This window comes from Sphingobacterium sp. UBA2610, assembly GCF_002339225.1.
GTDB lineage: Bacteria > Bacteroidota > Bacteroidia > Sphingobacteriales > Sphingobacteriaceae > Sphingobacterium > Sphingobacterium multivorum.
Map to the genome: position 1 here is coordinate 1 of NZ_DDKA01000023.1, position 230686 is coordinate 230686.

Below are 230686 nucleotides of genomic sequence, written 5' to 3' on the forward strand. Positions count from 1 at the left end.
TTGAGAGCGTAGCAAGATCCATCGCGGCACATCATCAATATATCCTACACTACTTCGACAACAGAAGCACCAATGCTTCAGCAGAATCTTTCAATGCAAAGCTCAAAGCTTTCAGGAGTGTCTTTCGTGGCGTAAGAGACACCACATTCTTCTTATATAGAGTAATGAAACTGTATGCTTAAAAACTTTACCCCCCAAACTTTCGGTATGATCCCCTATTATTTCCTCACAAACTCTCCTACGCGTTTATCTTTAATGACTCCCGACCAGTTTAAACCATAACCAAAATCGTAGGCGTGTCCTGCTTGATCAACATAGACTTCCATGTCAAAAGGCACGTCCTCAGCTTGTTTCTCAACTGTAGCCATGTTTGCCGGCATTTGAACAGGCAATAGACCGGAAGGTTCGTACTTTCCAAACATAACATCCAATACAGCCTGTGTTGATACACCAAAATTTAGGATAATACCTGATACCTCCTTTTCAAACTCGGCAAATACCATGGGCTTGTTTGCTGTCACAGACACCAAAATAGGTTTCCCCTTCATCATATCCTTCGTATCCAATATCGTTTGAAGATCCATCACATTCGCAGCAGTCACCATTTTATTCTTATAAGACCTATTCTTAATCGATGGATCGATTATAGGATCACCTGCGGCAATACTCTCCGCTCGTGCATCTGAGGCTGTATAAGTGCCATACTGCAAGGAAATCGGAACATAGCCATTTCCACCATTCCTGCGATCCCTTGCGCTATACCCACCTTCTGCACTGATCGGGCTCTGTACAAACACGATTGCAAGGTCAGCTTCATTGGGGTTATCGGTTACATCGGAATATTTTCGCAAGAGATCAATGTTGAGGGGGTATTCCAATCGTGCCTGTGCATAGTTTCCCCACCAATCTTTCATTGCTGCACTATACATCTTCGGAACATAAACTTTCTTCCGTCCAAGAATAGGCAATTGCTGATCACTATTCTTTAGTAAAATAATGGACTTTACCTGTGCGTCGTAGCCCTCCTTCATATGGAGCGGATTACCGACAGTGGCGCGACTTTCCTCGACATCCAAATATGGATTTTCAAAGAGTCCTACCCGGAAAATATTTAACAGAAGCCTTCTGGCAGAAGCTTCAAATCGTTGCCGCATAAATTTCTGTCCGTGCTCTTTCACGCCCAGTTCATAGGCTATCAAAACAGGAGCCTTATCGTTATTGCCACCAAATTGATCTATGCCTGCCATCAATGCTTTATAATGACGCTCTGCCACCGACAGCTGTTCTACCCCCCAGGGTTTACCTGCAAATCCATCTGGTTTAGGCGCTTCATCTCCCGTAATCAACCAGTCCGAACAGATCACACCATCATAACCGTAGGTGCCGCGCAACAAGTCGGTAAGCAAATATTTGCTATAACCATTTCCCACATTTTCACCATTCTTCTCGTCTTGACCAAAAGAAATCGTATAATAGGGCATAACTGCGGCAGCTTTGCTCGTCTTTCCTGTCAACTGAAAAGCTCCATTGACAAATGGAATAATATGTTGCTTCAGATTATCACCTGGATATACCGCAAACTTTCCAATAGCCCAATGGCCATCCCGACCACCTTCCTCAGGCCCTCCACTGGGCCAATGTTTCACCATAGCATTAACACTCTTATACCCCCAGCCTAAGGCAATTTCGTCTTTTCCACTCGATGTCTGAAAACCATCGATATAAGCTCTAGCCATCGCTGTTGTCAACTCGGGACTCTCTCCAAAAGTCATACCGATACGATACCAACGCGGTTCGGTACCCAAATCTATCTGTGGTGATAATGCCGTCGTGATGCCCAAGGATCGATATTCCGAAGCCGCTACTTGCCCAAAACGTTTGACGATAGCTGGATCGAATGTCGCCGCCATCGCAAGCCCATCCGGCCACATTGAAATTTGCCCCCCTGCCCCAGCGTTGAACTCTGCACTGACAACAGCATTATGACGTGGGTCGGAACTATTATTCGCCGGAATCCCCCATCCCAAGCCTTCCACAAAACCTTGCAACTCATTATTCCAACGGGCAGCGGTCTCCGGATCTTTCACTGCTGTCAACAGGACATGCCTCAGCCCATCTTTCTCCAGAAACTCACGCTGCTGATCGGTCAGAGCCCAAGGTGAAACTAGACCTTCCTGATAGTTTTTTCCTTGATAAGTGCCTCCCATAAATCCAAAGGCCGGTGCCGGTAAAGCTTGATGCCTGCTATACAACATAAGCCCAGCAATCTGATCAACAGACAATTTTGAGGCGAGATCTTTAGCTCGCTCCTCTGCTGTCAAACGCCAATCTTCATAACGGTCTAATTTTCCATTTCGATTGAGATCCTTAAATTTATTTCCAGCAATACTTAGGATCTTCACGCCCGAAGCTGTTGAATACCCCAAAACAGGGCCATACTGATTCTCAATCTTTTGATAAACCTGGCCTTGTGCTGAAAAAGTTAAAAATAGACTGAAAGATGAAGCGAATATTAGGTTTCTTACATTCATAAAATCTGTTCGTTTAATACATGAGTTCGTAGTCAAACATTCGCCTCACGGCTAAAAAAACATTTGGCTTAACACGTTATAATCAGTTATTTACATTGCTTCATAATGAAGCAATACAAGTGTACAATCTTTTTGTTCAATTACAAAATAAAATCAACAAAATAACACAAACAACTAATTACCAGTAAATTGATTTATCAAAAAAGCACCTTATGTAATTTTTGCATAAGGAATTGTTCGAGTTTTATCCGGCAACTTACCTCCCATTGCGATATTTTTTTGTAATATTAACCCAAAAACAGCAGTTATATGGATTTCAGAACACAGCTAATTAACGCATCAGCAGAGAGCTATGAAAAATTTCTACCTCACATTTCTGTGGATACCGTCGTCTTTGGCTTCGACCAAGGTTCTTTGAGAATCCTTTTGCTAAAAATGAATTATAATAAAGAATGGTTTCTGCCAGGTGGCTATGTAGGGAAAGAGGAAGATACGGACGAGGCGGTCAAACGCGTACTTTATGAACGCTCAGGTGTGAAGGATATATTCTTGGAAGAATTTGCGGTATTTGGATGCCCACAGCGCAGCCAGCAATCCTTTGCAGATTACCCAGACACATTGTGGAACAAACAGCGATTTATTTCAATTGGTTATTACGCGCTGGTAAACTACAAACACGTAATTCCTCAACCTGATTCCTTAAGTGAGACTTGTCAGTGGATCGACTTTAGGGACATCACTGAGCTCAATATCACCATGGATCATCGCAAAATCATCAACAAGGCTCTCCGGACTCTTCGCGAGCGGCTTTCTTATAAACCAATAGGATACAATTTGCTACAAGACAAGTTTACGCTGACGGACCTGCAAGGACTCTATGAAACAGTGCTTGGTAAGAAACTTAATCGTGGCAATTTTTATCGTAAAATGAAAAATATGGGTATCCTCCAAAAACTTGACGAACAGCGGAAAGGCGGAGCCCATAAAGCTCCTGATCTCTATAAATTCAACGTGGAGACCTATAACACTATTTTACAGGAAGGTCTAAATACCTGGTAGTCAGATCACCGATACATTTTTACCAAATACATAATAGATCAAAAGCTAATTGATGCTGGCATAGACCAGCATACTTCCATCGACTAAACTAACCTGCGAGAATCTGAGATTTGCAGCCTTTAAGTCTAACCTTAAATTGATCTATACAATATATTTATTGACAATATTTTCCAAATCTTCCAAATCAAAAGGTTTAGATAGAAAATCATCCGCTCCGGCACGATCTGCCAGGGATTGAATATCGTTATTTGCCGACACGTAAATTACGGGAATATGGCTAAAACGCTGATCTGATTTAAGCAATCTGGTTGCTTCAACCCCACCGATGTTTGGAATCCAGTTATCCATTAAAACAAGATCGGGCTCTGCAGATTCCACCTTTTGGATAATATCATGTGAAGTTTCGGAAACTTCAACGTGAAACCCCAAATCTGTCAAAACAACCGTTATAACCTCCAAAATAATGGTATCGTCCTCAAATATCAACACCGTTTTTGTTTTACTCATATAAAATAGTTTATATATACCGTCATTTTTTACATCAGGCACAAAACTTTCATGCCTTCCTGCAATCCCCTATAAGGTAAAAAGTTTTTTCCAAATCTTTTGATCCCCTACAGCTGTAAAGTTATGCTGAATCCCTGAAAATCGTATGGTTTCTTTACTACCTAATGCCAAATATCCTAAATTTTCTAGACTCGCGTCAAATAATTTAAAAACACGCTCCTGCAAATCTTTATTAAAATAGATCAAAACATTCCGACAAAGGATTAATTGAAAGCTATTAAATGATGTGTCTGACACCAGATTATGGGTAGATAAAATCATTTTTTGCTTAAGATCGGCATCGAATTTTGCCCATTCATAATTTGCTGTGTAATATTTCGAAAAGTCCTGTTTTCCACCAGATTCTATATAATTTTCGGAAAAAGATTTTATCTGGCTCAATGGATATACACCATTTCGGGCAATATCGAGTACCCGAGGATTAATATCCGTTGCATAGATCAATGACTTGTGATACAGATTAGCCTCTTTTAGCAAAATGGACATCGAATAAGCTTCCTCTCCTGTGGAGCATCCTGCAATCCATACACGGATCAATGGATATGTCCCCAATTGAGGGAGAATTTCCTCCCGCAGTTGACGAAAGAATAAGGGATCTCGAAACATCTCGGTCAAGTTAACAGTAATCTCTTCAACAAAATGCTGCAAAAATGCCGGGTTGTCTTTTAATACAAAACGAAGTTCAGCAAAACTTGCCAAACGGTCATTCGTCATAAGCCGATTAATCCTCCGCTTCATCGATGCACGGCTATACTGCAAAAAATCATACCCGTAGTCGCGATAGATATCTTCAAGCAAAATATCTATTTCATGGTCTTTTATGATACTATAGCCCAACATTTAGATTAACCGTTCAATTTCACCTATCAATTTATCGACATCAATCGGCTTCGAGACATACGACTGGGCTCCAGCTTCCAAGCATTTCTCCCGGTCTCCACTCATCGCTTGCGCTGTCACGGCAATAACTGGAATTTTGCCCAGCGAACTCGAATTGCGGATCAGCTGAATCGCCTCATAGCCATCGATTTCAGGCATCATCATATCCATCAATATCAGCGCTACACCTTTATTCGTCTCCAAGATCTCGATAGCCTCGCTCGCACTCGTGCTGCTCAATACTTGATATCCCTTCGCTTTCAACGTCAAACGCAATGCAAAAATATTGCGTTGATCGTCGTCCACAATTAATATTACCTTATTCTGATCCATATATCAGTTGTCCTCAATTTTCATATAACCACACACGCAATAAAGACAAGAGCTGATCGATATCTACCGGCTTCGAGATATAATCCGAAGCTCCTGCCTGAATACATTTTTCTCGGTCGCCGATCATCGACTTCGCCGTAACAGCGATGATTGGTAATCTTGCATAATCAACATGTTGCCTGATATTCCTAATAGTCTCATAGCCATCCATCTCTGGCATCATCATATCCATCAATACAATATCAATAGGTTCTCCTGATGTCAATACTTCCAACGCTTCTTTACCGTCCATTGCAGGAATTACTTTTACTTGAAATTTCTCCAATGCTTTGGTTATTGAAAAGATGTTCCTGACGTCATCGTCAGCAACAAGGACCTTCTTGCCCTTCAATACATCGGTCAAAGCTCCAAGCCCATTGTTCTTCCTTCTGGCGTCGTCTGAATTATTAACCTCAATCAAATGAAGAAACAATCCGACCTCATCTAGAATCCGTTGATAAGAATGGGCCGTCTTTACAACAACGGAGTCTGCGTATTTCTTAATTTTCAACTCTTCAGCCTTAGACAGGTTCTTGCCTGTAAAGATAATGATCGGCAGGTTCTCTAATCCCTCATGTTGTTTGATTGCTTCTAACGTATGGTAGCCCATTTCATCAGGAACCCCCATGTCCAGAATCACACAGTCCACATCTGCCGTGCGTAAAGCAGTAATACTTTCCTCTACATTATCTTTTACTTCAAGTGATATATTAAAACTACTTAAGAAATAAGACAGTGCACTGGCATGCTTTGGATTTTCTTCAACAATAAGTACCTTCTTCGGTGAACGGCTTAAGGCCGATTCAATTTTTTGGAATACCGAAGTCATTTGCTCCAACGCAACAGGCTTATTAATAAAGTCGATTGCTCCTTTTAATAAACTTTCTTTCTTCACCTCAAGCGAAGACATGATATGAACCGGAATGTGCCGCGTAGCCTTATTGCCCTTCAATTGATCCATGACAGCCCATCCGTCCATGATTGGCAATTGAATATCGAGCAGAATAGCAGCTGGATGATACTTCTGTGCTGCAGGGAGTGCATGATCACCACGAACAACAACTACACCTTTATAGTTTTGTGTATGTGTATATTTCAAGAGTGCCTTGGCAAAATTAACATCATCCTCCACAATCAAAATCACCTTGTCTCCCTCTGAAACCGTATCTCGATCATCTGGAATCTCCTCGGGGATCCTAATTGTGACCGGATTATAGGTATCTTCTTTAACAATCTCAATCACCTCTTCTACTTCCGAAGATATCTCCTCAACCAATTGCTGCTCCTTCGTCAATATCTCTTTGACTTCAACTTTGGACTTCGGAATAATGAACAAAAAGGTACTACCTTTACCCACTTCGCTTTCCAACCTGATCTCTCCACCAAGCAAACGTGCAATCTCCCGGCTAATAGAAAGTCCTAGGCCAGTACCGCCAAACTTCCGCCTCGTTGAGCCATCAGCTTGCTGAAAGGCTTCAAAAATAATTTTCTGCTTTTCAAGTGGTATACCAATACCCGAATCGACTACAGCGAATACCAATCGATCGCGATCACTTGGATCTTCATAGATTTCCAGACGTACTTCGCCTTCTTTGGTAAATTTAATCGCATTTGAAATCAAATTACGGAGTACCTGATCGATGCGAAGCCGATCTCCCTCAAAGCGAGGTGCGATCTTAGCACTGACAGTCGTCTTAAAAGCCAACCCCTTCTCCTTTACAATGGGTAAAAACAGGCTATTCAAATCGGACAAAATATCATGCAGATCCAACGAGGCATAATCCAAGGTCATCTTACCCGATTCAATTTTGGAAAGATCCAAAATCTCATCGATCAAGGTTAACAAACTCGTCCCTGAACTTTGAATGACTTTAGCTGATTCAATCTGATCTGAATTTAAGTTTTTCTCTACATTCTCCGATAGCAAACGAGATAGCAGCAATATCGAATTGAGTGGTGTACGGAGTTCATGGGACATATTAGCCAAAAACTCAGATTTATATTTAGTACTCAGCGCCAACTCTTCGGCTTTGTGCTGAATTTCCTGATTTCGTTCGGCAATCATCAAATTCTTATCTTCAAGCAATCGCGAGCGTTCCTCTAATTCTTGATTGGATTGCATCAGTTCCTCATGTTGTACTTTAAGCTCTTCCTCTGAAGACTGCAAACGCAATGTTTGCGCCTCCAATTCAGTATTTAAACTTTCAAGCTCGGCATGTTGTGTTAATAGCTCTTCAGACTGTACCTGTGTTTCCTCCAGCAATGTCTGGATTTTTGCCCTTCCTTTTGCTGAAACTAGTGCAATCCCAATCTGTCGGGCACATTCAGTCAAAAATGTTTGTTCTACCGCAGTGAAACTATCCATCTGACCAACTTCCAATACGCCCAGGACTTGATCATCAACCAGCATCGGTAAGAAAATAATATGCTGCATATGGATCTTTCCATTGGCAAAACTAACCACGTAATCCGTTGCATTCAGATTATGAAGTGTCTTAGATTCCCGGTCAACAAATACCTGCCCAATATAGCCTTCGCCCGGCAAAAAATATCGCTGTGTCTGCATATCCAAACCATATGCTCCTGAAAGTTCCAACTTGTCATCGTTAAAAATATAGATCGCGCCACTGATAGCACCGGTATAATCCACAAGACTTTTGATGGAATCTGCAGCAATTGTTTGCTCACTCTTATTTCCCATCAATCCAGTGTAAAGTTTAGCATATCCAGCATGAAGCCAATCATTATCTGTTAGCTGTTCAAATGATTTTTTCAACGCCTTCGACATCCTATTGACGGCTTTCGCAATTTCACCGAGATCATCGTCTCCGACCTCCTCTGCCTTGACATCATAATCCCCCAATGCGATTCGATTGGTAATCTTCTGAACCAAATTTAAGCGCCTAGAAATACCTTCATCCTTCTCACGTAATGATTTCTCGAGTGCTGCACGCTTCAAGAAGTCGGCACGTAACCTAAAATAAAAATAGCTGGTAATAATAAGAGAAAGTAAGGCACTGATAACAATAAACAAGGTTGTGATAAACGAAGAATTATCCAAATTAGCCGATTTCCTATCGATATTATCGTCCTCATACTGATTAATATCCTTGATAATTGCACGGCACTTATCCATAGCCATTTTACTCTCATCCAATTGTGCTAAGCCGAAAACGCCGCCCCTTCTCTTCGTTGCAACTGATTCCTTTAAAATGTCGAGCCGCCATTTTGCTGCAATTACAAGACTGTCTAATCGAACCTTCTGCACCGGATCCTGCTTGGTGAGGGCTTCTATCTCCTGCAATTCTTTGGGCAAACTTTCCAAGGCATTATTAAAAGGCTCTAAATAGCTTTCTTTACCAGTCAGAAGAAAGCCCCGGTTTCCAGTTTCAGCACCTTGTAACGAAGCTAGTAAACTAGTTGAAGTGCTGATTATTTTTCTTGTTACCGCAAGCTCCTGGCGATGCCTATTTTGCTCCTGTATACCAATGTATGATGCAGTAGAACTAATAAGCAACACGACCAATGAGAAGCCGATCCCCCACGTTAGATTATTGAGTGTCTTACTATTTGGCATTCTTAAATTAATTTAAGGGTAAGGTAAAATAGAAGGTTGCACCACGCTCGCCCGAACTCTCTACACCAATCGTTCCCTGATGGCTTCGTATAATTTCGGCGCAGATGTAAAGGCCTATCCCGAGCCCTTGAAAGTCAAATGATGTTTCTTCCACACGATAAAATTTCTCAAAAACATCGGCTTGCTTTTCCACGGGTATCCCGATGCCGAAGTCGATTACACTGATCTTCACAGCATCGTCGACAACCGTACAATCTACAATGACTTTTTCCGTGCCCGCCGCATATTTGTATGCATTCGTCAAGAAATTAACCAATACCTGCTCCAGACGGATCTCATCACCGTATATTTGTACCGCTGTGATATCACCGGTTCGAATAAGCTTCATGCTGCTTTGGTCATGCGTCTGAACAATGGAATCAACCGCACTTTTTACCATATGCTCAAGTGAGAATACTTTTTTATTGATAAGCAACTTCCCATTGTCAATTTTTGATAGATCCAAAAGATCCGATATAAGGCTGTTGAGTTTATCTATTTGTCCTTGCACCCGATGAACATACCTTGCTTCAGCACTTTCCTCTTCCAGTTTCAACTTGCGGTCAAGCAATTGCATATAGGCCTTTATACTTGTCAACGGTGTTTTCAACTCATGACTGGCAATACTCAGAAACTCATCTTTCTCTTTTTCCGCCCGCTTTTGTGCGTCAATATCGGTGAAAGTTCCTATCCAGTTGCTTTCACTATTTTGCAAGATTGGCCACACCCGCAACAATTGGTATGAATACTCTCCACAATGGGTCTTTTTCAAACGGACTTCCATCTCCAAAGGTTCACCTGACTGAAGGCTACCGTGAAGCGCTGCAGCGATAGGCCGGTCACCAGGGTAAGTCTGCGGAAAAATAGTGGCATCATCAGAAAATTCAAACCAACGGCCATTGACAAAATCAATATTACCGCTCTTGTCACAAGTAAATGCAATTTGAGGAAGCGACTCCAAAAGCGTATGTAAATAGTCCAATTTAGACCGAAGCTCCTGCTGCGCCTGCTTTCGTCGTTCCACTTCAAGCTCCAAGGTCTGCTGAACATCTTTCAATGCCTGCGTCTGCTCATAAAGGCGATAAAACGTCTTGACTTTCAGCATTAGAATATCCGGATCAACAGGTTTGGTGACATAATCCAAACCACCGGAATCATAGCCTTTCGTAATAAATTTTTTATCTGTATTGACCGCAGACAAAAATATGATCGGTGTTTCCTTTGTCTTACTAAAACCGGCGATATTCTCGGCGACTTCAAAGCCGTCCATATCCGGCATTTGAACATCCAATATGATTAATGCATAATTATTTTTTAGGATCTTTTTTAAAGCTTCTTCCCCAGAATGAGCGGTATCAACTTTAAAATTCTTGGATTCCAGCAATTTTTGTAAAGAGTAAATATTATCCGGATTATCATCGACAATTAATATCATAGTGTATTAAAACTTAGCATCAAGGTTAACAAATCTAAAAAAATTAACTGAATACCCCCAACATTAATACGCAAAGACAACAGTAAATTGAAAAGACAGCAAATAAGTAAAACTTTAGCCCACGAAACCCTGTTTTAATGAATAATGATAAGTTTTACATCAAAAGGTATTTACTGTGTTCCGGGCAAGTTTTATCTTGATCCATGGCAACCAGTTGATTTGGCAGTCATCTCCCATGGTCACGCAGATCATGCCCATTGGGGAATGAAGAAATACTTATGCCACCATTTTACGGTCAATATCCTACGAAGTCGCATAGGTCCAGACATTCAGGTTCAAGGTCTTAGCTACAACGAAGCGGTGTACATCAATGGAGTCAGGGTCTCCTTACATCCAGCTGGCCATATCATTGGCTCTGCACAGATACGCCTGGAACATAAAGGTAAAGTTGTCGTCTTTACGGGCGATTACAAGATTCAGGACGATGGTTTATCTACGCCGTTCGAACCCATAAAGTGCCATCAACTTATTACAGAAAGTACATTCGGCCTCCCTATTTACCGTTGGGATTCCGTAGAAGCGCAAAATGAAAGCCTACAGACATGGATTAAAACCAATCAGAGCAACAACAAAACCTCTGTGTTTATCGGTTATTCCCTTGGAAAATCGCAGCGCATTCTCAACGCTGTTCATGAGATGGGTCCCGTGTACGTTCATTACAGCATTGCCAAGCTGAACGAAGCCTATAGTCAGGCAGGTATAAAATTGCCAAATTACCGCATCGCCGATTTAAAATCGGAGCTCAAACAGCTTGACAATCAAATTGTGCTGCTACCGCCTGCTCTGCTGGACAGCCAGCTTCTACAGAAAATACCGCATGTTGCCCATGCGATCTGCTCCGGATGGATGCAAATCCGTGGGGCACGGCGATGGCGCAGCGCTGATGCCGGCTTTGCGATCAGCGATCATGCCGACTGGCAGGGCTTATTGCAGGCGGTACGTGGTAGCGCTGCCGAAAAAGTATATGTCACACACGGACAGACAGCAACATTTGCCAAATATCTGAATGAAATCGGTATTGAGGCCGAAGAAGTTAAAACGCAATACGGAGATGAAGAGGACCCTCAAAGCCAAACTACAGAATAGCCTATGAAAGAATTTGCTACATTGATCCATGCGCTTGACAGCAGCAATAAGACCAATTCGAAAAAAGAAGCTATTTTAACTTTTTTCAACCAGGCTCCCGAAAAAGACAAACTTTGGTTTCTTGCCCTGATGACCGGCAAAAGACCAAAACGCAGCATCGCGATCAAGAATCTCAAAACATGGGCCTTAGAAATCACCGGAGTCCCCGAATGGTTATTTATAGAATCGTATGCTGCCGTAGGTGATCTGGCCGAGACCTTATCGTTGCTGCTCCCACCACCATCACAGCAGATCGAAAAAAGCCTGAGTGAATGGATGGACGAGATCATTGCCATCCGGGATGACAGTATAGCCCAAAAAAAGGCTTTTGTTCTCCGTTCCTGGAATGCACTAAATACCGTAGAGCGTTTCATTTTCAATAAACTGCTCGGCGGCAGCTTCAGGTTAGGTGTTTCCGATAAGGGATTAATCAATACAATCGCGCAGTATACCAACAGTGAAGCAAGCGCTGTAGCGCATAGTATCATGGGCGAATGGAATCCGCATGCGGTAGAATTCGACAAACTCGTCAATGGCGCTTACAGCGATACCAACCGCTCCAAACCTTATCCATTCTGCCTTGCTTATCCTTTAGAAAAGGCCCCCGAAGACCTAGGCTCTCTCAACGAATGGCAGGCAGAATACAAATGGGACGGTATACGTGGCCAGCTCATCAAGCGCGAAGATGAAATACATATCTGGTCTCGCGGAGAGGAACTCGTGACAGCGCAGTTCCCTGAAATTACCGAGGCCCTCCATCAGTGGAAAGGAAATTTTGTGCTTGATGGCGAAATCCTAGCTGTCAGAGACGGCGGTGTCCTCAACTTTTCCGAACTGCAAAAACGAATCAACCGAAAGACCATTCCAAAGTCACTGCGTGAAGAAGTACCTATTTCAGTCTACCTTTATGATATTGTCGAACTGGATGGCATCGATCTGCGCGATAAGCCTCTTAATTACAGACGTACACTGCTAGAACAGTGTTATGCTGCAAATCCTCCAGGTGCTTTAGAGCTGTCACCTTTGATACATGCAGCAGATTGGTCCGCGCTACAAGACATTCAGGCAAACTCGCGCGAGGTCAACAGCGAAGGACTTATGCTCAAGAAAAAGGACTCCGCTTATCATGCCGGCCGCAAAAAAGGCGACTGGTGGAAATGGAAGGTAAACCCCATGAGTATAGACGCTGTCCTCATTTATGCACAGAAAGGAAGTGGCCGCCGAAGTGCCCATTATACCGATTATACTTTTGCCGTAAAGGATGACGATCAGCTTGTAACGATCGCAAAAGCCTATTCAGGTCTTACAGACAAGGAAATTCTAGAAGTTAGCCGCTTTGTAAAACAAAATTCTTTAGAGAAATTCGGCCCCGTAAGAACCGTTAAACCTGAACTAGTTTTTGAAATTGCCTTTGAAGGCATTGGATACAGCAAACGTCATAAATCGGGTGTCGCGCTACGTTTTCCGAGGATATTACGCTGGCGAAAAGACAAGACCGCCGCAGAGATCGATAGTCTTGAAGATATTAAAAAGTTGATACAATAAGGCATAGCTTCATACACATTGAACGAAAAAATAGCATATAGTGACGGTTTTCGAATAATCAGTGATTATTTTAAATCGCAGGGAAACGCCCCTTTTAGCTTCCAGACCAAGGCCTGGGAAAAATATGCGCAAGGATATAGCGGGCTGGTCATCGCGCCTACAGGGTTTGGGAAGACTTTCTCCCTTTTTATGGCCGTACTGATGGACTTCCTCAATCATCCGGAACACTATCAAAAGGGGCTAAAGCTCCTTTGGATTACACCCCTACGCTCTTTGGCCAAAGATCTGGCGCGGGCCATGCAAACAGCAATAGACGAAATTGGACTCGACTGGATCGTACAGGTGCGTAATGGTGACACCGATCCCAAGATCAAAGCGCAGCAAACCCGCTCCATGCCTGACGTTTTACTCGTTACTCCAGAAAGCCTGCACTTACTGCTTGCTCAAAAACAACGCGATAAATATTTTAAAAATCTCCGATGTGTGACGGTTGACGAGTGGCACGAGCTCATGGGCAACAAACGCGGCGTAATGGTCGAACTGGCACTTTCCTTTCTGAAAGCATATATAAAAAACCTACGCGTTTGGGGTATCACAGCCACCATCGGAAACCTTGAAGAAGCGATGGAAGTTTTGCTTCCACAAGCTGCAAAACGTATCCAGATTGTTGCCAAGGAGAAAAAGAAAATTGCCATCAAACCGATATTCCCCAGCACAGTGGAACTGCTTCCCTGGGCAGGGCATCTCGGCGGCAACCTCGTAGATCAGGTCGTCCCGATTATACTTGCCAGTAAAAGTACGATCCTCTTTACCAACACACGGAGCCAAAGTGAGATGTGGTACCAATTGCTGCTGCAGGCTCACCCCGATTTTGCTGGACAAATCGCCTTGCATCACAGCTCCATTGACGCCCATATCCGCGAATGGATCGAAGACAATCTCAGCAGCGGCAAACTTAAAGCGGTCGTGTCAACCTCCTCCTTGGACTTAGGGGTAGATTTCAAACCTGTAGATACAGTCATACAGGTTGGCTCCAGTAAAGGTGTAGCTCGATTTATGCAACGCGCTGGAAGAAGTGGACATAGTCCATTTGAAACGTCCACGATCTATTTCGTCCCCACACATTCCCTGGAGCTCATCGAGGTCGCCGCCTTGAAGGAGGCCGTAAAAACGCAGACGATCGAAAACCGGGATCCCATGGTTCAGACCTTCGATGTGCTTGTTCAATTCATGGTAACCATCGCCTTGGGCGGTGGATTTCGTTCGGAAGAACTGCATGCAATCGTCGCCAATACCCATGCCTTTCACTACATGGAAACGGAAGAATGGCAATGGTGTATGTATTTTATTACCGCGGGTGGAAAAATTGGAAAACGCTACGAAGAATTTCACAAGGTTATCCAAGATGAAGATGGCAAATGGATCATCAAAAACCGTCGTCTTGCACTACTTCACAGACTCAATATAGGTGCCATTGTCGGTGATGCCATGATGCGCGTGAAGTTTCTCTCCGGTGGTTACATCGGCATGATCGAAGAATATTTTATTAGCAAACTAAAAAAAGGTGAACGCTTTATCCTTGCGGGGCGGATACTCGAAGTAGCGATGGTCAAGGAAATGACCGTATTCGTAAGAAATTCGTCGGGTAAAGCCATTACTCCAAGCTGGCTCGGTGGAAGACTTCCCTTATCGTCCAACTTGAGTCATTTCCTGAGAAAAAAATTGGCTGCAGCAGCCAGCGCTCCTTCCAGTGAAAAAGAGCTTCATTTCCTGGCGCCACTGATCAAAAAACAGGCTGAACTTTCAGCCGTGCCAAGTGAAGCGGAATTCCTCGTCGAACATATCAAAACCAGAGAAGGTCATCATCTATTTTTCTACCCCTTGGAAGGCCGATTGATCCATGAAGTCATGGCAGCGCTTGTCGCCTACCGCATTAGCAAGTTGTACCCCATCAGCTTTTCCATGGCCATGAACGACTATGGCTTCGAACTCTATTCCGATAAGCAAATTCAGCTCAGTCAAATGCAGCTCGAACAGGTATTGAGCCGCAGCAATTTGATGGAAGATGTGATCAGTAGTATTAACTCGGCAGAAATGGCCAGCCGCAAATTTAGGGATATCGCTGTCATCTCGGGACTGGTTGTGCAGAACTATCCGGGCACCCAGCAAAACAACAAATCATTACAGGCCTCATCAGGGATTATTTTCCGCGTACTGATGGAACACGATCCCACTAACCTTTTGCTCAAACAGGCTTTTACCGAAGTGTTCAACCAGCAACTGGAAGAACATCGGTTAATAAACGCATTCGAAAGGATCAATCAGAGCAAAATACGTTATACCTTTGTCGAAGAGTATACGCCATTGAGCTTTCCGATAAAAGTGGATAGCCTCCGGCAATCCCTGTCGAGCGAAGCCTTGATTGAACGGATTCAACGCATGGAAAAGACCAATGCTCAAAAAAAGAAGCGCAGAAAATGAAAATCGGAGAACAAACAATTACCTTCAATAAACAGGAATTAGCCCTTAACACACAACGCTCTATATACTGGAAAGACCAAAAAACGTTAATCTTATCTGACCTACATCTGGGCAAAGCGGCACATTTCAGGAAGCATGGCATTGCTATCCCGATGGATACTGCCATAACGGACCTTACTCGATTAGAATCCCTAATAGCGTACTATCAAGCTAAGCAAGTCATCGTTGTCGGCGATCTCATTCATGCCGGCATCAATCAGGAAGTACTTTTACTGGAATCATTCAGACAACGCCACCCTGAGCTCCACCTTCATCTTGTCAAAGGCAATCACGACCGCCTATCGCAACAAATGGGCATTCGCTTCGGTATAGTGCATCACAAAGAAGCTTTCGAAATGCAACAGATCCAATTTAAACATCACCCCGCTGATGCAGCAGATTCCTCTTCATTTCGGATTAGTGGACATATCCATCCGGGTATCAGCCTGGTTATTCCACCGAAACGGAAGGTTCGCTTACCCTGTTTTCTGGTATCTACTCATCAGATTATCCTTCCCGCTTTTAGTACTTTTACGGGATTGGACAGCAAAGACCTGTCTTCCCAATATCAAAGTTATGCTATTTCGGACGATCATATCTTCCCGATCAGAAGAAACTAATCCAAGCAGCAGTTTATATTACATCTTGAGCTCCCCGGGAGAGATTCCGTAATATTTTTTAAAAGCACTGCTAAAATTATTCTGGTGACCATAGCCCGTCAACAAGGCCACCTCATAGACAGTCATTTTATCTTCGAGCAGATAACTTTTGGCTTTTTCCATCCGCACTCGTGTAAGGTAGTCGTGAATGGTCACTGAAAAATATTCCTTAAAGTCCTTACGCAATTTGCTTTCACTGGTCAACACCTCCGCGGCCAGTTCTTTTTGCGTCGGCGGATTGGCAATACGCTGTTCAAGAATCTGGCGTGCCATCTCCAACCTTTGCACATCCTCCTCATGAAAGAGCGAATCATTGCTTTCCGTTTTCTCATTGTATTGCTCAAACTGATACATCAGCAGCTCAACAACACGCGACTCGGTATGTAGTCGACGGATCTCCCCTTTCTTTTTAGATTCAATCAGCTCGGTTATGGTATGCTGCATCTCATAGGTCGCCATCAGATCTTCTTCGGAGAAGGAAACGTATTCGCCTTTTTCGATCTCATGCACAAATTGCTGATGCAATAACGAATCGCGTTTGATCAGATTGAGATAATACTCTTTGGAAATAACGGCTATAAAATAAGTATACTCAATACCGGGTTCCACTTCATGGATGGATTTGACCGAGGGAATGTAGCGTATATTATGCCGGCTCATGCCGTAAGGCAATTTGCTATCCGTCGGCTTAAAGAAAATAAACTGGCTGGTTATGGTCTCGCCCTCGATCTCCGTAAGAACCTGCACTGGCCGATCAAACTGCATTTTCGAATGCAAGATAAACAATCCTGAAGTCGATAGCTGGAAATTCTCCATATGGACCGGATCTTTGGATATGGATATCCTATTTCCGACCAAAGGTTTGTCGGGAACATAGCCATCCGGAATTTCTTCTTCAAAAAGCCAATCTGCCAACTCTACTATTTTACTTTTCACCAACATGATTACAAATCCTAAATAAGCCTGAAGCAGTTAAAATTAACGAAATAAGATGGTATTCTAAAATTATTTATAATCTTTCTAAATAACAGGATTAATCCAAGTCAATATCCATTTCCTCCAACTGAACATAAGGTTTCAATGTTCTTGGATTCATAATGACACTGGACTCGACCGAAAAGATCGTATAGATCTCCTTTTGGGCCAACACTTCCACTGGGGTACCATGAAAGAGCTTGCGGCCATTTTTGAGCATCAGAATTCGATCGGCATACATGGCAGCAAAATTGACGTCATGCACAATCAGCACCACCATAAATCCTTTTCGGGCAAGTGCCCGTGCAATGGCCAGTACTTTCTGCTGATAATGCAGATCCAATGCAGAAATAGGTTCGTCCAATAACAACAGTGCATCTGGGTTATCCCATATCTGCGCCAGGATACGTGCAAGATGAACTCGCTGCTGCTCACCGCCGGAAAGGCTCAAAAAATCCCGTTCAGCAAAGGCAGATACTCCACAAAGTTCCATGGTTTCGGCCACGATTTTATAGTCCTGTTGTTTGGGCGTATTCCTATAATGCGGATACCGACCCATCAGCACGATCTCTTCTACCTTAAAGCTCAATGTCATCTGCTGCTGTTGACTCAGTAAAGCCCTACATTTCGCCAAAGCCGCAGGTTCGTATGTCGATAGCGCCTTGCCATTGAGATGAACAGCACCCGAATCCGGCTTCTTTTCACCACAAAGCACCCCCATCAGCGTCGATTTACCAGCGCCATTGGCTCCGAGGATTGCCAGAATTTCACCTTTACGTACCTGAAAGGTGATATCCTTCAGGAGCTTTCGTCCGTTTACTTCGTAGTTGATCTTCTCTACACGTAGCATAATGCAATTATTTTTAAAGCCTCTGCCAAAAGGCTATTTATCTTTGATTAAAATATACAAAAATACCGGTGTACCCAGTAAAGCTGTAATGACGCCGATCGGCAATTCAATGGGTGCAACAGCAACCCGGGCAATCACGTCTGCCAACGTCAGCACCAACGCCCCCAATAACAATGAACCAGGAAGTACAAATCGGTGATCCGCCCCGCCCATCAGACGAACGGTATGCGGAACAATCAATCCCACAAAACCAATGATCCCCGATACCGCAACGGATGCTCCCACAGCAAGTGTGGATAAAACAACCACCCAGCGTTTGACGCGATCGGTACGCATACCCAAAAGATCCGCCTGCAACTCCCCGAGGGAAAAGGCATTCAGCGACTTTCCAAAAAAGGGTAAGATCAGCACCGGGATCAAAATAAATGGCGCCAAAGCCCTTAAGTTATCCCAAGTAGCCCCACCAAGACTACCCAGCATCCAAAAAGTAATGGTACGTAACTGTTGCTCTGTAGACATATAGGTCATCAAACCTGTCAGCGCACCCGCAAAGGCATTGATGGCAATACCTGCCAACAACATCGTCGTCACATTGGGGCGGCCATTTTTACTGGCAATACGGTAAACCAAAAAAGCGGTCAAACCAGCGCCCACAAAAGCGCCAAAAGCCAATATATAATACCCAATCCAAGCAGCCAAAGAGGTAAAGAGAAAAGTCTCAAAGGCAATGATCAGTACCGCAAAAAGAGAAGCTCCAGATGAAATGCCAATTAATCCGGGCTCCGCTAAGGGGTTGCGGAATATACCCTGAATCGCAGCACCCGATATACCCAATGCTGCACCCACCAAAAGTCCGAGCAAAAGACGCGGCATACGAATCTCAAAAAGAACATCTTCGTGCATATTATGCACACCTCCCACACTTCCGAAGTGCAATTTTTGCGTCAACATCGTTAAGATATCAGCGGGCGGAATATGATAGGCCCCCATCCCCAAGGCAACAATACTGACAACAACCAATACCAGGCCCAAAGTCAATAGGATAAATTTCTGTTTCTTTTGCACCGGCTTTATTTTGAATCCATCATTTCTCCAAATCCACGGTGCAATGCTAAGATTGCGTCTGGCAGCCGATTACTGAAATTGACCAGCAGCGAGGCATTCATCACCAAGATACGTTCGTTTTTACCCGCATTCGTAATACGCATCCCCGGCAATTTAAGGATAGCATCCTGCCCCCCAAGACTACTTGCGCCAAAATCAAATAGCAACACAATATCTGGATTGGCCTGCACCAGCGCTTCCGTTGTATAGGGTTTGAAATCCGAAAATTCCTGAACCGCGTTTTTACCACCAGCCAGATTAATCATCGCATCCAGACTACTGCCTTTACCCGCTACACTCATGGTACCCGTACCACGGGCATATAAAAACAATACTTTGGGTGCCGCTTTACCCTGATTTTCCTTTTTCACCAATTCCATGGTATGATCCAGGTTTAATTTTGTTCGCGAAACCAGATTTTTACCGGCAGCAGATTCACCGACGGCGTCTGCGACCTCCTGAATGTAACGAAGTGCACCCGGAACAGAATAGTTTGGTTTAATGGAGACAAATTTCACACCAGCCGCACGAATCTGCTGAATGACCGATTTGGATACATCGCCTTCATTCGCAATAACGATGCTTGGCTTAAAAGATAATAAACCTTCGGCCGATACCGAACGGTTCTTGCTTACCCTCGGCAAGGCCGCCGCTGCTTTGGGCGATATACTTGTCACATCGGTAGCGACCATGTGCTCACCTATTCCCAGTCCATAGATCGTTTCGGTCAACGAACTGTTTAACGTAATGATTCTCTGCTGTGCTCTTGCCCATCCACCGATTTGCATCAAAAAACACAGTATAATAACATAAAATCTACTCATTGTAATTCTTTATCTCCACTGTGGCGATAGCGGATCACCAGGAATGGTTTTACCTCTCGCCGTTCAACTTGAGTACAAAACAAATCAATAATCAGTCTAAATACAAATTATATTATTTCTTTTAGAACAGCATACCTCAACATAAAAAGCCTGACAAACCTTTAATAAACAGCAACATATAGCTAAATCCAAACTACTTTTCAGTCCATAAAAAACGGATTAAATAGAATTTATGACATTTTGCATAGAGAAAAATCCAATAGGATTACCTTTTTTTGTAACATTATTTAGAATTATTAAAAATAAAAATAGTGTTTAAAAGCAGCTCACCTATTCGAACAAGCACCCTGATCGCCCTTTGCGCCTGCCAGATCTACACTGTGCAAGCACAGGAAAAATGGAAAATCTCCGGTGTATTGAAAAACGAATCCAATAAAGGCGTCGCCAATGCGACTATCTATCTTTATCCAGATAAATATGCTTTTAAAACAGATACTGCAGGGAGATTTCAATTCACCCAGCTCTATGCGGGGCGCTACGAATTAAAGGTACAGGCCATGGGTTATCAACAGTACCGTCAAGTTATCGATTTGGAAGACAAAAATCAGCAATTGACCATTGTGTTAAAAGCTGAAGAACGGCAGATGGATGTAGTTGATGTGCAGGGTAAAGTGCAGGCTGTAGACAATCTCGTTAAGGCCGAAAATGCAGCCATGCCCGTTAAAGTAATCACCAAGCGCGAGATCGAGCTTATGGGCAGCCGTCGGCTAGATGAGGTTTTAAAAGAACAGACGGGTATCGCCATTGTGAACGATATCGCCGGAGGCTCCAGAGCTGTCGGTGTGCAGATCCAGGGATTCAGCAGCAACTACGTGATGGTCCTGGTCGATGGGCAACCTATGCTGGGGCGCAACAGTGGCAACTTTGACCTGTCCCGTATTTCGGTGACCAATATTGAGCGTATCGAGATCATCAAGGGAGCTTCCTCCTGCTTATACGGCAGTGACGCATTAGGTGGTGCAATCAATATCATTACACGCCATGGTGCTATCACACCACAGGCACAGGCTTCCCTCCTCTATGGCAGTCTCAATACCGTCGATGCCACTTTGGAAGCTGAGACACCTTTTGCTAATCAGCGCGGCAGCGCAGTATTTTCGGGCAATTACTACCGCACGGATGGTTTTAATACCGACAAGCAATACCTAGATTCCAAGAGCACCACTTTTCCGCCCTATACCAACTATAGTTTCCAGGGGCGAGTACGTTATCGTACAAGCAAAAATGGCACTTTGGGCGTGACAGGGCGTTATGCAGCCCGGGAATCTGAAATGATCAATGCCTGGTCTGAATCGGCCACACTGCAGGATAAACAAAAAGATCAGGACATCAATCTCTCGGCAAGTTACGACCATAATTTTGCGTCTGGACTGCGTAGTATGACGCGTTACTACTTCTCGCGTTTCCACTCCCAGATTGCCGCACAATGGTTGCAACAAGGTATTGTTGCCAGCGCCGAGCAATTTGGTCAGAATGTACACCGCATTGAACAGCAGTTTGCGTATAGCCCTGCACAACAGGTTAAACTTACTGGCGGTATAGGTGGTAGCCTTGAACGGATGGACAACCAAGATCTGGATGCCAAACGCTCTTTGAACAGCGCATTCGCCTATTTACAGACCGAATGGAAACCTGTAGACCGCTTATTGACGACGCTGGGCTTACGCTACGATCAGACCAACGTCTACAATGGCCACTTGAGTCCAAGTCTGGGTCTACAATACCACGTCAGCGCCACACTACTTATCAAAGGCGGTGTTGGTGCAGGATTCAAAGCCCCCGACTATAAAATGCGCTATCAGGTCTTCTTCAATCCAGCAGCCAATTATCTTGTGGTCGGTTCGGAACGCGTAGCCGATGTAATTGCAGCCATGGATCAAGCCGGAGAACTCAGTTATAAAAACAGCTATATGCTCAATTTGGTGGCGGGCAACCTTAAAGCCGAAACCAGCATTTCAAATAATCTTGGACTGACCTGGAACCCGTCCAACAGATTACAGGCCGATTTCTCTGTCTTCTACCATCGGATCAACAATCAGATCAACACAGTTAGTGTAGGTAACGGAACCAAAGTCGCACAGATCTATAGCTACCGCAACCTGCCCAAAGCCATGAATAAAGGTTTTGAAGTTTCATTGACCTATCAGGCAACCAAAGATCTGCAATTGTCGATGGGCTATCAATACCTGATTGCCAAAGACCTGAGTGTATTGGATAGTATTGCCAAGGGCAGTTATCCCTATAACCAGATCAACGATCCCGCTACAGGCGAATATCGCCAGAGTAAAAAATCGGATTATTGGGGTATTGAAGACCGTTCGAGACACATGTTCAATGCAAAAGCCCAATATGAATATAAACCCTGGGGCGTTAATGTCAATGCGCGGGTCAATTTCAGAAGTGCAACACCTTTTCAGGAATACAATGGCAACCAGTTTATTGACAAATACGACATTTTTATTCCCTATCACACACTCGTGAATATGACTGTGGAAAAGAGTCTGATGAACAGGAGATTGACCCTCCGCATGATCGGTGACAACTTATTCAATTTTACAAGCCGTTATCTACTCGGGCAGCCTGGACGGGTTATTATGGGTGGTGTCAGCTACCGTTGGATAAAAGAATAATAAGCACTAATGAACACGAATTTAGCATACCAAGTACAAGATAAAAGATGAGAACGATTCGCATGATTATAGGAGAATGTAGCATCTGGCTTTCCTTTCACAAGATTGGCCGTTGTATTTTTTCAGCACTATTGCTATTGACACTCGTATCCTGCGGGAAAGACAAAGATTATACTATCGGATTGGAAGATGGCAAAAGTACTCTGATCAAAGATCTTGCTGGCGATACCGATGCAGCCATGGGTGAAGGTACTGAAGGAAAAGAGCAAAGACCATTTTTTATATTTCTTTTTCGTTTTAAAGACCAAAAGCAAATATGGGTTAAAACCAAAGCCGATTCTGCGCAGTGGCTTAAAACAAAAGATTGGGATATTGCCTTTACAGGTCCTTACAATTCGGAGATCTATCTGAACAATGCCCAGCATGAATACAATCCGGGTTATGGCGGCCAGGCAAATAATACCGCTGTGGTTTTACTGCGACAAGCCTATCAGAGTGTCACTGTAGCCCCTTCGGATGAAGAGTTTAATAAAAGTGAAGTAAACAAAATTGGCTGGGCAGCAACCGATGGTTCTGATGGATGGTTTCGCTATAGTTTGAGCACCCATATTATGCAGGCGCTTCCCAATCGTACCTATGCGATTCGCTTACCCGATGGCAAATATGCCAAATTACAGCTGATCAACGCCTATAAGGGAAATCCAGCGGCGGTAACCAACCTCAATTGGCCTGCCCCGTACTATACATTTAAATATTATGTACAGCAGGATGGCAGCAAAGATTTAAATACAAACACATTATAATACGAAAAATTACACAATTAAATTAAAGATGAATAGATTATTTACAACAGCAGCACTACTATGTGCATTGAGTTTAGGTTTTACTTCTTGTAGCAAGGATGATGATAAGGTGGAGCAAGTTGAGCCGGAATACCAAGCTAAGGTTATGGTCAAAGACGGTGAAACTGTTGATTTAACAAAGGTTTCCAAAACGATCAATACACAAGGAACAATCAAGCGTACAGGCAATACCTATTCACTTCGTAACTTTAAACAATTTACAATCGGTGAAGATGGAAAAGCAACAACAACTGCAGCGCAAACCTATTATTTTGATTTTAAAGAGAATGATGGCTTAAATGCGAGTGATTTTATTGTTTCAATTAATGCGCAACCTACAAATGTTGATTTTATCACAAACGCTATTAAAGGATATACATTATCATACATTGAAAAACCATTTGACGAAGTAAAATCTACAGATCAATTTCTGGTTGCTAAAGATAACTTATTGGGCCTTCAAACCAGTTTCGCTCCCAATGTAATAGGTTGGGCTGATTATACGGGAAAACCTAACCACCAAATTGTGGCTGTTGCAAATCGAACAATCATCATTTCAAAGGAAGGTAAACCCTTTTTTAAAATTAGGATGAATAATGTTTATGAGAATGAAACGATGAATCGTGAAATCGCACCAAACAATTATTTTTTCTACTCCATCGATTACCAAGAATTTAAATAATACCTACATGGCAGCTGGTTAAAATTCCAGCTGCCTTTGTTAAGCAAAAATCAAAAACCGAAAAAAATATATTAAATACCAATTTTCATACACACTTTATCAGCAAAAGATTTTATCTTTACTATTATTTAGAATCAATTTAAATAAAAATAACGTACTAATACCCCTACTGCATGTATAGAAAAGGGACAAGTTATCAACTAACAAAAAAAACGAGTAACAATGACAATAAAGAAACGCAGTAAACTATTAAAATTCATACCGGTATTGGCATTTTTAATTGTGTTGGGGTCTTGCAGCAAAAGCGAGCCCACAGCAGTAGAGCCTGAACCAGATCCTGTTGCACCAGAAGCTATGTTCAACCGCTTGATTACGGTTAAGAATTTTGGCGAAGATTTACCCGCGGGTAGTGCACCAAACACAGCGCAATCACCAATATATTATAGTTTGGAACAGAACAAAGCTGTGACACCGGATTATAAACTAACCGCACGATGGGACATCTCTTGCTCAGAAATATACCGCAGTTTTATCAATTGCAACAACACAGCAAACGGATTTGGTAAAGGAGGCCCAGGCAAAGGCGGTATCTTAATTGTCAAGAAAAAATTTGAAGATGTAATCGATATCCCCTCAGATGCCGAATTCCGAAAAGGTGAAAAAGCCTATGGTACAGATGACTCAGGAGCGTTTGGTGAAGGCCTAGGTTGGTATTTATATGATTTTGACGGCGTAATCAAAGGTGGTGGAGCGGAAAACAAAAAACACGTTTGCTATCCCATCGAAAGTAATACATTGATCGTCCGTACAGCCCAGGGGAACTACGCCAAGATCAAGATACAAAGTATCTACAAAGACCTTTTGGATCCAAAAGATTGGTTTAAAGATTCACCAACACCATTCTTTACATTCCAATATGTAATTGCCAAAGCTGGTAGTAGCAAATTTGTGATTGCTAACTAAATACGATAAGCTACGCATTCTGATTTAGACACTAAACTAACATGAAAAGATTATACAGCATTTTAAGCTTCCTTTTTTTAGGATTGCTGCTAACCCGCTGCACCAAAACGGAAGAATTAGCCTTACTTCCTGCAGATAAAATACTCGAATACAAGGTCACCAACCTCCCCAATGATGATGTCATTTACGGTGCCATTGACAATGAGGCCAATACCATTACGGTATATCTCCCTTATTATTATGGCTTGCTCGTCATCGATCCGACTATTAAAGTTGCTAACGGAGCCAGTTTAACAGAAGAAATTTTGCCCGTTAAAACAGATGAAAAAAAACAGACGTATACCGTAAAGTCCGCTACAGGCACCACAAGAACCTATAGCTTAAAGATTGAGCTACAAAGTACGCCATCTTTTGAAGCGACTTTTGCATCGACATCTTCCATTTCACTTACAAAAGGGCCTGGAGGTGCATTTCCAGCGATAAATGGGACTTTCATGCATACCAATCCCGCATTGGTCAGTATCGCATTGATTAATCAAGAGACCAAAGAACGCTATAAGATGGCTACGCCAAATAGCTTGAAAGTATCAGGAAATGTTGGTTATCAATTAAGTTATACGGGAACTGAACGAGAAAACCGTATTCCGTCCGATATTAAAGCAGGCACCTATGATGTGGAGGTGACCAACATCAACCACACCATTACACTAGCCAATCCGCTCAAAATTACGTATCGTCAACCTGATGTAATTGTTAGCTTATTGGGTCTAAATCTCGCAAAAAATAAAGATTGGACCATAAAAGCTGGCCTAGATAAGGTTATTCTAGATCCTACGGCCGTTATCATGACATTTAATGGAAAAGATTATCCATTGACAATCAAATCTTATAACCGTACCGAAATGACAGTTTCATTACCAGCGACTCTGCCAATCGGAACCTTTGATAATTTGCAGATCAAATTCCAATTTAAAGACTGGGCCGATGTTGTAAAGACACAGCTGTCTCCAAGTACAATAACGGAATCCTAAACAAGCATCCACAGTATGCCATGGTGGCATCAAAATTAAATAAATTAAAACAAGAGGAGATCTCAACATGAACTCAAACATCAAAACTATCTTAAAATCAGCGATGGCCGTGACTGTGCTATCGGCAGCAGTATGGGCAGCAGCCCCAACAACAGAATCAGCAACAGCTCCTTTGGCGCTGAACCAAGCTAAGGCAAATAGTAACTACTCTGTTGTAGGTCAATGGTGGAGCCCAGCCGCTGCAGCAACTTGGCCTGCGGTATATGTAGACCTTGCTACAGGTGCACAAAGCTTGAGTAGCTCTGGTCAGGTTGCATTCTTTAGCCATGTAAATGGTTCGATCAAGGCTAATGGATCTTATTCGATCAGAACGGTAGCAAAAGACATCTCTTCCGTTACAGCATCAGATTGGGCAACAGCGACTCCAGTATCATCACAGGGCAGTGGCGAATGGTATGAATATGATTTAGATAGCCATGCAAACCAAGCAATCCAACCTTTGACCGTATTGGTCGGAAATTCTTCCGGAGCTTCGTATGCTGTTAAGTTAATTAACTTTACAAATGTTGGCCAACAAGTAGTGGCAGGTCAATTACAAGTAAAAGCAGATACCAATATCGAAGTTAAGGCATTATAGTCTTTCCTATTTAATGAATGAAAGATTCCGCAACCTGGTGGATGGGTTGCGGATCTTTTTAGCCTAATCAACATCCGCATAACGATTTTTTTAACCAAAAAAATTATGCAACACTCATTTTTGAAAAAACAAACACATATCCTTCAATTTCTAGCTATTTTTATGCTAGCACTAACATGCTGGTCCTGTAAAACGGAATACCCAAGCCTGCCCTACAATGACATCGAATCTTTTAGCATTCAGGATGCAAATGGTAAAATACTGTCAGCCAGCATTGTGAATGACAAGATTATCTTATATTGGCCTCCCTTAGTGGCGCAGCCCGAAAGCATTACACCTACGATTAAAGTTTCAGAATTAGCGACTATTACCCCGGCATCAGGTACACCGATAAAACTCCAATCCGAAAAACCCATCACCTATACTGTTCGCGCACAGGACGGATCCAGCAAAAATTATACATTGACCTTCCAATACAATCAGCCCCTCGTGCAAGCTACATTTAATAGTTTATCGTCTGGTCAATACTACATCACTGATCCGAATACGTTTACTTTTATCGGAGAAAACATTATCCCTAGCGAGACACAAACTAAAGGCTATTTAATAGATAAAGATGGAAAAGAAACATTACTTTCGATTAGCAAAAATATAGTACCCACTAATTTTGCTGTTACTTTTGCTGCTCCAGATGACTTCAAAGCAGGTACTGGCTATAAGGTCAAATTGGTCTCAGGCCGTTATTCCATCGTAAGCGATCCATTTGAGGCTGTCTTACCTAGCGTCCTCAATGTATTAATAAAGAGTAATCTGTTATATAGCGTTAAAAAAGGAGAGAACTTTGTGGCTCCTTTGCAGAGTAAAGTCCTTTATGAGCGTTATTTTAAAACCGATTTTGACCATTTCATCGCAGTGGACAATCTGAATAAAGAATATAGTATAAACAATGCGGTATTTGATGTGAACGCAATGACGGTCACCATCCCTATGCCGTCCAACGTAGCGGGTATTGGAATCAACAAGCTAAAAATGGTAGACAAATCAGGAAAAGTATTATTGGAGGACACGTATTATATCACACTAAATTAGTACGTTTTACCAACTCATTTTAATCGTGTTTGTCCCTAATCAAACAAAACAGTTTATTGTGATCGCATTAGCAGCTATCATTGTATACAGCTGCCGCAAAGGTAAGTCTACACCAGAAGAGCCAATGATTGTCCCTCAACCTGAAGAAACCTTACGCCAACAATATAGTAAATCGGTAACGCAATGGCCGGCTGCCACTTGGTACAACAATATCAAGGTACGTGAACTGGCCGCTTTACCTGAAAACCCATCGAAAGATAAGGCCGAGCTTGTAGCACTTGGAAAAGCCTTATTTTTCGACCCCCGCACCGGTAATGGCATGAAGACTTGCGCTTCATGTCATAATCCGGACACCTACTGGATCGACCAAAAAACAACGGCAGATGGTATCGCACTGCATCACCGCAATACACCTTCCATGGAAAATGTCTGGTACCTGGAAGGCAAACTCTTCCACGACGGCCGCGCAATGACTTATCGAGAGCAGATTGCCGAAGCCATCAACTCCCCCATCGAAATGGGCGGAAATACGACTGCTTTACCCGCTAAGCTGCAAACTATACCAGGCTATCTTCGTTTATATGAGGCGGCTTACTCGAGCCAGACGATGAGCGTCGAAGGATTGCTGGATGCCATAGCAGCGTATTCAAGATCAATTAGCAGTGGTGAAACCACCTTTGACCGTTTTATCAAAGGAGATTACCAGGCATTAAACGATGCACAGCTCGAAGGCCTCCATCTGTTTCGGACCAAAGGAAAATGCATCAACTGCCATAATGGTGCCTTCTTTACTGATCTCGATTTTCATAATCTGGGTTATGCTGTTACCAGCAAAGGTGCCTTGGACAATGGTCGCTTTGAGGCGACAGGACTGGAAACAGACAAAGGTAAATTTCGCACGCCAGGTCTGCGCAATGTGGTCCATACTGCCCCTTACCTACACAATGGTAGTATTGCAAGCTTAAGTGAACTGATCAACCTACTGAGTCAAGGGATGCCCCAAAAGACAGGACAACAGGTCAATGGCACCTTATCGCCACATATCCAAAATGTCCGATTAAGTAGTAAAGAACAGGAAAATATCTTGGCTTTTTTGGAGAGTTTATCCAATGTGCCAAGCAAAACAGAGCGACCTGTATTGCCCTAAAATAAAAAATCCCAAAGGGGATACCTTTGGGACATTTTGAGTACTCCACAGTAGCGGAGGCATCAAAAATTAAATAAATTGGCACAAAATTAGGCTTTTATATGAAATAAAAAAGTAAAAAAGTATTAAATTTCAGATAATTACCCATTTTGTAGCGAAGCTACTACAGACATAAGGAACACAATGCGCATCAAATCATGAGTCGAATCCGCCCAATAGTTGGTCTATTAGTTACAATAACTGCTATAACAGCTTGTCAGAACGGCAGTAAGACAACAACGCTGCCCGATGAATTTATTAGTCCAAAAACAGGAACAAAAAAAGAATTGACGCTCGACTCAATCTACCTATACGCCAAACAGCTATACCGCTGGCAGGAAGCTCTCCCTTCATATACTACTTTTGATCCGCGGACGAAATATGCACAGATAGACCCCGAACAAACGGCTTATGAGCGGGCACTTTTTGCCCTCAGCCAATACGCTTTGCACAAGAAAGATAGACCTTACGAATTGTCGACCATCCCCAATAAACCCAAATATTCATATCTGGAGCGTCGTCGTAACGACAAGAAAAGTAGCGGTCACATGGCCAGCATAGAAACACCCTACAGGTATGCTACACACCTGTCCTACTGGTCTGCGGGAAACAAACGGATTGCTTATGTTTACATTCCCTCTTTTCCTCAGCTCCAGACAGTGAAGGCCGAACTGGATCAGCTTGCAGCCCAACTGGCTCAAAAGCAAGTTACTCATTTAATCCTCGATCTACGACATAACGGTGGCGGTTATGTGGAAACGGCAGAATATTTAGCCAACCTCATTAGCCCAGCCAAACTGGATAAAAAAGTTATGTTCAGCGAACAATTTCATCCGAATGTACAGCAAGGCAAAGCAAAACTACTCCTCAACCAACCCTATCTGGATGCAAATGGCAACGTGGTCCAATACAAAGGACGGCCTGCTACCCTTGCCGATGTGGACTATAGTGAAAAGGCCAATACGCATTACTTTGTCAAAAAGGGCAATTTCAATTCTTTACAGCAGCTGTCATGCATTGTATCAGAACGCACGGCTTCGGCAAGTGAATTACTGATCAGCAGCTTCAAACCTTATATTCCGATCCGCCTTATTGGTCAGCAGACGTTTGGTAAACCCGTCGGCTTTTTTTCCATACGCGTAGGAGCTTTCGATATTTACCTAGCCTCATTTCTCATCCGGAATGCTGATGGATGGTCGGATTATTTTGATGGCATACCTGTAGACCTGCCTTTAGCTCCGGTCGAAAGCTCCCGCCATCCCGGAGATCCAAAGGAAGCCTGGCTTGCAGCAGCATTAAAAGATATTGTAGGAAACCTACGGATCAAAGCAATTTCATCCGCGTCTTATTTCCAGACGCCAGTAGACGAAAATTTGCTACTGAAAACAAACTTTAGGTTAAAGTGAGTAACTTATTGAAGCTGGATTTTGTTATACTCCTATTTAAATTTAAACCACTTTTCATAGATGATAAAGCAGAAAACAGCATAAATTTGTGGAAATAAATACGAATCTTTGTATAGAATCGTTATAAATAAAAATAAGAACATGTTAAGTCAACATATCAAAGAGCAAACGCACGCAGCTCACCAAAACGTAGAAGGAACGATCGTGCGCCAATTGAAAAATATTCGTTCAGAAGCAGATTACGCCGAAGTATTGAAAGGCTTTTATGCTTATTTCCGTGCCGTAGAAGATAGTATCGCTCCTTTTGTAACCGAAGAAGTATTGCCAGATTTGGCCGAACGCCGCAACTCATCTTACATCAAAAGCGACATCGAAGCTCTGGGTGGCAACGTAGATAGCCTGCCGGAAGCAAATGCTCCAGCTGTAGCAAATGTACAGGAAGCACTTGCATCATTATATGTTTTGGAAGGTTCAATCATGGGTGGTCCGTATATCGTGCAGATGCTCAACAAATATGGTGTTACCAAAGGAACTTCTTTCTTCGAAGGTTATGGCGAAAATAGCCGTGAGATGTGGGCTGGTTTTACAGCCGTATTAAACAAATATTCAGAAGATCCGGCGACTTACGATCGCGCAGTAGAGATTGCAAACCAAACTTTTTATAACTTTGGCGAAGTATTCACTCCTATTGCCAGTGCGAACTAAAATTGGAGTGTTCGTGTTTAATCCCATAAATGGAGCAAAAAGATAACAAATCTAAATGGCTTAAGCGTGCCGGAATTGGAGCATTTCTCTTCTTTCTGGCCAAAGGACTCATATGGCTCGCTGTATTCTTTTTCGCAGCGAAGTCCTGCAGCATATCTATTTAACTAAAACATAAAGCCTTCATCTAACGCTCAAAAAGGGCGCCAGATGAAGGCTTCAATTCCATTGGAGCTTTTCCAATCCAATCCACTTTTTGCTGCAGGCTAACCCGTTGTTTTTTTGTGTCGTGGGCTAATGTCTTCGGCTTGCGTTCGTATTGTGTTCGTACCACCTTCGGAGATGAACAGACTTGCAACAATTATTGACCAGCTTTTCACCAGAAAATTCCTGTTTAGGGTCTGGACAATATCTGTTCAGCACCTGTACAATATCTGTATCGCATCCGAATAAGGTACGAAGCAGGTACGAATCTGCCCCCATACCGGCTTGCCCATCACCTTGTACTTTTGTAACCACTGTGTGATACAGCTCCAACCCCTTATGGCTGATAACCTGGCAAGTTATTTATTTGCTATTGATGATATAGAGCCTCTTCAATTACCCGAATTCATTCCTTATTGTACAAATTTTATTATAAAACAAGCAGAAATCTTCCTATAATTGCAGTCGGGAATATTTCATTTCATAGTGAAATCCCCATTCAGACATGACAATTAACAGTAAAAACGTTACGTTATCACCAACATGTCCTATCAATAATTATATGAACTAACGATACGATGAAAAGAAAACTCCTTTTTATTCTAATATGCTTTGGCTTAATGGCCAGCCGAGCCATGTGTCAGGAAAAAGACGTCGATTTTAGCAAAGCCTATATTGCCCAGAACGACGGCAAGACAACTGTTGAAATCAATGAGGCGCAGGAACTCATCTATATTATCTTTGCGATAACTGACTTTGGTAAGGAAAATCCAAACATGACCAAGCAGAATACGGCGTATTTTGAAGAGGTCAAAGCGCATTTTACCCCATTTTCCAATCTGCCTATCGTAAAGAAATTTGACCAGCAACTGCGAGCGAATCTAACCAACTATTTCCTCTTAGCAGCCAATGTATATGGCTTTAAGTTCAAAAACGACCAATTAGTACCTACAAACATCTATATTTTTCCAGCGAGAGGAGTTGGAAATTATCAAGTGAAATCAAATCCTATCCCTGCTTATAAAAACGACCTGGAAGAATTCGCCAGAAAGAGCGGATACCGGGCATTCTACAAAGATCATCAAGGCTATTACGACAGCCTTCGTACAGCATATCAGGAGTATGCTTCCATTGCCGAGCAAAAAGAATGGTTAGAAAAGAAGTTCGATTATACAATCAATAGCTATCGTGTATTGACTTCCCCCCTGATTGCCGGAATGAATGCTACTCACACCTTCAAGTACAAAGGTTTCAAAGAAATTTTGCTTTTTTTACCCACCCTCCGCGAAGACGAATCCTGGAGCCCCAAATTCAAAAAAGCATTCAATACACGCATTATTTTTACGGAGATAGACCACAACTACGTAGGTACATTGAGCGAAAAAAACAAAAAACAGATTGATACCATATTCAATAATAGGAACTTATGGGTCGATATAGAAAACAAAAGTACAGTTCATTATCCAAGTCCGGTAAAAGTATTTGATGAGTATTTAACTTGGGGGCTTTTCATCTTATATTGTTACGATAAATTTGGAAATGATCATGATCTTTTTGGCCAGATTGTTGAAAACGTCAACGATATGATGGTCAATAAAAAAGGATTTCCCAAAGCAGATGAATTTAACGCCGAATTGTTCCGCCTGTATAAAGACAATAACCCGAAAGATATTCAGAGCTTATACAAGCCACTGCTGGACTGGTGTGAGAAAGAAAATTAGCGCCATCCCGATAATATTTAGTAAATTAAGGCTGAGAAGGAAATAAGCCGCCAGAAATGTGAATGTATACGACCATAAGGAATCAGCATAGCATAAGGGGATGATCGTCGAAATATATTTAAACACAATACGTACGGAGAAACAATTATGAACATTAGATTTATCGGTTCTGGCAGTTATATTCCATCAAAAAAAATAACCAATGCAGACTTCGCCGACCATCTTTTTTTGGATGAAAATGGGTTGCCGTTCAAGGAGCCGGCTTCTGTCATTGAAAAATTTAAGGCAATCACCGGCATTGAGGAACGCCGCTACGCCGATCCTGACCAAGTGGCTTCAGACCTTGCTTTCCTAGCTGGTCAACGTGCCATTGAAGACGCCGGTATAGCTGCTGAAACATTGCACATAATTATGGCGATGTGCAATCTGGCAAAATCCAATCGGATACTGTACCCAGTTTAGCAAGCAGGGTGAAGAAAAAGCTCGGTATCAGCAATCCAAAATGTGTGGCTTATGATCTACTATTTGGCTGTCCGGGTTGGAACGAAGGCGTATTGCATGCCAACGCTTTCATAAAATCAGGTATGGCAAAGCGCTGTATGGTCATTGGCGCAGAGACGCTTTCCCGTGTTATAGATCCTTTTGACAGAGATTCGATGATCTATGCGGATGGCGCTGGCGCCGTAATCATCGAAGCCACTACGACAGAGCAAGGGCTCCTATCACATGAAAGTGCAACTTATGCGCTTGAGGAAGCGAACTATCTCAATTTTGGGAGCTCTTATCAACAAGAGCAGAACCCCGATATACGGTATATTAAAATGAAAGGACGTAAAATCTATGAGTTTGCACTCAGCAAAGTTCCTTTAGCCATGCAGGATTGCCTTCAAAAAGCGGATATCGATATCACGGCAATCAAAAAAATACTGATCCACCAGGCCAACGAGAAGATGGACGAAGCCATTCTGATGAGATTCTATGCACTATACAGTACAGTACCCCCGCCCGATATTATGCCAATGACCATCCATACATTTGGAAATAGCAGCGTAGCAACCATTCCTACGCTCTATGATCTCATTGCCCGTGGTCAGTTAGACAATCAATCCCTTCAAGAAGGCGATATCATCCTATTTGCGTCTGTTGGCGCCGGTATGAATATCAATGCTTTTACTTATCGGGTTTAATGTAATTTTGCCACTACATCGTGTAGCTATTATGCTAACACAGAGCCTGCATAGGATTTATTTCATAAAAAATAACAAAACACTGTATATATCAATATTTTATACTTAAATTTGTATTATAATCGGCTCCGCCTTTGCTTATCTGAAATCGTCAAGTTATACTTAACACTCAGTTTTCGCATTTTCAGAAGCTTTTTTGTTAGCAAAACGGAGGTAAAGACCTTTTTGGACTTGAGTCAATCCAAGATCATTAAAATCAGATCCTATTTCTTGCAAAAAATCGATTAACTATTGTTCATATTCATTTATCACAATAGTGCAGTACAGATTACTTTAATATAATTTATAAAACAATGCAAGAAGGAACTATTAAATTCTTCAACCAAACAAAAGGTTTTGGTTTTATTACGCCTGCTGGTGGTGGAGACGACATTTTCGTACACGTATCTGGTTTAATCAACGAAGTACGCGAAAATGACAGTGTAACATTTGATGTAGAAAACGGTAAAAAAGGCGTTAATGCTGTTAACGTACGTATCGCATAATTAAGTAAACACACAAGAAGATAATTTATTTATCTTCTTGCGAAGTGTAACGGGCAACCGTTACACTTTTTTTTTATCTATTCCATACCCAAGTACGGCAAAAAATCGGACGATTGATCGGTCTGGCATATGGAGGACTTTTTACAATCCAGCCAACATCACTTCTTCCTGTCGCAGAAAGTATGGACTGCTATCCTTGAATCTCCCGCGCTTTCTGGAATACTTTCTGATGATATGAGCAACAACATCATCGGTGAGCTCATGCCCCTCTAACGTCGGAAAACCCTCCCAACGCACAATGCCCTCAGGATCCACTAGAATGCAATGTGGTATTCCCTGAACTTCGAGCTGTTTCTTCAACTTCGCTTTCGTATCAATCGCTGAGAAATAATCTATTTTAATCTCCTTCGCCTTTTTAATGACCTCTGCTTTTTCATCCGAAAGGCCAATGATCACGAGTTTATCACCATACTTCTTTTGCCATTCATTGAGTTCGGGAATTACTTTCCGGCAGGGTCCACACCAAGTAGCCCAAAAATCAATAAGGATAAACTTACCCTTTGTATCAGGCACATCTGTGAGCCACTGCTCCACCTCAAGTTTTGGCGCCTTTTGATTCAAAATTGATTTTGCCCACAATTTCTTATTGTTGTTGCTTTCCTGCGTATGACCGATTACATGGATCAGGCAAAGCGCAAATAATAAGAAAGCTTTTAGGATAAATTTTCCATTCATAAAACAGCTTGTTTAGTTCCCCTAATTTATGGATTTTTTTCCACAATCATTTCATCCTTTCATCCCACACATCGTCTTTTCAAAGACACCTTAGCGGCCTTTAAGAGGTAAAACAAAACCTGCACTTTTAATTGATATAAAACACACAATACACTGTATATAAATAATTAGCATATTTGTTAAAAACACAACAACTCTAATTTATTTGCTCTACGGCTCATGATTTTCCGAATGGAGCCAGTCCGACATCCCTATAAAATAACAGCGCACCATCGACATTTCCATGGCAAAAACCAGAGTCTAATCCATCCCCACAAAAGCTAAATTGAGGCGTTCAGCACACAAAAACAACGAAGTGAGCCGGCCCTTGACCCCATTCGTCAAGATAATGCACAAGTTGACCGCATTCTCCTGTAGCAAAGTCTAGGATAGCCCTATTTACAAACACTGCTTTCGGAAATCAAGACACTTCATTAAAGCCTATTGAGTACCTATGTATAGGGCTGACAAACTGGCACAATATCAAAAATAAAAAATAATAAATCTATATTAATAAGACATTTGACCTAGTTAATATAAATAGATAGTTACACATTGTTCTCTTTATAACACATCAACTTTACCCATCGGATACCATCCATCTGTAGTACGCCCTGCGATGGCAAGATGAACTTTTGCCTGACCTGTGTTAAAGTTTCCTTTTTCGGCATCATAGTTTGGTAGGCATTTTATTGCGTCAGGAGCCCAGCTTACCCCGGCCAAAGTGTCTTTCCTAAGTTTATACTTGCCGTACGCACCGATTTATTTCTTCTTATCGATTTATTTCTTTTTATTTAGTATTTAGCGATAGAAAAAGCAACATCGAAACCGATATTGCCATCATAAGTATCAACCTGGGATATTGTCTACATACGAAAGGGGGAATTACATACAAAAGGCCAAGAAATTATCTTGGCCTAATGCAACATATTATTTGGGGTGTTTTCGTAGCCCTATATTGCAAAAATACTGCCGAAATTAGAAACTCACAGCCATTAGCTTATTTTTTCTAAAGACTTTATGCTGCAGAAAAATAAAAAAACGGCTAAAATCACTTATTCCGTGGCAACCGGGTAAGTACAGCTTGCAATTCAGCAGAATTTGTAGCGCCCTGGAATAACAGACTGTCCTTTGTCCTAAAATCCAAGTAGGTATTCTCTTCCAACCTGTAGCCACAAGGACCACAAACAGAGGCAGATAAGGAAATGCTTATTCGGCGTGGTTTACAACAGCAAACCGAAATGTTCCTTGAGCGCTGTCCGTGCAGCATGATAACCACACATGCCATGCACCCCACCACCCGGAGGTGTCGATGATGAACAGAGATAAATCGTGTCGACCGAGGTTCGGTACGGATTTAGAGCCAAAATGGGCCTGCTGTACAGCTGCGAAATATCCATAATACCGCCATTGATATCACCACCGATGTAATTTGGGTTATACTTTTCGAGCTCCATAGGAGAAAAGGTATGCTTGGCCAGAATGGTTTCTTTAAAACCCGGTGCAAAGCGCTCAATCTGATTTTCGATCGCTTCGGTATAATCTACCTTACTACCATTAGGAACATGGCAGTACGCCCATCCTGTATGCTTGCCTTCGGGAGCACGACTGGAATCAAACGCACTCTGTTGCGCAAACAGCACAAAAGGCTTATCCACTTGCTTCCCAAGATGGCTCCGCTGCTCGCTTTCGGCAATTTCGGCGTAGGTATTTCCCAAATGTACTGTAGCGGCCTGCTGACAACGCAGATCTTTAAAAGGCGTCTTTTCTGATAATGCCCAATCGACTTTAAATACCCCCATTCCCTGCCTAAAGCCTTCGAGGCGTCTGCGGTAGCCGCTAGCAAGACCTATCCCTTTGAGCTGCAACAACTGCTTGGGCGTGATATCACAGAGTAGGACTTTATGGGATGGTAGATCGCGAACATCCTCTACCCAAAAGCCCGTTTGGATCTCCCCACCCAACGATTGATAATAGCCTAACAGCGCATTGGCAATGGATTGCGAGCCGCCAATCGGTATCTGCCAGCCATATTTGTTGCCTACCGCCGCAAGCACAATGGCAATTGCAGAAGTTGTCCAGTTGTCTAGGGGCTGAATTCCATGAGCCGCCATCCCTGCCCATAAAGCCTGTGCCTGCACGGAAGTAAAGCGCTTTGCTGTCCAGCTTGCCGGCTGAAGCGCAACCAGCCCAAATGAGGCTAAAGACAAAAGATGCTTCGGAAAGGATAATGGTCCCATAATATCGGTCGCAAGGCCCTCCCAATCTGTCACGACCTTTTCCACCAGCTTACGATACCTTTCACCATCCGTCCCCAAACCCTTTACCGTTTCGGCAAGACTATGGTAAAGAATCCCCGTTTCCTCTTCGTCCAATGGGTGTGCTGCCGCATACTCAGGCTTAACAAAAGATATCCCAAATGCTTCCAAAGGTAAACTCCTGAAAAATGGCGATGCCATAGCCATGGGATGAATTGCCGAACAGACATCATGTTTGAAACCCGGAATTGTAAGTTCCTTGGTTCGCATTCCCCCACCGATTGTATCGGCACCCTCAATCAGCAACGTGCTCAGCCCCTGCTGCTGAAAGGTAATCGCTGCAGCAAGTCCATTTGGTCCCGAACCAATAATGATTGCATCAAATTTTCGCATAAACTAGTTTTTAATCACTCCTAGTCGCAGCCTGTATTGGGTTGTTCCTTTTTTGAGCGCTTTGACGAAGTAGAATCGGACAACGATTTGCTATTATCCTTTTTTTTACCTGCAGATCCGCAGGAGACTGTAAATGTCGTTAAAACAAACGCTAAAAGTCCAAGATTGATTATTTTTTTCATATGTTATCCATTTAATTTACGATAATGTTTACACCATGTATCCTTATGGCGTTTTCAGCTACTGATTCCCTTACTACAACTTATGCCCTTGGATACAAACTTTTACCTGCATTGAAAGGATTTATTTTCCGGGCCGCACCCATCTTTAGAACTCATATACAATCCTATCAAACAACTTTATAAGAAATATCATTTATATAATATGTTCATCCAAAAAATAGGCGCGATACCGTTGTTTTAGCTCCTGTCGCTGTGTACTATCGAGCTTGATTTTCGGATCGGTCTGCGACACGACCGTAGAAACAACCTTATGTACGCCTTTACCTTTTTCAATAAATAATACCGTCGGCGAAGAAATCCGTTTAATGGAATCAATCCCCACAGCTGTATAAGGATTTAGGACATCGTGAAATTTTGCCAAAATAGCTTCATAACCCGGGCTCCCGGCCTTGGTCGTGATCACTTTACCGTCCTTATCTTTCTCCTTAAGATCCCGGATATCGTGAATATTGAGGTAATAAATAGCCGCCTTTTCCTCCTGGGCAAATTCCAGCAGCGGCGTTATGGCATTCCGAAACCAGGGACAGCTGGGCCATCCAAAAAGGACAATACCGTTTTCAAGCTCCAGCACATCCTGTTCGGTCGCATAGACGATCCGCGGATTGTCGGGAATTTGTACCGGCACTTTGTTCGTTTTATTCAGGCTTTCAAGTTCCTGCTTAAAGCGAACTCCTTCTTGCTTTTTCAACGAAACCTGACTATTTTTTACGGCTTCCTTCGTATCCTGCCTGGATTGGCAGTTAGTCACATTGAGCAACACCGCCACTGCTAATAACATGCTAGCCAATAATTTTAAATCTTTCATATCATGTATGCATTTAAGTGTAATCCTCTTGTTAATTCACCGATTGCTTGTAGCTTTTAATATGTTCACCGATATCCCAGACCTGCGCTTTTGGCGCCCATTCACTGATGAGGCTGCTTGCAATGGCCGAGCGATAGCCCGAAGCGCAGTGCACAACGATAGGTTTATCCACTGGTAGCTCGGCAATATGCGCCTTCAATTCGGCTAGCGGAATGTTATGTGCCCCTTTGAAAACAGGCCCAGTCTTAACTTCCTCGGCCGTGCGTACATCCACTATAAAATATTGCTCTTGCGCCCTGTCAAATGCAGCCTGATCAAAAGCTGTCGAAGGCTGTCCCGCGAAATCCCCATACAACACGATACCTTTAACAAACTGTTCATAGCCAATTTTAGCCAGCTTTTCGAGCTGTACCTGCCCCTGTTCTTTGGTATCGACAACAAGATAAAAGCCGTCTTTCGGTTCAATAAAAGTTCCTACCCAAGATTCTGACTTACTACGTTCGGGAATATTAATGGCCTCCGGAAAATGTGACGCCCTAAATTCTGAAGCGGAGCGGGTATCGAGGACAGCGCTCGGTGCTTGGGGCACCGCAGCTGCTGAAACCACTGAAATACCCGATAACGAAGCCAATAATGGCTTTGCTCCCAGACGATTCAATGCTACATTATAGGGGAAGTAGATCGGTACAGGCGGACGGTCTGCCAGAATCTGCTGGACAAACGCTTCTTCCGATTTTTGCTGAAAGGCCAAATTTTGGGTTCTTTCAGTGCCAATGGTGCTTTGCTTAGCACCCTTTATTGCATTTCCGCACAGTGATCCAGCGCCATGAGCTGGATACAAAAGCACCTGATCGCCTAACTTTGCATAGATATCATGGACGGTGTGGTAGAGCTGCCGCGCCAGTTTTTCGCGCTGCGTAGCCTGTTCTCCCGAATACTCGCGCAGATCGGGCCTTCCAACTCCACCAATCAATACCGCATCCCCCGAAAAGATCGCCACATCGCGACCATTTTCTTTTAGCAAAACAGATATGCTATCTGGTGAATGTCCGGCTGTATTGATGGCATGCAACACAATTCGGTCCGAAATCTTTAAGGTATCGCCATCGTCAAAAGTATGGTGGGGATAGGTCGCACGGACAAGCTTGCTGACATAAACCGGAACTTTCAGATCCTGATGAATCTCCAGATGGGAACTCACAAAATCAGCATGCGGATGTGTTTCCACAACCGCGATAATTTTCGCTCCCTGCTCCTTTGCATAAGCGTAATAGGGCCTTGGATCACGGGCCGGGTCCACAAGCACAATTTTCTTGTCGGCCAAGATCGCATAGGAAAACTGTACCAGGCCTTCATCTTCAAACTGCCTGATGCTATAGCCATTCGCTAAATTATTGGTATTTCCAAAACAGAATACCCCCTGACCTGCCGAAGCAAGGGTAAAAAGGACAGCTGAACGATGGATAAATGATCTTCTATTCATAACATTCTTTTTTTTAGACAATTAGTAGGTAAATAGTGTATTTTTCATATACCATTCTTTACCGGTGAGATAGGATTCTTTGACGCGATTGAGGGTAATTTCGAGGTTATTACCACTAGCATCCAGCCCTTTGAGTTTGATCTGTTCTGCTGTTGGTCGTTCGTACACCCATTTCAGCACATGCAGACTATCGCCCTGCGCTTTTCCATACAGCGCTTTCAGTCCCACATCTAGTTTTTCATCTAGTTTTTTACGTTGTTCCTTACTAAATTTCTGATTTTTATCGATCAGATACAGTGCATGTTCTGTCGAGTCTATTTCATAGTAGAGGTAGTTCTTTCCTCCGGCCCGGCCTGTAAACTCGTAAGTTTTGAGCACATCATTTAAAGCTGGGGTACCATTGCCAAGATCGATCGAATTGGCTTTATTGACCTTGTAGACCATTGATAATGGCTCCTATTACGACCGTGGGCCGAAAGAAGAGCAGGCTTCCCGCCGCTATCTCCAAAAAGCCTAAAAAGATCTCATATTTATAGGATACACCGACGATTTGCCAATACAACTTAAAGGGGGCATATTCACCGATATCGGTATTCAGATTGGCAAGTGATGGAAATGGCATCTGCATGGGAAAGAACTTGATAAATCCGAAGGCGATCAGCCCCAAGCTTATCTCCTAGGTTGATAAAACAAATATAGTAAACATAAAATAAAATCTACAACATTAGTAGACTTTATTTTCAACTATCTTTTCTTCCACTAAAAATTGAGTAAATTGGTAAAGAAAAGCTGGCGGAAATATGTACATTGAATACCTACTTTTGGTTAGTAAAAGTATCAGCCCTATAGCGCCCTCCATAAACGGATAATAAACCGATAAAAAAGGACATAGGGGACAATCACCAATCTTCTACCGGGTAACATTCATTTACGTTTCAATAAACAAAGCCGTCTGAGTTCGCTCAAACGGCTTTGTGCTGCACTATATTCAGCATGGAGAAAAAAGTTAACATAGCGCGGATTTCTTCTACCAGTCGATAGCCTCTCTCCTCAATTAGGAATTATTTCGGATATGTACATCGCGCTGCGGAAATGGAATTTCAATCCCGGCCTTATCCAAAGCTTCCTTACAGTCAATGATCAGCTGTTCCTGCATGGTCCAAAAGTTTTCGTTGGAAGTCGTGACGCGCACAGAAAGATTGATTGCACTGTCGTCAAGTTCTGTCACCACCACCTGCGGCGCCGGCTCTTTAAAGGCAAATTCATTGCTTCTAACGATATTGAGGAGTATTTCTTTTGCCTGTTTCAGATCAGCATCGTAGGCAACGCCAATGTCAAACCATGTGCGACGTGTTCCAAGTTTGTATAATTGGTGATGCTACTATTTGACAACACCCCATTTGGAACAACCACCTGTCGATTTTGTGGTGTATTTAACTTGGTATTGAAGAAATCAATTTCTGTCACCGTACCCGCGATATTTGTAGTGGAAGTTATGTAATCGCACACGCGGAAAGGCTTGAGGAGTAAAATCAGTATACCGCCGGCAAAATTGGACAAGGATCCCTGCAGGGCCAGACCTATGGCCAGACCTGCTGCACCGATAATGGCCACAAATGCCGAGGTTTGCACCCCCAATTGTGTAACGACAACGATAAATAATAAGATATTTAAAATCCAACTGATGAGATTGCTTAAAAATCGCTGCAAGGAGACATCCATTTGTCGCCGCTCAAATGCCTTGTCTATCATCCGTTTGATTAGGCGGATGATCCAGGATCCGATCAGATAAATAAGTAAAGCAGAAATTACGGCAGTAATAATACGGGGCGCCCAGGCAATGGCAGAGGAAATAAAATTATTCCAATGTTGCTGGACATCGTTCACTTCTAAATTGTTCATATCAGTATTTATTTTATTAAAAATGTAAGGTTTAGAAACAAAAAGAGTGTTATGTTGCTTTTATTCTAATATAAAGCACATTAAATTACATTTTCTCTAATTTAAACAACCAAACAGTAGAATTGTTCGTATGAAAATGAAACAATATGGTTTTGTATCATTCCTTATATGGAATCTGTGACAAGAAAAATAAACAAGAAAGACGTCGCAGTTGGCTAGATAAAATCATAAATCCCATTTTTCCAGCCCAATATTTTGGTGGAATCCGCATCAAGCCAGTTTTTCAGCAGTGTTGCGTATACTTTTCGAAAATCTTCCGTATACTGGAGATCCCCTTCATTGAGCTGGGTTAGGTCAGGCAAAGCATTGAGCAGGCCTTGTTTTTTTAGGCCTCCGGATAGAAAGAAAAGCTGGTTGGCCGTACCATGATCAGTGCCATTGCTGGCATTCTGGGCCACCCTACGACCAAACTCCGAAAAGGTCATCAGCATGACATGCTGAAAAAGACCATTTTTCTTGAGGTCGTCCACAAACGCCTCCACGGCATCGTTGATGGTGTGGAATAGACTCTCCTGCCGCTGCTGCTGATTGATATGCGTATCAAAACTACCGATCTGCAGATAGTATACCTGTGTATTGATATCCGATTTAATCAACGACGATACCGTCTTCAGATCCTTTCCAAGCACCGAATCGGGGTACGCTGCTGCGGTCTTCCTGGCTTTACTCTGTTCAAAAATATAGTCGGCATTGTTGATCGTATCACCCAGGGTCTGATACAGATAGGCTACTGTCTCCTCTTCATGCTGATGTTTATGTTCCTGATAGAGTGTATTAAAGTACTCTTCACGGCTGGTCTGATAAAGCTTCTTGGGGTCTTTAAACGCGAACGCTTTTTTCTGTTTTCCTTTGAGGGCAAGGCTCAGCATATCATTCACTTCCAGAGCTTGCGTTGGATGACCGCAGTCGTAACAGGCCTGATCGAGGTAGCGGCCTATCCAGCCGCTCTCCAGGTATTCGTCGCTTCGGCTCGCACTATGCCATATATCCATGCTGCGGAAATGCGATTTGTTGGGCTCGGGATAACCGACATTGTTGAGTACAGCCAGTTCGCCACGATCATAAAGTGTCTTGAAAAAAGGTAAAGCCGGATGAATACCTGCTTCTTCTGTGAGCGTTAGTGCATTATCGACCGCAATCGTCTGCCTTTCCCGAAAATAGATATCATTGCGCATCGGAACAATAGTATTCAGCCCATCATTGCCGCCACTAAGCTGCAAGATGACCAACACCTTATGTCCCCTTTCCAGCGCTTCAGGCAAAGACATGGCTTTTAAGAAATTGGGCAGCAGTAGAGATGCTGTTGCGAGCGAACCTGCTTTGAGAAATTGGCGTCTTTTGATGATCATGGCTTCCTATTTACGATTAACAGAGTTGATATTCGGGGATACTCATTACTTCAATAATAGTCCTACGGCGGCTTCCCCCAGCGTAGCTATCGCGCAGTGTTTTACCAAAGGAAGGTTGCTGCTGCAGCAAGAGCTCAAAGGGATCCCGATCTGCAAATGCAGCCTCTACCCCATCCCAGTCAACGGATATTTTGGGATTTTTGTAGGCATTAGCCAGCGCCCGCGACTGCTTCAGCCCCATATCGAGGTCGTCGTCATTCTGTGCATCAAGGTCCAGCGGCCGTAAGCCTGTCCATATCTGTGGTATCTGCATCCGAAGCAACAAGGTAGAGCTGTCGATCCAGGCTTTTCCAGATGGCCATCCCGCCACATTCGGCGGATACAGGAGCATCTGCCCCAGCAACTTTTGATAAACAATCAGGTTTTCGGGATTCGCTATCTCCATGGGCAGCATGCGTATGATACCGGCCATGAGTTCCACCGGTGACTTTATTTTGTTACCTACATTTTTAGAGTCGTAAAACCAGGCTGCCGTAAATACTCGGTCTAGCAACCGCCTGATATCATATCCTGAATCGAAGAAATCCTTACTCAGCGTGTCGACGATTTTCTGATCCACTTGTTCGTTGACCAGAAAACGGTAGAGTTTATCGGTGATAAATCGGGCCGTAGCGGGTTGTTCCAAGATAATTTCCAGGATAGCATTGCCGTCGAAATTTCCGGTTCTTCCTAAAAATGTTTTGCTGCCCGAGTCATGAAACTTTTTACGTTCCAGGAACTGGGCATCCTTGTCATACGACCAGCCCGTAAATGCGCGCGCAGCTTCCCTGACATCCGATTCAGTATAGTTGCCACGTCCCATCGTGAAGAGCTCCATTACTTCCCGGGCAAAGTTTTCATTGGGGTGGCCTTTCTTATTCTGTTGATTGTTGAGGAAATTAAGCATAGCCGGAGCTTTGGAAACGGCGAACAGCAGATCCCGGAAATTTCCGAGTGCATTTTTCCTGATTTCGTTGAGGATATGAGCGCTAAAATTGGAATTGATAACCCGGCTTGCAAAATGGCCATGCCAAAAAAAAGCCATCTTCTCCCGGAGCTGATCTTCGCTATGCACCATTTCATTCAGGAAATTAAGGTTGATTTCAATATTACGCTTTCGATTAAGCTGCTGCACCTGCTTTTTGTCTGCAGCATTCAACTTGGAAAGCGCATTATAATTGACGTCAGTCTGGTCCGTATTGAAACTGATGGGATGAAATTCATGTTCCTGAGCATATTGCTTCCAGAGTACTGCGGTAGACTGCTGTTCAAAAGTCGTAATCTGCTTTAGGCTCATCCCAAATCCGGCGCGATTTGCCAGGTGCATATTTTTTTTAAAATCGGACATCATCCTGTTTCATTTTATACCTAAATAACGAATTATTTATAAATGTTTGCTTAGGGTAGATCCGATTTAACAAACATTAAGCTAAATTAACAAAGTGACTACCAAGATAATACTTTTCAAACTCCGATTTTTTTTCATTAAATTTATTCACATAGGGACAACAAAACCCCTTGTTTATGTTGCATACCTGTTTCACAAGTTACAATCATCAGTTGATAAAACTTTAAAACGAAATATAAGATGGCAAAATTAATCAACGTTTGGATTTCAGTATTCATGCTGCTCGTTTTTGTCCAATGCCTAGGAATTCAAAATGAGCCATCCGAAAACTTCGACTGGTTATTGGGAAAATGGCAGCGTACCAACGAAGCCAAAGATAAACGGACTTTTGAATATTGGCAGAAAATCAAAGACACTGAATATGCAGGTTTTGCTTTTACCCTGCAAAACCTGGATACCATCCATCAGGAAAAAATGCAATTATTAAAATACGATGGCGACTGGAATTTATTGGTTAAAACGCCCGATGAGAAAGATTTTATCGCATTTGAGATAACCATGCTAAAAGACGGCCTGTTCGAGTGTAATAATGATTCGCTGCCCTTTCCTAAAAAAATCACCTACTGGCGTGAAGGTGAAAAGTTGAAGGCCAATGTTGCTGGCGACAGTCTCCAGATTCCCTTCGAATTTAGTAGGATTTCAAAATAAACAGACCTCATTTTTCCCGGTCAATCACAACAAAAGATGCCTGCGCCAGCGTAAAGTCAAAATTCGGCAGCATAAAGTCAAAATATAATTAATCATCGGTCGAGCCATTTCTTAAATTCCGCCACTTTGTTTTTGCTGATCAGGATAGGCGTTGTACTTTGCGGTTTTGTTTGAATACGAAGCTGATTGCGACCGTATATCCATATACTTTCAATGGCATTGACATTGATAACATACTGCCGGTTGGCCCTGTAAAAGATCCGGTTGTCCAGCTCTTTTATCAAGTCGTCCAGTGGAGTTGCTACATTTGACCGGAGACTTTTTTAAAGGAAAAATTTACAACTAAAAGAGTTAACAATTAAATTTGAGGCATGGGTAAGCGACCACGTTTTTTTGATTCAGAATTTAAAATCATGGCAGTAGAACTGTCGTACGCAAAAGGGACAGCAGCATCAGCAGCGAAAGAACTGGGTATAAATGAGTCTATGCTGGGTAAGTGGCGAAGGGATTCCAGGTTCAATTCACGTATTGATGAGTTGAATCTGAGAATTGATCTCAATTCCAGTGACACTAGCAGGAATCTAGAACAGGAAACAAGTTGTTGAGAAAGGCATTAAAAGATGCCACAATTGAAAGAGATATTTTAAAAAAGGCCATCAGCATCTTCTCCAAGGGAGACCGGAACGATATAGATTTATAGCAGATCATAAGGATAATTTTTCGGTTGGGAAGATGTGCAAAGTAATGCAAGTGAGCAGTAGCGGTTATTATGATTGGCAGAATAGAGATCAGGATATCTCCAAAATCAAAGCAAGGAAAGACCTTCAAAAAAAATAAAGGCCAGCTATGACTCCAGTGACAGTACATATGGCAGTCCAAGGATTACCAAGGATCTACAACGACAGGGTATACAGATTTCACGCCCATGTGTAGCGCGGATAATGAGAAAGGAAGGTATCCAGAGTATCATCCGCAAGAAATGGAAGATATCAACAACAGATTCGAAACATAAATTCCCGGTATGTGATAATATTCTGAACAGGGACTTTCATGCCGATCAGATAGGCACTAAATGGGTAAGCGATATTACTTATCTGAAAACAGGTGAGGGTTGGTTATATCTCACAGCTGTAATGGATCTCGCTGATAGAAAAATTATTGGATGGACACTTAGTGAAGGAATGTCAGCAGAGCAAACCTCTCTTGCGGCATTAGAGGGCTCCAAAAGCCAGAAAAGTAGAAAATGGTTTAATATTTCATTCAGATAGAGGTGTTCAGTATGCGTGCAATGACTTTAAAGACAAGTTAAAAGCATTAAAGATCGATGTTGTTCAAAGTATGAGCAGAAAGGGTAACTGTTGGGACAATAGTGCAATGGAAAGCTTTTTCAAAACGGCTAAAAGTGAAAAATTCAACCGTTACAACTTTAAAACCAGGCAAGAGGCTAAGTTATGTGTGTTTAGGTATATTGAGGATTGGTATAATAAAGGCAGATTACATTCAGCAATTGGATATAAGACACCTGGTGAGCTAGAATTGGAAATGGAAAAAGCTGCTTAAAAAGTCTCCGATTTACTATTGCAATTCCAATCTGTCTTTGCATCCTGATTCGCTGAAGATCGTATTACCAAATTGGAAAACAGGTGAGAAAGTACTTTTGAAGTCTTCATTTATACCTGTCAAGAATGCAATTGATGTATTTACAGCGTCTTATACAGACACACTTCTTATCAACTAAGTTCTCTTTTTTAACTTAAAAATCCGCTTGGTAAGTCCAGGCGGATTTTTAAAACCGATCGCCATGCGATTAATTTAACAGATGAAGCACATATTAGGCTCAGATAAAAGGAAGCATCTATTAAGCTTAAATATTTTTATTATCTTTACACGAAAATTACCTTATTAAATTAGTTAAGGTGGTTTTATTCATATTAACCGTTAAATTCACGCTATTGAGGATGAAAGTCTATTGGTATTACATTTCACTTATACTCATTTTATTTTTTAAAAGCACTGACTTACTAAATGCACAGTCTATCACCCAAATACAAGCCATAAAAAATCCATTGCAGCAGATAGAAGCCGTGTTAAACCTTCCAAGCCACTTTAATCGCGACACCACTTTATTGAAAAAGGAATTAGAGCCCATAAAAACATTAGCCAAACAGCACAACAGTATTCCCCTAGAATGGGCCTATTATATGCTCATGGCAGATGGTTATTCCGTTGCTTTCGACCATACAAATGCTCGTTCTGACCAATATTACAAATACGCCAGAAACTTAATCGAAGCGCATCCAAACCCAGAACTGGAGATGATCGGGAATATACGACAGGGCTATTATAATTTCGTATACCGCAAGGTCATCGATGCTTTCCCTTATTTCTTACGAGCCAATGATCTAAATGCCAGAATAGACAGAAAAAAAATACCATTGCCCGTAAAACATTATCAATTTATGGCGAGCTTTTTTAATCATATCGGCGACCAAAAAAAAGCTGTAAACTATCTTCATGAAGCTTTGCCTTTTGCAAGACCTGCTTCAAGAGCACGGATTGATCTACTCAATTCAATAGCTGTCTACCTATCGGTAGACAATCCTGTTCCTGAAGCGCTTAAATACCTAAAACAGGCCATGGCCGAAGCTCAACAAGCAAAAGATTCTGTGTGGATCGGAATTATATCCGGCAACATGGCGGATTATAGTTGGGAAGCAGGAGATAAAAAAAAAGCAATCGAACTGGTCAAACAAAATATTGACCTCTCATTACGGTATCACGAGCCCAATGATGCCATGCGGGCAAATCTAATTTTAGCAAGCTGGTATATTGACCAGCAGGAATGGCAACTTGCAAAAAAACATATAGAGGCGAGTGAACATCTTATGGAAGACAAACCCTACTTTCTGAAATATAAGATGGATGCAGCCAAATCATTAGCTGCGATTTCGCATGGATTAGGACAGCAGAGCAAACAACTTCACTATTTAAACCGCTATATATTGTTGAGAGATTCATTGGAGAAAAGAACAAATATCAAAGAGTTGCAGAAAATCATCTGGGAGAGTGAGCAGGAAAAATATAACCGCGCCTTACTGTCCGAAGCAGAGAAAAGACAGAAAGTAAAAAGTACTTATCAATTTATGAGTCTTCTACTTGTCTTAATTTTTGCTATCGTTATTCTATTAATCAATAGGTCGAGGGCAAACATCAAAATACGTAACGCAAATCTTGAAAGGGAACAACTCCAACTTAACCACAAGAAGCAGCTTGTCGATCAAGAACTCCTCATATTAAAAAACTCGCTCAGCGAATTTACGGATACTGTCAGGCAAAATGACATCACGATTCAACAGCTGCGTGAGGAACTAAAAAAGGAAGAGAATCAAAATCCAACCTTTATTGCCGAAGTAAAAGCGAACCTCAATGCCTTAATGGAAACACATATTATGACAGACGACCGATGGGCAAGGTTTAGGCATACGTTTGACCAGGTATACCCTGACTATTTACAACAGATGAAAGATGAACATACAAAAATTACCGAAAACGATCTCCGTATATTAGCCTTACAGAAGCTGGAGCTGAGTAATGCGAGTATGAGTGAGCTTCTTTGCATCTCTATAGAGGGTATAAAAAAAGCGAAACAGCGCCTTAAAAAAAAATTGGGGGCCACTTATTCTTCCTGATAAAAAAGAAAATGGGCCGATTATCCTATTAATCGGCCCAAATGGAAAAATACAATTTAAAGAGTAGGTCCAAGTTTAATCTGCCGTACCTGTACGGCTAACGGTATCCCAATCTTTAATAGTTACATTGCCCAATACGACGCCTGTTTTATGCACTGTAATCGTATAAGTATATTCTTTGCCAGGCTCGAATTGTTCGTTCGCCTGACTTGCCCAAGCATAGGTATCGTTACCTATCTCAAAGGTGAAGCGCACAGCTCCGGCCGTTGCGTAGGTAGCCGGAAGCACAATAGCTTCATAGGTTGATCCACTAGCTTTTACAAAGGGGCTTATATCCGCAGGGCCACTAGCTGCTCCCAGTGTCCCTGTGCTCAGGTCAATGCTCGACATGGTTTGCATACCCTTTATCTTAACTCCCATCGCGGACCAATCAGCGTTGGAAGCATCCAGACCAGTTCCTGCAGTAGGTTTGATAACCACTTTACTGAGCTTATGGTCAAAAACGAGTGGAACCTGAGTTCCGGAGCTTTTATTGAATCCATTCACGCCATTTGTTGCTTTGCTCCAAAGAAAATCAATTTTGCTCAGGTCATTTTGCGAGGAAACATCGATAGGCTGCACTGTCGACAAAGAAGCTGTGGGTACAAAAGGATAATACGCTACAAAATCCACTTTGCTGTCCGAAACAGGGTAATAAATCCCCTGTCCCGTTGCTGGAGCAAATACAGTCCCATTAAAGTTGTACTGGCGATTGCTGCTATTTTCGCTTATGGTCGTGGTCCCATGATTAACCATAAAAATACCGATCTGATCGCCCGAAGCCCATACTGTGCTCGCCCCCGAAGGGTTACTTGTTGCTTTAAGCTGACTAATTTGTCCACTGAAATTGATCACCTCATGTTCCACATCAGGTGTATCATTTTTGGCGCAGGCCCCGAGTAACAGGACTGCTGCCGAAAAGGCTGTTAACAATTGTGTTTTCATATTTAATTTTCACTTTTTAATTTATTAGTTATGACAATGTGATTTACGGCAATACGCTATGGTATTAAGACAAGCTTATTTTATCGATACTTTATTATACGAAATCCGATAAGGTAGGTCGAAGAAGAAACCAACGATTGTATTTTAGCCGCTGAGCGCGCATAAATCAAACCATTATTAAAGTTCCCCCCGCGCGCAAAGCGGTTAGTTGATGTAGCATCCGGAATGGATGGATCTACAACAGCTGTTTCCATTGTCGTTGCAGTAGACGGATAGGGACCATTGCTGAGACACCATTCTGCTACATTGCCATAGGTATCATACAATCCCCATCTATTGGGTTTCAAGGTACCAACAGCGGCACTTTTAAGCCCCGTCCCTTGCAGGTTAGTCCAAGCATAACTGTTGATTTGGGCAGGGTCATCGCCAAAAAACCAGCGATCTTCCGTACCTGCACGGCAGGCGTACTCCCATTGCGCTTCCGTCGGCAACGCCCCTCCTGCCCAGGCTGCATAAGCTTTGGCTCCCTCAAAAAATACAACCGCCATAGGCACATTTTCACTACCTGGTAATGCTTTCCATTTTCCATCTATGTAATGAGGCTGACTTACTAGATTTTGAAATACGGAAAAAGCGAGTACCATATTTCCATCGAGCGGGACATGTACAGAAAGTCCCCCTCCAACGATATTCATCGCATTTAGAAAATCAGCATACTCGGCAACGGTAACCTCATACCTGCTCATATAGAAACCTTTGGTCAATTTTACCCAATGCCGTGGCTTTTCATTCGCATCTGCATAGGGGTCAGTAGCTGGGCTACCCATTTGAAAAGTACCTGCAGGAATCCATACCGCTCGCCAGAGATTTTTGAGTTGAGGCACGTCTATCCGATGTGAGGTGCCCCCCAAAAGCTGTAAAGAGCTCTTCTGCTGCTGGATATAGGATTGACCCGATTGACTCAGAAATAAGCTCCGCTTCCCACCCTCAAGCATCTGAGCTGGCAAAAGTGCACGATAGGTAAACTTCGTTTCATAATCGGTATCATCGGGCTGCTCCACGCGATACATACGTACACTACTCTGCTGCCCGGATAGCGGGGTGAAAGTGCCGCTCGCTAGCGCCAAATGCCCATCACAAATAATATTCGTCAGGTTAACGACCATATCAACATCCGGACTAGAGGCTTTCGACGTTCCTGCTTCAAGCTCTACCTGTACCAAACTCAACAGATGTTTAAAATCAAGCTGCACCGTAGCGCCCAAGTTGATGGCTTCGGCTTTTGCAAACATCAGGTCACTCTGTTGAAAATCCGACCATATAGTTTGATCTTTCTTGACCGAGAAACTGATTGAAGCAGGATTTGTCAGCCCCGCACGATAAGGGTAATAAGCGTAAAAATCAAAACTGGTACCTGCCGGCCAATTGACGGCACCCGTCCATTTAGTACCGTTAAAAGACAATTTGGCATTAGCGATCAGGCTATTTCCAGCAGTTAATGGTTGACCCGCTGGCACAACAAAGATGCCTATCGTATCGCCAGCGCTAAAACTTGCGGTAAAATCGCTCGCAGACACTGGGGGAGTTAATGCCATATTACCGTTCGATTTACTGGACTGCAAAGTGGCTTTTGTCACATTTTTTTGATTATCATCAACTTTCGTGTTATTGATGATTCCAATCTGAAACGCCATATTCCCACGCCCCGAATTAGGATCAATGACAGCTAAATCTAATTTCTCCTGACAGGACATCAGCATAAAACAACACAGAAAAAATTGAAACAAATATTTTCTACTTAAAACTGTTATGAGGTTACTATACATAATTCGGTGCTATGTTGTATAAATTAAGGGTTAATAACAATGCGAAAACCTAGCATGTTACTGAAATAAGAAGCTTCTCTCAATGAACGGTAGGCAGCTCTCGTCTGAGTTGCTGTAAAACTCGCCATGTCATAACTTCCTCCTCGAAACGCATGATTCGCTTCTGCCTCGTTGGCCGGTCCCGGTCCAAGCAGTGCATCCGTTTGATTTTGTGCGCCAGGCGGGTAATCACCCGCAGAAAAACAATATTCTGCCACCAAACCATGCATATCATATAGCCCCCAAGGATTAGGCAACTTACTTCCAACGTCAAACTGTGAACTACCTTGATTATACCAAGCATAATTGGCCAACTGATTCTCATCATCACCAAAAGACCATCGCGTTGCTGTCCCCGAACGACAGGCATACTCCCATTGTGCCTCAGTAGGCAAGGTACCTCCAGCCCATTTCGCATAAGCCAAAGCCCCGTCAAACGTAAGTAACATCATAGGATAATGTTCAAAACCAGTCGGGGGAACCCATTTCGTCCCATTGTAGCGAGGTACATTATACTGATTATTAGCGACAAATCCCCTGACCCAATTCCCATTGAGCGGCACATTAGCGATATACCCGATGGAAGGTATGGTTACATTGCTCGCATTAATAAAATCACAGTAATCTTGAATTGTAACCAGATATTTGCTCATGTAAAATCCTTTTTCAAAACGCACCCAGTGTTGTGGCTTTTCATTGGCACTGGTATCTGTATCGGTATTGGGGCTTCCCATCAGAAAACTACCTTCGGGTATCCACACCAGGTCAGCAGCAACCGGCTCGGTCTCCGTAACCTGACCTATTGTTTGCCAATCGGTAATAGCTGCACGTTGCACTTCTATCTCTTTATTCTTAACGGTAATGGTATAATTATATTCCTTTCCTTGCTCAAATGCATCAGTTACCGGAAAAGTATAATGCATCTGTTGCGTTCCAAGTTGAATGGTTAACACCCGACCACCCGTTCCGGTATGAGGTAGCAGGATAGCCGAACGATTAGTTCCCACATGAATTGTGCCCGAGGCATTCGCATTGTGCAGGACTGCAGTCGCCAAATTGAAGGTAGCGTCGGAAGAAAAGCCTGCGAGAGAAATCTGCGCTGATGAGAGTACGACAGGAGAAACCCCCAAACCAGCAGTCAAGTTAAAGTTGATCTTGGAAAGCATATGCTTAAAATTGAGATCCACCTCCTCCTTGCTCTTCACAATTCCAATACTACTATTGCTATAAAGTAGATCTAAGCTCCTTAAATCATGTTGATCCAAAAGATCGATGGACAGTGTATTACCAGTTACTTGGCGATAGGGCGCATAAGCCACAATATCAACCTGCCCTGTAGTTGGATAATAAATCGGTTGGCCCGATAAAAAGAAAGCGGCTCCACCAGCACTATAGGTATATTTACGATTGTATTCCATGCCCAAGGACAGATTGCTTTGTCCACTCGCCATCATAAATAATCCCATCTCGTCACCATCGGCCCATACACTTGAATTACTCAGACCAGCATGGGCAGCTCGAACCCCTATTTTAAGTGAAATATCACTCATCTCCAGCGGTAAATTATCCGACTGCTTACAACTTAATAAGCTAAATACAGCAAGCAAAAAATATACTATTTTATACATCCTTTTCATATTTCAACATCATTTTCCAGCAAGGTACCCCCTAATTTCCATCGCCCTGACATGCAGCACACATCGCATTCCCCAAGTGTTGCGAACAATTTAATCTTAAGGCATAAGATCCAAAATGGCATTTAACTACAAGTCCAAAATTAGCTTAAAACCATCCTAACATCACAATTATAGGGGTGGACAGAAGGTGGACAATCCCTATACAGTGTCAATACAGTCTATCTCAGATAGTGAAAACCAAGTACATTATAATTTATTCACAACCTTTTCAAACAGACAAGGTCTTCCTGCTTAGGAAGACCTTGTTTGTTTGAAAAAAATGTGAGTCCGCTAATTATTTACAGGGATTCTGTAAACACCCCTTATCGCCGCCTTACCATCGGTGGTTAAGCCAGCCGAGGCCACAGCCGTTGCGCCATCAATTTTATAAACGGTAGACTTACCAGCACTACCCTCGGTATAATATACTTAACATAGTGCTCATTTGGTACAGATTAGCGATCCGGATTTAGTTGTTTTAGCTATAAAAGAATTACTTCCAGCAACAATTAAGTAAATTTCTTAATCAATATGTACCTGTTACTATTTACCAACTCGCAACCTGTTGCATAAACACAAAATATCTCCCCCCAAACCTTATCGCGAGATAAAAAATACAGGTATAAGAAAACAGGAAGAGCATCATGCTAAAGATCCGATTTTTTTTTATCTTTAATTAAATAACCTAAGCATGCTTACCACAATCCCAAAACCTAAAAAACCTTTAAAAGAGCAAAAAATACATCTTTTTTCCAGATTTCTACTCATCCTATTATGTATAGTCTGTTCGATCAGTAGTGCACAAGAAAGGGCCGTAAAAGCAATTGTACAAGGAAAGATTATACATTATGATCCTTTGATCCCCTTGAATATAACCCTGAATCGGCTGGGACTTTCTGCGATCACCATTTACCCCAAGGTCAACGATAAAGGTGATTTTTACGCGGAGGTGGATTTATATATACCTACGCAGGTTTGGTTAGGCTATCGGACGAATTTTAGCATTGTACTTCATCCCCAAGACAGTCTTTGGGTCTCTTTTGATGGTAATTCTGACCAAAGAAGTTCCCTTTTGCGCACAGTCAAATTTGCCGGAACTTCCGCCGTCACCAATACCCAGATCGCACAATTCCAAAATCTTTATTTTGCTAGTGAACTCTACGACCAAAATAAGAATTTTTATGCCGTAAAAAATTACGATCCCGTACAGTATATGCGATTCAACGATACCGTACGCCAAAAAGGCAAAGCGTTGTATGACGAGTTTGTCCATACCTATAGCCCAAATGCTGAAAGTAAAAATTGGGCTCTTTTTGAGACAGAAACTCCTTATTACGATAACATCCAGTTTTATTCCATAGATCACAAAAGAGCCAATAATCTAGGCCCCATGGATACCACCTTTGTTATCCCCATAGGATTTTACGACAAGTTGGCAAAGCGTCTTCCACTCGAAAAAAGCCATTTAATGAACACAAATGCGGTATCTACATTTTCCTCATTTTATGATTATTATATTAACGAAAGACGGAGATTTGAGGAAACAAGCGACGCAAATTGGGGAATTACACCAACTGGGGAACGGTTTGCGTCCACTACTATTGCTGACTCACTACAATTGCACGGGATAGTTAATTATGTGAGCGATCCGCTCTTACGCGAAATCATGCTGAGCCATCACTTTTCAAAAAGTTTTCGAAAACAGGATTTCAAAACCTACGAAAAATTTATTACAATTGTCACCCGACATATTACTTCCCCCTTTCTGCGGGATCCACTGCAGCAGGAATACCTTGCTACAAAAGCCCGAGTCGAGCATCCTGAACTCAATAGCCGTGCTATTCTAAAGGATATGCAATCCTCTCCGATCCAAGAGATCATGGAAGATATCTTACGAAGCAACAAGGGTAAAGTAATCTACGTCGATTTTTGGGCGACCTGGTGCGCCCCCTGCTTGAGTGAATTTCCCAACTCCAAACGAATAGAAGCCGATTTTCAGAACAAAAACGTTTCATTTGTATACCTCTGTCTTGATTCAGATCAGGACAAGTACAAGGCAACGGTTAGTAGCTATGATCTGGGCGGACAGCATTATTTCCTATCAGCCAAACAGAGCGGCTCCATTCGAGACCTATTCAAGGTCAGCGGCATACCATTTTACCTTTTGATAGACCGAGACGGCACAATTCTAGAAACAGGAAACCACCTGCGACCACTAACCGCAAAAGATAAAATCAATACGTTGCTCCAATAGCGGCAGATTTCGAGAACAGCTCATACGCCTGCTATTGGCCCAAAAGTTCCAGGGCCTTGATTATTTTACGATCCTTTTCCAGCACTGTGAGGTTGTCGTCTCCCACGACTTCAAAATCAGGCGAAATATAGGATTTATAAACTTTTAAATTCCTGTCCACCACATAATCTGTTGACAAGTTAATGCCCGCATGATCATTTATTTTAAACCCCTGCACCGCGGTTGTATAATTTGCGGTCTTTTCCCCTACAATAAACGTATTTTTTCGTCCAATAAAGGATATGGCAGTCATTTCACCCGCGCTTGCCGTATAGCAGCTGGTCAAAATAACCAATGGAACATCATTTGCAATCGGATAGATCAACGCTGATTTTCTGTCCAGCATATTTCCATCTATCAGCAACTTTCCCGCCTTAATTTCCCAGTCGCCTGTAGAATGATTACCAGCGTCCCTAAAACCTCCAAAGTGTACATTGTATCCGATAAACTCTTTCAGTCCGAGTAATATCGGATACATATTTCCTCCGGTATTTAATCTCAGGTCTATAATCCAGCCTTTAATTTCTGCTGAATTGATCCCATTGATATGGGTCACAATATCATCAGCGATACTATCAACTTTTTTAAACGCAAAATCACTGTTTCCAACTATTCGGAGATATTCTATTTTATGATCAATCACCTCACTAAACGTACTCTTCTCCGTGTTAAGCCTATTTTTCAGATAAACATTGGTCATCACATTAGGATTATTCCATCCGTAGGTTTTTCCTTTGAATTTAAGACCGCCATGATAATCGTTGAGCTGCCTAAATACGGCTTCATATAATGTTGCGGCTTCATCAATCGAGTTTAAATTTTGGGCTTTATTGTATAGTTCACGTTTAATAACCTCAAGGTTTTCTTTATGAATTGAATTGGCCGATATAAGTTCAATGGATTTATCAACAAATGATTTTACACTGTCATTTTTAAACGTTTGCGGAAACGCATATCTTGAAGAAAATAAAAGTAATAATAATAAAAACAATCTGGTCATCTTGGAATTTTTGTAGCAATAAACTTCCTTATACTCATCATATAACCCAAATGCAGGCCTTCATGAAAGTTGTTCCATTCGAAGGCATCCGTTATTGAAGTGAGACGGAAGCCCGTACCCGTTGTGCGTTGCTGATAGGTCACAAACTTTTTGTTGTTAAAATCACGGATGGTCGGTTCAATCTGTTCGAGGAGCAATCTTCTCAGCAGATCAGCTTCCTGCTGCGATACCGCTGCTGAAGGCTTTGTTCCGGATTGGTAGCTGTTGAAGATTTCCTCAGGGATATGTCCTTCTACCTCAGATCCGATATAGATTAATTTATGCTGTGTGGCAATGATGTGGCCAATATTCCAGATCAGGTTATTGCTGAAACCATCAGGAATGCGATTGAGCTGTTCCAGAGAATAGTTTTCAAAGAATTTGAGGTAAGCCATCCGACTCGTTTTCCATGCGCAAAAGAGTGATTCCATGTCCTGTTAACTGTCTGTGTTTTGTACGCAAAAATAAGCTGAATCTTTAAAACTGTCAAAGCTTATTTACGGCAATCGGATGCTATACATCAATTTCTTCCAATGGCACCTGAAGACGCTGATTCTTTTTTTATTGAACTTTTTGATTTGAGTATTGTTCAATTTGAAAGGAAATGGTTCAATTCTTAAAAAAGAAAGTATGAAAGCACAAATCGGACTCGTTATCACGGCAGTTGCCGGAGCAGCACTGCTCATTTACAGACACTGGAAACAGCGTTCTGTACAAGAATCAACAGAACAAACAGATCGCAAAGAGACGGGCAATCTAACGAACCCACCTTCTTGGTACCGCCCGCTTAACATGCCCGAAATCGACAGCATGGATATTGTATCGTTGCAATATGCCCCCGCCAGGGTATCGCCCGACAGAAATAATGCGGTGCAAGGGATCAACAAACACATTTCGTATTACCATAAAGGCAATAGACATCAATAAGGCAGTGATACGGAAACAGTTGCAGTTTAAGCGATTTCGATAGTTGAAAAAGTGCCCAAGGTCAGTATACAGCGCTGAACCGCGACAATAAATGCGCGCAGTTCCGCGTTCCAGTTAAATCGGTTCAGTCAGATCAAAAATAGGTGTCCTGATATCATTTGCATTGATTATATTTTATATTTTCAACAGGAATTTATACGGTTTTTTAATTTAGACATCCCAAAATCCGCTTCAATTTCAAAATTATCGACTAAATTGGGACACCTTAATTAATATGGGAGTTTAAAATATATGAAAAAAAATGCTTCCTGCATCAACAATTCAACGCAACGTACTGAAAACAAGAACAATGATTTAGATCTTTATCTAAAAGCATTGAATTCTGCCTATTCGGGTATTATAATTACAGACAATCTGCAGTATGATAATCCCATCATTTATTGCAATAAAGCTTTCGAAACCATCAGTGGTTATGCCCACGATGAAATTATTGGCCACAACTGCCGATTTTTACAGGCTCAGGACCGTTCGCAAGCCGAACGTAAGATTATCAAAGAATCCATTGAACGCGGCGAAGAATGTAAGATTGAAATTCGAAATTATCGTAAGGATGGAACGCTTTTTTGGAATGAACTTTTTATTTCACCCGTGAAGAATGAAGAAGGTCAGGTAACTCATTTTATTGGTGTTCAAAATGATATCAGTGATCGAAAAAAAGCGGAGCATGATCTTCGGGAAGAAAAGTCACATGTGGAGCTCAAAATACAGCAAAGAACCAAAGAACTGCAAGATAAAGAAAGTTTTCTGTCCAGTATTATTGAAACAGTACGAGAAAGTCTCTTGGTGCTCGACGCCAATTACATCGTCCTAAGCGCCAATAGACATTTTTTAAACTCATTTAAAGTCACCACAGAAGAAACGGTAGGAAATTTATTATTTGACCTCGGCAATCAGCAATGGGATATTTCTTCGTTAAAAGAGATGCTCACACAGATATTGCCTACCAATAACCCGGTTATCGATTATGAAGTAGACCATATCTTTCCTCATATCGGTCGAAAAGTCGTGCTGCTAAATGCTTATCGTATTGAGTTCGAGGGCCAGTATAAAGATAGGATCCTAATCGCCATCGAAGATATTACAGAAAAGAAGGAGCAGGATCGGCGTAAAGATGATTTCCTGTCCATTGCAAGCCACGAACTTAAGACACCCCTCACAACAATTAAGGGTCTCTTCCAGATCTTACAGCGATTGAGTGCCGAAAACACCGATCCGAAGTATGTCTCAACGTTAGATAAGATCACGGGTTATATCGATCGCTTGAACTTGCTGATAGCAAAACTCTTAGATACGTCTAAAATTCAATCTGGAAATCTTGAATTGCACATGGAGCCATTTGAGATCGATAAGACGATCCAAGATGCCGTTGAAAGCATGCGATTGGCGGCACCTGATTCTGACATCCACCTTACTGGAAATACGGGTAGTATCGTCGCGGGCGACGAGCTCCAGATTATTCAAGTGCTGAACAACCTGCTCTCCAATGCAATTAAATATTCACCCGAGTCGAAAAAAGTTGAAGTTAGTATCCACAAGGTAGCCAACTTTGTTAAAATCTCGGTACGTGATTATGGCATGGGCATAAGCTATCAGGATAGACAAAAAATTTTCGAACGATTTTTTCGTGTCAGCCATATACAGAAAAAGTTTCCGGGTTTAGGCATTGGGCTCTATGTTTCGCATGAGATTATCTTACACCACAAAGGAACACTGTGGGTCGAAAGCGAGCCGGGAGAAGGATCCACATTTAATTTTACATTACCCATTGTAATCAACAAATAAAGAATATGCAGCCTAAAAAGATAATGATCTGTGATGATGACCGAGGAATACTCGATATGCTGGAGCTTTTTTTAGAACTAGAAGGATTTAATGTCATATGCGAAATAAATAGCACGCATCTGACAAAGCAATTAATTTCGCATAAGCCAGACCTCTTGCTGCTGGACCTCTGGATGCCCATAATTTCAGGTGACCAGCTGATTAAAATTATCCGCAGTACACCCGAAATTAAAGAAACTCCTATCATTGTGCTATCAGCAAGCGTCGATGGACCTGAAATAGCAGGGAACTTAGGCGCAAATGGCTTTATCGCCAAACCCTTTGATTTAACCGATATCACCGATAAAATTAATAGCATACTGAAAAACTAGCCGGCAAGTACACGCTGACTAGGCACACATAAAAGCACTTTTTAAAAAAGTGCTTTTATGCAGCTGATGTGATCATTCAAAGCTAAACGCTTACGCTTGGCCCAATTTATCCACAAGAAGTAATAGATCGTCCAGTTCAAATGGTTTGGCCAAAAAAGCGTCGGCTCCACGCTCGGAAGCTATCTGCTTCCCACGCGAACTTGCAGACATCATGATCACTGGAATATTTCGATGTTTTTCCGAACTTCGGAGTTCACGAAGGATATCGTCACCTGACAGCCATGGCATTTCAATATCCAATAATATAATATCAGGCTCAATTTCTTCGACAGATGCAATAAGTTCTCTGCTTTTTGAAACTAAATAAACTTCTCTGAATTCATTCTTTAAAGCCAGCTCTAAAACGTTAAGGATGAAAGTTTCATCATCACAAACAACAATTTTCTTTTTCATTTTTTGATTGTTTAAAAACACCGCAATGATTGAAAAATATGGTCTTGTGGGGGGATTTAAAATATAGACCTAAGCTGGGCAGATAGTTGGTTACCAAACCGTTTATATAATCTTTCTTTGAGATTTTACAAGATAGACAATTTATTGATAAAAGTTTACGTTCCTTTGATTAAGATACTAAATGCATACGATCTGCTTCAGGCACATCTTTGAAGACGACTGAAAATGTAGTACCCACATCTAATTCGCTTTCTACATGAATAGTTGCGTTGAGCTTACTCGCAATTTGTTTAACAATGGACAGGCCAACCCCCGAACCCTCAAAGCCTTCTGAATTGGGCATTCGGGCAAAGATTTCAAAAATTTTGTCGCCCTCCTTCAAATCAATTCCGATTCCATTATCCTTGATATCATACCGGACCGTATTTCCCTGCCGCATGCTCTTAACGGACACCTGCGGGTTTTGCCTTTTGCTGCTGTATTTTATGGCATTGCCAACAAGGTTCAGAAACAATTGATAGATCAATGTTCTCTCCCCCAATACAGGCAGTGTTTCGCCCATTATAAATTCTAAATGCGGGACCTGGTATTGCTGTTTGCAATTTTCAACGATATTGACAATCTTGGACTTTGGATTAATTGGTTCGAACACAAAGTCGACATGATTTACCTTTGACATTTGGTAGACTCTATCCATCATATCCCGCATCAGCTGCGTCCCATCTAAGATATTTTTCATTGACTTTGCAAGCAGTTCCTCAGAGATGTCTTTTTTATGGAGCAACATTTGTGCAGTGAGCTGTATCGTCGTCAGCGGATTTTTAAGATCATGGGTCAGTGTGTAGCCAAAAGTATCAAGCGCATTATTAGAGCGCACCAGTTTCTTGTTCAATTCATCAATCTCTCCACCACGTTGTGCTACCGCTTGCTGAATAATTTGTGTAATATCCTCAATAAAAGCGAGTTCAGAAGATTGCCATTTTTCGGCTTTTCCTTTTGTAATTTTTTTCCATGCCTCGAATGACGAACGTGGCGAGGGAAAGGTGATCTTTCTATCTTCGTCAACCTGCATCACCTTTTCTGGCTTCCCTGCCCAGGTCTCTTCTATCAGGCGTTCTTTTCTAAAAACATATACGTACCAGTTATTTGCGGGCAGAATACTGATGCGTAGTACACCGGGAAACATTTCAACATCTTCGGAAGGACCATCCTCCTTAAATCTATCAGTCGCAAAAAACTCTGCAGTGGCTATTTTTTTATCAATTTCTCGGAGCATTTTTTTATCAGGCACCTCACCCACTATCATGATCGCACGATCACGTTTAATGAGTAGACCCTGCCCATTCATTACCTCCATAATACGCAGGGCATACTTTTCCAACACGTCATACAAGTCGCGCTTGACCAACAAATCACTTTTTAGATCATGCTTCAGCTGTGATAGATTTTTCTGAACTTTCACCTGTTTCTTCTGAAAATCTGCCAGATAATTGTTTACAGCGTATTGTGTAAGAAAAGTACATAGATGGCGCTGTGAAAGATCGACATGCATTGGCTCCCGATTCTGACAGGCTACAAGCCCCCAAAGCTCATCGTCCACGATAATGCTAAAACTTGCACTCCCCTTTACGCCGGCATTTTTAAGGTATTGTAAATGCATGGGTGAAAGCGCCCGAAGGCTGCAGCGTGTAAGATCCAGATCATCGGCACTACGCCCCATCAGCGGAATCGCTTCCGCATTGACATCCGCCGTATGGCGGGCATGAAAAATACGGTAAAGCTCGCGCGCCTGTGCAGGAATATCGAATTCCGGATAACGGTAATTCATCAAAGATTCCAGATCAGCGCTCCTGCTCTCTGCAATAACTTGTCCACTATTATCTTCCAAAAAGCGATATACCATCACCCGATCATAGTGAATAATGTCCTTAATCAATTCAGTCAATGCCTGCCAGCAAGAGTTGCCCCCGCTACGGTCATCTAAATGCTTGGCATAATAATATAATTTGGTGGTTTTGACAGCAAGCGGATTGCAGGTCTCTATTTCAAGATAAATTTTGCCATCATACCTATAGAGACTTAAAAAATAATCGTTAGCATGGATAGCTACACGATCGGCATACCTGGCAAACATGTTGTCTGAAACAGCATGTTCTATGCTCTCTCCACGAAGTTCAAAAGATGGAACAATCCGATGAAGAACATCGTCTACTGTCATGCCGAGTATTTCGGAGTAATCTTCACCTGCAATAGCTACACAGTTTTCACTTACCGCAATACACTTATCGTCTTCAAAGATAAATAAATACCCAAAAGACTGTATATTTCCACACAGGTGAATTTTTTCCTCATGACAATTGATTTCACGCATAAAGTTACTGATCTATTAAATAAAAATATGGTAAAATCAACAGAACTATCCTCCATCAATGCTATCATATGTTACTAAATTAGTAAAATATTCTGACCTATCGAAATTTGCATCTTTCACTTTAAACCCGAAGAAAAACGAACTAAATATCGACTGCTGGCCCGATTTTCGAGCTCTTTCATAAAATTCCTCCCCCAGTAATGGATAGCTTAACGCGGAATAAAAATGGTATTAAGCAGCTTCGATTTGGTTAGGCACAAGCTATCTCACATATTAAGCAATGCGTCGTAGCCTGCTGATCATCTCAGATTTTTGTTGGCATTGCTGCTAATAAACATTTCATTTTTTTCTTCTGAAATTATTTCTAAAAAGCGCTCATAATGCTTCAAAACATCACTTATCAGCTCATTTTTTGTAAAATACTGGATATCATAACCCTCACGAGCATCTCCAAAATAAGATTTCGGAAAATAAGTTTTCTTATCGGCTATATCAGGGAGATTTTCTTCTTCGACGACATAATCGGACACCACTTTAAAATGATTTTTGACCCCATATATAAAATTGTTGATTAGGTCGTGTCGGATTTCAATAGCTATCCGATTTGGTTTATCCGACTCATGAATCTTTGATTCAATACCATTCTCCTTAAACTCAGCATGCAAATCTTCGAACGCTGCCTTCACTGTACTCCTCATAAATTCATCCACCGACTCACGGCTTTTAAAAGAAACAATCTGTTGCAGGCGATCTTTCCAAAATTCGCCCGACCAGGGCACAGTACTCACCGAAAAATCACGCTCATAATAACTTCGGTCAATCGTCAATGCTTTTACCAAACTGACGCAAAAAAGCAACATGATAATTGAAAATGGCAATGCTGTTATAAGTGTCATAGTTTGTAATGCCTGCAGTCCACCCGTGTTCAATAACATGAGCGCTAAGATGGCCAACAAAGCGCCCCAAAAAACCATTTGCCATTTTGGGGACTTTGGAGCATTCTTGGTAGCAATACTATTCATAACAAATATGCCCGAATCAGCCGAGGTTACAAAAAAGATAATAATAATAAGGATAACTAGATAACTGACAATTTCCGACAAAGGCAAGTAGTCTAAAAATCGAAACATCAAGGCATCTGGATTATCTGCTAAAGAACTCAAAGCGCCTTTAGCGATATTAATATCAAACCACATGGCACTATTTCCAAAAACAGACATCCAGATAAAATTAAATATGGTCGGAATAATAAGTACCGCAGCAATAAATTCACGAATGGTCCGCCCTTTGGAAATTTTAGCAATAAACAGCCCCACATAGGGAGACCATGATATCCACCAGGCCCAGTATAGAATTGTCCAGTTATAAAACCAGGGTAATGTTGCCTCGTCATAAACATGTGTATCAAAAGTCAAACTAAAGAAATTGTTTACATAATTGCCTATTCCTTCTGTAAAACTGCCAATAAGGTAAACTGTAGGTCCAAAGAAAAGAACAAATAGCAACAGAATAATAACAGTTAGTATATTGATATTACTTAATATCTTTACACCTTTATCGACCCCTGAGGTGGCAGATAAAACAGCCAACATCGTTAACACGCCAACAATCATGATCTGATAGGTAAAATTATTATCGGGTACTAGACCCAGGGTCTGCAAGCCAGCATTTACTTGAACCACTCCGAACCCCAACGTAGTCGTGATACCGAAAAATGTACTGCAAAGTGCAAATACATCAATCGCATTACCCCATTTTCCATTGATTTTGTTTTTCAATAAAGGATAGAAGCAACTACGAAGTGAAAGCGGAAGCCGATAGCGGTATGCAAAATATGATAATGCCAAACCGACCACACCATAAATTGCCCAAGCATGTATACCCCAATGAAAAAAAGTATACAGCTGCGCATTTTTGGCTCGGTTAATATAGTGATTACCGGCAAAAGCCTCGGTCGAAAAATGTTGCATCGGCTCTGCGACACTGAAATACATCAATCCGATTCCCATACCTGCAGCAAATAACATAGAAATCCAAGAAAAGAAGGTATATTCTGGCTTACTGTCGTTACTTCCGAGCTTGATATTACCAAACTTGCTAAACATGAGGTAAACCAGGAAAATGACAAAAAGTGTCACAGCCCAGACATATACCCAATTGAGGTTCACAAAGATAAACTGTTTTATTGTATCTAGAATACTTACTGTCAACGTTGGAAAAAACACCGCTAGCAGGCAAACCCCTATAATGAAGAGCAGGCTTGGAATAATGATTCCTTTATTAAATGTCGATTTTGACAAAATCAATTGAATTAAATTTGGTTTACATTATGGTCTTTCGACCAATCATTACGTTAATCGTATGCATTATTACGCACAAATCATGCATTGCTGCGAATATGGATATCCCTTTGTGGAAATGGTATTTCAATACCAGCTTGATCCAATGCCTCTTTACAATTAATAATCAACTGTTCCTGCATGGTCCAAAAGTTTTCGTTTGACGTGGTGACACGCACCGAAAGATTAATTGCGCTGTCGCCAAGTTCGGTTACCACAACCTGCGGAGCTGGCTCCTTAAAAGCATAATCATTATTTCGAACCACTTCCATCAGAATTTCTTTCGCCTGTTTTAAGTCAGCGTTGTAGGCGACACCAATATCGAACCAAGTGCGGCGTGTGCCCAACTGGGTATAATTTGTAATGCTGCTATTAGACAATACCCCATTTGGAACTACCACTTGCTGATTTTGAGGCGTATTTAATTTGGTATTGAAAATATCAATTTCGGTGACCGTACCCGAAACATTTGAACTGGACGTGATATAATCCCCTACCCGAAAAGGTTTCAATAACAAGATCAGTATTCCACCGGCAAAATTGGATAAAGATCCCTGCAGGGCCAAACCTATGGCTAAACCTGCAGCTCCAATAATGGCAACAAATGCTGAGGTTTGAACGCCCAACTGTGTGACTACAACGATAAATAACAATATATTTAAAATCCAGCTGATCAGATTACTTAAAAAACGCTGCAAGGAGACATCCATCTGCCGGCGTTCGAAAGCCTTATCAATCATGCGCTTGACCAGTCGAATGATCCATGATCCAATTAAATATATCAGTAAAGCTGAAATTACGGCAGTAATAATTCGTGGTGCCCAGGCAATGGCTGAGGAAATAAAATTATTCCAATGTTCCTGGACGTCGTTCAATGCTAAATTGTTCATAGTTATATTTTATTAAAAATGTAAGGCGTAGGGCTTAATATATTTATTTATTGTTATAATCACAAATTAATATACCAATGATTATAATTTCAACAATTAGTTTGCCTAATTGTTTGTTAAAAACCCAAAAACGAAATTTATCTTTTTCAGGTTTGAAAACCTGTAGCTATTATACCACGCTTTTCCAAATAATTTGGTCGTATGCTCTATAAGATAAAGGATGTTTACTATATTCGTTTAAATCTAAGGTGAAAAGTGTATGAATAAAATTTTGAGCTTTTTTGATCTGCATCAAGGTGAAGAAAAAAAGGAGACGGTATTAGAAAACGTCGTTGCAAACATTTCCTTTCGGGGTTCCAATGCTTGGATCTTGGCCTGTGCTATTGTCATAGCTTCTGTGGGCTTAAATGTCAACTCAACAGCAGTAATTATTGGAGCTATGTTGATTTCTCCACTTATGGGCCCTATCGTCGGAGCAGGATTCGCATTAGGAACATTTGATTTTCCTTTGCTTAAAAAATCCATTAAAAATCTACTGATTGCGACAGTCATCAGTCTTGTTGTATCTTTTATCTATTTCCTGCTTAGTCCATTCAAAGAAGCCCAATCCGAATTGCTCGCGCGCACATCTCCAAATATTTATGATGTAATGATTGCCATATTTGGTGGCCTCGTGGGCGTTATAGCCATTACTCGGGTTGACAAAGGCAATCCAATCCCTGGGGTAGCCATTGCAACAGCCCTTATGCCTCCCCTATGTACAGCGGGCTATGGTCTTGCAATTGGCAATTTTGCCTATTTTGCAGGGGCATTGTTTTTGTATATTATCAACTGTGTATTTATCTGTATAGCGACTTTTATTATTGTTAAATATTTGCGTTATCCAAAAACTCATTATGTAGATCAGCAACGAGAAAAAAGGATTACGCAAAGCATAACAATTATCACGCTAACGCTCGTCATACCAAGTATATATTTTGCTTACAATCTGCTGCAGGAAAAAAAATACACCAATAAAGTGAAGCAATTTGTACAGCAGGAACTAAGCAACAAAGGGTATACTGTCATTTATGAAAAAATGCAGCTCAACAGTAAACCGAAAAAGCTAGAATTAGCCTTTTTGGCAAAAAAGTTCAGTAGTCAAGAGATAAAATCATTGGAACAAACAATGCATACATTCGGAATTGAAAACACCAAACTTATTATTCACCAAGATAGCCTGGATTTAAAGTCTAGTATTCTTAGCGAAATAGACAAACGTACCGCAGCTGTCAGTGAGAAAGATCTAACGATTCGCGCGTTAAACAACGAACTTACAAAATACCAGGTCGTAAGTCCGGAGCTCGATCGGGATATTAAGGTTCTGTTCCCTGAATTAAATTCATATAGCATGGGAATGCAACAGCATTACGCAAAAACCGATAGCGTGGCAAATCTCATTGCATTTATTTATACTTCCCCCGCCGCGTTAACACAAATCCAACAAGATAAATTGCAAAAATGGCTAAAAAACCACTTTCCAAAAGACAGTGTCGAAATCATTAAAAGATAGCATTAGAGGAACGCTTTGATATGATCGTTGTAGCCATAAATCACCAAAATATCTCCTTCCCGCAATCGCGTATCCGGACGAGGAATACCATGGAGTACTGTGGTTACAACACTTTTTCCAAATGAAGTCTTTTTTTCCGTATTTTTTAATATCGTAAGCACTAATAGTTCATACTTTTCTCGGAAACCGATCTCCTGAATCGTTTGTCCTACATATTTTTTAGGGACGATGGCTTCTACAATCGAATAATTACTATTAAGTTCAAAAGAATCTACAAACCCTGTCATACACAAGCGCTTGGACCACCGTTCTGCAGACTCTTCTTCCGGATGAGCTATCTCTGACACCCCTAGCGCACCTAGTACTTTTTCATGCAGTCTGTTTACGGCCCTACTGATCAGGCGTTTCACGTTAGCCTCTTTACACAAAGCACTGACCATAATATTGGCACCTTCATCCTCACCGATTGCGACGACCACAACATCCGTATTTTTTAACGGTAAAGAGTGAAAAGCCGTTTCGTCGGTTGCGTCCAAACAAATCGTATGTGTAATCTTTTCCTTCAATGCCGTCACTTTAGCGATCTGACGATCAACACCTATTACTTCATTGCCTTGTGCAGTGAGCTTTTCTGCCAGAGAAGCTCCAAAGTTCCCCAATCCTAAAATGATAAATTTCATTCTTGTATGTTCTTTACAAATTATACGTACATCCCTTCCCATAGTTATTAAAACTAATACGGGAACCTTTACCTAATATATTGTCAATTCTTCTTCAGCATATCGATAGTGCGTATAGCGCGCCTTTTTGATAAAAGCGATTAATACCGATAGCATGGTTACTCGTCCAACAAACATCAAAAGAATTAATATGACTTTGCTTCCTTCCGCCAGATCACCTGTAACTCCCAAAGAAAGGCCAACGGTACTGTATGCCGAAAAACATTCAAATGCGATCTCTAACAAAGGCCGATTGCGCTCAAAAAATGAAATTGCGTATACTCCCATCCCTATAATTATAAGCGAGAGAAACATCGTAGCAAAAGCACGCTGAATTGAGATCCCTGCTATTTCGCGTCTAAATATTTCAGTTCGGTCTTTCCCTTTTGCCAAGCTGATCGCATTCAGTATGGCGAGCGCAAATGTACTCGTTTTTATCCCCCCGCCTGTGGAGTTTGGCGATGCTCCTATCCACATTAATAGCATAATAAACAAAATGCTTGAAAAATGCAGCTGTGCAAAATCAATACTGTTGAAGCCTGCCGTTCGCGGTGTTGTCGCCGTTGCGAAAGCTACTACCCATTTTCCTATACCACTATGATCAGCAAAAACATGATTATATTCGGAGATAAAGAGCACCAAAGTCGCAAACGCAGTGATACAAGACGTCGTAATCAGATTGAGCTTGCTGTTAATGGTCATTACCCAAGGACGGTAATAATTTTCCTTCGTTGTCCATTTATGGAACAACCTATTTATCAAGTGTTTGATATATTTAAGTACATTTATAACAATTGGAAATCCTAAACCGCCAAATATATATATACTGGCTACCGCCAGTTGGAACCCATAATTATAATAAACCTGTTGATGCATCAGGCCATTTGACAACGTCGAAAAACCAGCGTTGCAGAACGAAGACACCGAATGAAATACAGCAATAAAAATGCGTTCGGCAGTACCTGCCCCGTTAAAACCATCCATAGTCCAAAAGATGACGGCAGCACCGACAGCTTCTATTCCGAATGTAATTGCGATCGTGCGCTTGAGTAAAGTAAATACTTCACCCAGTCGTTGCGTGTTCGAGAAATCCCGTATGGCAAGCTGATTTTCATAACTGCTTCCCCCTTTTAAAAAATAGGCGAAAAGACCAGCAAAAGATAGTATTCCTATTCCACCAGCTTGAATCAGCAATAAAATAAAAACTTGGCCCCAGCCAGTGAAATGGGTAGCTGTGTCAACAACAACAAGCCCTGTAACACAAACTGCACTCGTTGCAGTGAAAAGCGAATCAGTCCAGGAGATTGGTTTATTAAGGGCAATGGGAAGTTTCAACAACATAGTTCCCATAACAATCAATGCCAAGAAACTAAAGATGAACAATTGCGCCGGATTATAGAATCGTTTTTTGATCAAAATATTTTAAGGTATACCGGTAAAATTAAAAAAAATAAATTATCCGGCGCAAGCCGGAAACAATATAAAAATTTTCAATAGCAAAAATATTCCTTGTAGATGCGGCAAAGGACACATATAAATTATACGTATTAGATATTTAAAATACATAAACAAAATCTATTCGATATTTAAAGCAGCCTTGGCTGGTTTTCCCTACTTTTAGCCAGCCTACGAATTCAATGATACAACATGGACGTAATAATCAATAAAATTTATGATATCATCTGGAGTGATGCACTTGTCTACCTCTGTCTACTGACGGGCATCTACTTTACGGTACGATTTCGCTGCCCGCAGCTTATGCAGATAAGAGAAATGGTGCGATTGCTATTTAATGGAAGCAGTTCCGACAAAGGCATCTCTTCGTTTCAGGCCTTTTCGCTTGCTATTTCGGGGCGCGTTGGCACAGGCAATATCGCTGGCGTCGCTACAGCGATTGCTATGGGCGGCCCAGGAGCTATTTTTTGGATGTGGGTAATTGCGTTTTTAGGCAGTGCGTCGGCCATTGTCGAAGCTACCCTTGGTCAGATGTACAAGGAGGTAAACGATGGCGAATACCGGGGCGGACCTGCATTCTACATCCTGAAAGGGTTACGATCCAAGACTTTTGCCTGGACCTTTGCAATCGTGACGATCATCAGTACCGGATTTTTATTGCCCGGTGTGCAGAGCAACAGTATCAGCGCAGCGGTCGAGTCCGCTTTCCATGTGTCGCCGAGTATCACCGGATTGGCTATTGCCGGGCTACTGGCGATTATTATCATCGGTGGAGTAAAACGGATCAGCACCGTTGCCGAATATGTTGTACCGTTTATGGCGGGCGCCTATATTCTTATGGCTTTAGTTATTATTGCCCTCAACTTCACGGAGATCCCTGGCGTCATCGCCCTGATTGTAAAATCGGCTTTGAACATGGAAGCTACTTTCGGCGCTATCGCCGGCATGGCAATTTCGTGGGGTGTTAAACGGGGTATCTATAGCAACGAGGCCGGACAGGGCACAGCACCACATGCGGCGGCAGCAGCCGAGGTATCCCATCCGATCAAGCAAGGCCTGGTACAGGGGTTTTCTGTTTACGTCGACACCATGTTTGTGTACACCGCAACAGCTTTGATGATTCTCTTTACAGGGCAATATAATGTTGAAAATCCAGCCGGAGGATTTCTCGTCCAACATCTTCCGGCGACGGAAATGGGACCCGCCTTTACCCAACAGGCCGTTTCACATCATTTCCCCAGCATTGGAAATGCTTTCGTCGCGTTGGCGCTGGCCTTTTTTGCGTTCACGACCATTATGGCTTATTACTATATCGCCGAAACCAACATCAGCTTTGTTAGCCGAAAAAAACAACATAAAACCGTGCTTATCTGGATTCTGCGACTGCTCATGTTAGTATCTACCTATGTCGGATGTATCAGTACAGCCAAATCTGCCTGGACACTGGGCGACATTGGTGTCGGGCTTATGGCTTGGCTCAACCTGATTGCAATACTCCTGCTTCACAAAAAAGTTGTCGCTATTTATGCAGACTATCGCGAGCAGCAGAAGTCCAAGAAAGACCCTGTATTCGACAATTCCAAATTTCAGTTTCCGAACATGGACCTATGGTCCAAAAAGAACACGCAACACCATGAGCCAATTGATTAATCTTACCGTATTTAAAAATTTTTTCAAGTCAAGTAACGCTGGCGGCATTTTATTATTTATCTGCGTCATTTTATCCCTCATCGTAGCCAATACCGCAGCTGGTCCTGGGCTGCAATCATTTTTGGATACACCCTTTGGTTTCGATTCTGACACCGTACATTTAAAATATAGCACACTGCTTTGGATCAATGATGGATTAATGGCTATCTTTTTTCTGCTCGTGGGACTGGAGATCAAGCGTGAGATCGTGGAAGGCGAACTCTCCTCGCCTAAACAAGCATCGCTCCCGATCCTTTGCGCTATTGGTGGCGCCATTGTACCGGCGCTCATCTTTTTAAGCTTCAATTCAGGGCAGGCGACAGCAGGTGGCTGGGGTATACCCATGGCGACAGATATCGCCTTTGCATTGGCCGTAATCGGTATGCTAGGTAACCGGATTCCAGCAAGTTTAAAGGTATTTTTGGCCGCTTTGGCTATCGTGGACGATCTGATCGCCATTTTGGTGATTGCTTTTTTCTATTCGTCGGGCATTGAAACCACCTACTTACTGTATGCAGGTATCGGTATGGTTATTCTGTTTGTCATGAACCGCATGAATATACAAAACCCCTATCTGTATCTGATACCAGGTGTATTTATCTGGTATTTTATTCATCATTCGGGTATACATGCTACTATTGCTGGTGTGATGGTGGCGATGACTATCCCGACCAATGATACAGACCTTGAGTCGCCCTTAGAACGTCTGGAGCATGCGCTTGTCAAGCCTGTCAATTTTTTTATTATACCCTTATTTGCATTTGCCAATACCAATATCAGCATTGAAAGCGAGATGCTTACAGGATTGGTCGCTCCGATGGGCCTGGGTATTAGCCTTGGCTTATTACTGGGCAAGCCGTTGGGCATTTTAATCATGACTTTTGTCTGCTCTAAACTGGGGATTAGTAGTCTCCCGGAAGGAAGCTCATTTAAACATATCCTGGGTGTAGGCTTATTGGCTGGAATTGGCTTTACCATGTCTATATTTATTTCCATCCTGTCCTTCAGCGATGCGCTGCATATCAATGAAGCGAAGTTATCGATTCTGCTGACCTCACTGCTGGCGGGAATTTTAGGTTATTTGGTATTGTCGGTGTTCGGCAAAAAAAGTCGTGTATAAGCCTATTTATGTAACAATACGTTAGTATTAATACCTACTATAAGACGATACAAATTATTTGCTTGCAATAATGACTATATTGGCGCACGCTACTTCATCTGTGCGTAAGTTAGTGTGCTGAATATTTCAAAAATGGCAAATTTTAAAAAGACTTTCTATAAAAAAATAGACCATATCAACCAATGGCGTATGAGAAAAGTTTCGAATCGGAACTTTATCATCATCTTGGCCTTTTTGGTCGGTATTGTTGGCGGGCTCATGGCATCCGTTTTAAAAAGACTGACTCATTTTATTGCGACAAGTATCCAGAACGATATTGACTGGAAATTAAAGTATTCTTTGTATCTGGTTTTTCCGTTGATCGGTATTCTGCTGAGTGTATTATTTGTCCGAAAATTTATCAAAGGCAAAAAGATAGAACATGGCATAACACCCATTATCTACGCGATCAGCCGAAAAGGAAGCCGACTGGATCCCAGTAATATTTATTCACAGGTGGTGACTTCAGCGATCACTGTCGGATTTGGAGGTTCCTGTGGTTTGGAGGCTCCCGTTGCCTTGGGCGGATCTTCTATTGGTTCAAACATTGCGCGTTTTTTTGGATTACAATATAAAGAAGTGACCATGCTACTGGCCTGCGGCGCAGCTGCAGGTATTGCTGGCGCATTTAATAGTCCTTTGGCAGGAATGATCTTTGCCATTGAAATTCTGCTACCCGAATTTTCCATCCCTGTGTTTATTCCACTGCTAATTTCCTCTGCAATGGCATCGGTGGTTTCGCGGCTGCTCTACAGTGAACCCCTATTTACGAACTTTAATTCCTACTGGCAGGTATCCGCCTTATTCTTCTACCTGCTAATGGCTGTACTGATAGGCTTATACACCGTATATTTTGCGCGCGTATCTGTCGTTGTCAACCAATGGTTTCGGAAAATCAAAAACCCTTATAACAAGGTATGGGTGAGCGGTGTTGCGCTGGGTCTTATGATCCTGGTATTTCCTGCGCTATACGGCGAGGGCTATCTGACCATACAGCAAATTTTGAATGGGCAGTTCAACGCAATTGTCAAGAATAGTTTATTCTCCGAATACCACAATATGGGTTTCGTAGTATTCGGTTATACCCTATTGACGCTCTTCGGAAAATCATTTGCCGCACTTTTTACCCTGAATGGTGGTGGCAATGGTGGCGTATTCGGCCCAAGTCTGGTTATGGGTGGACTAATGGGCTTTGCATTTTCTTATGGAATCAATCTGACAGGGTTTGCAGAGCTGAACGTTCCTAATTTTGTCGTAGCTGGCATGGCCGGTGCCCTGAGCGGCATCATGCATGCGCCTTTAACCGGCATGTTCCTTATTGCAGAGGTGACCGGAGGCTATACATTGATGGTTCCTTTGATGCTTGTATGTTCAATATCTTACCTTATCAATAGAACAGTGCTCAAACATTCGATCTATACCAAAGTGCTCGCAGAATCGGGAGACCTAATATCTTATGAAGATAAAGACCGTTCCGTATTAAGCATGATGCGCATCAAATACGTTCTGGAAACCAACTTTGTGATTTTACGTCCCGATGAAACCCCTAAATCTAGGCAGCACGATATTATTCATAGCAAAAGAAATATATTTCCTATTGTGAGCCATGATGGCAAATTCATCGGGCTGGTCAACAGCGAATATCTATTCTCGATTCTACTTGGCGAATTGGAAGGACTGGAAAGTACCTTTGAAAAACTCGCCCAGAAACCCAATGATATTGTGCTGATAAATGAAAATATGGAATCCGTGATGAACAAAATGAATAAAGAAGATACCTGGATCCTACCTGTGCTCGGACTTGAGAATAAGTATATGGGTTTTGTGTCAAAATCAAGTGTGTTTAATAAATATCGGGCATTGCTAATCCGCCAGGGGCATTATCTCGAATAGGAAACAATAAACATCCATTTAAGTTTAAAAATGGGAAGCACTATCCGTCAACTTTTAGCAACTCAACTATAGATTTCTATCGGTAACTGTATCGTATTGTCTGCTTCAGGTAAAAAAAGTACCATCATCCTAAAACGCTCTATCGATCTTTATGGAATTTCATAACTAGATATATCTTACCAATAACGAAGCAAAGAATCCCAATTTTTAAATTGATTAAAACCGATCTGGATCTTTACATCGTATATTAAAAAACAAGAATGGAAAACGCTATGAAACAGGTATTTTTATTATTATTACTAGGATTAGGCTTATTTATGCTCAGCAAATTTGGTTTTTCACAGAAAACTAATGATTCCAAAACAATTAAAAAACAAGCTATGAACCCTACTGGTGAGAACGAGCAGGTTATTTATTTTGCAGGGGGATGTTTTTGGGGTACGGAGCATTTTCTTAAGCAGGTCCGCGGGGTGACCGCTACCGAAGTTGGTTATGCCAATGGCAATCTAAAAAACCCAAGCTATGAGCAGGTTTCCACAGGAAAAACAGGCTTTGCGGAGACTGTCAAAGTCACTTACGATCCACAAGTCGTTGACTTAAAGCTGCTCGTAGATTTATTCCTAAAGACTATCGACCCGACCTCGCTCAATAAGCAAGGAAACGATATCGGAACACAATATCGTACCGGTATTTACTATACAAATGATTCAGCAATTCCGGTTATCAAGGAAAGCCTTGCCGAACTGGCCAAAAAATATCCGGCAAAAATAGTTGTTGAACTGGAACCCTTACAAAATTACTACGACGCTGAGACATACCATCAAAAATATCTCGACAAAAATCCAGGTGGCTACTGCCATATTGATCCGGAATTATTCGAGATGGCTCGCAAAGCCAATCCTTCTCCCGCCAAAGATACAGTTGTGTTACCGACCTACAAAAGAAAGGACAAGAGCACACTTAAAAAAGAACTTACAGCACTACAATATGATGTAACACAAAATCAGGCAACCGAGCGTGCATTCGATAATGCATACAATGATGAGTTCAGAGATGGAATTTATGTAGATATTACTACCGGTGAACCGCTATTTGTCTCGACCGACAAGTTTGAATCAGGCTGTGGATGGCCCAGCTTTTCCAAACCGATCAATCCAGACTTAGTCGAAGAATTAACTGATAATTCTCATGGCATGCGCCGCACGGAAGTACGTAGCAAAACTGGCGACGCTCACCTAGGACATGTCTTTGATGACGGCCCTGCCGACAAAGGGGGGCTACGCTATTGCATCAATAGTGCCTCTCTCCAATTTGTGCCTAAAGAAGAAATGAAAGCCAAGGGTTATGAAAAATATTTGCCCTTGCTAGCCAAGAAGTAAATGGTATATTTTAAAAGGCTCTTAGCAAAAACTGATGCAAGTCTGCATCAGTTTTTTTGTGCGCTGCTACCCCGAACAGTACCGTATTCATACAGCTGTGTTTTTTAAATAAAATCATAAATCCCATTTTTCCATCCCAATATTTTGGCGGAATCCGCATGTAGCCAGTTTTTCAGCACTGTTGCATATACTTTTCGAAAATCTTCCGTATACTGGAGATCCCCCTCATTGAGCTGGGTCAGGTCAGGCAAGGCATTGAGCAGGCCCTGTCTTTTCAAGCCTCCGGATAGAAAGAAAAGCTGGTTGGCCGTACCATGGTCTGTGCCATTGCTGGCATTCTGGGCCACCCTGCGCCCAAACTCCGAAAAGGTCATGAGCATGACATGCTGAAAAAGACCATTTTTCTTGAGGTCGTCCACAAAAGCTTCCACGGCATCATTGATGGTGTGGAATAGGCTCTCCTGCCGCTGCTGCTGATTGATATGCGTATCAAAACTACCGACCTGCAGATAATATACCTGTGTATTGATATCTGATTTAATTAAGGAAGATACCGTCTTCAGATCCTTTCCAAGCACAGAATCAGGGTACGCTGCCGCGGTCTTACTGGCTTTACTCTGTTCAAAAATATAATCGGCATTGTTTATCGTATCACCCAGGGTCTGATACAGATAGGCTACTGTTTCCTCTTCATGCTGATGCTGATGTTCCTGATAGAGTGTACTAAAGTACTCTTCACGGCTGGTCTGATAAAGCTTTTTGGGGTCTTTAAACGCAAACGCTTTTTTCTTTTTTCCCTTGAGAGCAAGACTTAGCATATCATTCACTTCGAGCGCCTGCGTCGGATGATCGCAGTCGTAACAGGCTTGATCCAGGTAGCGGCCTATCCAGCCACTCTCCAGATACTCATCGCTACGGCTCGCACTATGCCATATATCCATGCTGCGGAAATGCGATTTATTGGGATCGGGATAACCGACATTGTTGAGTACAGCCAGTTCGCCACGATCATAAAGTGTCTTGAAAAAAGATAAAGCCGGATGAATGCCCGCTTCATCCGTAAGGGCCAGCGCATTATTGACCGCAATCGTCTGCCGTTCCCGAAAATAAATATCATTGCGTATCGGCACAATAGTATTCAGCCCATCATTGCCGCCACTAAGCTGCAAGATGACCAACACCCTATTTCCCCTTTCCAGTGCTTCGGGCGAGGACATGGCTTTTAAGAAATTGGGCAGCAGCAGCGATGCTGTTGCGAGTGTACCTGCTTTGAGAAATTGGCGTCTTTTGATGAACATGGTTTCCTATTTACGATTAACAAAGTTGATATTCGGGGATGCTCATGACTTCAATAATAGTTCTACGCCGGCTTCCACCAGCGTAGCTATCGCGCAGTTTCTTATCAAACGAAGGCTGCTACGACAGCAAGAGCTCAAAGGGATCCCGGTCGGCAAATACAGCCTCGACCCCAGCCCAGTCAATGGATATTTTGGGATTTTTGTAGGCCTTAGCCAGCGCCCGCGACTGTTTTAAACCCATATCGAGGTCGTCGTCATTCTGCGCATCAAGGTCCAGCGGGCGCAGGCCGGTCCATATCTGTGGAATCTGCATCCGTAGTAATAAGGTCGAGCTGTCGATCCAGGCTTTTCCCGACGGCCATCCCGCCACATTCGGCGGATACAAGAGCATCTGCCCCAGCAACTTTTGATAAACAATCAGGTTTTCAGGATTCGCTATTTCCATGGGTAACATGCGCATGATACCGGCCATGAGTTCTACCGGTTACTTTATTTTATTACCGACATTCTTGGAGTCGTAAAACCAGCCTGCTGTAAACATGCGGTCGAGCAATTGCTTGATATTGTATCCAGAATCGTAGAAATCTTTACTCAACGAAGCAATGATGCCACTATCTACGTGTTCGTTGACTAGAAAACGGTAGAGTTTTGCTGTGATAAAACGGGCCGTAGCGGGTTGATCCAGTATAATATCCAACACGGCATTACCGTCAAAATTCCCGGTTTTCCCCAAAAATGTTTTGCGGCCCGAGTCATGAAACTTTTTACGCTCCAGGAACTGGCCATCCTTATCATACGACCAACCCGTAAATGCGCGTGCAGCTTCCCTTACATCCGATTCGGTATAGTTACCAGGCCCCATGGTAAAGAGTTCCATCACTTCGCGGGCAAAGTTTTCATTGGGGTGATCTTTTTTATTCCGCTGGTTGTTGAGGAAATTGAGCATCGCCGGAGCTTTGGAAACGGCAAACAGCAAATCCCGAAAATTTCCGAGCGCATTTTTCCTGATTTCGTTGAGGATATGAGCGCTAAAATTGGAGTTGATAACCCGGCTAGCAAAATGGCCGTGCCAAAAAAAGGACATTTTCTCCCTGAGCTGATCTTCGCTATGCACCATTTCATTCAGAAAGTTGAGGTTGATTTCAATATTACGCTTTCGGTTGAGCTGCTGAACCTGCTTTTTTTCTGCGGCATTCAACTTGGAAAGTGCAGTATAGTCGAAATCGTTCTGCTCCATATTGAAACTGATCGGATGAAATTCACGTTTTTGGGCATATTGGTTCCAGAGGACTGCGGTAGACTGCTGGTCAAAAATGGGAATCTGCTGTAGGCTCATCCCAAATCCGGCACGATTTGCCAGGTGCATATTTTTTTTAAAGTCGGACATCATCCTGTTTACTTTTATACCTAAATAACGAATTATTTAGCTATGTTAGCTTACAGGAAGGTTCGATTTAACAAACATTAAGCTAAATTAACAAAGTGACTACCAGCCCGAAACTGCGACTTTAAGTTGGCCGCAATATGTTCTGCCCGCTTTTTTCATGAAAAGCCGATACATTTTTAAGTTTGGTCCGCTACATTACTTTCTCTACTAAATCATAGAGATCATCAAGTTCAAATGGCTTTGCCAGAAAAGCATCTGCTCCGCATTCGTCGGCTACTCTTGGCGCTCTAGCACTAGCAGACATCATGATAATGGGCATGTGGCTATATTTTTGCCCAGTTTTTAGCTCGCGCACAAGTTCATCACCGGTCAACCAGGGCATCATTAGGTCGATAATCAACAAGTCAGGTTGCACAATTTCAATGAGGGCGATCAGTTCTGTGCTTTTTGATGTGCTGATCACTTCAACGCTGTCACTTTCTAAGGCAATGGCTAATACATCTAAAATAAGAAGTTCATCATCGCAAATGACTATTTTCTTTTTCATTTTTTCGAATCTTTAATATGTTTATAGTTTCCTGAGATGTGCCTTCGTGGTTATACAATAACCGCGTAAACCATTATATAGCAGACTTTGCATCTTGTAAACAGTACACTATAGACAGCCGAGGTTCCACTATAGTTTTAATAAAGACGAATCAAAATCAGCAATAAGATTCATCCGTACTAATGCATCTTTTCTTCGCTGTGTACGCGTGTATTTTCTATTTTTAGTCTATATTTGTAGGATCAACAATTATTAACATTTCTGATTATACACATGAACACACGCGTCCTATTTTTATGGCTATTGCTAAGTTTACCTATCTTAAATTTCGCCCAAAACTGCAATTGTGAATCCAATTTTTTGTGGGTAAAAAAAACGTTTGAAGAGAATGATGCCGGTTTTCAATACATCATCAGCAAGAAAGGCCGGGATGCCTATGAATTGCACAATAAAATGTATCTCGAAAAAGTTAAACACTTGTCCAATAATCAGGAATGTGCTACATTACTCAATCAATGGATCCGTTTCTTTCGTAATGGACATATCGGCGTAAATTATATTGGAAAAACAAAGAAAGGCGAAAAGGTTACCGAACAAAAAAAGCAGCCTATTGAAAAGGATCTAAATCCATTAAACGCCACAAAGCCATTATTCGAAAAAATAAATGAAAACACGGTTTACCTCCGAATTCCTGATTTTGAAATATCCGAAAAAAAAGCAATTGACAGCCTTATATTGGCCAACCGAGCAACCATCTTATCGACCGAAAATTTTATTATTGACGTTAGAAATAATCCAGGCGGAAGTGATGCGAGTTATAGTAGCCTTATCCCCTTCTTATATACGCAGCCGATTAGAACCGTAGGTGCATTATTTTATTCGACAGATTTAAATAATCAACGCATGTTGGAGCTGAGTCAAAACCCCGATTTTGACGAGGAGTCTAAAAAAACGTTCAAAATCTACTACGAAAAATTGCAGGCCAATAAAGGTGAGTATGTCGATTTATTCAATAAAAAAGTAAACATAACCAAGCTGGATACCATTCAGCCTTATCCCAAAAACATAGGGATCGTTATCAATGAAAATAACGGGAGCACGACAGAGCAATTTCTATTGACCGCCATGCAAAGTAAAAAGGTAAAATTGTACGGTAGAACAACCAAAGGAATGCTTGATATCTCGAATGTAAATATCGTTACATCACCCTGTGGCGATATTGAACTGTACTATGGATTATCTAAAAGTTATCGTATTCCAGACTTCCCTGTAGACGACATCGGATTACAACCTGACGTATTTATTGATAAAACCATTGATCCTTCGAGTTGGCTAAATTTTGTGCGCGACCATCTCAATGGAAAATAAGATTAAGATAAAAAGTTTAGTTACATTTATTTTTTTTTGCAATCTGCATCACAGCGGATATTCCCGGCGCTAAACTTTTCAATTTTAGCGCCGGATCCATAAAAGAAGCTACATTTCTATTAAAATTGTCCGCAAGTCTACCAGGTTATCATTTAAACTTAGTACATCCTGTTTCGTATTTTTTTTCGTATATTATCTCACTATGAAAATAGTAGACATCACAAAAGACACTTTAATCAGTGCTCAGAAAGAAGGATTTACCGTATTAATCACCAAATTTAATTCAGATCCGTTAAACCCAACCTGGATTGTCGACAAGGTTGAAAACGACGAAATAGACGCGAGCAAAAAAGCACTGAGCGAAAACTATCAGCTATGCTATTCCCTTAAAGAAGCTATTCTGACGATTGATAATCGCCCCTTTATCGGAAAATTACAATTAAGCCATTAATAGCGTTTGATCAAGGTATAATCCTCTGCACAATCAACAGCATGTATTGTTTCAAAAAGCCGTTGAGCTAACGTGTAACAAAGCAGGATAACAATAGAAACATGCTTAAGAATTATTTAAGCATCATATTTTTTTAACCTAGCGGACCAAACTATCCTTAAGTTTGGTCCGCTTCTTATTTCTGCATTTCCAACTCATTCAATCAAAAAATTAGCCAAAAAGGACAGCGTAAGCCCCCTAATAGCCTGCATTGCTATCAGCTCACTGATAGCCTTACTTTTGTTCTGTTTCTCGGAACTGAAAATTGCGCGTTCCCCTGTTTTTTGTATCCGCTTTTTTCCTATATTTATCCGATAAATTTCAAAAGAAATGACAAAAAAGAAGGCTGTAGTTATTCAAGATAATGAAGATATCTTGAATATAATGGATGAGGTCTTAGTTGATGAGGGTTTTGATGTGATTCCATCGCTTACGACTGAACCAATTGAAGAGCTTGCAGATATTGATCCCGACATTCTTATAGTGGATGACCATATTAAAGGAAGTAAAAAAGGATCCGAGGTGATCAAGGAACTCAAAGCTGATCCAGATACCGAAGAGCTTCCATCTGTCCTGACATCGACAGCCAGCGATATTGCAAAAACCGCCGCCGAATGTAAAGCCGACGACTTTATTGAAAAACCCTTTGATTTAGATCATATGGTCGATGTGGTTAAAAGAAATAGTTAAAACAGCATAAAATATACCTGACCTACGGAGCGCTATAAAAGGGACTATACTTGAAACGCAAGTCACATTATACATGCCCGACAAAATAATCTCAAGAATATTTCTCTCCAGATCGCCAAGAAAAAGATCACTGTTTTTACAGGAGTCTCCGGATCGGGCAAGTCGTCTTTGGTCTTTGAAACCATAGGTGCTGAAGCCCAAAGGCAGTTCAGCGATACACAGGGCAGTTTTATCCGAAACCGGCTGCAGCACATCGGCGTTCCGAATGTGGACAAAATCGACAACCTGAATGTCCCTATTATTATCAATCAAAAAAGATTGGGCGGTAACGCACGCTCGACCGTAGGAACGGCTACCGACATATATGCTTCCCTGCGCTTGCTTTTCTCGCGCATGGGAACACTCTTCCGTTAGCCAAAATATTGGCTATTATAGCTACTTTTATTTCATTTGTCTGCATGTTAAAATTAGTTTAAATGTAACAAGACAAAGTTCCACATCTACGAGCGGTCAGTTGTAGTTGAATCGTGGATATTTCTAACCAAATTGAGGGTAGATTTCAATATGGATAATTCACAAAAATAGATGCTAGCTAAAAACATAATAAATTTGTTTTAAAAGGTCGGTAATTAGATGGTTCAAGTTCCATTTTATAAATGATCAACAAGAGAACAAAACACAAGCGAATAATTTAATCGATGATCCAGTACAATCTAAATTCAGTTTGAAACGGAACAAAACACACTAGCAATGAGCTTCATGCATACTTTCGAAAACCTTTCAAACAAAATGTTTACGAACAAAGCCCTTCAATATTTAAAACTTTCGTATATTGCCGCACCTAATATCTACAACCGTGTACAACAAACTGAGTGATATAGAACTTATTGACCTACTCAATCAGTACGATCATAATGCTTATACAGAAATCTATGAACGATATTGGTCCGTTTTATATGTGCATGCCTTTCGTATATTACAACATGAAGATGAAGCATTGGATTCCATCCAGAATGTTTTTGAGAATTTATGGAATAAGGCTGGAAGTCTCGTCGTGCAATCTTCATTAAAAGCTTATTTATTTACCTCTGTGAGAAACTCTTCCTTAAATGCTATTGAAAAAAGCAAGACACGAAGTATGTATATAGATTCTTTAAATGAATTTGTGGATATTTACCGTTCGTCAACAGAGGAGGAACTATATTTTAAAGAGCTATTAAAAAAATTCGAATCTGAAATCGAAAATTTACCCCCAAAAATGCGTGAGATCTTCTTAAAGAGTAGAAATGAAGGATTGTCTTACAAAAAAATAGCAAAAGAGCTGAATATAACTGAGAATACGGTAAAAACGGTTCTTCACAGAGCAGTTTTACAGTTAAAAAAGAAGCTAAACACACTAATAACATTCCTTTTCTAAAATTTTTTGATTTTTTTTCTAAAATCAACGTATACTTTCACTCTTTTCGCCTGTCTTTATATTATAGAGTTTAGACTATAAAGAAATATATGGACAACAATAACGCTGAAAGGCTTCTTGAAAGATATAATAAAGGTAAATGTACCATAGAGGAAAAAAAATTAGTTGAAGACTGGTACCTCCATATGCTGAATAAAAATGAGCATATCACAGCATCGTCTGAATTGTATAAAGTAAAAGCCAAATTGGACAGCCGTCTCTTTTACCAAAGAAAATCTAGGGTGTTCTACCGCTATGCTGCCGCTATTCTTGCATTTGCAACATTCACTGGCATACTTTACTATTCACGTGATCTGCTTCAGAAAGCACCAAACCAGAAGATTGATAATAAAGAAATTGCTGCCGGAGGGAATAAAGCTATCCTCATACTCGCAGATGGAAAACAATTTGATCTAAGCTCGTCAAAAATAGGTACTATCACACAACTGAGTGGAATAAAAGTCGACTGCGATACTGTTGGGCAGATAACTTTCAATGTTCAAGATAGATCACTTAAATCTTTCTCTGAAAAGATGAACAGCATTGTAACTCCAAAGGGAGGCCAATATAAAATCATCCTTGAAGATGGCACCAATATTTGGTTGAACGCGCAGTCTATGCTAAAATTTCCTGAAAGATTTGCTAAGGATAACCGCTCGGTCGAACTAGTTGGAGAAGCCTATTTTGAAGTTGCGAAAAATAGAAATAAACCTTTCATTGTTAGGACTAAAGAACAGAATGTAAAAGTACTGGGAACCCATTTTAATATCAGCTCATACGCTGATGAGCGTATAGCCCGTACGACGCTTATTGAAGGCAGCGTCTCAGTAAGCGACAATATCTCACATCGATCTGTTGTATTAAAACCTGGAGAGCAGATCCTGATCAGTGGAAATACAATAGCAGTCAAAAAAGTAGACACTCAGGTCGATGTGGCCTGGAAAGAAGGAGACTTTATTTTCAAGAATGAAAATATTGAGAGTATTATGCGAAAGGTCTCCCGATGGTACCAAGTAGATGTGGATTTCATAAGCAAGAAGGAAGATATCACCTTCAGCGGTATGATATCCAAATCAAACAATCTGTCAGCTATACTGACAATGCTGGAATCAACAGGACAGATCAAATTTAAATTAACAGGAAGGAGGATATCTATTATAATGTAAACAAATTGATAAACTACTTGAGAAAAGAAATCTGGAATGCGCTAACATCCCAGATCAAAAAACTTTGGATCAAGTAGTTAAATAGAAGCTCGAACTCAATTCAAATCACTAACCCAAATTAATCAAATATATGATTTTTAAATTTATTCCCGTTGAAAGACGGAGATTCTTTATGCGAGTAAATTTATCACTTGTTTGCCTTGTCGCCATGGGGGGGCTCCAGGCATATTCCAAAACCTTTGCGCAGATTTCAATTCAGCGCCAGAACATTACACTGCCACAATTATTTCAGGAAATTCGCAAACAGAGTGGCTACGACTTTTTTTACAAGGAAAGCTTATTGTCGGATAAAGATCCTGTAAATATTCAAATGCAGAATGCCTCTATTGAGAAAATCCTAGATTATTCGCTAAATGGAAAGTCCCTCACTTACGATATCAAAAACAGAATAGTTGTTATTAAACAATTAGAAAATAAGCAGCGAAATATTGTTGGAAGGGTTATCACCGAAGATAGATCGCCTCTATCTGGAGCCAGCATTAAAGTAAAGGGCCAGCCAAGAGTATTTTTTACAGACGAGAATGGTCATTTCTCTATATCCGCATCGAATAAAGTAACAGAACTTATAATTTCATATATCGGCTATAAGGACTGTATTGTCAGGCCCGGTGATGAATTTATGGAGATTAAGATGGCCAAATTGGATAATCAGTTGGCCGAAGTGAATGTAATTTCGACTGGTTACCAGAAGATCAAGAAAGAACAGCTTACGGGTGCTGCCTCCACATTAAGCGAAAAGGACTACCAACAGCGGGTAGCCGTAACCGGTAACTTTCTAGAAAATCTAGAAGGAAAAGTCCCAGGACTAGTCTACAATAGTATTTCTGGAGAACTTTCCATTCGTGGTGTCAGTACTTTTGACGCAGTAAAAAAACCACTTATCGTGTTGGATGGTTTTCCTACTGAAATCGACATAAACTCCATAAACCCAACTGATATCATATCAGTGAGCGTGTTAAGGGATGCAGCCGCCGCTTCAATTTACGGTGTCCAGGCATCAAACGGTGTTATTGTTATAGAAACCAGAAGGGGAAAATCCGGTAAACCAACGTTCACTTTTAGAAACACTTTTGCTTTTGATTCAAAGCCCGATTTCGATTATATGCGCTATCTCGATACAAAGGAATTCATAGACTTACAGCGTGATATGGTCAGTACAGGCGGTGACGATAGATATTTTTACTCAGATTATAACCCAATTGACCAAGTTACAAGTATACTATTCGATCTTAAAGATGGCCTTATAGATAACAAGCTTGCAGAAGAGAAAATTGGCGCTATAGCTTCTTACAACAATCTTGCGGAGTATAAACGGTTATTTTATAGACGTAGACTTGTCAATAACATCAATTTTGATATCAGCGGAGGTACGGAAAAAAGCACATATCTAATTGGTGTCAACCATATCGGAGAAAGAGCTCAGAAAGTAGGTACAGATAATAAAAAAACCATTTTAAATGTTGCCAACACTTACAAGTTCAACAAGAATATTTCATTTGATTTTAAAGGAATTTATTCAAATAACAGAATAAAAAATGGTACTACACCAGATTATAGTGACCTCCTCCCCTTTGAGAGGATTGTCGACGAAAATGGTAATGCACTCCCGGCTACTTTTGGTGAATTCAGAGAAAAATTTTATGTAATAAATAAAGATTATAACGAGAGAGCCCAATCCCTAGGTTTGTATGACCAGCTTTATTACCCATTCGGAGAATTGTCCGCTACGACTCAAAAGACATCACTCAATTCTTTCAGGGCACAAGGCCGCCTTAATGCCAAAATTACTGAGTGGCTAAATATCGATCTTGGCGGCGCTATTGAAAATGAACAGGGTGTGAACGACCTGCTTAAAACAGAGGATTCTTATAGAGTAAGGTATCTGGTAAATACTAAGGCAAAAAAAGATCCAGCAAATGGAACCCCTTTATTCACTGACCTGCCTCAGGGAAATTTTCTGACAAAAGAAACACTTAAAAATACAGCTTACACCCTACGTGCTCAGGCAAATCTCAATTACGAAACAAAAGATAAAAAACATAGTATTTCGGGAATCATTGGTATTGAACAAAGGCAAGTAAAAGCTGAATCATTTAAAACAACATTCTTTGGTTACGATGACCAGTCTCTTATCAATAAACCTGTCAATCTTCAGGTGCTTAATTCAAGGATAAAACCAGCCTTCAAAGAAGTCGGAGACTACGGATCAAGTTTTAATAGCAATGACTATTTTGGAGAAAAATATAGCGACAGAAGGTTCCGTTCATTTTATGGACAAGGAACTTATATGTTCAAGCATAAATATATCGCTACTGGAAGTATCCGTATAGACCAGTCTAATCTGTTCGGAGTAGACGATAAGTATAAAAACAAACCGCTTTGGTCATTAGGAATGAATTGGCGTATGGGCGAAGAGGAATTTATTAAATCTGTTTCCTGGATCAATTCATTACAGATTCGGGCCGCCTCCGGCTTTAACGGCAATGTTCCAAGTAGCTTTAACGGACCTTTCCTGATCCTAACATCCGGACTTAATAATAGGTTTAACACTTCAGAGGTCTTTTATGATGTACTATCACCTGAAAACCAATCCATCCGCTGGGAAACAACAACTAACTACAATCTGGGGTTAGATTATGTATTATTAAAAAATAGAATATCAGGTTCTGTAGACCTTTATTATAAAAGAACAAAAGATGTATTTGGTACGATGTCCGCAGATCCAACATTAGGATTTAACCAATATAGTGCTAATACGGCTTCTATTGAGAATAAAGGTCTTGAAATATTACTGACTAGCGTAAATATTGATAAAAGCATCTTCAAATGGCGAACAAGTGCAACTGCATCCTTCAATAAAAATAGGGTTATTGAAGTACAGGCAAAAGATAAAACATCATCCCTAGATATCATATCAGGCACAGACCTACAGAAAGATTATCCAATGAATGCACTATTCAGTTATAGATACGCTGGACTGAATAATTTAGGACACCCTGGAGTTTACGATAGAAACGGTAATGTGTTAGTTTTAAATACATACGACGATGCCGTCATTGATGTCGATTTTGATGATCTGGTCTACAGTGGCACAACAAATCCCAAGTATGTGATCGGTCTCAATAATCAGTTTTCTGTAGGTTCTTTCGATTTGTCTTTTCTTTTTATGTATTACGGTGGCCATGTTATGAGAGTCCAACAGCCCAATCCTGATGAACTACAGAGCGGAAATGCAATAAAAGGCTCTTCAAACTACTGGAAAAAGCCAGGAGACGAGCTTGTAACTGCAATACCGGGACTCCCTGAGTATGGAACTCCTGAGGACTTTATGTATTCCGCGCGGTATGGGTATACATACGGAGACAGATATGTACGTAAAGCAGACTACATTCGGCTGAGAGATATCATCTTAACCTACAATTTGAAAAATGACTTCCTGCAAAAGGTCGGTCTATCCAATACTCAATTTAGGTTTCAGGTTCAGAATCCATTCAAATATACATTTAGTGGAAATGATATAGACCCCGAATCAATTGATAGACGGACAGGAATAAGGACTCTGCCACAAACTTCATTTTATAGTTTGACATTTTCCACTACATTCTAGCTTTTGTTCGGAAAACAAAAAAGATAAATATCGAAAAATATGACTTTAAATTGGCTAATAAGTTCCATAAAACAGCCAAACCCATCTTCCTGATGGAATAATACATTATAAAATGATGAAAAAAATACTATTGAAATTTTTGATTTTATTAACACTACTAAGTATTCTATCCTGTGGAGACTTTCTGGAAGTAAAGCCCAAGGGTGTAGTCCTGCCGGAAAAATTGACTGACTTTGAAAGCATGTTAAATTCCTTCACAATGACCCAGTCTTTTCCTTCTGCCCTACTTTATTGTACAGATGATTATTATGGCACTTATAGCGCCAAAGATAAAAGTGTCAACGCCAACCTATATTTCTGGCGGGAGGAAAAAGATATTAATGACCAGGTGAGCCCTGTTATCTGGGGGCAATTGTACAGGATCATCTACGATGCAAACGTTATCATCAACAATGTAATGTCTGCTACCGGCAGCAATGATCAAAAGAAAAAAGAAGTGCTGGGAGAGGCTTTATTAGCTCGTGCAGATGCCTATTTTACACTCCTAACAGTGTATGCAAAGAGCTATAATATAAATACTAAAAATACGGACCTAGGACTACCATGGGTAACAACGACAAATGTAACTGATAAAGTCCCCCCAAGAGCATTAATCCAGGATAATATAGACAGTATTGTCAATAACACCCTGCGTGCAATTGACTGTTTGCCATTAAATAATGTAAATCGCTACAGAGCAACAAAAGGTGCCGCAAAAGGATTTCTTTCAAGAGTCTATCTATATATTGCCGACTATACTAATGCCGAAAAATATGCCCTGGAAACTATGGCCGTAGCCCATAAACTAACGGATTATAATACAATTAAGTCAAGTGATGACCTACCTATTGCCGATCTTGATCCTGAAATTTTATGGCAGCGTGGAAGTGAAGATAGAAATGTCCCGGTATTTATGTTGTATTCTGATGAGCTAAAAACATATTTTGATGAAAATGATCTAAGATACAGCATTTTGACGATCAGTAACAACAAAGGAATCAATCGAGGGGGAGCATATGGGGAAGCAAATTTTGGAATAACTTTTCCGGAAGTTTATTTGACCCTTGCTGAACTGGCGGCTCGTTCTAACCGTACCGCTGCTGCTATGGAATATCTAAATATAATCCGGAAAGTTAGAATAAAGGCTTCTGCTTATCAGCCCGCTACTTCACTGAATAAAGATGATGCTTTAAAATTGGTATTGGCAGAAAGGAGACGTGAATTAGCTTTTGGAGCCACACGCTGGATGGATATGAAAAGACTGGATAGAGATGGCCTGATGAAAGACGTCAAACGTATTAACAGGGAAAATTCTGAACTTCAGGAGACATTAACGCCACAAAGTAATCGTTACACTTTTCAGATACCAACTCGGGTGAGAAAATTCAATCCCAACATGCAAGTCAATTAAATGAACATAAAAAAATTAAACAAGATTTTTATCACATGAAAAATATAACACTATTCCTATTTTTATTCTTGAGCATTTCCGCTTTTGCTCAGTCATCTAAGCCAGTCCTTGTTGACGATTTGGTCCCAGAAAAATATAAGATTTCAAATAACTACTTTCCAATTATAAAAGGTAGCTATCTATACAGTATATATGCATTGTCAACAAGTGATTTTATCAGTAAGGCAAGATCGCTACAAAAAGATATCAACGATACTTTTACTAATGAAACGGATACAGGTGCCAAAGCTTTAAAAACAAAAGATGTAAATTATTTCATCAAGGAGGTCGCAGACACTTACCGCAGAGGATATGGAGAAGATTCTGTTTCTTTGGAAGAATACTATAGACTTATTGAAGCAAAAGCAGATAAAAAGCAGCTGGATTCGGCCTATCAAAAAGCATATCCAAAGAAAATGAGCGAAAGTGACAAATTGCTATTGCAAAATTTCATCGCTGAAACTGAAGAAAATGTCAATGATGAGGACATGTTTAAAAGGTCTGCCAGCTACAGGGAATGGTTAGAAAGTAGAATCATCAAATTAAAGCAAACTAAATATAACGAAGAATCCCCCTTAGGGTATGACGGCGAATACATCGTCCAACTGAATGTCATCAATAGAGAAATTACCAACCCATTTATGAGGGAATATCTTAATTTTGACTATACCTGTTCTATTTTAAAAATGGTAAAAAATATTGAAGCGAGAGAACAGGCCTACGCTAATTTCATGAAGGTGGTTGTAAGCCCCTATTATAAAGATGAAGTATCAAAGGTATATGCTAATTTTAGAAAAACAGCTGATAATAAACCATCTCCGGAGTTCAATTTTAAAGATGTAAACAATAAAAGCGTATCCCTTAAAGATTTACGGGGCAAATATGTATACATAGATATCTGGGCAACCTGGTGTGCCCCCTGTAAAGCTGAGATTCCTTATTTGCAGAAGATAGAAAAGTTATATCACAATAAAAAAATATCCTTCGTAAGTATTTCTGTTGACAGAATGAAAGATTATGAAAAATGGTCAACTTATGTAAAATCCAACAACTTAGGGGGAACACAACTTATCGCTGATAAAGACTTTAATTCAGATTTTATAAAAGATTATAACATCAGCGCAATCCCTAGATTTATTTTAATAGCCCCTAATGGAACAATCGTATCTGGAAACGCAAAAAGGCCATCAGACCCGGAACTAAAAAAGCAATTAGATAAAATACTTTAAAATAAAAAGATTAACCTCTTGTGTACGATTAAAAAGTAAACAAGAGGTTCTCTTATGACCACTAATCCTTGAAAATAATGTATATTTCGAGTACTCTTTCCAATATTTATCCATATCGAAATTACGCTCTGGATATACTTGAACAAGCTGACAGATCGTACTCCCGAGGGAAGAGATGTCATACGCTTGACGATTAAACCAAATTCTTCAGAGCAATAGCTTCAATCCAATGGAAATATTCCGTCCCGGAAGGGGGGCAAGATATTTGAGTATGGAATTTTGCGGACGTGCTTCTACATTCAATAGGTTATTTCCTGAAATATAATAGACAAGCTCATACTTTTTTAGATTTACCTTATAACCTAATTGTCCTGTTAACAAAGAGTAAGCTGGCATCGGCGGCTCAATATTGATGTTTTTACCCAAATAACGTTGTTTCAGATACCGATCAAAATTGGCGTTCCCAAAAAACTTTTTATAGTGAAGTGCAACCGACATTCCATACCTACTGGTTGGTAGGTTGGGCATAAAGTCACCCTCTGCCCATTTGCGCATGTTGTCATCCGAAGTATTTATATTTTTGACGAGATCAGCGAAAACATTTAAAGCTACATGACAATCTGCGGCCCATGCATAGGTATAGCCTCCCTCTAGCTCCCAGCCCTGAATTTCGGTATCTGAAGCACGCCATTCCTTGACCAAAAAACCTCCAGAACGAGAAATGCCTGTATGGGCCAAATAAAGGTAATCTTTAAAAAAACTACGGTAATGCGTCGCCGACCATTTCAATCCACCATATTTTAGCCCTGCAGATAACTCATAAGAATTTGAGCTTTCCTTGTTCAGTCGATCATCTCCATTTTCTTCTACCAGGATTGCAAAATGATCATTTCCGGCATAAAGTTCATTGACCCCCGGTGCGCGTTCTGCGTGTGAAAATGTAGCTTGTACATAGGCCATATCAAAAATTGAATACTTGATATCTCCCGAAAAATGGTTTAAGCTAAAATCTCGGGCTGAAAGATTACCTCCGGCCATCCCCCTGCTGCGCTGATAAGTGGGATCGCTCAATGTACGCCGCGCAACCCAGTCATGCCGATAGCCTAAATGAAGGGCAACTGGATTAAGTTCTATTGTCTGCAAGGTAAAGATCCCTCCTTCCCGACTCAGATTATTGGGGATATAACGCCGATCGCCCTCGCCCCTTAAGGTCACAACTGAAAAATCAACCCCACTCGTCCCAGACCAAAAAGGATTAAACTGTTGCGTTATCTCCGATCGAAGCGCATGACGCTCACTATCGAACTTATTGACACGGTACCTGCCCAAGAGCTCCCGGTCGTCTGATACTTCACCGCGGTAGTTAAATTTAACCGCCGAGATCAACTCTGTTTTTGGCTTAAAAGCAGATTCTACCTGCCAGGCATATGAGTAGGTACGCGTATTAATCGGTTCATATATCGGGGTCCAAACTGTCGTGTGACTATGGACAGGCTTGTTCCGCTGCGCAAAACCCGGAATACCATAATAGCTTTCAAGCGCGTAAAGCCCCAGACCTAGTTGAAAGTTGTCTCTGATATAGCTGGCACCTGCATTGACAGCATTTCGCTCGGCATGGCTATTGGGCATCACGCCACGCTTGACCGGTGCATAATCTGTAATCCCATGAACGACTTCAGTGTAAAGTGGCGTGTTGGGATCCTGCCCAGCGATATATTTGTCATTACGAGGGTTTAGGACCTTTGATCCATTGATAAATGAATAATCTTCAAAGGTATACAGATCGGCCTCCGATAAGTCCCACTTTGGATCGCCCATATGCTCGATCACGAACTGGCTCAAATAGGGATATAGCGTCAGATTTCGAATGGTCTCCCGATCGACATTTACCTGTGCCATTGCAGCGGTCAAATGATCGATCTTTGGATCATAAGCAATGGCTGCTTTTGTATTGCCCGGGATCTTGAGATTTCCGTGCCTGAGCCTCATTGCGCCAATATGTGCCACCCAGTACTTTCCAATGTTTGCATTGAAAGCCAGCGATTGGCTATTGCCATTATTCTTTCCTAACTCCGCACTGGCCTGACCTGTAATCTTCTTGGGCAGCCGATTCATCGGAATGGTGTTGTCTTTAACATTGACCGCTCCACCAATGGCCTTTCCGCCGAATAATACAGTCGCAGCACCCTTGTACAATTCTATTTCGCGTAGATTGTCCATATCGAAACTGGGGTTTATGTTTGGACTGATTCCCGACAAATCATTGATCGAAAGTCCATTGGATAGCACACTTACCCTGCTACCATTTAGACTCCGTATCATGGGCATACCAGAATTGGGGCCAAAAGAAGCATTTTGTATCCCAGGGATATGGCTCAATGTTTCACCGAGCGTTTGTGCCTGTATACGATCGAGCTGCTTTCGATCCAGCCTCGTCTTTTGCCCATGGGCAGGTACAAGGCCAGTGGTCTCCGCGGTGGGAAGCGTATAGCTTCGCAATGTATCCATTGCTGGTTTACGCTGTGATCGCACTGTTTGTGCGATAGATAATAGCATTAGAGATGCTAAAAAAACTTCTTTCTGATACCTCAACATCGTGTAGCCTATTCCTGTTTGAGCTGCAAAATTAAAAAAGAAAATTACAAATGCAATATAGTTGCATTAATAATTTACAATCATTACCTTCGTCAAAAATTTACAGCACATGAAATACATCAACACAAAAATCGCCGTTGCGGCGGCACTGATTCTGATGCTCGGAGCAGCATCATCCTGTAAAAAGGAAACAGCGCCTAAGCCCACTGAAATCTCGCTTTCGTTACCATCGCAGGTCAGCCTTCGCTACGGCGAAACACAGGAAATTAATCTGCCGAAAGACCTATCTACAAAAGCAGGACTTACGTTCAGCTTTGACTTTTCCCAGATTGCAGACATCAATTTGGGCAACGGGATTAAGCTCAGTGATAAATTGAACCAGGCCATCAAATTTGATAAAGAGAAACAAAGCATACTGATTAACAGCTCCCTACTCTATCCAAACGGAGCTCAATCGAGCAGCGCACGGATTCCCGATGATTATAAAGTCACTCTCATAGCCAAAGAATCTCAGGACAAAGTGGTCGGGAAAGAAAGTTTTTCGCTCAAGATAACGGCTGGATCTATTGCTATCAAAGGCCTAAAAAATGGCAACGAGTTGCCTTATTCGTATGTACTTTATGGCGACCAATCCACTGATTTTGAAATCGATCCGCTCGGCCTACCAGTTGATGGTGCTAGCTTTAATTTGGTTAAAAAGGATGGACAAGAAAACATTGCTTCAATAACAGGTACGCATATCAAATTAGCAAAGGATGTGGGAGATCCGGAAAAAAAAGCTGAAAAGTCGTTCGAGTTGACTCCCGAGCTTATAAAAGATGGCTTTCCTGTCGCCGCCACGACTTTCAGGGTCATTCTGATTCCACAAATTAAATTTTTGTTTGGGCAATATTATCCAGATCTAAACTTGACCATAGACTTTAGTCTAATCCATATCGGACTCTCAAATGGTTATGTCTCTGCAGCGCCAACACTGTATCCCGAAAAATATAAATCTGCTTTTGAACTGGTTTCCATACAAAAAGATGGACTCGCATTTACAGATAGCGAAAAACTGTTTAGTGTAAATGCCCAAACAGGCGTCGTTTCCGTGAAAAAGAGCGACAGTTTAAAAGCTGGCAGCTACAAGATAACCATAAAGGCCTTGACAACGACGGGGCTAGAATTTACGGCTAGTCTCACTTTAGCCATGTCTGAAGGATAATCGTACTATCCTGGTTTCATCCACAAGCAATACTACTGATAAAAGCGCACTCCTGCAGTGCGCATTTATCGTTCATGCCATCACGTATCACTTTCGGTCCCTATTTTTCCATTTACCGATCATGTGGCTTGTCAGAAAACTGACGAGGGTACCCAGCGCAGCTGTCAACACCGTTTGCAGCAAATCGCCCAGGGAGATACTGGCCCAGATGGAACAGATCGTTCCGCCAAGGGCAGAGATGCGGATATCATTGATTTTCATCAGCATCACTCCTTTCTTTGGGCGACATCGGCAGCTCGGAATTATTTACAGCTGGCTGCGTGGCAGGGGGAGCTTCGTCGCTTAATTTGCGCCCAATGGCATCATCAGTAGAACTTTCAGGCGGCGGCTTCTCCTCTTCCATAACTGTTTCCAATATCCCCAGACCCACAGCGATATATTTCAAGATGTTCCCCGCCTTTCCGGGCCATTTTACAGGAGCCGCAAGAACCACCTGCAGCACCTTTCCTATTTTTTTTAAGATTTTTTTCATACCTATTCGTTTTTAAAAACATTCCCTTCTTTATTCGAGCAATATAGGAGGACAAAGAATTGAAAGCCTGCTATTACTACCACCAATCTCTCCTAATACCAGCCTCGATAAATCTGCAGGTAAAGGAATAGAAAATATAGCGTTCTGACTGTCAAGCTTTGGTGGAATGACACCAAAGAATGCAATGATCTATTCCATACCTGCATTTATCGAATATTCAAATACACTTCATCCCCCATATCCCACAGGCTATACACTAGCGCTTTAAGTTTTGCTAAAGCCTTGCCGCTGTAATCCCCTCGACCTTCACCCGTTAAGGTGGTAACCGGAGCAATGCAGCCCTGCAATTCCCGGAGCGCATTGTTGGCCGCATGGATTAGGATCGCCTCCCGGCCCAGCACTATCGGGATGCCAATTTGTTCCCCATGTTTGGCATAACGCCGCTTTTCCAACTTGTATTGTCCAATTGGGATACAACTAATGCGCGGAATATTATTTCTGTCGGGCAGCTCGATTGTATGACAGATTTCTTCACCCTGATACGTAATGGTACCGTTGGTTCCCTGTGCTCCGTATTTACGTTGGAGTAGCAGAATATGTTTTGTTTTCATAATGTTGAATAACCTAGATATTTTGACCTTGAATACTTTGCGCCCTTGCGATCTGACAGCAAGAGATAAAGATGGAATCCATCCGCACGAAATCCTTCAGGAATCGGCACCTTTACGCGCCCTTCCCGGCGTTGCCAAACCTGCTCATTGACGTAGGCATAGCCTTTCTCCACCTGGTAGGCGCAGAGTGTCAGCCGGTCATCCGCTTGCAGAAAACTGTAAAACATTACCTCATGCGTCAATTCAATTGCATCCGCATAACGAGTTATCCTGATGCCATATAGACCAGGCAAAGCCCCTTCACTGAGACGCACCAAAGCAGGATCGACTACTGGTCCGTCCTCCTCCTGTCTGATGGCCACCTTAAGCAAATACCCAAGGGCCAATCCCCCTGCGAGACTGTTCTTTCTTTTGGCCATCTCGGAAAATCCGTTTTTGACCAATCCATTTAAGGGCGCCAAAAATGCCACCCCCGCTTTGAAGGCCGCACGTACCCGCTGCTGCCCGGGACTGATTGTCTTTTTTGCCATAATTAAGCGGTTAAAAAGGGACTGAGCCCGATCGGCTCAGCCCACAGTTCACTAGATAAGCTGTATCTCGCCTAGATACACACTTTTCGAAACCCGGGTTTTAGACCGATTGGACAAAAACATCCAGGTATGCACTGAACCTGTAGCCAGATGATCGGGCACAAGAAAGGTCACCATCCCCGTCGATCGCGTGCTCGGTGCCGGAGTTGAAATAAACTCATCTTTTTCGGGATGATAAGCCAGCACATAAACCAAGTCATCCCCAAAGGTTTCGAACGTTTCACTTGCACCTGTTGACCAGGTAAAGATCAGTTCACCCGAGTCATAGGAGACTGCGACCGTACCACCACCATACAGGCCGCCATCCGAAATACTGATCTTCGCATAGTCAAGCGCGAAATTCGGATAGACACCCGTAATCGCCATTTTTTGATTGAATTGAAATGCGGCATTCATCGGGGTCACTTTCTCCGTGTTTTTACCGCCAAATCCGATTTTCAGAAAGACATTGATCGGCAGCAGAAAACGCATCAGCGTCCTGAACTTTTCCTGCTGCATAAGCTGTGCTTCTGATGCGGGCTTCGTTCTTTTTTTATAAAGCCCTTTGATGTAGTTGATGCTCTTCCAGCTGCTTCCAATTATAGAGCCGGCTTTACCCTTAAAGCCACCATTTGCTCCGTTTACAATAGTTCCCATATGTTAAAATCAATCCTTTTTTATACCGGTATTCCTGATTGACATAACAAACATAAAACACTTTAAATCACCAATAAATACACAAAACATATTAGACCGACAGCTGACCGAAAGGCATCGGAAAACTGACCGATTACAGACCTGATTTGATTTCACCTGAAGTTTTTTTTGACCACAAAATTGCCTACATTTGACTGCTAAATAATAGCAAATACAGCAGCAATTAACTGGAAATTTTATAACATTTCTTTATCTGGATCGATAAAAAAACTCGGTTAAACTTCATTGATTATGGATCATAATATCAGCCTTGAAAACGATATTTTTAAGCATATTCCGCTAGAGCAGCACGTAGCGATTCAACAATACTTTAAATACAAAACCTACAAAAAAGCCGCTTTTATTATTAAACCGAATGATCTGGTAAAAGATCTGTATTGGATACAATCCGGATTGGTCAAACTCTCCTACGAAGATGAAAATTGCAGGGAGCATATCTTATCATTTGCCTTCGACTGCCGAATTATTCCAAAATTTTGATCTATTTCAAGCATGGGCTCAAAAGAAGCAGCTACAGCAAGCCTCCACTGTGATGGAAGTAAAACATCTTTTCGAAACACTTCTGGTTGAACTAGAGGTTACTGCGGTCAAATAAAATCATTCATTCGATTACCTACAACTGACTATTGATTACGGCCAAATGCCTACCTTCGATCGTATTTTCATCGGGATTTCATCGGGTACTGATCGGATTATCCCGATGAAATCCCGATGGCAACCCGATGAAAACAGCTAGAAAGGTAGAAGCTGATCAGGAGAAAGTTCGAAGAAAATCGGGATGTGACTAAAAAACGTCTCCCCGTTAAGGGAGACGTCCGAAGAAAGTAATCGTATACAGGTAAAAATCGATTGATCGAGCAGGCTATAGGCCGCGGTAGCTCCTGCGCAACCGCTCTACATCCGTATCGCGATAATAGCGCTTGTTGCGCTCGCGCTTCGCGATGCAGATATAGCCATCGCGCTGCAGCCGATAAAGTGTTTCGGTAGAGATGCCGACATGTGATTTGACATATTCGGCATCACGCAGCAGCACATTTTCCGCTTCCAGCTGCTCCCGTAGCTCGAGATAAGTTGCCAACTGACGCTTTACAGCCAACAGTTCCAGCAAGATCAATTTTTGGGCAAAGGGATGCCCAGGGCTAATCGAAAGCCCTTTCAAACAGCGATTTTTACACATACATATTTATTTAGGGTTTATAATAGACAGGTTATTCAATCGATTTTCCCATTCCAGCAATATTCTTTCTACGCGATCGACTGATCGGAAGACTAATTTTTTCACCTTCGGCAAGCCATAACTTGCCACCATCGATATACTTAACAAATTTGAAGTTGACAATGTAACCACGGTGGATACGCACAAAATCGGCATGGGGCATATTTTCTTCAATCTCCTCCATGGTTATCCTGCAGATCAGCCGTTCATTACGAGTCACTATTTCTACATAATTGTCTATACTGTGGATATAGATGATATCGCGATATTTCAGGACCCTTTTGCAGCGAGAGTCTTTTACTTCGTACACGTAATATTCGCGCTGTATCGCCGGCGCGATCATGATTGGTGTCCCTAATCGTTTAAGGCATTTATTTAAAGCCAAGAACACCGCGTCAAAAGTCACATTCTTTAGCAGATAATCACAAGCGTCCAATTTGTAACTATCCAATGCAAATTCGGCATAAGCGGTGACAAAGACCAGTGCCGGTCTCATCGGCTGCGGCAAGATTTTGTAAAGCTCAAATCCCGAGATTTCGGGCATCTGTATATCCAGAAAAAGAATATCCACTTTATGGTGCATCAGATAGTTGAGCGCCTCCTTTCCATTCTCGAAAACTTTGACATCTTCAAAATCACCTATTTTGTGAATGTCTTTTAATTTTAAGATCTGTTCGACAACCTTGTTGGCATCCGATCTCTCGTCGTCGACTACAACAATACTATATTTAGGCATAATTAATCCATGAATTTTAACTCCACCACAAAATACATCTCTTCCTCAATACGATACGTTACATTTACATGATCTTCTTGTAAAGGTTCAAAGAGACGATTGACCAGTTCCAATCCCTTGCCCGTACCTTTTCCCTCAGTACTGCAGGCTATACGATTGCGTACCGTAAAAACGATAGCATCCTTTTGTCGAATCCACTCGATGACAATAGGGATCGTTTTCCCAATCGGGCTATAGGAAACTGCATTTTCAATCCAGGTCATCAGCGAAAGCGTGGGGACAGACCTATTCCAGATGTAATCTGTAACAAGTTCCTCTCCTTTGATCTCTATTGATCGATGCACACACATAACCACCAATTGTTTGAGATAAGCCCATTCCTCAGCCAACGCTACCCGGCTATTGCGCGAGGCGATCTTATTGATAATGTATTGAAAGAAATCCAGCACTTTAAGATCAAAAACAATTTTCTTCTCCGCTGCAAATTGGTAAAGTTTAAACAAAAAATGCCCCGACAGCAGTGCGTTGTCAGAAATATCTTTTACGGCGAGCTCAAGTTCATTTATTTTTATTATTTTTTGTCTCTTCTGCCACAAAACGGTATCAAGTGCGAGGAAAAGCAGCACGAATGCAAGCCCACGAACGATTATAATAAATAGCTTTTGCGCATCCCCATCTTTCCAAGGGAAATAGAACACGACCCCATGTGCCGTTAGAAAACTGTAATAATACCATTTTACGATAGGATAAACCCATATAAGCAGCGCAACTCCAGCCACCAATATAAACCAGAGTCGATATTTGTGCAGCCTTATAATATGAAAAGTGACAAAACTGACAGTAAAATAGGATACATACGGAATGATAAACAGTATAAAGATGATAAGCGAGTGGTTTAACCACAAGTGTTTGAATACGCTACCAAGCAATAAGATAAATAAGGTAACTCCGTAAATAAACCTGTAATACAATTGGTTAAAAAAATCCAGATTGAATGAATAAGTCTTCATAATTATTTGGTCAAGTTGTTAACCCAAATTAGAAAATATCGCTCTTTTTAACAATAATTTCATAAAAAATCTTTCTAGACAAGTCAAACAAATAGCCTTTATCCGAGAAAGAAAAAGGGATCATCCAACTCCCTTTACACTTTGTGCCAGATCCCGTCCGCTCGTCAAAACCCTTATAATGGTGCATCAGTCCCCAGTTTTCCCAGGCAGTCCAATCATTATGCATCATTGCCTGAAAGATTTCCTGCAGTTTTGTAAAAGCATTTAAGATCGCCGTCGGATTATTTTTGTCCGCTGAGGTTAATATGTTTATTGGATTAGCCATTTGCCAGGCTGGTTCGGTATGATGGAGTTTAGGGCTTAAATGAATGGCGTATACAGGTAAACCAAAACGATGTGCGAGCTTAAGTAGGTTACTACGCCAATAAAAATAACTTCCACCGAAAGAGACCCTTAGTCGCCCCTGCTCCTCTTTACTTTCATTGGTGCCCACGGATTCATTCGCATCCAAGAATACGAGTATCAGCCGATTGAGCGAAACGGCCTGAAGCATCTTGCGTATGACCATGGTATCACTCGCCTCCAAGCATTCGAACCTATCTGCTGGCAAGCCCATATCGGCGAGGTCTCGGGCATATTTTTTACGCTCTCTTTCCAATACCGTATTCGAGACCACCATGGTGAGTCGGTATCCTGCTGCGACAAGATAACGTGGGAGCAGACGATATGGCCCATAATGAAATGAGAAGACGATGCTACCAGCCAAAGTAGCGGGTTCAATGGTAGAAGATCCTATCCCCTTATTTTCAGTAGAAAAATCTCGATCCAATTGGGCAAACTGTTGACGGTGTTCTTTCCAGCGTTGATAGCCTGTTTCAAGTTCAACTGCGGGCTTATCCGGATAAAAGCCTTGCACATTCGCCATCCACAGCAGGCGTTGTAGTTGTTCTTTTTTTTGATTGTTCATTTGGTTTTCGGTTAATATGGCCCAGGTGAATTTGAATCACCTGAGGCCATTGGTGTACGATGAAGAACTATAGAGATCCTGTCCAACATTTATCATCATCCAGATCGCCCAATATAGGGTCGTCACCAAACAGTTCAAAAGCTGTATAGCCTTCAAATAGATCACTTGTTACGCTTGTTTGCAATTCATTTGCCATGTTTAAATCATTTTGTTGACTCGAAAGATGCAGGTCGAATCTATCCTGCTCTATCGTACGATATATTCATTTAATGATCAGCTGATAAACAAATTTGCAACAAGCAAGGAAAAAAAACAAGTCGGGGGAAACAGAGCAAAAAAACAGCACTGAACTGAAAATTAGCTAACAATCGTAGCTTAAAATACCATTTACCCATGCTATAGGTATTTCACCCATCAAATAGGTTATCTATCCCTTAATAGCACAGATTGACTAAGCATTCGTAAATTGCCTTTTCCTTTTTTATGATAAAAAATCCAACATAAACTAAACAATGAAGAAAAGTAAAGAATACCTGCTTGATCCCTTTTTCAGAGATATTAACCCACAATGGCAACATGAAATCCCTGAATTATCTGCTGTATTTGAAGAAGAGCGTTTTAGCCCAGGAGAACGACTCATCAACGACTGGGGCGAGCTCTATCTGATCGTTAGTGGCATCTTTGGGAAATATGAGAAGATCTGTCCAGTACGCTACGCCATTTCTGGCGAATCATTGATGATTCCCAATCATAAACACCGCTATCAGTTTATCGCGCTGAGTGATTGTCGTACATACCGTACCTCGCTCCGGCAACTGGAAGAAATCAATGCGCATAACCCGAAAGTCTTTTATCTGTATGCCAATCTCAGGGACAAACAGGAGACCTATCTGGACTATCGGCATAAGCTGTTATCGTTAAACAATCAGGACAAATACGACTTTGTCTTTGACAAATATCCCGATCTTAGAAGCTATGTGAAGCATCATGAACTGGCCCTGTTTATGGGAATCAGCAGCGAGCTGCTCCGTAGGCTCTTGCGGGATCATGATTGCTAATAGCCCAATTTTTTGGGTATCCCGTCAAAATCTATTGTCGTTGTAAACACAAAACTTAGTCTTCAAAATCCCAACATGGACAAAAGATTGTACTTGAACTTTGTAATAGCAGTACGGGTAAAGCACAGCAATGCCATTCAGCTTAATCGAAGAAAGTAAAGTGTACAGGTGAAGCTTGATCCGAAATGCTCCAATAAAAAACAAGGTTATGAAACAGCACAAAAGAAAATTTGCCCTATTCCCGCGATGTCGGTGAATGTAAATCCAATCCGGAAATCCGGCAGTGATATGCTGTTGGCTCCGCAGAAAAACAAAAAGAAAGAACAACAACACAAACAAGCTTATGGAAAAGCGCTTCAATAGCACAGTGTATCAACAGGATCAGCCGGCGAGCTCCCCAAAACGCGGTAGTTCAATCCGCTCGGTTGCACGCTGGATCTATCGTCGCTTACCTGATGTGATCATTTATAGCTATGCCTTTTTATACATGTACACGGGATGGGCCAAGTTTATGAACCTATCTACCTTTATCAGAGGCAATAGTAAGATCCCCCATCTAGGTGAGTATGCGAAATTGATCGGCTTTGGCATCCCCTCGCTGGAGATTGTGCTGGCTATCCTGCTCGTTATCCCTGTATACCGAATCAAGCGCTTTGCACTGTGGGCATCAACCCTATTGATGGGGATATTTATCCTTTACCTCAGTCTGATGGTCAATTTCGCAGAGAAAAAGCTTTGTCATTGTGGTGGTGTAATCGAATCCATGGGCTGGGAAGCGCATATCGTCTTTAATCTTATTTGGCTGATTGCGGGAATCTTTGCCCTGGTGAGAACAAAAGTTAAACATTCTAAAATTTAAACCCATGGTAAGAATTAAAAAATATGGGAAATTGCTACTGGGTGTAGCAACAATCACAGCAGGAGCCGGAATGGCTCAATATGCGCAAGCGCAAAATGCAGCAAAGAAAGTCGCAGATCAAGCGGCAATGGTTCATGCAACAACAGGAAAGGCTACGATGCGTTACTGGGTAAATGACCAGGCAACTGGGAAATATCTAGAAATTACGACTGCGCCAAATCCTATTGAGAATTGTCAGGAGCCAAGTCCAAATGATTGTGTCGTTCAATCTGAGAATGCCTCATTGCCTTCGACGTTAGATTACAGTCAAGCTACTCCGGCAAATGGTGTGCAACCACACCCCGATTCAGATAAGGCTTTTTACCAATAGTCTTTTGAATCTAAAACAGCAGGCCGGCAATTACTTGCCGGCCTGCTGCATTAAAGATGCTTTTCCATTAACTCAATTAATGCTTTTCCACCGTCTAACCTCGGATCTGGAGGCCCAGATGAAATAACATTCCCTTTTTTATCAATAAGTAATAGCTGCGGCGCTCCTTTAAAATTGTAATGTTTATAGAATGGATTCTCATACCATGTTGTTCCATATGTTGAGAGTTTCAGCTGCTCAGGCTGGCTATATTCTTTGGTCTTTAATCCATTTATCCAAGCTTTTCTAGTTTTATCAACACTGAGGCTAATAAATACAATGTCCTCTGCTTTCTTGGATTTAAAATGGTCTATAATCTTGCGCATTTCTTTGTTCATATATTTACAGCCGAAGCAACCGTTAAACCACAGATCAATTAAAACCATTTTACCTTTAAAGTCTTTTAAGCGATGTAGGTGACCTAATGTATCGGGTAGACTAAAAGCGTATGCAGGCACGTTATTACCAGTTTTAGACTGCCATCTTTCAAATAGATGCTTAATAGTTGGATCTTTTAGCATTTTATAAATACTTGCCGCACTGTCTTGTATACCCGCTTTCCGCTCGGCGAGATTAATCGCGCTGGCAGTCAATAAGGCATCACGTTGTTTATTTGCAGCCATGGTAGTAATCGCTTGCAGTATATCCGCAAATTCAAAATCATTGGCAATTTTATCAGGATATTTAGTATAAGCTGCACGGCTTTGCTCCCGTTCAAAAAGATACTTAATGTAAAGTGGCGCATATGCGGCCAAATCATTACCATCTTCAGGAGTCTTAGATAGCCAATTTAGATATTCTTGCCTGAATATTGGAAAATTGAACCCGCCCTTTCCCTTATCCAACCAAAATTGCGAACAGAGGGTAAGATAAGCTCCTCCGATTGTGTTGTATCTTATGATCTGGAATACTGAGTCGGTCAAATCATTTTTATAAAGGTCAAGGATAGCCAGCTTTGTTTGCAGATTTTTATCAATCAATCCAATTAAAGATTTTACATAATCACCGCTATTTTTGCGCTCTTTCTGACGAAGCAAAGGTAAAATCGAATTTCTCGGAAATATCTGGTTAGCATAGATAGCCTGCTGGCAGTTCATCTTATCCCCACCTCGTCCATAAAAATTAATATTATCATCCGATATATCCATCTGCAAGCTATCTCCAGCTTCTATCAGATAAAGCGTAAAATTATTATCCAGGATATTAAGATAGTTGTATTCCTGTTTAGGCCCCTCAAGCTTAAAACTTACAAAAAGTTTGGAACTCTTAGGCTGAAAGCTGAGTTGAAAGCTACCATCCCCACTGATTTCACTTTTATAAGATCTCGAAAATGCGTACCAATTCGGCAAAGCATATTCATCGAGCACAATCAGGTGCAACTTTGTGCCCTTGGGTAGTTCTTTTGAAAAGCGTCCAGCAATGGTTATATCAGACTGCGCTTGTACTGTCGACACCATCCCATTTAGACAGCATATAAAGCATGCAATTATTTTAAATAAGATTTTTATCATGATCACTTATTGTTTGTATAAAAAATAGATTCGTTGGTGGGTATTGGAAATGCAAATTGTGGAGAACCGGCCTTTAGTACATAAATTTCATTTCCGAGCTTCCGGTTAAGAGATATGTTCGCGCCCTCTTTGTTGAGCCGCCGTATATCGTCCCAGCGTAATCCTGCTCGCCATACCAATTCTTTTCGTCTTTCTATCAAGACTTTATTTAAGGCATCTTCCTTTGTCGAAAAATTATCCATTGTTAATGTCCCCGTTTTATATCGTTTGGAAAGCAGCTTAAATAAATAATCCTTACAAGTGTATAGGTCATCTCTTCTGGCGGCGCATTCTGCTTTAATCAGATATATTTCATCCGTAGCCAATCCCGAATAAGGGAAACGGGAGGAGCCACTGTATCCCCGTTTTGTTTTGATTAGGCCGTTTGCAGCATTTTTGGAAAAGAAAATGGATTTTCGAAGGTCATTTTCATCGTACAAATTATACAGGCCATTATCGATGCTCGTGTTTTGTGTACTTGCATATAATACCAATGAATAATTGCGACCCACTGTTGAATACAGCATCGACTCCTCATTGCCTAGCGTAAAAGGTGCTGTTGCTATTAAGCTAACGGTATTGTAATCTATCAGCTTATCATACATAGCAAGACAGCTATCGGCATATACCTCCGCCAACTCATAATTGCGCATACTCAGATAGATGCGGGCAGCCAAAGCGTAAGCTGATGGCTTGTTCGCCCTGTTTCTATCAGCTGTAATGGGTGCATCCAATAATGAAGTAGCCCGGCTTAAATCGGACAAGATCTGATCATAGTTTTCCTGAATAGAAGAACGCTCTATTACTTCATCAACATTGGGAGAGAGTTTTAAGGCTATTCCAAGCTCCTGCGGTGCAGAATCCGCATCATAGGGCGCTGCAAAGTTTTTGACTAGATCAAAAGATGCAAAAGCTCGTGCAAAATAAGCCTGTCCTAAAACATGGTTATATTTTTTCCTATCTACGGCAGTCTCTTTGAGATTTCCCATTCCGCTGATAACCGAGTTAGCATAAAATATGCCCTCATAAGGGTAATTAAAATCTTCTATACTCGTCTGCCCACCATATCGATCGTCCGACCAGATATAAACATTTCGCTCCAAAATAGACTGAGCCAACCAGTCTTTTTTCTCCGGTATACTATACTCGTCCGAAGCTAGGAACGGGAGTGCTGATGTTTGATTTATCCGGGGGTAGTCCAGCATTTGCTGAAAATCATCTAATGTCTTTGGAGACACAATGTCTGTGGAGGGCTTCACATCAAGAAAGCTATCCTTACATGCTGTAAGATATAACAAAATGAATAGCAATAAGAAGGCCCTTATGGAAGTAATGTTTTTATTTAAATTCATCATGTTGTTAAAAGTTTGCATTTAATCCAACACTATAAGTACGGGGCATAGGCATTAAAGGAGAATCAGGATCTTGGCCCTGCTTATTGGCTTTCCAAATCAATCCTATATTATTAGCATAGACAAAAAGCTGAAGTTCACGGATTCCTAACCTGTTGATAGGCCTCCGAAAAGCCAAACGTATGTCTTTTAGACGGACGGCGCTGGCATCTTCGATTAACGCCGCTCCATATTTGTAAAGACTCTCCCGATTGCTGTCAAAGGGATAAGTCATAGCAGGTACATTTGTCCACAGCTCGTCACCAGCCTGCTGCCAGCGCTTACCATAATCAGACTGCATATAATTAGTCAACAATTCCGAATAGTTTAGCGACTCCCGTCTATACTTATGACCGGCCTTAAAAACGATATTAAAGCTGAGATCAAAATCACGATAATGAAAGGTATTCATCAGACTTCCAAAAAAAGTGGGTGTGGCTACACCTGAATATATCAGGTTATCCGTATTTGAACTGTTCATCATCGCGCTATAATTCTGGCTTTCCATTCCATCTAACCGCCCTATCGGATTCCCTTTACTATCAAGTCCGAAATAGGGGAAACTAAACAATGCGTATAATGGATATCCTTCCAGCGGGTTTATATAATTTCCGGTCACCACGTCGAAATTGGTACTCTGTTTCGCTTTATAATTTGTGATCCTGTCTTTAACCAAGCTCAGCAACGCTGTACTTTCCCACTTAAAGCCTCCTATGAGATTACGGCTATTGAGCGTTATATCCCAGCCTGTTGTTACCATATCAGCGGCGTTGCCTTTTAAGGTAAGCACACCCGCCTGCGGAGCAAGCGGACTGTTTGCTATCAGATCGCTACTTCGTTTACGATAATATTCGACAGAGCCCGTCAGACGTTTCTTGAGGGTTTCGAAATCTAGCCCAAAATTCCATACGCCAACCCTCTCCCATCGTAGCGATGGATTTGGTGGATTGGAGATTTTTAGATAATTATTACCGAAGCTGTTCATACCCGTACCTGCTAGTGTAGTCAGATAAGCCGATATGGATTTGTCTAGATTACCATTATACCCATAAGAAGCCCGTAGACGTAACACAGGTAAAGCTTCGAGACCATAAAAGCCTTCGTCAGATAGGTGCCATAAGCCCCCAAGAGACCACAGCGGTACCCCTTTTTGATTGGTTTTTACACCAAATAAATTAGACTCATCCCTACGCGCACTCGCAGATAAGGTGTAGAGATTATTGTATGTATACGATCCATTAAAATACAATGATCGGTTGCGATCAATAGCCTTGCCATTAGCAACCCGCCCAGCTATACGTGAACTACCATAACCGTAATACTGCGGAAATTCTTTTGAGAAATCCATCGAATTATTAGACGATATGCCTGTTTCAGGGTCATAACCGTAGCGCCTATCGCTGGATGATTCTGTTTTATAATCCCTTATTTCAAATCCAGTCAATGCGTGGATCTGATGTTTGCCAAACTGTTTATCAAAATTTAGCTGTACTCTTCCGGCCTTATTGGTGTACTTATTATCATCCTGATCTAAAATATCCCCTAGTGGAATTGGACGAGTTACTTGTCCCGTAATTTTATCAATTTGTGTAAAGGTATTGATCAGGTTTCTGACATAATATGTGTCAGATAGATAATGACGTGTAAAGTCCTGTGTTCCTTTTTGGAACAAATAATCTGCTGAAATATTTAGACCAGAAATAATCTTTCCCTCAATCCGATGATTTAAACGATAGTCCGTTCCGTTTATCATTCTGTCGGCTCTCAACTCATTGGCTGGATAGTATGACCAATCCAATAGCTGATCGGTATCCATACTTTCCACAAAACTTGCGCGTAAGTCTTTCACTGTGGCCAAGGCATTGCCATTTTCGTCGAGCATGCGCTCGTATGGATATCTTGGTGTCAGATATGGTGAACTTATTCCAATCTTATCACTTTGTGTCAAGAAGACATCCGAAGAGATGATTAAGTGGTCCTTCCAGACATTGAAGGAATTTTTAGCGGTAAGGGAAAAGCGCTGATCTACCTGGTTGATGACGTTTCCACGATTCCTATCGTAACCGCCCGAAAGATAATATCGGTGTGTGGCATCCCCTCCGCGCAGCGATAGGGCATACTGTTGATTTACGCCAGCCTGATAAACCATATTGGAAATATCGTGGCGACCATCATAACTACTCAGCTGGCCTATGAAAGCAGCAGAATCTGATTCTGAAATTTTCCCTTCTTTGCGTTGCTGTAACATGGCCACTACAGGAGATATGGGTGAAAATCCATCTGTGACATTCCAGAAATAGCCTTTATTGAACAACGAAGTTTCCAAAGCAATATATTCACTTGAAGAAAGCTGAGGGCGATAGAAGATATCCGGCTTTTGGGATAACGTCACATTCAAAACAAAGTTTACTTGCGTTTTCTGATTAGCCCCTTTCTTGCTATTGATCACAATAACACCGTTACCTGCCCGCACTCCCCATATCGATGCAGCCGCTGCATCTCTCAATACCGTGATCGTTTCGATATCATTGGGATTGATGCTCTCCAAGGAACCCTCATACGGAAAATTGTCTAAGACAATCAGCGGAACTTGGTTACCATATATTGTACTGTTGCCACGTATGGTGATGGTCAAACTGCTTTCAGGATTTTTATTAAATATTAGACCGCTGCTTACTCCTTCTAACCGATCGAGTATGTTTGTACTGACAGTGCGATTGAGTAGTGAGTTATCCACCTGCGCAAAACTCCCCGTCGCCCGCTCCTTCGGAATCTTTTGGTATCCTGTAGAGACTACTTCCACCTCTTCCAATTGATTCTCCAGCGGTATCAATTTCACTTGCATTGATACCCCGGCAACATAAGGAAGTTCTAATCGCCTGAAACCCATGTGAGAAAATGAAACGGTCCCTCTGGGATTGGAGAAATGTAGCGAAAAGGAACCGTCGTTACGCGAAGAAGCCCTACCCATTTCACCTTTAACTTGAATGGACACCCCTTGGATGGGTTTTCCGTCTACCACCGATACGACCTTCCCACTGATGGATAACAACCCTTCCGCCCCGCTGTCCTTGCGGGGCGTCTGAGCTGATAAACTAAACATATGAAAACTGAACATCATAAGGAACAGGATTAGAATTGTCCTTATGCTAAACATTCCCTTTATGCTCTTTGGCATCGGCACAGGGGTACATGCCGACATTATTTGCCTCAAGCTATATATTATACAATTGAAGGAGTACTTTTTATCCCATGCATTTTGTATTTTTTTTAAATTATTTTTTTCGGCAGCTTTTATAGCTGCCAGATAGGCTACCTTATCCAATAAGGCAGACATCCAGTTTGATCTGTTTGTCATCTACTTATTGTTAAGGTTAGTCTACTATGCGTTCAAAAAGATCATGAATCCTTTTCGTGATCGAGAGCTCTTGCCTACTGATCTGGGTGGTCTCCGCATCGGAGATATCGATGTTATCGATTGCAATGGAATTGGTGTGCGCCATAAAATAGGCGACTAATAAACGAAAAAGATCAGCTGAAAAAACCTGCTTGTGGCTGACTACATAGATTTCGTTCATATAGTTCGTATCCATGTGATTTTTTAGTAGTAGATCGATTGTTCGCTGAATACCAATTAGGTCGTACTTCGTCCAGAAGTCGGTAATTTTTTGTATACGATCATATCCCTTATCGTGTATTTCATAGAGTGCTAGTTCTAGGGCTAGCACATTTGAATATTTTTGGTTCATTTTATAGGTTCAATAAAGATGACTTGGCCCTACCCGTTCTTTCGAAATGAGCACAGCTTCCCCAGTTGCGAATTTTTTCGCATTAAAAAGGGTTGTCATTTGCAGCATTTTATAAAAACTGCATATCCAACAAGAAAAAATTAACAGTTCCGCAAAGCGCCCACAAATTGGTTACAAGTCATCATTAGGGGTCGTTATGGCGCTTCCTCTCGGAATGAAATAAAAAACCCGACTTATTTAGTATAGAATAACAATACAAAATTATAGTATTTAATTTTGTTGTTTAAAAATAAAAGTGCTACATTTAAGGTGTTCGAAGTCTCGTAAGAGCAATTTTATTAATTACACAAAATTAGGGTGTATTGTATCAAATACAAGTCGGGAACCTAGTCTAGGGGCCTTTCTAGTGAATACCGTTGTGGCACAAACTATTAAGCGTAAGCCGCTGCCCCTATTTTGGTTTTATACTTTTTAACCGATTATTCGGGCCCACGAATAATCTTGCTTATTAAAATAGAATTGGGAGACTGAATGCTAACCTCCCTGAGGTTAGCCTGGTGTTTTTGGCGGTCTTTAAATCGTTTTTTCATAATCTATTATGGTTATAAAAACGATGACACTTAAAGGCTATTAGAGAAGGTTGCTTGTTAAAATCAACGGAGCGAACTTCCAAGCTTTGCACGTGGCGCCGTCAAGAGCCTCTAAGACCGAAGTCCTAGTCCCACAAAGTCTGACAGAAAGTTCGCTCCAATGAATTGTATGCAAAGATACAAAAATCAATGGAAAGCGAACCCCGTGCCAACTTACGTGGAAAATTTGACGGCTTTCGTGCGTAAGTGACAATCGTTCGTGTAGGAATTTCCCCTACCCTGTTTCGCATGTTACAATACAAATGTAATAATAAATATATAAAATTCAAATTTTTCGATTAATTAAAATGGATAAATCTGCACCTATTTACAATGCTCTAAATGAGTTCGTAAAGATACTTTTAAAGTATATGAAAAAATTCGGGCTGGAGACTGTTGATATAGCGTTTCTTTCCTCAACTAATAGATCAAACATCGACAATTTGGTAAATCTTAAAGGAAGTTTGGAATTACCTAGGATGGAAGCCATTGCCCAATCCTTTAATTTACATCATTACCAATTTAGTAATCCAACACAAGAAATTCCTGCCTATAGTTCTCTTCCCGAGAGGACGCAAAAAAGAATAGAATATAGGAAGAAAAGGGGTACTTATGTTCCAGAGTCAAAAAACTCGTCGACAATAAATGATAAAATCACAATAGTGCTTTCTTTTTATAATCAAAACGATGAGTTTCTAACCGAAAATATCGTTGAGAAAATAAATACTGTAGATGCTGATTCAACCTCTGACACTACAATTATAGGAGATAGACTTGCTAAATCTTTTACTACAAACGTGAAGAAGACAGATAAACCTTTTAATGAGAAATCTGGAAGAGGCCCTAAACCATTATTCTATAAAATATTATCTGCAGTCGACGCTGATGATCTTAAAAACGCTATCAATGTTTTAGGGGATTATTGGTTTGAAAACTGCTCTAAACTTTTTAGCCAAGAAAAGGAGATTGAGAATAATGGCGAATAGACCAATATTTTTTGGAGAGATACCCAGTATACCTGAAGGACATTGGTTTGAAGGTAGAAAGGAAATGATGCCGACGAGCTTTCATCGTAACTGGGGAGCGGGAATTGATGGGAATGGCACTACAGGTACCGCAGCAATTGTTCTATCTGGCGGATACGAGGATGATGAAGACAATGGTGAGGAAATCATCTATACTGGTGCGGGAGGAAATGATCAAAATACAGGGAAACAAATTGAAGACCAATCATGGAAGAATCGAGGAAATGCGGGTTTACTGAAAAGCCTGGATGAAGGTCTTCCGGTTAGAGTTATTAGAGGATATACTCATAAATCTTCTTACTCTCCTGAAAAAGGATATACCTATGGGGGATTGTATAGTGTCGTCGATGCTTGGGAAGAAGTTGGAAAAAGCGGTTTTAAAATCTGTCGCTTTAAACTCCTTTATATAGGAACAAGCGAACTAAAGGAGAAGGCTGAAAAGATTGAGTTAAAGATTTCTAACGAGGCAACCAAAAGAAAAGTAGGTTCTATCGTAAGAATCATAAGAGATACTAAAATAGCTCATGACATTAAAAAGCTATATGATTTTAAATGCCAGGTATGTCAGTTTGCTGTGCCCACCAAAACAGGTCATTACGCAGAAGGCGCACATATTAAACCACTTGGAACACCGCATAATGGACACGATAGCTCTGATAATCTTCTTTGTCTTTGTCCTAATCATCATGTCATGTTTGATCGTGGTAGCTTCTACATCCCTCCCACAAGTTAAATAATAAGAATCTTAAATATCATAGAGAATCACATGGCTATCATTAAAGTTGTTTGCGGGATTATATTCAAAGATGATCTTGTTTTGATTTGTCGACGGAAACCAGAAAAATCTCTAGCTGGCTATTGGGAATTTCCTGGAGGCAAAGTCGAAGACTTGGAATCTTACGAAGAATCTTTGTTCCGTGAACTGATTGAAGAACTCAACTTGAAGGTCGAAATCAAAGAACACTTTTTCAATACAGTACATTATTACGATAATGCTGCTATCGAATTGATTTCTTTCATCTGCGAGACTAGCGGTACTGTGGTAGAGTCTACAGATCACGATCTGGTAGAATGGGTAAAGGTTAGTGATCTATTAAATTGGAAGCTCGCACCTGCTGATATTCCAATTGCGAGAGCTTTGATTGAAGAAAAAGGAAAGTAATAGATAAGAAAGAAAGTCTTAGAAATAATATTGTTGATCTTTTTTAGATATAAAGGTTGAGCTTTAAGCAACGAAACTGATAAAGAAAAGAAGAATAGCAGTTCTAAAGACGCATTGCGCTTTGTTGAAATTTACCGTTTTAATGTAAAAAATAAGCTTTGCTGACATAACATTAAATTATAGAACAATTTACATGTATTGAGTTATATTTCAATTATTTATGCTGTTTTGAGAAGGGATTAATAAAATATATAGATTGTTGATTGTGATCATAAACATCCAAGACAGTTTTTGAATTTACATTATTTTTAAAGTTTGCAATTTAAACATAACATACTGACAATGAACTTAAAAAATATTTATATCAATAATATTTCTCAGCATTTCCCAACTACGCAACTATACTGCGTAGTTTAGATCCTACCTTTGAAAAAACAAATAATATGATATCTGAAGAATTAATCAAAAAATATAAAAACCATTTGGAACGCGTCAATAATTGCGACGAATCCGATCTTGGAGGGCTGTTTAACAAATTCCTTGGCTTGTGCGCATGTTATAATATGCTTTATGTTGTAATCCCTGATTTACTACGTGAACAAGGAGTTGAGGTGAAAAAAGACGGTGTAGATAGTAAAATGGCTACAGAATATGTTCAGCAATACTTAACAACTGAAACTATAATGGGTGTTTTTAAAAAGGAAAACGCTAAAGATTTGCTGGCTCTGATAAAGGTTGTAAGACTAAATCTATTTAATATAAAACTTGATGGAAAGGGGAACCCTAAAAAAGATGTAGATGCTAATTTATTGGCGGAACTCGAATCTTCTGATGAAGAAAGGATATGCAGTACTATTTTGAAAATTCTGTATTCAGTAAGGTGCAATACTGTGCATGGTGCAAAGGATCAGGTGGAACATCAACGAAAATTACTTGGGCCAGTTTTACATCTTCTGCAATCTTTGACAAACCTACTTTATTCAAAGTTAACGGAATAAGCAATTTCCTCTAAACCGCATGAGTTGTTCTAAAAGTTTGTGAATGTCCATCATTTCAGTTTCAATCTTTAAAAATCTACACAATGATAAATATAAAAAAAGAGATTTTGAACAGGAATTTACCTGACGCTCTAAAAAATCAGCTCGATGCATTAAGTGACGAGATCGATTATATCATTGAATTTGGCACTAAAATATTGGAATTTGAATTATACCGTTCGGGAGATGATACGGACCTGCCGCCCATTTTGTTTTTACGAAATCTAATTGAAAACATGGACGCGGCGAGTATTTTGATACGTAACAGTTCCACTGAGCCTTGTAAAATTCTATTAAGGACAGGATTGGAAAATTTTTGCTCAATAGAATATCTTATAATGAATCCGGAAAAATCTAGACAGCGATCACTGTGTTTTTTGGTTTGGAACTTCATAGAACACAATAAATGGCTGGTCCATACAAATAGTGAATCAAAGGACTATGGTGAGCTTAAAACGACTTATTCCAAAGATAGATTAATGAAGGGTTTTGAACCTCTTATCATAGAGAATGCCGCTCTTAAAGTTTCAGCTTCCTGCTGTCGTCCCTGTGGCACGCTGGTCCACATATTACCCTGCCAGGTGGAAGCTCTAGTAATAACCAAAGGAGGGCGTTTATCGTCAAAGATCAGGCGATATACCTGCTGATCTTGTACGGTATGTTCCATCACGATAATTTTTACGCCATCGGCTTCTACTTCAAACTTACCATTACCAAGTAAATTACCCATTACATTAATATTCAAATATTTACTATATATCAATATTTGAGCACTTTTACAAGGAGTACAATTGTTCAAGTTGATAACCTCCTTTACTTTTTTAAAAGGATTCTTTTTTTCAATTTAGTAACCATGCTTCTTATATTTAGTCACTATCCGTATGAAATTTTTCCAATGCAATTCTTTTTAAGGATGTAAATAATTAATAGTTATTGAAAAATTGTTGCTTTATATTTTCAAAACTGTTAAATTTCCCAAAAATATTGCCATGCCTATTACTTCAACCATAGTACCAATTGACGCTGACAGTGTTGGCCAGCGCTGGATAATCAACGATGAAAATAAACTAGCGAGGTTTGTTGGACTCATCGCAAAATCCGAATTCGGCCACGTTGAAGCAATATTAATTGGCGATCCAGTAGATCCAATTTCTTACACAAGTGGACAAATCGCTGAAATAAAACTTAATACAATCAAAGCACTTACAGTTCCCAAAGATCCAGCGACTATGAAAGAAATAGATGGTCCGCGCAAATATCATCGAGATGGCTTTATATTTGAAGCAATCTCTTGGATTGTTGCGAGAATGAGTAGTTCTCCAGATGCTCTACTTCGCGACCCTCATATAGGCGCAACGACACAGGGCCTTGATGGTCTGATGATAGAACTTAACGCAGCAAAAGATGATATAATCGCAACAACTGTTTTCGAAGACAAATGTTCAGGAGACGCTAGAACAATCTTTCGGAGCCAAACTTTGCCAGCATTGAAATTGCATCATCAGGAAAGTCGAAAAATTATCGAAAGCGCAATACCTTTATTACGACAGCAATTTAGGGCAGGAGCTATAAATGCAATGGCGGCTAAAGCAATAGCGTTAAATCTACGAAAGTATAGATCAAGCCTTACAATTCTGCCTTCTGAAGATAACCAAACTGATAGGGTAAGAATATTTAAAGGATACAATGGTCTTGCGGGAATTACACAGAATGATCGTTTGGGCTGTACACTTATTACCAGTACCGATATAAGGGACTGGTTTGAAAATTTTGCTCAAAAGGTAATTAATACACTCTAATATGTTTGATCCAGAATCATCAAAATTATTACAAAGCGCGCCATCTTTACCAGGGATTACAGCCAGCGATTTACCGCGACTCCTAACTGAAATATATACAGAATTAGTTACCGAAAGAGTTAGAGGTATAGAAGAACAGGTTAATGAACAATCAATTATTCGACTGACTGAAATTGCTAATAGCTATGAAATACTCGCAGCAAGTGGCAACGATTCAGACTCTACTCGGGCTTCAGCATTCGTAGCAGGTAGCGCCTATCAAATCTTAGCAAAAAATGCTTCCTCAGATCCTGAATTTTCTGATAACTACCTTAGTCGGGACCACATCAGTGGAGATCTAGCAGCAGCACTATTATTTTTAATTGCCCAGCAGCTCCCAGATGCAAAAGAGGCAATACGAAGATTTACTGGAACGAATCAAGATGCTCCGGAAACAATTAAAAACCTGGGCCTTTCACTTATTGATCTTGTCAACGAAAATTTTGAAAGTATTATTAATCGCAACGTTAACCGCAAAAGAGTTATAAGTGATCAACTGGAACCACAAGTCCAAGCTACTGTATATTTATACGATCTAATTCTACAAGGTATTGAGTTACTTGCCGCAAACATTTTAGAAAAAGAAAGCTCTGAAAATAAAGCAAAAACCAATCATCCCAATTACTTTTTTCAGCGAGTAGTAGACTCAGCAACAAAAGTTTACCAGATTGAAGGTATTATAGGAAATTTTCTATCAACCTATCCTGGACCATCACATTTGGCTACACTCCTCTTACATCTTGGCCCTACGCTTCAGAGCGCCTCTGTTTTACTTTTACCGCCCCCTGATAGATCAGATAAGGATCGTTGGAAAGCATGGCTAAATTATCGCGCAAAGCAAAAAGCTTTATTATGGCCGAACCATCGCAAGGCGATTGACCTCGGCTTTCATTTACCTGGAAATTCAGCAATACTGGTTTTACCAACTGGAGCAGGAAAAACTACAATTTCTGAGTTCAAAATTGCAGCTACATTAGCAGCGGGCAAACAAGTGCTATTCCTAGCACCAACAAACGCTCTTGTTGAACAATTAAAAAATGACTTAAATACTTCTATACCTGCAGAAATCTTTGGAATAGATGAAAATTATGATGCCGATTTATATACGAGTATAGCAAGTGAGATTTCTGATTTGTCGGTAATGACTCCAGAAAAATGTTTGGCTGTTCTCAATTTCAACCCGGATGCTTTCATGAATGTCGGACTTGTTGTCTTTGACGAATGCCATAGCCTTTCTTCTACTTCTGGTAGTCTACGTAGGGCTTTAGATGGTATGCTAGTAATACTACGTTTATCTTCTCAATTGCCCGAAGTTGATTTTTTATTTTTATCTGCAATGATTAAAGAACCGCAAGAATTTGCGGAGTGGATTGGTCACCTCACGAAAAAGCCTTGCATCCATATTGACCTTCTTTGGAAACCAAGCAGGCAAGCTCGTGGCGTTATAATTTACGAAAAGGAAGAAATTATTGCTGCAGAAAAGTTAGCAACCGATATGCAAAGAGAACTTGATCAAAAAAAGAATAAAAGGGCTGCTAAAGTGCGTACCGGACCTAAAGCATTAATAAAGGTAGTGCCTCACGCGCTTTTTGGAATGGTCAATAATTGGCTTCCGAATCGTTCTGAAGATATTTGTATAAGGCAGCTTGCCAACGAAAGTTATTTCTTGAATGCCGAAATGAACAATTCAAGAATAGTTTTTGCCAAACAAAACGGCAATGAAGTTTCAAGACAATTAGCAATAGCTTCCGCAAAAGCTGGATTAAAAACAATAGTTTTTATAAATAATACACTTTGGGCGAATTCTTCTGCTAGAAGAATTGCATCGCTTTTGGATGAAAATATTACCTATACGGCTCATGAAAAACAATTATTACTAGCCATTGAAACTGAATTCGGTCAGCCAGAATGTTCAATGTTGTATGGTCTCAAAGGATGCGTTCAACACCATGCAGATCTTATTTCGCACGAGAGACAACTAGCCGAAAGCTTATTCAAACGTGAAAATGGAGCAAAAGTTATTTTTGCCACAACCACATTGTCGCAAGGCATGAACCTCCCTGCACAAGTTGCGATTCTTTCAGCAAATGAACGAGCTTCCTTGGATGGAGAGTTTATTACTCAAGAGCCAATGAAACCCCACGAATTGTTAAATGCTGCCGGAAGGGCGGGAAGAGCCGGATACCTCGCAAATGGTCTGGTAATTCTTGTTCCGAGAGAATTATTAACATTTGAGGGAAATACACCGGAATCTGCAGCGCATACAGTATTGCAATCAATCATCCCGGAAGACGAACGATGTGTTCAAATGATAGATCCATTAATGGATGTCCTCGATAAAATACAGACAGGAGAACCTCTAAATGCCGACATTGAATACTTTATATATCGTTTGGGAATGAGAAATGAAGAAGATAGCGCTGTAAAAATGTTTAAGCGATCCCTTGGTTATTTTATTGCAGAAAAAGTCAATAAAAAAAAGGAATATGAAGCCGCTATTACCTCCTTTGTTCAAATTATTGACAAACAAAAAAAGGATTTGGAAATTCCAAATTGGATAGTTCAAATATCCATCCAGTCTGGCATATCTCCTAATATTCTTAATACATTACATTCAACGATTACTGAGCAATTTGAAGATCTTCCAAAAACAGTTATTGAATGGACCAACTGGATGTTGGAATGGTTAGAAAAACACATTGATGCAAGCCAATTTTGTTTTGGTATTGAATTGCTGCCACTACAAACTATAGGAAGTGTGTCAAAAGTTTTATCCGTAAATTTTAGTAGTGTTATGAAAACTCTGAAAAAAGGGATGCAGGGGTGGTTGGCCGGTGATACACTTTCAACTCTTGAGATTTCGATGGGAGGAACACTTAGCGGGATCAAAATCTATTGCCCAAAAGCGCGCGAAATTGCCACGAATTTAGCTCCTCGAAATCTCTCCTATTTCTCGACGTTCATTGTTCAGATCACAAAAAAGATTGCCGAACAAAACAATGTTCCTATTATTAGCTTGGCGGTTCTAGAATGCCTTCCTTCTGCTATAGCAAAAGGCGCAGATAGTCCCTTAAAACTAGCGTACATGAGACTTCAAAAGAATAGATACCGTTCTCGTGTAGATTATCATGAAGAGTTCAATAAAAGATTTAGTGACTTGGAGTTAACTGAAAATAGTGACTATTCTACTGTATTGCAATTCATGGCCTCCCTGCTCAGTAATTAACACAAGCATTTGTTCCATTTGCTTAAATTTTTGAATTTAGAACAAGATTTATATAACAGTTATGACAGATCCGACAAGTGCTATGCAATCATTTCAAGATGAATTTTCGAAAGGCAATATCCAACTTCAACCCTGCATAAATAGTTCAGGTGTTTATGTATATGCTGATCAAATAAATAAAAAAGCAAGACTAACTTATATTACCTTACAGGACACAACGATTACAAGCTTTGTAAATTTTGTTTCTTGTGCACCTATTGATGGAATCCCAGGTTTTCAAATCGGTTATGCTGTTCCTGAGCTCTATCGGAATAATGGTTCAGCAAAAAAAACAATTAGTAATGCAATAACTGAAATGCGATATGGCTTCAGAAGTGCAGGAATAATTGCATTTTACATAGAAGCTTTGGTGGATGCCGATAACAAGGCTTCCCAACGAGTAGCTGAACAAGTTATATCGGCAAATCCCGAAAATATAATTGATGAATTTAGTGGCTTACCAGCACTCCGTTATTTTCGAGAAATAAAATAAAACTCTTACGGATAGTCAGGTATTAATGGGTAAGGATGCAAAGTACACTATGTATGCACGTGCATCTACCTGGGTGGGTATGGCGCGGTATTTAGAGGAGAACCAAAATTTATACAGAAACTTTGAAATCTTTATGATGCCGGCAGATAAAAGCATTGATCAGGTTGAGGAAACGGAACAGGCTATTTATCAGCAAGAGATAATCCAGGATCTGATCAATCAAAATGCCGAAATAATGAAGTGCCTCCACTGCGGCGCCATGATCAGTACAAACGATAGCTTCACAGTTGAAATCGATGAACTTGATTTAAGAGCTGCAGCGGGCAATGTTCATAAAGAGTGTCTGCGACCAGTGGATAGGATGATCGGACGCTCGATTTTTCCAGATGCTACTGAAACCCTTCTGACCAATTTCGATTACCAAAAATGGGCTGATCTAATAGCCAAAGGTCAATATTTCATCAATAGTGTTGTCCAAGTGGCTAAAGGTAATCCTTTGGCAATGATAAGCTGGAACAAAGAGCATCTGCGAAATACCGGAAATTATTGCGTCTGGATGGCGCTATCGGATGGTACCACGGATTATTTGAGAAGCGGTCGTTCTATCGAACGATTTTCAGAAGAAGAAATTGATCAACATCTGGAAATGATAGCACAGAATGAAATTAAAATGGGGAAGCTAAGCATAAAGAAAATTTTTGGTAGTTTGGATTATTTAAGTTCCATAAAATCTGAGGATGAGGATCTATTTTCGGTAACGCAGTATACAAAGGTTAGGTATAGCAACCAACTGGATGGATCAGACCTTCAAGATTACAATGATTATGCACCATTGGGCCTACTAAAATCGCTGGAAGGTAAAACAATTTTACTGGACGACGGAGTTCGTAAAATAGATAGGAAAACTGCGATTCAAGATGTATCCGGCGGGGATCTTTTCTATCTGTTCCGCTTTGCCCGCATTAAGATAAGCCTCCAGCTCGGCATCGGAAAAAAGGAGCAGTTCCGCAATACTGAATCCGCTGTCGGCGAACCGCTGCAAATAACTTGCGATGGTAAGTCTATTGATACCGGTCTCCCTTTCGATGGAACGCTGAGAAAAGCCACGTTCCAAAAACAGCAATATCTGTCTTATCTTCTGCATATTTAGAGGTCTGTTTGCCATATCGTTAGGTCTAATACTAGGCCCAACTTAGCAATCTTTTTTTCTTAAATATCCAGTGGTGTAGTTTGTCGCGGAATTATTGGTGCACTTTGCGTCGGAATGGCAGTCTTTTTGGAATCGCTTAAAAGACCGTCAACTTATAATTAGGCTGCTAAAAATTTACACCAAAGTGGTGTATTTTGCAGCGGAATCACTGGTGCAGTATGGTGCGGAATATGCATTAAAAAAGTTATAAAGCCTTCGTAGCGTAGAACAATGGTTACGGGACTCATTTCTAATTATCAAATTTTGCGAGTATAAAATAACTTTATCTTTAGTTAGTTTTAGCCCTATTAAATAGCTAGTGCTTTTTTAAGTTATTATGTAAGTAACCCTTCCTCCCAACCTCTAGTATTGAAGTTTTTATTTTGAGCTATTCGAACCAAATTAAAGTTATTAGATAATCATTAATTTCGGAATAATAACATTGTTCATAAATAGTATCGCTATAATATCTATTTATAAACCATACATCAGTATCCATAATTTCTATTTCAGTCAATAAATCACTATTGGATTTAAAAAGCGCTGAAATTGATCCTTTAGGAAGAATAGAATTAATCTTGAATTTGAAAGATACTTTTTGAAAATCATGACTTTTCGCATACCATCTTATCACATTATTTTTGGAGATTACAACCAAAAACTCCCGTGATCCTACCTCGATAAATCGAAGTATAACGGCCATGATGCTAACTTGGAAGATGTTAGATAGTTCTTGAATAAGAGTGAAAGAAAATTTTCTTCGGGCACACGAATCCTTAAATAATGCTTCCGGCATTAAGACACAGCTTGCAAAATAATCAGCTTCCAACTCTATTAAGTCTTTATTTAACAGACCATTTTTAGATTGATGTGAGCTAATCATACCATATTTCAAAGCTATACGATGCTCATCAATTAAGTAATGCCCCAATTCATGTGCTAGTGTAAATCGCCCTCGTTTTGAATTAATAATATTCCCTTTGTCAATATTGATATGAATATGAAACATAGAATCCATATACACCAACATACCATCGAATGTATTCTCATAATGATCAAAATATACTGGAAGCTCTTCATATTCTACAATTTTAATTAAATTGACTCTATGACCTTCTATAAAATTTTCTGAAACATAATTTGCTAAATTATTGATCAGTTTCTTCCGGTGAAGATTTATTTCCATTATCTTGGTTCTTTTTCATTTTGTTAAAGATGTGATCTGGTAAATCTCCGAGGCCTTTTCTTGCTACCATTTTAAACGCATCAATCACATCTTGCTCTCCTTCTTGTTTAAAAATATTCGATACTGAAAATTCCCGAACTTCATTTTTTAAAATTCGATCTAAAGAGACTGTTGAGCCTTTAATTTCGACATTAAAAAAAAGTTTATCAAATCGACTCAACTCAATCTCATTGCGAGGAAAAAGATAACCCGTAGAACATAACCACTCAGTAACATCCCCTAAATTTCCAAACAGTCTATTTTTTTGTGCCATAAATTTCTAGTACTTTGCTGACAGTTTCTAATGCTTCTTTTTTATATATTCTTATTGATGTCTGTGACAAATCGAGCTCTTCCCTAAGCTTTTTAAGTAATTGACGAGGCAGTTTTTTACCGTCTCTTTCATAACTTTGATAGGTTAAGTATATTATTTTATGTTTTTTGCTTAATCGCTCAAGCGCTTTGTCAATTACTTCTGTTCTAGCCTTTAAATCTTTTAGCTTTTCTTTTGGAATTTCCATATTCTCCAAATCAGGAAATTCTAAAACTAATTCTTCGGTTCCACTATATGGGTTCTTGTCAGCTTCCAATCGCTGTCGATCGGCTAATAATCGTTGTGCAATCCTATAAATATAAAATAAAACACATCGATCAAGATTTGCATTCTTACATTGTTGAGCATTAAATAATGACGCTTTATTCCAAAATTTATTCAACGCCTGCTCACACAAAATATCTCCATCTAACTCATCATATCCCCATTTTCTTACAATAATCCTACATTTTTTGGTTAAATCAGGCTCGAACCTAAGAAAAAATGCTTTGAAAGCGCATTCCGCTGCCTCATAATAATGTTGACGTCCCTGAATATATTCTATTAAATCTGCAGTACTTGAATCTTCTAATTCCTTCCAATCCATAAGCTATCTATTTAGGTATACGCATAACCGTTAGTAACGCTTTTCGTAGTTAATAATGACCAGCAATCACAACAAAATAATTTGTCAATGCTAGTTAAAAATAGCAAAATATATTATAAAATGGCAGAAACAATCCAAAAATCAAAATTTAAAATCCTGTCAATTGACGGAGGAGGGATAAGAGGTCTCATCCCTGCAAAAGTATTAGCTGAATTAGAAGCTGAATTACAAAAAGAAGAACCGGATAAAAAACTTTACGAACATTTTGATTTAGTTTGTGGCACTTCTACTGGTGCAATATTGGCTATCGGTATTTCATTAGGTATACCTGCAAAAGATCTAGCCAAATTTTATGAAGATAATGCAGAGCTTATTTTCCCTCGATTCATCTTTAAATTTATTCCGCGTAAGAGTAGAGCATTATTGAATGCAATTTATAGTAACAAAAAATTACTTAAAAAACTTCGGCAAGTTTTTGCTGATGCCAATGGTGGTGCAGATCCGCTAATGAATGATCTAAAGACCAAGGTATGTATTCCTGCTTTCAATGGTAATGACGGAGCTATTAACGTGTTTAAAACAAAGCACCATCCCGAATACAAAAGAGATTACAAATTGCCGGCATATCATGTGGCTATGTCCAGTGCTTCTGCACCCGTTTATTTTCCACCACATTCATTTTCATTTCAGAATGCACTTGGTGAAGGAACAAATATCAACATGATAGATGGAGGCATTTTCGCAAATAATCCGGCACTAATTGGAGTTTTTGAAGCGACCGACAAACTAGACATACCTATAGGAGATATATCAATTCTATCATTAGGAACAGGGCAAGGGAAACAAATTATTAAACGATCTTGGCGCCCTAAAAATGTTTTTTATTGGTTATTCCCAACTCCGAAGTTGGTCGATTTAGTATTAGATACACAAGCACAAATCACAGAGCAGTATCTCCTATTTCTTCAACGAGCTCTAGGGAAAACAGGAAATACATTTACCCATTTACGTATTCAACACGATATGAAGGGCGATAATATTGAACTCAATTCTTCGAAAAAGAAACATATTGACAGAATGAAATCAATTGGCGAAGAAATAGCGAAAAATCGATTAATAGAAATTTTAAACTTTTTAAAAAATTAATAATATGGCTAACTGCAACAATTTATTTGGAGAATATAATAATAAGATCTCCATTGGCTCCACAAAGAATAATAAAATGAAAGATTCTAAGGAAGGCCTTCGTAAAAAAATTAGAAAATGGTTTAAAGATAATCATCCTGAGTACGTACCAAAGTTTTACATTCAAGGTTCGTATAAGATGAAGAATGGTATTAGAACTAAACAAGACATTTGTGATTTAGATGATGGTATTTATTTTTTTCGTGAGCCTGATGTAACTGCATCAACAATCAAAGAATGGGTTAGACAAGCGGTCGATGGATATACTGAAACAGCTGCGGAGAATAGGAAAAAATGTGTCCGCAGCGTTTTTGTAAATGATTATGAGATTGATCATCCTATCTATTATAAAGTAGATGGTCAGGAGTACAAAATAGCTGTTAAAGGACATGGATGGGAAGAAAGCGATTCTAAGGCTATGGTAGATTGGTTTGTGTCAAAAAAGGATAAAAATGAACGTCTAATTAGGACGATCAAGTATTTAAAAGGATGGGCTGATAATCGTTCTTTCAAAATGCCTAGCGGCCTAGCTCTAACAATTTTAGCAACCAATGCAAAGGAAAAAATTGTATTAAACGAACGTGATGATATTACACTCAGGGACATTCTTAAGGAAATAAAAAAGGCACTAAATACGGAATTTACTTGTATTGTACCTGTGACTCCAAATGATGATCTGCTTGAGGACTACACGAATAAGGACAAATTTTTAGAATCTTTAAATAATTTCATAACCGACGCAGAGGACGCAATTCGTTCAAATAATCAATATGAAGCAAGCCAACTTTGGCATAAGCATCTTGGCGATAGATTTCCTTTTGGCGAAGACAAAGAAGAGAAAATATTAGAGAATGTAGCAGCAGCAGCCTTCGGTGCTATAACCTCCATACCGTATTGTCATGAATAATTCAATTCTCAAATTTGCGGAAGACGCAATCAATGTCATTAAGAATTTTCCCGAGCTTAAATTATTAAATCGGGAAGATTCTCTTCCTTATTTAGAAGGACAAATAGAGCTTTTAGATGAAAATGGTAAGACATATGATTCTTATTTTGTCAAAATCGAGTGTAGCGCAGATTACCCGCATAGCTTTCCTCTGGTGTACGAAATTAATGAGAGGCTACCCAACAACATAGACTGGCATGTATATCAAGATGGTCAATTTTGTATTTGTGCACCTCCCGAGGAATATTTAGAATGTAGCAGAGGTATTTCATTATTAGGCTTTATTGAAAAGCATCTTATCCCCTATCTACATAATCAGGCTTTTAGAGAACTGAAGGGTTATTATTTAAACGAACGATCCCATGGAAAAGAGGGTGTATTAGAATCGTTGTATAAAATCCTCAGAACAACCAACGCTGATAAAGTATTAGAGATCCTAATGTACATCTATAAAAATAAAACTCCGCCTCGTACATCAAAGTGTTTTTGCGCAAGTGGAAAAAAATATAGGAAATGCCATAGGGACGCATTTCTTGAATTCAAAAAAATCGGACCGGAACGTTTAAAACTTATTATTAAAACTATTATTTAATATGGAAAAATTAATACAAATTTTAGGAATTATTACTCCCCCCTTACTTTATTGGTTGATTGAAACCATTAAATCAAAAAATCTTTCAAATAGAATATCTGATTTAAAGAATGAGATTGAGTTTACCAAAGGAATAAATTCTGAACTAAGCAGTACTTTGATTGACATCTATTGTGCAAAAATATTTCATCAGCAGTTCGGTTTTGAGGTTCTCCCCTCCCGGGTAAATGCTTATTTAAGATTGTTTAGAAAGTGTGATGTAAGCGTTAAAACATATCGGTATTTGCATCAAAAATTCTATTTAAAGTTTAACAAGTCGTCTGGAGATATGAAACTGGTAATAACTAAGATAGACACATGGATGTTTGCTCTGATTTGTTTTGGAGCCCTTTTGCTATTATTAATTTCTATGTTTATAATCTATTTTCTATCAGACTCGGTTAATCTTAGGATTAAAAAGGAAGAGCTAATATTTGTTCAAACAGGATTGATTATTTCTTATATTTTTTGCTGTTATTTTGCCATTAAATTGCTCATAAAAGATATTATCCCATATTTCCAAGCTATTTCTATCACCAAAAATCTTAAGGATGAAGTTACACATGAAAATATAGATGATCTAAAGAATAATCCTATTTAGTCAATATTCGTTAATAATTAAGTATATTTACTTCAACCTGTTTTTATGTCTATGAGTGATAACCACAAAGAAAATCTGCAAAATAGATACGCAAATAATGTAGAATCGATACCAATTTATATTGACGATGCAGAAAGCGGCCTAAAAGGCTATTTCTGTATGGGATGCAATAGAAAAATGGAGGCCGTAAAAACAAAAATAATTGGCCGAGCTTCTTATTTTCGTCACTATGTAACAAAAAAAAATCCTAAAGATAAATGTACATTTTCAGATAAGATCTATCGTCATAAATTGGCCAAGGAAAATTTGCTTATTAACAAACGGATAAAGGTACCGGCAGTTTATAAATACTCAGATAATTTATCTGAGCCAGGGATATTGTTAAAACCTGCCAAGATAATAGAGGCAGATACCGTTCACGCAAACCTGAACTTTTACGAAGATGAATCAGGGAATATCAAATGGACCAGATCTAATGATTTTGATACAGAACATCTTTTATGTCAGCCCGACATAACCTTTTTTGACAAAGCAAATACTCCATTTCTTTTCATAGAAATCGCTACTAGTCATAAACCTGATAAAAAGAAATTATTAAGTCTATTAAGATTAGGGATTGACACAGTCTCAGTGATAATACCAAAGGCATCACCAGCAGAAATTGATCAAGTATTTGAACACACTAGAAGTACTAAATGGTTATATAACAATGATGAGATTAACACCGAATATATTCGAATTCCCAATGGAGATACAGAGGGAATATCACATACTGATGAAGAACAAAGACAGCTTTTTGCAGAGTCTCACAGATGTAGAAATGCGCAAATTCGTAACCTTATACAACGAATTGGAAAAGTGTTGGAATCTCAATCGTATAGAGATATTAAATCAAGAGTTGAATCAGAAATATCAAGAGTTGCGAAAAATACAGAAGAATTACAAGACCGACTTATCAATGAGGAAGCTTCAATTAGAAGAAGCATCGGAACTGAATTTGAAGAACAAACAAAAAGAATTGACGACGAAATCTACCACGTTGAGAAGCAATCTTCAGATTTGGAAGAAAGATATATTAGAAAAAACGGAGAAATTGAAGAGAGTCGAAAAAGACTCATTGGATCTATTGGAGACTTACACTATAAAATTAGATCAATCTCAGGAAATAGTACAGAAAGAGAACATGATCATAGAAGAGAAGTTGAAAATATTGAACGAAAAATCGGAGATATTGAACTCAATATTGATGGAGTCTTCAATGATAGAAGAACTTCAACAGAAAGATATTACGAACATATTAGACGAGAAGAAGAAATTATTAGAAGAGACCAAATCTATAGAGCAGAATTACCAGAACGATCAAAAAGAAGTATCTACGAAATGGTTGAAAAATATCGACAGGAAGAGGAAGGAATTGACGAAAATATTAAACGAAGTGAGTCAATTAGAGGCGGATTTGCAGAACAGACTCAAGGAGATGAGGATAAACTTGGAGAAGAATTTGCAATTCTCAATCAATCTTCAATTGATGCAGTTGAGAAAGGAAATTTTGGAGAAAATCCCTACTTGTCCAGAGAATATGAAGCATTGCTTTCTGCAGAACGACATCTCCGCGATTACGTTAGGCTACAATGCTATTACTCGAGACTTACCAAAATTAGAAAGTTTATTGAGTCAGTTGAGTACAAAAATTGGATATAGTCAAGATAAAATCGAAGCTGCATTCGATAGATCTTTAAAAGGAATCTTTTGAATGGGTAGCTGTGGGATTCACATAGATCCTTTTAATAACTTGTAAAAGTTAAGACTTAATCTGACAGTTGGTCAATTCTGCGACTATATTTGAGACTATAACGTAAACTCATATCTTTGAAAATAATGTATAATCAATATTTTTATATTAAAAACTAACAGAACTAAAGCAGCAACTTGAACATTAAACTAGGCACTTTTCTTTGAGGATGCTGGGACACAGAGAAACCTGCTTTAGTCTCTTTCTGAAGAGAGCCAGAATAGTACTTAAAGATATCTATTGCGTTAGATAATCCTGTATAAAAGATGAGTAATGGTTGTTCAGAATATCTGTTCTTTTATAATTTTAAAATAGGGTAATTATGTTAAAGTATTCACTGGGATTGGATATCTCTTCTAAAGAAAATTCACTGCTGTTTATCGACAATTGACAGCAGTCAAAAGGTAAGCATTAAAGGTAGTCGCACGATTGCAAATACCTTTAAAGGTTTTAAGGATCTTGAGGATTGGGTTATACGTCACAGAAAGCAAAAAGAGATTCCACTGGTGATTTGCATGGAAGCCACGGGGGTTTATTATGAAAATTGTGCGATGTATCTTAGCAAAGCTGGATTTCCAGTTTCTGTACTACTTCCCAATTACGCAAAGAGATATTTACAGGCCTCGGGGGTAAAGTCTAAGAATGACAAAATTGATGCGCAGGGACTTGCACAGATGGGGGCTGAAAAGTCACTTGAGTTATGGGAGCCTATCAGCGAGTTTTATTATAGTTTACGACTATTGACTAGAGAAATAGAAAATCTCCAGGAACAAAAAACAGTGGTTATTAACCAGAGGCACGCCCTTCAACATGCTATGCATCAAAATAAGGTTGTCAATAAAACACTTCTTAACCGGCTTAAGCTGATTGAAAAGCAGTTAGAAGACCTGGAGATGGCAATCCAAGAGCATATTGACTCAAATAAAGAAATAGCAGAAAAAGTAAGAAAAATATGTAAGATAAAAGGTGTTGGAATAAGAACTGTGGCAACGCTAATAGCAGAAACGAACGGCTTCAAATTATTTAAAAATGCTAGACAATTAGTTAGTTTTGCAGGATATGATATCGTTGAAAACCAATCAGGGAGCCATCACGGAAGAACTCGAATTTCAAAGAAAGGGAATAGTCATATTCGAAGAATTTTGCACTTGCCTGCTTTCGGAGTGGTCAGATGGAAAGTAGGCCCTTTTGAGGATCTTTACGAGCGGACTTACGCTAAACATGGTATAAAAATGAAAAGCTATGTAGCAGTCCAGAAAAAACTTCTAGTAATAACGTATTCGCTCTGGAAGAATGACCAAGAGTACGATGGAAAATATAAAAATAAATATAACAAACAAGAGGAAAAGGAGCTTTCTATCCAGGAAATGTCGATCGTCGGTGAATTCCAGCAAAGGTTATTAAGCAAGTAGTGCCGACTAATTTGCCAGCACTACACAAGGTAAACATAACAAGTGAACAATCACAATATGCTTCCTCATGAAGAACAAAGTTAGCAAAGAATTAGAGAAAAATAAATGAAATAATATTTGCTTTTTATTATAGTACCTGTGTCAGAGGAATAATTCAATAAGATTATTTATATTCAATTATTCAAACGACACGGTCATGAAAGAAAAGACCCCATTCTACTTTGAACGCTTCAAGGCAGAAGCCATGCAAGGTCTTTAAGAAGGTAAAAGTTTGTCTCCCAATGATGGCGTTCTAGCACCATTGATGAAACGTTTGTTGGAATCTTTGATGGTTGGCGAACTGGAAAACCACTTGAACGAAGAGAAAGCTTCGGGCAATAGCAACCGCCGAAATGACAAGATCAAAAAGACTATCCGAAGCCTTAACACTGAGACATTTGAGCTGGAAACAGGTCGTGATAGATCCGGCAGGTTTGAGCCGAAAGTAGTACCTAAAAGACAATTAATCATTACTGAACAGCTTGAGGGACACGTGTTAAATTCTTTTTGAGCCCTCATTAGAATTCAGAATTTTGAGAAATTTATTTATCTTTAAAAATACAGTCATTATTATATTAACCTATGGCAAGATTTTCAGAAGATACTTTAATCACTTGGACAAAACCTGCAAGTGAATCAGAAGAGACAAAGCTCGAAAATGCGAGAAGAATGGTGACCCAATGTATCAAAGGTAATCCTAAACTAAAAGATATGGGTATTGATATATTTGGACAAGGTTCCTATGCAAACGATACTAACGTTAGATTAAATAGTGATATTGATATAAATGTATGTTATAATGAGGCATTTCACTTTAATCTTCCAGAAGGAACAGTAAGAGAAGACTTCGATTTTACCGGTGGCGTGACATATTCCTTCTCAGAATTTAAAAATGATGTTGAAAATGCATTAGTTAAAACTTTTGGAAGAAGTGAAGTTGTTAGAAACGATAAATGTTTAACCATTAAAGCAAATACTTACAGGGTAGAAACAGATGTAGTACCTAGCTGGGAATATCGTAATTATTGGGCAGATAAATCATATTACAAGGGTGTTTATATCAGGGCAGATTCAGAAATAGTAATTAAAAGTTACCCTTTAAAACACATCGAAAACGGTAAATTAAAAAATAGTCAAACCTTTAAACGATACAAAAGGCTAACCCGCATTTTCAAAAAATTACGTTATAAAATGATTGACGATGGGGTGAATATAAGTAGTAACATCACTTCCTTCCTTCTCGAATGTTTAATATGGAATGTCCCAAACGAAATATTTAATAATAATTTATCTTGGGAGACAAGATTAAGGGGAGCAATTGTTCACTTATACCAAGCTACAGAACAGGATACAACTTGTAAAAGCTGGGGAGAAGTTTCAGAATATTTATATCTGTTCCACAGTGGCAGAAAATGGAGCAGACAGGATGTTAATACTTATTTACTGCAACTTTGGAGATACCTTCAATTCAATTAAAATATTATGAATTTTAAATATTTTAGAACGGACAGGCTAATTCCTTTTATTATAATTCTTTCGATTGTTTTTCAGTTCATCACTAACTACATTGAAGAGCTTCTCAGGAATCACGAAAAATTAAAAGAAATTGCCAGCTACATTGATGTGCTTTCAACCTTAGGATTAATTGGAGCTGTCCTAGCATTTCTCAATGAATTTGGATGGAAATGGAAATGGAGAATTATAAAATTACTTATTGATCTCCCCGATTTAAACGGACGTTATAAAGGAACTCTGAAATCAAGCTTTAAAGATGAACAAGGCAACAACATCCAAAAAGATTGTGTCATTGAAATTAAGCAATCGGCTTCAAACATCTGCATCTGTGCCTATTATTCTGATACAGGTACCCATAATGAAACATCACAATCCCACTCAGTTTCTGAACAACTTGTAAAGGAACCAAATGGCTTGTTTTCACTCTATTATATTTTTACCAACGATGCATCAACTCTAGCGACGGAGCTCAATAATCATCATGGTACAGCTCATCTGAAGTATTTTCCTGACATTAAAACTTTAGAAGGTGAATATTATAATAAAAGAGGAAATACTGGAACTATCAAAGTTCAATTAGAAGATAAAAATTTATTAGGTCGATATAAACCATAAATTACGAGTGGTTATCCAAATCAATTAAAATATTATATGTGGGAATATCAACCCCGTTACTATTTGTATGACAAAAACGGAAAGTCATTCTACATATTCAGGCGATCACAGGGTGAGTGGGAATTAGCATACGGTGTACTGGCATACGATATTCTAGAGGCTTGTATCGACGCTCTTATTCGTCGGTTGATCACGATTCGCCAGAGCTATTCTACACCAATGGCAAACGCAATGTTGTCCGTATCAGCGTAAAGAAAGGCGGTATTTGGCATATTTATGTCAACAATGTTTATGTAGGATCTATTCAATATGACCTGTTTGCAAAGAAATTTGAATATCACCTGGACGATAATACCCCACTGACGATGGATCATATTGAAAAATATATCGGAATGATTGAGCGTGGCGAAATTAAGTGGAAGAAAGAGCGTTGAGATGTATAATATTCCGCTGCTTGATTGATGGAGAAGTGGAATAAATGGTGAATGGATTATGCATTGCAACAATCGAAGCTGGCTTACTTCCGATGAGCTGACTATTTTTATTGAGCATTTTGAAGCTGAGCTCGTGTAAGAGGAAGAGATATAAATAAAAAGAGCTTCCCTCTAACCGGCAGAAGAGAAAACTGGTTTTGTGACCTTTAGAGACTGTAACGTGAATTGTGTCAACGGAATAATTCAATAAGGTTTTTTTATATTTAATTATTCAAACGACATGGTCATGAAAGAAAAAGACCCATTCGACTTTGAACGCTTCAAAGAGGAAGCTATGCAAGGTCTTTATAACGGAAAGTGTTTATCTCCCAATGATGGCGTTCTAGCGCCCTTAATGAAGCACTTACTGGAGTCGATGATGGATAGCGAGCTGGAAAGTCACCTTCAGGAAGATAAAGCTTCCGGGAACTCCAATCGTCGTAATGGCAAGACCAAAAAAACTGTTCGAGGCCTTAATACCGGTACATTTGAACTTGAATCTGGACGGGATAGATCGGGTACATTTGAGCCCAAGGTAGTTCCCAAACGTCAGCTTATTATAACAGAACAGCTGGAAGGTCATGTGCTGAGCATGTATGCCAAAGGTATGAGCACACGTGCAATAAGTGATTTTATCCGCGAGATGTATGCTATGGAGATTTCTGCAACTGAAATATCCCTTATTACAGAAAGCGTCATGCCTGCTGTTAACGAGTGGCGAAGTCGTCCGCTAGAAGCCGTCTATCCCTTTGTTTTCCTAGACTGCATGCATTATAAAGTCCGTCAGAACGGTACGGTTGAGTCCCGGGCCATTTATAATATCCTGGGCATAGGAATGGATGGTCGCAAAGACCTGATAGGGCTTTACAGTTCGGAAAACGAAGGAGCTAAATTCTGGTTATCCGTACTCACCGATCTAAAGCAACGCGGTGTAGAGGACATCCTGATAGCCTGTATTGATGGACTGAAGGGCTTTCCTGAAGCTATAGAAGCTATTTTTCCAAAAACAAAAGTTCAGTTATGCATTGTCCATCAGATTAGATCAAGCATGCGCTACGTTACAGAAAAGGACAAAAAGGCTGTTATTGAAGATTTAAAGCCCATTTATAAAGCTGTAAACGAAGAAATGGGATATGAAAAACTACTGGTCTTTGAAGAGAATGGGGCAAGAAATACCCCATAGCCGCTAAGTCATGGCTCGATAACTGGATAAACCTCTCTACTTTTTTGAGTATGATGAGCAGGTGCGTAAGACGATCTATACCACTAATCCTATTGAAGGAATGCACCGTCAGATCCGAAAAATAACGAAGTCTAAAGGTGCATTCAGTTCTGAGCAGGCTCTTATGAAGCTGATGTTTCTGATAATAAAGGATATCTCTAAAAAGTGGACAATGCCTGTGCATAACTGGGGCTTGACCATATCCCAACTTTACATTAAATTTGGGGATAGGCTCAAACTTGATAGAGGCTTTTAGATTTTGGTTAATTATCCAATGACACAGTTCAGTTTACACTCCCGGGCTTATTTTTGTGTTTGGTTGTTAGTTCAATACTTTTCATAATAACGAATATAGTGATATTGAATAATATTGGTTCACTACAAGATAGCAAACTGACAAAGGTTCTGTTAGGGATTTCCTTAATTCCACAATCTATTTTTACGCTAGCATACGGTATAAACTACGATAAATACCTTACTCAAATTATTTTACTTGGAATTGATTTAAAGACCATTAGGCCTTTAACTATAGTTGTAATGTTATGTTTCCATATAACAATTGTTCATCTAGCTTTTTTTCTTGGCGCTACGGGGTTTCCAGATGGGCTAGAATATTAAGGGCTTTGCCTGTTACGAAATAAACAATATTGAATGACTTTATCCATTTGTTTAAAGATGTTGTGCTAAAATTGACTTTGACGCTAATACAATCTCTCCGGTACAGCATTTGTGGCATTCAAACTAAATGACTGTCATGAAAAATTTAAATGAAAAGTTTACACACTTGTGGTATAAGGAACATCCTGGAGATCTATTCCGCCGTACAGTGATTGTACCACTACCCGATCCTTATAAAGACCAGGAGAATTTTTGGATTTGGTTTCACCCTTGTTTTCAAACAAGTCAGGATGTAGCAGACTTAAATGATCTTTACAAGTATCTGGATGATGAATGGTTTGATGACGATGTAATGGAAACTGACGATAGGTATTATGGGTAATCTATCAAGATTGCTTCGAAAACTTTTATCATCTTATTTTGGAAGGGAAAATTGAATTGATACCCAAATATACTCGAGGAATTTTTGCAGCAACAACTTACGGCTGAACGATATTATTCCGACCCCAACTATAAAAAACATACTTTTATAAGAAATAATCTCAACGATGAATTGGGCACATGATAACTTAAAATAAATTGCTATATTAGAATAAAGAAATAAACCTAATGAAAAGAAAACTTATTTACATATTAATCACTTTTGTCGTGTTTGTTACTGCATGCAAACAGTATGAGCATTCCCAAATAGAGGATACATTAATTTCTTCTTATGAAGAGCTAAAAGGTAAAACGACAATTCAAAATTATGATTTCACTCCCAATTGGAGCAAAAGACAAAACGTAAATGGTGGATATTATATTCCATTGTCATCAGACAATAATCGATTCTCAAAAACGTTAGACAGCACGATATATTCATTGGCAGATAAAACTTGGTTATTTGCTTTCAAAAATGATGACAAATGGGAATTTAAGGTACTAACCGTCTTTCCAGATGATATAAATGAGGTCAAAAGTGGCGGAGTGATTGTTTCAGAAGACTTGTTAACTGGAAAGACCTCGTTTGTAAATTATTTGAACAATAAACTAGTTTCAAGAAATGACATTGTAAAAATTTATGCATCTTCGAATAATAAGCTTGCAAAAGAAAGGCTTAAGAATTGTCGAATGATGTGGTATCAAGTTTGTTTAGACGGTACTGATATATGTTCTTCAGGATGGAAAGAAGTTTGTAGTGATGATATTATTGACCCAAATTTCCCTGATTTCCCACCTTTTCCTGATGGATGCGACGGGTGTTCGAGCGGAGGTGGCGGAGGTGGTATCGGCGGAGGTAGCAACGGCGACGGTGGCACTAAACCACCCATTGATCCGAATCAGGACCAAGAAATCATAGATTCTTTACAAGGATACCCTTGTGCTCAATCCATTTTGGCAAATATTCCTAATTTAGAAAACGAAATCTCAAAATGGTTAAATTCTGTATTTAGTAACAGTACCGCATTTAACATCACTTTCTCCGATGCTCCGCAATTTGTCGGAACTAAAATTGATGCAGAACACAGTTCTTTTGGTAGTGTAGGCGGTCAAACGCATAAAATAATTATCAACCCAGATGTCCTTAATAACTCTTCAAAAGAGTATATTGCAGCAACGATGTTTCACGAGGCGCTACACGGCTTTTTAAATTATGAACGCACCAGATTAATAACGGAAGGAAAGGGAGAACAATTTGGAATATTATATTCCGGCTGGACAGCAGTCAATGTGAATGGTCAACAAAGATTTGTAAACCAACATAACAGCTTTGGCACCCAGCTAGATAAGCTTGTACAGGCAATACAATCTTTTAATCCTAATTTGAGCAAATATGATGCATTGGCGTTAGCAAAAAATGGAATAGTAAATAATCTCGATGCGGTCGAGTCAAGTGTTAATTCGACTCATAGAGATGGCAAAGCAGGTACTAAATGCAACTAATTTTTAATTGAAAGAAACTAATTAACAAACAAAATGAACATTGCTATGCTTAAAACTAAGTGCCTTATAATTTGGTTGATCCTTATCTCCCTATTGTCCTTCAATAAAGGATTTAGTCACACCAAATATTTCCTTTTTGAAGAAGATAGCAAAGAGTTTGCAGCCTCATCCTTTAGGTTAAACACCTATCCGCTATATAAGATTAAGCGTGAAGTGCATCTTTTTAATGTAATGAGTAAGGTACAAACGTTTATCGGTAATAAGGGTATATATAATGGACAACATGATTATAATATCATGCTATTTTCCATTCTACCTGATTTAGATGGTTCAGAAGATTGGTATGAAATCAACCCTGATACTGTACGTTCTTCAATGATGAACTTTAAAGATCTGGAAGAGCTTCATAAAAAAAATACGTTATCGTACTTCAACACTACTGTGAAGCAAACAACAAAGTATTTTAATGCGTATAAGCTAATTATAAAAAAAGGAGATACTTATTATGCACCAAAATATTGTTTGTTACAGTTTTATGCAGTCCGCAATCGTCCGCAAGCTTTTACGAATGTCTATGGGACTATCAATACGCAAGATTCGGCCTATAGTGTGCTTCAATTCGAAAAAATATTTAAAGGCGCTTATCCTAGTTTACAATTCCCTTTATATCGGATAGGTGAAGACCCGCTTTCCTTTTTAGATTGGTCCCGGGACAGAAGAGAATATCTATCCAAAAAAATTACCTTAGCACAGCATGCAACGGGATATCAGTTTTGGACCTATGTAGATTGGACACAACATGAGTATAATTATGATTTTGAGCGAGGAATTGATCGATTTGTATATGCTCCGGAAAAGGGAATCATCGGAGGCTCATTTGACTTCTATTTTTATTACCACAGAAAAAAGCTACCCATAAAATACACGGATTTTCTAAATAATATCAAGGAGGAAAAGGTGATGATCGCTGAATAATCTTAGGCTTAAAATAGTTCTTAAACTTGATCAACACTTGGTAAATAAGATCAGTATTATCAACGTCTGTAATAGCGCCGAAATATTTCACATCATATGATAGTTCCTAGCATGGCATCCTTTTCATGATAAGGCAATAATTGAGCATCGGCAGATTCCACTTTGCAATTCAATGAGATAAAATCACTCGAACCTCTCCTCAGCTTGAAAATAAAACCAGAATAGACACACATTAATTATTATTTTTGACGACATTACTCCTACTGCACCATGATGAGCTATCTGCATAAAGTTAAACCAGTCGATCAAAAATTCCACGAATGGGTGGACAACATCAACAAAACTGAAAGGATTGATAAATCAATAATTGCGTTCAATTTCGGCCTTTTCGAATCAAAAGAGGGTTAAAATTACTCACAGTGCCAACCACCACTATAAATTCAAAATATGCTAATTACAAAAGTCACTTTCGATACTAGCACTTATATTTGGTTCTTTTATCGGATTGATTATTTATTGCTTCTATGGTAGACATGGATATAATAGTGTATCAAATAATGAAAAGATTAAAAGAGGCTAAAACCTCTCGCTAATACACATTATTTATTTTGAATTAATAAATTTATGCAAATCCCTATTGGGATAATTTTAAAGAGCTGAATTTAGTTTATAACAAACGATTAATTTTACGGGAACCCATACCTAGTAAATTTCAATTGGGTTATGCCTGTAAATGATTATCTTTACATCGCTATGCTACAAGTAACCTGTGCAATCATAGAACATGCCGATAAAATATTGATTTGTCAACGTTCCACTTCGATGAGATTACCTTTAAAATGGGAATTCGCCGGTGGAAAAATCGAACCAGGCGAATCAAAAGAGGACTGTCTTCGCAGAGAAATAAAAGAAGAAATCGATATTGATATAGAGATTAATAAAACACTTTCAACTGTTGAATATCATTATTCTGATTTTTCTATACAGCTGTACCCCTTCGTATGCAGTTTGTTAAATGGTGAAGTCAAAGCATTGGAATATGCGCAAGCCATATGGGTAGATGCGAATCAATTGAGAGACTACGACTGGGCAGAGGCTGATTTACCTATTGTGGATGAATATTTAACACAACGGTATCTCAGGAAGTGAAACCACTTCAATGCGATTATTGACCACGATAACCTTTTCAATAGCTCAACCAAAGTCGAGAGCTAGATCGGCTTATGTGGTGCCAATCCATATTTGGTATTCTTTCTATCAAAATGGGTAAAGGCGTTGAGGTAAGGAACCAGTTCAGCATTCATATATGCAAAATAGGCAATCTTTTTAAAATTGAGCCAAATTAAGAGCGATGGAACCGAATCTCTAGGTTTGGATACAGCTTTTCCTTCGGATCAATCAGTACTCGCGAGGGTTCAAACCGGGTATCGCAAGTTTCTCTAATGATATCGATATGTTCATTGAATTCGGTCATACTATTAGGATTCTAGGCTATTTTAATTAACAAGCCTCCCTTATGACCGCTTAAGGAAGCTTTTTGGCTAGATGTCTGCCTTGGCTAAATGTTTATCGGCTTTGGGCTTCATCAAATGATAGTGAGTTTAATTCATTTTGAATCTACAATCATAAACTAAATAAAATAATGGAAGAACCGCTATTCTGTAACCCAAAAAAAATATTTATCTTAGCAATTAGAAGTACTGCTAAATAATAAAGAATTCCCTAACCGTGCCTCTTTAAACGCATCCTCACCAATATTAGCAATGAAATAAAAATACGGGGGGTTGATAAAACAGTAAATTCTTTTAACAGGCATGTTTGTAAAAGGAAGTTTAGCCTAATATTTAAAAATAGCTAACCTATTATGGAAATGAATACCGAAACGATCTTCATATCGATGCCCTTGCTTCCGTGCATAATCGTATATTTAATAATGATGTACGGCGGAATACGTGGACTGACAGGTGAAGACTTTGGATTGGAAAAATATCTAGAAAAATCCGGCAATGCGACTAAAAAAAATACCGTCCGAAAAAGGGGCTTATTTTTGTGTTTAGTTGTTAGCTCAATACTTTTCACAGTAACGGATATCGTGATATTGAATAATATTGGTTCACTACAAGATAGCCAACTGGCAAAGGTTCTGTTAGGGATTTCCTTAATTCCACAATCTATTTTTACGCTAGCATACGGTATATACTACAATAAATCCCTTACTCAAATTATTTTACTTGGAATTGATTTAAAGACCATTAGGCCTTTAACTATAGTTGTAATGTTATGTTTCCATATAACAATTGTTCATGTAGCTTTTTTTCTTGGCGCTACGGGGTATCCAGATGGGCTAGAATATTAAGGGCGTTGCCTGTCATTAAAAATTTGAGCGAAAAGTTCACCCACTTCAGGTATAAAGAACCTACTGGAGATCTATTCCGCGGTACAGTGATTGTACCACTACCCGATCCGTATAAAGACCATGAGAATTTTTGGATTTGGTTTCACCCTTGTTTTCAAACAAGTCAGGATGTAGCAGACTTAAATGATCTTTACAAGTATCTGGATGGATATATATGGGCTAACTTACAATTAAGATCGGACTGCCCGGGGGTACGAAAAGCAAAAAGCACCTTAGTAAACTAAGGTGCTAATTATATGTGGCCTTCGATTAAAATAACGAAGTCTGCGCCGTATCACTCCCCAATGGTGGTAATCCTTCCCAATCAAATTGCTCATAACGGTGTTTACCATCGGGGCGGTTTGGATATCCTCTCAAGGTATACACTGGATAATGTTTCAACTTTTCATTGGGCATTTCAAATCGAAAAATCGGTGGCATATCTTCTTCGTTTATATCCTCATCCACTGTCTCATGCCACTGGTACAAACCTGGTAAATAGAATAGCTCTCTCCCCGCTTCACCGATGAAATAAGGCACTTTCTTTTTCCAGCCCTTTACCGCACGATGCTCAAAGGTACCACTCACTGGGATAAGGCAACGTTGCTTGCGCAAGCGATACCAATAGGATTTTTTATCCTCCAGGATACGCTCGCTACGCACATTGATCATATTGCGCCTGCGATCGGCCTGCAGCTTGGGATCGTCAATATAGGTAGGCAATACCCCCCACTCCATCTCGGTCAGCGCCAGCTGGCTTGAGTCCTTGTCCTTATACAGGATCGGATATTTGGGAAAGGTAATGGCCTGCACGTTTTCCAGATAGTCATAGTTGTAATCCAATTGACGACGCTCGTCCCGCAATTGGGGAAAGGTCTTTTTGATAATCTCAATATCGGTATGGAGGCTAATATCCCAGCACATAATGGTATCCTTTTTTGTTTGGCTTTGATACGAATATACGCAATTTGTGCTTTAAATACGGATTGCCCTACGACAAGAAAATGGCTGCTTTTTGGTTCGGACCGGATCTGATTAGCGAAGGATCTCGATAGCAAATACTTTCTTTTGGGTCTGCCCATCGCTAATGGTAGCCACTACCCGACCATATTCTAGGGAGAATAAAATATCAATGGGATTCTTTCGCTGAAACCTGGTCTTGGTACGCAGGTAATTGACAATATTTTTCTCGTAGAGCTTGAGCATACGCTTATCCCAATTCTCCTCCTTGATACGATTGAGGAAGATCCGATAGCCTGATCCAGTCTCCAACAAGCTTTCGATCTTATCGGCATCCTGCGGCAACTGCAAGGCTCTTCCCTCCTTTGCTCCCAGTTGATGGGCATGCTGATCGGCGCTTTCCTTATCATCATAAGGCGTGAGCAGGAAGCCTGTCTTTTCCTTGACATCGGGCCACTCAAAGCGCTGCAGCACAAAGTCGGCATAGCCCGACTCGACGAGCTCGCGAAACGAACTTTTGGTGACTTGTTCAAAGGGATTATACAGCATAGAACTAAGATAGGATTTATATCCTAAAAAAGGCCGGAATAAACCAGCCCTCATATTTATAGTTATGATCCCAATAATGGGATAGTCGGTTTCAAAAAAATGCTGGCCTAACAAGTGCAAATCAAGCCAGCAAAAGCAATCTTCTCATTTTTCGAATAAAGGACAACAGAAATATAATATTCGTTTGATCTTTTTATAAAAAGTTTTCGTCTCTTCGACCTTACAATTATTTTATTTAAATGAGAGCTTATTCAAAACGGTATTGTCTAAGACCAACTTAACCTATAAAAAGAAAAAGGCCACTTAGACAGTATCCAAGTGGCCTTAAAATCTTATATTGTAATCTGTTTTATTTTCCTTTAGCCTTCTCTGCCTCGATCTGCTTTACAAACTCTATAGTGACGTCCGCTAATTCGGCTATCTCCGATATCGAAAACTTATTCGAAGACAAAAGATTTTTTATTACTTCCGCCTTTCCTTCAGCTTTTCCGATAACTTCTCCCTCAGCCATTGCTTTTTCGCGCGCTCGTTTCAATTGCTCCTCCTGACTACTTCGGATACTCTCGGCATCCCATTTATTCCTTAAACTTACGTTGTACATCTCTCGTTCCTCCGGTTTTAGTTTGCTATACTCTGCTAACTGAAATAACTTCTCAAAAATAGGCTTACGCAAATAAGTGGAAAGTCCATTTAGCGAAGACATATTTTTGAGTACATAAAGCCAACGATCTAAATCATTAACTAACTCTGCCTCAGCTTTAACAAAGTTAACCAATTCCACATATATAAAGCCTAGATCGTCATAAAATATTTTACCATGATCTCGATAACATAAACAAATATCGTGCAGAAAATACTTCTCATCCCCCTCATCAGGCATTGCAAATCCATCCATCAGTACAATGATATAAACTTCACTAATTGCATAATTCCAAGCCCTTCGGTTGCCTTTGGGTGCCTGATCCGCTATCAATTTACTGCTGTAATAAAGCATGCGCTTTTTCAAATTATCCTGCGCCGTGCGCTGCACTTCAATAATAAAACGTTCGCCATTGTCTGCCGTGCAGGTCAGATCAAAAATAACGGTACCGATATCCTCTGTATCCCCGACATGCTCATTTTTGTTATAATACAGGTCGGCAATAATCTTGCGTCCTCTAAACAGTTCGTTTAAGAAAGCGATCAGAAGATCTTTATTGGTATCTGATCCGAAAACTTTTTTAAATCCATAATCTGTTGTAATATCGATATATTTCGACTGTTTCAACTCACTCATAATACATTGTTTTTAAATTGGTTAACAATGCAAATATAAGTAAAAAAGCATTTTAATACTAATATTTTTAGCGTAAAAACATTAGTATGTATATGAATTAAAACAACTTCCCCAATGAAGATCATTTCCGTCCTATTCACTCCTCGGATCGGGTTTTAGTGGCATCTTGGCACAGCGGATCACCTCAATAGAAGGGCAACCATATTCCAGAACAATTTTGCCTTCAACCAAATAGATTCCGGCCCCACGGAGCGGATATTTGGCTAAGGTCTGTGGGAAATGGACGGTATCAAAAAATCGTCCCTCGGCATCGAGGAAAGTACCAAATTTCATCAGCTCGCCACGCTTGGTCTTCACAAATTTCTCACAGACAAAATCCCCCACCACACGTACTATCTTTCCTTCATGCAGATGGAGTTCCCGAGCGGGCATATCGCCCCGGTAATCGCTTTTGGTAAGATCAAATAGCGTACCCGTTACGCAAAAGCCAATCAGCTCCATCTCGTCATAATAATCCTCCAGGATATCTTCTTCCAAAGGGGGAAGAATAGGCTTGCGACTTTCGGTCTCAAAGAGCGCCATACCTGCTGCGACAGGCTTATGCTTGCTCATCATCAGGTGAGCTGCCCACAGCAATTGCTTTTTCCCCGTCCCCGTAAAGCGCAAGGCACCTACACGAATTAGGATAACAACCTGCTCAATACCCGTCTGTGTGCGCTTAACAAAGTTTTCTAGGCTCGTGTACTTGCCATTGGCTTCGCGCTCCTCAATAATGCGATGGGCCAGTTTACCTTCCAAATTGAGCAGGCAGTCAAAACCCAGGTAAATGTCCTTACCCTGAATGGAGGTATTAAAGACCGACTGATTGACACAGGGCAGACAGATATTGCCCCCTGAAATTCGCGCTTCATTCACATAGACCTTACGATTGTAAAACCCGCCATAATTGTTGAGCACCGCAACCATAAACTCCAAAGGATAGTAGGTCTTCAGGAAAAGACTCTGATAACTCTCTACGGCAAAGGATGCTGAATGCGCCTTGTTAAAGGAATAACCGGCAAAACTCTCCATCTGCCGCCATATCTCGCGGCTAGTCTTCTCGTCATAGCCTTTGGCCTTACAGTTGGAAAAGAATTTATCCTCGATTTCGATCAGGTGGTCTTTGCTCCGGTATTTGCCCGACATCATCCGCCGGAGCACATCGGCATCGGCCATATCGAGCCCGCCATAGGCATTGGCGATCTTCATCACATCTTCCTGATAAACCATAACGCCATAGGTCTCTTCGAGCTGCTCCTTAAATACGGGGTGTAGATAGACGACCGTCGTGGGGTCGTGATGCCGACGGATGTACTCGCCCATCATGCCCGAACTGGCCACACCGGGCCGAATAATGGACGAGGCTGCCACTAAAGTCAGGTAATCATCGCAACGTAACTTGGTGAGCAACTGCCGCATCGCCGGACTCTCGATATAGAAGCAGCCGATGGTATTGGCTGATTTTAATTGCACTGCGATATGGACATCCTGAAAAAAACGCTTGGGATTGTCGGTATCAATGACCACGCCCAAGTTTTCGCGCACAATGGTACGGCAATCTTTAATATGGCCGATGCCGCGCTGCGAAAGGATATCGAATTTTTCAAAACCGATATCTTCGGCCACATACATATCAAATTGCATGGTCGGCAATCCCTTGGGCGGATTGTCCATTGCGGAATAACAGGTTAATGGTTCCTCCGAGATGAGCACGCCACTGGCATGAATCGTCCGCTGGTTCGGGAAATCGGCCATGCGGTTGTAAACGCTCAGAATAGTATTGGTTACTTCATTCTTGTTGAGCATATGCTCGGGCTCATGCACCAGACGATCGATCTCGGCCTTGGGCAGTCCATACACCTTACCCAGCTCGCGCAAGATACTCCGGGAGCGAAAGGTGCTCATGGCCCCCATCAATGCCGTATGTCCTGTCTGATAACGGTTAAAGATATAATCGTACATCTCGTCGCGCTCATTCCAGCTAAAGTCCACATCAAAATCAGGAGGACTCTTGCGCTTGGGATTGAGAAAACGCTCAAAGGGAAGTTTGAGTGCTATGGGGTCAACATCGGTGATCCCTAAGCAGTAAGCAACAGCAGAATTGGCCCCCGACCCGCGGCCTACGTAGTGAAAATTGCGCCCACGTGCGTAGCGGCAGATATCGTCCGTAATCAGGAAATAACTGGAGAAACGCAGGTTTTCGATAATCTCAAGCTCGCGCTGAATGCGTTCGGTTGCGACCCGATCATTGCGGCCATAGCGCCTGGTAAAGCCATCCATGCAGTACTTGTGCAGGAGCTGCTTATCGTTGTAGCGATTACCGGTAAAGGTTGCTTTATTCTTGACACTGGTAAAATCGAAACTGAAAGAACACTGGCCTAGTATACGGTTGGTATTGGCCAGCAATTGGGGCAAGTCGGCAAATAAGCGCATCAGCTTCACACGAGGAATAAATACCTCGTCCTCAGCAGCTATCTGCTCATCGCCGAGCTGCGAGATCAGCAAGTTGTTATCAATCGCCCTCAACTGCCGATGTAAGGTATAATCGGCCTTTCGGAAACTGACTGGTGCGAGTATCACACAGCGATCGAGCACCTTGCGGTCCATCAGTTGGGCGCGGGTACGCTCGCTGGGCCGGATGCCAATGTATTCAAAATCCCGCAATGGAAAGCTATCGAGCTTGCTAAAGGGATAGATCACAAAGACCTGCTCGAAGTCAGGCGATCGCTCCGGTGTAGGGCGATTTTCCATGTTGAGCTTGGTGCGGTATTCATTGATCTCACGAAAGCCCTGTTCGTTTTTGGCAATGGCGACAAAACAAAGCTGATCGCCGTTGCGGAATTCCATTCCCGCCAGTAAATTCAGTCCGGCAGCGCGGCCCAGTTTAATGAAGTCCAGCGATCCCGAGCTGTTATTAATATCGGTAAGCACGGCAGTGTCATAACCGCCGGCCAGCATGCCCGAAATAAGATCCTGCAGGCTGAGCGTGCCAAAACGCAGGCTATAATAACTATGTAGATTTAAGAGCATGCTCCCCTCCTTTCTCTGGCAGCGGTGCACAGATGGCCTTCATCAGAAATTCGGCCCCATAGCGTTTTCGGATCTTGTCCATGGCCTGCATCAGGTTGACCTCCTCCGCGCTATCGTCAAAGAGATCGGTCTGATAGGAACCGTATATTAGGCCCGAGAACTTGATCCCGATAAGCCGTATCAGCATCCTGCGGCTATAGAGTTTCTTTAAGAGTGCAAGTACCACATCGGTAAGCTTTCGATCCGAATTGGTATAACCGATTTGCAACTGTTGGGTATGGGTATCGAAGTTGCTGTAACGGATCTTGAGGGTAACGCAGCTCGTCAGCTTCTGCTCTTTGCGCAGATCGAAAGCGAGCATATCGACCATACTGATCAGCGTTCGGCGAAGGACATCCATATCGATAGTATCCTGCTGGAAGGTGTTCTCCTTGGACATGGACTTTTGCTCCCGAAAAGGTACCACCAGCGAATCGTCCAGGCCATTCGCTTTACGCCAGATGTTGATCCCGTTTTCCCCGAGGACCTTCTGCATGGTGAACACTTCCATCTGCTGTAAGGTTCCGATTTTGGAGATCCCCATATTTCGGAGCAGGGTAAAGGACTTCTCGCCTACCATGGGAATTTTACGGATGGATAGTGGTGCGAGGAAACCTTTTTCGGCACCATTTTGCACCTGCTTTTCACCACAGGGTTTGGCCGTACCGGTGGCAATCTTGGAGACGGTCTTGTTGACCGACAGGCCAAAGCTAATGGGCAATCCAGTCTCTCGGATAATACGCTGGCGGAGTTCCTGGGTCCATTTCCAACAACCAAAAAAGCGGTCCATACCGGAGACATCAAGGTAATGTTCGTCTATACTGGCTTTTTCGACAATAGGCGTTTCTTCCTCGATAATTTGTGTAACTATACCCGAATAATGACTGTACCGATCGTGATCGCCCCGTACGACCACCGCCTCTGGACACATGCGCAGCGCCAGCCGCATTGGCATAGCGGAATGCACCCCAAACTTGCGGGCCTCATAGGAACAAGATGCAACTACCCCACGGTCACTACTTCCTCCTATGAGCACAGGTACTCCGATGAGCTTGCTGTTCTGCAAACGCTCGACAGATACAAAAAATGTATCGAGATCACAATGTACTATACTCCTCTCCATGTTTTTTTCAATTGTATCAAAGGCCCTGTATTGTCGCCTTTGATTTTTGGTAATTGCCGCATTCAAAATTACTAATATTATTAGCAAACAATCAACAGCGAGAAATGATTTAATTTTTATCACATTCATTGTCAGCGATATAATTTATAGTAAAGGATTGGCTTAAACTTCACTTACTTATGGCGGAAATGCGGTGCGCATGCCTATAAGCCCATGAAAGGAAATCTGGAGCAACTGCTCGCTCAAACCTGCACAACTCCACTTTGGGAGGACGATTTATTGTCAATAGACGATGCGCGATTATTGGTGGGTACAGAAAGCGTACAAGATGATTGGATCGTGCTGGTAAAGCAGAAAAGGGAAAAATAAAAAGCCTCCCTTGTTAATTGGTTACATGTTAACGGGCTTCGGCGGCTTTGAGCTAAAGCAAAAGACCTTACCTAATTACCTTATCATTGCTGTTATTGATTAGCCTTAGTATTGTTGCGAGCGGAAAGAACTCAAAAAAACAATAGAGCAATTCGAAGACTCTTCGACAGAGATTGATTCTAGTGAATTTAAAAATAATATCACTCCGCCATACAACCTATTCTATTTAATCTTCATCACCTTCATTTAATGAATTATTCTTTCACCGTGAACATCACCGAACACCTAATGGTTTGACACATATTGATGTTGCATATACGTTATCTTTTGAGAAAAATACCCTTCATTGAGATGTGAATAGTTGTGTGCTATTATTTTTTGAACCAAAATTGTTTTGGATGTGTTCCTTTAAAACACAGATTAATAATTGGTTAAATGTACACACATTCTAAAATATAAATTATGAAAGCAGCAGTATTCCATAAGCCCGGCGATATCAGGGTCGATAATGTACCTGACCCAGCTATACTTGACCCAAGAGACGTCATTCTAAAAGTAACCGCGACCGCAATATGTGGCTCCGATCTACATATTCTAAGCGGTGCAGTCCCGCAGAAGGAAAACCTGATCATGGGACACGAATTTATGGGCATCGTAGAGGAAGTGGGCTCAGAAATCACCAATCTAAAAAAAGGCGACCGTGTAGTAGTCCCCTTTCCGATCGCTTGCGGAAAATGTTTTTTCTGTACGCATGAAGCATCTCCTGCCTGCGAGAATTCAAACTTTAAACACTATGGTCCCAACGGGGATTTGATGGATCAAAAAGGTGGTGCACTCTTTGGCTATACTGATCTTTACGGAGGATATTCTGGCGGTCAGGCTGAATATGTACGCGTTCCTTATGCCGATATCAGTCCTCGGATTATTCCCGAACACCTGACTGATGAACAGGCTTTGTTTTTAACAGACATTTTTCCTACCGGATGGTCTGCGATTGATTGGGCAAATCTGAAAGGCGGTGAAACTGTTGCAATCTTTGGTTCGGGTCCTGTCGGCCTGATGGCTCAAAAAGCAGCATGGCTTAATGGTGCTGGTCGAGTTATCGCTATAGACCCACTGGACTATCGATTGGAGAAAGCGAAAGCAGTCAATAACGTTGAAATCCTAAACCCACATAAAGTAGATGTTATTCAGGCAATTCGTGAAATGACTGACGGAAGAGGAGCCGACGTGTGCGTAGATGCAGTAGGCTTTGAGCCCGAACGAAATTTTATGGATAAAGTAAAAGCAACGATAAATTTTGAAAAAGGGTCGATAAAAGTATTGGAAATGTGCTTTGAAGCGGTCAGACGAATGGGAACAGTATCGATCATGGGCGTATATGGTTCACCATACGATAATTTCCCACTATTCAGGATTTTTGATAAAGGTATCACCATTAAGCAGGGTCAAGCCCCTGTTCTTAACTATATTGACAAGCTTGTGAACCTCGTCAGCGAAAATAAAGTAGTTCTCGATGATATTATCACCCACACCATTCCGCTTACTGAAGCGGAGCATGGCTATAAAATCTTCAATGAGAAAGAAGACGATTGCGTTAAAGTAGTTTTGAAACCCTAAGATAAATTTGCGAGGAAAAATCACGAAAAACGAGCAGGCTTGCTGTAAACATTAAATGATTTTTCCTCGCGGTTTATCGTTCGGTTAATGCTGCTAGGCCTTTTCGCAAATCGCTAAAATAGCTTCGCAAGTATTCCTTCAAAAGTTACCAAAATATTTTATCCATATTTTTGCTGTGCTTTGGTCTACTTTCTCTTCAAGCGTGTAAGCTGTAATCCCCCCTTTAAAATTAACTGCAGCACTTTCGATCTGGGACCACCCCATCTGCAAATATTTTTTGTAAATCAATCATACGCTTTAAGACGATAGTAAATACTATATCAGATAATTAGAGTTTATTTCTATGCATTATTGAAGCTACAATAGTTCATTTATTTTTAAGTAATACCGCAAAGCTAGTTTTGGTAGACTTGTATCGATTTTCTATATTACCCCAATTTATAAACGGCTAAATCTATATTTGCTGTCGGCTTTTATAATTTATCAAAAATTTTCCCTTTAGGACAGAGTTGAATTCGTTGATACAAATAAACTGTGTATATTTAACATTTACTTATACAATCTCAAACTACCGTTAAACATAAATGCAGAAACCATGATTTTAATTGTAGATGACCAAGAAGAAAACATATTTTCATTAAAGAAGCTCTTAGAATCAAAAAATTTTTTAGTGGATACTGCCCTCTCTGGTGAGGAAGCGCTAAAAAAATCCCTGAAAACCGACTACGTACTCATTATTCTGGATGTCCAGATGCCGGATATGGATGGATTTGAAGTTGCAGCAACCCTACGTGGCCTCAATAAAACAAAAAATATCCCGATAATATTCCTATCGGCAGTCAGCAAGGACAAAAAATTCATTACGCAGGGATATGCTTCCGGTGGTCATGATTACGTCACTAAACCTGTCGATCCGGATATCCTGAATCTGAAAGTCAAAACTTTCTATGATCTCCATGAAAAGACAGTCGCTCTCAATAAAATGCAGGAACAGCTTCTATCTGAAATCGAAGAACGCAAAAAAGCCCAGCGTGCCCTTGAAAAACAGGTTGACCAGCTCCACCTGACACTCGAATCCTTACCGCAGCTGGCTTTCACTGCAAATTTTGATGGGGGCATAAAATTTGTCAATTCCCAATGGTACCGATTTGCTCGGTCCGCTGAATCTTTTCCACCCACACATCCCGATGACGAGGAGATCAAAATGCTATGGACTGACGCTGTGTCACACAGAACGGTTTATGAAAAAGAAGTCCGCATCAAAGAGCTTAGCGCAGAAAATTACAAATATTTTCTTCTTCGCATAGCACCGATACGCGAGCAGGAATCGGGCCCAATTTGGGTGGGAACCCTGACGGACATTGACCACAGAAAACAATTGGAAAAAAAGAAAGACGAATTCTTGAGCATTGCCAGCCACGAACTAAAGACACCTCTGACCAGTATTAAGGGTTATGTGCAATTTATGATGCGTCTGATCGGCTTAAACGACATTTCTTCTATCCAAAAACATCTCCTTACCCTAGATGGACATGTAGATAAATTACAGGAGCTGATAAAAGACCTGCTCGATATTTCTAAAATTGATAGCGGCCAGCTAAATTTAAGAAAAGAGGATTTTGTAATTGAAAACCTGATTGAAGAGACTATATCCTCAATGAGACAGATGAATGCCGATGTTGATTTTTATTTTCATTACGATCCCAATCTTATCAACCACATGATAAAAGCTGATAAGAGGCGTATAGAGCAAGTCTTGATCAATTTTCTCAGTAATGCGATAAAATATTCAGTCAATAGGCCCTGTATAACAATAGACATACAATATGAATCTGACTCAGTTAGTGTATTTGTCACCGATTGCGGTATAGGTATCCCGGAAAACAGGCAAAAACACGTGTTTGATAAGTTTTACCGTGTGGAAGAATCGTCCGTAAACTTTCAGGGTCTGGGGATTGGTCTTTATATCTGCGCTGAAATAATTAAGCAGCACAATGGAACTATCGGTGTACGCAGTGCCCCCTCAGGAGGATCTACTTTTTATTTTTCTTTACCTTTAAATTGAACCAGGCAATGCCAAAACGTTTTTTAAGAGATCTGCAGATCGGCTTTGGATTTTCACTGGCCCTGTTATTGACCAGTTCGACAGCATCATATCTAAGTATCCGTAATCAGATCCATAATAGTCAAATGGTTGATCACAGTAGACGTGTCATTGCACGCTCGAACAGAATTTTGATCGACCTACAAAATGCCGAGACTGGACAGCGGGGGTTTCTGCTCACCGGAAGAGAACATTTTCTGGAACCCTATTATAGCAGTTCCCGCTCCCTCCCTCAGTCAATTGCCACCGCCCGTGACCTGGTATCGGACAATCTCCCGCAGCAAAAAATAATAGATAGCATCGGCCAGCTGGTCGAGTCCCGATTGAATAAACTGGCCGGACTGGTTAACATAAAAAAGGCCCGGGGTACGGTGACCTTAGCGGACATGGAGGAGGGCAAGAAATATATGGACAGATGCCGTGCGCTTCTCGCCAGACTTGTGGACAATGAGGAGAAATTGCTCGACAGTAGGTCCGGAAGGCTCAATACGGCATCAACATTGACTTCACTTTTTGTGATCATCGCTGCGATTTTTTCGCTGTTCATTACCATATTTTCTTATATAAGGCTTAGAAGGGACCTGGCGAAACGGGTACAGCTCGAACAAGACCTTAAGAAAAAAGATAGGGAGATCACCCAAAGACTCGTCGCAACACAACGTATTGCGGGACAGATTGCTGCCGGAAACTATTCGGTTAAAATCAATGACCAGGAGCATGATGAACTAGGAAGTTTAGCCGGTTCACTAAACAATATGGCAGATTCGTTAAAACAATCTTTCGATGAACTTAGCGACAATGAATGGCGCCAGACCGGGCTCGCCTTGCTAAACGAAGTTTTAGTCGGCAACAAAGTGAAAGAAGATCTAGTTTCCGATGCATTGCAAATCTTAGTCACTTATGGGGAATGTGCCAACGGCTCCCTTTATATCCTTGAGCATACGCAGCTAGCACTGATAGGAGCCTACGGCCATGAAGATTCGATGCGGCAATTTATCGCACCCGGAGAAGGCGCTGTCGGTCAGGCGTTTGTGGACGGCAAAGTACGGATCATAGAAAATCCATATCCTTCGAAAAATGTGGTCAGTTTTACTGCAGGATATTTACCCCTGCATTCGATCTTATTACTTCCAATTTTTGATGGTCACACCTGCATTGGTGTTATTGAACTTGGTTCTTTCAGGAAATTCGAGGAACCCCAGATGCCCTTTTATAGAGAAGCGGGCCGTCATATTGGTGCAGCGATTGTTGCAGCTCAGGCGCGGCTGAAAGTACAGCAGCTGCTTGAAGAAACGCAATCGCAGACAGAGGAACTTCAGGCACAGCATGCCGAGCTGGAAAATCTCAATGCAAATCTTGAAATCCATACCCAAAAACTCCAGACGTCCGAAGAAGAACTACGCGTACAACAGGAAGAACTGCTGCAAGCCAATAAAGAACTGGAGCAACGCTCTGCAATGCTAGAAGAAAAAAATATACTGATAGCAGACCGAAATCAGGAAATTCAGAAAAAAGCGGAAGAACTGGCGCGGAGCACGAAATATAAGTCAGAATTTTTGGCAAATATGTCACATGAGCTGCGTACACCGCTCAATTCAATTTTGCTTCTATCACGCCTAATGTCGGATAATCCCGAAAAGAACCTGACAACCGAACAGATTGAATCGGCCGAGGTGATCCAATTATCGGGAAAAAACCTATTGACCCTTATCGACGAAATTCTCGATCTTTCAAAAATTGAGTCCGGTAAAATGGAACTCGATTATCAGCAGGTTGCAATTTCGGATCTGACAAAAGACCTGGACAATCTATTTTCTCCGATTATAAGGGAAAAAGCACTCTCATTTACAATAAAATTGGCAGACAACCTGCCAAAGACAATACGTACTGACCGCCAGCGACTGGACCAGATCCTACGGAATCTATTATCGAATGCCATCAAGTTTACGAAAGAGGGACAAGTCATACTTTCCGTCTTCCCAAGCGAGGCACAAGATGGACAGATTGCTTTTGCCGTAACTGACACCGGTATAGGAATTGCACCGGACAAACAGGACGTCATTTTTGAAGCTTTTCAGCAGGCTGACGGATCCACACGGCGTAAATTTGGCGGGACAGGTCTTGGGCTTTCGATCAGCCGTGAACTCTCGCGTCTGTTGGGCGGAGAGATCCGTTTAAGTAGCCAGGAAAAAAAAGGAAGTACCTTTACCCTTTTAATTCCCGAAAATCTGGAAGAAAATACTGTTACGACAACGGGAGAGCTTATACAGTCCATTGCGGAAAACATCGAAAAAACACAGGACATCATAATGTCCAGTAATCCGCATACCGTTGACATTATCCCGCCGGATGTTGATGATGACCGGAATGATATAAAAGAGGACGATAAAGTGATATTGATCGTGGAAGATGATGTTAATTTTGCTAAAGCGCTGCTTAGGTATACCCGGCAGCAAAAGTATAAAGGGGTAGTCATCGTGCGTGGAGACCAGGCAGCTGATGCAGCGATAAGGTATAAGCCTACGGCGATTTTATTGGATATTCAATTACCTGTAAAAGATGGGTGGCAGGTTATGGCAGAGATTAAAAACAATCCAATTACACGTCCGATTCCAGTCCATGTTATGTCATCTTTTGAAGTTAAACGGGAAAGTCTGCTCCAAGGGGCTATCGATTTTATGGATAAACCTATTGCGCTGGAACAAATGGCGCAGATGTTTATAAAAATTGAGGAAGCACTTGCCCGGAATCCGAAAAAGGTGCTTATTGTAGAGGAAAATTCAAAACATGCAGCAGCACTTGCTAACTTTTTGGAAAGCTATGATATCATTTCTGAAATAAAGACTACCGTTACAGAAAGCGTCGACAGTCTCTATTCTGATAAAGCAGATTGCGTTATACTGGACATGGGCGTTCCGGGCAATATGGGATATGACACATTAGACTCGATACGACAAAAACCCGGTTTAGAAAATATACCTATCATTGTATTCACAGGGAAGAATCTTTCGAAATCTGAAGAGCTAAAATTGAAGCAATATGCCGATTCGATTGTCATCAAAACGGCAAATTCCTACCAGCGAATACTGGACGAAGTTGGACTGTTTTTGCATTTAGTAGGAAACCATCCTGGTGAAGAATGGTCAAAAAAATCGTCTTTAGGAACCATCAGAGAAGTACTGCAAAATAAAAAAGTTCTTATCGTCGATGACGATATACGCGCTATTTATTATCTCTCTCAAGCGCTTGAAAGGTATCAGATTAATGTTGTTTCTGCAATGGACGGAAAGGAAGGTCTAGACAAAATTGAAGAACACGATGATATTTCTGCTATTCTTATGGATATGGTGATGCCCGAAATGGATGGGTATGAAACGATTAAAATGATTCGTCAAAATCCCCATTATAGTGAAATACCGATAATTGCCATAACAGCAAAAAACATGATCGGTGACAGGGAAAGGTGTATCATAGCCGGGGCCTCTGATTATATTTCAAAGCCCGTGGACACCGATCAATTGCTTTCATTATTACGTGTATGGTTATACAACTGATTAAAATATGGACAATAAAAAATTGATTCTGATCATCGATGATGAACCTTATAATATTTTTGCCCTAAAATTGGTTCTTAAGTCAAAAGGTTATGCTGTACTAAGCAGTGCTTCCTTAGCAGAAGGGCTTGAAATACTCCATCAGCATAAAAATATCAATATCGTGCTGATGGATATGATGATGCCTGAAATAGATGGATATGAAGGCATTGCCAGCATCAAGGGATCCAGCGAAATATTTAACGATGTTACCATAATTGCGGTTACTGCTCAGGCCATGTCCGGTGACCGGGAAAAATGCCTAAGTGCTGGCGCAGATGGTTATATTTCTAAACCTATAGATATCGACGAACTTATTCCGCTGATCGAAAAATTTTAAGAATGGAAAAGAAGAAAATATTATTGTTTGACGATGACAAACAATTGCTGGAGATGATTTCTATGATATTGGAGAGCTTCGGATATTCAGTAGCTGTGTCCTCTACCTCCCACGAAGTGATAGAAAAGGTTACTGAGACAAAGCCTGACTTAATTTTAATGGATAACTGGATACCCTCCATTGGAGGAATTGAAGCGACTCAGTTACTCAAAAACCATCAGGAATTCAAGAGAATACCGGTAATTTATCTTTCCGCGAACAAAGATATAGAAAGCTTGGCTAAACTGGCAGGAGCTGATGACTACCTGGAGAAACCATTCGACATCGTCGATCTGGAGAAGGTGATCAATAAAATGCTAAATTTAAATTATTAAGATCTTTTACGCCCCAAAAATTTATCAATCTGGGGCACCAATTTTATTATTTTAGGGATTAACGACATACTTGATATTTGTACTAATGCTTTACCTGGTATAGACACTATGCTATCACAGCGATTTCAAGTATTAAACGATCTATATTGCGTAGTTTATCAGTTAACGAAACCGATCCCAAGAAGGTTCACTTTATATATAACAAAGGCTTATTACCAGAATCAGCATACACCTCAAAGATCATTGGACTGAAGCATTTGAATGCTGGTATCTGTATTGGATACTCACGACAAATGAACCCCAGGAATTGCCAAAAAGCGATTACCAACTACAACAATATCGGCAGCAGAAACAAGAGTTTAATAATGCGCAGCTGAATAGCATTATTGCTTTGTGGACGGAAAAACAGGCTGACGCCGTCGGACATTTTAAAGCCAGAGGACAAAACATAAATAGTTTGTTTAACAAAAAGGGAGCTAAGGGAATGCGTCGCAATTCACTCCGCACTATTGTGAACAGAGAATTTGAACTATTTACTGATTTTTTTCCAGTATTGTTGGTCAATCCTTCGGTCTGCAGTTCCATCTTGCCGCTACAGGAAGGAATTTTTGATGTGGTCATATTCGATGAGGCCAGTCAGCTGCGTCTTGAAGATACTTACGCTGCCCTGATCCGTGGAAAAGCTAAAATTGTTTCCGGTGACAAGCATCAGATGGCTCCCTCCTCTTACTTCGAAGGAAGTGGAGCGCTACTTGACCCGATTGATGATGAGATAGAAGATCCCGAAGATGAATTTTCAGATCGGACTGCACTGCAAGCGGCTCAGCTTAATCTTGCAGATAGCGAATCTTTACTCGCTTATGCTGTAGATAAAGGCTTCGTTGAATCGTATTTAAAAGTCCATTATCGTTCGAAACATCCTTATCTTATCGACTTTTCCAATCATGCGTTTTACGGAAATAGATTGATGCCTGTTCCGGCAAAAGAACACTACACTCCTATTGAATACTTACAGATTGATGGATTGTATGAAGGACAGGTAAATAAGCAAGAGGCATTGAAAGTGGTCGAGTTGTTACAACAGATCATGAAGGATGCGAAAGATAGTATTCCAAGCGTGGGTGTTGCTACATTCAATATCTACCAACGTAACTTGATCCTGGAGGAACTGAGTGCAGTTCGCCAGAACGATACTGTATTCGATAGCTTAATGGCGCAGGCAGGAGATTCATTCTTTGTTAAAAATCTCGAAAACATTCAGGGAGACGAACGGGATATTATCATTCTGTCCACGACATTTGGACGGAAAGCTGACGGCTCGTTTAGTCAAAACTTTGGTCCGATTATACAAGGTAAAGGACATCGCATGTTGAATGTAATCATTACTCGAGCGCGGTCAAAAGTATATGTATGTACCTCTTTCCCGCAGGAGTATGTTGGTCAGTACCCAAATCTTATCCAACAGAAGGGCAATAAAGGCCGTGGAATTCTGTACGCTTACTTTACCTATGCGAAAGCGGTAAGTGAGGGGAATGACGAATTGCGAAGGGGCATTCTACAGCTGTTGAGTCAGTATTGTACAGATAAACTGTATGAACCAGCGGAATTTAGCTTAGGGTCTGAGTCTCCATTTGAAGATGAAGTATTCGAACAACTTGCACAGCATATCGGTGCAGACCGTTTAGAACAGCAGCATTCCGTAGGCGGTTTTAGGATTGATATTGTTGTAAAATCAAAAATAAGCCACAAACCACTCATCGCAATAGAGTGTGATGGCGCAAAATACCATAACAGTCCTGAAGCTTACGCATGGGACAGCTTCCGCCAGGAGCAACTTGAAAGATATGGTTTTATATTCCATAGGATATGGTCCATTAAATGGTGGGATGATGCCAATGGAGAATTGAAGCGACTACTTGATTTTATCCGTCAACAGGATGAAGAAGAAGCAAATTTGAACAACCACGTGCATGTGGCAACGAAAATCAATATAAGTGATAATTAGCGAATCGCCATTGATAGAACCGATAATTCGCAGGTAACCAGCACAAATAATGTTATCTCATTGGTTTCCGACTCCTATTAAAGGTTATCGAGGCAACAATCGTAACCACAATAACCTTTAAAAGGGAGCTATTCACACCAAATGACGAAGTCTGATCTCACGTTCAGGCTTGATAACTTAAAAGATGCATATTAATTATCACTTTTGATGGCATTACTCCTACAGCACTAAATCTAGTTTCGCCAGAAAATCAGGTAGTCAATTTGCAACTAAGAATCGCATGGTCATTTGATACGAAATTTACATATAATAGAAGTTACTCGATATCCTAAAAATACACAGGGTAAAATACCTAAAATCAGCAATACCCAAAACCATATAGGATTTTTAGTCGACAACCATAGCCAACCCAAGACCAGTATTATTAAACCACCAACTATAAGATTTTCTCTTGTCTTGCCCCCTATCCTCGTAGTAGCCATTCCACCCAACACACAACTAACCCAAACACAAAAAAGTTTGATGATAAATTGGGAAAAATTGGTGGCAGCGATTTCCTGACTGGCAAATATTTCTAAAGATGACGTGAACAGCAAGCCTTGCATTTTTGCAAAAACAGAACTCATTAATCCTATCGTTCCGAATCCAACTATGACGGAAAATATCTTTCTAAAATTCATTATCTAAAATTTAACTGGTCTTCCGTTAATACAATTGGATCAATCATTATTTTTTGCACATCAGCCTCAGAGGCGGCTCTGAATGAATGGACAAAACTGTTTAATTTTTCTTTACTATCAGGGATAAATGATGCTGAATTATTTTTTGCATTAGCCTGAAATTTCTGAATTATTGGCTGCATCATGGTATCATAATTGCAACAAGCCGTTTTTAAATCATTCGGATTTTGATGAATAAAATGAGCTAGCGCCTTTGCTCCATAAATTGATAAAGATGCTCCCATTCCCGATAGCGCAGTGGGACAATACCCCGCATCTCCCAATAAAACCACATTACGATTTACTAAAGTGGATGAATTTATCATCCCCATTTTATCAATAAACATTAGACCGTTATCCACAAAGCGACCTAACAAATGCTGTATATCTTCATTATACCCGGCAAAAGAAGTTTTGAGTATTTCATTAGCTTTATTTTGAACAGATGGTAAATCTCCTGTATCATGTAAATAGCACTGAATGGCTATTTCATCGGAAGCAATTGGATAAATAGACAGCATCTTATTCACATCAATATAGATATTGAATTTGCCAACCTCATAAGAATGATGCTCTCTCAATCGTCCACCCATATAAACAAATTTAAAATCCGCTAGCGTACTTTCCGGAAAATAATTTTGTCTTGTTGTAGAGCGTAACCCTTCTGAAACGATAAGGAGATCGGCCTCCAACACGGTTCCGTTGTTGAGTAATATTTGAACTTTGTCTTCATCATGCATTACGTTTTCAACAGAAGATGAGAAATGAATACTCACTTCATTTTTTACGTCGTTGTATAAAACGTGATGCAATCCGCCTCGCGTTATCAGTACGGAACGTTCAATATTCTCGTTCATTTTCTCATAGCTAAGACTTTGTATAATTGAATCGTCTGACTCCCTGAAATTTACAAATTCAGAGGGTGACGATGCTTGTTGTAATTGTTCTGCTAATCCTAATTCTTCAATAATACGAACGCCAAAACTCTTAAGCGAAATAAGAAATCCGGATTTACTGAATGATGCCGCTCTTTCCAAAACAGTCACCTTATGCCCTTGTTTGCTCAACAGTTTTGCAACAGTCAATCCAGCGATGCCACCTCCTGAAATAATAATATTTTTTTTCATTTTTTTCATTTTTATACAGCAAATATCTTTCTATATTTACAGATAAAATAGCCCAAATTAAACTAATAATAGTCCAAAAAATTATGTTTGATGAAAAGCGTAAAATGAGAAAACTTGCTGAAAAACTTGGCATCTCCTTATCTTCTATTGAAAATGAGATAAAATTTTTGAATTTCAACGAATTGAACATTGTGGACTTGATGCCCGAGATGTTAATAATGGTTCGCTCTTTAATTGCCAGCAAGACTTTTGCTTATAAAAGAAAACCAATCAGGACAATAGAAAAAGGACTACTCATTTCGTTTCAAAATATTCTTATTAACAAAAAATCGGCAAATGCCATTAGTAAAAGATCTTTGAACAATCAGCCTCATGTTCGTATTATACCTTCACATTTGGAAAGTGAAGTGTTATTTCCTAAAGATGTCCACGTACAGCAAATCAGCATTTTAGTTGAGCTGGAATACCTGAAACATTTTGTAGGAAATGATGCAGATAAATTGTCTTATCTTTTTGATATAGAAAAAACCTTTTGGATAGAAGAATTTTTGTCACCTGAAATGACTGATTTAATTGCTCAATTAGCTGACCTTTCAATAGAAAACATTTTACCGCAAGCTTTTTATCGGTTAAAAGCACTTGAACTTATTTATCTGCTTTTCAGCAATTTATTAAAAAGGAAAAAAACAGATTATTTCCATCTTAACAACGCTGAAATTGATGCGGTTTATTTGGTTCGGAATACGATAGCATCAAATCTGGAAAAATCCCTATCTAAAGATGAACTGGTAAAAATAGGTGGAATGAATGAGCTAAAACTAAGAAGGATTTTTACACAAGTTTTTGGAAAAGGAATGTACGAATATTACAATCATCTTCGTATGCAAAAAGCAGCAAGACTATTACAGCAGGAAAATCTTTCAGTTTCAGAAGTTGGCTATCAAGTAGGATTTAGCAACCTGAGTTATTTCGGAAGGTTGTTTGAAAAACACTTTGGATTAAAACCAAAGAAGTGGCAGGATAAAAATAGAATGTAAATACCTTATATCACACTTTATTATTGGTTATTATTCTCTCCGAACACCATCTTTAGTTGGCCTAATAACAATAAGTACCCGCAAAACGGGTTACATCAGCTATCGAGGATGTGCAGGTATGGGGCTGGATGTGATGTAGGTTCGAAACAACGAGTGATTTTCTTTACTTAAAAATAAATATGATCTCCTTCGGTGGCTGCTTGTGTGAGCATTCCAAAGGAACCTACGCGGTCAGCTACGTCATCCTCATCCACCGCCTTATGCCGCTCGTACAAACCTGGTAAATATAACAGTTCGCTCCCTTCTGCACCGATAAAATAAGGAACTTTCTTTTTCCAGCCTTTCACCGCGCGATGCTCAAAGGTTAGGATATCGGAGTGATTCTTATGGATATGATGATGCCGGATATGGATGGTTATATTCCGAAGCCGATAGACTTTGAAAAGCTCACTGGGCAGATCTCCATCCTGACAGCGAGTAGCTGATAGAAGTTTATTATTGTAAGATTCGGCGGTGACTATAATGTTGTTAGGCTCGAGATAACAATGTTCGGCAGTTACTGCAAGATTTTATGCTGAAATGCGAACCGCACTGGATCAGCAGTATTTTTGGTTTCGGTTTTATCGATCAACTGCTGCCGATGACCTTCAACGGTGCGTTTAGTCAGCAGGAACACTAAAATGCAAAAATGGTGAACTTAAAAACTTTATCATTAATTCCAGTGCACTTATAAAAGAGGATGAATTTATTCATTAGATGTGTTTTACCAAAGATGTGACAGAAGCTGGTATGGCAGAATACTCCGTCAGCATGGCTCAGAGATCAAGGTGAAAAGTATGAAAGATAAGGCTTCCACCTTCTATTTTGATCTTCCAGTGCATACGCTAGCGGGTTAAAATTGCTGGCTGACCAATATTTACCAATCGATAAACCAATATGCGATAGCTGTGGTTCTTTCTAAAATATTTAGAACCATGATATATACGGTTTATGCAGATCAGCAGTATCAAGACAGGAAGATCCCACTGTTAGCAGTATTTATAATTGTAAAAAAAGATAACAAAAATAAAGGTATAAAGAAGTTTTGTGGCACTGAAAGATATGTGATCACCACCAATGCTGGCGAAAAGTAAGCAGGCAGAGGCTCCGCCGCGTCGGATAAGCCATGCCTAAGATCTAACCGCCCCAGGGTACGAAAAGCAAAAAGAAATACTCATTGATAATTGGTAATTCATGTATTAAAGCAACGCACCTGCAATTGATTCTCAAAAATATCCTAGGCTGTAAGAGGTTTTTTGTTACGACCTAGCGTAAGTTTAAAAACTCTTCAGGCTCATTGTTTCTGAGCTCGACTTAGCCTTTGGAAATGTAGTCTCCAATACTTACCTGCGAAAAAAATATGGAGGAGATGCTTATAATATTAAACGTATGATTTTTTTTTCTTCATCAACGGAATAATTCAATTTTCTATCGAAAAACTGCTCAAAGATTTCCGAGACGTTGATATAAGGGTCTTCTACATCGCTTACACTTCCGCCTGAACGCCGAGACATTCCCTGATTTATAATAGTTTTAATAAACGGAGTCTTTCTTAAGGATCTTGGTGCTTCATTGTCGGTACTATAAGCCAACAAAAGATGCCCTTTCCGATCAAAGACACTATTGACCGTATAAAATGAACTCGCATCGATGTATTTTTTCTCTTCCTGACAATAAACTTTCGAGCTTTCACTGTTACTGATGAAGGTAACGCTTCCCTGAAAAAATGGGTTAACAGTAGTTTCAGAATTGAGCTGATATTGTTGTTCCGCTAGTGCAGAAATAAAGCATACCGTGCCAGCTCCCGCCTTTAAAAATACATTCTTATCCCTAATAAAACTTTTACTGAAAGCGAAAACACCTCCATTGCCCAACTCATAAACTTTACCGTTTGACTCTATTCCAATAATATACCCCCGGGCAACAAATTCTTTTTGCCACCAGCCAAAAGTTTTTCCGATAAAAAATAATGGCAGCAGAAAAGGTAGCACTATTAAAAATCGACTGCTTTTTTTGGACAATTTATTGCGCTCTGCTTGTTCTGTATTTTCCACTCCCATCCCATCAAGATTGCCTGTCTTCCCTTCCATTTATCTAATTTTAATCCTAGAAATAATATTATTCCACGCCTTTAAAAGACATAATAACGCCAGAATATTTATCGTGATCCGCACCAATATAAGATAAATCAATACCGGATAAATTTTTATTGTTCAGGGCTTCTTTAAATAGCGTATAATTCATTTTTTCGATCCTATTGTTCCAGTCTTCATCCGATGTTGGCTTAATTGATTCCAAATCTTTCATTTCAAACATCGCACGATCCGATATTTTTTTAGAACGTTGGACAAAAATTGTATCTCCTTCTATCTTAAGAATTTTTACCCAACCTGCTGGTAAACCTTGGATGTTATTTCCTTCAGCATCGGTAAAGAAACTTGCTCCATATAGTTGTCCTGCTTGTAATTGTTGAGCCGATTTAACAAGACTCTCTTTTCATTCCGATATTTTTTGCCATCTATGTTCAGTTTAATACCGTAAATAATAGAGCCGATAATTGCTATCGATGCTATCATCAAATACCCTTTCCAAAGTTTGAAATAGGGAATTTCTAGTGTCTTCTTAAATTTCTTTACCTCTTCTTTTTATTTCTAAGAATTTCGATTATCATATTGAGGACAACAGCCTACTGACCGACGAGCAGGTACAAAAATACATCGGAATGATTCAACACGGAGAGCTAAAATGGAGAAAAGATGATAATAGATAATTTCGAGTTTATTGGTGCGTTTAATTCTGCTTTTTTAAACGTTTTGTCGGTTTCTTTTTTTGTGGCTTTGCAGGTGTCTTAATTTTTTTCTGTACGGTCTCCATTCGTTTTCTCCAGCTGATGATCTGAGATTCTTCATATACAGGGAGGCCTTTATCGTTGAGAAGCCCCATAGATTTAGCTAAACTAAGACTGAGGCGTGCGGACTTACTGTTTGCTTTCTTCCAGGTCTGTTGATCGTCTTTAAAATCCTTCTCATAGGCAGCGATAGCCTGCTTAATAATGGCTAGCTCCTTCTTATATTCTTTGAGCTTTCGATAAAGAATCATTAATCTGTTATATGCCCCTGCTTGTAGTGGGTCTTTACTTATGACCAAGTTGTAGCTTTTTATGGCATCTTCGGTTTTACCTTCGAGCTCCTGCAATCGTGCATCTTTTAACAGCTCATTTTTGGATTTCTTAATACCAGTCATATTTATTTTTATCTTTCAATACTATTCATACCTGTGCATGGTCAATACTTTAAGGGGCAAATTCCCGCTAATAAATAGTAGAGTCCTTGTAACCGGAATATCATAATTAAACTTGAGAAAAGTAATGAACAGATTAGCTAGCTCAAAGTTTCATCTCGGTTTCGGTCTACTTCTAGTAAAAGAAGAAGTTTGGCAATAGCGGGTTCCCTCCATTCTTCCGCAAGATCGCCCTCTATAAAACCAAAATCTTCATCTAGGATCATCTGGCAGCCATCCATCGTAATTCTGGCATATGGTCCGTTTTGCCCCTCCTGTCCTACTTCAAAATCACAATATTTTTCTACTCCTATGTTATTTGTCACCGGAATTCCAGTGAACGTTGCTATAGCTGCCATATTTTCATTTTTTATTTTTCAAATAATTTATAAGATCCTCACGACCATTACCAACGTTTTTAATTGCCTCTTCGACTTGCTGCCGGGTTACGCCAAGTTCTTTTGCCAAATAATCGACCTCATAAGATTCACCGCCAGCTACCTGATTGCGATCCCTTGCATCTTTTTTATTTTTATTGTCTGTCATAATAAAGTTTTTGGAATAGAACAACCGCCAACCAATAGAGTTTGAAAACTATCACTATTCTGATGTTGTTCTAAATACAAAAAGGAGGAATTATGCCTTGGTATAATGGAGATTATCCACCATCATATAAAAATCAACCGGTCAACATCCGGGAGAAAGCGACTGAAATCGCAAATGCTTTGCTTGAGGAAGGCGCCGAAGAAGGAATTGCCATAGCAACCGGCCTAAAAAAAGCGAGGGAGCATTTTAAAAAGGTAAAAGAGGAAAATAGAAAGTAAGGAAGCACAAATTATTAAAATCGACGACTATGCCAGAACTACCAGACCTACAGGCCTTCAGCAAAAATCTCACAAAAATGCTTAAAGGTAAAGTGCTTGAAAAAGCTGCCATTCACAACAAACAAAAGACCAAAGTCAGCCTGAATGATCTGCAAACTCTTGAAGGCAAAAAACTCATCAAAGTTTATCGGGAAGGTAAAAGGCTTTTTTTTGATTTTGGCAAAGATGCTATCTTGTCAATTCATCTCATGTTGCATGGCAAACTGATATATTCGGAGGACGAAAACCCAAAGTATGCATTAGTTTCCATGAAGTTTAAGGATGGTGGAACGCTATCCATTACCGACTTTCAGAAGATGGCACATATAGAATTGAATCCTGAACATGCAAAGGTGATGGATGCACTTTCTGAAAAGCTAAATCCAAAATTACTTTTCGGATTGCTGCAATCAAGCAAGGCCAAAATTAAAACTCTCCTGATGGACCAAAATGTCATTGGTGGTATTGGAAATGCCTACGCTGACGAAATCCTGTATGAAGCAGGGATATCACCACTTTCAATTTCAAACAAAATTCCCGAAAAGCAGGTACAACATCTTGCCAAAGCAATTAAGGAAGTACTGGAAAATGCCGAACAGCAGATTCTAAAAGAGCATCCTGAAATCATTAACGGTGAGATAAGGGACTTCATGAAAGTCCATAACAAAAATGCGAAGGTTGATGGTAAGGGTCATGAAATATTGCAAACCAAAATTAGCGGCAGAACTACTTATTACACAGAGCAACAAAAAGTTTTCGAATAGCACAGGATACGACTAAAGAATTACTTATCTCAGTGAAGTTTTTTGGCACAGATCTGGTACGGAAATAGGAACAACTAATTGCATATGAATAATCTATATATTATCTTCTTTTTTTTAGTTCTCCAGGGCTGCACAATGCGTAAAAGTACAATGACACCGGTACAAAATGATAAGTCCAAAATATACAATGACAGCTCAATGCAACAAGACTATGTTTCCATTTTAGAAACAATTTTGTCTGACGATTCAGCTGGTATCAAACTGCAACGTGAAGGAGAACGAAGGGCGTTCATTCATAACAAGTTTATGAGAGATTCTATCTCATCATTGCATGACAGGAATTATGTTTTTTACAACGTCGATCCACAGAAGCTGATGAAAATACTGGATAACCAGCTCACAGATTCGCTGGATATGCTTAATCAGATGAACGAAAGGAAGGCAATCATCCCAATTCCAGACGCGATCAAAGCAGCGTACACTGTTGATGACGCCGATAAATACAGGATGGACCGCAACCAAAGCATTTATTACTTTCATCTTCCCATTATCGGGTATAACCGCAAAAAAGCATACGTGCCGGTCGACTATGTATGCGGCCCTTTATGTGGAAACGGTGATGCATTTCTGCTTGAAAAAGTGAATGGTAAATGGGTAATCATACAACGATTTTTTAACCTCTGGATCTCTTAAAAAAATGTAGTCACAATAATCTTTAAACAGAAGATATTCACGCCAAATAACCAAGCGGACTTATAGCCTAATGGACCTTATCACTTTCTATAAATACACTTCCCGACAAATAGCACTCGGGAACATTGGCTAATACATAATCAATGCCGAGAATATTAGGACGAGCCGTACTTCCATGCCCACAATACAAACTCCTGATCCAGGTATCTACGTCATCTACCCATATCGCCTTCCAGGTAATATTTTGTGGATCCTGGACAGTGACAGGTGAAATTAGCACATTATACCCCATCGCTCGCAGCGCGGTTAATACGACTCGATTTACTTTGACAAATTTCATCTTCGAAAGCTATATACGGTTGTCTTTACTTTGGAACAGAAACACAACCCATATGGTTCAAAAGTCATTAACTTTTTGTGCTTAGCAGCACATCCTAATAAGTACTAAATCTAACTGATCGCTTGCATCGGATCCATTCCCGAATCAAGAGACTCGTGGTGGTTACTCCTTTTTATATATAACTATTCAAACTGTCCTGTATAAGTTTTGCGACCAATTGCAGATTTTGGTCGTCAACATATTTCAAGGAAAAAGTCTCAACGTTGGGTGTACAGCTCGCCTACAATCATCATTTAAAATCATGGCAGATAACGAAGAACGTTAAAACAAAATAGCTGTTAGGGGCTAATCGAAAGATTAGTCTTTTTTTTGCTAAAAAATGAACTATTATAAATGGATATCGTTATCTGATAGGTTAAGTTAGTTTGTTTTAGTAGTTATTAAGGTCGGTAATTCATGTCGCCGGCCTTTTTTCTAAAGTTGGAATTTCCCCTGATTCAATCAATTCTATTGTTATATCCTCTACCTCCCTGTCGCAATTTTCGTAGATTCTTATTACAGGGTGCCACCTTTGTTCTGGTCGATCTCTAAGAAAAAGTGCAGCTCGGCAATTGTCGATTCGTGATAACAGTGGTTACACGATCATCTCTTCTGTTGAAAAGACAATGTATATATGGGTTCACGTAGCGGGCTGTTAAAAAAAACAAACGATGACTGCTCCGCTTGTGTTCAACTTAAAAAACAATTATGACCCTGATTTCCAATAGAAAAAACACGAAGTTAACCGCCCGCAGGGTTTCTACCCTCTTGCACCTTATGGCTGTGGTCCTCCTCATATTTTTAGGTAGCTGCCATGAGGACGATAGCCCCGCACCTGAGCAGGCGCACTTAAAAGTGAAGGTGAAAACTCAAGGTGATCAGTATGATGCAGTCCATCTCGAGATCCAGCAGCTATGGACCCGCACGTCTGCAGGTGGAGGAAAGGTCGTAGCAAATAAAAGGGTAAACATCCTGAAAATTCAAACGGATAGCATCATCGCGGGTGGACATGTCCTCCATGGCAGCCTACAGGAAGTTATGCTAAAAGTAGCCCCTACAGGGAATGAAATAGTCATAGATGACCTTTCCTATGCTTTAGAGATGCCACAAGGAGAAATTATCGCGGTGAATATCGCAGCCGACAGTAAGCTTTTTCCAAATGAAAACCATACATTAATGCTTCATATCAATCTATCAGATTTCATTCAGGAGACGGCAGAAGGTAAATTTATAATAAATCCTAACCTCCCTGCAGTACTGGATTAAAGCGGCAGGTTACTCACTCCTCGAATCGGGTTTTAGTGGCATTTTAGCGCAGCGGATCACCTCAATGGAAGGGATTCCGTAGTCCAGGACAATTTTGCCTTCAACCAAATAGATACCGACCCGACGGAGTGCAGGTGCAGAATTGGTATTATGTCTCATCCAGCTTGGCATTAAATCGGGGCTACGCTGTTTTTTGTCTTTCCTTATATAACAGCAAGCAAGCAAATTTGGGCTTTGTAAACCAACGATATGAGGTGTAATCCTACAGGAGAAATGCTTCGGAACATCATTTTTTGACTTTCTGATTTAATTTTTATACCCCTTTTAGTAATATTTTTTCAAATCACTAATTCTTTCAATATGGAGTTCTCTGGCCTGAGACCGCCGCATCATTAACGCATAAGCATTATTAAATCCTAAAGGTTTTAACCACTTGATGCCATACAGCTTCTGAAACTCATTGTTTACGTAATTATAGGTATCGGAAGGACTTTTGGATACGCTTCCTAATACCTGCTGATTTGGTTTTAACAACACCAAAAGGCCTGTTCCCGTGTACTCTACATAGCAATCAATGGCATCGCTCATCAAAGCATCAAAACATATTTTGGTCCCACCCAACCCCGTCTTTGTATCTACTTTATAATCGGTATGGCCTTCGATCAGAATTTTGTATATCGCAGCCAAAATATATTGTTCTGCAAAAATTTTTGAACCTACCTTTATCGTACCGGCGCTCCCAGAACCAGTTGGCTTATAAAGATTGTTGTGCAGCAGAAAGTCCTTTGCAATATGTTCTGGCGTCTGCTTCAAAAAATCTGCTTTATAATTGAGCTCCGTCATGACCGAATCATTGAACTTATCTGCCAGCAGGTTCATTGTCTCTTCCAGCTTGGGGAATTTCTGAAGGGTTGCCGTCTTGATGATCGGTGAAGCAAAATAAGGTGGGAAAATCTTCTTGTCATCTGCCAGCACAAACAGGTCGTATGCCTTGATCCGCCCATCGGTGGAGTATCCGCTAATGAGATCAAGATCTTTTTCATAAGCGGCTTTATACATAATTGCATCGCTGACAACAAGTGGGTTGACCTGAAGATCATAGATACTGCGAAGTCCCAGATCACCGTCCTGACGTCCCATAAACTCTGGTGTGAAACCTGCCTTGATGCGACTGTCATTGGACCTCATAGCCATATAAAGCATACTTAAAAAGCACATTGCGGTGAATATGCCCAATATAATATAGGTTTGTCGACTTTTGATATTTACCAGGGAATATTGGATTAGTGCAATGCCTTTGTCCAAGAGGATTGCTAATAATGCTGCAGGAATAGCGCCGGCCAAGATCATGTTGGAGTTGTTAAGGGATATACCGCCAAAAATAAATTCACCCAAGCCCCCGGCGGCAACAAATGATGCCAAGGTTGCTACGCCAACATTGATCACTGCCGCTGTACGTACGCCTGCGATAATCACTGGCATGGCAAGTGGAAGTTCTACTTTGAGGAGCAGTTGCCAATCAGTCATACCCATCGCTTTCGCTGCCTCTACGATACTGGAACCAACTCCTGTAATGCCGGTAAAGGAATTCCGGATAATGGGTAAGAGAGCGTAGATAAATAGTGCAACAATGGCGGGAATGGCTCCGATACCCAGAACCGGAATAAGAAAACCCAACAATGCAATACTCGGTACAGTTTGCAAAACACCTGCAAAACCTAAAATAATAGCAGCAAATTTTCTCTTTCTCGAGATCAGTACCCCTAGAGGCACTCCGATAAGAATGGCAAATACCAAAGATAAAAATGTAAGCCCGAGATGTTGGCCAATCTGGGTCAATAGCTTGTCCTGTTGTTCGAGAATAAATTGCCAAAAACTTTGCGCCGTCATACCACTTGTTGTTTTCGATAGTTGTTAAATGCGCCCACTAGCGTTTCATAGGCTTGCGCCGTATCTGTATGCATACTCAGAACCTGGGTGGCATGCCATAAATCTGTGCTCAATGTAAATCCATAACGCGAGATAAAAGGATCTATCGCCGTAATCCCTTGTAGTTCTTGTAAGGTAGTCACTTTATACTCCAATAGTAGGCGATTTTCGGCGAAGAAATTGGCTACAAATTCATTTGCAGGTCTATATAACAGTTCTTTTGGCGTTCCGATCTGCACGATTTTCCCCTTGTCCATTAAGCAGATCCGCTGTCCAAGTTCGAAAGCCTCAGACACATCGTGCGTAACGAGGATGATCGTCTTACTGCGTATCTCCTCCAAGGATCTGAATTCTGCGTGGATATCTGCTTTGGTTATATTATCCAGTGCTCCGAATGGCTCGTCCATTAATAGAATAGGTGAATCGGCGATCAGTGCCCTAGCAATGCCTACGCGCTGTTGTTGCCCTCCACTCAGTTCATGGGGATAACCTTGTTGGATCTCCTCGCCCAAGTTTAATTTGTGAAGTAGCTCCGCAGTACGCATGCTTATTTTCTTTTTTTCCCATTTCAACAATTCTGGAACTACAGCAATATTGCGTGCAACGGTATAGTGCGGAAAAAGGCCGGCATGCTGCATGACAAAACCAATTTGCCTACGTAAATCATGGATGCCTCTTTCTCTGATATCTTTGCCAGCAATAAAGATCTGGCCTTTATCGGGTTCGATAAGCCTATTGATCATTTTTAGGGTTGTCGTCTTTCCACAACCGCTGGTTCCTAGCAGAACAAGAACTTCGCCTTGATTGGCCTGAAGGGAAATCTGATCGACTGCGGCCTTTCCATTAAAGAATTTTGAAATGGAGACGATATCTATCATATTATCTCGCGAGTCTAATACCTGTAAATTGCCACTGCAGTGCCGTCTGAAAAAAGTTTCGGTACGTTTTGCGGCTATGATCTTTAGGTGTTGCAATGGAGGCTCCACGCAAGACCATCTGGTTAACCATAAATTTTCCGTTATATTCACCCACGGCGCCAGCCTCCTTTTTAAATCCGGGATAAGGAAGATATGCAGAATTGGTCCACTCCCACCGCTGTCCCCAATTGAGATGATCTGCCGCAACCTCCCACTCTGCCTCTGTCGGAAGCCGCATTCCCCTCCAGGCTGCAAATGCGGAAGCTTCATAAAAGTTGACATGGCAAACTGCATCTTCCAAGTCTATTTCCATCAACCCCGCTAAGGTATAATTCATCCATTGTCCATCCATCAAATGCCAATATAAGGGAGCCTGAGCCTGATGCTGTTTTACCCAGTCCCAACCTTCGGAATGCCAATACCGGAAATCGTCGTACCCACCATCTTCCATGAAAGCAATGTATTCCTTATTTGTCACCAAATCACTCGCGATTTCAAAGTCATTCAAATAGACCTTATGTCTTCCTTTCTCATTATCAAAACAGAAACCTGAACCTTCATATCCGATTTCATAAATCCCAGCACCAAATTGGACATACGTTGATTCGGCAGCCGCATAACTGACAGGAGCTTTTGTACTGCCGTAGGCAGGAAAAAGGGGATTGTGCCCCAGTATATATTTGATATCCGTAAGCAGCAATTCTTGATGTTGCTGTTCGTGATTTAATCCTAGCACAAAGATGTCAAGGAGATCATTTGTCAAAAACCCACCATCCAAAAACTCAATCATGGACTTGTCCACACATTTGCGATATCTATAGATGTCTGCAACGGAAGGTCTGCTCAGATTTCCTCGATCTGTACGAATCACCCGAGCTCCTATTGTTTCATAGTAACTATTGAACACAAAATTGTATTCAGCGTCGAATGGCTGATAGTTTGGCAAATGCGGAAGTAAAATAAATGTTTCGAAAAACCAGGTGGTATGTCCAAGATGCCATTTCGGAGGACTAACCTCTCCTATGGGCTGAACAACATAATCCTCAGTTTCCAATGGTTGGCAAATTTCTTCGGAATAAGCCCGTATAGCAAGATAGCTATCGATCCATTTTTGCTTTTCGGACATTTCGATAAGCGCATTTTGTATATTTTTCATAAATAAAACTTATTAGGACACCCTCCATACCGAATCAACAAACCATCCTTTGCTGTCTTCAACATTTGCGATCAGCTGAAATCCTGCTATAGAAGCCATTCGCTGTATTTCCTCAGGAGCATATTTCTGAGAAATTTCCATGTCAATTAATTCATTTTCCTTAAAAAAAATAGACTCGCCTTTGATATGGACATGTTGATTGGTTAGACTGACCAAGAAACTGCGGCAGGCTCCGGAGATTGGATCGTAGGATTGATAATGCTGAAAATATTGGGTATCAAAATCAGCTTCAAGTTCCCGGTTGATGCGATTCAGTAAATTGATGTTGAAGGCCGACGTGATTCCGGTTTTATCGTTATAGGCAGAAAGAACGGTGTGTGGATTTTTTTTGAGATCAAAACCGATTATAATAATATCACCGGGGCTTAGTTTACGGCGGATTTCGGCACAAAAAAAGTGGGCTTCGTCCATATCCATATTGCCGATATTACCACCTAAAAATAAAACTACTTTTCGCCGTTCGGAAATTTTCATCGCCTGGTCAAGCATTTCAAAGTACTCTCCCTCCAACGGTACGATGTCTAAAGTTGGAATGTCACGATGTAATTTTTCGCCTAATACCGCAAGAATATTGCCCGATATATCGATAGGCATGTAGGAGTACGTGTTATGATGTGCACTGAGATGGGTTAACAGATGACTTGATTTAAGGGCATCACCTGCCCCCAGCTCTATCAGGTCGAAATCGGATTCATCAGTTGTGATGAAATCTGCTAACTCAGCAGTTTTTGTGCGAAATATTTCAAGCTCGCAGTTGGTCAGATAATATTCGGGCATATGCATGATATCCTGAAAAAGTCGATCGCCAATGGGATCATAAAAATACTTTGAAGATAATTTCTTCGGATAAGTATTTAAACCTTCTACCACTTCCTTGTGAAAAACCCCTTCATACTTTTCGATCTCAGGTGAAGCACTAATTACTGGTAGAACATTATTTAATTGTAAACTCATAACTCTATGGTATTTGCGGTCTTTGTTACAGAAATATAACAGGAAAAATGAGCGAATAGTTTCGGAATAATCCAATCTGTGAAAATGGTCGAAACAGCAAATGGCCAGCCTGGATTAAGGCGGCGACGTTATGCTGATTTACAATTGAATTTCTCGATTCGGAGGAAATCCTACTATTTAAAAAAGGCTGATCATAAGATCAGCCTCTAAAACACTCATCACAATAAAACATACTAATCGTGCCCTTCAGTCTTAACAATCTTGTTGTAAATACCTAATAATAAAAACGGCGCCGCCCACTGGCCGACAAATAGTGCATTATTGTCGTCTTTTGTTTTGCAACATTTTAATGCTGCTGAAATTCCCATCGCTGCCAGCGAAGCTGCTAAAAATAAAATCGATGGAATTTTAGAAGTTTGGTTTTCTACCTCTCTTGTTACTTTGTCTTCATTTCCTGTTGTAAGTGCCATAATATATATACTTTGGTTTATTATTGAACTATTTTCAAGAGGAAATGGTTTAAATTTAAACAAAAAAAGGTCGAGACTCTGATTCTCGACCTTAACATGATACGTAATATTGATAATGGAGGACTAAAATAACTATTTGGTACATAGCTTTGTTTAGAATAAAGTGCTAAAAGGAGGAAGCTTAATCCCTATTGTTTTATAGGTTTTTACAAGAGTTTGGCATATCAACCTAGATAGCGTCGAAATAGTCAATTCAATAGTAGCTGGTTTTAGGGATCCTAAAAATAATTGTTACTAACGGTGAACGAATTTCACTTGGTGCTGTTCTAATCAGCATGGTTACGTCACGTGCATCACATATACAATCAATATATTATGAAAATAGCAGTGCTAGCTCATTTAAAACATCCCATCCGCAAACCATTTATGGGCGGGTTGGAAGCCTTTACATACGAAGTAACTAAACTTTTACTGCAAAGGGGACACGAGGTTACCTTGTTTGCCAGTGAGCATTCCGATCCTTCTCTAAATGTGCATGCTATCCTTAGCGATGTAGATTACGATATGGAGACATTAAGTAGATTTCGCTCGCATGAATTGAGTGAAGATTTTATATCGACACATCACGCCTATCTGGAGCTGATGCAGGAGATAGACCAATATGATTTTGATGTTATATTTAACAATAGCCTAAATTACGTACCCATTACAATGGCGACCTTAGCGGAAACACCGATGGTAACAGTATTGCATACACCTCCTATTTTTGAGATGAAAAAAGCTATTATGGCAGCAAACAGATACAACAAAATGACTTATGTATCTGTATCGCAAACAAATGCATCAATGTGGGAGCCCTATATACCCAATTGTAAGGTCGTACACAATGGAATTGATTTGAATAAATGGAGCTATATAGCAAATAACTCTGGAGAGTATGCATTATGGTTTGGCAGAATTCATCCCGATAAAGGAACCCATTTCGCAATAGCAGCTGCAAAATTGGCCGGAAGACCTATCAAAATCGCAGGCTCGGTCGCAGACAAACATTATTTCGAAACTTTTGTCAAACCGCTTCTCGATGAAAACGCTGAATGGGTAGAGCATTGCACACACGAACAACTTAATGAACTAATCGGAAATGCGGCAGTAAGTGTGATTACCCCCTGCTGGGAAGAACCTTTCGGTTTGGTTGTTGCTGAAAGCTTAGCATGCGGAACGCCAGTCGCTGGCTTTGCGAGAGGAGCGCTACCAAAAATTGTGACAAAAGAAACTGGATGTCTTACAGCGTCCTGCTCAGTGACAGAATTGGCTAATTGCATAAACGATGCAGCACAGCTTAGTCGCAAAGCATGCCGAGTGCATGCTGAATCATCATTGGATATACAGCATATGGTATCTTCCTACGAAAATATATTTGCTCAAGTAATCAAAAAATGTGCAGATAAATATGTCTTATAAATATGCTTTTTACATTCACCACCATGGGTCTGGTCATCTTACTCGTGCCTTAGCTATAGCTGCGCAACTACCCGCTGATGAAGTGGTTTTCCTCGGTAGTTCATTAGAAACTTATAAAGATTTAATACCAAAAGGTATTCGTTCAATCGAATTGCCATTTGATATTCCCGCCAATAGCGATCGGGATTGGGCTGCTAGTGACCTGAGTTTTTTACATTATGCTCCCGTGAATGTGAAGGGTATAATAAATAGAAATTACCTTATAACAGAATTTTTTGCAAAGCACAACCACTGTTTACTAATCGTTGATGTTTCGGTCGAGATAACTTTACTTGCGCGTCTCTGTGGGATACCAACAGTAGTCGTAAGACAACATGGCAACCGCTCCGACTTAGCACACTTAATGGCTTATGAAAGCGCTTCTTTTGTGTTGGCACCATACGCAAAATCAATGGCTCAAGATATTGAAAGCGATTTTGCGCATAAAACATTTTATTCAGGTGGCTTCTCCAAATATAGCGGCATGTCGGTTGAGAACAATACGAGTGCGGACGATCAAATAGCGATGTTCTTTGGACGAGGTGGCACATGTTTCGATTGGAAGCTCATCGCTCAAATTCGGAAAGATTTACCTGAAACATCCAGCCTACATATACTCGGCACAATACCAGATTATCACGCTATTAGTGGAGTCAGCTATTATGGCAATTCAAAAACTGCATACGATATATTAAAAAATTGCGGCATCGTGATAAGCAATGCGGGACACAACTGCGTGATGGAATTGGGCGACTTAAGAAAAAAAGTTATTTGCGTACCTGCGGAAAGGCCTTTTGAAGAGCAAAAAATAAAAGCCAAGCTACTGCAAAATGCTGGTGTAGCGACGATAATAGAAGAGCAAGCTTTACATCAGGTCAATTGGTCCCACATCATTGAAAACGCAAAAAAATTAAAGGTCGAAGCATGGGAAAAATTGATGAACCCAAAAGCGACCATCGAAATTGCTGCGCGCCTTAAGAAATTGCATTCAAATCTATTTAAAACTTTATATAAATAATATGTACTCTACCGCTTCCATTTCTGTATTGACGATCGTACATAAACGCCATGACGCGCTAATAAACCTGATGAATGGGCTCGCAAAAAATTCTATTCTACCCACAGAGCTGATCATTGTCTATATCAATGAACGTGCCTACCCACTCAAAGACGAATATCCCTTTAAGATAAAGTCCTTGGAAATAGATACAACAGGTGAATTAAATTTGGCCAAAGCAAGAAATACGGCTATAAAAAGTTCGAGTTCTTTATTTAATATCTTTTTAGACGTAGATTGTATTCCGGCAGATGATTTAATAGAACAGTATCTGCCCTATTCAACAAAAAATATTTTAATAAGCGGCCGGGTAAGGTATTTAAAAAAAGGCTTTGCAGATAAACTTGGATGGATGTCGCAGTTGATGCAAAACAGCAGGCCGGATCCTGTCAGGAAAGATGTAGATCAATTTAGTTATGAACTTTTTTGGTCCCTCAATTTTGCGTGTACCAAAGAGACTTTCCATAAAATTGGAGGATTTGATCAAAATTATATTGGATATGGAGCTGAAGATACCGATTTTGGTTTCAGTGCGAGGAATAATGGGGTTGCTCATATCACGATCGACGCATTGGCCTACCACCAATATCATCCAAGTTATAATCCCCCTTTAAACCACTTCAAACCAATTGTCATCAACGCTAATCAATTTTTCCTAAAATGGAGAGTTTGGCCAATGATGGGATGGTTAACTAAATTTAATGAGTGCGGATATATATCCTTCAAAAACAATAAAATAACCATTGTTCGAGAGCCTTCAAAACAAGAAATTGCGGCCAGCCTCATTGAATAGGAAACAGGTCAAGGTTATTCTCGGACATTTAAAGAACCGTCCTTGTCAACTATTATCGGATTATAATTCGCAACAAATTAAAAAAAATATTGATAACATATTTTCAACATATTTAAATTTCCCCAAAATGCATTTAAATCCTACGATATCCACATTTAACCATGTCGTTTTGCATACACTTTTTGGCAAAGTTAAAAAAAGTACTTTGATTAATTTTGACCAAATACTTAGAAATGAAAAACTTTATAAAGTTATTACTGCTTTTAATGGTTATGATGACTACTTTATCAACTCAATCCATGGCACAAAAGAAAGATGTAAATGTCTTGGTCCTTATTTACTCCGATAACGGTGGGACTTTAGAATTAGCAAAAGAATTTGCTAAAGGCTTAGAAAAAAACTCAAATGTTCGATCAGTAATTAAACAAGTAAAGCATTCGGACAATCCAATTTTAAAAACTATCCCAGTTGTTAGTATGGAGGAACTTTCATCATATGATGGTATCGCGTTTGGCTCTCCGGTGTATTTTGGAAATATTAGTACCGGCATGAGCGAATTTTTCTCCAAAACAACAGATCTATGGGCGAAACACGCACTTGAAGGAATGCCTGCCAGCGTATTTATGTCTGCGGGTACCGGAGCAGGACGTGAACTTGCCTTACAGTCGTTTTGGAATACTCTTGCGGTTCATGGAATGATACTTGTTTCAAATGGCATACGCTCAAATGACAAAATTGACAGATCAATTGCTCAGGGCAATTCTGTTTTAGGAACCACGAGCTTGGTAGGTATAAAAAATGTGCCACGTCCGAGCTCCGATGAACGCCTTCTTGCCGAAGATCAGGGGGAAAACTTCGGGAAGGTTGCAAAGGCCTTACAAGGAACATTTCACAAAGAATCCGCTCCTATTGAACAAAAAAACAATAATGATATAAATCAGGAACTGATCAATAAAAAAATTATCCTGCCTGATGTTCCAAAACCTGCTGGAAATTATCAGCCATTTGTACGTACCGGAAACCTGGTATTTATCAATCAATATGCATTAAAGGATGGGAAATTACAATCCCCCGGAAAACTCGGTAAAGACGTGGATGAAAGGCAGGTTAAGGAAGCGACACGTACCACAATGCTCAATGTTTTGGGAGTATTAAAAAATGCTGTGGGAGGCGATCTTAACCGCATAAAAAAATGTGTTCAGTTAACTGGGTACTTTAATGTAACTGATGACTATACCAAACATGCTGACCTCATGAACGCTGCATCAGATTTGGTTGTAGAAGTATTTGGTGAAAAAGGAAAACACGCCAGGGCAACGGTGGGAGCCTTGTCACTCCCAGGAAATACTTCAGTCGAAATACAGGCTATATTCGAAATTGAATAGATTCCATCGGTGTCCCTGAAAAATGCTTTCCGATACGATCTAGTCAAATTAAAATCTCTATCTCCTGTGCTTTGGCGTTAATAGAGATTAATAAAATATACTTCATACGGAGACACTTATCTAATTTGATTTATAAATAAAAACCCGTACATTCAACGGAAATTAACCTCTTTCCATTATGCAAAGTAACAATTGGTTCAACCGGTTTAAATACATCCAGCGAAAAAGGGTATTTTGGTTAATTACGCTATTAACTATTTTTCATCATACAAGCTTCGCGCAAAAAGATCCGCAGCTCAGGGAAGCACTGTCTATCATGACAAAAGCATCTATTTCTGGAGATATCGAAGGTATTATAAGTCAAACATCGCCCCGCATAATTGAAAGCATGGGCGGGATAGATCAGGCAACAAAACTGACCAAGGAACTCTATTCATCTCTTATAAAATATGGGGTTAAAATTGATTCCACGATCAATTATGTCGATATAGATGTCTCAAAAATTGATGGGATAGCCTACTGCTTTATTCCTCAGGTATTGGTAATGTCTATGCCTGAAAAAGGCAAAATGGCTATTACTTCGGCTTACTTATTAGCGTTAAAAGAGGACGAAACCAAAAAATGGACTTTTATTAATTTCAATAAAATGGATCAGGAAAAGATCAATTTGTTTCTTCCTGAATTTAACGGCAAGATTTCTCTTCCTCCGGGTCTAGAAAAAAAAACCTTAGTCGTGAAGAAAGAAGAGGTAGCTAAAACTGTCGATCATCTAATGAAACTTTTAGATTAATCTGTCAAAGAAAATAAATAGTTTTAAGTCATTTCCCGTCAATCTTCGGAAATTCACTAAAACCTGCTATGATTTTTTTGTTTCACCTCAGGTCCCAATTGCTAAGGGAAAAGTACTGTAGACTACTCCAGAAAATTCATCTTATACTCAGCTAAAATCTGCGTATTTTTAGGATTAATAAAATTCCTTTCATCGCACGAAAAGAGGAATCAAAAAGACCTTTCCGCAATTGCGGAAAGGTCTTTTTGATAATCTCAATATCGAAATGGAGGTTAATATTCCTCCATATAATGGAATCCTATGTTGTTTGGCGTTATGTTCCTCCTTCTACTCATACTTTTTGTTGCGATTTTATAGGAATCTAACGTGTTCCTAAATCTTTCGCATGCATACTGCCTACCCCCAAAATACAATTGAAAATAAAGGGCATTCGGATGAAAAGACAATTCAATTAAACTCCAGCTTCTTTATCAGTAAAAATCTGGACTCCTGCTTTCTTTTCAATTAACTGTAGCGGATATAGTTCAGGATTATATACACCATTAAGAACCTCGTTCAAAGCGTTTTTCTTGGATTTACCGAATGTAACAATCAGAATATTTTCAGCTTTATTGATGATAGGTTCAGTCAACGTAATTCTAAACATTTCCTGTGGCTTTAGATAGTAGGCATCAACCCATTTTTCTTTTTCCTGTAAAATCTTTTCACCTGGAAACAGAGAAGCTGTGTGGCCATCATCGCCCATTCCTAAAAGGATGAAATCAAAAACACCGTCAGCTCCCAAAACATTTCTAATTTGCGCTTCGTATTCTTTAGCGTAATTTTCAGGCTCAATTCGCTCTTTATACATTGGGAAAATCTGATTTTTATTGACTGGAACTTTATTCAAAAGTACTTCCAAAGTCATCTTAAAATTACTTTTCTCATCTTCAAGAGAAACCCATCTTTCATCTACCCAAAAAAAATGGATTTTCTCCCAAATTATTTTATCGGCATATTCAGGAGTAGCTAATAAACTAAAAATAGCTTTCGGTGAAGAGCCACCACTTAACGCAACCACAAATTTATCATGCTTCTGGATTGCTTTTTTCGAAAGCTCAACAAATGTATCTGCTGCTTCTTTATATAAAGCATCCAGATTATCAAATATCGTAATATTCATTTTCTTTTAATTATATTTTAAACCCACTGATGTCCCTGCCGCTCTACCAGTGCATCACTGTCATCAGGTCCCCAGTTTCCGGAAGCATAATTTGGGAAAGAGGGGTCTTTGGTTTTTTCCCAGGTTTCCTGAATTGTTTTTATCACATCCCAAGCTTCTTCTACCTGATCGGAGCGCATAAACAGTGTAAGGTCTCCGACAAGTGCTTCCAATAAAAGAGTTTCATAAGCTTCGGGAGTATCGGTCTGACAGGCAAAATTATCGAAAATCATTTCCACAGGTTTAAGCGCTAAGGACAAGCCTGGTTTTTTAGACATAAACTGCAATCTGATGTCCATTTGTGGCTGGATATTAATAATCAATCGGTTAGCCGACAGAAGCGAGGTGCTTTCTGAAAACATAGAATTGGGAAGTGGCTTAAACTGAATCGTTATATAAGAATGCTTTTCTTTCATCTTCTTCCCGGTACGAACATAAAAAGGAACATCCTCCCATCTTTCATTATCCAGATAAAACTTGATAGCGACAAATGTTTCGGTATTGGAATCAGGAGCAATTCCCTCCTCCTGGCGATAGCCATTTACTTTCAGCCCATTTACTTTGCCTCGTCCGTACTGTCCTCTTACCGCATAATGATCTACTTTTTCAGGAGAAATCCTACGGATGGATTTTAAAACATCAACTTTACGATCCCTGATCTCACCCGATCCAAGTGAAGCCGGAGGTTCCATAGCAACCATACAAAGAATTTGCAAAAGATGGTTCTGAATCATATCGCGCAAAGCTCCTGTCTGCTCATAAAAACTGGCTCTTGTTTCCACTCCGACTTCTTCGGCAACCGTAATCTGCACCGATTCTATATGTCTGTGGTTCCAAAGAGGTTCAAAAATTGAATTTCCGAATCTGAACGCCAAAATATTCTGTACTGTTTCTTTACCTAAATAATGATCGATACGATAAATCTGTTCTTCCTGGAAAGTTTGTGAAAGAAGATTATTTAGCTCAATGGCAGATTCTTTATTGTGACCAAAAGGTTTTTCGATAATAATTCGATCTGTTGCAGGATCAGATGCTATTGATGTATTTTTAAGATGATTTGAAATTACAGATACAAAGTTTGGTGCAATCGACAAATAGAAAAGTCTGTTTCCTCTCATTCCGTACACCTTATCAAAATTCTCCAGTTTCTGATATAAATTCTGATAAGAGCTTTCTTCATCAAGCTGATGCTGAAAATAGCTGATGTGAGCCTGAAAACCAGCCCAATCTTCCTTGGTTACGGTCTTCCTGGAAAAACTCTCCAGATTTTCTTTAATATAAGCGCTGAATTTTTCATCCGTATTTTCGGCTCTTCCTAAAGCTAGAATATTAAAACCTTTGGGCATTCTGCCATCGATGTATAAATTGTAGAAGGCTGGAAAAAGCTTTCTTTTTGCCAAATCCCCTGTTGCACCAAAAATAACGATCGTTGTTGGATGCAGGATTGTATTGTCACTCATTGTTAGGATCTAGTTATTTGGGGTTTGCCATGAAGTATGAAAGACTCCTTCTCTGTCCGTTCTTTGGTAAGTGTGCGCACCAAAATAATCACGCTGAGCCTGAAGCAGGTTTACAGGTAAAGATGCTGTGGTGTATGCTTCGAAATACCCTAGAGCCGACTGAATTCCTAAACTTGGAATTCCGTTTGATACAGCAAAAGCAGCCGTTTTTCTTAATGACGGAATTTTATCTTTTACAATTTCTGAAATTTCCTGATCCAATAAAATATTAGATAAGTTCTCGTACTTTGAATAAGCCAGATAAAATTTCTCCAATAAAACCGAACGGATGATACACCCACCTCTCCAGATTTTAACAACATCTTTTAACGGAATTTCAAACTGATATTCCTCAGAAGCTTTTACCAATAATGCCAAACCTTGAGCATAACTGATTAAAGTAGATAAATACAAAGCATCCCCCACCTCTTTTATAAACAATTCTGTATTTTCTGGAGTTTTCACTTCTTCTTTAGCATATATTTGAGAAGCTTTTGCTCGCTCATCTTTGTAAGCGGATAAAATTCTTGATGTTACGGCAATATCGATGGTTGGAATAGAGACCCCAATTTCCATACCCTCCTGGGAGGTCCATTTTCCGGTTCCTTTTGCTCCTGCTTTATCTAAAATCTTGTCGACAAGAAAACCGTCTGTTACATCATCTTTTTGCTGGAAGATATCTCTTGTTATTTCAATAAGGAAAGAATTCATCTCGCCTTCATTCCATCTTTTAAAAACTTCATACAATTGTTCATTCGTAAGATTAGCTCCTTTTCTCAGTAAATCATATGCTTCACTGATTAATTGCATGATGGCATATTCAATACCGTTGTGAACCATTTTAACATAATTCCCAGCAGCTCCTTTCCCCATATAAGCGGTACAGGGCTCCCCATTTACTTTTGCTGAAATAACTTCCAGCATAGGCTTCACCAAATTGAAAACTTCCAAATCTCCCCCTGGCATAATACTCGGTCCTCTTCTGGCGCCCTGCTCTCCTCCAGAAACTCCCATTCCCATAAAATGAAGGTTTTTAGAAGCTAAATCGGCTATACGTCTCTCGGTATCTTTGAAATAAGAATTTCCCGCATCAACGACAATATCTTTTGGACTCAGCAGCGGGGTTATGCTTTCAAGAACAGCATCAACCGGTTTGCCTGCTGGTACCATCAAAATAACTTTTCGCGGACTTTCTAAATTCAATACAAATTCCTCTAGTGAAACAGTTCCAACAACCTGTGTACCTGAAGCCACTCCTTTACGAAGTTCGATTACCTTTTCTTCATCTAAATCGAATCCTACGACAGAAAAACCATTATCGGCAATGTTGTAAAGCAGATTTCTTCCCATTACACCCAGACCAATGACCCCGTAATTATACTTTTCCATTCTTACTTAAAGTTTATGTTATAAATTCAAAATTACTGAAATGCATGCCAGTAAAAAAATTATCTAAAATTTTCTTTCCATTGTGACATTTTTATCATCAACTGGAAAATGTCATTAATCAATACGGTGATAAGGGCATCGTTCAACATATAAACTATCGAGGTCCAAATTCTCTAATTTTAATTTTACTTTTGGCTATATGTAAATACATGCTAATCAGTAAACTCTTTCTTTTTCTTTCGGATGTAGTCAACCAGAATTTTTTGCAAGTTTTTAGCGTCATTAAGTTTGTAGAACTCCTCGTCAAATTTGTTTAGCGGATTGTTTTCATAAGATTTACTAAAACCTTCTACCGTACCATCCTGATCTTCGGTTATTTTCGATTTCTCCTTTTCAAATGTGCTGTTTGCCCGCTCGGTCAGATCAGCAAATTGAGTAGCGCCAACTAATTTCAGCGCTTCTGGCAACGCAGCAGCAAATTGACCGCTTGAATTAAAATAAAACTGGTTATAACCACCATTATTTACTTCTCCTTCTAATTGGCTGATCATATAAATTGCTTGTCTGGACTTGTTCCAGGACAAGACGATTTCATATTCTTTGTCATATGCCGGCGATAACTTACGAAAGAGGTTATCATAAACGACTTCCAATAAGATGTCATCCGAAGTCGTATCAATAATCTGCTCGGTTAATGGATTCTGAATTGATGGCTTATTATTATTTTGCTTAGTATGTCCAGAACAGCCAAATAAATTTAAAATAATTATTATAATTCCAATGGTAATAGTTGGTGTTCGCATTGATTTTATCATCTTTAAATCTTTTTAGTATTCAAATATATACATTGATTTGCAAACAATTTCCTCAGTGGTATAGTTATAAAATGGTTCGACATCCTCTGTATGCACTTTTCAATTGGATTTTCTTTTACAATGAAGTACATTGCAGAAACATTGATGCGACTAAAGAATTATTTTGTAAAATTGGCTAAGTTAATTCTCTTTAAAACAATTTAATATGAAAAATTATATCATTACCGGAATATTTTTGCTTCTGTTCACAAATTTGGCGTTTCCACAATATTTCACCCTAGCTCCAACAGGTTTCGTTTCTAAAGAGAATCTAGATTATACCGTAGTAGAAGTTCCTGGCGTTAAACAGCAAGAACTTTACAATAATGTATTAAAGTCGATCAATAGCTTGTATTCCAATCCCAAAGAAGGCCTGACTTTGGTTCCCGGGCAGGCGATAACTTTAGCAGCTTACCAACAAAGAGGACTTAAAACATCGGGTATTGCTTACTATGATGTCGATTATACCTTGTCTTTTTTGTTTAAAGATGGAAAAATAAGAATCAATAGTCCAACTTTCAGTGCTCAAATTATGAATTACAACGGTACTTGGAATAAAATGAACGTGAAAAAATTTTATTTCAAAGGCAACGGTAGCCCCAAAAATGAGAAAAAACATCAATTCGTAAACGCGTACTTTAATGGGCTGATCAAATCCATTCTTGAAAAATCAACCAATATTGATAATTGGTAATATCGATGTATTTCTTCTCTTCTTGATAATAAACTTGCGAACTTTCATTCCATTTTTCCAGTTTTAATTCTAGAAATAATATTATTCAACGCCTTTAAAAGACATAATAACGCCAGAATATTTATCATGATCTGCACCAATATAAGATAAATCAATACCGGATAAATTTTTATTGTTTACAGCTTCTTTAAATAGCGTATAATTCATTTTTTCGATCCTATTATTCCAGTCTTCATCCGATGTTGGCTTAATTGATTCCAAATCTTTCATTTCAAACATCGCACGATCCGATATTTTTTTAGACCGTTGGACAAAGATTGTATCTCCTTCTATCTTTAGAATCTTAACCCAACCTGCTGGTAAACCTTGGATGTTATTTCCTTCAGCATCGGTAAAGAAACTTGCTCCATATAGTTGTCCTGCCTGTAATTGTTGAGCCGACTTAGCAAGACTTTCTTTTTCATTCCGATATTTCTTGCCATCCATGTTCAGTTTAATACCGTAAATAATAGAGCCGATAATTGCTATCGATGCTATAATCAAATACCCTTTCCAAAGTTTGAAATAGGGAATTTCTAGTGTCTTCTTAAATTTCTTTACCTCTTCTTTTATTTCAGGCGAATAATTTCTTGCGTGGATGACCTGCCCGTACTGATTGACTAAACGAGACATTTTTACCAGACCTCCTCCAACCGGAAACCCTAAAAATTTGGTCGCAGGTGTAATGATACTAAGATTGAAATTCTGCGGTATGGTCTCATTTTTTAATGTTGCAGTGATATTTTTACTTCCTAAAACGTACTCGTAACGTGTATAAATGAACAGCATAAATGGAATGAATTATAAATATTAACGGTTCGAAATTAAGAAAAAATTCCTCCTGTAAGAATCCTGTGTCAATTAACTAATTAGTACAGAAACAGATAAATTTATTTGATATCCTACGCGTACCTTGTTCTAAATACAAAAATGAGGAATTATGCCTTGGTATAATGGAGATTATCCACCATCATATAAAAATCAACCGGTCACCGTCCGGGAGAAAGCAACCGAAATCGCAAATGCTTTGCTTAAAATCCAAAGTATGCATTAGTTTCCATGAAGTTTAAGGATGGTGGAACGCTATCCATTACTGACTTCTCCTTGACATGAAGAATTAAATCTTAACATGATACAGACGCTTACGCATATCAACCAATTGATGCTTCAGCTTAACCTGATCTGGCGCTACCGGAAATAAACTGTGCAAGCAGAGCTCTTCAACTTCCTGAAAGAGCTTTTGCGACCAGACAAAAAGTTCCTCATAGCTATAGGCGCCATTCTTAATGCGCAGGAGCTCTTCCCTATTGGGACGTTGTATCTGTAATTTCTTTTTGGATACAATCTCCTTTGCCTGTTGCAATAAACGTATGGTATGCATCATATTTTTCGCATCATAACCCTGCCCATGATCCATTGTCCCCTCAAAACGTGCCTCATTGCGTGCTGACACCCAGCTGAAATATTCATTATACGCCTTGCAATAAGATGAATAAGATTCGTAATTAACACAGAGGTACGCACAAAGTGTCTGACCCTTTGCGATAGAACTGCACGACACCTCATTGCTATCCAGGTTAGCCACGACGCCTTTATAACCCAAAGTCTGAGTCTGATCATAATATAGGGCATACATTCCCTTTGCATGTTCAATCTTTGCTAAACCACAGTTTTCCTGCTTCCAATGCCGCCTGCTCAGCCACGCGCTTAACGGTAAACTACCATTACCGGCTATGATAAAACAGAACTCCAGCAAATTTTTACGTTCGTGATCCATCGGATTGTTGATTTTCTTATTCAACCCTTTTGCCTTACGCACCTGTACCATAGCATATTGCGCAAAAGTCATAACGGCCTCCCGCGTAATAAATTCCTGCATTTTAAATTGCTCCATTATTGGATCTCGGTATACGATGCAATCGGCAGGACTAGCCAATAGCTCCAATACAGTCGGATTACTCTTTGACAGGAGCTCGACGAAGCGACCTAGCTCATAATACACTTCATCATTGCTCGCATTAGCCACTTGGGCAGTATATTGACCACCCAAGTAATCTTCCAGAGGCAGATAAAATACCCCCTTGATATCCGTATCGGAAGATGCGGTGGCCAAACCATATGCCCGGCTGCCGACAACGGCCTCAAACAGGATCAGCCCGTTCTTTCGAAGTTCGTCTATAGTCATCTTAATATAGTTTTAAAGTAATTCTCTAGTCCTTCCTTATCCAATACGGATACGGGAACCTGTTCTACTTGGCTCTCTAAATGTATTAACTTTGTTTCGATATAACTCCTTATGGTAGCTGAACAGCTGAATACAAAACCTTCATCGACTTGGCTTTTCAACTTCTGTAACTGCATGACTTCGACTTTAACAACATTGGGCAATAATACGGATAGTTCGGCCAATGTCATCGGCGCATAACTGCGATAGGTCATACTCCAGTCTGCCGCTAGTAAAGATCTGAGGATATAAAATAAGCTCTTGAGCTTCATCGTTTCTCGCCGAAGATCTTTCACTTTGCTTCGGACAATCCCAAGATAATGATGGGCGTGCCTATGTGCGTCAAAATAATTTTCGATCATTGTCCTAAAACTTGTTTTGAATCCGTTAAACTCGTGATAGACCACTGGTGACTGAATCCATTCAAATGGGCTCACATTGCTCTAATACATTAAGATGAGTACTTTAAACAGATCCCAGCCTGCGATATCAAGGTCATCGGTTATCGGAAACCGCATTTCGGTAGGAAGCGGAAACAAAAGACTATAGTCCTCTGCTTTTCTTACATAAATAAACCGAACATCGTAATCACTGTCGATTGACGGAAATCCCCAACCTCGACTTCCTGATTCACAGGCGAAAAGTATACGTACTCCTTCGCTCGCTTCTATTTCCATGAGCTTCTTGATGATATGTGCTTTCATTTCTTCATGCTTTTTTAAATTTTCATTAACACAAAGATCGATTGCGCTACTGAAGCCTTTTTGCGCATTTTAAAAAAAGAGCATAAAAACAATGGAAGACCTCTTATTATCAGGTAGATAATTTTCTTGAAAAAATTGAAGCTTACACAGAAATATAGAAGTACGCAGATAGAATGCGTATTACAGTGTTAAACGAAACTATTATCCCCCATCTCATGCCACCGATATAAGCTATTCATAAAGAACAGCTCATAATCTTCTTCGTTGACAAAATAAAGGCTTTGCCTCTTCTGCACCCAGTTGTAGCATTACTGAAGTCTGGGATGGCGCAAAAGATGGAAAGCGGCATTAGACCAAAAACTGAAAATGAAGTTTTTTGGCACAGATCTAGTACGGAAATAGGAACAACTAATTGCATATGAATTATCTATATATTATCTTCTTTTTTTTAGTTTTCCAGGGCTGTACAATGCGTAAAAGTACAATGACACCTGTCCAAAATAATAAATCCAAAATATACAATGACAGCTCAGTGCAAAAAGACTATGTTTCCATTTTAGAAACAATTTTGTCTGACGATTCGGCCGGTATCAAACTGCAACGTGAAGGAGAACGAAGGGCGTTCATTCATAATAAGTTTATGAGAGATTCTATCTCATCATTGCATGACAGGAATTATGTTTTTTACAACGTCGATCCACAGAAGCTGATGAAAATACTGGATAACCAGCTCAAAGACTCGCTGGATATGCTTAATCAGATGAACGAAAGGAAGGCAATCATCCCGATTCCAGCCGCTATCAAAGCAGCGTACAATGTCGATGACGCCGATAAATACAGGATGAACCGTAATCAAAGCATTTATTACCTTCATCTTCCCATTATGGGGTATAACCGCAAAAAAGAATACGTGCCGGTTGACTATGTATGCGGTCCTTTATGTGGAAACGGTGATGCATTTCTTCTTGAAAAAGTGAATGGTAAATGGGTAATCGTACAACGATTCTTTAACCTCTGGATCTCTTAAAAAAACGTAGCCACAATAATCTTTAAACAGAAGATATTCACTCCAAATAACGAAGCGGATTTATAGACTAATAGACCTTATCACTTTCTATAAATACACTTCCTGACAAATAGCACTCGGGAACGTTTGCCAGTACATAATCAATGTCAAGAATATTTGGACGAGCCGTACTTCCCTGCCCACAATACAAGTTCCTAATCCAGGTATCGACGTTCTCTACCCACATCGCCTTCCAAGTAATATTTTGTGGATCCTGAACTTCAACAGGTGAAATCAGCACATTATACCCCATCGCTCGCAGCGCGGTTAATACGACTCGATTTACTTTGACAAATTTCATCTTCAAAAGCTATATACGGTTCTCTTTACTTTGGAACAGTAATGCAGCCCATATAGTTCAAAAAGTCGTTAACTTTGTGCTTAGTCAAAGATCCTACAGCTGACCCCGAACCAAACCGATCGCTTGCAATGGATCACCCCAGCATCAAGGGCTCGCGATCTTATTGAAGAAATGTAATATTTATTTCATAAAATTAGCAAGAAAAAATAAATCACGACTTGTAAACGTTATATTACTGTAAAACTTATAAAAGGGTACCAATGCCATAGCGGTTCTCTTTGTAATATAAATTTCTCACCCTTAAAAAGATAACATCATGAACGGAATCATATTTCAAGGAAAAAGTCTCAATATTGGGTGTACAGCAACATTCCTGTTCGAACCCGAAGTAGGTGTAGAAAATATTCCGGCAATAGCAGAACTTAGCACTGGTGAAAAAGCATATGCTGAAATACTTAGAGATAATACAACACTGATAACAGTACGAGTAGGTGAATATTTAAATGAAAAAGGAAAGAGAGCCAATGAAACGGCTTGGATGCTCACCTATAATCATCATTTAAAATCATGGCAGATAACGAAGAACCTTAACACAAAATAGCGTATTTTATTTCTTAGGAATACCAAAGTAACGACATAAAAGTCTTTAGTGCAATGTCTTGAATGGAAGGTCGAGATGCTGAGTCTCGGTCTTTTTTGTATAAAACTAAACTATTCATCCCTGAAAGTAGTTCATTAATAAACCAAAGTATACATATTATGGCATTTACAACAGGAAATGAAGACAAAGTAACAAAAGAAGTAGAACAGCAAACTTCTAAAATTCCCTCAATTTTATTCTTGGCGGCATCACTTGCAGCGATGGGAATTTCAGCAGCATTAAAATGTTGCAAAACAAAAGATGATAATACAGCTTTGTTCGTCGGTCAATGGGCGGCACCGTTTTTATTATTGGGAATTTACAATAAGATCGTTAAGACTGAAGGACACGATTAATAGGTTTTATTTTTTATGGTTGATTTTAAAGGCTGGTCTTAGGATCAGCCTTTTTTATTTTTTTCAAACTAAAAGTAATTCGACATTGTATTATAAGTACTTTTCAAAAATATAGGTTAATAATAATTAGAGCCTTGGGTTCCCCCCTCAAGGCTTTTTCCATTTTTATCAAACCAAGCTGTTAACAGAATTGTCCATTTAGCGTCAATCGTTATGTATCAGTTCAGTTAGATTGATTTAATTGTATGGTCAGGTTTTAGGCCTGGCCATATTAAAAGTATTTTCCGGTCCTTTATGGATCTGTCTATAATTTAGTTAGGGGCTAATCGAAAGATTAGTCCTTTTTTTGCTAAAAAATGAACTATTATAAATGAATATCGTTATCTGATAGGTTAAGTTAGTTTGTTTTAGTAGTTATAAAGGTCGGTAATTCATGTCGCCGGCCTTTTTAATAAAGTAGTACTTTCCCCTGATTCAATCGATTCTGTTATTATATCCGCTACATGAAATGTTTCCCCGAAAATTAGTCGTTTCCGGGGGGTAGAATTGTATAGTATAAACTGAATTCGTGACTACCAAGGTTTGATATCTGCATCTTAAATTATACAGATGTTCAACATTGTTAAGGAACATCTGTATAAAATTGAAAAATTGATTAGCGTTTCTTTATTCGCTTCGCCTCCTCCCCGATTTTTGAGAAGGATTTATCTCTTTTGCGCCTGTCGTGTTCAGATACGGAGAAATGCCATGATTCCCTTCTCAATTTTAAGTAGCTTTCGTATACACGAGGTTCTAAAAGACCATTGTCTACCGCATTCTTAACTGCACATCCAGGTTCGGAAAGATGAGCACAATTGTCAAAGCGACAGGAGCCAGCAAATCCAGAGAAATCAAATACGTCTTCCAATGTTTCGGGAGTTTCTAACGCTAAACCGAATTCTCTTACACCGGGCGTGTCAATCAAAACGCCGGAACCATCCATCAAGACCATTTCTCTCCGGGTTGAAGTGTGCCTACCTTTCCCTGTGGCGTTACTTGTTTCGGAGGTGAGCAACACTGTGCGTTCGCATAACGCATTGACTAAAGAACTTTTTCCTACACCAGAGGAGCCTATACATACTATTGTTTCCCCAGGCAGGATAGATTCACGTACAAGAACAATTGACTCTGTGGAATGAATGCTTGTGTAAAATACTTGCACGTTGCTGGTAAGGTGTTTTAACGACTCATCTATATCCTGTCGATTAAAATCCAAATCAGATTTAGTGAGTATGAGCACCGGTTGAATATTTTCTTCCAATACCTGGGCCATAAACCGTTCCGTTCGACGGGGATTAAAATTGGCATCCAAGCTCTGAACAATAAAAGCTTTGTCTATATGAGATGCTATTGCCTGTTTATCCGAAGTGGTACCATTCTTTCTTCTGTACAATGTGTGGGTACGTGATAGGATATCGACAATTATTCCTTTGTTGTCGTCAAAAGGTTGAAAGATAACCCAGTCCCCCGTGCAGGGTAGCTCAAACGCTGACTTTCCAAAGAGCAGATTGCCCGCCAGCTCGCAAAATAGCAAGCCGTTCTCGGACATGATCTCGTAGTTAGTTTTGTTCACAGCCGAAACACGACCATGAAAAAGATTAGAATATGTAGATTCTTGTTTAAGCTGAAATAGGTCACTATTCCAACCAAATAATGCGAGGTTATTCATTTATTATTAATTTAGAATGATGAATTAAATTGCTGATTATTGGTCATCCGAATGACTCACAGGTATACCACTGGTAACATGCTTATTACCAGCGAAACGCAAGAAGCAAGACACCCGGAATCAGGCAATCATTCCAATCGCTAAACTATAATATGTGAATAGTTGTTTTTGCATGAACTACAAAGATATGAAAAGTTAAATTGAATAGTAAGAGAAAAATGGACAATGTGTATATGGCTCACGTAGCGGGCTGTTTTTACAAAAAAGCAAACGATGACCGCTCCTCCTGTGTTCAATTATAAAAAACAATTATGCCCGTGATTTCCAATAGAAAAAATACAAAGTTAACCGCCCGCAGGGTTTCTGTGCTGTTGCATCTTATGGGCCTGGTCCTCCTCATACTTTTAGGTAGCTGCCATGAGGATGATAGCCCCGCACCCGAGCAGGCGCACTTAAAAGTAACGGTAAAAACTGAAGGTGATCAGTATGATGCAGTCCATCTCGAGATCCAGAAGTTATGGACCCGCACGTCTGCAGGTGGAGGAAAAATCGAGGCAAATAAAAGGGTAAACATCCTCCGAATTCAAAAGGATAGCATCATCGCGGGTGGACATGTGCCCCATGGCAGCCTACAGGAAGTTATGCTAAAAGTTGCCCCTACAGGAAATGAAATAGTCATAGATGACCTTCCCTATGCTTTAGAGATGCCGCAAGGACAAATTATCGCGGTGAATATCGCTGCCGACAATAAGCTTTCTCCGAATGAAAACCATACGCTAATGCTTCATATCAATCTATCAGATTTCATCCAAGAGACTGCAGAAGGTAAATTTGTGATTAATCCCAACCTCACCGCAGTACTGGATTAAAGCGGCAGGTTACTCGCTTCTAGGGTCTGGCTTTAACGGCATTTTAGCACAGCGGATCACCTCAATGGAAGGGCAACCATATTCTACGACAACTTTGCCTTCAACCAAATAGATTCCCGTCCCATGGAGCGGATATTTGACCAGGCTCTGTGGGAAATGGACGGTATCAAAAAAGCGCCCCTCGGCATCGAGGAAAGTACCGAATTTCATCAGGTCGCCACGCTTGGTCTTCACAAATTTCTCACAGACAAAATCCCCTACAACGCGGACTATTTTTCCTTCAAACAAGTGGAGTTCTCTGGCTGGCATATCGCCCCGGTAATTGCTTTTGGTAAGATCAAAAAGCGTCCCTGTGACACAGAAGCCTATCAGCTCCATTTCGTCGTAATAGTCCTCCAAGATATCTTCTTCCAAGGGTGGCAGTATAGGCTTGCGACTCTCAGTCTCAAAGAGCGCCATACCCGTTGCAACAGGCTTATGCTTGCTCATCATCAGATGCGAAGCCCACAGCAATTGCTTTTTTCCCGTCCCCGTAAAGCGCAAGGCTCCAACACGGATCAAGATAACAACCTGCTCAATACCCGTCTGTGTGCGCTTAACAAAATTTTCCAGACTCGTATAGGTGCCATTCGCTTCGCGCTCTTCGATAATGCGATGGGCCAGTTTACCCTCCAAGTTGAGCAGGCAGTCAAAACCCAGATAAATATCCTTACCCTGAATGGAGGTATTAAAAACGGACTGATTGACACAGGGCAGGCAGATATTGCCGCCTGAAATTCGTGCTTCATTGACATAGACTTTACGATTGTAAAACCCACCATAATTGTTGAGTACCGCAACCATAAACTCCAAAGGATAGTAAGTCTTGAGGAAAAGACTCTGATAACTCTCTACAGCAAAGGATGCGGAATGCGCCTTGTTAAATGAATAGCCCGCAAAGCTTTCCATCTGCCGCCAGATCTCGCGGCTCGTCTTTTCGGGGTATCCCTTGGCCTTGAAGTTGGAAAAGAATTTATCCTCGATTTCGATCAGGTGGTCTTTGCTCCGGTATTTGCCCGACATCATGCGCCGCAGCACATCGGCATCGGCCATATCGAGTCCACCGTAGGCATTGGCGATCTTCATCACATCTTCCTGATAGACCATCACGCCATAGGTCTCTTCGAGCTGTTCCTTAAACACGGGGTGCGGATAGATGACCGTCGTGGGGTCGTGATGCCGGCGGATATATTCGCCCATCATACCCGAACTGGCCACACCAGGCCGAATAATGGAGGACGCTGCCACCAACGTCAGGTAATCATCGCAACGCAGTTTGGTGAGCAACTGCCGCATGGCCGGGCTCTCGATATAAAAACAGCCGATGGTATTGGCTGATTTTAATTGCGTCGCAATATGGGCATCCTGAAAAAAACGCTTGGGGTTGTCGGTATCGATCACCACACCCAAGTTTTCCCGCACAATGGTCCGGCAATCTTTGATATGGCCGATACCTCGCTGGGAAAGGATATCGAACTTTTCAAAACCGATATCTTCGGCCACATACATATCAAACTGCATGGTCGGCAATCCCTTGGGCGGATTGTCCATCGCCGAATAACAGGTGAGCGGTTCCTCCGAAATGAGCACGCCGCTGGCATGGATGGTCCGCTGATTGGGAAAATCGGCCATGCGGTTGTAAACGCTCAGAATTGTATTAGTCACCTCATTTTTGTTGAGCATATGATCGGGCTCATGCACCAGGCGGTCGATCTCGGCCTTGGGCAGTCCATATACCTTACCCAGCTCGCGCAGGATGCTGCGGGAGCGAAAGGTGCTCATGGCGCCCATCAGGGCTGTATGTCCTGTCTGATAACGGTTGAAAATATATTCGTACATCTCGTCGCGTTCATTCCAACTAAAATCTATATCAAAATCAGGCGGACTCTTGCGCTTGGGATTGAGAAAACGCTCAAAGGGAAGCTTAAGTGCAATGGGGTCAACATCGGTGATCCCCAAGCAATAAGCAACAGCAGAATTGGCCCCCGATCCGCGGCCTACGTAGTGAAAATTGCGCCCACGTGCGTAGCGGCAGATATCGTCCGTAATCAGGAAATAACTGGAGAAACGCAGGTTTTCGATAATCTCAAGCTCGCGCTGAATGCGTTCGGTTGCGACCCGATCATTGCGGCCATAGCGCCTGGTAAAGCCATCCATGCAGTACTTGTGCAGGAGCTGCTTATCGTTGTAGCGGTTACCGGTAAAGGTTGCTTTATTTTTAACACTGGTGAAATCGAAACTGAAAGAACACTGGCCCAGTATACGGTTGGTGTTGGCCAGCAATTGGGGCAAGTCGGCAAATAAGCGCATAAGCTTGACCCGAGGGATAAATACCTCGTCCTCGGCAGCGATCTGCCCTTTGTTAAGCTGCGAAATTAACAAGTTGTTATCAATCGCCCTTAATTGCCGATGTAAGGTGTAGTCGGTTTTGCGGAAACTGACGGGTGCGATTATCACACAGCGATCAAGTACCTTGCGGTCCATCAGCTGGGCGCGGGTCCGCTCACTGGGTCGAACGCCGATGTATTCGAAGTCCCGCAATGGAAAGGCATTGAGCCTGCTAAAGGGATAGATGACAAAGACCTCCTCAAATTCGGGCGCACGCTCCGGTATAGCGCGGTTTTCCATATTGAGCTTAGTTCGATACTCATTGATCTCACGGAAGCCACACTCATTTTTGGCGATGGCTACAAAACAAAGCTGATCGTCGTTGCGGAACTCCATCCCTGCGAGTAGGTTCAGTCCGGCTGCGCGCCCCAGTTTGATAAAATCCAGTGATCCCGAACTGTTGTTGATATCGGTAAGCACGGCGGTATCATAACCGCCAGCAAGCATGCCCGACACGAGATCCTGCAGGCTGAGGGTACCAAAACGTAGGCTATAATAGCTATGTAGATTTAAGAGCATGCTCCCCTCCTTTCTCCGGCAGCGGCGCACAGATGGCCTTCATCAGAAATTCGGCCCCATAGCGTTTTCGGATCTTGTCCATGGCTTGCATGAGGTTAACCTCCTCGGCGCTATCGTCAAAGAGATCGGTCTGGTAAGAACCGTATATCAGGCCCGAGAACTTGATCCCAATAAGCCGTATCAGCATCCTGCGGCTATAGAGTTTTTTGAATAGCGAAAGCACCACATCGGTAAGCTTTCGATCCGAATTGGTATAGCCAATCTGCAACTGCTGCGTATGGGTATCGAAGTTGCTGTAACGGATCTTGAGAGTGACGCAGCTGGTTAGTTTCTGCTCTTTGCGCAGATCAAAAGCGAGTGTATCGACCATGCTGATCAGCGTGCGACGGAGTACATCCATATCGATAGTATCCTGCTGAAAGGTATTTTCTTTGGACATGGACTTTTGCTCCCGAAAAGGCAACACCAGGGAATCATCAAGCCCATTGGCTTTGCGCCAGATGTTGATCCCATTTTCCCCGAGGACCTTCTGCATGGTGAACACCTCCATTTGCTGTAGGGTTCCGATCTTGGAAATCCCCATATTTCGGAGCAAGGTAAAGGACTTCTCGCCTACCATGGGAATCTTGCGGATGGATAGCGGTGCGAGGAAACCTTTTTCGGTACCATTTTGTACCTGCTTTTCGCCACAGGGTTTGGCCGTACCGGTGGCGATCTTAGAGACGGTTTTGTTGACCGACAGGCCAAAGCTAATGGGTAACCCAGTCTCTCGGATAATACGCTGGCGGAGCTCCTGGGTCCATTTCCAACAACCAAAAAAGCGGTCCATACCGGAGACATCGAGATAATGTTCGTCTATACTGGCTTTTTCGACAATAGGCGTTTCTTCTTCGATAATCTGTGTAACGATACCGGAATAGTGGCTGTATCGATCGTGATCGCCCCGGACTACAACGGCTTCGGGACACATGCGTAGTGCCAGCCGCATCGGCATAGCGGAATGCACGCCAAACTTACGGGCTTCATAGGAACAAGACGCAACTACCCCGCGGTCACTACTTCCTCCTATGAGCACGGGTACTCCGATGAGCTTACGGTTCTGCAAGCGCTCGACAGATACAAAAAATGTATCGAGATCACAATGTACTATACTCCTCTCCATGTTTTTTCAATTGTATAAAAAAGCCGTCCTTCGGCCTCTCTTAATTTGGTAGTTGCTCAGTTCAAAATTACTAATATTATTAGCAAACAATCAAGAAGGCACAATGGTTTAATTTTTATCACATTCATTGTCAGCGATATAATTTATAGTCGGTCGTTGGCTTAAACAAGATGGCGGCCGTGCTGTTTATTACAAAACGCGACCTATGAACGAAAAGATACTCAGCTATTTAAAGCGTGAAGGATTCATGTACTTATGGCGAAAATTTGGCGAGCACGCCTATAAACCCATGAAAGGAAATCTTGAACAGCTGCTCGCACGAACTTGCCCAACACCACTTTGGGAAGACGATTTATTGTAGATAGACAATGCGCTATTATTGGTCGACACAGAAAGTCTGCAAGATGATTGGAACGCGCTTGTAAAGAAGAAAAGGGGAAAATAAAAAGCCTTGATTCCTACATCGGATCCACCCTCGAATCAACGGACTCGAAGTAGTTATTCTTTTTTATAGCTATTAAAATTGTCCTGTATAAGTTTTGCGACCAATTGCGGATTTTGGTAGTAAATACCATGTGAATATTTCGGGAGCAGGACAAGCATGCTATGGTCATTGTCTTTCAACAATGTTGCATAATGCTGGATTCGCAATTCATCGTATTCTTTCCACCATGCCTTAAAATTGATACCCAGATTTAGTTTACGGTCCAGCTCTTCATCGGGCAGTTCAATATTTTTGTTGTAGGATATGATTACTGTAGCAGCAATTTCTTTTTTCAATGGCGGCAATGTTCGATATTCATGAAAGTATCCTTTTGAAATGGACGTTAGCGCTCGAGCAGCATCAATATGTGCTCCCGCACTGGAATTTTTATTTTTGGACATCTGCTCCATAATAATCTTTGTAATCTGCTGATAGCTCGTTTTACTCTTCGAGACCACCTTAGCATGTTCATCCTCTTGCTCGGTTAACATAAAATCCGTCGGGTCCGAAAATACCAGTCCGCATACTTCATCGGGATATTGGGCCGCAAACAGACGGATGTAGGGGCCTCCCATGGAATGCCCCACCAACAAGTAAGGGGGCTGAATGGCCAAGGTTTGCAAAAGGCCATGTAAGCGCGCCACCACCTGGCTATCTGTCACAATACGGGAGTCGGGTTCGGAACTACCAATACCACTTCTTTCGTACTGAATACTCGCGATATGGTTGGGCAAAAGGGGTAAAATCGGATCAAATGTACCGCCGCCCAATCCGGCTTCGAACACCAAAATAGGTTCCCCCGCTTTGCGGTTGGCAGGATTGCTGGTTTTATAGGCTATTTTTTTTCCCTCAACCATAACCGATTGACTCGTATTAGACTGCGCCGATACAGCTTTCGTAAAAGCTGTGCCTAAAAACAGCAACAGCATTGCTTTGAATAGTTCTTTCATATACAATAAGTATATGGAGGTAAACATCTGTTACACTGGAGCTAATATTTTTTTTACTTCTGCCAAATGAAACGTATACCTTGATGCCGGATATCGATCTGTTGGATTGTATTGAAGAGACGGCAAATTGGAAAATATGTTCCCTCATGTACAAAAAGAAAAAGCCCGCTTGAACAGCGTCCAAGCTACCTTAAAACCTAATATGGTTATTTACTTTAGCGATGAAATATTTTTGAGTACATAAAGCCAAGTTCCTCGTAAAATATTTTGCCCTGATTACAAATATTTTTTAGGCGAAACAGCATGGGTTTTGATATTGTTATCTCTTAAAGATTAATAAATGTGGAAAGTTTGACCTTCGAAGCTTATCAATAGCACCAATGTCGAACCAAAAAAAATATTACTATGTCATTATTTTCAAACGATTTGAGCAAAGAACCCGTATTTGACGGGATTGGTTACGAACCTTCTTTTTTTTCAAGAAAGACAATGGTTACGACCAAGACAAATTACAGCAAAAAAAAGTACAGCGATGTCAACAAGGACACCCGAAAAAAGATTCTTGTGCTTTGCACAGAAGAACGGTATATGACCATGAAAAATGGAAAGAAATTTTCAACAGGCAATCATCCGGTCGAAACACTCGTTCCCATTCTTCATTTCGAACAGGCTGGATTTGAGGTTGACTTCTACACACCAACCGGTGCTCCTGTAAAATTCGAAATGTGGGCTATGCCGTACGAAGATGAAAACATCGGTAACATCCTCGACAAGTATAATACACAATTTTCAAACCCGCACAACCTACGGGATTTTATAGCTGATACGAACAAAGGATACGTTGACTACGTGGCCGTTTTTATTCCAGGTGGACATGGCGCAATGCTCGGGCTACCTGAAAATAATGATGTAAAAGAACTTATCAAATGGGCGGTAACTGAAGATAAATATCTCTTGGCAATCTGCCATGGCCCGGCAGCGCTCTTAAGCGCTGCAGATTGCGGAGACGCTGAATTTCCCTTTAAGGGGTATAAGATCAATTCGTTTCCCGATGAAATGGATAAGGCTTTGCCAGAAAGTGGATACCAGCCGGGCGAGATGCCCTGGTTTTATGGCGAAAAACTCAAACAGCTTGGGATCGAAATTTTGAATAAAAAAATTGCCGGCGATTGTCACGTTGACAGAAAATTGATTACTGGGGATAGCCCATTGGCGGCCGATAAATTCGGAAAACTCTGCGCAGATGAACTTCTCGCCTATGAAAAATCAAAAGTGGAAAATGGATAGGCGATTTTTTTCAAATAAAAGGCTCCCTTATTAACCGATAAGGGAGCCTTTTTGGCTAGATGTCCGCTTGAGCCAAATGTTAAACCGGCTTTGGGCTTTGCTCTAATTTAAAGTTAGGTATATTTCTGAATTTCTGCCTATTCTTTCGTTAATAAAAGGGCTATATCCTGTTTTGCAAGCACATGGCCTTTATCGACAATATTGCTCTTGACATATAGAAAACACTGATTATTATGATCGAGTTTGCCAACTATCACCTCAATAGATTTTATATTCAGTTCTCCCATCTCTGCAGGATCCACTTTATTCGGATCTAAAATTAATTGTCCGTCTTTCTTAAATTCTTCGAGTTGCCAGGAGTAACCTGCCCAAGGTCCAGCAACCAGTGTTGTCCGTTTAGCATCCATAATGATCTGCCCTTTGTATTCCAAGCCCAGGCTATCAACCCTGACCCGCTGGTCTTTTAAATTGATGACCACATATTTTAAGTAATCGCCGAAGTCTTTAGGTTCGAAATGGATGCTATTGTCCTTTCGAACGATCTTGAGCTCCATAGCCCCTATTTTATCTATTTTGATAGCCTGGGAGAACTCCATAAAAGTAGCATACTCCGCTTCGCTAATCCCTAGATTTTTGTGATATGGTATAGGCTCTCCGGGTTTTAATTCCTTCATTGTTTTGAAAAACCAATCTTCATTGGCTTTCAAGGCTTGTTTCATTTTCTCAACAATTGCAAGCTGCGATGCATTAGGTCGAGGAATTCCCAACACCGCTGCGGTATAGTTACCTTCAGGAAGTTGTCCGTCAACAAAGTGAATAGCCAACGCATTGCTGTCCACTCCTGATTGCTTTTGTGCAGAAACATGGAAGGAAAATAGGAATGCCGCTAGCACCCAATACAAGCGAAAATACTGGTATAGAAATGTCATGTTCAACGTGTTTGAACGATAAAATTACGGTTTAATGCTGACAATCCTTCATCTTCATCGCCCACGGTTCACCTTTAGTTACCAAGCTGGACCAGCCCAGGCGGCTAATGAATAGATGTGTATGATAATTCAAAGCTAATTATAATCCCTTTTTACCGGCTAACCAGTAGCCGTGTAAATAAACGGTACCATTGGTGTTTTCTCTAATGATTTTTCTGAAGAGTTGAGCCGATTTTGCATTACCTGTCAACACGAACTTAGCTTCTTGCCAATCTGGAGTATCGATCACCGACAGTTTGCCTACCCACTCCTGCTTGTTGGACAAAAAGTTTTTGGAAAATATCAGGCAGTTTTCCAAACCCAATAATTTTGGAACATCTTTGTTCTCTTCCTCTAATTCAAAAATAAACATAAACTGATGCTTGTTCTTCTTTAACACTGGAAGAAAAGAACAAGCAAGTGCTAACGAAGTTTCATCGCCAAAAATGACAAATCTTTGCGTTGTTTTATCATAGTACCTACTTAACGCTCTTGGCTTATACATCACAATTTGATCGCCCACTTTCAAATCCGCCATAAGACGACTTCCACAACCTTTACCATTCAAATAGACGACGAATTCAAACAAGCCCTTTTCAGTATCTGCATGGGAAACGGTATATCTTCGAGCCTCTGTATCATTAATTCTGAAGTCTATGAACGAACCGACCGTAAATTGTACATTTTTTAAATCCCCTTTAAAACACATCTTCTTCACAGATTTTGATAAAGAGACTGTTTCGACAACTTCGGTCAAAGGCAGCTTGGGCGTTAAGAATTCTAAGGTATCAAATAACCACTTTGGTGCACTTGGCATAGTATTTATATTTTGTTCAAAGCAAAGTACAGCAGAACCGATCGTATAAAATAGAACGGAAAAGAGTAGGTATTGGATTAATCGTGGTTTTTGCCCACGAAATGGCCGAGCGTGGTTTACCTCCGCTCGTTAAACATCGCCAGCAAATTGTCAAGGCCACCTTCCGCGTGTAATATTTCGGTGTTTTCCAACGTATCTTTGGTAACTTCGGCCGCCCTTGCCTGCATTTGTTTTTCATACTGTGAAATTGCCGTCTGAATATCCGGAAAATGATCGCTGGTCAAATTTTCGGCCAGCTCAAAAGCGTCCTGCATTGCCTGGTTTACACCCTCACCGGCATAGGGCGGTATACGATGTGCCGCATCGCCAAGCATGGTCAAGTTGGGTAATGTGGGCCAAGTCTGGTCCAATGGAAAATAATATTGCGGGCGTGGCATAAACCAAATTTTATTACTTGCAAAAAGTTCATGCCATTGTTCGCTCCAGGAGGAGAACGCGACTTTAAACCAATCAAATACCTGTTGCTTGTTATTAAAGTCAATGCCGCTTTCCTGCACCCAATTTTCAGGGACTTTACAACCGGTATAAAACAATAAACTGCCCTCTCCTTTTGCACTTAAAATAATGGATTGTCCGTTTCCAAGCGCAAAGACTTTTCCGCCTTTTGTGATTTCCCAAAGTTTCGGTGCGTTTCTTTCAGCCTCGTAGACATTTCCCTCAACAATCGTCACGCCAGAATAAGTCGGCTTAATATCGGTGAGATAAGGGCGAATTTTTGAGTTTGCACCATCCGCTGCAACGACAAGGTCAGCGTAAAAAGATTTTCCGTTTTTGAAATTCAGAAGCCAGCCATGATCCTGTTCTTCCATTGAAACAAACTGACTGTCCCAGACAATGGTACCCTCATGCAATGCGTTTATTAAAATATCACGCAAAGGGGCACGATCAATTTCAGGACGATCTTCCTGATCCTTATGTGGAAGCTCGTGCTCATCCATTTTGATGATGACCTGGCCGTCCAACACCCTTAAACGTCCAGCCTCGGGTCGAAAGCTAGCTTTAAATTCATTCATCAAATTTGCCCTGCGAAGAGCTTCCAACCCACTTTCTTCGTGCAGGTCCAGTGTGGCTCCCTGCTGGCGAACTTCTTTATTGCTATCACGTTCATATACGGTTACATTTGCTCCTTTTAATTGTAAGAGTTTGGCTAATGTGAGTCCGCCTGGACCACCGCCAACGACTGCCACTTTTTTGTCTTGTAATTTCATATCCAGTACAATTTAATTTTTTTGACTGAACAAAATTAGGTGGATCTGAGCGTTGAAAATTGTATAAAACGCTCATTTTGGTTCTTCAACAGTCCTTTTGGTGAAACACCTGCAAGTTTCTTGACTTCTTTAATAAAATGGGATTGATCGGCAAAGTTTTGTTGTGGAAACAATTTGCCTTCTTTGATGTGCTGAAAGGAAGCACGGAAGCGGATAATATTGCAATATGCTTTTGCCGTAAGTCCGAACTGCTGATCGAAATAACGGTTGATCTGCTGCCGACTCCAAAACGATTGTGCTGCAAGTTCTTTGATTGTAATCGCCCCGTTTGATGTATAAATAAGGTCGAACAGTGTTCGTTTCCTGTTGTCAACTTCACGTGGCAAAAGTGACTGTATTTTTTTTGTCGCTTTCGCACAGAATAAATCAAAGTCATTCAGGTCGTCGGCACTAAAGTTCCAAAAATTAGGAGGCAAGAGGCTTGCCCTGTCCACCAAGTTGGCGATGCTGGTCTGAAAAACAGATTGGATTGCAAGCGGGTTAAAACTGATGGCGTAAGTCTGTCGCAAAGGCGCAATGGTCGCCCGCCCCGGCTTAGTTTGGATGCCCAAAAGCGTCATGTGGAAAGGCTCTGTTGCAGATTGCGTAAAAAATAGATCAACTCGTCCGTCAGGCAGTACCACAACTTCTTTATCACAATCCGATTGATTTTGTAAAAGCCAAAAGCTGTCAACAAAATCCGCTAACGGCCTGTCAGGTTTTACTGCCTGATATATTAATTCATTTTCCATTGCTTTAGTGAGTTTGTGCGCAATAGCCTTCCCCGCTAAATTCACTATGGCACATCCGGTGAAAAGCCCCACACGTTAATCAAAATTACGGATTATTGTATAACCACACACGAAATAGATCAAATACCAAGCCTATTCGGATGACGATAGCGGCGATCCGTGTTTTTCATTTACAAATGCTTTAAGCTCTGCCATTTTTCCATCTTCGAATCGCCAAATGTCGCAATAATCGAAATGCTCATATTTTCCGGCCTTATTTCTCAACCGAATTTCTCCGGTCACCATAACAGAATCGCCTTCCTCAATCGATTTTTCCACATTAAAAACTGGTGGTTCCTGATAGAACTCTTTCATATAAGCAAGGACTTCTTCTTTCCCATGGAGTATACGATCCCCTACAAAGACCCATTTCGTGTCTGCAGTACAATAAGCTAAGAAGCTTTCATAATCTCCCTTTGCTATAAATTCATTGGCTATCTGTAATATTCTTATATTTTTCATTTTTATCAATTTGTTTTGAATCATTAATTTTTGTCGGTCTACAAGCATTAGATCTTGTGATGGATCAGTATGATACGCCGTTAGTTTATAAAACCACACAGAGGAACATGTTGTTTTAAACGATGAAATAAGATATATTCAATGCTACGACGAACTGTAGAGATTAGGATTTAAGTAGGACATTCGATAATTGTGAAGTAGATTTATTCTTTACTCATTGTCGTCGTTTATCAACCATTTTCTCAAAAGCTCCAGCACTGTTTTCTTAACAAAAGGCTTCACTGCAAAATCGTCCATTCCACACGAAATGCATCGTTCTTTTTCTTCCTTAATATTGCTTGCAGTCAATGCTATAATTGGTGTATGCATCCTACCGTCCTCATTTTTCCTAATCAATTCAGTTAACTCATATCCATTCATTTCAGGCATCTGTATATCCATGAATACCAAATCAGGCCTATTGTCCTTAAACAATTCAAATCCCGCGAAACCATCGACAGCCTCTATGATTTCAGCATTGGGAAGAACATTCTGTACAATGGTTCTGGTGAGCAACATACTAAATTTATTATCTTAAATAATTAAAATCTTATATTTGCCTTCCAAAATGAGCGTTTCTTTTTCAGCATATTTGATAGATCCTTCATTCAGCTGTAGCGCAGCAACTAATGTTGAATACAGTTGATCTACTTTAACTGGTTTGTTAATACAATGAATAATATTGCTGCTTTCAGCAATAAGGGCTGGGTTGGTTTCAAGCACTGATAACATTAAAACTACGGGCTGTCCAACTCCTCTGTAGAGTAACTTTTCCCTGATTTTTTTTACAGTATCGATACCGTTCATAATAGGTAGATCATTGTCGATAATAATCGCATCATACCGTTCTCCTTTAGTCAACAATTGAAGAACTTCAAATCCGTTATCGGCCAACGAGACATTAACTTTCTTCATCTGCAACATCAATGCAATATTTGCTCGTTCGGCATCTCGCCGGGCGACTATCATAATATGTAAAGATTCTAAAAGTTTCCATTCATATACATCCCCTTTTAGAGATCTCAATGTTATTTCAAAATAAAATTTGCTACCTTTTCCGTATTCACTTTCCAATTGTAATTTACTGTCCATCATTTTTAGCAATTGGTTGGAAATGCTAAGTCCTAGCCCTGTTCCTCCAAATCTTTTACTTATTGACGCGTCTTCTTGAGAAAATGATTCAAATATCTTTTGCTGTTTATCCGGTTTAATACCGATTCCGCTGTCCGTAACACAGAAGCGAAGCGTCGTGGAATTTTCGTCCGAAGATAGTACATCAACGTGTAGCGCGACACTTCCCTTTTCCGTAAATTTTATTGCATTACTTAAAAGATTCATGAGCACCTGTTTGAGACGAAGTGAGTCAACCCAAACATAATGTGGTAGTGATTCTGATAAATTTACCCGAAAATCTAATTTTTTGGCTTTCCACTGAAAATCAATCAAACTTGCCACCTGAGCAAACATCTCATACAGATCATTTTTTTCAACAGAAAGCTCCAATTTGCCAGCTTCAATTTTAGAGAAATCAAGTATATCGTTTATGATACTCAAAAGAAGATTAGCAGACTGATCAACAATGGAAAGATACTCTTTTTGTGTATCGTCTAGTTTTGTTCGACTCATCAAATCCGTAAACCCTATAATCCCATTAAGAGGTGTACGAATTTCATGACTCATATTGGCGAGAAACTCTGACTTCGCCACGCTACCTTGGTCAGCAAGCTTTTTAGCTTTCTCTAACTCTTCTCTTTGAAGTACAATCTTCGTGATGTCTGTGGCAATGCCAAGATAACCTATAATCTGACCAGAAATATCACGCATTGCAGTAACGGCAAGAGATACATAAAGTTGCGTAAAATCCTTTTTTATATAAATCCACTCTCTTTGCTCGTATCCGTAGCGCTCCGCTATTTCGACGAACACTCTAAATTCACTAATCGGATAGCCAAATTCAATTTCAAGTTCCTTCGCGCGATCTCTAACTTCTCTACTGCTATGAAATAATGTCGGCGTAATTTTACCGATCACTTCTTCATTTTTATACCCCAATAAATTTTCTGCGCCCCGGTTGAAAAGGGTTATCACCCCTTCTGCGTCAGTTGCTATGATAGCAACGGCAGTAGTGGCATTCAAAACATCTTCAAGCATTTTCTTAGAACGTATCGATTCCGCTTCAGAGCGTTTACGCTTATCGATATCCTGAAAAGTGCCATATAGTCGAACACATTTACCCTTTTTAAAAGCTGCTTTGCCTAATGCTCTAACCCACAACCTTGTACCCTGATAGGTATCAATCTCCAATTCAAGATCCCATGATGCTCCCGTAGATATTGCGCAATTTATAGCCTGAACAATTTTCATTTTATGTTGAGGAACCTTGTAAAACTCTATTGCTGTTTCAATAGATGGACGATAATCCTTTGGAACCCCATGAATAATCTTGGTCATTTCAGACCAATCGATATAATCATCAACTAAGTCATACTCCCAGCTCCCTACTCTGGCAACCTGACTGGTCATGTCTAGTGTAGACTTCACATATTCCAACTTACTAGTTAACTGGAGATGCTGGTTTTTCTCTTGAAGTAAATTAAGAACTTCTATACACAATAATGAAAGAAGAGTCCGTTGACTATCCGTAAGCTTGTTGGGGCGTCTATCCATAACGCTTAAAAAACCAATTATTTTTCCGTCGTAACCGATTAACGGTGCCTCATAATAATACAGTATGCCAAAATTTTGGAAAATAACTGAATTGCGCTGCGATTGAGGCTCAGTGCTAACGTCTGGAATTTCTAGCGTGCCGTTGACATCAAACACATAGTCGAAAAATACCTTATCGATACTTACATTGCCATCGACATCATGAAAATAAGTCTGTACAAAATTTTGACTGTTATCAAATAAAGTCAACACTGCAATTTCCGTATTACATATTAATTTAGCTTTAAGGAGCACTCCAAAAAGATCTTTTTTAATCATATCAGCGACCAGCTTATAATTATTATCCATGATAAGAGGATGGCTGTTATCGTTTTTGGGGTATCTTTGATTGTGCATAAAGTTGTAATATGCTATAGAAATTTAGTTTATAACAAAACAACAATTTTATTTGAATAGTTTTTTAATAAAAAAAGAATTAATTCAAATTAAAATATGTTAGATAAACAACCTTGAGCCGAGAACTTAAGGTTGTTACTATCTGTTATTAACCTTATTTATGAAAAGTATTGTTATAACAATGGACGGTTCCCTTTCTTTTGATCTTTAAACAAAAATTGTTTATTCATTCTCTAGTTCGTTGATCAGGCGAAATGTCAAGTTGATCCTTGCCCTCATCTTTTGCGTAGATTTTGCGATTCGATGTTCCCATGTCTCCTGCAAATTGCCTTTCATCAACAACAGAGCACCATGGTTCAGTAGCAACGAATACTTCTTATTATGATCGTCCACTTTCCTGAAATCAAAATAGCGTGCTTGTCCCAGACTCACCGACCCGATCACGGGTCTATTGCCCAATTCGCTCTCGCGATCGCGGTGCCAAGCGACTGAATCGTTGTTGTCGCGATATAGATTGAGCAAGACGGAATTGAATGTACAATGAAACCGCTGTTCAATCCGCTCCTTCAACGCCTTTAATGGGATAAGCCATTCATTCACGGCTATCCTTTTTCCGGCCATTTGATAAGTCGCATTTTCGTCGCCATACCAGGCGGTCAAGCGAGGAGTCAATATCGTTCGGTCGTACATTATTTTGGATGTCTGCTGCCAGGGAACTTCTTTCAGCAGGAAATCAAACAACTGATTAGCTTCCTCCTGCGTAAGGAAGTCCGGTTCAAAGTTCAGGAGATCTTCCGGAAAAATATATCCTTCATGTTGAAATAAGCTAAGCTGATCCATGGAATAATGAGCTAAAATTTATACGATTTTCCGAAGCATCAAAAACCTATGCCTGCAAAGAAAGAACAATCCTCGCTGCAGAGCGTTTGCGATTTTAGGGGAAAAGTTTTGCTGATTATTTCGTTTTATAGCTATTAGAATTGTCCTTTATGAGTTTCCAACCAAATGCGGTTTATGGACGTTATTCAACAATAAAAAAATGGCAAATAACGAGCTATCGCCATTTTTTTAATCCTGACGTTATTTAACCAGTGTTGCTTCCAGTTCTACCTTCAAAGTTTCAAACAATGTCTTGACTTCCAAAACTGTACTTGTTTGCTTCACTTTATTTTTAGTAATCCAATCCTGAATTACATCAAAGTTTTCAAATAGCGCTGTAGAATCGGTCGTGTAGATATTGAGGCGAACGAGATGTCGAGCTTCATATCCACTTGATTGAATAACTTTTCCAAGATTTTCAATAGTATGAAAAATCTGCGTTCTCATATCAGCAGTGCTCGATACGCCATCATCACTAATAGCACATTGTCCCGACACATATAAGGTTGAATTGGCATGTTTAATTTCAACAGCCTGCACATAATTTCTGGCTTCCTGCCAGTTCCAAGGATTGATTATTTTCTTTTCCATTTCTGTAAAATTATTATGGAGCAAAGCTCAAAATACTTTTACATTCATCTGTGTGACAAACCTCACAATTAAATAAAATCAAGAAAACAGACGGCTTAATGTCTCCCTGGATACGCCTAGGTAAGAAGCGAGCAACAATTTTGGAATCCGTTGCAGCAAAGCGGGATTTCTTTTGATCAGCTGCTCATATCTTTCCTTTGCTCCCGAGGTTAAAAATGATAAGATCCGTTGCTGTGACCCGATATGGCCGGCAATTGATTTACGAAGGAAAAAGCGTTCCATCTTTTGAAGCCTATTGCACAACCTTTCAAAATTTTCCAGCGATAGACAAAGTAATTCTGTGTTCTCAAGACATTCCAAAGTAAATGAAGCATTTCCGCGTGTATAAAAGGCCGAAACATCGGTTTCCCACCAGTCTTCCATTGCAAATGAAACAATATGTTGCTTAGCGTCATCGTCTGTATAATAAAATTTAAGAAGACCAGACAATACAAAGTAAATATAGTTTACGGTATCGCCCTCCCTAAAAATACATTCCGACTTTCTATACTGCCGTTGAATAAAACATGCTTTTACCAAGTCAAATTCATCTTCAGTAAGTACAACGACTTTCTCTATATGTTCTTTTAACAGATTATATTTATCTTCCATTAGATTGTAAGTACCATTTACTGCTGATTACAAGTGTTAAAACTTCCATTGTAAAATTGACTAAATGAAGTGTTTTCTCAAAAACGCTGATACAAATCCGCCGCGGAAAAAATAGTGCGGAGAGTTTAAGTATTCGTAAAAATTAGTTGAATTGAGCTCTATATTGTTGTGGACTTTGTTTGGTTTTTAATTTAAACAATCTGCTAAAAGATTGCGGTTGTTCAAAACCTAATTCAAATGCAATTTCAGAAATGCGGAGAGCTGTGGTAGATAACTTATTCTTTGCCCGATAAATCATTTTATCATGAATGATTTGCTGGGTGTTTTGACCGGTAAGATTTCGCAACAGATCGCTTAAATAACTCGCTGACATATGCAGCTGATCAGCCAAATAATTCACAGTAGGAACTCCTCCACTCAGGACCTTATCGCTATTGAAATAATCCTCCAACAATTGATCAATACGCTCGGCAATACTTGGATAGTTTTGTTTTCGGGTCAGAAACTGCCTGTTATAAAATCGTTGGGCATAATTAAGCAACAGTTCAATCTGGGCGATGATCACATTGTGGCTCATCTCGTCTATACGGTTCTCAAGTTCTTCTTCTATATTTCTGAAAAGTGATAGAATGGTTTCTTTTTCTTTGTTCGAAAGGTGCAACGCTTCATTGGTAGCGTAGGAGAAAAAGTGATACTGATGGATCTTTTGGGCTAACGGATAGTGCAATAAAAAATCAGGATCTATGAGCAGCGTGATCTGTGGGCGAAGTATGCTTTGTTCTCCAGTTTCCTTCTGCTTATCCGTTTCTATAGCAGAGAGAATCTGCTGAGGAGCAACAAAAAACAGACCGCCCTCTTTAAAATCAAATTTGGTATGGCCATAGATTAGTTCCCCTCCGGCATCTGGTTTAAAAGCTATTTTATAATAGTTCAACACATGTGATTTAGGAGGAGCATGACCTTCAAGTGGCTTGTCTACCCCATTCAACAAAACAATTAAGGGATGCTGCGGCGGCGGAAAACCTGATGCCTGCATGACATCGGCCAGCGTATTAAATCTTTTTACGGAATGATTCGATTTTTTGGAAACCATATTATAAAAATTCTAGGTTACAAGTTAAACAATATTCGCTTTTCCTCACAAAAAAGAAAAGCGAATAGATCGCAAGATTGTTACCGACGACATAGATCACTAGCCTTGGGCTGCTTGAGAAATCGCTTTCCAGGTTTCCCATTTCTGGAGACGCTCTGAATAAATTTGACGGATAAATGGCAGATCATTTTTACCCAAAAGGAATCGCAACGGTGGGTTTTCAGCATCTACAACAGCAAATAGCGCATCGGCAGTGGCACTAGGATTTCCCCGCTTCATCGTTTGTAAATTTTTCATCACCTGACTTTTCAAATCATCATAATCCGGTAGCTTTTTGCTGGCTATTTTCAGTGATTCGGTGCTGCCAAATTCGGTATTGTAAGCCCCAGGTTCAATCAGCGTTACTTTGATGCCAAATGCCGCAACTTCTTTAGACAAACTATCGTAAATAGCTTCAAACGCAAATTTCGAAGAACAATAGTACCCGATTAGGGGATTGCTATAAATGCCGACAGCGCTGGATGTCCCTAAAATATGGCCATGCCCTTGGGCTCGCAGTATGGGTAATGCTGCCTGAATCACATGGATAGGTCCGATAATATTTGTTTCATACATGGCTTTTACCTCATCAGTGCTACTCTCTTCAATGGTCCCCACTAAAGAATACCCTGCATTATTGAGCACAATATCCAATCTGCCAAAATACTGCTTGGCTTGGTGGATCGCATTTTGCACTTGGGAGCGATTGGTTACATCCACTTCAAGAACCAGAACCTGATCGCCATACGTTTCTTTTAACGCGGCAATATTATTTATATTACGTGCTGTAGCTGCCACCTTGTCGCCACGTTTCAAAGCGGCTGCTGTCCATATTTTTCCAAATCCTCTTGAAGATCCTGTAATGAACCAAACTTTTTCCTTTTGCCTATTTTCCATTTTTAACTAATATTAATATGAATGCAAAGTTGCTTCTAAAATGGATTTACTTACGTTGCCATAATGAGGATAATCCTAACCAAAATAAAGAATTACGGGCTACTGGAATTTAGTATCATGGTATTAGAAAATTTCTCAACATGTTTTCAAGGCTGTGAAACAGCCTTGGGATGATCTAGAAAAAACATTAGTTGTACAGCAAGATGAAGTAGCTAAAGGCAATATCTGCAAAAGGCAACCCGACATATACAATAAATATCCCAGGTTCAAGATTTGCTACCATATAGTAAAAAAGGCCGGAATAGTCCGGCCCTGATATATAGTTATGATCCCAATAATGGGATAGTCGGTTTCAAAAAATGCTGGCTTGACAAAGTGTAAATCAAGCCAGCAAAAGCAATCGTCTCATTTTTCGTATTAGGAACAACCAGAATGCAGTATTCGTTTGATCTTTTATAAAAAAGCCGAGCATCTGACTTAAGCCTCTTCCCTGTTACCCAAGAGCGCACTGGTACGAAACCCTTTTAAAATCATACCCTTATGTCTTTTGAAGAACTTGTTGATATGGCTTTCGTCTGTAAATCCAAATTCATAAGCCAGCAAAGCGGATGAGCTTCAGGCTCAAAAAAAACAGTTACATGCCTGTTATTTCATGTCAGTCTATTCAAGTGGTCGCGATATGCAGAAAATAGCATCCTTATTGGAAAATGGTATTTTAAAACCGCACATTTCGCATGTTTTCGGTTTCGACGAGATGGCAAAAGCTCATCTACAAATCGAAACCGGCCGTACCGTCGGAAAGATAGTGGTTACCTTATAAAACGGTCAGCGATGCAAAAAAATGTATCGAGATCACCATATACTATAATCCCTGCTGGTCTTTAACTGGTGGCTAATACTAAGACTCGTCTTTGGTATTTTTCACCAGACCGATACCGGCAAAAAAGAAAATCAAAGCTAAAACGCCCACTACCCCTAAATTGGTGTACGCAGTGCTTTTATTGATGAGTTCATAGCCTGTATAAATTAAACCGACAATACCAAGAATAGTCAGTATTGTTCCGAAAAAGCGTTTTACGTTCATAAATACTCGTTTAAAGTTATTGATTTTTAAAAATGAAATTTATTTATAATATTTATCCACTATACTTTTTAGGTTAATCCCTTTTCCCAATACAGGTTTAAAAATATCTCCTTCGCTCTGCATTCTTTCAATCGCGTTTAAAATATGAAAATCGCTTATTTTTAACCCTTTTTTCACTTCGTCCCAATGAAGTGGCATAGACACTGTCGCTCCTGGCTTGGGGCGGACAGAATATGCGGCTGCAATGGTCGCATGTGGCCTGTTCTGCAAAAAATCAAGATACATTTTCCCTTTGCGGTCTTTTATGGACCGCTCTAGACTGGTGAATTTAGGAAGCTCATGATGGACTAGCGTGACAATTACCCGGGCAAACTCTTTAGATTGTTCGTAGGTATATTTGCCACCGAGCGGTATATAGATATGAAGCCCTGTAGAGCCACTGGTTTTGCAATAGCTAGTCGCCCCCATATCATCCAATATGCTCTTTGTGACCTGAGCAGCTTCAACAACCTGATCAAACGAATTTTTGTCCGGATCAAGGTCAATTATACAAAACGATGGATTTTCAGGCTTTTTAACCGTACTGCTCCAGGGGTTCATTTCAATGCAGCCAAGATTTGCCATATAGAGCAATGTGGCTTCGTCCTTGCCCACAAGATAATGACGGTCCTTTTCATCTGTTTCACTGTGGTAGAGATAGGTCTCTGCCCATTCCGGTGCCGTATCAGTCACGTTCTTAAAATAAAAACCTTCGCCTTCAATGCCGTTCGGAAAACGGTTCATACTCTGTGGCCTATCCTTAAGATAGGGCAATATAAATGGAGCAGCCTGATAGTAATAATTGATGAGGTCTCTTTTGGTTATTCCCTCTTTCGGCCAAAACACCTTATCTAAATTGGTAAACTTTAGTTCATGGCCATTTACCTTTCTGACCTGGGTTTTATCGGTCGGATTTAATAGTGTTTTCCGCGGCCCTTTTACTCTGGGTGTAACAATTTTATCTTCCATATCGTCTACCATTTTTTCTGTAGGAGTTTCCTCCTCAAGAATTACTTTTTTGGCACTTTTATCTTCCCGCATTCCGTCAAACGAAGGATGCCGCATAATACCGTCGCTGGTTAATTCCGCAAAGCTCACCTCACAGACAAGTTCAGGTTTAAGCCATGTCACGGTAGCATGTGGCGGATTTGGCCTGAAACGCGAGGGCTTATTGACGTCGGGCTCTTCAGAAAAAGGTGCTTTATTAATAACAAGCGGTTTAAATAGCTTCATCATTTCTTTTTGAAGCTTAACATTAAAGCCAGTACCGACTTTTCCGGTGTAGATCAATTTTTTTCCTTCATAGACGCCTACAAGAAGGCTACTAAACTGCTTACTTGAATCATCATTCAGTGTATACCCGCCTATGACAACTTCCTGTCTTTTATTTGCTTTAATTTTAAGCCAGTCCTTTGATCGATTATGGAGATGATAGGTGCTATCTTTACGCTTCGCCATAATCCCTTCTAAACCAAGCTTTTTAGCTTCCTCCAGAAAATGTATTCCGGAAGTTTCAAAATGTTCACTGACCAGGATGCTGTTGCCTTTGGGAATGATTTCTTTTAAAATTGCCTTACGCTCGAGCAATGTTAGGTCTTTCAGGTCCTGTCCCTGATACCAAAGGATATCGAAAAGGTAATAAACCAGATCGCCATCCGCTTCACTCCGCCAATTTTGGAGCGAGCCAAAATTGGCCGTGCCGTTTCCACCTAAAACAACAACTTCCCCATCCAAGATGGCATCTAATTTCAGCTCCTTCAATTGATCATAGATGGGATAGAATTTTTCATTAAAGCTCTTGTCATTACGGGATTTTAGTTCCACCTCACCTTTATTCATAAAAGCTACTGCGCGATATCCATCCCACTTGACTTCATAGATCCAGCCCTCATCATCAAAGGGTTTATCGACCAAGGTAGCGAGCATAGGCTCGATATGGGAATAGAATCTTTGTCTTGGCGCATTTTTTAAAAGTGCCTGAATATTCGTTTTCTTTTTGGAAGTCGCCGTAGGAACAGCTTCAAGCTGATCATTGATTAGCTCAGATGCTTTGTTTTTTGTTGAACGCTTATCTTTTACCGTACTGTCTTTTTTGATAATATGTTTACCATAAACCTGATCGGGTGATTTTTCCATCTGTGGAATTGTCTTGCCTGAGATCACTGATTTATCTTTTGTTGTAATATCTTTCTCACTGGCATATTTATCGTCTAGTTTCATGAGCAGCCACCCGTTATCTCCACGTCCGTGGGCTTTAACAAGAGCGAACTCTCCTTTTAGCTTTTGACCATTGAGCTTAAATTTAAGCTTGCCGGAATAGAGCTGATGCAACAGGTCTTTTTCTTGTTTAGCTACTTCCTTAAGGCCACTTTCAGCTGGCTCATACGTCCCTTCATCCCAGACGATCACGGTACCGCCACCGTATTGACCTTTGGGGATCACCCCTTCAAAGTCTCGGTAATCATAGGGATGATCTTCTACCATCATAGCGAGGCGCTTAATACTAGGATCCATAGAAGGCCCTTTTGGTACTGCCCAACTTTTCAGAACACCATCCATCTCAAGACGAAAGTCGTAATGTAAATGAGAGGCATCATGTTTCTGCACAACAAAGCGTAGTTCAGTCCCACTTGGCTGTCCCCCAAACGGTTCCGGGGTTTTCTCTTCAGAACGCTTTTCACGATATTTCGATAGTCCCATAGCTATTTATTTACTTTACCCCCATTTTCTCTATAACACAATAGTAGCATGAAAAAGGTTTAAAATATTTCCCTCAAAATGTTGTTCAACTGTTTATTACTATTCATCATTTTGCTTCACAATAACATCTGTTGTATTTCTACCTAATTACAGTAAGGAAAAATTTGAGCGAAAAAGAACATAATAATCTTTGGATTTGACAGCCCGGGACCTGTTCAAAGGGATTGTACAGCATCGGTTAATATAGCGTTTACTGTCAAATTCTGTAAACAATGAAGCTAATCTTCATGAATCGAATTAACTTTACAAACGACAGCAATTTATCCATCATGAAGTTAGAATTATATCAAATAGATTCCTTTACAGAAGAAATTTTCCGGGGAAACCCAGCCTGCGTGGTACCGTTAAAAGAGTGGTTACCCGATGAGACACTGTTTAAAATTACACGTGAAAATGCGGTGGCGGAAACGGCCTTTTTCATAGATAACGGTGATACAATCCATTTAAGATGGTTTACACCTGAAATTGAAATGGACCTATGTGGCCATGCAACCTTAGCGACCGTCCATTGCCTGGTTAAGCACCTAGACTATCAAAAAAGCAAAATTGTTTTTGAAACGCAAGTAGGTGAATTAACTGTTGATATAAAAGACGAAGTTTATTATATGAATTTTCCATCCAGAATGCCACAGCCTTCCGCACTGCCCGACGTTATTAAAAACTCGCTTAACATCCAACCCAAAGAGACTTATAAATCAAGAGATTATGTTTTACTATACGAATCTGAGGAAGAGGTCAGAAACATCCACATTAACAGATCCATTTTTGATCTGATTAATCTTGATCCCGGAGGTGTGGTCGTCACAGCAACAGGAAACGACAGTGATTTTGTATCCAGATACTTTACACCGCAATCAACGATCCTCGAAGATCCCGTTACTGGGTCTGCCTATTGTTCCCTTATTCCGTTTTGGGCATCAAGATTGGGCAAGGATACTCTTTTTTCCCGTCAGCTGTCTGAAAGAGAGGGGCAACTTTATTGCGAAAACAAAAACGATAGAGTGATCGTGGCCGGTAAGGCCCGTACCTATTCTCAGGGTTTCATTTGGATCGATTAACGATCATTGCTTTAGAAGTACATCGTTAAAATGCTGTAATAAGAATAAAAAAAAACAACTTTAATCCAAACAGGAAAAAGCGAAGTGATCATAGCTTGTTAACCGATTACATCATTTTAATTCACTAAATTTGTAATATGGACAATAAGGTTATAGATAAGGTCGCATTGATCAGCATTTCGGATAAAAAAGTGTTGACGGCACTTTCCAAATCAAAGTCAAAGCTCTATTTGCCAGGAGGCAAAAGAGAACCTAATGAATCTGACATAGAATGTCTGAAGCGAGAAATTAAGGAAGAACTCAACGTTGAGGTCCAAGAAGATTCGATCCGTTATTTTGAGACCTTCCAAGCCCCGGCCGATGGCAAAGAGGCTGATGTAATCGTGAAGATGACCTGCTATTTTGCGGATTATTCGGGCACACTACAGGCAGCAAGTGAAATCGATCCATTTGAATGGATAACCCTCAGTGATGTTGGCAGAACCTCTGCCGTCGTCCGACTTATATTGGGAAAATTGAAAGAACTAGACCTGATCAACTAGTGCCAACCGGAGCTGCTGCGACTTTAATGGGCTTAGGATGAATACCAAGTTGTTTGAAAGTTTGTGCATGGCTCAGTAAAACAGTGAGATAAAGACAAAAAACCTTGAGGGGGGATCTCAAGGTTTTTACTACCTGTTATTAACCTAATTTATGAAAAGTATTCTTATAACAACGGTTGATTTGCTTTCGTTTTATTTTTTGTAAAAAAAGGCGTAGTTAGCTTCTCGAACATGGTTTTACCTTCAACCCCTATGTCCATTTAACAACGACAAGTAACATAAGCTAAAAATATGTCCTGCGCGAAGTTTTAATCATTCTACCACAATAGTTTCTTGATGAATGATAGCCCCACAATGATCTCGCTTGACATATCTATAGACTCCTTTTGGAAGATCTACCTGTAGCGAATCCTTTTTAGAAAGTGACAAGTAAACTGGAATAGCTGTTTTATCCAATTGATATTCCTTTTCATGATAAATGTAAATGGCCGATGTGCCTGATTTGGTCGAATCAGTATTCGGTATACTATAGCTGCGGTTTAAATCTTTTGCTCCAATCACTATTTTATCGCTATTCAGATTATTTGATAAATACAAGTCATAACCATTCAATATCTTGCTCTCGATAACATATACCAAATCATTAACATCGTTAATAGATAAAAACTTAACTTGATTAATTGTGTAAGGGTCAATTTTGCTTAGTTTCTTAAAATATTGAGCCATACTTTTGATTTCTCCGATATCTCCTTCTTCAATATGTCCTCCGCCAGCTAATACGATAAGTTTAACTTGATTTTTTGTAACGATTTCACTTTTTCTAATCAGATTTTTAGCTTGCTGTAGATCTCTATTGATTGTGTTTTCAAAATCTTCATAGCCTATTATTTTTAAGCCGTAAATTCTTGCTGTTCTGATGAGATTCGCCATATTAGGATCCCTGGTGTAAAATCCGCTCTCAACGTTTGGAAATCCCAGCTTATTAATTCGGTCGTCATCTTCGGATAGACCTTCTAAAGCAAGGACATTAAAGCCTTCTTTGTAAAGTTTTGGCAGTAAAAGATTGATTAACAAACGACAACGTGGTTGTAAATGATTCTCATTAAACATAACCACTCGATGTTCCTTAATTTTCTCTACCATTTGGTCAATGGTAATAGCCGTTTTTTCGACTGACTGTTGTTCTTGTTTAGTTTCGTTATCATATTGAACACTTTCACCAAGAAACGAACGATATGATTTTAATAGCTCGTTGGCAAATTGGCTATCTTCATTTTGCAGAACAAGTTTTTCCAGCGTATCTCTTGTAGACAAATAATTCGCATATCCCTTATCTTTAAAAATTGATTCAGCTAGATTATAATAATCTGGTTCTTGAACGGGCTTCTGCTCGACAAATTTCTCTCCGTAAACCAAAGAATTGTAGGACGTTTTTATGCCATTTAAAACATCTTTAACACTTTCTTGCATATCGGTGATTTCCGTCCTAACTTCACTGACCAAAAGAAATGAATCTCTGTGGTATGGGATCGCTACACGACTTATTATATTATCTCTATTTTTCTGGATACTACGATAATAAACACATTTATACATAGACGTATCTGCAGTGAACTTTGAGACATCTAAAGAAGTTTCCAAACTGCCGACAAAATACATTGGATTTCTTGTCACATCATATGTACCCCAAAAAACAATATTTTTTGATGGAAATTTTATCTTTCTTTTTCGAAAAATAGACCTGACATCTTTTAAATCTAGATACTTAGATCCAAAGTTTGCGTTCCCATAGAAGTCAATCTTTAGTCCTAAAGAATCATTTGTCAATTGATTCATTGCCCCTGGAGAAACCTTATTTAAGTTAGCTATTGGTATATTTACTGTTGTGCAGCTCGAAAGAAAAAAAAAGAATACCAAAATCTTACAGTGTATACTAAGCTTGGTATGGATCATAATGATAAGATTTTGGTTTAAATATCTATTAGCTATGTTTTGAATGAAGCATTACCTCCCTCTTAATCTTTCAAAGAGTTTCACTCTAATATAATAAAACACACTAATAAAGAAAGTATTTTTTTAAAACAGAATAAAAAGACAATGTATTGCTATTATAATAAATGTATTAAAAAAATCTATAAAAATCTGGACGATCGTTTAACCTCTATTTTGTTAAGCGATCGCCATACCATACTTTTTTTTGGAAAGCTATCGAACGATTGAAATTAAATTTTAAACAAGTAATTCAAAATTTAAATTAAATACTTCCCTTTGTTTTTACACAATAATTATTGATCTTAATCATAATATTTTGACGGAAAAAAAGATATGGATTGGATTACACGTGAAAGACCAAAGATCGATAGGATTGCTTGTCCATGGCTGATAAAGCGTTTTATAAATCCGGACGCAAAAATAATATATGCCCCCCTAGATACGGTCTTTGAAATTGCTAAACAAACGAACGCCATTCCGTTTGATATTCCTGGTGTAGAATACAGTCATTATGCAGACGAGTGTACATTTGACTATTTCCTTAAAAAACATGAATTAAACGATCCGGCATTAAAACGAATTGCTGCAATTGTTCGTGGTGCGGACACGGATAGACATGATTTAATGCCACAATCTGCAGGTCTCGAGGCGATTTTTTCAGGTCTAGCTTACAATATCAAGGACGACAATCAGCTTTTGGAGATCGGAATGGTCATTTATGACGGCCTTTATAGCTGGGCTCAACACCTCTACCGACTGAAACATAGCAATGAAGGGCCAACTGAGGTTTTGCTCCTTAAAATCTATCATGAACATTTAAATGATAAGCAAAAAGAAAAATCTCCGGAATGGACTGCATTATTGCGGGAAATGATACAGGATCAAATCGATACAAATACAACATTAAGCTTAAATCAACTTTCCGAAGAACTGGATATTAGTTCAAGCTATTTGTCACGCGAATTCTCAAAATATTTTGAAAACTTAAATTATGGTGAGTACATCCGTAAAAAAAGAATAGAAAAAGCCATTGAACTTATGTCTGACCGCTCAATTTCCCTTACTGACATTGCCTATCTGACAGGTTTTTCTGATCAAAGTCATTTCACGCGCATTTTTAAAAAATTTACAGGAAGTAATCCTTCAGAATATAGGAGGAAATCTTTTAAAAAGTAAGGAATATACAAAATAGTAAAATTTATTCTATTTTGAGATGTTACGTATTAGTTATACTTGCTTTTATAAAGCAGATATTATGAAACTAAACCGATACCACTCCTCTTACAATAAAACTTTTTGTGCAGCGATCATTATTATACTCTTATCATCATTACATTTAAGAGCCCAACAACCGAGCAAACTAGTTGCTTATGTTGGTATAGTAAACCCCATTGTTTCCCTATCATCTGGTACGATAACGCCAAATTTTAAAGATAGCTATCAGGTAGGTATGCCGACAGGTATCAATATACTTAGAGAAGGACACTTGGGATTTTCACTGGAAATGGTTCCCTACATTAAAGTAGCATCCGGGAACAGCAAAATGAGCAATTTCTTGTTCCATCCGGGCGTATTATTTCCCATCGGAAAGGAATTCACATTTATCGCCAGGGCTGCATTTGAAACTTCCGGACGATATGGGCTTACACCGGTATTAAGCAAGGTCATAACACATGGTCAGGCTGGAAAACTTTTTCTAGCAACTCCCTTCCCCGTCCGATTTGGCAATGAACAAAAAATTTCTATTGCTGCTGCTTTTCAATTCGGATATATATTCTAAATCGAATGGTGATCGATTAAAATTCCCAAATGAACAACAATAGTGGTGTTCATTTGTTGCAAGGGATAGTTTACTATTTATACATATCAATATTTTCAAACTATAATAGATCAGGATGAAAAATTTTAGAAATTTAACGTCACGCAGAACGCTATTGAAAATGGGATTGCTCCTAACAGGCAGCGGACTAGTTGGTCTTAAAACAGTTCATGCGTTTTCTACGACCACGTCGAATACGCATGATCTAACCGAGGCTGAAATCCAAGGAATTGAAAAGGCTTTAGGAAAGAAAGGAAAATATAACGCAAAAGAAGTTACACATAATACCAGTTTTCCCCGTAATGATCTAGCTGTGACCGTCAAAGGTAAGGATGTTCCTATATCTTTTGGCTTTGGAGGATGGGCTGCGATAAAGAGGACCATGGATGGAAAGAGTGCTGTGCTTATGAGTGATTGTGTTCTACTTCAGGAAGAAGTAAATCCCCTTATTACTGCTGCCCTTGAATCAGGTCTGGAAGTTGGGGCAATCCATAATCATTTCTTTTATGAAGAACCCCGAATCTTTTATATGCACATCCACGGAATGGGGGAACCAGTCGAATTGGCTCAGAAATACGCAGCAGCTATCTCAAACACTAAAATAGCTGTTGGAAATCAACCAGCACCACTGAATCAAAAACAAGATCCAGGGGATAAGATATTTAATGTTACCGAATTAAATAACATTATCGGTCATGAGGCCGCGATAAACGGCTCAACAATCAAATATACCGTAGGACGATTCGATTTAAAAATTATGGCAATGGGAGCCGAAATGACATCCTCGATCGGTTTAAACAGTTGGGCGTCATTTACCGGATCCGAAAACGAAGCCTATATTGCTGGTGACATCGCAATGTTAGACCATGAGGTCAATCAAGTTATCAGTACTTTAAGGAAACACCATATCGAAATTGTAGCAATCCACAACCATATGCTTGGAGATGATCCACACATGATCTTTCTTCATTACTTTGGAGTCGGTCCTTCTAGGGAGCTAGCACTAGCTTTCAGAGATGCACTTCTTGTACTCGGCAAAAAATCGCATGGCCATAATCATTAATCGAATTAATTGATCTATACGCTCCATTGTACTTTTGATAAGACGTGGTGTAATATGCGCTTATTATATACGGCAACTTTAAATTTGACTATAGGATGTACGCTAATCTATCTTTCTGTAAATAGCGGTAGGTCCATCCATTGCATCGATTGATAGGGTCAATTCTTCTGAACTAACGGAATAGATCTGTGGAACGCCATCTTTGACATCATCATATATGATATAAGATTCTTCCTTCCCTGTTATTTTACTTAGCTTTCTTTCAATGGAATACAGCCCCTTTTTTGTCGTGTTGTTACCCGTCATGAAATAATAATCTTTCACGCCAAATTGTACAATTTTACCATTTCCTTTATCAAAATTTTCCCGCTGCCCGGTAAATCCATTTATGGAAGCTTTTATCTCCCATTTACCAATAATTGATGCCATTGGCAACTTTTCATCTTTACTGCAGGAAAAAATTACTGCAATTCCGCCGACTAATAATGTAACTAATGCCGATCTTCTTTTCATCTCTGTGCCAGATTTATTGATTAGGTTATACTTATTCCAAAGAACGTATTTAGATTATATAATGCTACAGTTAATTCATTGAAAATATTGGCTATTTTTTCTCTTTCTTTCTTTTAATAAAGACCTGGCATCAGGTATATTTGTTGAATACCAATCGTTCAGCTTACCAATTGGCTTCTCCATCAATAATCATATCCAAGCGCTTCAAGCCGCTAACTTTCACGAAGCCGAGCACAGCGGAATAATATTAAGTTACTTGAAACTTCTAAGGCAATAAGATGTTTCCAGCCTTTCTTTGGGACAGTTATGACAGTGGATACGATATCTTGATATGGCTTCAGGCCAATCGATATTGAATCTACGAAGATATCCATTTTCAGGATGTTAATCTTTAGATAATCATCGCAAAAACTGGATTTCAAAAAAGAGTTTTATACTGTCTATTCATTTGTAATTCCCTACTTGACGAGTCTGTACTGGAAGTTTACGAATTAAACCACGATACACATTTGGCCACAAATTGCTCAAACTTTCGATCCGTATTTCGCATGACCGGGCCATGACCAAAGCATATCATAGAAGGATTTAATCCTGCTAACTTTTGGAGCGATCTGATGTTTTGCTGTTGATCCGACGTGAATATTTTTGGAGGGAGCCCTAGGCCAGGCACTGTAGTGAGCAGGTTCATATTTGTAGCAGCATCCCCGATTATCAATACACCATCCCGCTCACGGAATAAAGAAATATGACCGCCTGAATGGCCTGGAGTTTCTATGATCCGAAAGTTTCCAATGCTATCATTTTCAACGAGTGTACCATCGACTTTGTGGCCCTGCCCCGCCCAGTATTTTTGTTGAAGTTTTGCTAACCAATGTTTGGGATTTGGATAGTCATTAGTTACCATACCTGTTTCAGTCCTAAAAATTTCATTTTCATGGCAAAGTAAAGGTATTTCAAATTCATCACATAGTTGATCACTACAGCCCTGATGGTCTGCATGGGCATGGGTAAGCACATGTTGATGGACGGATATTTTCTGAAGGGCTCCCTTCACCGTATTATATGAACTGCGTATCCCACAATCAACCAACACACCCTCTACTATATAGCAGTTGATACTATTTCGTGGCATCAATGGTACATGAAAAACTTCTTGGGCAATTTGATGTAACATAGCTTTTTTTTGCAAAACTATGGCACTCTATAGAAATAAATAAGGACATTTGTCCTATAATACTTTGGCGCGATGTATTTGTCCCTTCGCTCTTGTAAGAGATCGCTGCGTGATGCCCAGATATGAGGCGAGGTCTTGTGTCGCTATGCGCTGAACGAGCTTTGGTTCATTCGAAAGGACATAATGATATTTATCGAGCGCTGACTTATTATTGTAATTCAGGAGGTATTGTTCCTTTTGGATATATTCCTGTTCCATCACAACTTGTATAACCTTGTTCCAAGAAGTCACTCGACCAAGCAGATATTGATAGTCAGCATAGTTTATCCGATGAATTATACTATCTTCTACAGCCCTGATACTCCTTCTGGATTTTTCCTGAGCGACAAACTCTGGAAATGAGGTTACAAACTCATTTTCAAATTTGAAACAAGTTATATTTTCTTTCCCCTCCTTGTCGATGGCATATGCTTTTACCGCACCACTGAATATAAATCCAATATGACGACAGGGTTCGTCCGCACGAATAAAAAAATCACCCTTTTTCAAATCGTGTGGTTTGAAGAACTGAACAGAAAAATTCATTTCCTCAGCTGACATTACCCCTATCGAGAATAGATGTTTTATTAGTGCATCTGTCATATCATCATGTTGTGTTTTCTATTGCTGTTGTTAAAAAGCTCGGGGTCCCATACCAAATCCTGCATACAAAATTAACAATAATTGACTATAGAAAAAAGTTGCTCTCTTTGTTCGGATTTCTCCACCTACCTGTGTCATAGTATGCGTATTTAAACGCCCGGATTCTTTTGGCATGGTTGGAGAATATTTCGCGATGATAATTTCTGAAATATCAATATCTTAATAAGGAACATTTCCCTTTCTTAGTTTCAAAACAACATGTTGAATTTGAGGTAAGAGTACTAAAATAAGAATGACAAAAATTAAACCTGTTAACATTAAATCATAATAATCCCTAATAGCACGAGCCAATATCTGCTGACCTACCATCTGATTCAAGTAGCCCGAGGATACTATTTTAGACGTATATATATCGCTGCCTGCATTTGCGTATTGTGCCTGAATATCCAATAAGGTAACAGGCAACTGAGGGTTCGTCTCCGTGAGTGATTCCCGAACTTTTTCCCTTACGGATGATTTTGCAAATAATTGAAGTTCGTTGTTAAGCGCCAGACTAGCTGTAAATCCTATGAACCTTGAAAATATACCAATCAGAGAGGCATTGATGGCAATTTTGGAAGGTGCTGACGCGGCGGTAAATGAAACAATCGGAACAAACAACACCCCTGTTGCCGCGCCATACATAAACATAGGCAGAAGGAAGTCGGTTGTTTCACCCTGTACAGAAACAAATAGTATCATATAGGTATAATATACCGCCATCAACCCAAAACCAACAATAATCATCCTGATCAGGTTGTACCCCATCAAGACAAATCGAGAAGTGATAAACATACTCAGTATAGTTCCAGCAATCACAGCAATCCATACCGGAATGGTACTCAATGGATGGTTTCCTAAAATTACTTCAAGATAACCATAGGCTAGCCCAGTGCTTCCTTTAAAGATATAAAAGGTAAAAAGAAGCAAAAGTCCAATAACGAAATTCTTTGCCCTAAAAATCTGTAAATTGATTAATGGTCTTTTAAGTTTTAATTCTCTGCTAATAAAAAGAGAAAGAATAATTAAATTAACTAAACAAAGTGTGCTGATTAATGAACTATCAAACCATCCCAGTTGTCGTCCGTACACAAGGATATATCCTACGATCATGATAAAAGACACATAAAGTAAATAGCCGATCCAGTCCACCTGATACAGTGGTATTTTTCTGGTAAACCGGGCCTTACCGTTCATGGTAAGTAAAACAACACTTGTCAGCATAATGACTACAATAACAAATCCGTAGAATATCCAGTTGAAATCAAAGAAATAAAGGATGACACTGATATAGATGGAGTAAAATGGCACCGCTATTTGTATACTGCCATAAAGGAGGCTGTAAGCAATCACACGGGCACGTACAGACTGTAACCTTGGAAAAATAAGCTGTAACACAATGCCCGACATTAATGCACAGGTAATGCCCTGCAAAAACTGACAGAAAACAAATAATATCCAATCTCTGAAATAAAAACAAACCACAGCACATAGCACATTTACCCCAAGTGCCAGCAGTAGATATTCCCTTGGCGCGAAATACTTTATGATTCTAAAATCCAGCGCCAGGAAAGCTACGGTTGAACCATAGATAACGACCATACCATATTGTACATCGGTAGCTTGTATTCCGTAAAAGCCCATCGCGGCACCTGGACTTCCGTAAAAGGCAAAACTAAACAGACTCGTCATGAGAATAGCAAATATGACAGACCTTGCCTTCCATTCGGATACCCAGGATTTAAAAATCGGTATTTTGTGTACTTGCATCGTTAGTTTTTTAAAACGTAAACATTCGCATTCATTCCGGCAGATAGCTTAGTTAATTTTTCGGGTATATCGGTCAGTTTAATTCGAACAGGAATCCGTTGGATAATTTTAACAAAATTACCGGTAGCATTATCTGGCGGAAGCAGCGAATACCGGGATCCTGTGGTTGGCGAAAGGGACTCGATACTGCCGTTGAATTTCTCATTCGGAAAAGCATCGACTTCAATAGATACCGCTTGACCGATTTTGAATTTCCCAATCTGTGTTTCTTTAAAATTTGCCATTACCCACTTTTCCTCGGCTCTGTTCACCAGGAATGCCAATGTCTGTCCGGGCTGTATCAGTTGTCCCGCCTGAATGGTCTTTTTCCCGATTTGTCCATCAAAAGGTGCTGTGATAACGGCATATCGAATATCCAACTCTTGTCTTTTGAGAAGTGCTTCTTTGATCTTTATTTCTGCCTTTATAGCATTGTGCTGTACCCTGAAATCATTTAATTTGGATTCAGCGACCTGCAAAGAAGCTTTTGTCTGGTCATAATCTGATTGGGTGATGAATAAAGTAGCACTGATGTTGTCGAATTTTTGTTGTGTGGTCGATTCGTCCGCGAGTAGATTTTTATAGCGGTCAAATTCTTTTTGCTGCTGGTTCAATCGTGCTTTAGCACCTTCCAATTGGGCCTTAATGACGGCAATGCTTTTAACCTGCGTTTCCTCGCTTGCCGCCAAGATCGGTAATTTGGCCTGCGCGCTCATGAGTTCTGCTGACGCAGCATCTCTCTTTAACCCGTACTCGTCCTGTTCGATCACTACAAGGGTATCGCCTTTTTTTACCTGCTGATTGTCCTTATAATATATTTTACGGATATAGCCCCCTACTTTTGCATTTATCGGGGAAAGATAGGCATCAATCTGAGCGTCGTTGGTCTGTTCATAGCGATATCCTTCGAAGAAATAAACAGCTGCCCAAATAATAATTCCCACGAATAATGTGATACCGAGCCATTTGGTTAGGTCTACAACAATTTTATCTGTTTTATTTTTGTTCATGATATTTGTATTAAAGAATTCCGATAATTGCCAATAGCCTGATATTCTTAAGTTTAACGTTTGTTTGTGCTGTTGTCAGATTAAATTTAGCTTCCAACAAAGCATTTTCGGCTTCCAGAAGATCGGTCAGAAGGGATTCCTGGTTTAAGTAGCTACTTCTGATAACACGAGCAGTTTCGGCGGTTTTAATGATATTTTGCTCTGCTGTTTCCATGCTTTCCAAGGCCTGTTTTTGCTGTAAATAAGCCTCTTTTACCTCAAGGTAGATCTCCTCTTTTTTAATATTTGCTTTTTCTCTTGCCTCATTACTGATCGCTTGAGCATGAGCGACGGAATGCTTGCTTTTGTATAGATTATCAATAGGAAACTGGACTTTGATCCCGGTCTGACCAAATCCCCATAGATCATTCGAATATGGATAAAATGAAATCTGCGGATAGGTGTAATTGTAAGTTGAATACAAGGAGATTTTAGGTAACAGCGTCGCTTTTACCTGCTTGATGTTCATTTCACTCAATTTGACAGCGCTATAGGCTATCTTGTATTCCGGCGATTTGTTAAATGCGATGTCTAGATAATCCTCATAACCACCTTGAGTGATAACCTTTAACTCGATTGTATCTTGGTATTTTATTTCAAGCTCAGCATCATTTTCTTTCCCCATCAGGATATTGAGCCGTTGTTTAGCGATTTCAATCTTCTTCGCGATATCAGAAAGGCTGAGTTCCAGTTGCGCTAATTTCACGGAGGTTCTTAATACATCGCTCTTTAGCACGGTGCCATTTTTATGCAAGCTTGCTACCAGTGTCAATTGTTTTTTTTCGGCTTCAATTTCTGCAGCAAGAAAATCCTGGAAATGCAGAAACTTATACAGATCAAAGTAAGCCGCTGCAACATTGTATTTTACACTGTGTTTTTGCAGATCGACTTCATATTGTGTACGTATCGCCTCTTCCTTTTTCATGGCGATGTTTCTTTTGTCCTTACCACCATTGTAAAGATTGACGTTCAGGTTGTAACCCACGCTGTAACCATAACCTTTTACAGGCACATCCTGCGGAGAAGAAAATAATCCATTGTCATAGATCAGGAATTTGGAATTGAGTTTTGCATCTCCACCAACAAAAAGCTCAGGCAACAAACGATCTTTCGCTTCCAATATTTCCAAATTGCTCTGCTGAAGATGTAGATCGGATAGTTTCAGTTGACGGTTATTTGTTTCGGCTACTTTCCAAATTTCTTCCAAGCTTAATACCAGCTCATTAGCTATATTTTGAGCATAGACTGATTGTACAAATAGGGTTAACAATAAGCTCAAAATCGGGACTATTTTATATTGTTTCATCGGTTTTGTTTATATATTTATTTCTTTTTACTAGCCATGGTTTTACAATCTTTTTCAATTCATCAAAAGCAAAAGTTAAATCTACCATTGGCATAAAAGCATAATTATACCCATAAGCAAACCAGAAAATATGTGCACTGTCAATTCCTTCATCTGAATGATGTAATTTATTAGCAGACTTTTGGTCTTGTGTTTCAAGTTGAAAATCTTTGCGCGATGTTATGATTTTATGTTTCATAATGACTTTACTATTATTACATATCAAAAGTATCCAGCATGGCGAAGTATCATTTTATATAATTAGCCTAATATTTGTTAAATTTGGCCATATGGAAATTCTGAGCCAAATCATACATATTGTTGATCAAAATCCTGATTCTATCCTGGTGATGCGACAGCAGACAGAACAACGTTTGCCTGCCCACCAGCACAAGAAGGCTCAGTTGTTATTGGTTTATGGCGGGATTGCTTACCTGCAGACTGACGAAAAGGATTTCTATATTCCCTCAAATCATTATATCTGGATACCAAAAAATTATCGGCACAACCTGATGTTCAACACCCAGGACCTGTCTATTATCAATATTTATTTTCCGGAGGAAAGTGTTGGTAATTTTTATGAGGAGTTGGGGATTTATCCGGTGAGTAAGCTGCTGGCAGAGATGCTTTCTTTTAGTGAGAAGTGGCAAGGTAATTATTACAAAGGTTCGTGGGAGTTTGAATTTTTAATCACGCTTAAAGGTGTATTATCAAAAGAAAATCTCAAAAAATTCTCCATACAACTTCCTACAACTGACGATCAAAGGCTAAATACCATAATTGAGAGTTTTAGAAATCGACTAAATGAAAATCTAAGCTTAGCTTTTATTGCTCAGCAATCGGGAATGAGTGTTCGTAGTTTGACCAGATTATTCCAAACCAAACTGCACATTACATTTGTTCAGTATTTAAAAATGCTACGGATTATTAAGGCAATGGAATTAATCAACGATACAGATTTGAATATGACCGAGATTGCGTATGATATTGGCTATTCAAATATAGCGGCTTTTAGCAATAACTTTTATCTGCTTACAAACATGAGACCTACGGAGTTTAAAATGAAGTAAGGAATAAAACTTTACAGTCCGCCTGTACTCGCTTTGATCTGCGCATTATGGTCAGAACTCTGTCATAGTTCAATACCGATAGGCCCATATCAACTGCATTCGCCCCCTAATCCCTGAAAACTAATGGAGTAACTTTAGTTAAGCGAAATTCTTGATCCATGTCAATCTTTTTTTTCGAAAAATAAAAGAACTTAGTCTATATATAAAAACAAAAGAAATAATATAAACAGATTTAAAAGGAATAGGATGAAAAAGATAGCAATTAATGGATTTGGTCGCATCGGACGCGCTGCCTTAAAAATAATAACAGAAACTGCCGATCTTGAGGTCGTTGGAATTAATGATCTGATGAGTATTGAAAACGCCGCATATCTGCTTAAATACGATAGTAACTATGGGAAATATGAAAAAGATGTGCGTATCGAAGGAGATACAATTGTGGTCGATGGAAAGGTGGTTAAATATACAAGTATCAGGGAGATTGAAAAGTTACCTTGGAAAGATATCCAAGCGGATATCGTTATAGAGAGTACGGGTATTTTCACAAACAAACCGGACGCTGAAAAACACTTGACTTCTGGAGCAAAATTTGTCGTCATTTCTGGTCCTACTAAAGATACGCCGACAGTGGTCCATGGAGTAAATACCGAAGATGGCAGGGTGTCTGTTTTTTCATGCGCAAGTTGTACCACCAACAATATAAGTCCAGTAATCGAAATATTAGGCAGGAGACTGGGAATAAAAAAGGCCATACTAAATACCACACACGGTTATACAGCTTCACAGGCATTGGTCGACGCTCCATCAAAAAAAGAACCGCGTATGGGACGGGCTGCAGGCATTAACCTTGCCCCCGCGGCCACGGGGGCTGCAATAGCGACGACAAAAGCACTTCCGCAATACGCCGGAAAGTTTGACGGTATAGCTGTTAGGGTACCTGTTCCAGTAGGATCCATCTCCGATATTACGTTTATTGCAGAAAGGTCCACCACAATCGAAGAGATCAACCAAATTTTGATCGAAGAGTCAAAAACTGATCGCTATAAAAAGGTGCTAACGGTAACCGACGAGCCCTTGGTATCTACCGATATTATCAAAAGTCCATTTGCAGCGACAGTAGATCTAGAAATGACTCGAGTTGTCGATGGCGACCTGGTGAAAGTGATGGCTTGGTATGACAATGAATGGGGATTTACCAACCAAATGATCAGACAAATTCAATCGATTTAGTGCGGTAGCAACGAAGAACTTAACGTGCGAGGCGTTATCTAAAGGTTAGATAGCCCCTTCTTAATACAATTTTATACTTCTTGCAGCCCAGTCAAATAAAGTAAGCAGCATGAGTATTCAAATATTCAACTTTTAAACAAATCTTTCATTTTGTTAAAGTCCTGCTTAGGTTTTTTACAGCGATAGATCGTTTGCAGCACCCAATCTTCGCTACTTGCATAGGGACTATATAATTTTCGCACAGGAACAACTTTTTCGAAAAAAGGACAAAAGAAATTGTCACCGGTATCGTTATAACAAATGGCAATCACCGTTTGGGGCATCCGGCCTGTCGGTGCCCAGTTATAGAAGCTACCGTGATAACAAAAGGCGTTCGGAAGCCCATATGTACTCTTCATCAGTTCGACTGCACCCTCCTGCGAGTAATGTTTGCCCCAAATAAGACAACTTGCTTTTTCATTCGGGGGTAAACTGTCGTATACTGAGCGTAATTCATGCATACCCGTTTCCCATTTTTGCAGGTCCAAGTTGTTTTACAATTGTGCCAAAGCGTTTTTTACGCGCTCACGGTTTGGTTTAGATACTGGTATTTTCTCACGGTTTGCCAATAGTAAAGTCCCGCCGTCTTCCTTAAGCCAACTTTGGATATAAAAAGGGTTTATAAGGTGACTTTGGTGTGTTCGAATAAAGTTGTGTGGAATTAGTATTTCGCTGTATTCTCTTAACGGTTTTGAAGAAATTATTTTCTCTTCATTTAGTAAGTGAAAAACGGTATATGTATCGTCTGCTTCGCAACGTATAATATCGCTAATGAGTAAGTATCGAGTTTCGTTTTGAAAAGCAAGAGCTATCT

The 230686-nt window shown here is 40.2% G+C and carries 217 protein-coding genes and 8 pseudogenes (1 of these 225 cut by a window edge); 109 read left to right on the forward strand and 116 right to left on the reverse strand.

Annotated elements, in window-relative coordinates; genetic code table 11:
• Positions 1-182: transposase (locus B4Z47_RS15835; protein ID WP_286727590.1), on the forward strand; the 182-nt coding region annotated here is incomplete at its 5' end.
• A gap of 36 nt (positions 183-218) precedes the next feature.
• Here the strand turns inward: B4Z47_RS15835 and B4Z47_RS15840 are convergent.
• A complete protein-coding gene (locus B4Z47_RS15840) occupies positions 219-2531 on the reverse strand; it encodes a glycoside hydrolase family 3 protein (RefSeq protein ID WP_115048494.1) in 2313 nt (770 codons plus the stop codon).
• 309 nt (positions 2532-2840) lie between these two features.
• Between B4Z47_RS15840 and B4Z47_RS15845 the strand changes: the two genes are divergently transcribed.
• Positions 2841-3590: an NUDIX hydrolase gene (locus B4Z47_RS15845; RefSeq protein ID WP_070566457.1), complete on the forward strand. Its 750-nt coding sequence runs from the start codon at positions 2841-2843 to the stop codon at positions 3588-3590.
• Positions 3591-3731: 141 nt separating this feature from the next.
• Here B4Z47_RS15845 and B4Z47_RS15850 read toward each other — a convergent pair whose 3' ends face one another.
• From B4Z47_RS15850 to B4Z47_RS15870, 5 genes are all read right to left on the reverse strand, one after another.
• The gene (locus B4Z47_RS15850) at positions 3732-4097 is read right to left on the reverse strand and encodes a response regulator (protein ID WP_070566459.1); all 366 of its coding nucleotides are present in this window, start codon (positions 4095-4097) and stop codon (positions 3732-3734) included.
• Between the two features lie 69 nt (positions 4098-4166).
• Positions 4167-4997, reverse strand: a complete 831-nt coding sequence (locus tag B4Z47_RS15855) for a CheR family methyltransferase (RefSeq protein ID WP_115048492.1) — start codon at positions 4995-4997, stop codon at positions 4167-4169.
• Complete coding sequence (locus B4Z47_RS15860) at positions 4998-5369, reverse strand: response regulator (protein ID WP_115048490.1); 372 nt, start codon at positions 5367-5369, stop codon at positions 4998-5000.
• Positions 5370-5382: 13 nt separating this feature from the next.
• Positions 5383-8985, reverse strand: a complete 3603-nt coding sequence (locus B4Z47_RS15865; RefSeq protein WP_115048488.1) for a response regulator — start codon at positions 8983-8985, stop codon at positions 5383-5385.
• Between the two features lie 7 nt (positions 8986-8992).
• The gene (locus B4Z47_RS15870; protein ID WP_115048486.1) at positions 8993-10459 is read right to left on the reverse strand and encodes a response regulator; all 1467 of its coding nucleotides are present in this window, start codon (positions 10457-10459) and stop codon (positions 8993-8995) included.
• 144 nt (positions 10460-10603) lie between these two features.
• On the opposite strand from B4Z47_RS15870, the gene B4Z47_RS15875 reads away from it, so the two are divergent.
• Genes B4Z47_RS15875 through pdeM form a run of 4 tightly spaced genes read left to right on the forward strand, consistent with a single transcriptional unit; the run spans position 10604 to position 16329 of the window.
• A complete protein-coding gene (locus B4Z47_RS15875; RefSeq protein ID WP_115048484.1) occupies positions 10604-11605 on the forward strand; it encodes a ligase-associated DNA damage response exonuclease in 1002 nt (333 codons plus the stop codon).
• 3 nt (positions 11606-11608) lie between these two features.
• Positions 11609-13189 carry an ATP-dependent DNA ligase gene (locus B4Z47_RS15880; RefSeq protein ID WP_115048482.1) on the forward strand — a complete coding sequence of 527 codons (1581 nt, stop codon included), beginning with the start codon at positions 11609-11611 and terminating at the stop codon, positions 13187-13189.
• A gap of 18 nt (positions 13190-13207) precedes the next feature.
• A complete protein-coding gene (locus B4Z47_RS15885; RefSeq protein ID WP_286727591.1) occupies positions 13208-15670 on the forward strand; it encodes a ligase-associated DNA damage response DEXH box helicase in 2463 nt (820 codons plus the stop codon).
• Positions 15667-16329 carry a ligase-associated DNA damage response endonuclease PdeM gene (pdeM, locus tag B4Z47_RS15890; RefSeq protein WP_286727592.1) on the forward strand — a complete coding sequence of 221 codons (663 nt, stop codon included), beginning with the start codon at positions 15667-15669 and terminating at the stop codon, positions 16327-16329. Before B4Z47_RS15885 ends, pdeM begins: the two co-directional genes overlap by 4 nt.
• 18 nt (positions 16330-16347) lie before the next feature.
• Here pdeM and B4Z47_RS15895 read toward each other — a convergent pair whose 3' ends face one another.
• The 4 genes from B4Z47_RS15895 to B4Z47_RS15910 form a co-directional block, all read right to left on the reverse strand.
• Complete coding sequence (locus tag B4Z47_RS15895; RefSeq protein ID WP_286727593.1) at positions 16348-17310, reverse strand: helix-turn-helix transcriptional regulator; 963 nt, start codon at positions 17308-17310, stop codon at positions 16348-16350.
• Positions 17311-17401: 91 nt separating this feature from the next.
• On the reverse strand, positions 17402-18193 hold the full coding sequence (locus tag B4Z47_RS15900; protein ID WP_115048475.1) for a heme ABC transporter ATP-binding protein: 792 nt from the start codon (positions 18191-18193) through the stop codon (positions 17402-17404).
• 33 nt (positions 18194-18226) lie between these two features.
• Positions 18227-19258, reverse strand: coding sequence for a FecCD family ABC transporter permease (locus B4Z47_RS15905; RefSeq protein ID WP_286727594.1), 1032 nt, complete (start codon positions 19256-19258; stop codon positions 18227-18229).
• A gap of 5 nt (positions 19259-19263) precedes the next feature.
• Entirely contained in the window at positions 19264-20121 is an 858-nt protein-coding gene (locus B4Z47_RS15910; RefSeq protein ID WP_286727595.1) for a heme/hemin ABC transporter substrate-binding protein, read from the reverse strand.
• Positions 20122-20432: 311 nt separating this feature from the next.
• Here B4Z47_RS15910 and B4Z47_RS15915 point away from each other — a divergent pair, with 311 nt between their 5' ends.
• The 10 genes from B4Z47_RS15915 to B4Z47_RS15960 all read left to right on the forward strand — a co-directional run bounded on the left by B4Z47_RS15915 (position 20433) and on the right by B4Z47_RS15960 (position 31352).
• Positions 20433-22811 (forward strand): TonB-dependent receptor, encoded by a 2379-nt coding sequence (locus B4Z47_RS15915; protein WP_236586063.1) that lies wholly within the window; start codon positions 20433-20435, stop codon positions 22809-22811.
• Between the two features lie 47 nt (positions 22812-22858).
• On the forward strand, positions 22859-23614 hold the full coding sequence (locus B4Z47_RS15920) for an HmuY family protein (RefSeq protein WP_236560179.1): 756 nt from the start codon (positions 22859-22861) through the stop codon (positions 23612-23614).
• Positions 23615-23642: 28 nt separating this feature from the next.
• Positions 23643-24335, forward strand: coding sequence for a hypothetical protein (locus B4Z47_RS15925; RefSeq protein ID WP_286727596.1), 693 nt, complete (start codon positions 23643-23645; stop codon positions 24333-24335).
• Between the two features lie 222 nt (positions 24336-24557).
• Complete coding sequence (locus tag B4Z47_RS15930) at positions 24558-25298, forward strand: HmuY family protein (RefSeq protein ID WP_286727597.1); 741 nt, start codon at positions 24558-24560, stop codon at positions 25296-25298.
• 41 nt (positions 25299-25339) lie between these two features.
• Positions 25340-26329, forward strand: a complete 990-nt coding sequence (locus B4Z47_RS15935) for a hypothetical protein (protein ID WP_286727598.1) — start codon at positions 25340-25342, stop codon at positions 26327-26329.
• Between the two features lie 67 nt (positions 26330-26396).
• Positions 26397-26966 carry a hypothetical protein gene (locus tag B4Z47_RS15940; RefSeq protein ID WP_286727599.1) on the forward strand — a complete coding sequence of 190 codons (570 nt, stop codon included), beginning with the start codon at positions 26397-26399 and terminating at the stop codon, positions 26964-26966.
• Between the two features lie 105 nt (positions 26967-27071).
• Positions 27072-28055 carry a hypothetical protein gene (locus tag B4Z47_RS15945; RefSeq protein WP_286727600.1) on the forward strand — a complete coding sequence of 328 codons (984 nt, stop codon included), beginning with the start codon at positions 27072-27074 and terminating at the stop codon, positions 28053-28055.
• Between the two features lie 58 nt (positions 28056-28113).
• Positions 28114-29202, forward strand: coding sequence for a cytochrome-c peroxidase (locus B4Z47_RS15950; RefSeq protein ID WP_286727601.1), 1089 nt, complete (start codon positions 28114-28116; stop codon positions 29200-29202).
• Between the two features lie 197 nt (positions 29203-29399).
• Positions 29400-30647 (forward strand): S41 family peptidase, encoded by a 1248-nt coding sequence (locus tag B4Z47_RS15955; protein ID WP_286727602.1) that lies wholly within the window; start codon positions 29400-29402, stop codon positions 30645-30647.
• 141 nt (positions 30648-30788) lie between these two features.
• Complete coding sequence (locus B4Z47_RS15960) at positions 30789-31352, forward strand: biliverdin-producing heme oxygenase (RefSeq protein WP_286727603.1); 564 nt, start codon at positions 30789-30791, stop codon at positions 31350-31352.
• Between the two features lie 291 nt (positions 31353-31643).
• Here the strand turns inward: B4Z47_RS15960 and B4Z47_RS15965 are convergent, their stop codons facing one another.
• Positions 31644-31868, reverse strand: coding sequence for a hypothetical protein (locus B4Z47_RS15965; RefSeq protein ID WP_286727604.1), 225 nt, complete (start codon positions 31866-31868; stop codon positions 31644-31646).
• Positions 31869-32131: 263 nt separating this feature from the next.
• Between B4Z47_RS15965 and B4Z47_RS15970 the strand changes: the two genes are divergently transcribed.
• From B4Z47_RS15970 to B4Z47_RS15980, 4 genes are all read left to right on the forward strand, one after another.
• Positions 32132-33274, forward strand: coding sequence for a DUF4932 domain-containing protein (locus B4Z47_RS15970; RefSeq protein WP_286727605.1), 1143 nt, complete (start codon positions 32132-32134; stop codon positions 33272-33274).
• A gap of 147 nt (positions 33275-33421) precedes the next feature.
• Positions 33422-33736: a hypothetical protein gene (locus B4Z47_RS24585; RefSeq protein WP_313396080.1), complete on the forward strand. Its 315-nt coding sequence runs from the start codon at positions 33422-33424 to the stop codon at positions 33734-33736.
• Between the two features lie 8 nt (positions 33737-33744).
• Entirely contained in the window at positions 33745-34461 is a 717-nt protein-coding gene (locus B4Z47_RS15975) for a 3-oxoacyl-ACP synthase III family protein (protein WP_313396081.1), read from the forward strand.
• 353 nt (positions 34462-34814) lie between these two features.
• Positions 34815-35006, forward strand: a complete 192-nt coding sequence (locus tag B4Z47_RS15980) for a cold-shock protein (RefSeq protein ID WP_070566486.1) — start codon at positions 34815-34817, stop codon at positions 35004-35006.
• A 141-nt stretch (positions 35007-35147) separates the two neighbouring features.
• Here the strand turns inward: B4Z47_RS15980 and B4Z47_RS15985 are convergent, their stop codons facing one another.
• The 12 genes from B4Z47_RS15985 to B4Z47_RS16040 form a co-directional block, all read right to left on the reverse strand.
• On the reverse strand, positions 35148-35741 hold the full coding sequence (locus tag B4Z47_RS15985; RefSeq protein ID WP_286727606.1) for a TlpA family protein disulfide reductase: 594 nt from the start codon (positions 35739-35741) through the stop codon (positions 35148-35150).
• Between the two features lie 603 nt (positions 35742-36344).
• Positions 36345-36503: a hypothetical protein gene (locus B4Z47_RS15990; protein ID WP_286727607.1), complete on the reverse strand. Its 159-nt coding sequence runs from the start codon at positions 36501-36503 to the stop codon at positions 36345-36347.
• 500 nt (positions 36504-37003) lie between these two features.
• Positions 37004-38431, reverse strand: coding sequence for a phytoene desaturase family protein (locus tag B4Z47_RS15995; RefSeq protein ID WP_286727608.1), 1428 nt, complete (start codon positions 38429-38431; stop codon positions 37004-37006).
• Between the two features lie 20 nt (positions 38432-38451).
• Positions 38452-38613: a hypothetical protein gene (locus B4Z47_RS16000; RefSeq protein ID WP_153847574.1), complete on the reverse strand. Its 162-nt coding sequence runs from the start codon at positions 38611-38613 to the stop codon at positions 38452-38454.
• A gap of 193 nt (positions 38614-38806) precedes the next feature.
• Positions 38807-39478, reverse strand: a complete 672-nt coding sequence (locus B4Z47_RS16005) for a hypothetical protein (protein WP_286727609.1) — start codon at positions 39476-39478, stop codon at positions 38807-38809.
• 31 nt (positions 39479-39509) lie between these two features.
• Entirely contained in the window at positions 39510-40961 is a 1452-nt protein-coding gene (locus tag B4Z47_RS16010) for an MBL fold metallo-hydrolase (protein WP_286727610.1), read from the reverse strand.
• Between the two features lie 21 nt (positions 40962-40982).
• Entirely contained in the window at positions 40983-41405 is a 423-nt protein-coding gene (locus B4Z47_RS16015; RefSeq protein ID WP_115048438.1) for a hypothetical protein, read from the reverse strand.
• Entirely contained in the window at positions 41386-41589 is a 204-nt protein-coding gene (locus B4Z47_RS16020; RefSeq protein WP_147282035.1) for a hypothetical protein, read from the reverse strand. Before B4Z47_RS16020 ends, B4Z47_RS16015 begins: the two co-directional genes overlap by 20 nt.
• Before the next feature lie 426 nt (positions 41590-42015).
• Positions 42016-42294: a mechanosensitive ion channel family protein gene (locus B4Z47_RS16025; protein WP_201303616.1), complete on the reverse strand. Its 279-nt coding sequence runs from the start codon at positions 42292-42294 to the stop codon at positions 42016-42018.
• A complete protein-coding gene (locus B4Z47_RS16030; RefSeq protein ID WP_286727611.1) occupies positions 42267-42863 on the reverse strand; it encodes a mechanosensitive ion channel family protein in 597 nt (198 codons plus the stop codon). Before B4Z47_RS16030 ends, B4Z47_RS16025 begins: the two co-directional genes overlap by 28 nt.
• Positions 42864-43078: 215 nt before the next feature.
• Positions 43079-44272: a DUF1501 domain-containing protein gene (locus B4Z47_RS16035; RefSeq protein ID WP_115048434.1), complete on the reverse strand. Its 1194-nt coding sequence runs from the start codon at positions 44270-44272 to the stop codon at positions 43079-43081.
• 16 nt (positions 44273-44288) lie between these two features.
• A complete protein-coding gene (locus tag B4Z47_RS16040) occupies positions 44289-45662 on the reverse strand; it encodes a DUF1800 domain-containing protein (RefSeq protein WP_286727612.1) in 1374 nt (457 codons plus the stop codon).
• Between the two features lie 237 nt (positions 45663-45899).
• Between B4Z47_RS16040 and B4Z47_RS16045 the strand changes: the two genes are divergently transcribed.
• On the forward strand, positions 45900-46367 hold the full coding sequence (locus B4Z47_RS16045; RefSeq protein WP_201303525.1) for a hypothetical protein: 468 nt from the start codon (positions 45900-45902) through the stop codon (positions 46365-46367).
• A 92-nt stretch (positions 46368-46459) separates the two neighbouring features.
• On the opposite strand, the gene B4Z47_RS24750 is transcribed toward B4Z47_RS16045, so the two are convergent.
• Positions 46460-46660, reverse strand: coding sequence for a LytTR family DNA-binding domain-containing protein (locus B4Z47_RS24750; RefSeq protein ID WP_115048430.1), 201 nt, complete (start codon positions 46658-46660; stop codon positions 46460-46462).
• A gap of 78 nt (positions 46661-46738) precedes the next feature.
• On the opposite strand from B4Z47_RS24750, the gene B4Z47_RS16050 reads away from it, so the two are divergent.
• The 5 genes and pseudogenes from B4Z47_RS16050 to B4Z47_RS16065 all read left to right on the forward strand — a co-directional run bounded on the left by B4Z47_RS16050 (position 46739) and on the right by B4Z47_RS16065 (position 50056).
• Positions 46739-46972, forward strand: a complete 234-nt coding sequence (locus tag B4Z47_RS16050) for a transposase (protein WP_286727613.1) — start codon at positions 46739-46741, stop codon at positions 46970-46972.
• A 225-nt stretch (positions 46973-47197) separates the two neighbouring features.
• A pseudogene (locus tag B4Z47_RS24590) lies at positions 47198-47335 on the forward strand (transposase); the annotation flags it as partial.
• Positions 47309-47635, forward strand: a complete 327-nt coding sequence (locus tag B4Z47_RS16055) for a DDE-type integrase/transposase/recombinase (protein ID WP_349676665.1) — start codon at positions 47309-47311, stop codon at positions 47633-47635. The pseudogene B4Z47_RS24590 and the gene B4Z47_RS16055, both read left to right, overlap by 27 nt.
• Positions 47636-47705: 70 nt before the next feature.
• Positions 47706-47927 (forward strand): integrase core domain-containing protein, encoded by a 222-nt coding sequence (locus tag B4Z47_RS16060; protein WP_159332918.1) that lies wholly within the window; start codon positions 47706-47708, stop codon positions 47925-47927.
• 398 nt (positions 47928-48325) lie between these two features.
• Positions 48326-50056 (forward strand): tetratricopeptide repeat protein, encoded by a 1731-nt coding sequence (locus tag B4Z47_RS16065; protein ID WP_286727614.1) that lies wholly within the window; start codon positions 48326-48328, stop codon positions 50054-50056.
• 75 nt (positions 50057-50131) lie between these two features.
• On the opposite strand, the gene B4Z47_RS16070 is transcribed toward B4Z47_RS16065, so the two are convergent.
• From B4Z47_RS16070 to B4Z47_RS16080, 3 genes are all read right to left on the reverse strand, one after another.
• Positions 50132-51040 carry a fimbrillin family protein gene (locus B4Z47_RS16070; RefSeq protein WP_070566514.1) on the reverse strand — a complete coding sequence of 303 codons (909 nt, stop codon included), beginning with the start codon at positions 51038-51040 and terminating at the stop codon, positions 50132-50134.
• 80 nt (positions 51041-51120) lie between these two features.
• Positions 51121-52827 carry an SUMF1/EgtB/PvdO family nonheme iron enzyme gene (locus B4Z47_RS16075; protein WP_286727615.1) on the reverse strand — a complete coding sequence of 569 codons (1707 nt, stop codon included), beginning with the start codon at positions 52825-52827 and terminating at the stop codon, positions 51121-51123.
• Between the two features lie 62 nt (positions 52828-52889).
• A complete protein-coding gene (locus B4Z47_RS16080; protein ID WP_286727616.1) occupies positions 52890-54533 on the reverse strand; it encodes a fimbrillin family protein in 1644 nt (547 codons plus the stop codon).
• 739 nt (positions 54534-55272) lie between these two features.
• Between B4Z47_RS16080 and B4Z47_RS16085 the strand changes: the two genes are divergently transcribed.
• On the forward strand, positions 55273-56835 hold the full coding sequence (locus tag B4Z47_RS16085) for a TlpA family protein disulfide reductase (RefSeq protein ID WP_286727617.1): 1563 nt from the start codon (positions 55273-55275) through the stop codon (positions 56833-56835).
• 31 nt (positions 56836-56866) lie between these two features.
• Here the strand turns inward: B4Z47_RS16085 and B4Z47_RS16090 are convergent, their stop codons facing one another.
• A complete protein-coding gene (locus B4Z47_RS16090; RefSeq protein ID WP_286727618.1) occupies positions 56867-57874 on the reverse strand; it encodes a S41 family peptidase in 1008 nt (335 codons plus the stop codon).
• A complete protein-coding gene (locus B4Z47_RS16095) occupies positions 57871-58344 on the reverse strand; it encodes a DinB family protein (RefSeq protein WP_115048411.1) in 474 nt (157 codons plus the stop codon). The genes B4Z47_RS16090 and B4Z47_RS16095 overlap by 4 nt, the downstream gene beginning before the upstream one ends.
• Before the next feature lie 199 nt (positions 58345-58543).
• Between B4Z47_RS16095 and B4Z47_RS16100 the strand changes: the two genes are divergently transcribed.
• From B4Z47_RS16100 to B4Z47_RS16110, 3 genes are all read left to right on the forward strand, one after another.
• A complete protein-coding gene (locus B4Z47_RS16100; RefSeq protein ID WP_286727619.1) occupies positions 58544-58840 on the forward strand; it encodes a hypothetical protein in 297 nt (98 codons plus the stop codon).
• A gap of 291 nt (positions 58841-59131) precedes the next feature.
• A complete protein-coding gene (locus B4Z47_RS16105) occupies positions 59132-60682 on the forward strand; it encodes a PAS domain-containing sensor histidine kinase (RefSeq protein WP_286727620.1) in 1551 nt (516 codons plus the stop codon).
• Positions 60683-60687: 5 nt separating this feature from the next.
• A complete protein-coding gene (locus B4Z47_RS16110) occupies positions 60688-61053 on the forward strand; it encodes a response regulator (protein WP_286727621.1) in 366 nt (121 codons plus the stop codon).
• A 90-nt stretch (positions 61054-61143) separates the two neighbouring features.
• On the opposite strand, the gene B4Z47_RS16115 is transcribed toward B4Z47_RS16110, so the two are convergent.
• The 4 genes from B4Z47_RS16115 to B4Z47_RS16130 all read right to left on the reverse strand — a co-directional run bounded on the left by B4Z47_RS16115 (position 61144) and on the right by B4Z47_RS16130 (position 67106).
• Positions 61144-61506 carry a response regulator gene (locus B4Z47_RS16115; RefSeq protein WP_286727622.1) on the reverse strand — a complete coding sequence of 121 codons (363 nt, stop codon included), beginning with the start codon at positions 61504-61506 and terminating at the stop codon, positions 61144-61146.
• Between the two features lie 169 nt (positions 61507-61675).
• Positions 61676-63877 (reverse strand): ATP-binding protein, encoded by a 2202-nt coding sequence (locus B4Z47_RS16120; RefSeq protein WP_115048401.1) that lies wholly within the window; start codon positions 63875-63877, stop codon positions 61676-61678.
• 299 nt (positions 63878-64176) lie between these two features.
• Positions 64177-66177, reverse strand: a complete 2001-nt coding sequence (locus B4Z47_RS16125) for a BCCT family transporter (protein WP_286727623.1) — start codon at positions 66175-66177, stop codon at positions 64177-64179.
• An 80-nt stretch (positions 66178-66257) separates the two neighbouring features.
• Positions 66258-67106: a mechanosensitive ion channel family protein gene (locus B4Z47_RS16130; protein ID WP_070566538.1), complete on the reverse strand. Its 849-nt coding sequence runs from the start codon at positions 67104-67106 to the stop codon at positions 66258-66260.
• Positions 67107-67365: 259 nt separating this feature from the next.
• On the opposite strand from B4Z47_RS16130, the gene B4Z47_RS16135 reads away from it, so the two are divergent.
• Positions 67366-68658, forward strand: coding sequence for a TIGR00341 family protein (locus B4Z47_RS16135; protein ID WP_070566540.1), 1293 nt, complete (start codon positions 67366-67368; stop codon positions 68656-68658).
• 2 nt (positions 68659-68660) lie between these two features.
• On the opposite strand, the gene B4Z47_RS16140 is transcribed toward B4Z47_RS16135, so the two are convergent.
• On the reverse strand, positions 68661-69338 hold the full coding sequence (locus B4Z47_RS16140; RefSeq protein WP_070566542.1) for a potassium channel family protein: 678 nt from the start codon (positions 69336-69338) through the stop codon (positions 68661-68663).
• Positions 69339-69410: 72 nt separating this feature from the next.
• Positions 69411-70793 (reverse strand): TrkH family potassium uptake protein, encoded by a 1383-nt coding sequence (locus tag B4Z47_RS16145; protein ID WP_286727624.1) that lies wholly within the window; start codon positions 70791-70793, stop codon positions 69411-69413.
• A 231-nt stretch (positions 70794-71024) separates the two neighbouring features.
• Here B4Z47_RS16145 and B4Z47_RS16150 point away from each other — a divergent pair, with 231 nt between their 5' ends.
• The 5 genes and pseudogenes from B4Z47_RS16150 to msrB all read left to right on the forward strand — a co-directional run bounded on the left by B4Z47_RS16150 (position 71025) and on the right by msrB (position 76952).
• Entirely contained in the window at positions 71025-72482 is a 1458-nt protein-coding gene (locus tag B4Z47_RS16150) for an alanine/glycine:cation symporter family protein (protein ID WP_286727625.1), read from the forward strand.
• Complete coding sequence (gene nhaA, locus B4Z47_RS16155; RefSeq protein WP_286727626.1) at positions 72466-73641, forward strand: Na+/H+ antiporter NhaA; 1176 nt, start codon at positions 72466-72468, stop codon at positions 73639-73641. Before B4Z47_RS16150 ends, nhaA begins: the two co-directional genes overlap by 17 nt.
• A 132-nt stretch (positions 73642-73773) precedes the next feature.
• A complete protein-coding gene (locus B4Z47_RS16160; protein ID WP_088161367.1) occupies positions 73774-75573 on the forward strand; it encodes a chloride channel protein in 1800 nt (599 codons plus the stop codon).
• Between the two features lie 380 nt (positions 75574-75953).
• Positions 75954-76421 (forward strand): annotated as a pseudogene (gene msrA, locus B4Z47_RS24595) (peptide-methionine (S)-S-oxide reductase MsrA); the annotation flags it as partial.
• A gap of 33 nt (positions 76422-76454) precedes the next feature.
• On the forward strand, positions 76455-76952 hold the full coding sequence (msrB, locus tag B4Z47_RS24600) for a peptide-methionine (R)-S-oxide reductase MsrB (RefSeq protein ID WP_349675900.1): 498 nt from the start codon (positions 76455-76457) through the stop codon (positions 76950-76952).
• Between the two features lie 104 nt (positions 76953-77056).
• Here the strand turns inward: msrB and B4Z47_RS16170 are convergent, their stop codons facing one another.
• The 3 genes and pseudogenes from B4Z47_RS16170 to B4Z47_RS16180 form a co-directional block, all read right to left on the reverse strand.
• The gene (locus B4Z47_RS16170) at positions 77057-78250 is read right to left on the reverse strand and encodes a DUF1501 domain-containing protein (protein WP_286727628.1); all 1194 of its coding nucleotides are present in this window, start codon (positions 78248-78250) and stop codon (positions 77057-77059) included.
• A gap of 118 nt (positions 78251-78368) precedes the next feature.
• Positions 78369-79640, reverse strand: a pseudogene (locus B4Z47_RS16175) (DUF1800 domain-containing protein).
• 187 nt (positions 79641-79827) lie between these two features.
• On the reverse strand, positions 79828-80184 hold the full coding sequence (locus B4Z47_RS16180; protein WP_070566557.1) for a response regulator: 357 nt from the start codon (positions 80182-80184) through the stop codon (positions 79828-79830).
• Positions 80185-80457: 273 nt separating this feature from the next.
• Here B4Z47_RS16180 and B4Z47_RS16185 point away from each other — a divergent pair, with 273 nt between their 5' ends.
• The 3 genes from B4Z47_RS16185 to B4Z47_RS16195 all read left to right on the forward strand — a co-directional run bounded on the left by B4Z47_RS16185 (position 80458) and on the right by B4Z47_RS16195 (position 82732).
• Positions 80458-81552, forward strand: a complete 1095-nt coding sequence (locus B4Z47_RS16185) for a S41 family peptidase (protein WP_286727629.1) — start codon at positions 80458-80460, stop codon at positions 81550-81552.
• Between the two features lie 202 nt (positions 81553-81754).
• Positions 81755-82003, forward strand: a complete 249-nt coding sequence (locus B4Z47_RS16190; protein ID WP_286727630.1) for a hypothetical protein — start codon at positions 81755-81757, stop codon at positions 82001-82003.
• A 369-nt stretch (positions 82004-82372) separates the two neighbouring features.
• Positions 82373-82732 (forward strand): response regulator, encoded by a 360-nt coding sequence (locus B4Z47_RS16195; protein WP_286727631.1) that lies wholly within the window; start codon positions 82373-82375, stop codon positions 82730-82732.
• On the opposite strand, the gene B4Z47_RS16200 is transcribed toward B4Z47_RS16195, so the two are convergent.
• Positions 82694-83044 (reverse strand): hypothetical protein, encoded by a 351-nt coding sequence (locus B4Z47_RS16200; protein WP_286727632.1) that lies wholly within the window; start codon positions 83042-83044, stop codon positions 82694-82696. The two genes, B4Z47_RS16195 and B4Z47_RS16200, sit on opposite strands and share 39 nt — an antisense overlap.
• A 520-nt stretch (positions 83045-83564) precedes the next feature.
• On the opposite strand from B4Z47_RS16200, the gene B4Z47_RS16205 reads away from it, so the two are divergent.
• The 5 genes from B4Z47_RS16205 (at position 83565) to B4Z47_RS16225 (ending at position 91739) form a co-directional block, all read left to right on the forward strand.
• Positions 83565-84149, forward strand: coding sequence for an RNA polymerase sigma factor (locus tag B4Z47_RS16205; protein WP_158638888.1), 585 nt, complete (start codon positions 83565-83567; stop codon positions 84147-84149).
• Between the two features lie 89 nt (positions 84150-84238).
• Positions 84239-85354 carry a FecR family protein gene (locus B4Z47_RS16210; protein ID WP_286727633.1) on the forward strand — a complete coding sequence of 372 codons (1116 nt, stop codon included), beginning with the start codon at positions 84239-84241 and terminating at the stop codon, positions 85352-85354.
• Positions 85355-85526: 172 nt separating this feature from the next.
• On the forward strand, positions 85527-89021 hold the full coding sequence (locus tag B4Z47_RS16215; RefSeq protein WP_286727634.1) for a SusC/RagA family TonB-linked outer membrane protein: 3495 nt from the start codon (positions 85527-85529) through the stop codon (positions 89019-89021).
• Positions 89022-89133: 112 nt separating this feature from the next.
• A complete protein-coding gene (locus tag B4Z47_RS16220; RefSeq protein ID WP_115048379.1) occupies positions 89134-90471 on the forward strand; it encodes a RagB/SusD family nutrient uptake outer membrane protein in 1338 nt (445 codons plus the stop codon).
• Positions 90472-90506: 35 nt separating this feature from the next.
• Positions 90507-91739, forward strand: a complete 1233-nt coding sequence (locus B4Z47_RS16225) for a TlpA family protein disulfide reductase (protein WP_286727635.1) — start codon at positions 90507-90509, stop codon at positions 91737-91739.
• 207 nt (positions 91740-91946) lie between these two features.
• On the opposite strand, the gene B4Z47_RS16230 is transcribed toward B4Z47_RS16225, so the two are convergent.
• A complete protein-coding gene (locus tag B4Z47_RS16230) occupies positions 91947-94295 on the reverse strand; it encodes a TonB-dependent receptor (protein ID WP_286727636.1) in 2349 nt (782 codons plus the stop codon).
• Between the two features lie 148 nt (positions 94296-94443).
• Here B4Z47_RS16230 and B4Z47_RS16235 point away from each other — a divergent pair, with 148 nt between their 5' ends.
• Positions 94444-95538, forward strand: coding sequence for a hypothetical protein (locus tag B4Z47_RS16235; protein WP_286727637.1), 1095 nt, complete (start codon positions 94444-94446; stop codon positions 95536-95538).
• Between the two features lie 87 nt (positions 95539-95625).
• On the opposite strand, the gene B4Z47_RS16240 is transcribed toward B4Z47_RS16235, so the two are convergent.
• From B4Z47_RS16240 to B4Z47_RS16260, 5 genes are all read right to left on the reverse strand, one after another.
• Entirely contained in the window at positions 95626-95799 is a 174-nt protein-coding gene (locus B4Z47_RS16240) for a hypothetical protein (protein WP_159332912.1), read from the reverse strand.
• Entirely contained in the window at positions 95786-96070 is a 285-nt protein-coding gene (locus B4Z47_RS16245; RefSeq protein ID WP_115048371.1) for a hypothetical protein, read from the reverse strand. The genes B4Z47_RS16240 and B4Z47_RS16245 overlap by 14 nt, the downstream gene beginning before the upstream one ends.
• A gap of 206 nt (positions 96071-96276) precedes the next feature.
• Positions 96277-96681 (reverse strand): DUF5675 family protein, encoded by a 405-nt coding sequence (locus tag B4Z47_RS16250; protein ID WP_115048369.1) that lies wholly within the window; start codon positions 96679-96681, stop codon positions 96277-96279.
• On the reverse strand, positions 96678-97211 hold the full coding sequence (locus tag B4Z47_RS16255) for a DUF6266 family protein (protein ID WP_115048367.1): 534 nt from the start codon (positions 97209-97211) through the stop codon (positions 96678-96680). The genes B4Z47_RS16250 and B4Z47_RS16255 overlap by 4 nt, the downstream gene beginning before the upstream one ends.
• A gap of 51 nt (positions 97212-97262) precedes the next feature.
• Complete coding sequence (locus B4Z47_RS16260; protein ID WP_115048365.1) at positions 97263-97907, reverse strand: DUF6266 family protein; 645 nt, start codon at positions 97905-97907, stop codon at positions 97263-97265.
• Positions 97908-98198: 291 nt separating this feature from the next.
• Here B4Z47_RS16260 and B4Z47_RS16265 point away from each other — a divergent pair, with 291 nt between their 5' ends.
• Positions 98199-98447, forward strand: coding sequence for a Crp/Fnr family transcriptional regulator (locus B4Z47_RS16265; RefSeq protein ID WP_115048363.1), 249 nt, complete (start codon positions 98199-98201; stop codon positions 98445-98447).
• Positions 98448-98829: 382 nt separating this feature from the next.
• On the opposite strand, the gene B4Z47_RS16270 is transcribed toward B4Z47_RS16265, so the two are convergent.
• From B4Z47_RS16270 to B4Z47_RS16290, 5 genes are all read right to left on the reverse strand, one after another.
• Positions 98830-99144 carry a MerR family transcriptional regulator gene (locus B4Z47_RS16270; RefSeq protein WP_115048361.1) on the reverse strand — a complete coding sequence of 105 codons (315 nt, stop codon included), beginning with the start codon at positions 99142-99144 and terminating at the stop codon, positions 98830-98832.
• Positions 99145-99175: 31 nt separating this feature from the next.
• Complete coding sequence (locus B4Z47_RS16275; RefSeq protein ID WP_286727638.1) at positions 99176-99919, reverse strand: LytR/AlgR family response regulator transcription factor; 744 nt, start codon at positions 99917-99919, stop codon at positions 99176-99178.
• Positions 99920-99921: 2 nt separating this feature from the next.
• On the reverse strand, positions 99922-100929 hold the full coding sequence (locus B4Z47_RS16280) for a hypothetical protein (RefSeq protein ID WP_286727639.1): 1008 nt from the start codon (positions 100927-100929) through the stop codon (positions 99922-99924).
• A 28-nt stretch (positions 100930-100957) separates the two neighbouring features.
• Entirely contained in the window at positions 100958-101896 is a 939-nt protein-coding gene (locus tag B4Z47_RS16285) for a hypothetical protein (protein WP_286727640.1), read from the reverse strand.
• Positions 101897-101963: 67 nt separating this feature from the next.
• Positions 101964-102092 carry a hypothetical protein gene (locus B4Z47_RS16290; protein WP_262511804.1) on the reverse strand — a complete coding sequence of 43 codons (129 nt, stop codon included), beginning with the start codon at positions 102090-102092 and terminating at the stop codon, positions 101964-101966.
• A 316-nt stretch (positions 102093-102408) separates the two neighbouring features.
• On the opposite strand from B4Z47_RS16290, the gene B4Z47_RS16295 reads away from it, so the two are divergent.
• The 4 genes from B4Z47_RS16295 (at position 102409) to B4Z47_RS16310 (ending at position 104183) form a co-directional block, all read left to right on the forward strand.
• Positions 102409-102954, forward strand: a complete 546-nt coding sequence (locus B4Z47_RS16295) for a cyclic nucleotide-binding domain-containing protein (protein WP_286727641.1) — start codon at positions 102409-102411, stop codon at positions 102952-102954.
• Between the two features lie 168 nt (positions 102955-103122).
• Positions 103123-103317 (forward strand): hypothetical protein, encoded by a 195-nt coding sequence (locus tag B4Z47_RS16300; RefSeq protein WP_286727642.1) that lies wholly within the window; start codon positions 103123-103125, stop codon positions 103315-103317.
• Entirely contained in the window at positions 103298-103813 is a 516-nt protein-coding gene (locus tag B4Z47_RS16305; protein ID WP_286727643.1) for a MauE/DoxX family redox-associated membrane protein, read from the forward strand. The genes B4Z47_RS16300 and B4Z47_RS16305 overlap by 20 nt, the downstream gene beginning before the upstream one ends.
• A 4-nt stretch (positions 103814-103817) precedes the next feature.
• Positions 103818-104183: a hypothetical protein gene (locus B4Z47_RS16310; protein ID WP_286727644.1), complete on the forward strand. Its 366-nt coding sequence runs from the start codon at positions 103818-103820 to the stop codon at positions 104181-104183.
• A 50-nt stretch (positions 104184-104233) separates the two neighbouring features.
• On the opposite strand, the gene B4Z47_RS16315 is transcribed toward B4Z47_RS16310, so the two are convergent.
• The 4 genes from B4Z47_RS16315 to B4Z47_RS16330 all read right to left on the reverse strand — a co-directional run bounded on the left by B4Z47_RS16315 (position 104234) and on the right by B4Z47_RS16330 (position 110912).
• Positions 104234-105679, reverse strand: a complete 1446-nt coding sequence (locus B4Z47_RS16315; RefSeq protein WP_286727645.1) for a TlpA family protein disulfide reductase — start codon at positions 105677-105679, stop codon at positions 104234-104236.
• Between the two features lie 56 nt (positions 105680-105735).
• On the reverse strand, positions 105736-107127 hold the full coding sequence (locus B4Z47_RS16320) for a RagB/SusD family nutrient uptake outer membrane protein (protein WP_286727646.1): 1392 nt from the start codon (positions 107125-107127) through the stop codon (positions 105736-105738).
• A gap of 4 nt (positions 107128-107131) precedes the next feature.
• On the reverse strand, positions 107132-110266 hold the full coding sequence (locus B4Z47_RS16325; protein WP_286727647.1) for a SusC/RagA family TonB-linked outer membrane protein: 3135 nt from the start codon (positions 110264-110266) through the stop codon (positions 107132-107134).
• A gap of 271 nt (positions 110267-110537) precedes the next feature.
• On the reverse strand, positions 110538-110912 hold the full coding sequence (locus B4Z47_RS16330; protein ID WP_286727648.1) for a hypothetical protein: 375 nt from the start codon (positions 110910-110912) through the stop codon (positions 110538-110540).
• 937 nt (positions 110913-111849) lie between these two features.
• Here B4Z47_RS16330 and B4Z47_RS16335 point away from each other — a divergent pair.
• The 5 genes and pseudogenes from B4Z47_RS16335 to B4Z47_RS24755 form a co-directional block, all read left to right on the forward strand.
• The gene (locus B4Z47_RS16335; RefSeq protein ID WP_286727649.1) at positions 111850-112527 is read left to right on the forward strand and encodes a hypothetical protein; all 678 of its coding nucleotides are present in this window, start codon (positions 111850-111852) and stop codon (positions 112525-112527) included.
• On the forward strand, positions 112517-113299 hold the full coding sequence (locus B4Z47_RS16340; protein ID WP_286727650.1) for a YDG/SRA domain-containing protein: 783 nt from the start codon (positions 112517-112519) through the stop codon (positions 113297-113299). The genes B4Z47_RS16335 and B4Z47_RS16340 overlap by 11 nt, the downstream gene beginning before the upstream one ends.
• Before the next feature lie 33 nt (positions 113300-113332).
• Positions 113333-113728 (forward strand): (deoxy)nucleoside triphosphate pyrophosphohydrolase, encoded by a 396-nt coding sequence (locus tag B4Z47_RS16345; RefSeq protein ID WP_286727651.1) that lies wholly within the window; start codon positions 113333-113335, stop codon positions 113726-113728.
• Positions 113729-114171: 443 nt separating this feature from the next.
• Positions 114172-114726, forward strand: a complete 555-nt coding sequence (locus B4Z47_RS16350) for a hypothetical protein (RefSeq protein ID WP_286727652.1) — start codon at positions 114172-114174, stop codon at positions 114724-114726.
• Positions 114727-115001: 275 nt separating this feature from the next.
• A pseudogene (locus tag B4Z47_RS24755) lies at positions 115002-115172 on the forward strand (DUF5677 domain-containing protein); the annotation flags it as partial.
• A 53-nt stretch (positions 115173-115225) separates the two neighbouring features.
• Here B4Z47_RS24755 and B4Z47_RS16355 read toward each other — a convergent pair.
• A complete protein-coding gene (locus B4Z47_RS16355; RefSeq protein WP_286727653.1) occupies positions 115226-115495 on the reverse strand; it encodes a hypothetical protein in 270 nt (89 codons plus the stop codon).
• Between the two features lie 211 nt (positions 115496-115706).
• Here B4Z47_RS16355 and B4Z47_RS16360 point away from each other — a divergent pair, with 211 nt between their 5' ends.
• The 4 genes from B4Z47_RS16360 to B4Z47_RS16375 all read left to right on the forward strand — a co-directional run bounded on the left by B4Z47_RS16360 (position 115707) and on the right by B4Z47_RS16375 (position 121511).
• On the forward strand, positions 115707-116564 hold the full coding sequence (locus B4Z47_RS16360; RefSeq protein WP_286727654.1) for a hypothetical protein: 858 nt from the start codon (positions 115707-115709) through the stop codon (positions 116562-116564).
• A gap of 1 nt (position 116565) precedes the next feature.
• On the forward strand, positions 116566-119829 hold the full coding sequence (locus B4Z47_RS16365) for a DEAD/DEAH box helicase (protein ID WP_286727655.1): 3264 nt from the start codon (positions 116566-116568) through the stop codon (positions 119827-119829).
• Between the two features lie 61 nt (positions 119830-119890).
• Positions 119891-120361, forward strand: coding sequence for a GNAT family N-acetyltransferase (locus B4Z47_RS16370; RefSeq protein ID WP_286727656.1), 471 nt, complete (start codon positions 119891-119893; stop codon positions 120359-120361).
• A gap of 25 nt (positions 120362-120386) precedes the next feature.
• Positions 120387-121511: a hypothetical protein gene (locus tag B4Z47_RS16375; RefSeq protein WP_286727657.1), complete on the forward strand. Its 1125-nt coding sequence runs from the start codon at positions 120387-120389 to the stop codon at positions 121509-121511.
• Positions 121512-121938: 427 nt separating this feature from the next.
• Here the strand turns inward: B4Z47_RS16375 and B4Z47_RS16380 are convergent, their stop codons facing one another.
• From B4Z47_RS16380 to B4Z47_RS16390, 3 genes are read right to left on the reverse strand one after another with little or no spacing between them, the layout of a single operon-like run.
• Positions 121939-122736 (reverse strand): ImmA/IrrE family metallo-endopeptidase, encoded by a 798-nt coding sequence (locus tag B4Z47_RS16380; protein ID WP_286727658.1) that lies wholly within the window; start codon positions 122734-122736, stop codon positions 121939-121941.
• Complete coding sequence (locus B4Z47_RS16385; RefSeq protein WP_286727659.1) at positions 122699-123049, reverse strand: hypothetical protein; 351 nt, start codon at positions 123047-123049, stop codon at positions 122699-122701. Before B4Z47_RS16385 ends, B4Z47_RS16380 begins: the two co-directional genes overlap by 38 nt.
• Positions 123033-123695 (reverse strand): hypothetical protein, encoded by a 663-nt coding sequence (locus B4Z47_RS16390; protein ID WP_286727660.1) that lies wholly within the window; start codon positions 123693-123695, stop codon positions 123033-123035. The genes B4Z47_RS16385 and B4Z47_RS16390 overlap by 17 nt, the downstream gene beginning before the upstream one ends.
• A 120-nt stretch (positions 123696-123815) precedes the next feature.
• On the opposite strand from B4Z47_RS16390, the gene B4Z47_RS16395 reads away from it, so the two are divergent.
• From B4Z47_RS16395 to B4Z47_RS16475, 17 genes and pseudogenes are all read left to right on the forward strand, one after another.
• On the forward strand, positions 123816-124841 hold the full coding sequence (locus B4Z47_RS16395) for a CBASS cGAMP-activated phospholipase (RefSeq protein WP_286727661.1): 1026 nt from the start codon (positions 123816-123818) through the stop codon (positions 124839-124841).
• Positions 124842-124845: 4 nt separating this feature from the next.
• A complete protein-coding gene (locus B4Z47_RS16400) occupies positions 124846-125787 on the forward strand; it encodes a cyclic GMP-AMP synthase DncV-like nucleotidyltransferase (protein WP_286727662.1) in 942 nt (313 codons plus the stop codon).
• A complete protein-coding gene (locus tag B4Z47_RS16405; RefSeq protein WP_286727663.1) occupies positions 125780-126418 on the forward strand; it encodes an SEC-C metal-binding domain-containing protein in 639 nt (212 codons plus the stop codon). Before B4Z47_RS16400 ends, B4Z47_RS16405 begins: the two co-directional genes overlap by 8 nt.
• 1 nt (position 126419) lies before the next feature.
• Positions 126420-127058 (forward strand): hypothetical protein, encoded by a 639-nt coding sequence (locus B4Z47_RS16410; RefSeq protein ID WP_286727664.1) that lies wholly within the window; start codon positions 126420-126422, stop codon positions 127056-127058.
• Between the two features lie 51 nt (positions 127059-127109).
• Complete coding sequence (locus tag B4Z47_RS16415) at positions 127110-128759, forward strand: hypothetical protein (protein WP_286727665.1); 1650 nt, start codon at positions 127110-127112, stop codon at positions 128757-128759.
• Positions 128760-129215: 456 nt separating this feature from the next.
• Complete coding sequence (locus B4Z47_RS16420) at positions 129216-130262, forward strand: IS110 family transposase (RefSeq protein ID WP_286727726.1); 1047 nt, start codon at positions 129216-129218, stop codon at positions 130260-130262.
• 196 nt (positions 130263-130458) lie between these two features.
• Positions 130459-130809 (forward strand): annotated as a pseudogene (locus B4Z47_RS16425) (transposase); the annotation flags it as partial.
• Between the two features lie 74 nt (positions 130810-130883).
• Positions 130884-131777 carry a nucleotidyltransferase domain-containing protein gene (locus B4Z47_RS16430; protein ID WP_286727667.1) on the forward strand — a complete coding sequence of 298 codons (894 nt, stop codon included), beginning with the start codon at positions 130884-130886 and terminating at the stop codon, positions 131775-131777.
• 6 nt (positions 131778-131783) lie between these two features.
• Positions 131784-132431 carry a hypothetical protein gene (locus tag B4Z47_RS16435; protein ID WP_286727668.1) on the forward strand — a complete coding sequence of 216 codons (648 nt, stop codon included), beginning with the start codon at positions 131784-131786 and terminating at the stop codon, positions 132429-132431.
• Positions 132432-132547: 116 nt separating this feature from the next.
• On the forward strand, positions 132548-132865 hold the full coding sequence (locus B4Z47_RS16440; protein ID WP_286727669.1) for a hypothetical protein: 318 nt from the start codon (positions 132548-132550) through the stop codon (positions 132863-132865).
• Between the two features lie 286 nt (positions 132866-133151).
• A pseudogene (locus B4Z47_RS16445) lies at positions 133152-134382 on the forward strand (IS256 family transposase).
• A 498-nt stretch (positions 134383-134880) separates the two neighbouring features.
• Complete coding sequence (locus tag B4Z47_RS16450; protein WP_286727670.1) at positions 134881-135126, forward strand: hypothetical protein; 246 nt, start codon at positions 134881-134883, stop codon at positions 135124-135126.
• Between the two features lie 227 nt (positions 135127-135353).
• Complete coding sequence (locus tag B4Z47_RS16455; protein ID WP_286727671.1) at positions 135354-136667, forward strand: hypothetical protein; 1314 nt, start codon at positions 135354-135356, stop codon at positions 136665-136667.
• A 45-nt stretch (positions 136668-136712) separates the two neighbouring features.
• Entirely contained in the window at positions 136713-137642 is a 930-nt protein-coding gene (locus B4Z47_RS16460; protein WP_286727672.1) for a hypothetical protein, read from the forward strand.
• Positions 137643-138395: 753 nt separating this feature from the next.
• Positions 138396-138791 (forward strand): (deoxy)nucleoside triphosphate pyrophosphohydrolase, encoded by a 396-nt coding sequence (locus B4Z47_RS16465; RefSeq protein ID WP_286727727.1) that lies wholly within the window; start codon positions 138396-138398, stop codon positions 138789-138791.
• A 784-nt stretch (positions 138792-139575) separates the two neighbouring features.
• On the forward strand, positions 139576-139998 hold the full coding sequence (locus B4Z47_RS16470; protein WP_201639329.1) for a hypothetical protein: 423 nt from the start codon (positions 139576-139578) through the stop codon (positions 139996-139998).
• Between the two features lie 23 nt (positions 139999-140021).
• Positions 140022-140282, forward strand: a complete 261-nt coding sequence (locus B4Z47_RS16475; RefSeq protein WP_286727673.1) for a hypothetical protein — start codon at positions 140022-140024, stop codon at positions 140280-140282.
• A gap of 25 nt (positions 140283-140307) precedes the next feature.
• On the opposite strand, the gene B4Z47_RS16480 is transcribed toward B4Z47_RS16475, so the two are convergent.
• From B4Z47_RS16480 to dinB (B4Z47_RS16500), 5 genes are all read right to left on the reverse strand, one after another.
• Entirely contained in the window at positions 140308-140961 is a 654-nt protein-coding gene (locus B4Z47_RS16480; protein WP_286727674.1) for an SOS response-associated peptidase family protein, read from the reverse strand.
• 111 nt (positions 140962-141072) lie between these two features.
• On the reverse strand, positions 141073-141546 hold the full coding sequence (locus tag B4Z47_RS16485) for a hypothetical protein (RefSeq protein WP_115048274.1): 474 nt from the start codon (positions 141544-141546) through the stop codon (positions 141073-141075).
• A 349-nt stretch (positions 141547-141895) separates the two neighbouring features.
• Positions 141896-142822 carry an Rpn family recombination-promoting nuclease/putative transposase gene (locus tag B4Z47_RS16490; RefSeq protein WP_286727675.1) on the reverse strand — a complete coding sequence of 309 codons (927 nt, stop codon included), beginning with the start codon at positions 142820-142822 and terminating at the stop codon, positions 141896-141898.
• A gap of 132 nt (positions 142823-142954) precedes the next feature.
• Entirely contained in the window at positions 142955-145891 is a 2937-nt protein-coding gene (locus B4Z47_RS16495) for a DNA polymerase III subunit alpha (protein WP_286727676.1), read from the reverse strand.
• The gene (dinB, locus tag B4Z47_RS16500) at positions 145872-147053 is read right to left on the reverse strand and encodes a DNA polymerase IV (RefSeq protein WP_112374820.1); all 1182 of its coding nucleotides are present in this window, start codon (positions 147051-147053) and stop codon (positions 145872-145874) included. The genes B4Z47_RS16495 and dinB (B4Z47_RS16500) overlap by 20 nt, the downstream gene beginning before the upstream one ends.
• Before the next feature lie 213 nt (positions 147054-147266).
• Between dinB (B4Z47_RS16500) and B4Z47_RS16505 the strand changes: the two genes are divergently transcribed.
• Both B4Z47_RS16505 and B4Z47_RS16510 read left to right on the forward strand, forming a co-directional pair.
• Positions 147267-147422, forward strand: coding sequence for a hypothetical protein (locus B4Z47_RS16505; protein ID WP_159332907.1), 156 nt, complete (start codon positions 147267-147269; stop codon positions 147420-147422).
• 462 nt (positions 147423-147884) lie between these two features.
• A complete protein-coding gene (locus tag B4Z47_RS16510) occupies positions 147885-149042 on the forward strand; it encodes a zinc-dependent alcohol dehydrogenase (RefSeq protein ID WP_088161295.1) in 1158 nt (385 codons plus the stop codon).
• Between the two features lie 138 nt (positions 149043-149180).
• On the opposite strand, the gene B4Z47_RS16515 is transcribed toward B4Z47_RS16510, so the two are convergent.
• Positions 149181-149306, reverse strand: a complete 126-nt coding sequence (locus tag B4Z47_RS16515; RefSeq protein WP_256603312.1) for a hypothetical protein — start codon at positions 149304-149306, stop codon at positions 149181-149183.
• Positions 149307-149637: 331 nt separating this feature from the next.
• On the opposite strand from B4Z47_RS16515, the gene B4Z47_RS16520 reads away from it, so the two are divergent.
• The 5 genes from B4Z47_RS16520 to B4Z47_RS16540 all read left to right on the forward strand — a co-directional run bounded on the left by B4Z47_RS16520 (position 149638) and on the right by B4Z47_RS16540 (position 157458).
• Complete coding sequence (locus B4Z47_RS16520) at positions 149638-151107, forward strand: hybrid sensor histidine kinase/response regulator (protein ID WP_070568394.1); 1470 nt, start codon at positions 149638-149640, stop codon at positions 151105-151107.
• An 8-nt stretch (positions 151108-151115) separates the two neighbouring features.
• Positions 151116-154700 carry a response regulator gene (locus B4Z47_RS16525; RefSeq protein ID WP_286727677.1) on the forward strand — a complete coding sequence of 1195 codons (3585 nt, stop codon included), beginning with the start codon at positions 151116-151118 and terminating at the stop codon, positions 154698-154700.
• 7 nt (positions 154701-154707) lie between these two features.
• Entirely contained in the window at positions 154708-155079 is a 372-nt protein-coding gene (locus B4Z47_RS16530) for a response regulator (RefSeq protein ID WP_286727678.1), read from the forward strand.
• Positions 155080-155081: 2 nt separating this feature from the next.
• Positions 155082-155453, forward strand: a complete 372-nt coding sequence (locus B4Z47_RS16535) for a response regulator (RefSeq protein WP_286727679.1) — start codon at positions 155082-155084, stop codon at positions 155451-155453.
• A gap of 307 nt (positions 155454-155760) precedes the next feature.
• Complete coding sequence (locus B4Z47_RS16540; protein WP_286727680.1) at positions 155761-157458, forward strand: AAA domain-containing protein; 1698 nt, start codon at positions 155761-155763, stop codon at positions 157456-157458.
• Between the two features lie 284 nt (positions 157459-157742).
• On the opposite strand, the gene B4Z47_RS16545 is transcribed toward B4Z47_RS16540, so the two are convergent.
• Positions 157743-158138, reverse strand: a complete 396-nt coding sequence (locus B4Z47_RS16545; RefSeq protein WP_286727681.1) for a hypothetical protein — start codon at positions 158136-158138, stop codon at positions 157743-157745.
• On the reverse strand, positions 158138-159304 hold the full coding sequence (locus B4Z47_RS16550) for an FAD-dependent monooxygenase (protein WP_172462372.1): 1167 nt from the start codon (positions 159302-159304) through the stop codon (positions 158138-158140). The genes B4Z47_RS16545 and B4Z47_RS16550 overlap by 1 nt, the downstream gene beginning before the upstream one ends.
• Positions 159305-159387: 83 nt before the next feature.
• Between B4Z47_RS16550 and B4Z47_RS16555 the strand changes: the two genes are divergently transcribed.
• Positions 159388-160341, forward strand: coding sequence for a helix-turn-helix domain-containing protein (locus B4Z47_RS16555; RefSeq protein WP_075992241.1), 954 nt, complete (start codon positions 159388-159390; stop codon positions 160339-160341).
• A gap of 167 nt (positions 160342-160508) precedes the next feature.
• Here B4Z47_RS16555 and B4Z47_RS16560 read toward each other — a convergent pair whose 3' ends face one another.
• Entirely contained in the window at positions 160509-160688 is a 180-nt protein-coding gene (locus B4Z47_RS16560) for a hypothetical protein (protein ID WP_115048250.1), read from the reverse strand.
• A gap of 627 nt (positions 160689-161315) precedes the next feature.
• On the opposite strand from B4Z47_RS16560, the gene B4Z47_RS16565 reads away from it, so the two are divergent.
• Complete coding sequence (locus B4Z47_RS16565) at positions 161316-161474, forward strand: hypothetical protein (RefSeq protein WP_286727682.1); 159 nt, start codon at positions 161316-161318, stop codon at positions 161472-161474.
• Between the two features lie 279 nt (positions 161475-161753).
• On the opposite strand, the gene B4Z47_RS16570 is transcribed toward B4Z47_RS16565, so the two are convergent.
• From B4Z47_RS16570 to B4Z47_RS16595, 6 genes are all read right to left on the reverse strand, one after another.
• On the reverse strand, positions 161754-162470 hold the full coding sequence (locus tag B4Z47_RS16570; protein ID WP_286727683.1) for a hypothetical protein: 717 nt from the start codon (positions 162468-162470) through the stop codon (positions 161754-161756).
• Positions 162471-162498: 28 nt separating this feature from the next.
• Positions 162499-162696: a hypothetical protein gene (locus B4Z47_RS16575; RefSeq protein ID WP_286727684.1), complete on the reverse strand. Its 198-nt coding sequence runs from the start codon at positions 162694-162696 to the stop codon at positions 162499-162501.
• A gap of 65 nt (positions 162697-162761) precedes the next feature.
• Positions 162762-162956, reverse strand: coding sequence for a hypothetical protein (locus B4Z47_RS16580; RefSeq protein WP_286727685.1), 195 nt, complete (start codon positions 162954-162956; stop codon positions 162762-162764).
• Between the two features lie 214 nt (positions 162957-163170).
• Positions 163171-163623 (reverse strand): tetratricopeptide repeat protein, encoded by a 453-nt coding sequence (locus B4Z47_RS16585; protein WP_115048244.1) that lies wholly within the window; start codon positions 163621-163623, stop codon positions 163171-163173.
• Positions 163624-163760: 137 nt separating this feature from the next.
• Complete coding sequence (locus B4Z47_RS16590) at positions 163761-164018, reverse strand: hypothetical protein (RefSeq protein WP_070568425.1); 258 nt, start codon at positions 164016-164018, stop codon at positions 163761-163763.
• Positions 164019-164022: 4 nt separating this feature from the next.
• A complete protein-coding gene (locus tag B4Z47_RS16595) occupies positions 164023-164205 on the reverse strand; it encodes a DUF3606 domain-containing protein (RefSeq protein WP_070568428.1) in 183 nt (60 codons plus the stop codon).
• A gap of 92 nt (positions 164206-164297) precedes the next feature.
• Here B4Z47_RS16595 and B4Z47_RS16600 point away from each other — a divergent pair, with 92 nt between their 5' ends.
• The 3 genes from B4Z47_RS16600 (at position 164298) to B4Z47_RS16610 (ending at position 165979) form a co-directional block, all read left to right on the forward strand.
• Positions 164298-164483, forward strand: a complete 186-nt coding sequence (locus B4Z47_RS16600; RefSeq protein ID WP_070568431.1) for a hypothetical protein — start codon at positions 164298-164300, stop codon at positions 164481-164483.
• A gap of 29 nt (positions 164484-164512) precedes the next feature.
• Positions 164513-165286, forward strand: a complete 774-nt coding sequence (locus B4Z47_RS16605) for an Fpg/Nei family DNA glycosylase (protein ID WP_070568434.1) — start codon at positions 164513-164515, stop codon at positions 165284-165286.
• Positions 165287-165370: 84 nt separating this feature from the next.
• Positions 165371-165979, forward strand: a complete 609-nt coding sequence (locus B4Z47_RS16610) for a hypothetical protein (protein WP_147282029.1) — start codon at positions 165371-165373, stop codon at positions 165977-165979.
• Positions 165980-166046: 67 nt separating this feature from the next.
• Here the strand turns inward: B4Z47_RS16610 and B4Z47_RS16615 are convergent, their stop codons facing one another.
• Positions 166047-166319, reverse strand: coding sequence for a hypothetical protein (locus tag B4Z47_RS16615; protein WP_286727686.1), 273 nt, complete (start codon positions 166317-166319; stop codon positions 166047-166049).
• Positions 166320-167066: 747 nt separating this feature from the next.
• On the opposite strand from B4Z47_RS16615, the gene B4Z47_RS16620 reads away from it, so the two are divergent.
• On the forward strand, positions 167067-167624 hold the full coding sequence (locus tag B4Z47_RS16620) for a DUF4382 domain-containing protein (RefSeq protein ID WP_201639350.1): 558 nt from the start codon (positions 167067-167069) through the stop codon (positions 167622-167624).
• A gap of 9 nt (positions 167625-167633) precedes the next feature.
• Here the strand turns inward: B4Z47_RS16620 and B4Z47_RS16625 are convergent, their stop codons facing one another.
• The 6 genes from B4Z47_RS16625 to B4Z47_RS16650 all read right to left on the reverse strand — a co-directional run bounded on the left by B4Z47_RS16625 (position 167634) and on the right by B4Z47_RS16650 (position 173110).
• A complete protein-coding gene (locus B4Z47_RS16625) occupies positions 167634-167783 on the reverse strand; it encodes a hypothetical protein (RefSeq protein ID WP_159332903.1) in 150 nt (49 codons plus the stop codon).
• A gap of 165 nt (positions 167784-167948) precedes the next feature.
• A complete protein-coding gene (locus tag B4Z47_RS16630) occupies positions 167949-169514 on the reverse strand; it encodes an ABC transporter permease/substrate-binding protein (RefSeq protein ID WP_115048239.1) in 1566 nt (521 codons plus the stop codon).
• Complete coding sequence (locus B4Z47_RS16635; protein ID WP_070566447.1) at positions 169511-170431, reverse strand: ABC transporter ATP-binding protein; 921 nt, start codon at positions 170429-170431, stop codon at positions 169511-169513. Before B4Z47_RS16635 ends, B4Z47_RS16630 begins: the two co-directional genes overlap by 4 nt.
• Position 170432: 1 nt before the next feature.
• Positions 170433-171626, reverse strand: coding sequence for an ergothioneine biosynthesis protein EgtB (gene egtB / locus B4Z47_RS16640; protein ID WP_175442001.1), 1194 nt, complete (start codon positions 171624-171626; stop codon positions 170433-170435).
• 12 nt (positions 171627-171638) lie between these two features.
• Positions 171639-172640, reverse strand: a complete 1002-nt coding sequence (locus B4Z47_RS16645) for an L-histidine N(alpha)-methyltransferase (RefSeq protein ID WP_115048238.1) — start codon at positions 172638-172640, stop codon at positions 171639-171641.
• Between the two features lie 233 nt (positions 172641-172873).
• A complete protein-coding gene (locus B4Z47_RS16650; protein ID WP_070566443.1) occupies positions 172874-173110 on the reverse strand; it encodes a hypothetical protein in 237 nt (78 codons plus the stop codon).
• A 375-nt stretch (positions 173111-173485) separates the two neighbouring features.
• Between B4Z47_RS16650 and B4Z47_RS16655 the strand changes: the two genes are divergently transcribed.
• The 5 genes from B4Z47_RS16655 to B4Z47_RS16675 all read left to right on the forward strand — a co-directional run bounded on the left by B4Z47_RS16655 (position 173486) and on the right by B4Z47_RS16675 (position 178635).
• Complete coding sequence (locus B4Z47_RS16655; protein WP_070566440.1) at positions 173486-174571, forward strand: glycosyltransferase family 4 protein; 1086 nt, start codon at positions 173486-173488, stop codon at positions 174569-174571.
• Entirely contained in the window at positions 174561-175628 is a 1068-nt protein-coding gene (locus B4Z47_RS16660; protein ID WP_112374591.1) for a glycosyltransferase, read from the forward strand. Before B4Z47_RS16655 ends, B4Z47_RS16660 begins: the two co-directional genes overlap by 11 nt.
• Position 175629: 1 nt before the next feature.
• Positions 175630-176460, forward strand: a complete 831-nt coding sequence (locus tag B4Z47_RS16665; RefSeq protein WP_070566436.1) for a glycosyltransferase family 2 protein — start codon at positions 175630-175632, stop codon at positions 176458-176460.
• A gap of 233 nt (positions 176461-176693) precedes the next feature.
• Positions 176694-177845: an Atu1372/SO_1960 family protein gene (locus B4Z47_RS16670; protein ID WP_286727687.1), complete on the forward strand. Its 1152-nt coding sequence runs from the start codon at positions 176694-176696 to the stop codon at positions 177843-177845.
• A 178-nt stretch (positions 177846-178023) separates the two neighbouring features.
• The gene (locus tag B4Z47_RS16675; protein WP_286727688.1) at positions 178024-178635 is read left to right on the forward strand and encodes a hypothetical protein; all 612 of its coding nucleotides are present in this window, start codon (positions 178024-178026) and stop codon (positions 178633-178635) included.
• Positions 178636-179086: 451 nt separating this feature from the next.
• On the opposite strand, the gene pgl is transcribed toward B4Z47_RS16675, so the two are convergent.
• From pgl to B4Z47_RS16695, 4 genes are all read right to left on the reverse strand, one after another.
• A complete protein-coding gene (gene pgl / locus B4Z47_RS16680) occupies positions 179087-179797 on the reverse strand; it encodes a 6-phosphogluconolactonase (RefSeq protein WP_286727689.1) in 711 nt (236 codons plus the stop codon).
• Between the two features lie 17 nt (positions 179798-179814).
• Positions 179815-181296 carry a glucose-6-phosphate dehydrogenase gene (gene zwf / locus B4Z47_RS16685; protein WP_070566428.1) on the reverse strand — a complete coding sequence of 494 codons (1482 nt, stop codon included), beginning with the start codon at positions 181294-181296 and terminating at the stop codon, positions 179815-179817.
• 9 nt (positions 181297-181305) lie between these two features.
• Positions 181306-182724, reverse strand: coding sequence for an NADP-dependent phosphogluconate dehydrogenase (gndA, locus tag B4Z47_RS16690; RefSeq protein ID WP_070566426.1), 1419 nt, complete (start codon positions 182722-182724; stop codon positions 181306-181308).
• Positions 182725-182936: 212 nt separating this feature from the next.
• Complete coding sequence (locus tag B4Z47_RS16695) at positions 182937-183539, reverse strand: DMP19 family protein (RefSeq protein ID WP_070566424.1); 603 nt, start codon at positions 183537-183539, stop codon at positions 182937-182939.
• A 205-nt stretch (positions 183540-183744) separates the two neighbouring features.
• Between B4Z47_RS16695 and B4Z47_RS16700 the strand changes: the two genes are divergently transcribed.
• Complete coding sequence (locus B4Z47_RS16700; protein WP_070566421.1) at positions 183745-184272, forward strand: DUF4468 domain-containing protein; 528 nt, start codon at positions 183745-183747, stop codon at positions 184270-184272.
• Between the two features lie 81 nt (positions 184273-184353).
• Here the strand turns inward: B4Z47_RS16700 and B4Z47_RS16705 are convergent, their stop codons facing one another.
• The 3 genes and pseudogenes from B4Z47_RS16705 to B4Z47_RS16715 all read right to left on the reverse strand — a co-directional run bounded on the left by B4Z47_RS16705 (position 184354) and on the right by B4Z47_RS16715 (position 187239).
• A complete protein-coding gene (locus B4Z47_RS16705) occupies positions 184354-185100 on the reverse strand; it encodes a hypothetical protein (RefSeq protein WP_112374589.1) in 747 nt (248 codons plus the stop codon).
• A 328-nt stretch (positions 185101-185428) separates the two neighbouring features.
• A complete protein-coding gene (locus B4Z47_RS16710) occupies positions 185429-186496 on the reverse strand; it encodes a DNA polymerase beta superfamily protein (protein ID WP_070566416.1) in 1068 nt (355 codons plus the stop codon).
• Positions 186493-187239 (reverse strand): annotated as a pseudogene (locus B4Z47_RS16715) (DNA polymerase beta superfamily protein). Before B4Z47_RS16715 ends, B4Z47_RS16710 begins: the two are co-directional and overlap by 4 nt.
• 418 nt (positions 187240-187657) lie before the next feature.
• On the opposite strand from B4Z47_RS16715, the gene B4Z47_RS16720 reads away from it, so the two are divergent.
• Complete coding sequence (locus B4Z47_RS16720) at positions 187658-188266, forward strand: hypothetical protein (RefSeq protein ID WP_146753053.1); 609 nt, start codon at positions 187658-187660, stop codon at positions 188264-188266.
• A 67-nt stretch (positions 188267-188333) separates the two neighbouring features.
• Here B4Z47_RS16720 and B4Z47_RS16725 read toward each other — a convergent pair whose 3' ends face one another.
• Positions 188334-188606, reverse strand: a complete 273-nt coding sequence (locus B4Z47_RS16725; protein ID WP_070568767.1) for a hypothetical protein — start codon at positions 188604-188606, stop codon at positions 188334-188336.
• 316 nt (positions 188607-188922) lie between these two features.
• On the opposite strand from B4Z47_RS16725, the gene B4Z47_RS16730 reads away from it, so the two are divergent.
• Positions 188923-189207 (forward strand): hypothetical protein, encoded by a 285-nt coding sequence (locus B4Z47_RS16730; RefSeq protein WP_070568770.1) that lies wholly within the window; start codon positions 188923-188925, stop codon positions 189205-189207.
• A 158-nt stretch (positions 189208-189365) separates the two neighbouring features.
• The gene (locus B4Z47_RS16735) at positions 189366-189602 is read left to right on the forward strand and encodes a hypothetical protein (RefSeq protein ID WP_286727690.1); all 237 of its coding nucleotides are present in this window, start codon (positions 189366-189368) and stop codon (positions 189600-189602) included.
• A gap of 655 nt (positions 189603-190257) precedes the next feature.
• On the opposite strand, the gene rsgA is transcribed toward B4Z47_RS16735, so the two are convergent.
• Positions 190258-191310: a ribosome small subunit-dependent GTPase A gene (rsgA, locus tag B4Z47_RS16740; RefSeq protein WP_286727691.1), complete on the reverse strand. Its 1053-nt coding sequence runs from the start codon at positions 191308-191310 to the stop codon at positions 190258-190260.
• 317 nt (positions 191311-191627) lie between these two features.
• Here rsgA and B4Z47_RS16745 point away from each other — a divergent pair, with 317 nt between their 5' ends.
• A complete protein-coding gene (locus B4Z47_RS16745; protein ID WP_286727692.1) occupies positions 191628-192179 on the forward strand; it encodes a DUF4382 domain-containing protein in 552 nt (183 codons plus the stop codon).
• 9 nt (positions 192180-192188) lie between these two features.
• Here B4Z47_RS16745 and B4Z47_RS16750 read toward each other — a convergent pair whose 3' ends face one another.
• Positions 192189-195125, reverse strand: coding sequence for a DNA polymerase III subunit alpha (locus B4Z47_RS16750; RefSeq protein WP_286727693.1), 2937 nt, complete (start codon positions 195123-195125; stop codon positions 192189-192191).
• Entirely contained in the window at positions 195106-196287 is a 1182-nt protein-coding gene (gene dinB, locus B4Z47_RS16755; RefSeq protein WP_070568437.1) for a DNA polymerase IV, read from the reverse strand. The genes B4Z47_RS16750 and dinB (B4Z47_RS16755) overlap by 20 nt, the downstream gene beginning before the upstream one ends.
• A gap of 205 nt (positions 196288-196492) precedes the next feature.
• Between dinB (B4Z47_RS16755) and B4Z47_RS16760 the strand changes: the two genes are divergently transcribed.
• On the forward strand, positions 196493-196648 hold the full coding sequence (locus B4Z47_RS16760; protein ID WP_159332901.1) for a hypothetical protein: 156 nt from the start codon (positions 196493-196495) through the stop codon (positions 196646-196648).
• A gap of 137 nt (positions 196649-196785) precedes the next feature.
• On the opposite strand, the gene B4Z47_RS16765 is transcribed toward B4Z47_RS16760, so the two are convergent.
• A complete protein-coding gene (locus B4Z47_RS16765) occupies positions 196786-197721 on the reverse strand; it encodes an alpha/beta fold hydrolase (protein WP_286727694.1) in 936 nt (311 codons plus the stop codon).
• A 405-nt stretch (positions 197722-198126) separates the two neighbouring features.
• Here B4Z47_RS16765 and B4Z47_RS16770 point away from each other — a divergent pair, with 405 nt between their 5' ends.
• Positions 198127-199008, forward strand: a complete 882-nt coding sequence (locus B4Z47_RS16770) for a DJ-1/PfpI family protein (protein ID WP_286727695.1) — start codon at positions 198127-198129, stop codon at positions 199006-199008.
• A 137-nt stretch (positions 199009-199145) separates the two neighbouring features.
• Here the strand turns inward: B4Z47_RS16770 and B4Z47_RS16775 are convergent, their stop codons facing one another.
• The 12 genes from B4Z47_RS16775 to B4Z47_RS16830 all read right to left on the reverse strand — a co-directional run bounded on the left by B4Z47_RS16775 (position 199146) and on the right by B4Z47_RS16830 (position 210605).
• The gene (locus B4Z47_RS16775; RefSeq protein WP_070568446.1) at positions 199146-199937 is read right to left on the reverse strand and encodes a hypothetical protein; all 792 of its coding nucleotides are present in this window, start codon (positions 199935-199937) and stop codon (positions 199146-199148) included.
• A 139-nt stretch (positions 199938-200076) separates the two neighbouring features.
• Positions 200077-200793, reverse strand: a complete 717-nt coding sequence (locus tag B4Z47_RS16780) for an FAD-binding oxidoreductase (protein WP_115048214.1) — start codon at positions 200791-200793, stop codon at positions 200077-200079.
• A gap of 116 nt (positions 200794-200909) precedes the next feature.
• Positions 200910-202061, reverse strand: coding sequence for an FAD-dependent oxidoreductase (locus B4Z47_RS16785; protein ID WP_115048212.1), 1152 nt, complete (start codon positions 202059-202061; stop codon positions 200910-200912).
• Between the two features lie 35 nt (positions 202062-202096).
• Complete coding sequence (locus B4Z47_RS16790) at positions 202097-202852, reverse strand: helix-turn-helix domain-containing protein (protein ID WP_115049529.1); 756 nt, start codon at positions 202850-202852, stop codon at positions 202097-202099.
• A gap of 132 nt (positions 202853-202984) precedes the next feature.
• Positions 202985-203353, reverse strand: a complete 369-nt coding sequence (locus B4Z47_RS16795) for a nuclear transport factor 2 family protein (RefSeq protein ID WP_115049527.1) — start codon at positions 203351-203353, stop codon at positions 202985-202987.
• Between the two features lie 210 nt (positions 203354-203563).
• Positions 203564-203911 carry a response regulator gene (locus tag B4Z47_RS16800; protein WP_286727696.1) on the reverse strand — a complete coding sequence of 116 codons (348 nt, stop codon included), beginning with the start codon at positions 203909-203911 and terminating at the stop codon, positions 203564-203566.
• A gap of 15 nt (positions 203912-203926) precedes the next feature.
• Complete coding sequence (locus B4Z47_RS16805; RefSeq protein WP_286727697.1) at positions 203927-206407, reverse strand: ATP-binding protein; 2481 nt, start codon at positions 206405-206407, stop codon at positions 203927-203929.
• A gap of 270 nt (positions 206408-206677) precedes the next feature.
• Positions 206678-207295 carry an alpha-ketoglutarate-dependent dioxygenase AlkB family protein gene (locus B4Z47_RS16810; protein ID WP_115048209.1) on the reverse strand — a complete coding sequence of 206 codons (618 nt, stop codon included), beginning with the start codon at positions 207293-207295 and terminating at the stop codon, positions 206678-206680.
• Between the two features lie 240 nt (positions 207296-207535).
• Complete coding sequence (locus B4Z47_RS16815; protein ID WP_112374579.1) at positions 207536-207925, reverse strand: RidA family protein; 390 nt, start codon at positions 207923-207925, stop codon at positions 207536-207538.
• A gap of 78 nt (positions 207926-208003) precedes the next feature.
• Entirely contained in the window at positions 208004-208576 is a 573-nt protein-coding gene (locus B4Z47_RS16820) for a Crp/Fnr family transcriptional regulator (RefSeq protein ID WP_112374578.1), read from the reverse strand.
• Between the two features lie 142 nt (positions 208577-208718).
• A complete protein-coding gene (locus B4Z47_RS16825; protein WP_115048207.1) occupies positions 208719-209669 on the reverse strand; it encodes a helix-turn-helix domain-containing protein in 951 nt (316 codons plus the stop codon).
• A 99-nt stretch (positions 209670-209768) separates the two neighbouring features.
• A complete protein-coding gene (locus B4Z47_RS16830; RefSeq protein ID WP_115048205.1) occupies positions 209769-210605 on the reverse strand; it encodes an SDR family NAD(P)-dependent oxidoreductase in 837 nt (278 codons plus the stop codon).
• A 640-nt stretch (positions 210606-211245) separates the two neighbouring features.
• Here B4Z47_RS16830 and B4Z47_RS16835 point away from each other — a divergent pair.
• Positions 211246-211425: pseudogene (locus tag B4Z47_RS16835) on the forward strand (zinc-binding dehydrogenase); the annotation flags it as partial.
• A gap of 78 nt (positions 211426-211503) precedes the next feature.
• Here the strand turns inward: B4Z47_RS16835 and B4Z47_RS16840 are convergent.
• Positions 211504-211689, reverse strand: coding sequence for a hypothetical protein (locus tag B4Z47_RS16840; protein ID WP_046675983.1), 186 nt, complete (start codon positions 211687-211689; stop codon positions 211504-211506).
• Between the two features lie 39 nt (positions 211690-211728).
• Positions 211729-214428: a DNA ligase D gene (ligD, locus tag B4Z47_RS16845; protein WP_115048204.1), complete on the reverse strand. Its 2700-nt coding sequence runs from the start codon at positions 214426-214428 to the stop codon at positions 211729-211731.
• Between the two features lie 329 nt (positions 214429-214757).
• On the opposite strand from ligD, the gene B4Z47_RS16850 reads away from it, so the two are divergent.
• Positions 214758-215546, forward strand: coding sequence for a PhzF family phenazine biosynthesis protein (locus B4Z47_RS16850; RefSeq protein WP_070568473.1), 789 nt, complete (start codon positions 214758-214760; stop codon positions 215544-215546).
• Positions 215547-215683: 137 nt separating this feature from the next.
• Entirely contained in the window at positions 215684-216088 is a 405-nt protein-coding gene (locus tag B4Z47_RS16855; RefSeq protein ID WP_115048201.1) for an NUDIX hydrolase, read from the forward strand.
• Between the two features lie 312 nt (positions 216089-216400).
• On the opposite strand, the gene B4Z47_RS16860 is transcribed toward B4Z47_RS16855, so the two are convergent.
• Positions 216401-218041, reverse strand: coding sequence for a hypothetical protein (locus B4Z47_RS16860; RefSeq protein ID WP_147282027.1), 1641 nt, complete (start codon positions 218039-218041; stop codon positions 216401-216403).
• A 372-nt stretch (positions 218042-218413) separates the two neighbouring features.
• Between B4Z47_RS16860 and B4Z47_RS16865 the strand changes: the two genes are divergently transcribed.
• The 3 genes from B4Z47_RS16865 (at position 218414) to B4Z47_RS16875 (ending at position 220962) form a co-directional block, all read left to right on the forward strand.
• Entirely contained in the window at positions 218414-219256 is an 843-nt protein-coding gene (locus B4Z47_RS16865) for a chromate resistance protein ChrB domain-containing protein (protein ID WP_115048197.1), read from the forward strand.
• A gap of 79 nt (positions 219257-219335) precedes the next feature.
• The gene (locus tag B4Z47_RS16870; protein WP_286727698.1) at positions 219336-219860 is read left to right on the forward strand and encodes a hypothetical protein; all 525 of its coding nucleotides are present in this window, start codon (positions 219336-219338) and stop codon (positions 219858-219860) included.
• A gap of 115 nt (positions 219861-219975) precedes the next feature.
• Positions 219976-220962 (forward strand): DUF1259 domain-containing protein, encoded by a 987-nt coding sequence (locus tag B4Z47_RS16875; protein WP_201303517.1) that lies wholly within the window; start codon positions 219976-219978, stop codon positions 220960-220962.
• A gap of 102 nt (positions 220963-221064) precedes the next feature.
• Here the strand turns inward: B4Z47_RS16875 and B4Z47_RS16880 are convergent, their stop codons facing one another.
• The 7 genes from B4Z47_RS16880 to B4Z47_RS16910 all read right to left on the reverse strand — a co-directional run bounded on the left by B4Z47_RS16880 (position 221065) and on the right by B4Z47_RS16910 (position 227732).
• Complete coding sequence (locus B4Z47_RS16880; RefSeq protein WP_147282025.1) at positions 221065-221475, reverse strand: hypothetical protein; 411 nt, start codon at positions 221473-221475, stop codon at positions 221065-221067.
• 484 nt (positions 221476-221959) lie between these two features.
• On the reverse strand, positions 221960-222649 hold the full coding sequence (locus tag B4Z47_RS16885; RefSeq protein WP_115048190.1) for an MBL fold metallo-hydrolase: 690 nt from the start codon (positions 222647-222649) through the stop codon (positions 221960-221962).
• A 54-nt stretch (positions 222650-222703) separates the two neighbouring features.
• Entirely contained in the window at positions 222704-223291 is a 588-nt protein-coding gene (locus B4Z47_RS16890; protein ID WP_115048188.1) for a Crp/Fnr family transcriptional regulator, read from the reverse strand.
• 219 nt (positions 223292-223510) lie between these two features.
• On the reverse strand, positions 223511-225100 hold the full coding sequence (locus B4Z47_RS16895; protein WP_115048186.1) for an MFS transporter: 1590 nt from the start codon (positions 225098-225100) through the stop codon (positions 223511-223513).
• A gap of 2 nt (positions 225101-225102) precedes the next feature.
• Entirely contained in the window at positions 225103-226149 is a 1047-nt protein-coding gene (locus tag B4Z47_RS16900; RefSeq protein ID WP_115048184.1) for an HlyD family secretion protein, read from the reverse strand.
• A gap of 10 nt (positions 226150-226159) precedes the next feature.
• Positions 226160-227494, reverse strand: coding sequence for a TolC family protein (locus B4Z47_RS16905; RefSeq protein WP_115048182.1), 1335 nt, complete (start codon positions 227492-227494; stop codon positions 226160-226162).
• Positions 227481-227732 (reverse strand): hypothetical protein, encoded by a 252-nt coding sequence (locus B4Z47_RS16910; protein ID WP_115048180.1) that lies wholly within the window; start codon positions 227730-227732, stop codon positions 227481-227483. The genes B4Z47_RS16905 and B4Z47_RS16910 overlap by 14 nt, the downstream gene beginning before the upstream one ends.
• A 91-nt stretch (positions 227733-227823) precedes the next feature.
• On the opposite strand from B4Z47_RS16910, the gene B4Z47_RS16915 reads away from it, so the two are divergent.
• Entirely contained in the window at positions 227824-228603 is a 780-nt protein-coding gene (locus B4Z47_RS16915) for an AraC family transcriptional regulator (RefSeq protein ID WP_070568799.1), read from the forward strand.
• Positions 228604-228849: 246 nt separating this feature from the next.
• Positions 228850-229833, forward strand: coding sequence for a type I glyceraldehyde-3-phosphate dehydrogenase (locus tag B4Z47_RS16920; RefSeq protein WP_070568495.1), 984 nt, complete (start codon positions 228850-228852; stop codon positions 229831-229833).
• Between the two features lie 125 nt (positions 229834-229958).
• Here the strand turns inward: B4Z47_RS16920 and B4Z47_RS16925 are convergent, their stop codons facing one another.
• Both B4Z47_RS16925 and B4Z47_RS16930 read right to left on the reverse strand, forming a co-directional pair.
• The gene (locus tag B4Z47_RS16925; protein WP_070568498.1) at positions 229959-230333 is read right to left on the reverse strand and encodes a hypothetical protein; all 375 of its coding nucleotides are present in this window, start codon (positions 230331-230333) and stop codon (positions 229959-229961) included.
• 33 nt (positions 230334-230366) lie between these two features.
• Positions 230367-230686 carry the 3' portion of a LytR/AlgR family response regulator transcription factor gene (locus B4Z47_RS16930; protein ID WP_070568500.1) on the reverse strand. 430 nt of this gene lie beyond the right edge of the window, so the window shows 320 of its 750 coding nt (coding positions 431-750); its start codon lies beyond the right edge, outside the window; its stop codon occupies positions 230367-230369.

Excerpts from the sequence above, each read along its gene's own strand:
- B4Z47_RS16105 (WP_286727620.1), top strand. The coding sequence starts at position 59,132 with ATGAAAAAAAATGCTTCCTGCATCAACAATTCAACGCAACGTACTGAA.
- B4Z47_RS15855 (WP_115048492.1), bottom strand. The coding sequence starts at position 4,997 with ATGTTGGGCTATAGTATCATAAAAGACCATGAAATAGATATTTTGCTT.
- B4Z47_RS15980 (WP_070566486.1), top strand. The coding sequence starts at position 34,815 with ATGCAAGAAGGAACTATTAAATTCTTCAACCAAACAAAAGGTTTTGGT.
- B4Z47_RS16380 (WP_286727658.1), bottom strand. The coding sequence starts at position 122,736 with ATGGAAATAAATCTTCACCGGAAGAAACTGATCAATAATTTAGCAAAT.
- B4Z47_RS16045 (WP_201303525.1), top strand. The coding sequence starts at position 45,900 with ATGGCAAAATTAATCAACGTTTGGATTTCAGTATTCATGCTGCTCGTT.
- B4Z47_RS16345 (WP_286727651.1), top strand. The coding sequence starts at position 113,333 with ATGGCTATCATTAAAGTTGTTTGCGGGATTATATTCAAAGATGATCTT.
- B4Z47_RS16795 (WP_115049527.1), bottom strand. The coding sequence starts at position 203,353 with ATGAAAAATATAAGAATATTACAGATAGCCAATGAATTTATAGCAAAG.
- B4Z47_RS16060 (WP_159332918.1), top strand. The coding sequence starts at position 47,706 with ATGAGCAGAAAGGGTAACTGTTGGGACAATAGTGCAATGGAAAGCTTT.
- B4Z47_RS16250 (WP_115048369.1), bottom strand. The coding sequence starts at position 96,681 with ATGAAAACAAAACATATTCTGCTACTCCAACGTAAATACGGAGCACAG.
- B4Z47_RS16185 (WP_286727629.1), top strand. The coding sequence starts at position 80,458 with ATGAACACACGCGTCCTATTTTTATGGCTATTGCTAAGTTTACCTATC.
- B4Z47_RS16430 (WP_286727667.1), top strand. The coding sequence starts at position 130,884 with ATGGCAAGATTTTCAGAAGATACTTTAATCACTTGGACAAAACCTGCA.
- B4Z47_RS16140 (WP_070566542.1), bottom strand. The coding sequence starts at position 69,338 with ATGAAATTTATCATTTTAGGATTGGGGAACTTTGGAGCTTCTCTGGCA.
- B4Z47_RS16355 (WP_286727653.1), bottom strand. The coding sequence starts at position 115,495 with ATGGGTAATTTACTTGGTAATGGTAAGTTTGAAGTAGAAGCCGATGGC.
- B4Z47_RS16570 (WP_286727683.1), bottom strand. The coding sequence starts at position 162,470 with ATGGAAGGGAAGACAGGCAATCTTGATGGGATGGGAGTGGAAAATACA.
- B4Z47_RS16135 (WP_070566540.1), top strand. The coding sequence starts at position 67,366 with ATGAATAAAATTTTGAGCTTTTTTGATCTGCATCAAGGTGAAGAAAAA.
- B4Z47_RS15860 (WP_115048490.1), bottom strand. The coding sequence starts at position 5,369 with ATGGATCAGAATAAGGTAATATTAATTGTGGACGACGATCAACGCAAT.
- B4Z47_RS15970 (WP_286727605.1), top strand. The coding sequence starts at position 32,132 with ATGAAAAGAAAACTCCTTTTTATTCTAATATGCTTTGGCTTAATGGCC.
- B4Z47_RS16910 (WP_115048180.1), bottom strand. The coding sequence starts at position 227,732 with ATGAAACATAAAATCATAACATCGCGCAAAGATTTTCAACTTGAAACA.
- B4Z47_RS15960 (WP_286727603.1), top strand. The coding sequence starts at position 30,789 with ATGTTAAGTCAACATATCAAAGAGCAAACGCACGCAGCTCACCAAAAC.
- B4Z47_RS16215 (WP_286727634.1), top strand. The coding sequence starts at position 85,527 with ATGCGAGTAAATTTATCACTTGTTTGCCTTGTCGCCATGGGGGGGCTC.
- B4Z47_RS16210 (WP_286727633.1), top strand. The coding sequence starts at position 84,239 with ATGGACAACAATAACGCTGAAAGGCTTCTTGAAAGATATAATAAAGGT.
- B4Z47_RS16370 (WP_286727656.1), top strand. The coding sequence starts at position 119,891 with ATGACAGATCCGACAAGTGCTATGCAATCATTTCAAGATGAATTTTCG.
- dinB (WP_112374820.1), bottom strand. The coding sequence starts at position 147,053 with ATGGAGAGGAGTATAGTACATTGTGATCTCGATACATTTTTTGTATCT.
- B4Z47_RS16790 (WP_115049529.1), bottom strand. The coding sequence starts at position 202,852 with ATGGAAAATGAATTAATATATCAGGCAGTAAAACCTGACAGGCCGTTA.
- B4Z47_RS16065 (WP_286727614.1), top strand. The coding sequence starts at position 48,326 with ATGAAAGTCTATTGGTATTACATTTCACTTATACTCATTTTATTTTTT.
- B4Z47_RS16095 (WP_115048411.1), bottom strand. The coding sequence starts at position 58,344 with ATGGAATCACTCTTTTGCGCATGGAAAACGAGTCGGATGGCTTACCTC.
- B4Z47_RS16180 (WP_070566557.1), bottom strand. The coding sequence starts at position 80,184 with ATGAAAAAGAAAATAGTCATTTGCGATGATGAACTTCTTATTTTAGAT.
- B4Z47_RS15925 (WP_286727596.1), top strand. The coding sequence starts at position 23,643 with ATGAATAGATTATTTACAACAGCAGCACTACTATGTGCATTGAGTTTA.
- B4Z47_RS16825 (WP_115048207.1), bottom strand. The coding sequence starts at position 209,669 with ATGGTTTCCAAAAAATCGAATCATTCCGTAAAAAGATTTAATACGCTG.
- B4Z47_RS16920 (WP_070568495.1), top strand. The coding sequence starts at position 228,850 with ATGAAAAAGATAGCAATTAATGGATTTGGTCGCATCGGACGCGCTGCC.
- B4Z47_RS16695 (WP_070566424.1), bottom strand. The coding sequence starts at position 183,539 with ATGATAAAATCAATGCGAACACCAACTATTACCATTGGAATTATAATA.
- gndA (WP_070566426.1), bottom strand. The coding sequence starts at position 182,724 with ATGGAAAAGTATAATTACGGGGTCATTGGTCTGGGTGTAATGGGAAGA.
- B4Z47_RS16120 (WP_115048401.1), bottom strand. The coding sequence starts at position 63,877 with ATGCGTGAAATCAATTGTCATGAGGAAAAAATTCACCTGTGTGGAAAT.
- B4Z47_RS16225 (WP_286727635.1), top strand. The coding sequence starts at position 90,507 with ATGAAAAATATAACACTATTCCTATTTTTATTCTTGAGCATTTCCGCT.
- B4Z47_RS16530 (WP_286727678.1), top strand. The coding sequence starts at position 154,708 with ATGGACAATAAAAAATTGATTCTGATCATCGATGATGAACCTTATAAT.
- nhaA (WP_286727626.1), top strand. The coding sequence starts at position 72,466 with ATGAGCCAATTGATTAATCTTACCGTATTTAAAAATTTTTTCAAGTCA.
- B4Z47_RS16415 (WP_286727665.1), top strand. The coding sequence starts at position 127,110 with ATGAGTGATAACCACAAAGAAAATCTGCAAAATAGATACGCAAATAAT.
- B4Z47_RS16325 (WP_286727647.1), bottom strand. The coding sequence starts at position 110,266 with ATGTTTAGTTTATCAGCTCAGACGCCCCGCAAGGACAGCGGGGCGGAA.
- B4Z47_RS16030 (WP_286727611.1), bottom strand. The coding sequence starts at position 42,863 with ATGAACAATTTAGAAGTGAACGATGTCCAGCAACATTGGAATAATTTT.
- B4Z47_RS15880 (WP_115048482.1), top strand. The coding sequence starts at position 11,609 with ATGAAAGAATTTGCTACATTGATCCATGCGCTTGACAGCAGCAATAAG.
- B4Z47_RS16895 (WP_115048186.1), bottom strand. The coding sequence starts at position 225,100 with ATGCAAGTACACAAAATACCGATTTTTAAATCCTGGGTATCCGAATGG.
- B4Z47_RS15910 (WP_286727595.1), bottom strand. The coding sequence starts at position 20,121 with ATGAGTAGATTTTATGTTATTATACTGTGTTTTTTGATGCAAATCGGT.
- dinB (WP_070568437.1), bottom strand. The coding sequence starts at position 196,287 with ATGGAGAGGAGTATAGTACATTGTGATCTCGATACATTTTTTGTATCT.
- B4Z47_RS16080 (WP_286727616.1), bottom strand. The coding sequence starts at position 54,533 with ATGTATAAAATAGTATATTTTTTGCTTGCTGTATTTAGCTTATTAAGT.
- B4Z47_RS16160 (WP_088161367.1), top strand. The coding sequence starts at position 73,774 with ATGGCAAATTTTAAAAAGACTTTCTATAAAAAAATAGACCATATCAAC.
- B4Z47_RS16505 (WP_159332907.1), top strand. The coding sequence starts at position 147,267 with ATGAAAGGAAATCTGGAGCAACTGCTCGCTCAAACCTGCACAACTCCA.
- B4Z47_RS16310 (WP_286727644.1), top strand. The coding sequence starts at position 103,818 with ATGGTAAGAATTAAAAAATATGGGAAATTGCTACTGGGTGTAGCAACA.
- B4Z47_RS15870 (WP_115048486.1), bottom strand. The coding sequence starts at position 10,459 with ATGATATTAATTGTCGATGATAATCCGGATAATATTTACTCTTTACAA.
- B4Z47_RS16550 (WP_172462372.1), bottom strand. The coding sequence starts at position 159,304 with ATGAAAAAAAATATTATTATTTCAGGAGGTGGCATCGCTGGATTGACT.
- msrB (WP_349675900.1), top strand. The coding sequence starts at position 76,455 with ATGGCTCGCAAAGCCAATCCTTCTCCCGCCAAAGATACAGTTGTGTTA.
- B4Z47_RS16520 (WP_070568394.1), top strand. The coding sequence starts at position 149,638 with ATGATTTTAATTGTAGATGACCAAGAAGAAAACATATTTTCATTAAAG.
- B4Z47_RS16005 (WP_286727609.1), bottom strand. The coding sequence starts at position 39,478 with ATGAAAGATTTAAAATTATTGGCTAGCATGTTATTAGCAGTGGCGGTG.
- B4Z47_RS16350 (WP_286727652.1), top strand. The coding sequence starts at position 114,172 with ATGATATCTGAAGAATTAATCAAAAAATATAAAAACCATTTGGAACGC.
- B4Z47_RS16890 (WP_115048188.1), bottom strand. The coding sequence starts at position 223,291 with ATGACAGATGCACTAATAAAACATCTATTCTCGATAGGGGTAATGTCA.
- B4Z47_RS16735 (WP_286727690.1), top strand. The coding sequence starts at position 189,366 with ATGGCATTTACAACAGGAAATGAAGACAAAGTAACAAAAGAAGTAGAA.
- B4Z47_RS16675 (WP_286727688.1), top strand. The coding sequence starts at position 178,024 with ATGCAAAGTAACAATTGGTTCAACCGGTTTAAATACATCCAGCGAAAA.
- B4Z47_RS16805 (WP_286727697.1), bottom strand. The coding sequence starts at position 206,407 with ATGGATAATAATTATAAGCTGGTCGCTGATATGATTAAAAAAGATCTT.
- B4Z47_RS16545 (WP_286727681.1), bottom strand. The coding sequence starts at position 158,138 with ATGAATTTTAGAAAGATATTTTCCGTCATAGTTGGATTCGGAACGATA.
- B4Z47_RS16510 (WP_088161295.1), top strand. The coding sequence starts at position 147,885 with ATGAAAGCAGCAGTATTCCATAAGCCCGGCGATATCAGGGTCGATAAT.
- B4Z47_RS16190 (WP_286727630.1), top strand. The coding sequence starts at position 81,755 with ATGAAAATAGTAGACATCACAAAAGACACTTTAATCAGTGCTCAGAAA.
- B4Z47_RS16090 (WP_286727618.1), bottom strand. The coding sequence starts at position 57,874 with ATGACCAGATTGTTTTTATTATTATTACTTTTATTTTCTTCAAGATAT.
- B4Z47_RS16860 (WP_147282027.1), bottom strand. The coding sequence starts at position 218,041 with ATGATCCATACCAAGCTTAGTATACACTGTAAGATTTTGGTATTCTTT.
- B4Z47_RS15845 (WP_070566457.1), top strand. The coding sequence starts at position 2,841 with ATGGATTTCAGAACACAGCTAATTAACGCATCAGCAGAGAGCTATGAA.
- B4Z47_RS16055 (WP_349676665.1), top strand. The coding sequence starts at position 47,309 with ATGAGAAAGGAAGGTATCCAGAGTATCATCCGCAAGAAATGGAAGATA.
- B4Z47_RS16150 (WP_286727625.1), top strand. The coding sequence starts at position 71,025 with ATGGACGTAATAATCAATAAAATTTATGATATCATCTGGAGTGATGCA.
- B4Z47_RS16455 (WP_286727671.1), top strand. The coding sequence starts at position 135,354 with ATGAAAAGAAAACTTATTTACATATTAATCACTTTTGTCGTGTTTGTT.
- egtB (WP_175442001.1), bottom strand. The coding sequence starts at position 171,626 with ATGAAAAATATACAAAATGCGCTTATCGAAATGTCCGAAAAGCAAAAA.
- B4Z47_RS16820 (WP_112374578.1), bottom strand. The coding sequence starts at position 208,576 with ATGGAAGATAAATATAATCTGTTAAAAGAACATATAGAGAAAGTCGTT.
- B4Z47_RS16275 (WP_286727638.1), bottom strand. The coding sequence starts at position 99,919 with ATGCCTAAATATAGTATTGTTGTAGTCGACGACGAGAGATCGGATGCC.
- B4Z47_RS16495 (WP_286727676.1), bottom strand. The coding sequence starts at position 145,891 with ATGCTCTTAAATCTACATAGTTATTATAGCCTGCGTTTTGGCACGCTC.
- B4Z47_RS16170 (WP_286727628.1), bottom strand. The coding sequence starts at position 78,250 with ATGTTCATCAAAAGACGCCAATTTCTCAAAGCAGGTACACTCGCAACA.
- B4Z47_RS16015 (WP_115048438.1), bottom strand. The coding sequence starts at position 41,405 with ATGGTCTACAAGGTCAATAAAGCCAATTCGATCGATCTTGGCAATGGT.
- B4Z47_RS16110 (WP_286727621.1), top strand. The coding sequence starts at position 60,688 with ATGCAGCCTAAAAAGATAATGATCTGTGATGATGACCGAGGAATACTC.
- B4Z47_RS16100 (WP_286727619.1), top strand. The coding sequence starts at position 58,544 with ATGAAAGCACAAATCGGACTCGTTATCACGGCAGTTGCCGGAGCAGCA.
- B4Z47_RS16730 (WP_070568770.1), top strand. The coding sequence starts at position 188,923 with ATGAACGGAATCATATTTCAAGGAAAAAGTCTCAATATTGGGTGTACA.
- B4Z47_RS16340 (WP_286727650.1), top strand. The coding sequence starts at position 112,517 with ATGGCGAATAGACCAATATTTTTTGGAGAGATACCCAGTATACCTGAA.
- B4Z47_RS15955 (WP_286727602.1), top strand. The coding sequence starts at position 29,400 with ATGAGTCGAATCCGCCCAATAGTTGGTCTATTAGTTACAATAACTGCT.
- B4Z47_RS16435 (WP_286727668.1), top strand. The coding sequence starts at position 131,784 with ATGAATTTTAAATATTTTAGAACGGACAGGCTAATTCCTTTTATTATA.
- B4Z47_RS16830 (WP_115048205.1), bottom strand. The coding sequence starts at position 210,605 with ATGGAAAATAGGCAAAAGGAAAAAGTTTGGTTCATTACAGGATCTTCA.
- B4Z47_RS16305 (WP_286727643.1), top strand. The coding sequence starts at position 103,298 with ATGGAAAAGCGCTTCAATAGCACAGTGTATCAACAGGATCAGCCGGCG.
- B4Z47_RS16765 (WP_286727694.1), bottom strand. The coding sequence starts at position 197,721 with ATGAAAGAACTATTCAAAGCAATGCTGTTGCTGTTTTTAGGCACAGCT.
- B4Z47_RS16620 (WP_201639350.1), top strand. The coding sequence starts at position 167,067 with ATGACCCTGATTTCCAATAGAAAAAACACGAAGTTAACCGCCCGCAGG.
- B4Z47_RS15945 (WP_286727600.1), top strand. The coding sequence starts at position 27,072 with ATGCAACACTCATTTTTGAAAAAACAAACACATATCCTTCAATTTCTA.
- B4Z47_RS16905 (WP_115048182.1), bottom strand. The coding sequence starts at position 227,494 with ATGAAACAATATAAAATAGTCCCGATTTTGAGCTTATTGTTAACCCTA.
- B4Z47_RS16615 (WP_286727686.1), bottom strand. The coding sequence starts at position 166,319 with ATGAAATTTGTCAAAGTAAATCGAGTCGTATTAACCGCGCTGCGAGCG.
- B4Z47_RS16050 (WP_286727613.1), top strand. The coding sequence starts at position 46,739 with ATGGGTAAGCGACCACGTTTTTTTGATTCAGAATTTAAAATCATGGCA.
- B4Z47_RS16760 (WP_159332901.1), top strand. The coding sequence starts at position 196,493 with ATGAACGAAAAGATACTCAGCTATTTAAAGCGTGAAGGATTCATGTAC.
- B4Z47_RS16365 (WP_286727655.1), top strand. The coding sequence starts at position 116,566 with ATGTTTGATCCAGAATCATCAAAATTATTACAAAGCGCGCCATCTTTA.
- B4Z47_RS16885 (WP_115048190.1), bottom strand. The coding sequence starts at position 222,649 with ATGTTACATCAAATTGCCCAAGAAGTTTTTCATGTACCATTGATGCCA.
- B4Z47_RS16265 (WP_115048363.1), top strand. The coding sequence starts at position 98,199 with ATGGATCATAATATCAGCCTTGAAAACGATATTTTTAAGCATATTCCG.
- B4Z47_RS16375 (WP_286727657.1), top strand. The coding sequence starts at position 120,387 with ATGGGTAAGGATGCAAAGTACACTATGTATGCACGTGCATCTACCTGG.
- B4Z47_RS16240 (WP_159332912.1), bottom strand. The coding sequence starts at position 95,799 with ATGAAAATCAATGATATCCGCATCTCTGCCCTTGGCGGAACGATCTGT.
- B4Z47_RS16840 (WP_046675983.1), bottom strand. The coding sequence starts at position 211,689 with ATGAACGTAAAACGCTTTTTCGGAACAATACTGACTATTCTTGGTATT.
- B4Z47_RS16410 (WP_286727664.1), top strand. The coding sequence starts at position 126,420 with ATGGAAAAATTAATACAAATTTTAGGAATTATTACTCCCCCCTTACTT.
- B4Z47_RS16295 (WP_286727641.1), top strand. The coding sequence starts at position 102,409 with ATGAAGAAAAGTAAAGAATACCTGCTTGATCCCTTTTTCAGAGATATT.
- B4Z47_RS16400 (WP_286727662.1), top strand. The coding sequence starts at position 124,846 with ATGGCTAACTGCAACAATTTATTTGGAGAATATAATAATAAGATCTCC.
- ligD (WP_115048204.1), bottom strand. The coding sequence starts at position 214,428 with ATGGGACTATCGAAATATCGTGAAAAGCGTTCTGAAGAGAAAACCCCG.
- B4Z47_RS15995 (WP_286727608.1), bottom strand. The coding sequence starts at position 38,431 with ATGCGAAAATTTGATGCAATCATTATTGGTTCGGGACCAAATGGACTT.
- B4Z47_RS15840 (WP_115048494.1), bottom strand. The coding sequence starts at position 2,531 with ATGAATGTAAGAAACCTAATATTCGCTTCATCTTTCAGTCTATTTTTA.
- B4Z47_RS16290 (WP_262511804.1), bottom strand. The coding sequence starts at position 102,092 with ATGGCAAATGAATTGCAAACAAGCGTAACAAGTGATCTATTTGAAGGC.
- B4Z47_RS16320 (WP_286727646.1), bottom strand. The coding sequence starts at position 107,127 with ATGATGAATTTAAATAAAAACATTACTTCCATAAGGGCCTTCTTATTG.
- B4Z47_RS16670 (WP_286727687.1), top strand. The coding sequence starts at position 176,694 with ATGAAAAACTTTATAAAGTTATTACTGCTTTTAATGGTTATGATGACT.
- B4Z47_RS16855 (WP_115048201.1), top strand. The coding sequence starts at position 215,684 with ATGGACAATAAGGTTATAGATAAGGTCGCATTGATCAGCATTTCGGAT.
- B4Z47_RS16485 (WP_115048274.1), bottom strand. The coding sequence starts at position 141,546 with ATGCTGTATAATCCCTTTGAACAAGTCACCAAAAGTTCGTTTCGCGAG.
- B4Z47_RS16035 (WP_115048434.1), bottom strand. The coding sequence starts at position 44,272 with ATGATCATCAAAAGACGCCAATTTCTCAAAGCAGGTTCGCTCGCAACA.
- B4Z47_RS16330 (WP_286727648.1), bottom strand. The coding sequence starts at position 110,912 with ATGAACCAAAAATATTCAAATGTGCTAGCCCTAGAACTAGCACTCTAT.
- B4Z47_RS16710 (WP_070566416.1), bottom strand. The coding sequence starts at position 186,496 with ATGACTATAGACGAACTTCGAAAGAACGGGCTGATCCTGTTTGAGGCC.
- B4Z47_RS16070 (WP_070566514.1), bottom strand. The coding sequence starts at position 51,040 with ATGAAAACACAATTGTTAACAGCCTTTTCGGCAGCAGTCCTGTTACTC.
- B4Z47_RS16515 (WP_256603312.1), bottom strand. The coding sequence starts at position 149,306 with ATGGGGTGGTCCCAGATCGAAAGTGCTGCAGTTAATTTTAAAGGGGGG.
- B4Z47_RS16285 (WP_286727640.1), bottom strand. The coding sequence starts at position 101,896 with ATGAACAATCAAAAAAAAGAACAACTACAACGCCTGCTGTGGATGGCG.
- B4Z47_RS16605 (WP_070568434.1), top strand. The coding sequence starts at position 164,513 with ATGCCAGAACTACCAGACCTACAGGCCTTCAGCAAAAATCTCACAAAA.
- B4Z47_RS15985 (WP_286727606.1), bottom strand. The coding sequence starts at position 35,741 with ATGAATGGAAAATTTATCCTAAAAGCTTTCTTATTATTTGCGCTTTGC.
- B4Z47_RS16465 (WP_286727727.1), top strand. The coding sequence starts at position 138,396 with ATGCTACAAGTAACCTGTGCAATCATAGAACATGCCGATAAAATATTG.
- B4Z47_RS16800 (WP_286727696.1), bottom strand. The coding sequence starts at position 203,911 with ATGTTGCTCACCAGAACCATTGTACAGAATGTTCTTCCCAATGCTGAA.
- B4Z47_RS16865 (WP_115048197.1), top strand. The coding sequence starts at position 218,414 with ATGGATTGGATTACACGTGAAAGACCAAAGATCGATAGGATTGCTTGT.
- B4Z47_RS16650 (WP_070566443.1), bottom strand. The coding sequence starts at position 173,110 with ATGGCACTTACAACAGGAAATGAAGACAAAGTAACAAGAGAGGTAGAA.
- B4Z47_RS16660 (WP_112374591.1), top strand. The coding sequence starts at position 174,561 with ATGTCTTATAAATATGCTTTTTACATTCACCACCATGGGTCTGGTCAT.
- B4Z47_RS16395 (WP_286727661.1), top strand. The coding sequence starts at position 123,816 with ATGGCAGAAACAATCCAAAAATCAAAATTTAAAATCCTGTCAATTGAC.
- B4Z47_RS15935 (WP_286727598.1), top strand. The coding sequence starts at position 25,340 with ATGAAAAGATTATACAGCATTTTAAGCTTCCTTTTTTTAGGATTGCTG.
- B4Z47_RS16750 (WP_286727693.1), bottom strand. The coding sequence starts at position 195,125 with ATGCTCTTAAATCTACATAGCTATTATAGCCTACGTTTTGGTACCCTC.
- pdeM (WP_286727592.1), top strand. The coding sequence starts at position 15,667 with ATGAAAATCGGAGAACAAACAATTACCTTCAATAAACAGGAATTAGCC.
- B4Z47_RS16785 (WP_115048212.1), bottom strand. The coding sequence starts at position 202,061 with ATGAAATTACAAGACAAAAAAGTGGCAGTCGTTGGCGGTGGTCCAGGC.
- rsgA (WP_286727691.1), bottom strand. The coding sequence starts at position 191,310 with ATGAATAACCTCGCATTATTTGGTTGGAATAGTGACCTATTTCAGCTT.
- B4Z47_RS16270 (WP_115048361.1), bottom strand. The coding sequence starts at position 99,144 with ATGTGTAAAAATCGCTGTTTGAAAGGGCTTTCGATTAGCCCTGGGCAT.
- B4Z47_RS15900 (WP_115048475.1), bottom strand. The coding sequence starts at position 18,193 with ATGCTACGTGTAGAGAAGATCAACTACGAAGTAAACGGACGAAAGCTC.
- B4Z47_RS16230 (WP_286727636.1), bottom strand. The coding sequence starts at position 94,295 with ATGCTATTATCTATCGCACAAACAGTGCGATCACAGCGTAAACCAGCA.
- B4Z47_RS16815 (WP_112374579.1), bottom strand. The coding sequence starts at position 207,925 with ATGGAAAAGAAAATAATCAATCCTTGGAACTGGCAGGAAGCCAGAAAT.
- B4Z47_RS16700 (WP_070566421.1), top strand. The coding sequence starts at position 183,745 with ATGAAAAATTATATCATTACCGGAATATTTTTGCTTCTGTTCACAAAT.
- B4Z47_RS16115 (WP_286727622.1), bottom strand. The coding sequence starts at position 61,506 with ATGAAAAAGAAAATTGTTGTTTGTGATGATGAAACTTTCATCCTTAAC.
- B4Z47_RS16595 (WP_070568428.1), bottom strand. The coding sequence starts at position 164,205 with ATGACAGACAATAAAAATAAAAAAGATGCAAGGGATCGCAATCAGGTA.
- B4Z47_RS16565 (WP_286727682.1), top strand. The coding sequence starts at position 161,316 with ATGATATATACGGTTTATGCAGATCAGCAGTATCAAGACAGGAAGATC.
- B4Z47_RS15920 (WP_236560179.1), top strand. The coding sequence starts at position 22,859 with ATGAGAACGATTCGCATGATTATAGGAGAATGTAGCATCTGGCTTTCC.
- B4Z47_RS16020 (WP_147282035.1), bottom strand. The coding sequence starts at position 41,589 with ATGCAGATGCCATTTCCATCACTTGCCAATCTGAATACCGATATCGGT.
- B4Z47_RS16635 (WP_070566447.1), bottom strand. The coding sequence starts at position 170,431 with ATGATAGATATCGTCTCCATTTCAAAATTCTTTAATGGAAAGGCCGCA.
- B4Z47_RS16220 (WP_115048379.1), top strand. The coding sequence starts at position 89,134 with ATGATGAAAAAAATACTATTGAAATTTTTGATTTTATTAACACTACTA.
- B4Z47_RS16585 (WP_115048244.1), bottom strand. The coding sequence starts at position 163,623 with ATGACTGGTATTAAGAAATCCAAAAATGAGCTGTTAAAAGATGCACGA.
- B4Z47_RS16630 (WP_115048239.1), bottom strand. The coding sequence starts at position 169,514 with ATGACGGCGCAAAGTTTTTGGCAATTTATTCTCGAACAACAGGACAAG.
- B4Z47_RS16900 (WP_115048184.1), bottom strand. The coding sequence starts at position 226,149 with ATGAACAAAAATAAAACAGATAAAATTGTTGTAGACCTAACCAAATGG.
- B4Z47_RS15940 (WP_286727599.1), top strand. The coding sequence starts at position 26,397 with ATGAACTCAAACATCAAAACTATCTTAAAATCAGCGATGGCCGTGACT.
- B4Z47_RS16450 (WP_286727670.1), top strand. The coding sequence starts at position 134,881 with ATGAAAAATTTAAATGAAAAGTTTACACACTTGTGGTATAAGGAACAT.
- B4Z47_RS16705 (WP_112374589.1), bottom strand. The coding sequence starts at position 185,100 with ATGCTGTTCATTTATACACGTTACGAGTACGTTTTAGGAAGTAAAAAT.
- B4Z47_RS16335 (WP_286727649.1), top strand. The coding sequence starts at position 111,850 with ATGGATAAATCTGCACCTATTTACAATGCTCTAAATGAGTTCGTAAAG.
- B4Z47_RS16010 (WP_286727610.1), bottom strand. The coding sequence starts at position 40,961 with ATGAATAGAAGATCATTTATCCATCGTTCAGCTGTCCTTTTTACCCTT.
- B4Z47_RS16665 (WP_070566436.1), top strand. The coding sequence starts at position 175,630 with ATGTACTCTACCGCTTCCATTTCTGTATTGACGATCGTACATAAACGC.
- B4Z47_RS16535 (WP_286727679.1), top strand. The coding sequence starts at position 155,082 with ATGGAAAAGAAGAAAATATTATTGTTTGACGATGACAAACAATTGCTG.
- B4Z47_RS16875 (WP_201303517.1), top strand. The coding sequence starts at position 219,976 with ATGAAAAATTTTAGAAATTTAACGTCACGCAGAACGCTATTGAAAATG.
- B4Z47_RS24585 (WP_313396080.1), top strand. The coding sequence starts at position 33,422 with ATGAACATTAGATTTATCGGTTCTGGCAGTTATATTCCATCAAAAAAA.
- B4Z47_RS16040 (WP_286727612.1), bottom strand. The coding sequence starts at position 45,662 with ATGATGTCCGATTTTAAAAAAAATATGCACCTGGCAAATCGCGCCGGA.
- B4Z47_RS16880 (WP_147282025.1), bottom strand. The coding sequence starts at position 221,475 with ATGAAAAGAAGATCGGCATTAGTTACATTATTAGTCGGCGGAATTGCA.
- B4Z47_RS16655 (WP_070566440.1), top strand. The coding sequence starts at position 173,486 with ATGAAAATAGCAGTGCTAGCTCATTTAAAACATCCCATCCGCAAACCA.
- B4Z47_RS16590 (WP_070568425.1), bottom strand. The coding sequence starts at position 164,018 with ATGGCAGCTATAGCAACGTTCACTGGAATTCCGGTGACAAATAACATA.
- B4Z47_RS16460 (WP_286727672.1), top strand. The coding sequence starts at position 136,713 with ATGCTTAAAACTAAGTGCCTTATAATTTGGTTGATCCTTATCTCCCTA.
- B4Z47_RS16385 (WP_286727659.1), bottom strand. The coding sequence starts at position 123,049 with ATGGCACAAAAAAATAGACTGTTTGGAAATTTAGGGGATGTTACTGAG.
- B4Z47_RS15930 (WP_286727597.1), top strand. The coding sequence starts at position 24,558 with ATGACAATAAAGAAACGCAGTAAACTATTAAAATTCATACCGGTATTG.
- B4Z47_RS15875 (WP_115048484.1), top strand. The coding sequence starts at position 10,604 with ATGATAAGTTTTACATCAAAAGGTATTTACTGTGTTCCGGGCAAGTTT.
- B4Z47_RS16555 (WP_075992241.1), top strand. The coding sequence starts at position 159,388 with ATGTTTGATGAAAAGCGTAAAATGAGAAAACTTGCTGAAAAACTTGGC.
- pgl (WP_286727689.1), bottom strand. The coding sequence starts at position 179,797 with ATGAATATTACGATATTTGATAATCTGGATGCTTTATATAAAGAAGCA.
- B4Z47_RS16260 (WP_115048365.1), bottom strand. The coding sequence starts at position 97,907 with ATGGGAACTATTGTAAACGGAGCAAATGGTGGCTTTAAGGGTAAAGCC.
- zwf (WP_070566428.1), bottom strand. The coding sequence starts at position 181,296 with ATGAGTGACAATACAATCCTGCATCCAACAACGATCGTTATTTTTGGT.
- B4Z47_RS16245 (WP_115048371.1), bottom strand. The coding sequence starts at position 96,070 with ATGAAAAAAATCTTAAAAAAAATAGGAAAGGTGCTGCAGGTGGTTCTT.
- B4Z47_RS16925 (WP_070568498.1), bottom strand. The coding sequence starts at position 230,333 with ATGCATGAATTACGCTCAGTATACGACAGTTTACCCCCGAATGAAAAA.
- B4Z47_RS16480 (WP_286727674.1), bottom strand. The coding sequence starts at position 140,961 with ATGTGCTGGGATATTAGCCTCCATACCGATATTGAGATTATCAAAAAG.
- B4Z47_RS16580 (WP_286727685.1), bottom strand. The coding sequence starts at position 162,956 with ATGATAGCATCGATAGCAATTATCGGCTCTATTATTTACGGTATTAAA.
- B4Z47_RS16780 (WP_115048214.1), bottom strand. The coding sequence starts at position 200,793 with ATGCCAAGTGCACCAAAGTGGTTATTTGATACCTTAGAATTCTTAACG.
- B4Z47_RS16235 (WP_286727637.1), top strand. The coding sequence starts at position 94,444 with ATGAAATACATCAACACAAAAATCGCCGTTGCGGCGGCACTGATTCTG.
- B4Z47_RS16575 (WP_286727684.1), bottom strand. The coding sequence starts at position 162,696 with ATGTTTGAAATGAAAGATTTGGAATCAATTAAGCCAACATCGGATGAA.
- B4Z47_RS15865 (WP_115048488.1), bottom strand. The coding sequence starts at position 8,985 with ATGCCAAATAGTAAGACACTCAATAATCTAACGTGGGGGATCGGCTTC.
- B4Z47_RS15895 (WP_286727593.1), bottom strand. The coding sequence starts at position 17,310 with ATGTTGGTGAAAAGTAAAATAGTAGAGTTGGCAGATTGGCTTTTTGAA.
- B4Z47_RS16720 (WP_146753053.1), top strand. The coding sequence starts at position 187,658 with ATGAATTATCTATATATTATCTTCTTTTTTTTAGTTTTCCAGGGCTGT.
- B4Z47_RS16085 (WP_286727617.1), top strand. The coding sequence starts at position 55,273 with ATGCTTACCACAATCCCAAAACCTAAAAAACCTTTAAAAGAGCAAAAA.
- B4Z47_RS16195 (WP_286727631.1), top strand. The coding sequence starts at position 82,373 with ATGACAAAAAAGAAGGCTGTAGTTATTCAAGATAATGAAGATATCTTG.
- B4Z47_RS16770 (WP_286727695.1), top strand. The coding sequence starts at position 198,127 with ATGTCATTATTTTCAAACGATTTGAGCAAAGAACCCGTATTTGACGGG.
- B4Z47_RS16775 (WP_070568446.1), bottom strand. The coding sequence starts at position 199,937 with ATGACATTTCTATACCAGTATTTTCGCTTGTATTGGGTGCTAGCGGCA.
- B4Z47_RS16645 (WP_115048238.1), bottom strand. The coding sequence starts at position 172,640 with ATGAGTTTACAATTAAATAATGTTCTACCAGTAATTAGTGCTTCACCT.
- B4Z47_RS16600 (WP_070568431.1), top strand. The coding sequence starts at position 164,298 with ATGCCTTGGTATAATGGAGATTATCCACCATCATATAAAAATCAACCG.
- B4Z47_RS16490 (WP_286727675.1), bottom strand. The coding sequence starts at position 142,822 with ATGAGTGAGTTGAAACAGTCGAAATATATCGATATTACAACAGATTAT.
- B4Z47_RS16280 (WP_286727639.1), bottom strand. The coding sequence starts at position 100,929 with ATGAAGACTTATTCATTCAATCTGGATTTTTTTAACCAATTGTATTAC.
- B4Z47_RS16405 (WP_286727663.1), top strand. The coding sequence starts at position 125,780 with ATGAATAATTCAATTCTCAAATTTGCGGAAGACGCAATCAATGTCATT.
- B4Z47_RS16000 (WP_153847574.1), bottom strand. The coding sequence starts at position 38,613 with ATGAAAAAAATAATCAATCTTGGACTTTTAGCGTTTGTTTTAACGACA.
- B4Z47_RS15850 (WP_070566459.1), bottom strand. The coding sequence starts at position 4,097 with ATGAGTAAAACAAAAACGGTGTTGATATTTGAGGACGATACCATTATT.
- B4Z47_RS16850 (WP_070568473.1), top strand. The coding sequence starts at position 214,758 with ATGAAGTTAGAATTATATCAAATAGATTCCTTTACAGAAGAAATTTTC.
- B4Z47_RS16915 (WP_070568799.1), top strand. The coding sequence starts at position 227,824 with ATGGAAATTCTGAGCCAAATCATACATATTGTTGATCAAAATCCTGAT.
- B4Z47_RS16470 (WP_201639329.1), top strand. The coding sequence starts at position 139,576 with ATGATGTACGGCGGAATACGTGGACTGACAGGTGAAGACTTTGGATTG.
- B4Z47_RS16315 (WP_286727645.1), bottom strand. The coding sequence starts at position 105,679 with ATGGTGTCGACAGTACAAGCGCAGTCTGATATAACCATTGCTGGACGC.
- B4Z47_RS16610 (WP_147282029.1), top strand. The coding sequence starts at position 165,371 with ATGAATAATCTATATATTATCTTCTTTTTTTTAGTTCTCCAGGGCTGC.
- B4Z47_RS16725 (WP_070568767.1), bottom strand. The coding sequence starts at position 188,606 with ATGAAATTTGTCAAAGTAAATCGAGTCGTATTAACCGCGCTGCGAGCG.
- B4Z47_RS16255 (WP_115048367.1), bottom strand. The coding sequence starts at position 97,211 with ATGGCAAAAAAGACAATCAGTCCCGGGCAGCAGCGGGTACGTGCGGCC.
- B4Z47_RS16390 (WP_286727660.1), bottom strand. The coding sequence starts at position 123,695 with ATGGATTGGAAGGAATTAGAAGATTCAAGTACTGCAGATTTAATAGAA.
- B4Z47_RS16870 (WP_286727698.1), top strand. The coding sequence starts at position 219,336 with ATGAAACTAAACCGATACCACTCCTCTTACAATAAAACTTTTTGTGCA.
- B4Z47_RS16130 (WP_070566538.1), bottom strand. The coding sequence starts at position 67,106 with ATGAACAATTTAGCATTGAACGACGTCCAGGAACATTGGAATAATTTT.
- B4Z47_RS16810 (WP_115048209.1), bottom strand. The coding sequence starts at position 207,295 with ATGGATCAGCTTAGCTTATTTCAACATGAAGGATATATTTTTCCGGAA.
- B4Z47_RS16525 (WP_286727677.1), top strand. The coding sequence starts at position 151,116 with ATGCCAAAACGTTTTTTAAGAGATCTGCAGATCGGCTTTGGATTTTCA.
- B4Z47_RS16625 (WP_159332903.1), bottom strand. The coding sequence starts at position 167,783 with ATGAGACATAATACCAATTCTGCACCTGCACTCCGTCGGGTCGGTATC.